The sequence below is a fragment of the Altererythrobacter aquiaggeris genome, from assembly GCF_037154015.1.
Taxonomy (GTDB): domain Bacteria; phylum Pseudomonadota; class Alphaproteobacteria; order Sphingomonadales; family Sphingomonadaceae; genus Aestuarierythrobacter; species Aestuarierythrobacter aquiaggeris.
Window position 1 is genome coordinate 1,765,241 of record NZ_JBANRL010000001.1, and the last position, 230,686, is coordinate 1,995,926.

At 59.2% G+C, this 230,686-nt stretch carries 203 protein-coding genes, 6 tRNA genes and 1 other RNA gene (2 of these 210 cut by a window edge); 87 read left to right on the forward strand and 123 right to left on the reverse strand.

Going from position 1 to position 230,686, the window contains the following annotated elements; all coding sequences use genetic code 11:
- The 4 genes in view from WFP06_RS08690 to WFP06_RS08705 are tightly spaced (at most 10 nt apart) and all read left to right on the forward strand, a layout consistent with a single transcriptional unit that may run on beyond the window.
- Nucleotides 1-900: the 3' portion of a conjugal transfer protein TraN gene (locus WFP06_RS08690; protein ID WP_336986795.1), read on the forward strand. Its footprint begins 822 nt before the window's first position; the window shows 900 of its 1,722 coding nt (coding positions 823-1,722); its start codon lies off the left edge, out of view; the stop codon is at nt 898-900.
- Nucleotides 897-1,709, forward strand: coding sequence for a conjugal transfer protein TraF (locus WFP06_RS08695; protein WP_336986796.1), 813 nt, complete (start codon nt 897-899; stop codon nt 1,707-1,709). The genes WFP06_RS08690 and WFP06_RS08695 overlap by 4 nt, the downstream gene beginning before the upstream one ends.
- Complete coding sequence (locus WFP06_RS08700) at nt 1,699-3,135, forward strand: conjugal transfer protein TraH (protein ID WP_336986797.1); 1,437 nt, start codon at nt 1,699-1,701, stop codon at nt 3,133-3,135. Before WFP06_RS08695 ends, WFP06_RS08700 begins: the two co-directional genes overlap by 11 nt.
- 10 nt (nt 3,136-3,145) lie before the next feature.
- Nucleotides 3,146-5,848 carry a conjugal transfer protein TraG N-terminal domain-containing protein gene (locus WFP06_RS08705; protein ID WP_336986798.1) on the forward strand — a complete coding sequence of 901 codons (2,703 nt, stop codon included), beginning with the start codon at nt 3,146-3,148 and terminating at the stop codon, nt 5,846-5,848.
- A 6-nt stretch (nt 5,849-5,854) separates the two neighbouring features.
- Here the strand turns inward: WFP06_RS08705 and WFP06_RS08710 are convergent, their stop codons facing one another.
- Entirely contained in the window at nt 5,855-6,064 is a 210-nt protein-coding gene (locus tag WFP06_RS08710) for a hypothetical protein (protein ID WP_336986799.1), read from the reverse strand.
- 157 nt (nt 6,065-6,221) lie between these two features.
- Between WFP06_RS08710 and WFP06_RS08715 the strand changes: the two genes are divergently transcribed.
- The 4 genes from WFP06_RS08715 (at nt 6,222) to WFP06_RS08730 (ending at nt 8,010) form a co-directional block, all read left to right on the forward strand.
- Nucleotides 6,222-6,749, forward strand: coding sequence for a thermonuclease family protein (locus WFP06_RS08715; RefSeq protein ID WP_336986800.1), 528 nt, complete (start codon nt 6,222-6,224; stop codon nt 6,747-6,749).
- Nucleotides 6,749-6,880, forward strand: a complete 132-nt coding sequence (locus WFP06_RS08720; RefSeq protein WP_336986801.1) for a hypothetical protein — start codon at nt 6,749-6,751, stop codon at nt 6,878-6,880. Before WFP06_RS08715 ends, WFP06_RS08720 begins: the two co-directional genes overlap by 1 nt.
- A complete protein-coding gene (locus WFP06_RS08725; RefSeq protein ID WP_419716221.1) occupies nt 6,877-7,065 on the forward strand; it encodes a DUF6961 family protein in 189 nt (62 codons plus the stop codon). The genes WFP06_RS08720 and WFP06_RS08725 overlap by 4 nt, the downstream gene beginning before the upstream one ends.
- Nucleotides 7,066-7,374: 309 nt before the next feature.
- The gene (locus WFP06_RS08730) at nt 7,375-8,010 is read left to right on the forward strand and encodes a S24 family peptidase (protein ID WP_336986803.1); all 636 of its coding nucleotides are present in this window, start codon (nt 7,375-7,377) and stop codon (nt 8,008-8,010) included.
- Nucleotides 8,011-8,259: 249 nt separating this feature from the next.
- On the opposite strand, the gene WFP06_RS08735 is transcribed toward WFP06_RS08730, so the two are convergent.
- Nucleotides 8,260-11,376, reverse strand: coding sequence for a DEAD/DEAH box helicase (locus tag WFP06_RS08735; RefSeq protein ID WP_336986804.1), 3,117 nt, complete (start codon nt 11,374-11,376; stop codon nt 8,260-8,262).
- The gene (locus tag WFP06_RS08740) at nt 11,366-12,181 is read right to left on the reverse strand and encodes a Hachiman antiphage defense system protein HamA (protein WP_336986805.1); all 816 of its coding nucleotides are present in this window, start codon (nt 12,179-12,181) and stop codon (nt 11,366-11,368) included. The genes WFP06_RS08735 and WFP06_RS08740 overlap by 11 nt, the downstream gene beginning before the upstream one ends.
- 463 nt (nt 12,182-12,644) lie before the next feature.
- On the opposite strand from WFP06_RS08740, the gene WFP06_RS08745 reads away from it, so the two are divergent.
- Both WFP06_RS08745 and WFP06_RS08750 read left to right on the forward strand, forming a co-directional pair.
- Nucleotides 12,645-13,268, forward strand: a complete 624-nt coding sequence (locus WFP06_RS08745) for a helix-turn-helix domain-containing protein (RefSeq protein ID WP_336986806.1) — start codon at nt 12,645-12,647, stop codon at nt 13,266-13,268.
- Entirely contained in the window at nt 13,265-14,479 is a 1,215-nt protein-coding gene (locus WFP06_RS08750) for a type II toxin-antitoxin system HipA family toxin (protein WP_336986807.1), read from the forward strand. Before WFP06_RS08745 ends, WFP06_RS08750 begins: the two co-directional genes overlap by 4 nt.
- A 93-nt stretch (nt 14,480-14,572) precedes the next feature.
- On the opposite strand, the gene mobF is transcribed toward WFP06_RS08750, so the two are convergent.
- The 8 genes from mobF to WFP06_RS08790 form a co-directional block, all read right to left on the reverse strand.
- Nucleotides 14,573-17,485, reverse strand: a complete 2,913-nt coding sequence (gene mobF / locus WFP06_RS08755) for a MobF family relaxase (RefSeq protein WP_336986808.1) — start codon at nt 17,483-17,485, stop codon at nt 14,573-14,575.
- 48 nt (nt 17,486-17,533) lie between these two features.
- Nucleotides 17,534-19,873, reverse strand: a complete 2,340-nt coding sequence (locus WFP06_RS08760) for a type IV secretion system DNA-binding domain-containing protein (protein WP_336986809.1) — start codon at nt 19,871-19,873, stop codon at nt 17,534-17,536.
- A complete protein-coding gene (locus WFP06_RS08765; protein WP_336986810.1) occupies nt 19,863-20,192 on the reverse strand; it encodes an aldo-keto reductase family protein in 330 nt (109 codons plus the stop codon). Before WFP06_RS08765 ends, WFP06_RS08760 begins: the two co-directional genes overlap by 11 nt.
- Nucleotides 20,193-20,819: 627 nt before the next feature.
- Nucleotides 20,820-21,041 carry a hypothetical protein gene (locus WFP06_RS08770; RefSeq protein ID WP_054525571.1) on the reverse strand — a complete coding sequence of 74 codons (222 nt, stop codon included), beginning with the start codon at nt 21,039-21,041 and terminating at the stop codon, nt 20,820-20,822.
- Nucleotides 21,042-21,278: 237 nt separating this feature from the next.
- Nucleotides 21,279-21,716, reverse strand: a complete 438-nt coding sequence (locus WFP06_RS08775) for a hypothetical protein (protein ID WP_054527753.1) — start codon at nt 21,714-21,716, stop codon at nt 21,279-21,281.
- A 124-nt stretch (nt 21,717-21,840) separates the two neighbouring features.
- Nucleotides 21,841-22,239 (reverse strand): single-stranded DNA-binding protein, encoded by a 399-nt coding sequence (locus tag WFP06_RS08780; RefSeq protein WP_054527752.1) that lies wholly within the window; start codon nt 22,237-22,239, stop codon nt 21,841-21,843.
- A 655-nt stretch (nt 22,240-22,894) separates the two neighbouring features.
- Nucleotides 22,895-24,571, reverse strand: a complete 1,677-nt coding sequence (locus WFP06_RS08785; RefSeq protein WP_299309910.1) for a UvrD-helicase domain-containing protein — start codon at nt 24,569-24,571, stop codon at nt 22,895-22,897.
- On the reverse strand, nt 24,568-26,565 hold the full coding sequence (locus tag WFP06_RS08790; protein WP_054525567.1) for an ATP-dependent nuclease: 1,998 nt from the start codon (nt 26,563-26,565) through the stop codon (nt 24,568-24,570). Before WFP06_RS08790 ends, WFP06_RS08785 begins: the two co-directional genes overlap by 4 nt.
- Nucleotides 26,566-26,920: 355 nt before the next feature.
- On the opposite strand from WFP06_RS08790, the gene WFP06_RS08795 reads away from it, so the two are divergent.
- The 4 genes from WFP06_RS08795 (at nt 26,921) to WFP06_RS08810 (ending at nt 33,711) form a co-directional block, all read left to right on the forward strand.
- Entirely contained in the window at nt 26,921-31,135 is a 4,215-nt protein-coding gene (locus WFP06_RS08795; protein ID WP_138619423.1) for an Eco57I restriction-modification methylase domain-containing protein, read from the forward strand.
- A gap of 203 nt (nt 31,136-31,338) precedes the next feature.
- The gene (locus WFP06_RS08800) at nt 31,339-32,082 is read left to right on the forward strand and encodes a DUF4145 domain-containing protein (RefSeq protein WP_054522875.1); all 744 of its coding nucleotides are present in this window, start codon (nt 31,339-31,341) and stop codon (nt 32,080-32,082) included.
- 232 nt (nt 32,083-32,314) lie between these two features.
- Nucleotides 32,315-33,220 (forward strand): alpha/beta fold hydrolase, encoded by a 906-nt coding sequence (locus WFP06_RS08805; RefSeq protein ID WP_054525565.1) that lies wholly within the window; start codon nt 32,315-32,317, stop codon nt 33,218-33,220.
- The gene (locus WFP06_RS08810; protein WP_082379178.1) at nt 33,217-33,711 is read left to right on the forward strand and encodes a hotdog fold thioesterase; all 495 of its coding nucleotides are present in this window, start codon (nt 33,217-33,219) and stop codon (nt 33,709-33,711) included. Before WFP06_RS08805 ends, WFP06_RS08810 begins: the two co-directional genes overlap by 4 nt.
- Here WFP06_RS08810 and WFP06_RS08815 read toward each other — a convergent pair.
- The 3 genes from WFP06_RS08815 to WFP06_RS08825 are packed head-to-tail and all read right to left on the reverse strand — an operon-like array spanning nt 33,641 to nt 37,807.
- Complete coding sequence (locus WFP06_RS08815; RefSeq protein ID WP_082400327.1) at nt 33,641-35,101, reverse strand: efflux transporter outer membrane subunit; 1,461 nt, start codon at nt 35,099-35,101, stop codon at nt 33,641-33,643. The two genes, WFP06_RS08810 and WFP06_RS08815, sit on opposite strands and share 71 nt — an antisense overlap.
- A 10-nt stretch (nt 35,102-35,111) precedes the next feature.
- A complete protein-coding gene (locus WFP06_RS08820) occupies nt 35,112-36,683 on the reverse strand; it encodes an MDR family MFS transporter (RefSeq protein ID WP_054527103.1) in 1,572 nt (523 codons plus the stop codon).
- A complete protein-coding gene (locus tag WFP06_RS08825; RefSeq protein ID WP_054527104.1) occupies nt 36,680-37,807 on the reverse strand; it encodes an HlyD family secretion protein in 1,128 nt (375 codons plus the stop codon). The genes WFP06_RS08820 and WFP06_RS08825 overlap by 4 nt, the downstream gene beginning before the upstream one ends.
- A gap of 125 nt (nt 37,808-37,932) precedes the next feature.
- Here WFP06_RS08825 and WFP06_RS08830 point away from each other — a divergent pair, with 125 nt between their 5' ends.
- Together WFP06_RS08830 and WFP06_RS08835 are read left to right on the forward strand one after the other, a co-directional pair.
- Nucleotides 37,933-38,424, forward strand: coding sequence for a MarR family winged helix-turn-helix transcriptional regulator (locus tag WFP06_RS08830; RefSeq protein ID WP_054527105.1), 492 nt, complete (start codon nt 37,933-37,935; stop codon nt 38,422-38,424).
- Nucleotides 38,309-40,015: an ABC1 kinase family protein gene (locus WFP06_RS08835; protein ID WP_336986811.1), complete on the forward strand. Its 1,707-nt coding sequence runs from the start codon at nt 38,309-38,311 to the stop codon at nt 40,013-40,015. The genes WFP06_RS08830 and WFP06_RS08835 overlap by 116 nt, the downstream gene beginning before the upstream one ends.
- Before the next feature lie 273 nt (nt 40,016-40,288).
- Here WFP06_RS08835 and WFP06_RS08840 read toward each other — a convergent pair whose 3' ends face one another.
- From WFP06_RS08840 to WFP06_RS08850, 3 genes are all read right to left on the reverse strand, one after another.
- A complete protein-coding gene (locus WFP06_RS08840; protein WP_054522892.1) occupies nt 40,289-41,470 on the reverse strand; it encodes a site-specific integrase in 1,182 nt (393 codons plus the stop codon).
- Nucleotides 41,467-42,459 carry a tyrosine-type recombinase/integrase gene (locus WFP06_RS08845; RefSeq protein WP_054522880.1) on the reverse strand — a complete coding sequence of 331 codons (993 nt, stop codon included), beginning with the start codon at nt 42,457-42,459 and terminating at the stop codon, nt 41,467-41,469. Before WFP06_RS08845 ends, WFP06_RS08840 begins: the two co-directional genes overlap by 4 nt.
- Nucleotides 42,460-43,164: 705 nt before the next feature.
- Complete coding sequence (locus tag WFP06_RS08850; RefSeq protein ID WP_322295520.1) at nt 43,165-43,386, reverse strand: hypothetical protein; 222 nt, start codon at nt 43,384-43,386, stop codon at nt 43,165-43,167.
- 343 nt (nt 43,387-43,729) lie between these two features.
- Here WFP06_RS08850 and WFP06_RS08855 point away from each other — a divergent pair, with 343 nt between their 5' ends.
- Nucleotides 43,730-43,996, forward strand: coding sequence for a DUF6437 family protein (locus WFP06_RS08855; RefSeq protein ID WP_336986812.1), 267 nt, complete (start codon nt 43,730-43,732; stop codon nt 43,994-43,996).
- A 66-nt stretch (nt 43,997-44,062) separates the two neighbouring features.
- On the opposite strand, the gene WFP06_RS08860 is transcribed toward WFP06_RS08855, so the two are convergent.
- The 5 genes from WFP06_RS08860 to WFP06_RS08880 form a co-directional block, all read right to left on the reverse strand.
- A complete protein-coding gene (locus tag WFP06_RS08860; protein WP_336986813.1) occupies nt 44,063-44,461 on the reverse strand; it encodes a single-stranded DNA-binding protein in 399 nt (132 codons plus the stop codon).
- Between the two features lie 281 nt (nt 44,462-44,742).
- Nucleotides 44,743-45,012: a hypothetical protein gene (locus tag WFP06_RS08865; protein ID WP_336986814.1), complete on the reverse strand. Its 270-nt coding sequence runs from the start codon at nt 45,010-45,012 to the stop codon at nt 44,743-44,745.
- A 69-nt stretch (nt 45,013-45,081) separates the two neighbouring features.
- Entirely contained in the window at nt 45,082-46,017 is a 936-nt protein-coding gene (locus tag WFP06_RS08870; protein WP_336986815.1) for a DUF2493 domain-containing protein, read from the reverse strand.
- A 219-nt stretch (nt 46,018-46,236) separates the two neighbouring features.
- The gene (locus WFP06_RS08875; RefSeq protein WP_336986816.1) at nt 46,237-46,677 is read right to left on the reverse strand and encodes a hypothetical protein; all 441 of its coding nucleotides are present in this window, start codon (nt 46,675-46,677) and stop codon (nt 46,237-46,239) included.
- A gap of 11 nt (nt 46,678-46,688) precedes the next feature.
- Nucleotides 46,689-47,618 (reverse strand): ArdC family protein, encoded by a 930-nt coding sequence (locus tag WFP06_RS08880; protein ID WP_336986817.1) that lies wholly within the window; start codon nt 47,616-47,618, stop codon nt 46,689-46,691.
- A 461-nt stretch (nt 47,619-48,079) separates the two neighbouring features.
- On the opposite strand from WFP06_RS08880, the gene WFP06_RS08885 reads away from it, so the two are divergent.
- Both WFP06_RS08885 and WFP06_RS08890 read left to right on the forward strand, forming a co-directional pair.
- Nucleotides 48,080-49,561, forward strand: coding sequence for a chymotrypsin family serine protease (locus WFP06_RS08885; protein WP_336986818.1), 1,482 nt, complete (start codon nt 48,080-48,082; stop codon nt 49,559-49,561).
- Nucleotides 49,561-50,043 carry a hypothetical protein gene (locus WFP06_RS08890; RefSeq protein ID WP_336986819.1) on the forward strand — a complete coding sequence of 161 codons (483 nt, stop codon included), beginning with the start codon at nt 49,561-49,563 and terminating at the stop codon, nt 50,041-50,043. The genes WFP06_RS08885 and WFP06_RS08890 overlap by 1 nt, the downstream gene beginning before the upstream one ends.
- A 184-nt stretch (nt 50,044-50,227) precedes the next feature.
- Here WFP06_RS08890 and WFP06_RS08895 read toward each other — a convergent pair whose 3' ends face one another.
- The 3 genes from WFP06_RS08895 to WFP06_RS08905 all read right to left on the reverse strand — a co-directional run bounded on the left by WFP06_RS08895 (nt 50,228) and on the right by WFP06_RS08905 (nt 57,543).
- Entirely contained in the window at nt 50,228-52,201 is a 1,974-nt protein-coding gene (locus WFP06_RS08895) for a ParB/RepB/Spo0J family partition protein (RefSeq protein WP_336986820.1), read from the reverse strand.
- Between the two features lie 104 nt (nt 52,202-52,305).
- Nucleotides 52,306-56,553 carry a strawberry notch-like NTP hydrolase domain-containing protein gene (locus WFP06_RS08900; protein ID WP_336986821.1) on the reverse strand — a complete coding sequence of 1,416 codons (4,248 nt, stop codon included), beginning with the start codon at nt 56,551-56,553 and terminating at the stop codon, nt 52,306-52,308.
- Nucleotides 56,554-56,628: 75 nt separating this feature from the next.
- On the reverse strand, nt 56,629-57,543 hold the full coding sequence (locus WFP06_RS08905; protein WP_336986822.1) for a DUF7146 domain-containing protein: 915 nt from the start codon (nt 57,541-57,543) through the stop codon (nt 56,629-56,631).
- A 146-nt stretch (nt 57,544-57,689) separates the two neighbouring features.
- On the opposite strand from WFP06_RS08905, the gene WFP06_RS08910 reads away from it, so the two are divergent.
- Nucleotides 57,690-58,274, forward strand: a complete 585-nt coding sequence (locus WFP06_RS08910) for a lytic transglycosylase domain-containing protein (protein WP_336987668.1) — start codon at nt 57,690-57,692, stop codon at nt 58,272-58,274.
- Entirely contained in the window at nt 58,271-58,474 is a 204-nt protein-coding gene (locus WFP06_RS08915) for a DUF5818 domain-containing protein (protein WP_224800987.1), read from the forward strand. Before WFP06_RS08910 ends, WFP06_RS08915 begins: the two co-directional genes overlap by 4 nt.
- A 7-nt stretch (nt 58,475-58,481) precedes the next feature.
- Here WFP06_RS08915 and WFP06_RS08920 read toward each other — a convergent pair whose 3' ends face one another.
- From WFP06_RS08920 to WFP06_RS08945, 6 genes are all read right to left on the reverse strand, one after another.
- Nucleotides 58,482-59,735 (reverse strand): tyrosine-type recombinase/integrase, encoded by a 1,254-nt coding sequence (locus WFP06_RS08920; protein ID WP_336986823.1) that lies wholly within the window; start codon nt 59,733-59,735, stop codon nt 58,482-58,484.
- A 178-nt stretch (nt 59,736-59,913) separates the two neighbouring features.
- Nucleotides 59,914-59,990 (reverse strand) — tRNA-Met (locus tag WFP06_RS08925).
- 69 nt (nt 59,991-60,059) lie between these two features.
- Nucleotides 60,060-60,593: a 2'-5' RNA ligase family protein gene (locus tag WFP06_RS08930; protein ID WP_336986824.1), complete on the reverse strand. Its 534-nt coding sequence runs from the start codon at nt 60,591-60,593 to the stop codon at nt 60,060-60,062.
- Nucleotides 60,590-61,561 (reverse strand): endolytic transglycosylase MltG, encoded by a 972-nt coding sequence (gene mltG / locus WFP06_RS08935; RefSeq protein WP_336986825.1) that lies wholly within the window; start codon nt 61,559-61,561, stop codon nt 60,590-60,592. The genes WFP06_RS08930 and mltG overlap by 4 nt, the downstream gene beginning before the upstream one ends.
- The gene (gene fabF, locus WFP06_RS08940; protein WP_336986826.1) at nt 61,562-62,821 is read right to left on the reverse strand and encodes a beta-ketoacyl-ACP synthase II; all 1,260 of its coding nucleotides are present in this window, start codon (nt 62,819-62,821) and stop codon (nt 61,562-61,564) included. It abuts the gene before it with no gap.
- Between the two features lie 99 nt (nt 62,822-62,920).
- Entirely contained in the window at nt 62,921-63,157 is a 237-nt protein-coding gene (locus WFP06_RS08945; RefSeq protein WP_336986827.1) for an acyl carrier protein, read from the reverse strand.
- A 216-nt stretch (nt 63,158-63,373) separates the two neighbouring features.
- On the opposite strand from WFP06_RS08945, the gene WFP06_RS08950 reads away from it, so the two are divergent.
- Nucleotides 63,374-64,066 (forward strand): hypothetical protein, encoded by a 693-nt coding sequence (locus WFP06_RS08950; protein WP_336986828.1) that lies wholly within the window; start codon nt 63,374-63,376, stop codon nt 64,064-64,066.
- A gap of 20 nt (nt 64,067-64,086) precedes the next feature.
- On the opposite strand, the gene aspS is transcribed toward WFP06_RS08950, so the two are convergent.
- Nucleotides 64,087-65,886, reverse strand: coding sequence for an aspartate--tRNA ligase (gene aspS / locus WFP06_RS08955; protein WP_336986829.1), 1,800 nt, complete (start codon nt 65,884-65,886; stop codon nt 64,087-64,089).
- A 199-nt stretch (nt 65,887-66,085) separates the two neighbouring features.
- Here aspS and rnd point away from each other — a divergent pair, with 199 nt between their 5' ends.
- The 3 genes from rnd (at nt 66,086) to WFP06_RS08970 (ending at nt 70,949) form a co-directional block, all read left to right on the forward strand.
- Nucleotides 66,086-67,279: a ribonuclease D gene (gene rnd, locus WFP06_RS08960; protein WP_336986830.1), complete on the forward strand. Its 1,194-nt coding sequence runs from the start codon at nt 66,086-66,088 to the stop codon at nt 67,277-67,279.
- Nucleotides 67,276-68,172 carry a hydrogen peroxide-inducible genes activator gene (locus tag WFP06_RS08965; RefSeq protein WP_336986831.1) on the forward strand — a complete coding sequence of 299 codons (897 nt, stop codon included), beginning with the start codon at nt 67,276-67,278 and terminating at the stop codon, nt 68,170-68,172. The genes rnd and WFP06_RS08965 overlap by 4 nt, the downstream gene beginning before the upstream one ends.
- A 410-nt stretch (nt 68,173-68,582) precedes the next feature.
- Nucleotides 68,583-70,949, forward strand: a complete 2,367-nt coding sequence (locus tag WFP06_RS08970) for a TonB-dependent receptor (protein ID WP_336986832.1) — start codon at nt 68,583-68,585, stop codon at nt 70,947-70,949.
- 379 nt (nt 70,950-71,328) lie between these two features.
- Here the strand turns inward: WFP06_RS08970 and WFP06_RS08975 are convergent, their stop codons facing one another.
- From WFP06_RS08975 to pgsA, 3 genes are all read right to left on the reverse strand, one after another.
- On the reverse strand, nt 71,329-80,427 hold the full coding sequence (locus WFP06_RS08975) for a hypothetical protein (protein WP_336986833.1): 9,099 nt from the start codon (nt 80,425-80,427) through the stop codon (nt 71,329-71,331).
- A 119-nt stretch (nt 80,428-80,546) separates the two neighbouring features.
- Nucleotides 80,547-81,605: a TIGR03032 family protein gene (locus tag WFP06_RS08980; protein ID WP_336986834.1), complete on the reverse strand. Its 1,059-nt coding sequence runs from the start codon at nt 81,603-81,605 to the stop codon at nt 80,547-80,549.
- Nucleotides 81,606-82,450: 845 nt separating this feature from the next.
- The gene (gene pgsA, locus WFP06_RS08985) at nt 82,451-83,071 is read right to left on the reverse strand and encodes a CDP-diacylglycerol--glycerol-3-phosphate 3-phosphatidyltransferase (RefSeq protein WP_336986835.1); all 621 of its coding nucleotides are present in this window, start codon (nt 83,069-83,071) and stop codon (nt 82,451-82,453) included.
- Nucleotides 83,072-83,184: 113 nt separating this feature from the next.
- Between pgsA and WFP06_RS08990 the strand changes: the two genes are divergently transcribed.
- On the forward strand, nt 83,185-84,504 hold the full coding sequence (locus tag WFP06_RS08990) for an MFS transporter (RefSeq protein ID WP_336986836.1): 1,320 nt from the start codon (nt 83,185-83,187) through the stop codon (nt 84,502-84,504).
- On the opposite strand, the gene WFP06_RS08995 is transcribed toward WFP06_RS08990, so the two are convergent.
- Nucleotides 84,494-84,685, reverse strand: coding sequence for a hypothetical protein (locus WFP06_RS08995; protein WP_336986837.1), 192 nt, complete (start codon nt 84,683-84,685; stop codon nt 84,494-84,496). The two genes, WFP06_RS08990 and WFP06_RS08995, sit on opposite strands and share 11 nt — an antisense overlap.
- A 157-nt stretch (nt 84,686-84,842) precedes the next feature.
- On the opposite strand from WFP06_RS08995, the gene WFP06_RS09000 reads away from it, so the two are divergent.
- On the forward strand, nt 84,843-86,522 hold the full coding sequence (locus WFP06_RS09000; RefSeq protein ID WP_336986838.1) for a thiamine pyrophosphate-binding protein: 1,680 nt from the start codon (nt 84,843-84,845) through the stop codon (nt 86,520-86,522).
- Here WFP06_RS09000 and WFP06_RS09005 read toward each other — a convergent pair.
- Complete coding sequence (locus WFP06_RS09005; RefSeq protein WP_336986839.1) at nt 86,519-86,932, reverse strand: EVE domain-containing protein; 414 nt, start codon at nt 86,930-86,932, stop codon at nt 86,519-86,521. The genes WFP06_RS09000 and WFP06_RS09005 overlap by 4 nt on opposite strands.
- 129 nt (nt 86,933-87,061) lie before the next feature.
- Between WFP06_RS09005 and WFP06_RS09010 the strand changes: the two genes are divergently transcribed.
- Genes WFP06_RS09010 through WFP06_RS09030 form a run of 5 tightly spaced genes read left to right on the forward strand, consistent with a single transcriptional unit; the run spans nt 87,062 to nt 92,380 of the window.
- Complete coding sequence (locus tag WFP06_RS09010) at nt 87,062-88,750, forward strand: putative bifunctional diguanylate cyclase/phosphodiesterase (protein ID WP_336986840.1); 1,689 nt, start codon at nt 87,062-87,064, stop codon at nt 88,748-88,750.
- Nucleotides 88,751-88,807: 57 nt separating this feature from the next.
- Complete coding sequence (dapF, locus tag WFP06_RS09015; protein WP_336986841.1) at nt 88,808-89,617, forward strand: diaminopimelate epimerase; 810 nt, start codon at nt 88,808-88,810, stop codon at nt 89,615-89,617.
- Complete coding sequence (locus WFP06_RS09020) at nt 89,614-90,798, forward strand: MiaB/RimO family radical SAM methylthiotransferase (protein ID WP_336986842.1); 1,185 nt, start codon at nt 89,614-89,616, stop codon at nt 90,796-90,798. The genes dapF and WFP06_RS09020 overlap by 4 nt, the downstream gene beginning before the upstream one ends.
- Nucleotides 90,795-91,718 carry a signal recognition particle-docking protein FtsY gene (gene ftsY, locus WFP06_RS09025; protein WP_336986843.1) on the forward strand — a complete coding sequence of 308 codons (924 nt, stop codon included), beginning with the start codon at nt 90,795-90,797 and terminating at the stop codon, nt 91,716-91,718. Before WFP06_RS09020 ends, ftsY begins: the two co-directional genes overlap by 4 nt.
- Nucleotides 91,718-92,380 (forward strand): inner membrane-spanning protein YciB, encoded by a 663-nt coding sequence (locus WFP06_RS09030; RefSeq protein ID WP_336986844.1) that lies wholly within the window; start codon nt 91,718-91,720, stop codon nt 92,378-92,380. The genes ftsY and WFP06_RS09030 overlap by 1 nt, the downstream gene beginning before the upstream one ends.
- Here WFP06_RS09030 and WFP06_RS09035 read toward each other — a convergent pair.
- From WFP06_RS09035 to WFP06_RS09080, 10 genes are all read right to left on the reverse strand, one after another.
- The gene (locus WFP06_RS09035; RefSeq protein ID WP_336986845.1) at nt 92,377-94,278 is read right to left on the reverse strand and encodes a potassium transporter Kup; all 1,902 of its coding nucleotides are present in this window, start codon (nt 94,276-94,278) and stop codon (nt 92,377-92,379) included. The genes WFP06_RS09030 and WFP06_RS09035 overlap by 4 nt on opposite strands.
- Nucleotides 94,279-94,373: 95 nt before the next feature.
- Complete coding sequence (locus tag WFP06_RS09040; RefSeq protein WP_336986846.1) at nt 94,374-95,024, reverse strand: tetratricopeptide repeat protein; 651 nt, start codon at nt 95,022-95,024, stop codon at nt 94,374-94,376.
- Between the two features lie 7 nt (nt 95,025-95,031).
- Complete coding sequence (locus tag WFP06_RS09045) at nt 95,032-95,457, reverse strand: cytochrome c-type biogenesis protein (RefSeq protein WP_336986847.1); 426 nt, start codon at nt 95,455-95,457, stop codon at nt 95,032-95,034.
- The gene (locus WFP06_RS09050; protein ID WP_336986848.1) at nt 95,454-95,987 is read right to left on the reverse strand and encodes a DsbE family thiol:disulfide interchange protein; all 534 of its coding nucleotides are present in this window, start codon (nt 95,985-95,987) and stop codon (nt 95,454-95,456) included. Before WFP06_RS09050 ends, WFP06_RS09045 begins: the two co-directional genes overlap by 4 nt.
- On the reverse strand, nt 95,984-97,930 hold the full coding sequence (locus tag WFP06_RS09055; protein WP_336986849.1) for a heme lyase CcmF/NrfE family subunit: 1,947 nt from the start codon (nt 97,928-97,930) through the stop codon (nt 95,984-95,986). The genes WFP06_RS09050 and WFP06_RS09055 overlap by 4 nt, the downstream gene beginning before the upstream one ends.
- The gene (gene ccmE / locus WFP06_RS09060) at nt 97,927-98,385 is read right to left on the reverse strand and encodes a cytochrome c maturation protein CcmE (protein WP_336986850.1); all 459 of its coding nucleotides are present in this window, start codon (nt 98,383-98,385) and stop codon (nt 97,927-97,929) included. Before ccmE ends, WFP06_RS09055 begins: the two co-directional genes overlap by 4 nt.
- Entirely contained in the window at nt 98,382-98,522 is a 141-nt protein-coding gene (locus WFP06_RS09065; RefSeq protein WP_336986851.1) for a hypothetical protein, read from the reverse strand. Before WFP06_RS09065 ends, ccmE begins: the two co-directional genes overlap by 4 nt.
- Nucleotides 98,522-99,253, reverse strand: coding sequence for a heme ABC transporter permease CcmC (ccmC, locus tag WFP06_RS09070; protein ID WP_336986852.1), 732 nt, complete (start codon nt 99,251-99,253; stop codon nt 98,522-98,524). The genes WFP06_RS09065 and ccmC overlap by 1 nt, the downstream gene beginning before the upstream one ends.
- Nucleotides 99,254-99,350: 97 nt before the next feature.
- A complete protein-coding gene (locus tag WFP06_RS09075) occupies nt 99,351-100,415 on the reverse strand; it encodes a Glu/Leu/Phe/Val family dehydrogenase (protein WP_336986853.1) in 1,065 nt (354 codons plus the stop codon).
- A gap of 72 nt (nt 100,416-100,487) precedes the next feature.
- A tRNA-His gene (locus WFP06_RS09080) sits at nt 100,488-100,564 on the reverse strand.
- A gap of 191 nt (nt 100,565-100,755) precedes the next feature.
- On the opposite strand from WFP06_RS09080, the gene WFP06_RS09085 reads away from it, so the two are divergent.
- A complete protein-coding gene (locus WFP06_RS09085; protein ID WP_336986854.1) occupies nt 100,756-101,388 on the forward strand; it encodes a prolyl hydroxylase family protein in 633 nt (210 codons plus the stop codon).
- 12 nt (nt 101,389-101,400) lie between these two features.
- Here WFP06_RS09085 and WFP06_RS09090 read toward each other — a convergent pair whose 3' ends face one another.
- The 19 genes from WFP06_RS09090 to WFP06_RS09180 all read right to left on the reverse strand — a co-directional run bounded on the left by WFP06_RS09090 (nt 101,401) and on the right by WFP06_RS09180 (nt 121,915).
- Complete coding sequence (locus WFP06_RS09090; RefSeq protein ID WP_336986855.1) at nt 101,401-102,519, reverse strand: endonuclease/exonuclease/phosphatase family protein; 1,119 nt, start codon at nt 102,517-102,519, stop codon at nt 101,401-101,403.
- Nucleotides 102,520-102,635: 116 nt separating this feature from the next.
- A complete protein-coding gene (gene rpmE / locus WFP06_RS09095; RefSeq protein ID WP_336986856.1) occupies nt 102,636-102,863 on the reverse strand; it encodes a 50S ribosomal protein L31 in 228 nt (75 codons plus the stop codon).
- Nucleotides 102,864-102,981: 118 nt separating this feature from the next.
- Entirely contained in the window at nt 102,982-103,455 is a 474-nt protein-coding gene (gene fabZ, locus WFP06_RS09100; protein ID WP_336986857.1) for a 3-hydroxyacyl-ACP dehydratase FabZ, read from the reverse strand.
- A 20-nt stretch (nt 103,456-103,475) separates the two neighbouring features.
- Nucleotides 103,476-104,144: an OmpH family outer membrane protein gene (locus WFP06_RS09105; RefSeq protein WP_336986858.1), complete on the reverse strand. Its 669-nt coding sequence runs from the start codon at nt 104,142-104,144 to the stop codon at nt 103,476-103,478.
- Nucleotides 104,144-106,786 (reverse strand): outer membrane protein assembly factor BamA, encoded by a 2,643-nt coding sequence (gene bamA / locus WFP06_RS09110; RefSeq protein ID WP_336986859.1) that lies wholly within the window; start codon nt 106,784-106,786, stop codon nt 104,144-104,146. The genes WFP06_RS09105 and bamA overlap by 1 nt, the downstream gene beginning before the upstream one ends.
- 206 nt (nt 106,787-106,992) lie before the next feature.
- Nucleotides 106,993-108,087, reverse strand: a complete 1,095-nt coding sequence (gene rseP, locus WFP06_RS09115) for an RIP metalloprotease RseP (RefSeq protein ID WP_336987669.1) — start codon at nt 108,085-108,087, stop codon at nt 106,993-106,995.
- 33 nt (nt 108,088-108,120) lie between these two features.
- A complete protein-coding gene (locus WFP06_RS09120; RefSeq protein WP_336986860.1) occupies nt 108,121-109,275 on the reverse strand; it encodes a 1-deoxy-D-xylulose-5-phosphate reductoisomerase in 1,155 nt (384 codons plus the stop codon).
- Nucleotides 109,272-109,994, reverse strand: coding sequence for a phosphatidate cytidylyltransferase (locus WFP06_RS09125; protein ID WP_336986861.1), 723 nt, complete (start codon nt 109,992-109,994; stop codon nt 109,272-109,274). The genes WFP06_RS09120 and WFP06_RS09125 overlap by 4 nt, the downstream gene beginning before the upstream one ends.
- The gene (uppS, locus tag WFP06_RS09130) at nt 109,981-110,673 is read right to left on the reverse strand and encodes a polyprenyl diphosphate synthase (protein WP_336986862.1); all 693 of its coding nucleotides are present in this window, start codon (nt 110,671-110,673) and stop codon (nt 109,981-109,983) included. The genes WFP06_RS09125 and uppS overlap by 14 nt, the downstream gene beginning before the upstream one ends.
- A 25-nt stretch (nt 110,674-110,698) precedes the next feature.
- Entirely contained in the window at nt 110,699-111,256 is a 558-nt protein-coding gene (gene frr, locus WFP06_RS09135; RefSeq protein WP_336986863.1) for a ribosome recycling factor, read from the reverse strand.
- 2 nt (nt 111,257-111,258) lie between these two features.
- On the reverse strand, nt 111,259-112,005 hold the full coding sequence (pyrH, locus tag WFP06_RS09140; RefSeq protein ID WP_336986864.1) for a UMP kinase: 747 nt from the start codon (nt 112,003-112,005) through the stop codon (nt 111,259-111,261).
- The gene (locus WFP06_RS09145) at nt 111,974-113,191 is read right to left on the reverse strand and encodes a TIGR00341 family protein (protein WP_336986865.1); all 1,218 of its coding nucleotides are present in this window, start codon (nt 113,189-113,191) and stop codon (nt 111,974-111,976) included. Before WFP06_RS09145 ends, pyrH begins: the two co-directional genes overlap by 32 nt.
- Nucleotides 113,192-113,744: 553 nt before the next feature.
- A complete protein-coding gene (gene tsf / locus WFP06_RS09150; protein ID WP_336986866.1) occupies nt 113,745-114,671 on the reverse strand; it encodes a translation elongation factor Ts in 927 nt (308 codons plus the stop codon).
- 114 nt (nt 114,672-114,785) lie between these two features.
- The gene (gene rpsB / locus WFP06_RS09155; RefSeq protein WP_336986867.1) at nt 114,786-115,541 is read right to left on the reverse strand and encodes a 30S ribosomal protein S2; all 756 of its coding nucleotides are present in this window, start codon (nt 115,539-115,541) and stop codon (nt 114,786-114,788) included.
- Between the two features lie 576 nt (nt 115,542-116,117).
- A complete protein-coding gene (locus WFP06_RS09160) occupies nt 116,118-116,960 on the reverse strand; it encodes a CDP-alcohol phosphatidyltransferase family protein (protein ID WP_336986868.1) in 843 nt (280 codons plus the stop codon).
- Nucleotides 116,960-117,712: a phosphatidylserine decarboxylase gene (locus WFP06_RS09165; RefSeq protein ID WP_336986869.1), complete on the reverse strand. Its 753-nt coding sequence runs from the start codon at nt 117,710-117,712 to the stop codon at nt 116,960-116,962. Before WFP06_RS09165 ends, WFP06_RS09160 begins: the two co-directional genes overlap by 1 nt.
- Nucleotides 117,713-117,771: 59 nt before the next feature.
- Complete coding sequence (locus WFP06_RS09170) at nt 117,772-118,902, reverse strand: beta-ketoacyl-ACP synthase III (protein WP_336986870.1); 1,131 nt, start codon at nt 118,900-118,902, stop codon at nt 117,772-117,774.
- Nucleotides 118,903-119,024: 122 nt separating this feature from the next.
- On the reverse strand, nt 119,025-121,589 hold the full coding sequence (locus tag WFP06_RS09175; protein ID WP_336986871.1) for a TonB-dependent receptor: 2,565 nt from the start codon (nt 121,587-121,589) through the stop codon (nt 119,025-119,027).
- 240 nt (nt 121,590-121,829) lie between these two features.
- Nucleotides 121,830-121,915 (reverse strand) — tRNA-Tyr (locus tag WFP06_RS09180).
- A gap of 164 nt (nt 121,916-122,079) precedes the next feature.
- Here WFP06_RS09180 and rlmB point away from each other — a divergent pair.
- The gene (gene rlmB, locus WFP06_RS09185) at nt 122,080-122,883 is read left to right on the forward strand and encodes a 23S rRNA (guanosine(2251)-2'-O)-methyltransferase RlmB (protein ID WP_336987670.1); all 804 of its coding nucleotides are present in this window, start codon (nt 122,080-122,082) and stop codon (nt 122,881-122,883) included.
- Nucleotides 122,884-122,972: 89 nt separating this feature from the next.
- Here rlmB and WFP06_RS09190 read toward each other — a convergent pair whose 3' ends face one another.
- Together WFP06_RS09190 and lon are read right to left on the reverse strand one after the other, a co-directional pair.
- The gene (locus WFP06_RS09190; RefSeq protein ID WP_336986872.1) at nt 122,973-123,245 is read right to left on the reverse strand and encodes an HU family DNA-binding protein; all 273 of its coding nucleotides are present in this window, start codon (nt 123,243-123,245) and stop codon (nt 122,973-122,975) included.
- Nucleotides 123,246-123,477: 232 nt separating this feature from the next.
- The gene (lon, locus tag WFP06_RS09195) at nt 123,478-125,868 is read right to left on the reverse strand and encodes an endopeptidase La (RefSeq protein ID WP_336986873.1); all 2,391 of its coding nucleotides are present in this window, start codon (nt 125,866-125,868) and stop codon (nt 123,478-123,480) included.
- 340 nt (nt 125,869-126,208) lie between these two features.
- Here lon and WFP06_RS09200 point away from each other — a divergent pair, with 340 nt between their 5' ends.
- Nucleotides 126,209-127,015 carry a MipA/OmpV family protein gene (locus WFP06_RS09200; protein ID WP_336986874.1) on the forward strand — a complete coding sequence of 269 codons (807 nt, stop codon included), beginning with the start codon at nt 126,209-126,211 and terminating at the stop codon, nt 127,013-127,015.
- A 48-nt stretch (nt 127,016-127,063) separates the two neighbouring features.
- Here the strand turns inward: WFP06_RS09200 and WFP06_RS09205 are convergent, their stop codons facing one another.
- The 7 genes from WFP06_RS09205 to WFP06_RS09235 form a co-directional block, all read right to left on the reverse strand.
- On the reverse strand, nt 127,064-127,657 hold the full coding sequence (locus tag WFP06_RS09205; protein WP_336986875.1) for an SRPBCC family protein: 594 nt from the start codon (nt 127,655-127,657) through the stop codon (nt 127,064-127,066).
- 21 nt (nt 127,658-127,678) lie between these two features.
- Nucleotides 127,679-128,020, reverse strand: a complete 342-nt coding sequence (locus tag WFP06_RS09210) for a YbaB/EbfC family nucleoid-associated protein (RefSeq protein WP_336986876.1) — start codon at nt 128,018-128,020, stop codon at nt 127,679-127,681.
- 25 nt (nt 128,021-128,045) lie between these two features.
- Nucleotides 128,046-129,797, reverse strand: a complete 1,752-nt coding sequence (locus WFP06_RS09215) for a DNA polymerase III subunit gamma/tau (RefSeq protein WP_336986877.1) — start codon at nt 129,795-129,797, stop codon at nt 128,046-128,048.
- Between the two features lie 70 nt (nt 129,798-129,867).
- Nucleotides 129,868-129,962, reverse strand: an RNA gene (ffs, locus tag WFP06_RS09220) — signal recognition particle sRNA small type.
- A gap of 59 nt (nt 129,963-130,021) precedes the next feature.
- A complete protein-coding gene (locus WFP06_RS09225; protein WP_336986878.1) occupies nt 130,022-130,300 on the reverse strand; it encodes an NADH dehydrogenase ubiquinone Fe-S protein 4 in 279 nt (92 codons plus the stop codon).
- Nucleotides 130,301-130,316: 16 nt separating this feature from the next.
- A complete protein-coding gene (gene hrpB, locus WFP06_RS09230) occupies nt 130,317-132,746 on the reverse strand; it encodes an ATP-dependent helicase HrpB (protein ID WP_336986879.1) in 2,430 nt (809 codons plus the stop codon).
- A gap of 12 nt (nt 132,747-132,758) precedes the next feature.
- Nucleotides 132,759-133,781, reverse strand: coding sequence for a polyprenyl synthetase family protein (locus WFP06_RS09235; RefSeq protein ID WP_336986880.1), 1,023 nt, complete (start codon nt 133,779-133,781; stop codon nt 132,759-132,761).
- Between the two features lie 74 nt (nt 133,782-133,855).
- Between WFP06_RS09235 and WFP06_RS09240 the strand changes: the two genes are divergently transcribed.
- On the forward strand, nt 133,856-134,149 hold the full coding sequence (locus WFP06_RS09240; protein ID WP_336986881.1) for a chorismate mutase: 294 nt from the start codon (nt 133,856-133,858) through the stop codon (nt 134,147-134,149).
- Between the two features lie 2 nt (nt 134,150-134,151).
- Here WFP06_RS09240 and WFP06_RS09245 read toward each other — a convergent pair whose 3' ends face one another.
- The 4 genes from WFP06_RS09245 to WFP06_RS09260 form a co-directional block, all read right to left on the reverse strand.
- Nucleotides 134,152-135,570 (reverse strand): sensor histidine kinase, encoded by a 1,419-nt coding sequence (locus WFP06_RS09245; RefSeq protein WP_336986882.1) that lies wholly within the window; start codon nt 135,568-135,570, stop codon nt 134,152-134,154.
- Between the two features lie 3 nt (nt 135,571-135,573).
- On the reverse strand, nt 135,574-136,254 hold the full coding sequence (locus WFP06_RS09250; protein WP_336986883.1) for a response regulator transcription factor: 681 nt from the start codon (nt 136,252-136,254) through the stop codon (nt 135,574-135,576).
- A gap of 109 nt (nt 136,255-136,363) precedes the next feature.
- A complete protein-coding gene (locus WFP06_RS09255; protein WP_336986884.1) occupies nt 136,364-136,669 on the reverse strand; it encodes a PepSY domain-containing protein in 306 nt (101 codons plus the stop codon).
- Nucleotides 136,670-136,734: 65 nt separating this feature from the next.
- Nucleotides 136,735-137,466: an SIMPL domain-containing protein gene (locus WFP06_RS09260; protein ID WP_336986885.1), complete on the reverse strand. Its 732-nt coding sequence runs from the start codon at nt 137,464-137,466 to the stop codon at nt 136,735-136,737.
- A gap of 113 nt (nt 137,467-137,579) precedes the next feature.
- On the opposite strand from WFP06_RS09260, the gene WFP06_RS09265 reads away from it, so the two are divergent.
- Nucleotides 137,580-139,385, forward strand: coding sequence for an ABC-F family ATP-binding cassette domain-containing protein (locus WFP06_RS09265; protein WP_336986886.1), 1,806 nt, complete (start codon nt 137,580-137,582; stop codon nt 139,383-139,385).
- Nucleotides 139,386-139,431: 46 nt separating this feature from the next.
- On the opposite strand, the gene WFP06_RS09270 is transcribed toward WFP06_RS09265, so the two are convergent.
- On the reverse strand, nt 139,432-139,908 hold the full coding sequence (locus WFP06_RS09270) for a DUF6456 domain-containing protein (RefSeq protein WP_336986887.1): 477 nt from the start codon (nt 139,906-139,908) through the stop codon (nt 139,432-139,434).
- 93 nt (nt 139,909-140,001) lie between these two features.
- Here WFP06_RS09270 and WFP06_RS09275 point away from each other — a divergent pair, with 93 nt between their 5' ends.
- Together WFP06_RS09275 and WFP06_RS09280 are read left to right on the forward strand one after the other, a co-directional pair.
- Complete coding sequence (locus tag WFP06_RS09275; protein WP_336986888.1) at nt 140,002-140,574, forward strand: helix-turn-helix domain-containing protein; 573 nt, start codon at nt 140,002-140,004, stop codon at nt 140,572-140,574.
- On the forward strand, nt 140,571-141,761 hold the full coding sequence (locus tag WFP06_RS09280) for a glycosyltransferase (protein ID WP_336986889.1): 1,191 nt from the start codon (nt 140,571-140,573) through the stop codon (nt 141,759-141,761). The genes WFP06_RS09275 and WFP06_RS09280 overlap by 4 nt, the downstream gene beginning before the upstream one ends.
- On the opposite strand, the gene secF is transcribed toward WFP06_RS09280, so the two are convergent.
- From secF to yajC, 3 genes are read right to left on the reverse strand one after another with little or no spacing between them, the layout of a single operon-like run.
- Nucleotides 141,758-142,738, reverse strand: a complete 981-nt coding sequence (gene secF, locus WFP06_RS09285; RefSeq protein ID WP_336986890.1) for a protein translocase subunit SecF — start codon at nt 142,736-142,738, stop codon at nt 141,758-141,760. The genes WFP06_RS09280 and secF overlap by 4 nt on opposite strands.
- A gap of 12 nt (nt 142,739-142,750) precedes the next feature.
- A complete protein-coding gene (secD, locus tag WFP06_RS09290) occupies nt 142,751-144,349 on the reverse strand; it encodes a protein translocase subunit SecD (RefSeq protein WP_336986891.1) in 1,599 nt (532 codons plus the stop codon).
- 15 nt (nt 144,350-144,364) lie between these two features.
- On the reverse strand, nt 144,365-144,691 hold the full coding sequence (yajC, locus tag WFP06_RS09295; RefSeq protein ID WP_336986892.1) for a preprotein translocase subunit YajC: 327 nt from the start codon (nt 144,689-144,691) through the stop codon (nt 144,365-144,367).
- A gap of 175 nt (nt 144,692-144,866) precedes the next feature.
- Between yajC and WFP06_RS09300 the strand changes: the two genes are divergently transcribed.
- The 6 genes from WFP06_RS09300 to accC all read left to right on the forward strand — a co-directional run bounded on the left by WFP06_RS09300 (nt 144,867) and on the right by accC (nt 149,100).
- Nucleotides 144,867-144,943: transfer RNA gene (locus WFP06_RS09300), tRNA-Pro, on the forward strand.
- Between the two features lie 121 nt (nt 144,944-145,064).
- The gene (locus WFP06_RS09305; RefSeq protein ID WP_336986893.1) at nt 145,065-145,859 is read left to right on the forward strand and encodes an SDR family oxidoreductase; all 795 of its coding nucleotides are present in this window, start codon (nt 145,065-145,067) and stop codon (nt 145,857-145,859) included.
- A 74-nt stretch (nt 145,860-145,933) separates the two neighbouring features.
- Complete coding sequence (locus WFP06_RS09310) at nt 145,934-146,347, forward strand: holin family protein (RefSeq protein WP_336986894.1); 414 nt, start codon at nt 145,934-145,936, stop codon at nt 146,345-146,347.
- A 374-nt stretch (nt 146,348-146,721) separates the two neighbouring features.
- Entirely contained in the window at nt 146,722-147,156 is a 435-nt protein-coding gene (locus WFP06_RS09315; RefSeq protein ID WP_336986895.1) for a type II 3-dehydroquinate dehydratase, read from the forward strand.
- Nucleotides 147,157-147,235: 79 nt separating this feature from the next.
- On the forward strand, nt 147,236-147,739 hold the full coding sequence (gene accB, locus WFP06_RS09320) for an acetyl-CoA carboxylase biotin carboxyl carrier protein (protein WP_336986896.1): 504 nt from the start codon (nt 147,236-147,238) through the stop codon (nt 147,737-147,739).
- Between the two features lie 11 nt (nt 147,740-147,750).
- Nucleotides 147,751-149,100, forward strand: coding sequence for an acetyl-CoA carboxylase biotin carboxylase subunit (accC, locus tag WFP06_RS09325; protein WP_336986897.1), 1,350 nt, complete (start codon nt 147,751-147,753; stop codon nt 149,098-149,100).
- A 29-nt stretch (nt 149,101-149,129) separates the two neighbouring features.
- Here the strand turns inward: accC and WFP06_RS09330 are convergent, their stop codons facing one another.
- Nucleotides 149,130-150,083: a calcium/sodium antiporter gene (locus WFP06_RS09330; RefSeq protein WP_336986898.1), complete on the reverse strand. Its 954-nt coding sequence runs from the start codon at nt 150,081-150,083 to the stop codon at nt 149,130-149,132.
- 47 nt (nt 150,084-150,130) lie between these two features.
- Nucleotides 150,131-150,598 (reverse strand): Lrp/AsnC family transcriptional regulator, encoded by a 468-nt coding sequence (locus WFP06_RS09335; RefSeq protein ID WP_336986899.1) that lies wholly within the window; start codon nt 150,596-150,598, stop codon nt 150,131-150,133.
- A 215-nt stretch (nt 150,599-150,813) separates the two neighbouring features.
- Between WFP06_RS09335 and WFP06_RS09340 the strand changes: the two genes are divergently transcribed.
- The 5 genes from WFP06_RS09340 to WFP06_RS09360 all read left to right on the forward strand — a co-directional run bounded on the left by WFP06_RS09340 (nt 150,814) and on the right by WFP06_RS09360 (nt 154,711).
- A complete protein-coding gene (locus WFP06_RS09340; protein WP_336986900.1) occupies nt 150,814-152,478 on the forward strand; it encodes a HAMP domain-containing sensor histidine kinase in 1,665 nt (554 codons plus the stop codon).
- Nucleotides 152,479-152,534: 56 nt separating this feature from the next.
- Nucleotides 152,535-153,545: a polysaccharide deacetylase family protein gene (locus tag WFP06_RS09345; RefSeq protein WP_336986901.1), complete on the forward strand. Its 1,011-nt coding sequence runs from the start codon at nt 152,535-152,537 to the stop codon at nt 153,543-153,545.
- 70 nt (nt 153,546-153,615) lie between these two features.
- A tRNA-Ile gene (locus WFP06_RS09350) sits at nt 153,616-153,692 on the forward strand.
- Between the two features lie 56 nt (nt 153,693-153,748).
- Nucleotides 153,749-153,825: transfer RNA gene (locus WFP06_RS09355), tRNA-Pro, on the forward strand.
- Nucleotides 153,826-153,868: 43 nt separating this feature from the next.
- Nucleotides 153,869-154,711: a class II aldolase/adducin family protein gene (locus tag WFP06_RS09360; protein ID WP_336986902.1), complete on the forward strand. Its 843-nt coding sequence runs from the start codon at nt 153,869-153,871 to the stop codon at nt 154,709-154,711.
- A gap of 30 nt (nt 154,712-154,741) precedes the next feature.
- Here the strand turns inward: WFP06_RS09360 and WFP06_RS09365 are convergent, their stop codons facing one another.
- Genes WFP06_RS09365 through WFP06_RS09375 form a run of 3 tightly spaced genes read right to left on the reverse strand, consistent with a single transcriptional unit; the run spans nt 154,742 to nt 158,219 of the window.
- Entirely contained in the window at nt 154,742-156,307 is a 1,566-nt protein-coding gene (locus WFP06_RS09365) for a PH domain-containing protein (RefSeq protein ID WP_336986903.1), read from the reverse strand.
- Nucleotides 156,304-156,846 (reverse strand): PH domain-containing protein, encoded by a 543-nt coding sequence (locus WFP06_RS09370; RefSeq protein WP_336986904.1) that lies wholly within the window; start codon nt 156,844-156,846, stop codon nt 156,304-156,306. The genes WFP06_RS09365 and WFP06_RS09370 overlap by 4 nt, the downstream gene beginning before the upstream one ends.
- Nucleotides 156,843-158,219 carry a M28 family peptidase gene (locus tag WFP06_RS09375; protein ID WP_336986905.1) on the reverse strand — a complete coding sequence of 459 codons (1,377 nt, stop codon included), beginning with the start codon at nt 158,217-158,219 and terminating at the stop codon, nt 156,843-156,845. Before WFP06_RS09375 ends, WFP06_RS09370 begins: the two co-directional genes overlap by 4 nt.
- Before the next feature lie 140 nt (nt 158,220-158,359).
- On the opposite strand from WFP06_RS09375, the gene ettA reads away from it, so the two are divergent.
- Complete coding sequence (gene ettA, locus WFP06_RS09380; protein ID WP_336986906.1) at nt 158,360-160,039, forward strand: energy-dependent translational throttle protein EttA; 1,680 nt, start codon at nt 158,360-158,362, stop codon at nt 160,037-160,039.
- Nucleotides 160,040-160,220: 181 nt separating this feature from the next.
- Here ettA and WFP06_RS09385 read toward each other — a convergent pair whose 3' ends face one another.
- Complete coding sequence (locus WFP06_RS09385) at nt 160,221-160,622, reverse strand: RidA family protein (RefSeq protein ID WP_336986907.1); 402 nt, start codon at nt 160,620-160,622, stop codon at nt 160,221-160,223.
- 54 nt (nt 160,623-160,676) lie between these two features.
- Between WFP06_RS09385 and WFP06_RS09390 the strand changes: the two genes are divergently transcribed.
- Entirely contained in the window at nt 160,677-161,234 is a 558-nt protein-coding gene (locus tag WFP06_RS09390) for a TetR/AcrR family transcriptional regulator (RefSeq protein WP_336986908.1), read from the forward strand.
- A 447-nt stretch (nt 161,235-161,681) separates the two neighbouring features.
- Here WFP06_RS09390 and WFP06_RS09395 read toward each other — a convergent pair whose 3' ends face one another.
- Nucleotides 161,682-161,996 (reverse strand): GIY-YIG nuclease family protein, encoded by a 315-nt coding sequence (locus tag WFP06_RS09395; RefSeq protein ID WP_336986909.1) that lies wholly within the window; start codon nt 161,994-161,996, stop codon nt 161,682-161,684.
- 354 nt (nt 161,997-162,350) lie between these two features.
- Entirely contained in the window at nt 162,351-162,929 is a 579-nt protein-coding gene (locus WFP06_RS09400; RefSeq protein WP_336986910.1) for a pyridoxamine 5'-phosphate oxidase family protein, read from the reverse strand.
- A gap of 193 nt (nt 162,930-163,122) precedes the next feature.
- Between WFP06_RS09400 and WFP06_RS09405 the strand changes: the two genes are divergently transcribed.
- A complete protein-coding gene (locus WFP06_RS09405) occupies nt 163,123-164,088 on the forward strand; it encodes an RcnB family protein (protein WP_336986911.1) in 966 nt (321 codons plus the stop codon).
- A gap of 98 nt (nt 164,089-164,186) precedes the next feature.
- Here the strand turns inward: WFP06_RS09405 and WFP06_RS09410 are convergent, their stop codons facing one another.
- Nucleotides 164,187-164,756 (reverse strand): cytochrome b, encoded by a 570-nt coding sequence (locus WFP06_RS09410; protein ID WP_336986912.1) that lies wholly within the window; start codon nt 164,754-164,756, stop codon nt 164,187-164,189.
- An 80-nt stretch (nt 164,757-164,836) separates the two neighbouring features.
- Between WFP06_RS09410 and WFP06_RS09415 the strand changes: the two genes are divergently transcribed.
- Nucleotides 164,837-165,529, forward strand: a complete 693-nt coding sequence (locus tag WFP06_RS09415) for a prolyl hydroxylase family protein (RefSeq protein ID WP_336986913.1) — start codon at nt 164,837-164,839, stop codon at nt 165,527-165,529.
- 3 nt (nt 165,530-165,532) lie between these two features.
- On the opposite strand, the gene WFP06_RS09420 is transcribed toward WFP06_RS09415, so the two are convergent.
- Together WFP06_RS09420 and WFP06_RS09425 are read right to left on the reverse strand one after the other, a co-directional pair.
- Nucleotides 165,533-166,648 (reverse strand): PAS domain-containing protein, encoded by a 1,116-nt coding sequence (locus WFP06_RS09420; protein ID WP_336986914.1) that lies wholly within the window; start codon nt 166,646-166,648, stop codon nt 165,533-165,535.
- Nucleotides 166,649-166,653: 5 nt separating this feature from the next.
- Nucleotides 166,654-168,264 carry a lysine--tRNA ligase gene (locus WFP06_RS09425; RefSeq protein WP_336986915.1) on the reverse strand — a complete coding sequence of 537 codons (1,611 nt, stop codon included), beginning with the start codon at nt 168,262-168,264 and terminating at the stop codon, nt 166,654-166,656.
- Nucleotides 168,265-168,607: 343 nt separating this feature from the next.
- Here WFP06_RS09425 and WFP06_RS09430 point away from each other — a divergent pair, with 343 nt between their 5' ends.
- A complete protein-coding gene (locus WFP06_RS09430) occupies nt 168,608-171,355 on the forward strand; it encodes an ATP-dependent DNA helicase (protein ID WP_336986916.1) in 2,748 nt (915 codons plus the stop codon).
- Between the two features lie 10 nt (nt 171,356-171,365).
- Complete coding sequence (locus WFP06_RS09435) at nt 171,366-171,893, forward strand: SixA phosphatase family protein (RefSeq protein ID WP_336986917.1); 528 nt, start codon at nt 171,366-171,368, stop codon at nt 171,891-171,893.
- Between the two features lie 30 nt (nt 171,894-171,923).
- On the opposite strand, the gene WFP06_RS09440 is transcribed toward WFP06_RS09435, so the two are convergent.
- The 6 genes from WFP06_RS09440 to rpmF all read right to left on the reverse strand — a co-directional run bounded on the left by WFP06_RS09440 (nt 171,924) and on the right by rpmF (nt 176,583).
- Nucleotides 171,924-173,357 (reverse strand): NAD-dependent succinate-semialdehyde dehydrogenase, encoded by a 1,434-nt coding sequence (locus tag WFP06_RS09440; RefSeq protein WP_336986918.1) that lies wholly within the window; start codon nt 173,355-173,357, stop codon nt 171,924-171,926.
- Nucleotides 173,358-173,439: 82 nt separating this feature from the next.
- Nucleotides 173,440-173,946: a MerR family transcriptional regulator gene (locus WFP06_RS09445; RefSeq protein ID WP_336986919.1), complete on the reverse strand. Its 507-nt coding sequence runs from the start codon at nt 173,944-173,946 to the stop codon at nt 173,440-173,442.
- Between the two features lie 2 nt (nt 173,947-173,948).
- Entirely contained in the window at nt 173,949-174,245 is a 297-nt protein-coding gene (locus tag WFP06_RS09450; protein WP_336986920.1) for an integration host factor subunit alpha, read from the reverse strand.
- Between the two features lie 122 nt (nt 174,246-174,367).
- Nucleotides 174,368-175,333, reverse strand: coding sequence for a beta-ketoacyl-ACP synthase III (locus tag WFP06_RS09455; protein ID WP_336986921.1), 966 nt, complete (start codon nt 175,331-175,333; stop codon nt 174,368-174,370).
- The gene (gene plsX / locus WFP06_RS09460; RefSeq protein ID WP_336986922.1) at nt 175,330-176,379 is read right to left on the reverse strand and encodes a phosphate acyltransferase PlsX; all 1,050 of its coding nucleotides are present in this window, start codon (nt 176,377-176,379) and stop codon (nt 175,330-175,332) included. Before plsX ends, WFP06_RS09455 begins: the two co-directional genes overlap by 4 nt.
- A gap of 24 nt (nt 176,380-176,403) precedes the next feature.
- Nucleotides 176,404-176,583, reverse strand: coding sequence for a 50S ribosomal protein L32 (gene rpmF, locus WFP06_RS09465; protein ID WP_336986923.1), 180 nt, complete (start codon nt 176,581-176,583; stop codon nt 176,404-176,406).
- A 200-nt stretch (nt 176,584-176,783) separates the two neighbouring features.
- Between rpmF and WFP06_RS09470 the strand changes: the two genes are divergently transcribed.
- Nucleotides 176,784-177,173 (forward strand): MAPEG family protein, encoded by a 390-nt coding sequence (locus WFP06_RS09470; RefSeq protein ID WP_336986924.1) that lies wholly within the window; start codon nt 176,784-176,786, stop codon nt 177,171-177,173.
- A 1-nt stretch (nt 177,174) separates the two neighbouring features.
- Here the strand turns inward: WFP06_RS09470 and WFP06_RS09475 are convergent, their stop codons facing one another.
- Complete coding sequence (locus WFP06_RS09475) at nt 177,175-177,840, reverse strand: MBL fold metallo-hydrolase (RefSeq protein ID WP_336986925.1); 666 nt, start codon at nt 177,838-177,840, stop codon at nt 177,175-177,177.
- Between the two features lie 43 nt (nt 177,841-177,883).
- Nucleotides 177,884-178,543 carry a S24 family peptidase gene (locus tag WFP06_RS09480; protein WP_336986926.1) on the reverse strand — a complete coding sequence of 220 codons (660 nt, stop codon included), beginning with the start codon at nt 178,541-178,543 and terminating at the stop codon, nt 177,884-177,886.
- 109 nt (nt 178,544-178,652) lie between these two features.
- Here WFP06_RS09480 and WFP06_RS09485 point away from each other — a divergent pair, with 109 nt between their 5' ends.
- On the forward strand, nt 178,653-178,841 hold the full coding sequence (locus tag WFP06_RS09485; protein ID WP_336986927.1) for a hypothetical protein: 189 nt from the start codon (nt 178,653-178,655) through the stop codon (nt 178,839-178,841).
- Nucleotides 178,831-179,190 (forward strand): hypothetical protein, encoded by a 360-nt coding sequence (locus WFP06_RS09490; protein WP_336986928.1) that lies wholly within the window; start codon nt 178,831-178,833, stop codon nt 179,188-179,190. The genes WFP06_RS09485 and WFP06_RS09490 overlap by 11 nt, the downstream gene beginning before the upstream one ends.
- On the opposite strand, the gene WFP06_RS09495 is transcribed toward WFP06_RS09490, so the two are convergent.
- From WFP06_RS09495 to WFP06_RS09530, 8 genes are all read right to left on the reverse strand, one after another.
- Nucleotides 179,187-180,125: a D-2-hydroxyacid dehydrogenase gene (locus tag WFP06_RS09495; protein WP_336986929.1), complete on the reverse strand. Its 939-nt coding sequence runs from the start codon at nt 180,123-180,125 to the stop codon at nt 179,187-179,189. The genes WFP06_RS09490 and WFP06_RS09495 overlap by 4 nt on opposite strands.
- Complete coding sequence (locus tag WFP06_RS09500) at nt 180,122-180,565, reverse strand: RES family NAD+ phosphorylase (RefSeq protein WP_336986930.1); 444 nt, start codon at nt 180,563-180,565, stop codon at nt 180,122-180,124. Before WFP06_RS09500 ends, WFP06_RS09495 begins: the two co-directional genes overlap by 4 nt.
- Nucleotides 180,565-182,004 carry a cysteine--tRNA ligase gene (cysS, locus tag WFP06_RS09505; RefSeq protein WP_336986931.1) on the reverse strand — a complete coding sequence of 480 codons (1,440 nt, stop codon included), beginning with the start codon at nt 182,002-182,004 and terminating at the stop codon, nt 180,565-180,567. The genes WFP06_RS09500 and cysS overlap by 1 nt, the downstream gene beginning before the upstream one ends.
- Nucleotides 182,005-182,038: 34 nt before the next feature.
- Nucleotides 182,039-182,719: a nitroreductase gene (locus WFP06_RS09510; protein ID WP_336986932.1), complete on the reverse strand. Its 681-nt coding sequence runs from the start codon at nt 182,717-182,719 to the stop codon at nt 182,039-182,041.
- A complete protein-coding gene (locus tag WFP06_RS09515; protein ID WP_336986933.1) occupies nt 182,716-183,150 on the reverse strand; it encodes a GNAT family N-acetyltransferase in 435 nt (144 codons plus the stop codon). Before WFP06_RS09515 ends, WFP06_RS09510 begins: the two co-directional genes overlap by 4 nt.
- Entirely contained in the window at nt 183,150-184,976 is a 1,827-nt protein-coding gene (gene cobT / locus WFP06_RS09520; protein ID WP_336986934.1) for a cobaltochelatase subunit CobT, read from the reverse strand. Before cobT ends, WFP06_RS09515 begins: the two co-directional genes overlap by 1 nt.
- A 29-nt stretch (nt 184,977-185,005) precedes the next feature.
- Entirely contained in the window at nt 185,006-185,659 is a 654-nt protein-coding gene (fsa, locus tag WFP06_RS09525) for a fructose-6-phosphate aldolase (protein WP_336986935.1), read from the reverse strand.
- Nucleotides 185,660-185,729: 70 nt separating this feature from the next.
- On the reverse strand, nt 185,730-186,419 hold the full coding sequence (locus WFP06_RS09530) for a DUF4197 family protein (RefSeq protein ID WP_336986936.1): 690 nt from the start codon (nt 186,417-186,419) through the stop codon (nt 185,730-185,732).
- A gap of 58 nt (nt 186,420-186,477) precedes the next feature.
- Here WFP06_RS09530 and WFP06_RS09535 point away from each other — a divergent pair, with 58 nt between their 5' ends.
- The 6 genes from WFP06_RS09535 (at nt 186,478) to WFP06_RS09560 (ending at nt 195,783) form a co-directional block, all read left to right on the forward strand.
- A complete protein-coding gene (locus tag WFP06_RS09535; RefSeq protein WP_336986937.1) occupies nt 186,478-188,643 on the forward strand; it encodes a primosomal protein N' in 2,166 nt (721 codons plus the stop codon).
- Nucleotides 188,644-188,723: 80 nt separating this feature from the next.
- Complete coding sequence (gene metF / locus WFP06_RS09540; protein ID WP_336986938.1) at nt 188,724-189,653, forward strand: methylenetetrahydrofolate reductase [NAD(P)H]; 930 nt, start codon at nt 188,724-188,726, stop codon at nt 189,651-189,653.
- Nucleotides 189,650-190,696 (forward strand): homocysteine S-methyltransferase family protein, encoded by a 1,047-nt coding sequence (locus WFP06_RS09545; RefSeq protein WP_336986939.1) that lies wholly within the window; start codon nt 189,650-189,652, stop codon nt 190,694-190,696. Before metF ends, WFP06_RS09545 begins: the two co-directional genes overlap by 4 nt.
- Nucleotides 190,696-193,323, forward strand: coding sequence for a methionine synthase (gene metH / locus WFP06_RS09550; protein WP_336986940.1), 2,628 nt, complete (start codon nt 190,696-190,698; stop codon nt 193,321-193,323). Before WFP06_RS09545 ends, metH begins: the two co-directional genes overlap by 1 nt.
- 14 nt (nt 193,324-193,337) lie before the next feature.
- On the forward strand, nt 193,338-194,186 hold the full coding sequence (locus WFP06_RS09555; protein WP_336986941.1) for an alpha/beta hydrolase: 849 nt from the start codon (nt 193,338-193,340) through the stop codon (nt 194,184-194,186).
- Nucleotides 194,187-194,226: 40 nt separating this feature from the next.
- Nucleotides 194,227-195,783, forward strand: a complete 1,557-nt coding sequence (locus tag WFP06_RS09560) for a cryptochrome/photolyase family protein (protein WP_336986942.1) — start codon at nt 194,227-194,229, stop codon at nt 195,781-195,783.
- Here WFP06_RS09560 and WFP06_RS09565 read toward each other — a convergent pair.
- Nucleotides 195,780-196,466 carry an isocitrate lyase/PEP mutase family protein gene (locus WFP06_RS09565; RefSeq protein ID WP_336986943.1) on the reverse strand — a complete coding sequence of 229 codons (687 nt, stop codon included), beginning with the start codon at nt 196,464-196,466 and terminating at the stop codon, nt 195,780-195,782. The genes WFP06_RS09560 and WFP06_RS09565 overlap by 4 nt on opposite strands.
- A 15-nt stretch (nt 196,467-196,481) precedes the next feature.
- Nucleotides 196,482-197,516: a bifunctional DNA-binding transcriptional regulator/O6-methylguanine-DNA methyltransferase Ada gene (gene ada / locus WFP06_RS09570; protein ID WP_336986944.1), complete on the reverse strand. Its 1,035-nt coding sequence runs from the start codon at nt 197,514-197,516 to the stop codon at nt 196,482-196,484.
- A gap of 114 nt (nt 197,517-197,630) precedes the next feature.
- On the opposite strand from ada, the gene WFP06_RS09575 reads away from it, so the two are divergent.
- Entirely contained in the window at nt 197,631-199,199 is a 1,569-nt protein-coding gene (locus tag WFP06_RS09575) for a S1C family serine protease (protein ID WP_336986945.1), read from the forward strand.
- Complete coding sequence (locus WFP06_RS09580; RefSeq protein WP_336986946.1) at nt 199,199-199,747, forward strand: hypothetical protein; 549 nt, start codon at nt 199,199-199,201, stop codon at nt 199,745-199,747. Before WFP06_RS09575 ends, WFP06_RS09580 begins: the two co-directional genes overlap by 1 nt.
- Before the next feature lie 3 nt (nt 199,748-199,750).
- Here WFP06_RS09580 and WFP06_RS09585 read toward each other — a convergent pair whose 3' ends face one another.
- On the reverse strand, nt 199,751-200,578 hold the full coding sequence (locus tag WFP06_RS09585; RefSeq protein WP_336986947.1) for a TauD/TfdA dioxygenase family protein: 828 nt from the start codon (nt 200,576-200,578) through the stop codon (nt 199,751-199,753).
- A 291-nt stretch (nt 200,579-200,869) separates the two neighbouring features.
- Between WFP06_RS09585 and WFP06_RS09590 the strand changes: the two genes are divergently transcribed.
- The 6 genes from WFP06_RS09590 to WFP06_RS09615 are packed head-to-tail and all read left to right on the forward strand — an operon-like array spanning nt 200,870 to nt 205,964.
- The gene (locus WFP06_RS09590; protein ID WP_336986948.1) at nt 200,870-201,454 is read left to right on the forward strand and encodes a F0F1 ATP synthase subunit delta; all 585 of its coding nucleotides are present in this window, start codon (nt 200,870-200,872) and stop codon (nt 201,452-201,454) included.
- 2 nt (nt 201,455-201,456) lie between these two features.
- Nucleotides 201,457-202,986, forward strand: coding sequence for a F0F1 ATP synthase subunit alpha (gene atpA / locus WFP06_RS09595; RefSeq protein WP_336986949.1), 1,530 nt, complete (start codon nt 201,457-201,459; stop codon nt 202,984-202,986).
- A gap of 30 nt (nt 202,987-203,016) precedes the next feature.
- Nucleotides 203,017-203,889, forward strand: coding sequence for a F0F1 ATP synthase subunit gamma (locus WFP06_RS09600; RefSeq protein WP_336986950.1), 873 nt, complete (start codon nt 203,017-203,019; stop codon nt 203,887-203,889).
- A complete protein-coding gene (locus WFP06_RS09605; RefSeq protein WP_336986951.1) occupies nt 203,886-204,218 on the forward strand; it encodes a hypothetical protein in 333 nt (110 codons plus the stop codon). The genes WFP06_RS09600 and WFP06_RS09605 overlap by 4 nt, the downstream gene beginning before the upstream one ends.
- Before the next feature lie 25 nt (nt 204,219-204,243).
- Nucleotides 204,244-205,701: a F0F1 ATP synthase subunit beta gene (gene atpD / locus WFP06_RS09610; RefSeq protein WP_336986952.1), complete on the forward strand. Its 1,458-nt coding sequence runs from the start codon at nt 204,244-204,246 to the stop codon at nt 205,699-205,701.
- Between the two features lie 5 nt (nt 205,702-205,706).
- Entirely contained in the window at nt 205,707-205,964 is a 258-nt protein-coding gene (locus tag WFP06_RS09615) for an ATP synthase F1 subunit epsilon (protein ID WP_336986953.1), read from the forward strand.
- Nucleotides 205,965-206,022: 58 nt separating this feature from the next.
- Here WFP06_RS09615 and WFP06_RS09620 read toward each other — a convergent pair whose 3' ends face one another.
- Nucleotides 206,023-206,931: a DMT family transporter gene (locus WFP06_RS09620; RefSeq protein WP_336986954.1), complete on the reverse strand. Its 909-nt coding sequence runs from the start codon at nt 206,929-206,931 to the stop codon at nt 206,023-206,025.
- A 359-nt stretch (nt 206,932-207,290) separates the two neighbouring features.
- Nucleotides 207,291-207,464 carry a hypothetical protein gene (locus tag WFP06_RS09625; RefSeq protein WP_336986955.1) on the reverse strand — a complete coding sequence of 58 codons (174 nt, stop codon included), beginning with the start codon at nt 207,462-207,464 and terminating at the stop codon, nt 207,291-207,293.
- Nucleotides 207,465-207,503: 39 nt separating this feature from the next.
- Between WFP06_RS09625 and WFP06_RS09630 the strand changes: the two genes are divergently transcribed.
- The 9 genes from WFP06_RS09630 to WFP06_RS09670 all read left to right on the forward strand — a co-directional run bounded on the left by WFP06_RS09630 (nt 207,504) and on the right by WFP06_RS09670 (nt 218,129).
- On the forward strand, nt 207,504-208,763 hold the full coding sequence (locus tag WFP06_RS09630) for a hypothetical protein (RefSeq protein WP_336986956.1): 1,260 nt from the start codon (nt 207,504-207,506) through the stop codon (nt 208,761-208,763).
- Between the two features lies 1 nt (nt 208,764).
- Nucleotides 208,765-209,808, forward strand: coding sequence for a phosphatase PAP2 family protein (locus tag WFP06_RS09635; RefSeq protein ID WP_336986957.1), 1,044 nt, complete (start codon nt 208,765-208,767; stop codon nt 209,806-209,808).
- A gap of 106 nt (nt 209,809-209,914) precedes the next feature.
- Nucleotides 209,915-210,931 carry a glycosyltransferase family 2 protein gene (locus WFP06_RS09640; protein ID WP_336986958.1) on the forward strand — a complete coding sequence of 339 codons (1,017 nt, stop codon included), beginning with the start codon at nt 209,915-209,917 and terminating at the stop codon, nt 210,929-210,931.
- On the forward strand, nt 210,931-212,625 hold the full coding sequence (locus WFP06_RS09645) for a hypothetical protein (protein WP_336986959.1): 1,695 nt from the start codon (nt 210,931-210,933) through the stop codon (nt 212,623-212,625). The genes WFP06_RS09640 and WFP06_RS09645 overlap by 1 nt, the downstream gene beginning before the upstream one ends.
- A gap of 13 nt (nt 212,626-212,638) precedes the next feature.
- The gene (locus WFP06_RS09650) at nt 212,639-213,730 is read left to right on the forward strand and encodes a glycosyltransferase family 4 protein (RefSeq protein WP_336986960.1); all 1,092 of its coding nucleotides are present in this window, start codon (nt 212,639-212,641) and stop codon (nt 213,728-213,730) included.
- 8 nt (nt 213,731-213,738) lie between these two features.
- Nucleotides 213,739-214,746, forward strand: a complete 1,008-nt coding sequence (locus tag WFP06_RS09655) for a glycosyltransferase family 4 protein (RefSeq protein WP_336986961.1) — start codon at nt 213,739-213,741, stop codon at nt 214,744-214,746.
- A 2-nt stretch (nt 214,747-214,748) separates the two neighbouring features.
- On the forward strand, nt 214,749-216,296 hold the full coding sequence (locus WFP06_RS09660; protein WP_336986962.1) for a lipopolysaccharide biosynthesis protein: 1,548 nt from the start codon (nt 214,749-214,751) through the stop codon (nt 216,294-216,296).
- 1 nt (nt 216,297) lies between these two features.
- Nucleotides 216,298-216,969 carry a class I SAM-dependent methyltransferase gene (locus tag WFP06_RS09665; protein ID WP_336986963.1) on the forward strand — a complete coding sequence of 224 codons (672 nt, stop codon included), beginning with the start codon at nt 216,298-216,300 and terminating at the stop codon, nt 216,967-216,969.
- Nucleotides 216,970-216,980: 11 nt separating this feature from the next.
- Entirely contained in the window at nt 216,981-218,129 is a 1,149-nt protein-coding gene (locus WFP06_RS09670) for a glycosyltransferase family 4 protein (RefSeq protein WP_336986964.1), read from the forward strand.
- On the opposite strand, the gene WFP06_RS09675 is transcribed toward WFP06_RS09670, so the two are convergent.
- Together WFP06_RS09675 and WFP06_RS09680 are read right to left on the reverse strand one after the other, a co-directional pair.
- Nucleotides 218,106-219,482, reverse strand: coding sequence for a glycosyltransferase family 4 protein (locus WFP06_RS09675; RefSeq protein WP_336986965.1), 1,377 nt, complete (start codon nt 219,480-219,482; stop codon nt 218,106-218,108). The two genes, WFP06_RS09670 and WFP06_RS09675, sit on opposite strands and share 24 nt — an antisense overlap.
- Nucleotides 219,475-220,923, reverse strand: coding sequence for a glycosyltransferase family 4 protein (locus tag WFP06_RS09680; RefSeq protein WP_336986966.1), 1,449 nt, complete (start codon nt 220,921-220,923; stop codon nt 219,475-219,477). Before WFP06_RS09680 ends, WFP06_RS09675 begins: the two co-directional genes overlap by 8 nt.
- A gap of 298 nt (nt 220,924-221,221) precedes the next feature.
- Between WFP06_RS09680 and WFP06_RS09685 the strand changes: the two genes are divergently transcribed.
- Nucleotides 221,222-222,757, forward strand: a complete 1,536-nt coding sequence (locus tag WFP06_RS09685) for a TadA family conjugal transfer-associated ATPase (protein ID WP_336986967.1) — start codon at nt 221,222-221,224, stop codon at nt 222,755-222,757.
- A gap of 7 nt (nt 222,758-222,764) precedes the next feature.
- On the opposite strand, the gene soxR is transcribed toward WFP06_RS09685, so the two are convergent.
- Complete coding sequence (gene soxR / locus WFP06_RS09690) at nt 222,765-223,220, reverse strand: redox-sensitive transcriptional activator SoxR (protein WP_419716222.1); 456 nt, start codon at nt 223,218-223,220, stop codon at nt 222,765-222,767.
- A gap of 107 nt (nt 223,221-223,327) precedes the next feature.
- Here soxR and WFP06_RS09695 point away from each other — a divergent pair, with 107 nt between their 5' ends.
- On the forward strand, nt 223,328-223,702 hold the full coding sequence (locus tag WFP06_RS09695; protein ID WP_336986968.1) for a VOC family protein: 375 nt from the start codon (nt 223,328-223,330) through the stop codon (nt 223,700-223,702).
- Nucleotides 223,703-223,710: 8 nt separating this feature from the next.
- Here WFP06_RS09695 and WFP06_RS09700 read toward each other — a convergent pair whose 3' ends face one another.
- From WFP06_RS09700 to WFP06_RS09710, 3 genes are read right to left on the reverse strand one after another with little or no spacing between them, the layout of a single operon-like run.
- Nucleotides 223,711-224,319, reverse strand: a complete 609-nt coding sequence (locus WFP06_RS09700) for an SOS response-associated peptidase (RefSeq protein ID WP_336986969.1) — start codon at nt 224,317-224,319, stop codon at nt 223,711-223,713.
- Nucleotides 224,319-225,221 (reverse strand): 4-hydroxybenzoate octaprenyltransferase, encoded by a 903-nt coding sequence (gene ubiA / locus WFP06_RS09705; protein WP_336986970.1) that lies wholly within the window; start codon nt 225,219-225,221, stop codon nt 224,319-224,321. Before ubiA ends, WFP06_RS09700 begins: the two co-directional genes overlap by 1 nt.
- Entirely contained in the window at nt 225,218-225,577 is a 360-nt protein-coding gene (locus WFP06_RS09710; RefSeq protein ID WP_336986971.1) for a hypothetical protein, read from the reverse strand. The genes ubiA and WFP06_RS09710 overlap by 4 nt, the downstream gene beginning before the upstream one ends.
- 59 nt (nt 225,578-225,636) lie before the next feature.
- On the opposite strand from WFP06_RS09710, the gene WFP06_RS09715 reads away from it, so the two are divergent.
- The 3 genes from WFP06_RS09715 to WFP06_RS09725 are packed head-to-tail and all read left to right on the forward strand — an operon-like array spanning nt 225,637 to nt 228,144.
- Nucleotides 225,637-226,386 (forward strand): 16S rRNA (uracil(1498)-N(3))-methyltransferase, encoded by a 750-nt coding sequence (locus WFP06_RS09715; protein ID WP_336987672.1) that lies wholly within the window; start codon nt 225,637-225,639, stop codon nt 226,384-226,386.
- A gap of 51 nt (nt 226,387-226,437) precedes the next feature.
- Nucleotides 226,438-227,808 carry a glutamate--cysteine ligase gene (locus WFP06_RS09720; protein WP_336986972.1) on the forward strand — a complete coding sequence of 457 codons (1,371 nt, stop codon included), beginning with the start codon at nt 226,438-226,440 and terminating at the stop codon, nt 227,806-227,808.
- A 36-nt stretch (nt 227,809-227,844) separates the two neighbouring features.
- Nucleotides 227,845-228,144, forward strand: a complete 300-nt coding sequence (locus tag WFP06_RS09725; protein ID WP_336987673.1) for a putative quinol monooxygenase — start codon at nt 227,845-227,847, stop codon at nt 228,142-228,144.
- On the opposite strand, the gene WFP06_RS09730 is transcribed toward WFP06_RS09725, so the two are convergent.
- Together WFP06_RS09730 and WFP06_RS09735 are read right to left on the reverse strand one after the other, a co-directional pair.
- Nucleotides 228,145-229,506 (reverse strand): methyltransferase family protein, encoded by a 1,362-nt coding sequence (locus WFP06_RS09730; RefSeq protein ID WP_336986973.1) that lies wholly within the window; start codon nt 229,504-229,506, stop codon nt 228,145-228,147.
- 50 nt (nt 229,507-229,556) lie between these two features.
- Nucleotides 229,557-230,686, reverse strand: the 3' portion of a protein-coding gene (locus WFP06_RS09735; protein WP_336986974.1) for a PQQ-like beta-propeller repeat protein. It continues 217 nt past the right edge of the window; the window shows 1,130 of its 1,347 coding nt (coding positions 218-1,347); the start codon falls outside the window, past its right edge; the stop codon is at nt 229,557-229,559.

The window sequence follows — 230,686 nt, forward strand, 5'->3', positions numbered from 1 at the left end:
GGTGATTGTACGCTCGATGCCGAGATCTGCACCGATGCCGATCCGCAGACACGGGTGATCGACGGTGTCTCGGTTACGCGGCCGTGCTGGGAATGGCAGCGCAGCTACACCTGCACATCGCGCGAGGCGGCGACCGACTGTTCGGACATCGAAAGCCAGGGCACCTGCCGGTTCATCGGCGAGGAATGCCTCACCGACGAGACGCCCTGCGAGACCTGGGAGCGCATCTACGAATGCTTCCTCCCCGGAACTGACAGTTCCACCCAATATGTCTGCGACGGCGATGTCTATTGCATTGATGGCAGCTGCGAGACGATCGAGCGCACCGCCAATGACGAGTTCAAGGATGCGGCGGTCGCATTGCACGCCATGGACGAGGCGCGCGGCCAGTTCGATCCGAACACGCTGACACTGTTCCGCGGCACGCGCAACACCTGCTCGTCCAAGGTCTTCGGCGTCCTCAACTGCTGCAAGGGCAAGGGCTTCCCGCTCATCCCCGGAATCAGCCTGCTGGTCGCGCTCGGCTGCAATCGCGAGGAAGTGCTGCTCCACCAGCGCGATGCGCAGGGGCTGTGCGCTTATGTGGGTACCTATTGTTCGGACAAGTTCCTCGGCGTCTGCCTTACCAAGAAGAAGGTCTATTGCTGCTTCGAGAGCAAGCTGTCGCGGATCCTGCAGGAACAGGGCCGCCGACAGCTCCCCAAGCCGTGGGACAAGCCCAAAGAAGAACAATGCGAGGGGTTCACCCTCGCCGAGTTCGCCCGGCTTGATTTGAGCCGGATGGATTTCAGCGAGGTCTATGCCGAGTTCACAGATGCCGCACGGCTGCCCGACGAACTCGAAACGAGCATCCTCATCCAGCAGAAGATCGACGACTATTACGCAAGGGGTGGCCAATGACCCATTTCAATCGATTGGCAGCACTCGCCCTAAGCCTGACTGCCCTTCCCGCCAACTCGGCCCATGCCCCGGAGAAGCAGGCTTCCACATCGACCAACTCGGCCGATGCGCTCTACTGCGAAAAGCGCAGGCTCGGCTACTGGTTCTACTGCGTGAAGCCTGCTCCCATTGAAGAGCCACAACAGCCTGAAGCCGAGCCCGTCGCGGCGACGCAGGAACTCGATGCGATCACATCCGAGCTGCGCGAGTTGAAGGCGCGCGCGATCCTCTATCCGACCGAAGCCAATGTCGCGGCCTATATCCGTTTCCAGCGGGCGCAGCTCGACCGCGCCTCGCTGTTTTCCGATGTCTGGCAGCGGGCCATCTGGCAGGATCCGGACCTCGACTACACGCTTGAACGCCCCGTCGGAGCGGTCGCCAAGAAGCAGTGGCAGGATGCCCGCAGCGCGGAGCGCGATCACGTCATGGCAACGCTCTCGCAGCGCTACGGCCTGTTCTATTTCTTCAGTTCGACCTGCGGCCCGTGCGAAGTGATGGGCCCGATCGTCAAAGGCGTCGCCGATCGCTGGCGCATCACCGTGCGCGCTATCTCGACCGATGGCGGACCGTCGCGCCAATTCCCGGACTACAAGGTCGAGACCAACCAGCGCGCCAGACTTGGGCTTGAAGGCAAGGCGACCCCGGCGCTCGTGCTGTGGGACAGCGTGACCAAGCGACCGATCCCGATCGGTTACGGCGTGCTCTCGGCCGACGAGCTCCAGGACCGCATCTACCTCCTCACCTCGAAGGAAGCCGGACATGATTACTAGCATTCGCAATGCAGCGCTGACCCTCGCCGCCGCCAGCATGGTTGCTTCACCTGTCGCAGCAAATGTCGGCGACAGCATGGACCGCTTCATGGACGACATGGGCGCGGCAGCGAACGTCACCGGCCCGACCGCCTTCGAAGGCCAGTCGGCAGGCTATTACAGCCTCGGCAATGTCTGGACACGCTTCCCGCAGAAGACCACCAACATCACCAACCTACAGCTGCCCCGCGCCCGCGCTGGCTGCGGCGGGATCGACATCTTCGCCGGGTCCTTTTCCTTCATCAACGCCAGCGAGATGGTCGCGCTGATGAAGGCGGTCGCCAACAACGCGGTCGGCTTCGCCTTCAGCCTCGCGATCGATACCGTCTGCCCCGAGTGCAACAAGATCATGCAGGAGTTCAGTCAAAAGGCGCAGCTCATGAACAATCTCTCGATCAACTCCTGCGAAATGGCGCAGGGGCTGGTCGGCGGCCTCTGGCCCAAGGGCGATCTCGCCGACAAGGCAATCTGCGAAGCGATCGGCAATTCCGAAGGCATCTTCACCGACTATGCTGCGGCGAAGCATGGCTGCGGCACGCGCGGCCAACGCGCCTCGACCAACGAGGGCGCTGGTACCGATTATGCCGACGTCAATCCGGGCGTAGCGCGCAACTACACTTGGCACGTCCTCAAAAAGAGCGCCTTCTTCAATCCGGGTGGTACCTTTGACCGCGAGCTTGCCGAATACGCCATGACGCTCATCGGCACGGTGATCTACGCGCCGCCCAAGGACGATGAGGGAGGCAAGTTCGTGCCTTTCGCAGGCGATGCGTCCTCGACGCTGGTGAGCGCGCTGCTCGACGGGACGCAGGGCCAGACCGTGCGCGTGTTCCGCTGCGACGAGACCGATCTCTGCCTCAATCCGACCTTTGAGCAAATGAGCCTCTCGAACGCCAAGGCGATCCGCCCGCGCGTCGCGCTCCTCATCGGCAACATGGTCGATGCAATCCGCACCGACACCGCGATCGGCAATGCCGAGAAGGAACTGCTGCAGGTCGCCTCGGTCCCTTTGTACAAGATTCTCACGGTGCAGGCCGCCTATGGCCGCGGCATGCCGACCGACGACCGCGACACCCTCGCCGAGATCGCCAGCATCGACCTCCTCTATGCAATTCTCGACCGCATCGTGTCGGAAGCCGGGCGCTCGATGGCGAGCTTCATCGCCGCCGACGAAGCCAAGCTTGCGATCTGGCGCGGCCAGATTGCCGAGGTACGTTCTGGCCTCGTCCTGCGTCAGGCGACGGGACAGGCCAAGGTCTCGGCGATCATGCAGATCATCGAGAAGACCGCGATGATCGAGAACGCGCTTGCCGCCTCGATGTCGCCCTCGATGTCCGCCGCGCTCGACTGGTCGCGCGGGCTCCAGTCGCGCTCGATCGTCCCCTGAGGCGAGCGCCATGGTCGAGATCTTCACCACCGGCGGCGGCGAGTACATCGTCAATGTCCTCAACGCCGTCGCCGCATGGACTGGCGCAGGCGGTTACAAGAGCCTGATTCAGGTCGCGCTGGTGATGGGGTTCGCGCTTGCGGTCATCGTCGTTGCGTTTAACCAGAACTGGCGCGCCTGGCTAAATTGGTTCCTCGGCGCGACGCTCATCTACATGTGCTTGATGGTGCCGCGGATGGATGTGCAAGTCACCGACCGGGTCAATCCGAGCCTCGCTCCGGCCACGGCTGCGAACGTCCCGCTCGGACTTGCCCTGATGGCAAGCTTCACCAGCCAGGCGGGCGACTATTTGACGCGCTCAGCCGAGACGGTATTCGGGCTTCCCGACGATCTTAACTACTCAAAGAACGGCATGATCTACGGCGCGCGGCTGCTCGAGGCGACGCGATCCCTGCGCATTGCCGATCCCGAATTCGCTGCCAATTTCGACGAGCATGTGCGTCAATGCGTATTCTACGACCTGCTGCTCGGTCGCTACTCGATGAAGGAACTATCGGAGAGCAACGATATCTGGGCGACCATTGCACCCGGCAGCGCGGCCCGTGCACAGAAGTTCCTGACCCGCCAGGCCGATAACAGTGTCACTGCATCGATCGTCACCTGCCGCGAGGCCTACACCGCGCTCTCGAACCAGTGGGCGGGCATGATCGAGGCAATGACGCTCGTTGCCGGACGCCAGCTCTATCCCAAGCAGACCGAAGCGCTCGCCAGGGCCAAGCTCATCGCCGATCTACCGGTGGCCTACCAGTATCTCACCGGCATCTCGAAGGATGCGAGCAGCATTTTCCGCCAGGTGCTGACCATCAACGCGATGAACCAGGCAATGCACGGCTTTGCCGGGGCAAGCGGCGCATCGAGCGTCGATGTTTTCGCGCAGACCCGCGCCGATATCCAGACCGAGCGAACCTATTCCTCGATCGCGCACAATGCGATGAAATGGGTGCCGATCCTCAATGTTGTGCTGACGGTCGTCTTCTACGCGCTCTTCCCGGTGCTTTTTCCGCTGTTCCTCATGCCAAGGACCGGCCCGATCGCGCTGCGCGGCTATGCCACGGGGTTCTTCTACCTTGCGGCTTGGGGACCGCTCTTCGTCATCCTCCACATGATCCTGATGCTGAAAGGTGCTGGCGATGTTGCGGCAGCGGGCGGCGCGAGCGGGCTTACGCTCGCGACCTTCTCGGGCATGACCGACGTAAACAACGATATCGGCGTTCTTGCCGGCTATCTTGTCGCCTCAATCCCGTTTCTTGCAGGCGGCGTCGCTCGCGGCGCGATGGCGATCTCGGGCCAGGCCACAAGCTATCTTAATCCGAGCCAGAACGCCGCCGAGGAAGCGGCGCGTGAGGCCAGCACGGGCAATGTCTCGCTCGGCAACACCAATCTCGAAAATTCGAGCGTGTTTTCGCGCCAATTCGCGCAGGGCAGCCTCGCGCCAAACATCGCCTATGGCGCAGCGCAGACGAGAGGATTTGGCGAGAGTGGCACGCAGACAACCGGCTTTCCGCAGGCAGAATTCGCGACTGTGCCGACGTCGAGTTATCCGTTCACGCCAACGCTTGGGCAGGATTTCTCGAGCAGGCTGTCGACCATGGCGAGCGAAAGCCGCAGCCAGAGTGAGACCTTCTCCAACCTCGCGCAGCAATCGACCAGTTCGGCGGTCACCCGCTTCAGCGAATTGCGCGATGCCTACACGCGTTCGCGCTCGAACGAGAGTGTCAGCGGCACTTCCAACAGCGACAGCATCGGCAGCGCATTCAGCGAAGTCGACAATGCCTCGAAGACGCTGCAGCAGCAATTCGGGCTTTCGCGCCGCGCGGCTGATGACATCACAGTGTCGTGGTTCTTGAATGGAGATGGAGCTCTTGGTCTCAAGGGAGAAAGAGGCGCAGGATCGGCAAGTCTTGGCGTTAAGGGCGGTCGCAACCAGAGCTGGACCGACAGCGATATCGGAATCGCATCCGAGGACCGGTCACGGATCATGGGCGCTCTGCGCCAGATCTCGGACAGCCGTAGCTGGTCGAACACGCGCGAAGGTTTCCTGCGCGAGACGAGTTCGAGTTCCGAGGCACTGGTGTCAAGCAGTTCGGCCGGCATCACAACCTCGATCACCGAAGCGCAGAGCTATGCGCGCGAAGCACGCCGCGCCGAAGAGATCGCCAGCCGTCTCGAAAACCAGGCAAGCTGGTACGAAAGCGCCAATGCCGCTGGCACGCTCAACCTCAGCCAGACCTATCGCGAATGGGGCATGGCGGAGATCGATGCCAACCGCGATTACTACGGCCAGGTCCGCTTCGACGATATCGATTTCCAGATGAGCGCGCGCGGCCAGCAGCTCCAGACGCGGTTCGTCGAGAGCTACGCCGATCAGCTCAATGAGGACATCGCTAGCGAACTCGTGCTGCCTGATAGCGCGCCTGTCGTGCGCCCCTCGGTGAGTAGCGCAAGCGGCGTTCGCGGGTCGGTCAGTATTGGCGGAGTGCCCGGTTCGCTCGCAGAACCTTCGAGTGAACGTGACGACATAGCGCGCGATGTCGAACGGGTGCAGCAACAGGGTGAGCGACGGGTGGGAAGCGTCAAAGGCTATCTCGACCGAAAGACGCGCGATGCTAAGGGCGCGTCTGCGGAGGCAGCCGACGACGTGAAGGAGTGGTAGCGAGCCTTAGAGGACGAGGTCGTAAACTATTACAAAGGCAACAAATGCGAAGAGCCCCGCAAAGATCAAAATCAGCTTCAGCCGCCCCCACGGGTCAGCCCAGGTCTTTTTCCAGGTATAGGATGTGACGCGGTTCTCGGCGATCGCGCGATCAATTTCGCGAAAGCCTTCCCAGTCCTTGTTGTCCTTGGGTGGCGTGTTTCGAGGTCCGCTCATCGCTTTTTCTCCTTCGCGAGAATAGGAGCCCCCCTCTTCTCCACTCTTCCGGCTGATGTTTGCACGAAAGTAGCTCAAAACTATCGGGAAAGCGAGTTCGCAAGGCTTGGCGATGTTCACGGAAAGTGAAAGAACACGCGATAGTGAAGAGCGGATCATGAGCACGAACGAACCATCAGAACCAAACGTCTTCGACTTCCGCGACGAACTGGTCCGGCAGAAGCGGGACAAGCGGCGCAAACTCTTGCTCCTCATTTTGGGCGGATTGTTCGCTGGGGTTCTCGGGGGCGTGATCGGGATCAATTGGCCCTTCGGTTCCGCTAGCGCCGAGGCGCGAACGACACATACCTTTGGGGTCTGCGGGATGATTAGGAAGACCTGTGTGGTCGATGGCGATACGATCTGGCTCGAAGGCGTGAAGATCCGCGTGGCAGACATCGACACGCCCGAAATCTCGCAACCCAGATGCGACTACGAATACGACCTCGGTATCAACGCACGCGACCGGCTGGTTGTCCTGCTCAACCAAGGCGAATTCTCCGCAGTACCGGTCGGCTATCGTGACGAAGACCAGTATGGCCGCAAGCTGCGTGTGCTGATGCGTGACGGACGCTCTCTGGGCGATCAACTGGTTGCCGAAGGTCTTGCCCGGACCTGGACCGGGCGCCGGGAGCCATGGTGCTGATGCGTGTTTGGCCGGATAGAGACGAACCGCTGGCGAGCGGCAAGAACGAGTGGAAACTGAAGCTTGAGGCCTGGCTTCTCGGCATTCCGATCGCCTTCGGTATCGCGGTAGCTATCTGGTCGCTGTTTTGACACTCAATCGCGACCAGGAATTGTGGGGAATGGCACTCTGGGTCGAGAAGCATCACGGCGATGAAGCCCGTGATTTCATCGTTGCGAAGATCGAGCAGCTGGCCCTTGCGAACGAGCCGGAAGGGGTAAAACTTTGGGAGGAAGTTGCGCGTCGCCTCGAGCAGCTTGGCGAGCGCACTTCTTAATCTTGATTGCATCTCTGCCTTCCGAGCCTTCAGCAGACGCGAGATAGGCCTCTAGCCGTTCGATTGTTCTCCGGCGCGGCCGGCGGCCCATTCGCAAGTCGAGCACGAATCGCGGATCGCCGACCGCGCGTCTGCCAAAACGGGTCGCGGAAATATGATAATCTTTCAGATGCTTTTCGATCCGTTCAAGCAAGGTCATGCCCTTTTCGCTCCGACTCGCAAATCCCTTGTGTTCTTGTTCTGTTCCTACTAGGATCGTATCCGCGAGTCTAGGAAAATTCCTACGATTGAGATTCGAAGGAAAGATAGATGGAACATGTCAGAGAAGAGCTCGACCGGCTGATCCTCAAGGGCGGATATGGCTACGCCTCGATATCGCGGCTGCTCGGTCGCAACCCTGCTTATGTGCAGCAATTCATCAAGCGCGGTTCACCGCGAAAGCTCGATGACGAAGACCGAAAGACACTCGCCTGCTTCTTCGGCGTCGATGAGCAAGTGCTCGGCGGTCCCGCCAACGCGGTCAATGATGGCATGGTCGAGATACCGGTTCTCGATGTCGAAGCATCTGCGGGATTCGGCGCGGTAGCTGCCAGTGAGACCGCACACACCCGGTTCGGGTTCGACGAGCGGTGGCTGCGGCACCTGACGTCGGCCAAGAGCGCGAGCCTGTCGATCGTTGGGGTCAAGGGTGACTCTATGGAGCCTACCCTAAGCGATGGTGACGAGGTTCTGGTTGATGCTTCAGATCACGGATCGCGGTTGCGCGACGGGATCTACGTTCTTCGCTCTGATGATACCCTCGTCGTGAAGCGGATCGCCATCAAGCCGGGTGGCCGCCAGATTACCATTGCCAGCGATAATCCTGCTTACCCGACCTGGCACGACATGGATCGGTCGGAGGTTCACGTGGTGGGCCGGGTTATCTGGTTCGGCCGAGCCTTGTAGCGGAAGGACTTGGGCCGGTAGCCGACTGATTGCTATCGGATCGGCAGACCGCAAGACCGGACATTGTTGCGGGTCAATCGAGCAACGGCCAGGTCTAGGCTTGATGCGGACTTATTCGACAACGGCGCCTCGGCCATGTGAACCTGTCATCCGTCTGCCTAACCAATCTCGACCAAGCCTGAAGACGTCTTGGCGCATACGGTCTGGCGCGTTCGTGATGCAGCTCTAAGGGACGGCAGGCCGTAAACTCTAGGCAGCGATCTCGGTTGCAACTGATGAGAAATAAGACGGATAGGCCGCCAGTGCCGGAAGCATTCCCTCATGCCGGCAGGCCGTGCGCACTCCGTCTCGGTCACGCACATTGTTCCACAAAAACGACAGGAAGTTTGCCACTACACGGTCAGCAAAACCCGACTCCATGAAGGCGATTGCGGCTGGATCGCTGTGCCCGTATTTGATTTGCTTCTGGAGCGTGGAGAAGCCCTTAAAGAGGGTTTCGTCCATCGGCTCGGCGAGGTCGGCGAGGGAGGCGGTAATCATCGCCAAGTCATAGGAAAAGGCCCCTTCGCAGAGAGCGACAGCGCTCTCGACGGTTGCATGATTGCCGCTGACCCGGATGCCCAGCGCCGCCATCTTCGCATGGATATGGTAGAAGGGGCGGCCTGCGACCCAGTCCGCCAATGCCTCGGGCAAAAAACCATCGTCGGACAACGATCGTATGGAAGGGGCGGAGTTCCAAGAGATGATCTTCTCGCCCGCCACTTGCAGTAACTGGTCTACCTCGATCGCATCCCGGAGCGCCGCTGCATTCTCGACAAGCCATGCCTGTAGCTCGGCAATGATCGCTGGCGGCAGCGGTGACTTCCGGATCACGGCCCGCTGGTCGCCGTCGGTGTTCGCAGCGATGGCGGCAGCAATCATCTGGAAAACATCGACGACAGCAGGGCGCATCTCCTCGGGTGCCAGATGATAGGCCAGCGTGTGCGAGGCGAGGTTGGAAACACGCTCCTGACCTTCCTCTTCTAGAAAGGTCATATTCGCGACTAGAAATGCCGCGATGGCTTGGATAGCCCGTGCCCGACGTTCGATAAATTTTCGAAACTCTGCTGTGCTGATGTTCGGCTGTATGTTGAGCGCTTCCTGCACCACCGCCTCAATCCGCGCCTGATCCGCGAAAGCTAGGTCTAGCCATTGAGGCTGAATCGGTTGGACTACTGGCGGCGCGTCACTCTGCCGCTGCACGTAATCGTCGAACAGGCTGAGGATGCTGCTTTTCGTCGGCTCTGACTTCGAGGCGTCTAGTAGTTCCTTCGCCTCATTCCAACGCCACCGGTTTCTATAGTCGTTGCGCTGATCAAATATCGAAGGAGTTGCAAAGATCACACTTCCCTCGGTGTGCATGCCGGCGCGGCCTGCCCGACCCATTAGGTTTTGGAAGTCGCGTACCATAATGCTCTCCGCACTTTGGCGCGTAGACGTGATAATCAGATACTTCAGAGGGAAATTGACGCCCTGCGCTAGCGTGGAGGTGCAGACCACAAATTTGGCCAATCCCACCTTCATAGCATACTCGATTGACAGCCTGAGGCCTTGGGGCGTGTCCGCGTGATGGGCGAATATCCCGAGGCGCGCCGCGTTAGTCGCCACCGCATCGGGTCCTAGATGTGCTTCGGTTAGACTTCTGAGTTTTTCGACCTCCGCCGCATCCGACACATCGACGGGCTTCGGCAAATTTGCGCCACGATCAAAGATGTCGACGGCCCGCCGACAGACGGTCGTCACGCTATCTTTCTTGCCGCAGAAGACCGCGACGCTCCCGTTGCCCACGACGTAGAGCCCGAGAAACAAACCAACTTCGCCGCCCTTTGATTTTTCAGGAAATCGTCGGACCTTTGTCTCTTTCCCGCGAAGATTCAGGGGGAAGTCGTCGATGATGCGAGGAACCCAAAATTCGCTTTCTTCGGGATCAGTCGGGCTCACATATTCAAGTCGTCCTCTCGCATCCTGCCAGCTCGCAAAAGCTATGCTTTTCGACGTAGGGAGCAGCCCCGCGCCGTCAATAACGGCCTCCGGATCGCCAACCAACCAATCTGCGACGGCGTTGGCGTTCCCGATCACCGCGGAAATCAGAATGACTTGGGTCGCTTCCGGCAGGGTCAATTTCAGAGACGTGAGGAGAAGTTCATACGTCGGTCCCCGCGTGAGACCATCAAACTGATGGCCCTCGTCGTAGATGACAAGGCCGATGCGATCGACCAGCTCCGGGGCGCGGCGCAGCATGTAAAGCAGCTTCTCTGGCGTCACGATCAGCACTGTGTTCACCGCAAGAATTTGCTCTAACTGGATATCGAACTGAAAAGAGTCCGAGGCCTCATCCAGACGAATGGGTTCTCCAGCAAATGCCGTCACAAGATCGCCCCTGATGTCATGACAGAGCGAGCGATAGGGGGCGACGATCACGGCCAGCGAAGCCCGCTGCGATAAAAAGGCCGAGCGGATTATCAATTCTGTTGCTCGGGTTTTACCCGCGCTTGTCGGCATTTGTATGACGGCGGAGCGGCCTTGCAGCAGGCCTGCGGTGGCAATGCGTTGTTGGGCAGGCCACAGTTCAATCGGGAAATGAGATTTTTCAAGCGCAGGTTGCCACGCCGCAGCATCAAGGCCCGACGCTTCAGGCAGGATCGTCCGCGATGAGTTTCGGAGTTTGGTTGCACAGATAGCGGCTGTCAGATCTGCGTAGAGCAGCTCGCGCGGCGAGCCGTTCTGATAGGCGACTCCCCGGAGAGCGTCGCAAGCGGCGGAAACCTCGGGTACGCCAGATGCGAAAGTCATGAAACCGTTCATGCCAGCAAGGACAGCATTCACCCGATCGGAACCCGCGTCGATTGGCGAGAAGTCGTTGAGCAAAATCTGATAAACCAGTCGAGCCAGTCCGGCGGCAAAGTCTAGGGGCGGCGGCTCCATCTTTTTGATGATGACAGTAGCATTTCCGACGCTGTCGTTGAGATAATAAGCGCTTGCGCATAGCAGCGAGAACTCGACTGAAATTGTCTCGTCGAGCTTGGCATTCAGGTAGGCGTCGAAGAACGTTGAGGCGAAGCGAAGACCTTCCGATACGGAAAGCTCTTCGCCATCCCAGCTCACCGGCTCGACATCCGGATTGAACCCTTCCAGGCCGTCGGCTTCGCGAAACTGATTCGCGGTGACGGCGGCCACGTCACCAAGAATACCCACCGCCAGATCGAATAGCGTCGATGGATCCCGATATAGCTCAATGAAATCCGCCGGGGCGACGCGGAACTCGTGCATTTTCGCCCGCGCCCGCGTTGTGGAAAGCACCCGAGTTGCCGTTGCTTTAGGCTTCATTAGCCGCCTTTTCATAAAGAGCTTGGACAAGTTGCATCAGGGAGGGTCCCTTGATGACAAGCAGCCGCAGGTTTGCGACGTTCTTGTGCCCGGTCGCGTCAGTCTCTTCCAGCTTCGTTGTCGCGAAGACATCAATGTCCAACACTGCAGCCGCCCCGTTGATGCGACGGAATGGCCGCTCAGTTTCGTTCTGGAATCGCTGGACGGCCTCGACCTGCGCGGCTTCCCCGCGGACCAGCAGGCGCTGCTTCATCGCATTCAGCGTCATCGCTTCGCGAAGGTGGTCCTTCATCGAGTCCGTGACCGCATCTTGAAGCCGATTGCTTTTGGTCGCGGACAGACCGGACTTTGATTCGAAGATATACAGCTCGTCGTTCGCGCTTTCGCCTTTATTATTCACAAACTTGAAGCCGACAATGTCGCAGCCCTTGGTGGAATCCTGTCGATTCCAGCGATCCTGATACCGAAGCTCCCGAGGACACCAATATCCCAATATGAACTCGATAAAGTCGGCGACCAGTATCTCGCCAAAGTCACCTGACCGAAGGCTCGGGCCGGGTGCCACCTTCGCATCGGGAAACAATATCGTATTCAGAAACTCGGCCTTGCTCTTGCCGGTGCCGTTGACGAGTGCGGGAAGATCAGCGTCTGCGCAGTAATGATGTCGGAAATGTGCCGCCCAGGCCGAGAGAATGGCCTGGTCGTCAACGGGATCCAGTTCCCAAATTTGGATTTCTTGCCCGCAAGCCGTCTGGCGACGTTCACCCGTGTCCTTTATCCAATCTATGTGCGGCGGCGCAGCCATTTATTTTAAACCCCAAATCTAAATGCCGTGTCATGGCCAGATATCCTACAACGGCTCCGTGGCTGACTACGATAGAATGGGAATTGTACGAGCAGCGGCGAGCCGTGCACACCCGGCAATTTGATTTCTCGGAAAATTGCCGGGAACAAGCGTCAGCTTTTGGAAAGCGTATCAGCGATGCTGGATGTCCGGACTTGGGGCGCATTGCCGCCGTTGGCGCTCCTGACTGATCGGCAGGCCTCTGGGCGAAAGCTCTGTCATCGACTGACCGGTAAAAAGCCGGAAGAGGTTCTGCAAAGTGACGACTGCTGGGGTTTTCTGTTCGCCAATCTCCAATCATGATATGCAATGACATATGAGGAGTCAGGGATATATGTCCTTGCATATTTTTCTTGCTATTCTCACGGATTGTCGTATATGCTAAGATATATAATGGTCGATGAGCATATGCAGAAACATATTTATGAGCACGGCAATCGAAGACATCGCCGCAAGCATCAAAGCGGCTCGGATAGCAAAGGGCTTTACCCAGAAAGAGCTGGGTGAGCGGGTAGGCTTGCCTCAAAGCCATATTTCCAAAATCGAAGGCGGCAATGTAGACCTACAGATTTCCAGCCTTGTCGAAATAGCGCGCGCGCTCGACCTCGAGCTGAAGCTTGTGCCTCGAAAGACCGTACCGGCGATCGAAGGCGTTTTGCGATCACAGCGCGAAAGAAGCGAGACAAGCCGAACGCTCGCAACGATTGCCGAAACCAACCGGTTCGCTGAGCGACTACGGCAGAGCTATCCGAGCGTCACCGAGGTGAATGAGTTTCAAAGCGCACTTAAAGATGTCCAGACCGTCAATTTCAGTCCCGAAACGCTCAAAGCCATCCAGCAGGCTTTGCAGCCCGTCGCTCATCTGAAAAAGCATCTTCAGGACCTCGGCTGGGCGCTTGAGCAAAAAGAAGGAACGAAGAAACTCGCCCAGCAGATCGCGGCATCCACACGTGCCCTACGGCACGTCAGAAACCTGCAGGTTCACGCAATCGATCGAGATAGTGCCCCCAGTCGGCCTGCTTACCGGCTTGAGGACGATGCCACATGATCGACGCAGCGGCTCTCGATATCTTTCTGGGTGAGACGCGCGTTGGAACTATTGCGCGCCTCGATGGAGATGCGAGCATCTTCACATTCGACGAAGTCTACCTTGCCGACCAGGATCGGCCAACGCTGTCGCTCGCCTACAAGGACGCGAATGGCGAAATCATTGCGGAGACACGCAGCTATCGAACGAAGATCGAGCCGTTCTTCTCCAACCTCCTTCCCGAAGGAACGCTTCGCGACTACCTGGCCCGCCGCGCGGGCGTGAAAGCCGTTCGCGAGTACTACCTTCTGGCACAGCTGGGTCGCGATCTTCCCGGCGCGGTGCGCGCCATCGCCCACGATGCTGAGGAAAGGGAGGCCGACGAGCCCGATGAAGAAGCGGTGGAGAAGCAGGCAAAGCGCGCGCTGCGCTTCTCACTTGCCGGCGTGCAACTCAAATTCTCGGCGATCAAAGCCCAGGGAAAGAATGGCGGACTGACGATCCCGGTGGCAGGCAGCGGCGGCGACTGGATCGTCAAGCTGCCCTCTGCAAGACATCCGGACGTGCCCGAGGCTGAATTCGCAGCGATGAAACTGGCAGCAAAGATCGGGATCGACGTACCTGAAATCGACCTTGTGCCTCTCGATCAGATCGATGGCATACCCGAAGGTATCACACGTTACGGTAAATCCGCTTTTGCCATCCGGCGCTTCGACCGGGGGGAAGAGGGACCAGTGCACACCGAAGACTTCGCCCAGGTGTTCGGTGTCTTTGCAGACGATAAATACGAGAATGCGAGCTACCGCCAGATCCTCAGTGTGCTGGCGATCGAAACAGACGAGCAAAGCGTGGTCGAATTCGTCCGCCGGCTCACCTACTCGGTGCTGATCGGGAATGGCGACATGCACCTCAAGAACTGGTCGTTGATCTATCCGGATAGGCGCAACGCGCTGCTTGCACCTGCCTATGACTTGCTTTCGACGCTCGCCTATATCCCGGGCGACGATGCTGCACTCAAGTTTCATAGCTCGCGCGAGTGGGCGTCCTATACCTATGATGAACTCGAAGCGATCGCCGATAGAGCTCGGCTGCCTGCCAGGCTGATCACCGCGACAGCAAAGGATGTCGTTGCACGGTTTGATGACGCCTGGAGCAGCGAAAGCGGACACCTCCCCTTCCCCGATCATGTGCGAAGCGCGATCGAGAGGCATCGCAAAACTCTTGCGATCTGAGAGCGGTTCCGAAATCCGGCCGTTCGCGCGTAAGCACCACCTAGACCAACTGCCTGGCCCAATTCGTCAGAAAATCTGGCACATAGCGGCCTTTCAAATCCCGAAGTCCAGTGCCTTGCTCTTGCTTCGGGCGAGTTCCTTTTCGGCCTTGTTGGCCTCTTCCGGTTTCAGCTGATCAAGTTCGCCGTTTTTCTTTTCTGTCGGCGTCAACTGTGCGGTGACCTCGAGGGCCGAGGCCTTCTCGCCTTTGTTGCGTGCCACGGCTGCTCCGAGCCTGTCCGAACTGTCGACGACCAGTGTCAGGTGATCGCGAAGCCTCGTGATCGTCACCAGGAACGTTTTCTGGTTCGACAGGTTGCGCTCGCGGCTGTCCATGACGGCTATGCCGCGATCGGATGTCAGACCCTGCGCCATGTGGGCGTTGAGCGCATAGGCAAGATCGATCCGCTTCAGCATCGGATCGTCCTTTTTGAGCTCGACCTGGTCTCCCTTGGAAGCTTCGAATGTGATCTTCCCACCGGCAATGGCAACCACCCTGGCCTGGTCGGCATTGAACAGGCAGCGGCGATGATCGTTGCGGGTCCATCGGATCCGGTCGCCTTCATGGATTTCTAGCTTCCTCGGCTCATGCAAGGTCAGATTCTGGTCGCCCTTCCCTGCCCTGATCCGCGCGGGATCGAACCGGAACCGCTTGCCACGCTTGTCCGCGACTTCGACCTGCCTGCCCTTCCGGTCCTGTCCCAGGACACGATACTCGCCCGCTGACAGTCCCAGGGCCTGTTGCTTTCTCGAGACCTCGAGCACCCGACCAGGCTGGTAGGCTGACAGATGTCGCAGTTCTTCGCGGGTCGTGTTGACGCGATCGAGCACTCCAAGCTCGGCCTTGCCCGGTCCGATCTCGCCATTGGCGAGAAGTCCCTGCTGGACGGCAGCATTGACCGCAGAGCGGATGGCGCGGCCCGAGGCGTAGATCGATGTCCGCGCGCGGTCGTCCTTGTCGAGCGCCAACCAGGTACCAGCAGCGACCAGCGCGCCATCGCCCTTGGCCTCGAGTGTGTGCGGCTGCAGGTGACGCAGCGCCGTGCGTACATCACCCGCCTGTGCTGCCGCCTGCGCCTCGCGGATGACTGGATCGCGGGCGCGCAGGTTGGTCGCCATTTCAGCGCTCGCCATGCCCGTCCGCTGCAGCAGCGCGAAGGGTTTGCCCGCATCGACTGCGCCGAGCTGCTTGCGGTCCCCCATCAGGACCAGGCGGTGAACGCCAGCAAGATTGGCAAGGCGGACGAGCTTTTCCTTGTCCTCGTTCGAGACCATCGAAGCCTCGTCGAGCACGAGCACATGGTCCTTCAGCGCCGCCTTGGCCTCCAAACGCAGCGCCGCGTTGCCGGGATCGTCGAGCAGCTTGTTCCAGCCACCAAGAAAGCGTGCCAGCGTCTGCGAGCCGATGCCGGTGTCGCGTTCGAGCATCTGGACGAGCGTGTTCTGGATCGCGAGGCCAATGACCGGGTGGCCCTCGTCGCGCAGCACCTCGGCGACTGGCTTCAGAACGCTGCTCTTGCCGGCACCGGCAATTCCCTGGACCGCGATCGTTCGATCCTCGGACGTCAGGATCAGCTTCGCCGCCCCGAGCTGACCCTCGTTGAGGCGGAACCCCTGCCCTGCCATTGCAGCGGCCTGAACACGAGCGGTCGCGCTTCCCGGCTCAACTGCAGACGAGCTCGCACCCTTGCCAGCGGCAACCTCGGACAAGATCCGCTGCTCGGCGATCACCGCGTCACGCGAAGCGAGCCAGCCCTTGTGCTCTCCCTTCCCTGCTACGAGATCGCCGGAGCGCACCAAGGCGCGGGTCCGTTTTGCAATATCGGCAATCGTCGCTGGCAACCCGAAATCGAGCGCAGCCTTGTAGAGCGCAGTGCACTCGAAGGCTGCCTCGCGCTGCGAAAGATGACGCACCGCCGAAGCGACAGCCTGTGCCGCCGCGATCGTCTGTCGGTCCTGCCTGAGGACCGACTTGGGCACAAGCGGATCAGCCGGATCGCCCCTGACATGCGCGGCGAAGCGTCCCAGCCATGCGCGCCCGCGCTCGACAAGCGAGTCGAACCTGCCAGTTTCGATCGACTGTTTCAGTGTGCGGGTCCGGGCCCGCTCGACCAAGGGCGCGAGGTCCAGCCCGATCGATTTCGCGGTTTCGCTCCATTGCATGCCGAGGGCCTCGCGGTCCTCGATCCCGTCCTTGCTCGCGCGCGTATCGAGCGCGGCAATGCGGCCCGCTTCAAGACCAGAACCGCGCCGTGCATCGAGCACTTCCTGGCGGCGGCTCGAGAACGCCATGACCTGTTCGCGGGTGATACCGCGCGCCTCGAAATTGCCATGCTTGAGGGTCGGTCCCGGCTCATAGCCAAGCTTCTCGACCGCGACGCGAAAGCGCGCCATCGCGATAGAATTGAGCGTGGTGTTGAGCTGCCAGAGCCGGTCGTTCTTGAGCGTACGCCACTTCCCGTCCTTGCCTTGCGTGACATTGGCGATGACCGCATGGAAATGGAGGTTCGGCTCCTGGTTACGGTTGGTGTCGTGCTGGAACAGGCCGATCGCAAGGTTTCCGGTGGCCTGCGTTACGATCTTGCCTTTCTCCACCATCCGGGTCTCGGCCGCATTCTTCTCAGCCCAGTGCAGCGCTTCGAGGACGGCTTCGCGGTAGGCGGCAATGATCCGCTCGTCCTTCCCGACGAGCGCCAGCAGCGACCAGCTCTTGGGAACGGAGAAGGTGAGGTCTGTACCTGGGCGGTGTGCCTGCCCGGGATTGCCGACACTGCTGCCGTCGGGCAGCTCGCCACGCAGCAGCGCGTCGAACGCCTTGGTCTCGACCTTGCCGTCGAGACCAAGGCGCCTTGCACCCTCGCCGACCCATTGGCCCGAGCGGTCGGCATCGGCGCTCGCGTAGTAATTGTCCGAAGCGAAGTAGCTTGCCGCCGCCGATGGCGAGCGGACATTGGCGACGGAAAGCATGGGCTGGGATCACTTTCTCTTGGCCCTCGTCCCCTCCCCGGTTGAGCGTCACATATCCGGATCGAAGTCCCCGTAATCGTGACCATGGTCCTGCCACTGATCGGCATCGCGGCCCTGTTTCGCTGCACCGCCAAGAAGCGACTTCTGCTGCTCTTCCTGGAGCCTCTGGTCGGCCTTGCCGCGCGCGACCTGTGCTCGCTGATGCGCTGCGGGATCGGGAATATCGGACCTGGCGGAAGGCACAGCCCGTTGCTCCATGCCGCGGTGCTCCTCAGCTTTCGAAGCCAGAGGAAGTTCGGATTGAGCCGGCCGCTGAGGGTCCGATGTCGCCCTTTTCCCTCGCGCATTCGGATCGCGACGCTTCCTTGTCTGGTCCGGTCGAGCCTGATCGCCCTTGTTGCTGCGACGGGTCCGGCGCAGTTCCTTTTTGTCTTCCTTGTCGGCTTTCTTTTCAGCGCTGTCGGAGCGATCGTGCGCGTCCCTCATCCGGCGAGGATCACCATCATTGTCGCCTGTTTCAGAGGCTGCTCCGGCACCGCCCCCTGCTCCATCTTTATCATCAGCGTGCCGGGTCTGCGGCGGTGGCTTCGGCATATCGCGGGGAATGAAGCCTTCGGCTACCCGAGGCCAGTTGCGCGGTTCGAGAACCACGGGTGCCGCCGGAAATCCTTCGGGAAACTTGATGAAGCCATGAAGGTTCTTGAGCTTCATCAGCTCGTCGGGAAGCAGCAGCGGGACGACCTGGCGGCGGGGCGTCAGGCTGACCGCATCACGCGCATTGTTGTAGCCGTAGCTGTAACCTTCCTCCATCTCGCGAACCTCGCGGTGGCCGATGATATCGGAACACCAGGTGGCGGTCTCGCGATCTGCGGTACCAAGGATAAGCTTGGTGCGGGCAAGTGAGGACAGGGTCATCGCCATGTTCTCACCGTAGACATCCTTGAGCTTGGCAAAGGCATGAATGCCGGTGACGATCGCGCCCCCGAAATTGCGCGCGGTCTGGAGGCCCTTTTCGAGTGAAGGGAGACGATGCAGGGCGCCCAGTTCGTCGATCAGGAACCAGAGCCTGATGTCCCGCGAGCGCTGGCCCGCCATCAGCGTATTGATCGCGGTGTCGAGCCACAGCGTGAGCAATTGCGAGAGCACGCTCATGTCGATGTAGCGGGCAGACAGGAACAGGATCGAGCCCGGATCACCTGCCCCGTTGATCCACGCGCGGACCGAAAAGGGCGTCCCGTCTTCGGGCAGCATCTGGAGCGCCTTGGCGTTGACATTGAACACTGCCCGGACCGATTCCGCCATGCGCGCCGCGCTCGGCGTGCTGATGGGACCGGCCATGGTATCTTCGACCAGGCGGTGCAGATCGGAGAGATCGGCGTTCATGAGTTCGTGGGCCAGCGCGGCGTTGGTGCCCCGCCCTGCTTCGGCGAGCTTGAGACAGGTCTCGACGAACAGCGTGCGCGCGGCGAGCACCCAGAACTGTTCGGCGCCGCCCCCATCGTGCGGGACGAGGGACTCTGCTGCGGCATGGAATTCGGCACGTGTCGAGCAATCGTTGAACACGCTCCAGGCGGGACAGCGCGCGTCGAGCGGGTTGAGAATAACGTCGCGTGCTGGATCGTAGAAGGTTTCGACAAAGGCTCCGGTAAGGTCAAAAATGACCGCGCGTTCGCCCCGTTCGCGGATCTTCCTGGTAAGCTCAGTCAGGACAACGGTCTTGCCTGTCCCGGTTGTGCCAACAAGCATCGCGTGACTCTGCTCGAGGCGCCAGGGCCAGCTGACCCCTGCGAGATGCGCGGGAAAATAGAAGCCCGCATTCCGCAGCGAAGTCGACCCGGCCAGACGCCAGCGCCAGCCCAACGCATCGCCATACTCGCGGGCACGGGCATCGCGGTTGTGCGCGGCGATCTCCCGGCCAAGTTCGCGCAAGGTAGCAAGCTCCGCCCCGCGTACATGCTTCTTCTGTTTCGACTTCTCGCCGAAGCGTTCGGCAATCCACCAGAAAAGAGCGAAGAGCGGCGCAAGAATGAACCCGGCAAGCCACAAGGCGCTGATCACTGCGCTCCGGAATAGCGCGACCGCTTCGCGCATCGGCGGGTAATCGGTCACGACGGAAATGGGAAATGCGACGAGGCTCCCATCGGCCAGCTTGAGGTTCACAAGCTTGTCCGGATCGAACTCCATGAAGGCATAGCCAGAGGCATAGGCATGCATCCACAGGAGGTAGACCTGGTAGTCGTCTAGCGCCCCGCTTACGTCCCAATAGACCAGCCCGAGAACGACCAAGAGTGTCACGATCAGGGGCCCCTTGAGGCCCGCAGCAAACATGAAGCCGAAATGCCCCAGAAGCTGGCTGCCGCGGGTGAAGTTGACGAGATTATGCTTCATCCTCGCCTCCCATGGGTCGGGGTGCAACGATACCGAGGCGCTCCAGCCGGCGCTGGTAGGCAGCGACCGTTCTGTCGCGCAGAGTGCTGTCGGGATGATGCGTAAGCAGCGCATCCAATGCGACCGTGATGAAGATGTTCTGGCGCACCGGATCGGTCGCCGGGGTCCTCAGATCAGCTTCGGTTGCGCGCTGCCAGGCATCGAAGATGCAATCGCAAACAACGATACTCGCGCTGACCCTGCGCTCGACTGCTTGTTTCCTGATCCATTCGGCGATCAGGGGCGTGACATAGGTCACGAACCGGTGGTGTCTTTGCATTTTTTCCAAGTTCCTTGTGTTCAAAGAACCTGGCTCACCCTTCGAAAGGCAAGTGCCACTCTAGGCCGCAGCACGGGGTGTAGGAAAACGGAAAATTCACGTCGCTTTTCAGCAGATTAAATGGATCTGTGCCGACTCGGCACGGACGAGAACGCAAGTGGACCGGATCCGGCACAGAAGATGGTATCGGCGAAATTTCGTGAATTCGCGAAACAATTCCGCGCCTTCCATCGCAGCACCCGCTGCGTACGGTGTGCCTGTCAAGTTCCAATGTGTGCGGGGCTTTTCAGGAGGCCCTGAGTTCCGTTCAATGGGTTGAATTCTAATCCTTATTCTTGGAGCGCGAGCAATTGTGTCCTCGTAGGGAAAAGCGAGATTCAGGGCGAAAATGCCGGTGGGCTACCAACTGGCCTTAGTTATGTGAGAATCCCCCTCGGCGGGTCATTCCCCAGGCGGGCCAATTGCCCGGTCGTTTGAGAGGATCATAGGGACCAGATAGCCATCACCGGACTGTCCCAAGATCGAATGGAGATGAGGTGCAGAACGATCGGGAATACCCATCTCTCCTAACCCTGCGAACAAGAAAAAAGGCAGGAACCGTTCCCGGTCCCCGCCCTGATCCTACGGTCAGAACTCATCGAGCATTGCCCCATGAACCGTATGCACCACGCGCGCTGCAAGATGCGCAGGAAGCGCGTTGTAGTCACCCTCATCCAAAGCAAAGTATCCGAGTTCTCGGTCCTCAACGATATGCTGATCGAAGAAGCTGTGCAACGCCCGACGCTCTGCCACAGCCAGCGCGGCAAAGTAGCGTTCCGAGTTCGAATTGATCCGAGCAATTGAAGCCATTGTATCCTCCTGATGTCTGCCGTTGACGGCAGGAGCAGGACGGATGGGCGTGCGGCCGGCGGGTCAGGGATCGCCCACTTGGGCGACCGCGAAGCGGCGGTAGGGGTAACGATTTTGTCGGACCGTAGCGTAGCGAAGGGGAGTCAAAATGGTGGGACCCTGCCGTCCTTGACGCGCCTGTTGCACGGCCATCAGAATGGGAGAACGTGAGCCAGGCCCCTCCCCTCCGGTCCCAAGCTAGATAGCTCCCGAGACCTTCTGCGCGACCTCTGTCAGCGTCGCCTGCAGGCGGTTGATCTCCGATAGGCTGGTCCCGCTGGGCACGTATCGCGTCACAAGAAATTCGCGCGACTGCGACATGGCATGCAGGTGTTCCCGCGTCCGCTTCCGCAGCACCAGCCCAAGCTCGACTGCGAGGTCCGCCCTTGCCGCGAGGTTGTGCTGGAGACCCCGGACCTCGCCCGCGCTGTGACCCGATCGGAGAAGGAATGCGTTGAGGTAAAGCTCGACCGCATGAATCGCGACCATGCGAAACGGCGCCCGCGACCTGGGTTCTCCGGGCCGTCCATTCTGCACGAGAAGCTGGGCCGCGATCCGATACTCATTTGCAAGTGCCACAACCTCGGCTGCAGTCGCGGCCTCACCCGGATAGCAAACGATCGCCTGGTCAGTCATGGCGCTCTTCGTAGCACCGCTTTTGCAAACGATTACTGAAAGTTCTTCGGCGTTCCATACGCGAGGAAGGGGCCCTGTCCGGCTGGGACAGGACCCCTTCGGGAGGCGAGATCGAGGTGAGAGTTCAGTCGATCTCGGGAGCGTCCTGGTTGTCGTGATCGTCACCGCTGCCGTTGCCGCGCGAGAGGAAGTCGACCTTGTCGGCGAGGATCTCGGTGCCGTAGCGCGTGCCCCCGTCCTTGTCCTCCCACTGGGTGTAGTGGATGCGGCCCTGAACACTGACCAGCTGGCCCTTGGAACAGTACTGGCCGACGGTCTTGGCGAGGCCGTTGAAGCAGGTAACCCGGTGGAACTCGCTTTCCTTGGCGGTGTAGCCGTTCTCGTCCTTGTAGGTCTTGCCGTCCTTGTCCCGCGCAGGGCGATCGGTGACGACAGTGATCCCGGTGACATTGGTGCCGCCCTTGGTCTCGCGGGTGTCGGGATCGCGGGCGATGCGGCCGGTAATGATGGCGATATTGGTCATGATGGTAGTCCTTCAGTTCCTTAAACCGGAGACCATCTCCGGCTTGCGAACATCCAGAAGAAGCAGGGCATGGGAGGACTGCACCGCAGGGGCAAAGCTCCAAGGGAAACCTGTTCATGACGGGTGGTGCGGGCAGGCAGCGCAGCTGCCAACACGGCCGGAAAGGAACGGGTTGCCGTCCTCAGCTGACCTGGTTCAGGACTGTTCGCGACTAAAGCCGGATGGGTATCGGGTGTGGGTCTGCAGGCTCACTTGACCTTTCCTGCAATCAGCTAACGCCATCGCCCTCCGATGCCTCCAGGAGATCCATGAAGTTGCAGGCTGCTTCTCGGTCTTGCTCGTTCTCGAACGCCACATCGAGATCGGGGGCTGACCCGAACATGTGCAGGAACGATCACAGGGCAAAGTGCTCAGCGGCAGCGTAATTTGAGGCAGATAAGTCCGTACTGCGCCCTCTAGGTAGCCTTTCGACATGGCTCGCATCGTCCTTAAAAGTGGTCGTCCGTCGGGCCGATGGACCGCAGTGCAGGAGCAGGATCAAAACGCCGTCGCTGCTGGTGAATCGGAAGTCGCGGTTGGCACGCGCATCGCTGCATAGTTCAACGATGACCTGGGGCTCGTACTAGCGGCCTGTCCAACATGCGCTGCCACTTGATCACATGGCTACCGCGCTGGCCCCGAAAAGCGCCTCGATTTTGGCATGGGCCCCAACCCCGAGGTCAGCCACAATCAGCTTGTCTTTGGCGCGCGAGCAACAAACATAGAAGAGGTGGCGGGTTCTCCGCTCCCGGCTTTCGCTGGTGTCGGTTCCTGCCAGCAGCTTGCCAAACGAGTATTGGTTCCAGTTCGCGCCAGCGTCATCCAAAACCACGATCACGTTCTGAAATTCATCGCCTTTCACGCCGTGTTTGGTTGAGAACGGCATGCTGTTTTCCAGCACGGCGCGGTAACGACTGACTTCCAGATAGGGCACCGCCAGAAGAAGATCCAGAAAGGCCTGATGCGCTGCCTCGGGCGATCCTGCCTCGGCAGCCACCACAGGGCCTGCCACGGCCGCTTCCAAGTCATCAAGGAGTGTGACCAATTGCGCTGCCCGCAGATGCATTAAGATTGCTTCAATCGTTCCTCCGGCATCAATTAGTTTGATGAGGTCATCTAGGGCCGCCTTCACTCGCGCCTTCTCGGCTGCCCCCGCGATCGGGATCGGGCGTTCCTTCAATGAACTGATAGCGCGCCCCACCCGCCCTTCACGCCAAGCAGTAATAAATGGCTCGACTTTTTTAAGGAAGAAGGCTGCAATCGGGTCTTCGCCGCTCTGAAACTTATCTTGCGTAAAGCTTCCCCGACTGGCGAAGGCTGCCAATAGATCGGCATATCCGGCCTTGCGGGCGATAAGGCGGTGAGTGAGGAATAGAACCTTCAACTCGCCCTGTACACTCCAGCCGAAGACATCCTGCGCTTTCTGGACGGCGAGTTCGGCAATGTCCGCGTCCGGAGCCGTGCCGGTGAGACTGACATACACCGCGCCCCCCGGTAAATTGGCACCCGCTGGCTCCTGCTGAATGTCAGTTCGGACCTTGTTGAGAACGTCGATCACCGCCTTGGAGCACCGATAGTTCTCCTCCTTCTTGATTTGAACCAGCTGTGCCTGCTGATCGGCCGACAATTCGCCGACCCCTCCCGAATAGATGTTCTGCATCTTGTCGCCAAAGAAACCGATCAGCGGGGGATGCTCTGTCTTAAGAAGATGATCCAACAGGGCGGAGACAACCAGCGGATCAGTGTCCTGGTATTCGTCTACAAATATGAACGGGAATCGAGCGGCGACCACTTTCGATAAAAGCGGATGGTCGTGGAACATAATGTGAGCCACGCCCAAAAGGTCGTCGTGAAAAATTCGGCCTTCCAAGAAGTTTGCGCCGCGATCGGAGTAGGCGATCGTCGGTACCGTCTTTAAAGCTTCTGCCAATTCCTCCTGATCTTGCTTTCTGCGGCTGCTTGCAGGCAACCGGTCATTGAACGCAAGAAGGGCGGGCCTCAGCTCTTTCTGAAAGTTTTTGATCGAGGCCCATAAGAAGTCGTGGATCGTTGAGACCACAAACAAGGGGTCGTGCTCTGTACGCTCGATGATCTCATTCTTTGCTACATTCGTGAAAGTAATGCAGGCCACACGCTGGCCTTCCCCGATAACGCTCGAACGGTCCGGTCCTCGAATGAAATCAAGAGCGCGAATGAGGGACGATGTTTTGCCCGAGCCCGCCCCGGCGTCGATCAGGAAGCTCTGTCGCGTGTGCAGACAATCCAGGATTTTTTCGTCCGCTTCCGTCATCATTTTGCGGGATGCTCGGCCAGCCATTGGAGGCCTTGTTGAATATAGAGGGGAATCTCCCAGCCTGGTGCGCCCATCAGATCGAGGGCGAAATCGACCTTCCCGAGCTTGCCGCTCAACTCCCACGCTTGTGCTGTCAGGCCTGCGTCTATCGCTTTCTTGACGGCAGCCTTAGTCGTGCTGAGCTTGGCATGATTGTCAGTCAGCCAAGTGATGTTGGCGTAGATGAATGCTTCCTCGAATGAACGACCACAATGCCCGTCCTGGGTGACCTGATAGGCAACCCGAATGCAGCCTTGCGTCTTGGCCGCATTATCGCAGGCTTGCAATTCTTCGACGGTTTCCTTCTCGGGAATCCATTTGCGGAGACAGGCGTTGCTAGTGCTTTTCCCCGTCGCGACCGGGCATTTTTTTCCTCCGTCATCGACCGAGTCCAGGTCGGTAATGATCAGGCTCGGAATGCCAAGAAAGTCGATGATCGGCTTAAACTTATGGGCGTGCCCCCCGCCCACCTCAGAAATGCTGACATACTGACTTCCGAGCGTCTCGCAGCCAGCCACCTTGGCTTGCTCCTCAATCATCATTGGGAGCAGCAGCCGCTCGACCTGGCCTTCCACGAAGATGGCCTTGTCCGCGAAAAACAGATCGCAATGAGTCAGTCGAACATAGCGGCGCAGGAAGTCGAGAAGGTCGGGGTTGTGTGGTGGCAGCGGTAGCTGCGAAAGGTCCTGCATGACGACCTGACGGCCAACCCTGCGGAAATAGCGCACGGGCTCGAACTCAGAATGAGCGATCATGTGGGACGAGTGTGTGGAGAGCAGAACTTGTGCTGTCGTCCCTCCGTCCGTTTCCAAAACCTTCGAAATCTCGCTGATGAAAACCGTCTGCATCTGCGGGTGCAGGTGCGCCTCGGGTTCTTCAATCGCGATTATATGAACGCGCGGCTTGTCGCCCATCGTCGCGTCGATCGCAGCGCGGAAGGACTCCAGCTGCAGGACAATGTAAATCAGGTTTTTGTAGCCGAGCCCGTTATATTTTTCGGGCAGCTCGAACTCCTCCATTACTCCTTCTTTTTCGGCGTGTTCGCTGGCATAATATATTCGCGCATTGTCACGGTAAATTGTTTCTGCGCTCAGTTCAGCACGTACCCTCAGGTCCGGCGCTTTTTGGCCTGGCGGATAGCCAAAACTCTGAAGGCGCTTCGTCAAACGGCCAAAGGCTTTGCCGTACATCCCCGTAAGGTCGCCTGCGCTCGCCGTGAGTGCATCTTCGATCGCTTGATAACCGGCAGCGTCATCGACCCGATAGAAGCGTTCGTAATGATCGTGGAGAAGTTTTGAGAGCTTCGCGGACCGGCTTCCCTCATCGTCATCGACGTGCCGCTGAGCGGGCACGATGTCGATGCGCAGTAGGGATTTCAGCAAATTGCCGTCTTCGAGTTGTTCCACTTCTTTGCCGTCAGGGGACACTTTGAAGAAAACGCGTTTGAAATGATCTCTGAACGTCTCTTTCAGATAGTCGCACAGCGAGACGTCTTTGCGAGGCCTGGCCCCAAACTCGTCGAGAAGCTTTTTCGCGTTCTCCAGTCGATAGTCGATCCGCATGCGCACTCTGCTTGTGCCAGGCGTAAGGTCCATCAAAAGCTTGGTGGCTGCAACGAGGTCGGCGGGATCTTCGCCATAGGAAAAGGTCAGATCGAGCCGCATACGCGGTGTAAGCCGCCTAAGCAGCTCAATCTTCTTTTCTGGATCAGCTTCAGCCGCAACCTTTCGCTCGATCCGCTTCAGGTCCCGGTGGCGAAGCTGAGAGAGGTCGTGGAAGGAGATTTTAGGAGCCTCGGCTCCTTGCCCGATAAACAGCCGGAGAGCCTCCATTACTGAGGTTTTCCCGCTATTGTTCGGCCCCACCAAAATGGTCGTCGTTTTGTCCTGGGCGAGATCGATTGAGAGTCGGCGCAGCAACCTGAAGTTTCGGATCTTAATGTTCTCAAGGCGCATGCGGTCATTATCTCAAATGGCTCGAAGATCTCGAAGGTGACTGTAGGGCCATCCTGACACAAGGGGGAAGTAGTTTGCTATCGAATTGAACCGGAATCGCCTGTCACTCGATCCCGGGTGGCTTGATGAATTCCGTGATCAGCCGGCGAGCGCGGTGCACTGATCGCTAAACGGGTCACCTGGCTACGGTCCGCTTTCGGTCCAAGGCGTGGCATATCCCGCTCGGGCTCCTTTCCTCTGGGCTTCGAGGCAGACCTTGGGCGTGGGACGCGGTCGTTCATTGTGCATGACAATCACAGTTTGGGTGTAAGTCGATGTAAGTTCGGCTACTCCACTCAAGGTATGGAGGGTCTTAGTGTTCCAAGGCGCATTGTTCACTCGTGATTGGCTGAAGCAAGGGGTCACCGAATCCCCTGAGTGGCAGAATCTCGAAATTAGTGAAGTTGAGCAGCTCTACGAAAGCGCCCAGCATTTGCTGCATGAACATTCAGGCCACAAGAAGCCAACCGAAGCAGAAACCGAAGACCAACTTATTTATCCGCTGCTCGAATTGCTGGGCTGGCAACACAAATCCGTTCAACAGAACATGACGACAAAGGGACGCAAGGACGTTCCCGATGCCTTGCTTTTCGCCGATGGCGACGCCGCAGAAAAGGCGAAGACACTCGAGCCATGGCAACGCTTCCGTCATGGCGCTGCTCTTGTCGAAGCGAAGCGCTGGAACCGCCCGCTCGATCGCGAAGGGCAAGGCGACCAGGGTGTTCCGTCGACCCAAATCATGCATTATCTGCGCCGCGCTGCCGTCGTGGCAGATGGAAAGATGCCGTGGGGCATTCTGACTAACGGACGGCACTGGCGGCTCTACTACCAAAACGCTCTTTCTGTCGCTGAGGACTTCTTCGAAATTGACCTGGGCAAGGTCTTTGGTCTGCCCGGATGCGAACCGGATCTACTCGACGAACCGATCGATCCAGATTACGCATTCCGATTGTTCGTGCTGATTTTTGGTCGCGAAGCGTTTCGTCCGAGCGAGCAGGGCCGCAGCTTTCACCTGATCGCGATCGAGGATGCGCGCCGGTGGGAGGAAAGGGTCCGCAAGGATCTGGCAGATACGGTGTTCGAAACCGTCTTTCCCGAACTGATTACTGCCATCTCGTTGGCAGACCCGGATCGCCCCGAGACGCTCGATGATGGCTACGCCGAGCAGGTTCGCCAAGCGGCCATGTTCCTTCTCTATCGTCTATTGTTTGTGCTTTATGCCGAAGATCGGAATCTGCTCCCCGACGAGCGCGGTCCCTACGCGGACTATTGCCTGACCCGTCTTCGAGAGGAGATCAAGGAACGGCATGTGCAAAGGCAAGCACAGCTCGCCCGCAGCACTGCCTACTGGTCGCGCCTCGAGACAATTTTCGGCGCAATTTCCGAAGGCGACGATGATCTTGGCATTCCGCCCTACAACGGCGGCCTGTTCGCAGCGGAAGGCAATTCGCTACTCAGTCGCATCAAGCTGTCGGACGAGACGCTAGCCAAGGCTATATTACCGCTCTCACACCGCGAGGAAGAAGGGCGGCTTCGCTACATCAACTACCGCGACCTTTCGGTTCAGCAGCTCGGCTCGATCTATGAATCGATCCTCGAATACGGTGTCGAGATCGAGGAAACCGGGACCGTCCGACCGCGCTCGGACAACGAGGCACGGCACCGCTCGGGTTCGTATTACACACCAGAACCGCTCGTATCGCTGATCATCGAAAAAACGGTCGGCCCGGTCGTCGAAGAGAAGCGCGAGGCATTCGAAGCCGCTCTAGCAAGCGGCGCAAAGGGTGATGACCTTCGCGCACACGATCCGGCCATGGCACTGCTTTCGCTCCGCATCGTCGACCCCGCAATGGGAAGCGGGCATTTCCTCGTCAGCTTGGTCGATTGGCTTTCGGACAAGGTCTTGACCGCAGTCGGCGATGCCGAAAGCATGGCCGAGGGCGATTATACTTCTCCTCTCGTGAAGCTCATTGCCGAGTTGCGAGAGGGGATCGTCGCCAACGCGCGGGAGCATTACTGGCCGATCGTCGAAGACCAGCTGGATGACCGCCATATCGTGCGCCGCATGGTACTCAAGCGCTGCGTCCACGGGGTCGATCTCAACCCGATGGCCGTGGAGCTCGCCAAGGTCGCGCTCTGGTTGCACAGCTTCACCGTAGGTGCGCCGTTGTCGTTCCTCGACCATCATTTGCGGTGCGGTAACAGCGTGCTTGGCGCGTGGGTGCGCCCGACGATGGACTGGATGCAAGAACGCGGTGCCCTTATTTCCAACCGCCACCTCGCCCCGCTCGCCAACATCGTGCGCGAGATGGAAAAGATCGAAGGGCTGACCGACACCGACATTGCTCAGGTTGACCAGTCGAAAAGCCTCTTCACCACCGTCTCCGAAGCCAGCGCTCCGCTCGAAGCGATCCTCGATCTGGCAAAGGCGGATGATCTGATGGGCGTTCTGGAAACGAATGTCCGCCGACCCCGCGAACCGGCTGATGCCATTCGCAAGGATGGTGACAAACGCCTCGCCGACATGCGCAAGGCGCTGGCCGACAGCACCGACGAAGCAAAGGCGGAAAAGGCGCGGGTCGCGCTCGAAAAGGAATCTGCGAAGATTGACCGCGCGGTCGCCAAGGCGCGCGAAGCCGAACGCAAGTTCGACCGGGCTGAAGCGATGAAGCTGGTCCACGAAGGAACCTTCGGCGATCCCAGCCGGATCGCAAGCGGTGAAATCGAAGTGCTCGCAGCCGACGCGCGAACCGAGCTAAGCTTGGATGCACCAGAGCCGGTCCAAGGCAGTCTGATGCCGAGCCATAGGCCCGATGATCGCCGCCGCGCGCTGGCAGACAGCCTAGTGCGCGAGGCGCGCGCAATCGCGGCTGAACAGCGGTTCTTCCACTGGGAAGTGGCCTTCCCCGGCGTATGGCGCGACTTGTCCTCTTCGGGTCGGTCAGGCGGGTTCGATGCGGTCATTGGCAACCCGCCTTACGTCCGGCAGGAAGAAATCTCCCCGATCAAGCCCGCCCTGTCGAAAGCCTTCGACACCTATGCCGGCACCGCCGATCTCTACGTCTATTTCTACGAACAGGGGACCAAGCTGCTCAGGCCCGGCGGGCGAATGGGCTATGTCGTCACCAACAAGTGGTTGAAGGCTGGCTATGCAGAGAAGCTTCGGCGGATGTTCGCCGAGGATGTGTGGGTCGAATTTCTGGCCGATTTCGGCCACGCGCGCCATTTGTTCCCGGATGCCGACGTCTTTCCATGCGTCATCGCAGTGCAGAAGCCCGATGCAGACGCTGTGCCCGAGCAATACGATCTTGCGGTAATCCCGCGTGACGATGTTCCGCGTGAGGGTCTGTCGGCAGCAGTCCACGCCGCGACCTATCGTGCCGAACGCTCCGACCTGACCGAAGAAGCATGGGTGCTGGAGCCGCCAGACGTAGCCGCCCTGCTCAAGAAGATTCGTGAGCGCGGCGTATCGCTTGAGGAATATGCCGGGGCTAGTCCGCTTTACGGCGTGAAGACGGGCTTCAATGAGGCATTTCTGATCGACACCGCCACACGCGATCAGCTTGTTGGCGATGACCCGAAAGCAGCCGACATCATCAAGCCCTACCTGCGCGGTCAGGACATTGGCCGCTGGCTGCCGGAGTGGAACGGGCTCTGGATGATCTTCGCTCGGCGAGGTATCGACATTGAAGAATATCCGAGCGTACTTCGGCATCTCGAGTCTTTCCGAACACAGCTAGAACCCAAACCAGCTAATTGGCAGCCTCCGAAGAAGGATGCGAAATGGCCAGGTCGGAAGGCCGGAAGTTATCGCTGGTATGAGATTCAGGATGCTGTCGACTACTTTGAGGATTTTGACCGCCCGAAGGTCCTTTTGCGGCGCATCGCTTTCTATGCCCAAGTCTGCACTGACCAAGGCCAATACATGGTCAATGACTCAGCTTTGATACTGCCGACCGTTGATGAATGGATCGTCGCCTGCCTCAACTCACCGATCGGCTGGTATTTCCAATTCAAAAAGTTCCCGCACAAGAAGGATGAGGCGCTCGCTTTTGATATTCCTTATATCCGTGAGTTCCCAATTCCGCAGCTTGAACACGGAAAGCGGGAAGCGTTCCAAGATAATGTTGAGTGCATTAAGACGAACACCGCCATCGTGGAAAAAGCGGATCGAGCCATTGCTGACTGGCTTGGGTTCGAGTTCCCAAGAGTTACTAGCACCGCCCTTTCCGAGGCCAGCAAGCTCGACAGCGACGGCTTTGTCTCAGCGGTCCGCGCCGCCCTGCCCAAACGTGAAGGCTTGACCCCGACCCAACTCCGTCGGCTGCGCGAAGCGTTTGCCGAGACCGCCGAGCCTGCCCGGCAGGCACGGATCGAATTGCTGGCCCATGAGCGCAGCCTCGCTGCCATGGTCGAGCGCGCCTATGGCCTGACCGACGAGGAAGTTGCTCTCATGTGGCGCACGGCCCCGCCCCGCATGCCGCTGGCCCCTCCACCCGGGTTAGATCTAAGCGATGACACTGGTGACTGAACTACTCTAGGTTTTTGCTGTCACTGCTAAAGTCCGCAACCGGCGCACTTCCTGACCTTTCCGCAACCGAACTCCATTGGCTGACTGTGGGCCGGAAGCAGAATGGCGGCTCTAGAGCGGCCAAACCCAAAAAGCGGACTTAGGATGCGCCGACTTACACGCACACTGTTGGAAAAGTTCGTCAGTGCTCGCTATCGGGCTCTATGGCCACGACACCAACAGCAACAAACGCAACGAAGAAGGGGCACTGTCCCACCTGCGATGGCGAGCGCACCTGCGAAATCCACGGCTCGATCTACAAGGCTTGGGACTGGGAGGACAAGCAATATGGCCATTCGGTCAACGGCGGTGTCGACCACTCTCTGCTCGAATGTCAAGGGTGCGAGACGGTCTTCTACGAAACTTCCAGCTGGAACAGCGAAGACACCGATCACTACTACGATGCGGCGGGGCAGGAGCAGTATGAGCATCCGAGGGAGATACAAACTTATCCGAAGCCAGAGGCCAAGACGAAGCCGGTATGGTTCGACGCCATGCAAAAGGCTGACCCCCAGCTGCGCAATATCCTGAGCCAGATGTACGTAGCGCACGACAACCAGGCACACATCCTCACGGCGATAGGACTCAGAACGGCACTGGACCGTGCAACCGAAGTCATCGGCATCGACCCGGCCAAGACATTTGATGAGAAACTGAACGAGCTGCGCAACGGAGGGTGGATCGGGCAAACTGAGCGGGACATCCTCGGCGTTGTTACGGATGCGGGTAATGCGGCTGCGCATCGCGGCTGGGAGCCCGACAGTCAGGAGGTTTCCGAACTGCTCTCATCGCTAGAGGTGTTCCTCCATCGCGCTTTTATCGTCGGCCAGAAGGCATTAGGCATCAAGAAAAGTATTCCCGCAAAACCCGAGCGGCTGCTCGCCGTTGGGAAGAAGACTACTCCCTGACCACAATTGGGGCCGGAAGCGGAAAGGCAGCTTTTATATCTTTGAGCGGATTAAGCGGACAGCGACTGCTGACCGAATCGCAAGCCGGTGCATTAGAGAATGGTCTGGAGAAACCCCTCTTGGAATAGACTTTTGCCGTCGTTAAAACGCACTTGCAGGACAGCCAACACGGAGCCGAGAGCCACAAAGTAAATCGGTTTACTATTTAGCGCGCCTTTCCTACCATCCAGTGATGGCGAGAGAAACCTTTACGATTGAGGGCGCAGGCGCAATTTCTCTTACAGCCGAGGCTGAGGGGGATGCCTACGCCATACCCGTCCTTCTTGCGCACGGCGGCGGGCAGACACGGCGCGCGTGGAGAAGGGTGGTCAGCGAGCTGGCTCAAGCCGGCTTTCGCGCAATCGCCTTCGACATGCGCGGTCACGGAGACAGCGATTGGTCGCCATGCGGAGCTTATGAAATGCGCGACTTCGCGGCGGATCTGGTCGCTGCAGCGTCGCGCCTGGACCAGAAGCCAGCGCTGGTCGGCGCTTCACTGGGCGGGCTCGCCGGACTGATTGCCGCAGGGGAGCTTGCTCCAGGTAGCTTTGCTTCACTCACATTGGTCGACATTGCCCCGCGCATGGAGCCTAGCGGTGTGATGCGCGTGGTTGGTTTCATGGAAGAGCATGTCGATAGCGGCTTCGCCTCACCAGAGGAGGCGGCCGACGTGATCGCTCGCTACATGCCGCATCGTCCCAGGCGGGGCGCGAGCGATGGTCTGAAAAACTATCTGAGGCAGAAGCCGGATGGGCGCTTCTATTGGCACTGGGACCCTGTGTTTATCCGTAATATAATGTCAGCCAGACAAGGCGACCCAGACAGCCAAGAACGTCAATCGGCAATGCTGAGCCAAGCTGCGGCGAATCTCACGCTTCCGCTTCACCTCATCCGAGGCGGCTCTAGCGATCTTGTTTCCGAAGAGGCCGTTTTGCATCTGCGACAACTCGTCCCCCATGCAGAATACACCGATATTGCCGATGCCACGCACATGGTCGTGGGCGATGCGAACGATGCCTTTTCCGCCGCTATCGTCGATTTCCTAGGGCGCCATCACTCTCGCGATACGGCTCAGCCACAGGGGACGAGGGAGCTATGATCGATCGAGAGCGCTTGCAGGAAATGCTGCATATAGCGCCGTTTCACCGATGGCTTGGGCTGGAGATTGCAACATGCTCCGACCAGGGAATCGCGATCACCATGCCATGGCGCGAAGAGATCGTGTCGAACCCTATGATTGGGTCGGCGCATGGAGGGATCCTGGCTTCACTGGTCGACCTCACCGGGCTTTATACTCTGCTTGCGGCGGGCGTCGCGGCGAGAGCGACGGCCGATCTGCATGTCAATTACCACCGTTCTGCAACCTCAGGACCTCTCACTGCTCACGGACAGATCGTGAAGCTCGGGCGACAGATTTCGGTGGCGGAAACCCGGGTTCTCGAGCCCGACGGCAAGTTGGTCGCCAGCGGCAGGGGCGCCTACTTCTCGTCAACCGGATCAATTGATCAGCGCGGCGGGACTATTGATCTCGAACAGGCTCTTGCCACCCAAGGCCCAGCGACTTCTGCAGCGCAATCCACGCCAGCGTAAGGGCGCCTTTTGCCCGGACGAGGTCTGCTGAGGCCTGCTGCTGTTCTCGCAGGGCCCGGTTGAGGTCAGCCTTCGAGATCGCTCCTGCAGCAAAACGTTGGCGGTTCAGGTCCGCCGCGACGTCAGCCTGCTTCTTGATTTGCATACTGGCAGCGAGCGCAACACGCTGCTGGCCGAAGCGAGCCAAGGCACGTTCGGCGTCTTGCAGTGCCAGAAGCACCGTCTGCTGGTAATTGGCGACTGCTTCGTTGCGCGCCGCCCCGGTTTGGTCGATCGCAGCGTCTACCCTGCCGAAATCCAGAAAATTCCACTGGAGGCGCGGGATCGCGAGTGCGGAGAATTCGCCGACATCGACAACGTCGTCCAACGAGGATCCGCCGAGGCCCAGGATCCCTGTGAAGGACAATTTCGGGAACCGCGCCGCCTCGGCCACCCCGATCCGCGCCGTCGACGCGGCAAGAGACCGTTCGGCCGCCCTTATGTCAGGCCGACGCGCCACCAGGCTTGCCGGATCGCCAATCGCGACCTGCTCTGGCGGCATGGGAATGGAGCGCACAGTCGTGAGCGCTGCATCAGCTGATCCCGGCACCTGTCCGGTCAGTATAGCGAGCGCATCAGACAGGACTGCGATATCCGCTTCAGCTTCGGCAAGTTGTGACTTGAGCACCTCCAGTTCGGCATTCGCGGTGCCTACCGGGAAAAGCGGCAATGCACCGCGCTGATAGCGTTGGTATGTCAGCGCCAGGATCTCTTCCTGCAACGAAATCTGCGCCTCAAATTGCTCTGCGCGGAATTGGGCCTCCCGCAAATTGACGTAGGTGCTGGCCACTTGGGCAGTCAACTGGACCTTTGCGTCCTCTGCATTGGCTACCGTTGCAGCAGCTTGGGCATTGCTGGCCTCAATACGCCTGCGCGAGCCACCGGCAAACTCCAGCTCCCAGTTCGCGTTAAGGCCCACATTGTAAAAGCTGAGCGAGTCATCGGTTTCTGCGTCAGGATTGGTTTGCTCTGACGGGGGGGGCGCCCCGCCTTGAAGGTCGAGACCAGGAAGCCGGCCCTGCACGGTAGTGGCCTGTGCCCCAAGCGTTGGCATTCGACCCGCACGGTCTTGCCTGATGGATGCCCGTGCCTGAGCAATGCGCGCCTGCGCTGCGGCGAGCGAGGGGTTGCCGGACAGCGCAGCCTCCACCAGCCGCGTCAACTCGGGATCGCCGAGCAGCAGCCACCATTGAGCGACAACCGGATCAGATGCGCTCACATCGCTGCCAGCGCGCACAAAGCGAGCGCCCGTGTCTGCTGACACAACTTCCGGGGGGCCTGCATAATCGGGCCCTGCCGTGCATCCAGCTAGCAAGGCGAAAGTGACAAGCGGAGGTAGCAAGTGGCGCATAATCTCGGGCTCAGTGCATCGAAAGGGAGACATTTTTCGGGAGCGGCTTGAGGAACAGGGCAAGCGGGACCGTCGCGAGTGTGAGAAGTCCCATCACCAGAAAGACGTCATTGTAGGTCATGATGAACGCTTCGCGCTGGAGAGTGCCGCCGAGTGCCGCCATCGCTCGTTCCATATCGCCCAGGCTTCGCGCCAGTCCGTCGAGATAGGTCTGCAGCGAAACGCTGTTCGCATTCAGCGTTTCTTCCATGCGCCTCGTATGGTGCCAAATTCGCTGGTCCTGGAACGAAGCGAGGGCCGAAAGGGCGAATGATCCGCCAAGATTGCGGGCCGCGTTGAAAATGCCCGAGGCATCGCCCGCGTCTTCCTTGGCCACCGACGCAACCGTTGCCTGATTCAGGAACATCATCGCAAGTATCATTCCGGCCCCGCGGATAAGCTGACTTTCAGTGAAGACAGCGCCGCCGGATTCGGCAGTCAGACTCGTGCTGACAAAGCAGCTGATCGCCATCAGCAGCATTCCGGTGCCGACGGCAATGCGGATGTCCACCTTGCGGATCATCAGGGGCAGAACCGGCATCAGGAGAAAGGCCGGGACACCCATCCAGAAGATGACCAGTCCCGTCTGAAAAGCATTAAAGTCAGAGATGATCGCCAGAAACTGCGGAATGACATAGGTCGAACCATACATCACCATGCCCAGGGCGAGCGCCATGATCGCGACGCTGGCGAACTGTCGATTGAGCAGAAGCCGAAGTTTCAAGACCGGCTTGCTTGCTTTCACTTGTCCGTAAATCAAACAGGCAAAGCCGATAATGGTCACCACCGTTAGCCAGCGAATGAGTGAGGACTCGAACCATTCCTCATGGTGCCCTTCCTCGAGTACAACAGTCAGACCGCCCAGTCCGAGGATCAGCCCGAGAATGCCAGCCCAATCGGCGTCCGTGAGATATTCCCACTTGGGCTTCTCGTGAGGCAGCCCGATAAACAGCAGGAGCAGCAGGGTTGCGCAGACTGGCACATTGACGAAAAAGGCATAGTGCCAGCTCAGGTTCTCGGTCAGCCAGCCGCCGATCAATGGCCCCATCACGGGGCCAAGAACCACAGTCATGCCGAACAGGGCCATTCCGATTGGCTGTTGGTGCGGCGGCAATCGTTTAGCCACAATAGTCATTGCGGTCGGAATGAGGACACCGCCCGTGAAGCCCTGGCCCGTGCGGCCGATGATCATGGTAGTAAGGTCGGTGGCAACCCCGCATAGCACCGAAAAAGCGGTGAACGCGCTGACCGCTATAATGAGAAGGGTTCGCAGACCGAACAGCCGTTCCAGCCAGGCGCTCAGCGGAATGACGACGATTTCAGCGACAAGAAACGAAGTTGCGATCCAGGTTCCTTCTGTCCCGCTGGCCCCGATCTCGCCCTGAATGACCGGAAGAGCCGAATTGACGATCGAGATGTCCAGCGTGGCGAGCATGGCGCCAAGCGCGCCCGCGGCCACAGCGACCCAGGCGGTAGCGTCTGCGTTCTTTCGGCTCCCGGCCGGCCCGATCGAAGTGTCCTGCGCTGCCAGTATCTCGGTCATTGAGTCCGACTCGAGATCTCTTCCAATTCGCCGGCAGCATTCCGGGTGTCGACAACAGCCACAACCGACATGCCGGGAACGAGCAATCTACGCACTTCAGGGGGAGCATCGATAGCGATGCGGACGGGTATCCGTTGAACGATCTTGGTAAAGTTGCCGGTGGCGTTTTCGGGGGGGAGGATGGAAAATTCCGCGCCCGTTCCTGGCGATATGCTGTCCACTCGTCCCGCGATCTCAAGGTCTGGCAGGGCGTCAACTTCGAGCCTGACGCTCTGGCCGGCCCGGATGAGGCCGACCTGAGTTTCTTTGAAGTTCGCGGTCACGTAGATCGCGCTCACCGGAACAACCGTCATCAAACGTTGACCCGGTTGCACGAACTGGCCCACCCTCACCGAGAGATCGCCGACGCGGCCGGCCTTGCTGGCGCGCAGCAAGGTCGATTCAACCGTAAGGTCGGCTGTTTCCAGCTGAGCGCGAGCAGCGTCCGCCTGCGCCTGGGTCTGGCTGATCTGCTCGAACAGGGTCCCCCGGCGAGCGGTCGCGGCAGCCACCGCCGCCTGCGCAGCGGCGAGTTCGGCCCGCGCCTGCCGCGCCTGCGCCTCATACTGGTCTAGCTTTTCCCGCGGTTCGGCTCCTGTCGCGACAAGGGGCCGATATCGCGCCACCTGGTCGTTCGCGAGGTCGAGTGCTGCGCGCGCGGCGGCGAGTTGGCCCCGCGCCTGGCGAATGGCTGCATCCTGTTCGGCTACCTGAGAACGGATTGTGTCGGCACCGGCCAGGGTCGCAGCGATCTGTGCGCGCGCCTGTTGCGCTTGCGCCTGATAATCCCGCAGATCCAGTTGTACGAGGGCTCCGCCGCGAGCAACTTGCTCGTTCTCCCCCACGAAGACCTCTTCGACGTATCCCGCTACCTTGGAAGAGATAACGACGCTGTCGGCAGCGACATAGGCGTTATCGGTCGACTGCATGTACTGTCCGTAGGTTACGTGCCGGTAGTACCACCAGATCCCGCCAAGCAGCACGGCAAGACCAACGATGATTAGCACGATGCGCAAGCCACGCCGCGATTGCGGTTTCGTTGGGGTTGTGCCCTCCTGCTCCGGTTGGTTGGAGTTATCGGTCATCTGATTCTTTCGGCAGCCTCAGTAAAAGGTGAACGCGTCTCGCGCCCTATGAGCCGTGAGTCAAATAGTAAAGGCGTTTAGCAGTTTGCATTTGGGCATCCGAGGCTATCCGACTACACAGCGCTATGGATGAAAAACCAGATACCATGTCACGGTCTCAGCGTCGGCAGAAGGTCATCACCGATGATGACCGCATTCTCTATCTTATGGACGAGATCAGTCGCGGCGCGCGCAGAGTGTACGATGCGAGGGTCGCCAGGATCGGTCTCAATCAGACACAGTGGAGGATCATCGGACAACTTCTTCGCGATCCTGCCCTTACGCAGGCTGAAATCGCCAAGAAACTGGAACTGGAATCGGCGACCATCGGCCAGGCGGTTGCAGGTCTTTGCGCACGCGGGCTGATGAAAAGGCTTCGAGCTGAGACGGATCGGCGAGCGTGGCAGCTCATCCTCACGGAGCAGCTTGACGATCTGCTGCCCGAACTGAGAGGCTCCGCGGATGGGCTTCATGATCTTCTTTGGCGCGACATTGCCGCCGACGAGAAGCGAACGTTGCAGCAGATTCTTGAAAGGGTATCGAAAAATCTGGACCAACTCCGGGCCGAGGCTGAGTAAAATCATGGCATCGCCCCCGGATAAGCCTATCGGCAGCATCGCTCGCGCCGCGGAGATCGGCCAAATCCTAATGAGGCACGGCGCGAAAAATCTCGCCGGAGCCCTCGGATTTATTCCCTCTTCGAGCAATGTCATCGATCCTCGCGAATTTCGTCCGGCCGCAGTTGTCGCGTTCCTCCGTGACATCGGGCCAGTTGGTATAAAGCTGGGGCAGCTCCTCGCCACCCGAAGCGATCTGTTTACCGAACACTGGATCACGGCATTCTCAACCCTGCACGATCAGGTGTCGCCAGTGCGCTTCGCAGATATCGAGCCCGTACTTGCTTCAAGCTGGGGTGAGGACTGGCGGAACGACTTTGCGCAGTTCGACGAACAGCCTTTGGCGTCCGCCTCGATTGCACAGACCTATTCCGCCAAGCTACAGGACGGTAGCGAGGTCATCGTGAAGGTTCGCCGCCCGGGCACCGCCGCGCGCATGGAAGCCGATGTGCGCCTGCTTGTGCGTCTTGCCGAGATCGCAGAAGCACGCTCGCCTGACATCGCGCGTTACCGGCCAGTCGAGTTTCTGCGGACCTTCGGCCGCAATCTAGCCTGGGAGATGGACCTCGCTGCGGAATCCCGAGCCTGCGAGCGGATCGGCGCATATCTCGATACCATCGGCGTCAGGACCCCGGCCATCCATTGGGAACTGACCGGGCTGCGGGTGAACGTTCAGGAACGCCTGTACGGCAGGCCCGCGTCTTCGCTGGGCAGCCCATCCGGCGACCCGCCGGTGGCGGCTTTCGCTAAAAGCTATGCCAACGCTGTCCTGCGCATGATCATCCTGAACGGCGAATTCCACGGCGACCCTCATCCCGGCAATGTTTTCCTGATCGGCGAGCAGGATGTCGGCTTCATCGACTTCGGATCAGTCGGGACGCTCACCAAGACGAGGCGCGACGAGATCGTTCGGCTCGTGCTTGCGATCGCTGGCGAGGAAACGAGCGAAGTCGCGGATGTCCTGCTCGCATGGGCGGGGGCGCCGAAGGTGGATCGCGATGCGCTCGCGGTGGATCTCGATCATTTGATCGGAGAGTTCAGGGGGACCGTGCTTTCTGGAATCGAGTTCTCGCAAATTTTTTCCCGCGTTTTCGATCTTTTGCGGGATTATCAACTGGTCCTGCCACCCGATCTGGCCATCCTTCTGCGTACCTTGCTTACGGCAGAGGGTGTCGTCCGATCACTGGCACCCGACTATAACATTGCCGAGGACACCCGGCCGATCATGACGGAGCTTTTCGCCGAGCGGTTCTCGCTCGCTAGCGCTCGGTCGGGTTTGAAGAAACTTCGCGGTCAGCTGCTGGGGTTGTCGGCGTCCTTGCCCGACATACTTGCCACTGCGAACTCGATCGCAAAGTCAGGATATGTGCCGGTTCAGCTCGATCCGCTCAGTATCGAGCAACTCGCAGGACTTCGCAATGAGCGTCAGTCCTTGAAAGGCCCTCTAGCTGCCGCATTGATCGTGGCTAGCGCATTGCTTGTCGATCAATCCTGGCTTCTGGCTGGCGGCGCGCTTGTGATTGCTGGGGTGGTGCTCATCCGAAAATCATAATGAAGGAGCAACTTAATTCGTGCACGGTCACGTTACGGCAAAGCCGAACTTAATGAGGATTTCATACGCCGCACTTCAGCGACCAAGACGCATCGCGAAAAAAATTTTTCGACCTATTGCGATTGAAGGCTTATTTTCCTCAATCAGACGAAACTATGGAACGGCAGCTTTCAGGCTTGTCCTCGCCTGACTTTATGGCCGCTATTAGGGCGCATTGCTGCCAAGCGAATTAGACCCCACGACATTGAATTCGAATCTCTGGAGCGCGAAATCTCACTGACGCCAGGGGGCTTCGGATAGCGCCAGTCTGCACGCGATTTCATCACCAATTTCGGTCGCAGCCTCAAGGAGGGAGGTATCATCCAAGTGTGCATACCGAGCTGTTGTCGAAACCTGCCTGTGGCCAAGGAGGCTTCCAATCATCGGCAAAGTCTCGGATGATCGCGCTGCCAGGCTGGCATAGTTGTGCCTCAGATCGTGGAGCCTGACGTCATCCAGACCGGCATCACGCCGAAGCTTGCGCCAGAACCAGTCGATCGCTGAAACCGACTGCCCCTTGAACGGAAACACTAGCTCATCCTTCTTCCCACGCGGCAATCCATCGAGCACCGCCCTCGCCTCCTGGCCAAGCCAGACGATGCGCGGACCTGTCTTGGAATCGGTCAGTTTGAGCTTCCGCCCCTGAACCTCGCCCCAGGTGAGGTTGAGGATTTCGCCGCGTCGGCATCCCGTCAACGTGAGCAGTGTGACTACCGCCGCCTCGACGGGCTGGTCAGCGCGTCGGTCGACAAGGGCTTTCCCGAGCCGCGCCATCTCGGCGTCGCTCAGAAACCGTTCGATCTTGCGCCCCCTGTTCTTCTTCACGCCTCGAAAGGGGTTTGAATGCTCCGGAATATAGCCCCAGGCCTCGGCCTTGGCGAACATGGCTTTCAGAATTTCCATGGCGCGGTTTGCCGCGCCCGGCCCTGCCGAGCGCGTTACCTCCGCGTGCCAGCGCACCGCATCGGCATGATCGATCTCGTCGATGAACTTGCCCGCAAACGCATGGTCGAGATGGGTGCGGCGGTAGATGTCCTGGATCTCGCGCGTGGACTTCTTCCAGGTCGGTGCCGCCACATCCCAATACGACTGAAGGAACGCCGCATAGGTCGGCGTCTTCGTGCCGCGCTTCTTCTTGTCTGCCGGGTTCTGCCCGAGCTCGATCCGGAGGATCAGCCGGCGGGCAACATCCTTCGCGATGCGCTCGGTAAGGATGGCGGCATCGCCGATCGTTATCAACCGCTGCTTGCCACCGATGGTCCGCTGGAGGACGTAGCTCTTGCGTCCTGAGCGGTGGATGCGCTCGCCAAAGCCCGGAAGCACGTAGTCAAACCTCGTCCGGCGCTTCCCAGCCTCTCCCGGAACAACGCGCGCGAGTTCCTCGGCCAGGATATGCTTCAGATCGTATCCGGTCACGCCGCGATGCCCAGCGCACCGGCGAGGCTCGAACAAATCCGGTCGGCGCTCTCCGAGATGATGTCGTCTGCAAGATGCGCATAGCGCGCGGTCGTCTCGGGAAGCGCGTGCCCCAACAGCTTGCCGATGGTCGCGAGTGGAATGCCCTTGGCAATGGCCGCTGAGGCAAAGCTGTGGCGAAGATCGTGGAGCCGGACATCGGGAAGAGCGGCCTTGCGCCTGATCCTGATCCAGTGTTCTCCAAGATTGATTGGTCCCTCCCGATGCAACGCCGGAAAGACAAGCTGGTCGTCGGCCCGGCGGTCGAGGCCACTCAGAATTTCGATCGCTTGCGGGTTGAGATAAATGGTCTTCGGGCCGGTCTTGCTGTCGGGTAGCGCAAGTCGAGGAATCTGGACGTAGCGCCAGCGCAAGGTCGCAATCTCCGAAGCACGTGCACCCGTGTAAACGAGCAAGAGAAGCGCGGGGATCACGAACGGGTTCGCAAACTCGTGATTGGCCAACGCGCGCCCGAGCCTGCGGTATTCGTCGGCGGAAAGGTAGCGCTCCGGGAGCTCGCGCTTGAAGCGGGACACACCGCGACACGGGTTGGAGCATTTGGCGCGATACCCGAGCTTTTCCGCATACTGCATCATGACAGACATGATCGGGATGGTGCGATTGAAGCTCCCTTCCCTCTTTGTCATGGTGTCGCGCCAGCGGTTGATGTCTGACCGTGCGATCATGTCGACCGGAAGTTCGCCGAAATGCGGAATGAGCAGCTGATCGATGCGCGAGCGCGAGCTCGTCCTGGTCGACGGCTTCCAGTGCGGCGAATAGTCGGTCCAGAATTCCTCGGCGAAGTCGACAAAGAGCGGGACCTTTTTCTGCTCGGGCGCAGACGGCAGGTCGGCAAGCGTAGCCCTGATGAGCAATCTGCGCGCGGCAGCGCGCGCGGCGGGAGCGCCCAGCGCACCTGCCGCCACTCCCGCGCGTCCCAGCGTCACCATCCTCTGCACGCCTCGGGGCCTGTACTTCACTATCCAGCTAAGGTGTCCGGACTTGCGCTTGCGCAGTCCGAAGCCAGGCAGTTCATTATCCCATGTAATCCCGAGCGGAAGTGAGGCTCGACGGGCCACATGACCGGTCAGTTTCAGCTTATTGGATTGGCGTTTGTGGGTGACGGCTGTGCCTTGCCCACCCACAGATTGCCGGTGGGTTAGAAATTTCGAACTATCTGTTTTTACTAGGTTTTGCTCCATAAATGCAGCTTAGGCTGCGTACGGTGTGCCAATTCTGTTCCCCATTGTGCGGCGAAATCCAGTGATCATGGTCGCTCCTTTCTCTAAGGCATTTTCCAACTGAGCCCTCGGAGGCGCGAGCATCCAGTTCGCGACCGTAATTGAGCCTGATCTGCGTTTGAATGAATACCACGCACAAGGTCCGCACCCCCGCAAAGGCTGCGGCAAAGGAGCGCGTGCGGTGCCCGGGACCGGGGCCTGTCGGTTCCCGCGGCACCGCGCCGGTCCGACCCGCTGTCGTTCGGGCGTGCGTGCGGGGCCCAGAACAAGAAGGCCGCGCCCGCAGGAGCACCGCCGAAGGCGGGGCGGGACCGAGCGCGACCCCAGCCCCGTTCCGCTTTTCGTCCCGCTCCAGTGCCAGCGAACACGAAAAAAGGGCAGGAACCGTCACCGGCTCCTGCCCTCGTATGGTCGTCAGTATTCGTCCAGCATCGCCCCGTGGACCGTGTGCACCACACGGCTGGCGAGATGCGCAGGCAGTGCGTTGTAGTCACCCTCGTCCAGGGCGAAGTAGCCCAGGTCTTCATCTTCCACCACGTGCTGGTCGAAGAAACTGTGCAGGGCGCGCCTTTCGGCAACTGCAAGCGCTTCGAAATAACTGTGCGCGTTCGTGTCCAAGGTGCTGAGTGCAGTCATGATATCCTCCTGAAACCTGTCGCTGAGACGACTGAAAACAGGCGGAAGGGCATGGGGCCGGCGGGTCAGGGATCGCCGTAATGGCGACCGCGAAGCGGCGGTGGGGGCAACGATTTTGTCAGACCGGAGCAAAGCGCAGGGGAGGCAAAATGGTGGGGCCCCGCCGTCCTTGACGCGCCGGCCCTATGCCCATCACCCTTGGAACTCGGTGAGCCAGCCCCCTCCCCCGCTCCGTTACGTAGTGCAAGGGACGACCCGCGCGATTGGACTTTCCTACAGGCTGTGCCCGAGTGCATGTTGATCGAAGGGAGGATCCACCGAGGGGTGCAGGAAAGGAACCCCGATGCCAACCAAACGAAGCGCTGTCGCAGCACTCCGGAAACTCGAGGCCGACCGGCTGGCACTTGCCGAGCGCCAGAAGCTACTTGAAGAGCAAGCCGCCCTAGAACTGGGACGCATCATCCTGGGAACGGGGCTTGAGACCTTCTCGAAGAAGGCGCTCGCAAGAGTTGCCGGAGAGCTCGGAAAGCTCGGCGAAGAGGCGTCTCTGCAGAAGCTGCTTCCACCGGCTCGCTCGTCTCCTCGCACCGAACAGCCATCCGGAGAGTAGGAACAGCAAGAAGGGGCCCTGTCCGGTTGGACAGGACCCCTTCGGGAGGGAGATCGACGGAAGAGTTCAGTCGATATCGGGAGCGTCGGTGTTGTCGTTCTCGTCGGCCGACCCATTGCCGCGCGAGAGGAAGTCGACCTTGTCGGCGAGGATCTCGGTGCCGTAGCGCGTGACCCCGTCCTTGTCCTCCCATTGGGTGTAGTGGATGCGGCCCTGGACCGATACCAGCTGGCCCTTGGAGCAGTACTGACCGACGGTTTTGGCGAGGCCGTTGAAGCAGGTCACCCGGTGGAACTCGCTTTCCTTGGCGGTGTAGCCGTTCTCATCCTTGTAGGTCTTGCCGTCCTTGTCCCGTGCGGGGCGATCGGTGACGATGGTGATCCCGGTGACATTGGTGCCGCCCTTGGTCTCGCGAGTTTCCGGATCGCGGGCGATGCGGCCAGTGAGGATTGCGATATTGGTCATGATGAAAGTTCCTTCAGTTCCTCAAACCGGAGACCATCTCCGGCTTGCGAACATTCAGAAGAAGCAGGGCATGGGAGGACTGCACCGCAGGCCAGCAGACATTGTCTGGGGGCCAAGGGAAACCTGTTCATGACGGGTGGTGCGGGCAGGCAGCGCAGCTGCCAACACGGCCGGTAAAGGAACGGGTTGCGGCTCCTCAGCTGACCTGGTTCAGGACTGTTCGCGAAGAAAGCCGGATGGGTATCGGGTGCGGGTCTGAAGGTTCCAAGACCCTGCTGCAATCAGCTTGCGCCATCGCCTTCCGATGCCGCCAGGAGATCCATGAAGTTGCGAGCTGCTTCCCGGTCTTCCTCGTTCTCGAACGCCACGTCGAGGTCGGGGGCGGACCCGAACATGTGCAGGAACGACCACAGTGCAAAGCGCTTGCCCCGGTCCTCCTCAAGGCCGAGATCGACCCGGCAGTGCTCGATGCCGGCTGCAAAGGTGTCGGGAGAAACCCCGGAGAGGTCGGTGGTGGCGAAGTAGCGCTGTAGCAGATCGTCAAGTTGCATGACCGGTCCATAGTCGGGTCGGTGCCGAATGCACATCCATGCAATTCATATATGGATGACGAAGGGCCCTCAGGACCCGGGAGAGGTACCTAAGAGGCCGCGACGATCGACTACGGTGATACGGCGCGCCTTGGCATCGATGACAAGCCGTTCGGTTACACCATTGCCCGGAAAGGCGACGACGTAACGCGGATTGAGCGAGAGCATCTGCTCGTTGCGCTTGAACCCGGCGCGGGCACCAAGCCGACGATCGAGCGAATAGGTCAGCTGCTGGACTTCGCGGCGTTCGGCCCAGCTGGCGGCCAGGCGATCGGCACCCTTGCCGTCGCCGCCATGGACCAGGAAGAGATCGGGAACCGCATCGCGAACCTTGTCCAGCGTCGCCCAGATATTGTCGGCATAAACGCGCGCGTCCTCGGCGCTTTCGAAGCTCTGGCGACCACCGGCAAAGACGATTGGAGTCCCTTCCGGGATCAAGGCTTGGCGCCGGTTCTCAGCACGTGCGCGAAGGAAATCGCGGGCATCAACTACGGCAGACGTGAGGTGGCGCGAATGGCTTGTCCGCGAGCCGGAAGCGGGCTTCCAAGAGGAACCGGTCTCGTCGCGATAAAGTGCTGCAGCAACCTCGCGCATCTGCTCGAACGCCAGCATGCTGGCTTCGGCGGCCTGTGCACGTTCGACCTGCTCTTCCAGATTGCTCGAGTGCACTTCGGAGCCATCGGCTGATGCGAGGAGGACCCGGATCTCGTCGCTGGCCCGGTCGAGCTGAGCGGACTTCCGGCTGGCGGCACGGTGAAAGAGATTGACCACGCCCCAGGCAATGTCCTCGGCATCAGCTTCCAAGGCCGTGTCGGAAAACATCGCGAAGAGGTCGGACCATACGGCGCCAAGCGTCTGCTCGATCGCGTCCTCGCAGGGAAAGTCGGTTTGGCTGAATGGGGCCGGCCTGATGCTGAGGCCTGAAAGGTCTAGGCCGCTCAACTGGTCGATGAAGCTGTCGTACATGGGGTGTCTCCTGATCGCGGGGACAAGGAAAGGAGGCACCATTGCCTCGGCCCTGTCCGCCGGAGCCCGATCAGGGCCGGTAAAAGGGGCGTGACGCACCGCGCAGCGGGAAACCTGCGGCCCTAGGCTGGCGCGGGCAACACGGGCCGACGGGCCGCAGGTTGCGGCGCGCCCTGACCGGCCCAAGGGCCTCTCCCGGCGGAGAGGGATGAGGCAGGATCAGGACCCGGTGTCGCAGGTGGATCGGGAGCGCTCGAAGATCGCTTCGCCATTCGAGAACCGCCCGACCAGGCGGAACTCACCAAACAGGTCGATGAACCTACCCGAGACCTGGCCAAGCCATTGCCGTGCTTTCGCCGTTCGTGGGTTGTAGAAATCGGCCTCCCAGTACCGGGCATCGTCGCGCTCGGCGAGCCAGATCGCGGCGAGCCCGCAATAGGTCGATATGCCGCAATCGGCGAAGGCGTTGCGCAGGAGAATACGGTCCTCGCGGCCGCGCCATCCGTCGAAGCGCTCGAAGGAAGGAAAGGCCGCCTTCGCGGTATCGATGACCTCGTCGACGAGGCACTCGTAGACCCAGTCGACATCTTCGTTTTCGCCCTCATCAAGCAGGCGAAAGGCCACTACGGAGCCGGTCGGATAGCTGACTGAACGTCCCATCTCTCTGCTCCTCAGGCTGCATCAGCGAGATTGATGTCGGGCTTGCTTTCGTGGGATTGGCAACCACCCAGTTTGAGCAGCAGGCTTGCCGCTTCCTCGGCCTTGGCCGCAGCAGTGAGGATCGCGCGCTCGTCCGATTTGAGGATCTTTAGCCAGGAGGCGATGTAGCTGGCATGATGATCGAGGTGGGTGACCGGAAGACCCAGTTCAGCGCCGAGGATTGCCGACGAAAGTTCGGCGATCAGTTCCTCGGCAGCATAGGCGTCGCTGCCGAAACGGTTCTTGAGATCGCGACCGAGCCGCGAGGAATGCCCCGTCCAGTGCGACAGTTCATGTGCGAGTGTAGCGTAGTAGTGGTCGTAGGCTTCGAAAAGTTCTGCTGGCGGCATGGTGACGCGGTCGCGCAGCGGCTCGTAGTAGGCCTGCGCGCCCTGATGGCGCAGGTTGGCGCCCACTTGACCGAAAAAGGCATCGAGCCGGGCTTCGCGGCCTTCGGGTTCAAGCGCGGCAACGAGTGGCTTGGGATGGTAGAATGCAGCAAGGCCATCGCACTGATCCGCGTTGAACACGGCATAGGCCTTGAGCACGCGCCGGTTCTCGGTGTCCGCTGCGCCGTCTGCGGTCTCGACCTCCTTGGTGTAGCTCTTGTAGAAGATCGCGATCGTCGATTTTTCGCCCTTGCGGACCTGTCCGCCGAGCGCCTGACACTGGGGATAGGTCATCCAGTATGGCGAGGCGTAGCCGCAGCCATCGGCCACCATCCATAGCCAGAAGGTATTCATTCCGCGATAGGGCGTTCCGCAGGAGCGCAAGGGTCGCGAGACTGACACACCGCGCCACTGCTTGACCCAAGGCTTGGTGCCTTCTTCAAGCTTTTCGATAATGGCGGCAGTGATGCGCTCAGCTGGCGAGGTCGAAGCAGTGCGGCGATACTTGGTCATGGGAGCTCTCCTGATCGCCGGGACGGGCATGCCCCGGCTCAGGAAGAGCAAAGCTCCCTCCCCTCTCGTTTCCTGTTGGCCGCTTGGCGCCCTGTACTCAGCCGTTCGCGTCCACTGGCAATTTCCCCGAAAGCTGCCGCTCCCTTAGAGTGGCAAATTTGCGCTCTCAACCAAACCCTCGAAACCCTAATGTCGCGCCAACCGTTGCACCGATGGCAGACACGCAGCCAAATTTATCGATATCACTTCCGAGTTTGATTGATGCGGGAAATATTTAGGCAAAGTCTGCCAAGGATGTGCGAGCGAATTCCATGCTTATCCCGCCGACTCTACGATACCGAACTTTTTCAGACGTCACCCGACTACCCCAAAGCATGGAACCGTAATGGAGAATTTACGTTCATTTGAGTTGAATGGCGCGACCAATAAGGTTGCCACTACGCAAACATGGGACGTCTGGCATGAAAATTTTCAAGAGCCTTCTTGTTCTTGGAACTGCACTCGCGGGTCCGAGTCTCCTTGCACAACAACCTCCCGGGCCACCGGAGATTCCGGCAGCGGATTCGGCTCCCGTCGAAGTATCCAAGTCTCAAAAGGCACCCGGAGCTGGTTATCTGGCGAAGCGCTTCGGCCTCTCGGAGCTTGAGGCTAGGCAAAGACTTGCGCTAGACGAAAAGATTACCGAGAGTACTGCTTCTTTTGTAGAGGCGTTCGGCGATGATTTCGTCGGTGTGTTCATCGACCATGAGCCGAACTATAGGGTCACTTACGTAATTGCGCGCGATGTACCGGTTGGTGATGCGCAGAAGATGGTGGCGCAGGAATTGCGGCGCTATGTAGCGGTCAAGCGAAGCAAATATACCGTCAGCGAACTCGATGTACTGAACAGGCGGATTGCCGATACCCTCGCGAATATGAAGTTGCCCGGAACGGTGGGCTATGACTTTCGCACAGACAAGTTCGAAATCAGTGCTACCGAAACCGCCGGGCAGAAACTCATGCCCGCACTCCCAACGGATTTAAGATCGGTCGTCCGGTTCGTTCCGGGAGGTAAGCCTCAAACTGTGCAGACTGGCGCACGATCAGGCGATGTATTTTACGGCGGTTGGCAGTTCTTTCCCGCTCCGGGCACGGGCACCCCGACCTGCACGTATGCGTTTTCGATCCGAACGGGCAGCGGGCAGGATGGGATGCTGACCGCTAGCTCGGGGCATTGCCAAGGCAATGCTGCATACAAATATCCTGACGGACACACCGTGACGCTGGTCACACCTGCGGAGGTTGACCGGTTCGTTTTCAACAATTCGGGTCGATCCTATGATTATCGCCAGGTGCGGACTGGAACAATTAAGCCTGGTCCATATGTCTGGTTTTGGAACAATCGAGGCGGGAACTATTATCAGAAAACGCTGAGTGGCTGGGAATACAAGAGTTGGGCAAACGTAAACCCGAATTATCCGATTGAGGGCGGCTACTCGCAGGTCACCGGAGCGGTGCTTGGGTCTTCGGCTAACACGCAGAATTACAACCATGCCGCCGGTCAGACACGATGCCTCGGCGGCCAGACCACCGGAATTACCTGTGGCCTTATCACAGCGTCTTCGACCACCGCCGTCGAAGTATTGGACGATGGCTCCACGCGGCAATACTACGGATACGTGAAAGTCGAGGGTCAGGACTACATGGTCTTGGCAAACGGTGGGGACAGCGGCGGGCCGGCGGTCACCGAACCTGTGTGGAATTCGACAGCAGGTTATTATCAGGTGAAGGCGGCGGGGATCGTTCTCATAGGATCCGTGCGCGATCGTGGAGACGGATATGATCGACCTTGTGTCATGCCGGGCGACCAGAGTTGCCCCGCATATTACATGCCGATTGACCGTATTAACGATCATGCTGCTGGCACGATTCTGACAACGACCGGTGCGGTGGCGGTGAACTGATGACTAAAGGGTTCGCCTCGATTCTGCTGGCCGTATCAGTCGCAGCATGCCAACCAGGTGGGATGGAAGAAAATAGGGTGCTATCCGATCCGGTAGACAATCAGATTGTTGAGAACCTGTATGTCGTCGATCCGCCGGAAGGCACTACGTCGGCCGGAATGGGTGGCACTGCTGGCATCTTGCGACTTGACGGCCGCTGTTTGGTATTGTCGGTCGGTAGCGAGCACTTCACGCCAGTGTTCCGGGGCGGATCAGATCGGCTGGTTGTAGGGAGCGATAGATTGCAGGCATTTGGCCTGACCGTGGATTACGGTGAAGATCTCTACTTTCCGAGAGCAACAGCGGGAAGCTTCGTGAATTTACCCGAAGGAAGCAGATGCCCCAAAAACGCGCTGTTCGTACCAATGATCGAGCGGCCTGACACTGAAAACATTGCTCCCGCGCCACCAACGCCCGCAGGCGCCTTGAAGGGCAAGTCCTGATCCCGTCGTTCGGACCAGTTGCTTAACACTAGCGGGCTGACCTGACAGCCGCCCAAGGCAGCTTGCCACTACTTTCTGACAGAACCCGACAAACTACAAACGGTCCAGAATTTGACATGGAAAAGGCGGCCCATCCCGAGAGGGACGGACCGCCCACCGAGTGGCATGGACCTGTCAGGAGGGGTCAGGCAGCCTGCTCGGCAATTTCACCAGCGGTGTCTTCGCTGACCGACTCTTCGCCGTCGGCGGCAATCGGTGCGACTTGCTCGGCACCGGCGAAACACATGATCGTCGGAACCCAAGCCAGCGCCCGTTCCTTGACCTCGGGCTCGCCAATGAAGTTGCCCGAGAAGATGCGTTCGGCAGCGCTCGCAAGCTCAGCCTTCTTCGATGCGGCATAACGACTGACGAGTTCGGGACCGCCGGCGGCGTCGAGCGCTTCGAGCGTGCGCGCCTTAGCCACCCGGTCGAAGTAGTTGTTCGCCGTGGGACGCCACCAATGCGCGGTCTCGATTTCGAGGAGCGAGCCGAGTGCCTCGTGCATCGGCACCGATCGTTCGCCTTCGCAGGCAAGGCTGGCAACCAGAGTGCGCGAGACGACATGGCCAAGCCATGCTGAGCGCGCCTCGTCGGAAAGCGCTCGGAATTTCGCGAACCGCTCGACATCGCTTTCACCCGCACGCCAGCTTTCATCGAGCGACCCGGCGAACTCGGCAAGCGCGGCACTCGCCGGCGCATCCTTCGCTTCGAACCCGGCGATAGGCCCGGACGCGACCGAGCCAACGAGGGTCGACGCTTTCTTGGCGCGCCAGTCGTGCCCATCGGCATCGGCGAGCGTGAAGACCATGAAGTCGAGCGCTAGTGCCGGGTCGTTGGCGAGATGGATTGCCAGGATGTCGCGGCGCTGCATTGCGAGTTCGTCGAGCAGGCGCTGGGAAAGCGAGCTCCCCTTGGGCTTAGCCGCACCGCTCTCTTCAATGGCCTCGACCACGCCTTCGTCAGCGATGACCTCGGTCTCGGTGTAGAACTGCGGGACCAGGGTCGGCTCGCCATTGCGCGAGAGGACGAGGAAGGCGCCAGCCTCCGGTTTCAGTTCGTCGGCGAGTACCGGCGGCCGGTCATTGAGCGCGCGCATGGCGCGGTCGATGACGACGAGTTCCTGTTCGGCCTTGGCGACCTCGTCCTCGTCGCTGTCTTCGTCTTCGAGCACGGCGGCGACGCGGTCGTAGTCGGCCTCAAGTTCGCCGAGTTCCTGAGCTTGCTGTTCGGTCATCGGCGCAGGGTCGCAAGGCAGACGGCTCAGACCTTCGACGAGGTCGTGGCTGACGTAGTTGCCAAGGGTCGGGCGCACCCAGGCAAGGCCATATTCGAGCGCGGCCTTTTCTGCGGCTTCTTCCATGGCCTTGTGCGCGAGGTCTTCGAGCAGCGCGATATCGATCCAGCTCTCGCTGGCATCGTCGTCGAACAGTTCGCGTTCGATCCGGCCACCCGCAGTCAGGTAGGCATCGCGTCCGACGAGAACCGCTCGCGGATCGGAACCACGCACCGTGGCATCGAGCACCATGCGGCGGATAGTGTCAGGCGTGATTTGGTACCAAGCGTCCTGCAGCTCGGCATAGACATGCGCTTGGCGCTCCACGTCGGAGATCGCGCCGTAGGCCTTGGCCATATCGAGCGTGATCGTGCCTTCGGCGAGCGCTTCGAAGACGCAAGGCGCGAGAGAGGCTAGGCGCAGACGTCCTTCGACGAACCGGACGGTGAGGCCGAAGCGGCGCGCCACGTCTTCGGGGGTAGCCCCTGCCTCGATGACGGAAGCGAAGGCCTGCGCCTCGTCGGCGGGGTTCATCGCGAGACGCTGGAAGTTTTCGGCAAGGCTGGCCTCGCGCACTTCGCTTTCCTCGCCTTCGATGACGAGGCAGGTAACCTCGTGGTTTTCGGGCAAGGTGCCCTCTTCGGCCAGCGCCTGCAGCGCGGCGAGACGGCGACCGCCGGCCTCGACCTCGAACTTGCCGCGCTTACCTTTGCGCACGACGAGGTTCTGCAGCAGCCCGCGCGCAGCAATGTCTGCCCGCAGCTGGAGGTCGGCCAGCACGTCGCTCGACTTGCGAACGTTGCGCGGGCTCAGGACGAGCTTCTTCAAGGGAATCGACTGGATCATGGGTGTTCTCCTGATGGAATGAAGGCGCAGGTGAGGATCACGAGGCCCACAAGCCCAAAGGGCTCCCTCCACTCTCATTCCGAGATTGGGGTCTGCCCGAGGGATCAGGCGGTAAGCGCGGGGAGAACCGACGAGGCTCTCGGCACCGGGACGAATAGGCGCGTGCGATAGCGGATGATCTCGGTGAAGCAGCCCTTGTTCTTGTACCAGTCGAGCCGATCCGGCGAGAATCCGGTCAGTTCAAGGCGCTGTTCGCCTCCGACCAGCGAGCGCTTCACGGTAAGTGGATCATGGCTTGCGAGGCCCAGCGGTTTGCCGCTGGCCAAGACTAGGTCGCCGATCTGCTCTGGTGCCGGACCGGTGACTCCGGAAAGGCCAAAGGTCTCGGCGATCGCAGCGACATCCATATCGAGCACTTCGCGGCCGATGATCGACTGGCCGTCCTCGGCAACGAGCCGGGTGACCCGGACATGATCGCCGGGGAAGCGCTTCCAGACCGGAAGCAGAAGTCCGGTAGCGAAATGGACTCGCTCAGTTACCGGTGACTTGGCCGCCTCTTCTTCCTCAGCCCGCCAGGCGCTGGTGAACGCAGAGACGCCAATTTCCTCCCAGTGGCTCTCAGCGAGTGCCTCAAGCGTCCAGTTCGCGGACTTGAGCGGTCGCAGCAGGCGTCGGCGTTCGATCACGGCCCCGTCGTCGGCGATGAGGCGACGGGCGGGAACCGACAGCGCGACCTTGCCCGAACGCGCATTGCGCACCGGCATCGCGTGCAGGCTTCCAATCTCGTGCAGGCGTACGAGGCGCTGCAGGCGTATGGGCCGAAGGTGCCTCGTCACTTCGAGCGAGACGAGGCGGGTCTCGGCTCCGGTCACGGGGTCGGTGCGCAGGAGTTCATCTGCCAGGACCTTAAAGTGATCGACTCTGACGGTTTCCAGTCCCTGGTCAAGCGTTCCAGCCTCACGCGCGGCTTCAATCCGCGCTTCGACGAGGCCGAGATATTCATCGAATATGGCGTTCTGGAGCGCAATCGGCAGCGCGAGGATGCGATTGAGCCAGCGCTGGATCGTGGGGAGATTGTCGGTCAGCCCGCCATCGGGGTTTTCGAGCCGGAGGCCGGTGCGCTCGACGAAGTTGCCAAAGGTGGTGGCTTCAAGCTTGCCGTCATAGAGCAGCTGGAACCAGCGGCTGAGCGCGTCGCGCGCATAGTCGCTTTCAAGATTGTCTGCCGGGTCGAACAGGTTCTGTCCGCCCGTCTGGCGCTGGCCGCGCGTCAGCGCGCCCAAAGCGTCGAGCCTTCGCGCAATAGTCGAGATGAACCGGCGCTCGCCCTTCACATCTGTGGTGACCGGGCGGAACAGCGGGGCCGAGGCCTGATTGGTGCGGTTCGTGCGACCAAGACCCTGGATCGCGTTGTCGGCGCGCCATCCCGGTTCAAGCAGGAAGTGAACCCGGCGCTGCTGGTTCCTGGCGCCCAAGTCGGCATGATAGGAACGCCCCGTGCCGCCCGCATCCGAAAAGACCAGGATGCGCTTGGTGCCTTCCATGAAGCTTTGTGCTTCGGCGACATTGGCCTTGGGGCTACGCCGTTCGAGGCGTTGCTGACCATCGCGGCCCAGGATCAGCCTGCGGGTACGGCCCGTGACCTCGGCAACGGCCTCAGTCCCGAAATGCTCAATGATCGCGTCGAGCGCGGTGGCAATCGGCGGCAACGCACAGAGTTGCTCGATCAACGCATCGCGCGCGGCCATAGCGCGTGAGCAGAAAACGGGATTGCCCTCCTCGTCGCTCATCGCCTCAGAGCGAAGATTGCCGTCCTCGTCGGTGAAGACCTGCATCAATCGCACCGGGAAACTCTTGGTGAGGTAGTCGATGACGTATTCACGCGGGGACAGATCGATATCGAGCGCTTCGCGTTCTTCGTCGGTGAGGTCGGCGAGACGCCGGTCGAGCATGGCCTCGGCGGTCGAGACCAGCTGCACCACCACCGAATGGTCTTCGCCAAGCGCTGCTTCCATCGCGGGGATCAGGCTCGGCAGTTTCATTGAGAGCAGGAGCTGGGCAAAGAAGCGCTGCTTGGTGCCCTCGAAAATCGACAGCGCTGCCGCCTTGGCATTGCGATTGAGCGTATCGCCGCTGTCCTCGTCGACCACTCGGGTTGCTTCGAGCGCAGCTTCGAGGTTGCGGTGAATGATCGCCCAGGCATCAGCATAGGCATCATAGATTTTTATCTGTGATTCCGTCAGGCTGTGTTCGAGGATCTCGTACTCGACCCCGGCAAAGGACAGCGCGCGAGCGAGATAGAGGCCCTGCGCCTTGAGGTCGCGGGCGACAAGCTCCATCGCTGCCACGCCGCCAGCGCGGATCTCGGTCATGAACGCCTCGTGGGTTGGGAAAGCGGTCTCGGGTCCCCACAGGCCAAGCCGGGAGGTGTAACCGAGGTTAGCGATATCCGAGGCGCCGGTGGCCGAAGCATAGAGCACCCGGGAGCGCGGCAAATGGTTCTGCAGCCTGAGGCCCGCCATCCCTTGTTCGGAGCCCTTGACCTTGCCGCGGGCTGAAGATCCCCCGAGCGCATTGGCCATGGCGTGGGCTTCGTCGAAGGCAATCACGCCGTCGAAATCCTCGCCCGCCCAGGCAAGGATCTGGTCGAGCCGAGTGTCTTCGGCGCGCCCCGAGCGCAGCGTCGGATAGGTGACGAAGAGGATGCCTTCGGACATCGTTACGGGATGGCCGAGTTTCCATCGTGAGAGTGGCTGGATGTCGAGCGGCAGCCCGCCGAGTGCTTCCCAGTCGCGGCGTGCATCTTCGAGCAGCGCCTCGTTCTTGGTGATCCAGACGTGCCGACGCTCGCCTGCGAGCCAGCGGTCCATGATGACCGCTGCGATCTGCCTTCCTTTGCCCGCTCCGGTTCCGTCCCCGAGAAAGAAACCTTGGCGGTAGGCGTGCCCGTCTTCTGCCAGTTCCAGCGACGTGCCTTCCTGGCTGACCTTGAACTGGCCCGGCAGGTCGCGCGCAAATGCCTGCGCTGCATAGACCAGTGTCTCGCATTGGGCTTCGGACAAGAGACTATCGGCCTGCCAGCCTGCGGGAAGGCGCGGGTTAACCTCCGGCTGGGGCGCCGCGACCGAACCCATGGCGACCGATTCCACGAGCGGCGTGGGGTGAACCGGCGCGCTTTCGAAAGCGATGCGGCTTGGCCGGTAAGGTAGGTAGATGCCTGTCTGTTCAGGCACCGGTGCGGGTTCGGCGAGGACCGAATAGGCAAGGTCGATCGCATTCGCTGTGGCAGCTGGTGTCGACGAGAACGGCGCTGCCGGCCTGACTGGCGCCCGATGGGTCGACGTCTTGCCCCCGAGGCGCACTGGCTTGCGGACTGGGGTGCGGTGAATGTTGGCAGAGGTCCTTACGCGTGGAGGAAGCGCGGTGACAAGCTCGTAGAGCTCGATCAGATCGCAGATATCTCCGGTGATTGCGGCCGATGACGCAGTCGGCACCTTGTCGACCACGACCAGGCGAACGGCGATCCCCGTCCCTGTCCGGCGAAACATCCGCTGCAGCCGGACATCGAGGAGCAACGACGCTTCGTCCTGAGCCTTGGCGAAAGTGGAGGCATCGAAGCCATCGGGCATGATCGCGACAATCCTCGCCCCAGCGGCAGCGGCCCGGATTGCACTGCGCAGATGGCGCTGCGCCGTCTCACCGTCCTTGCCACGTTCCTGGCTGCGGGCGAACGGCGGGTTCATCAGCACGGTCGACGGAACAGGGCCGCGAAGCAGGTCGGAAATCAATTCCCCGTCATGCGCAGTGACCTTGGCCGAAGGGAAGACGTGGGCCAAGGCGTCTCGTCTTGCCGGATCGATCTCGTTGAGGACCAACGAAGCGTTCTGGACACTGCCCCATACCGCAAGCGCACCATTGCCGGCGGATGGTTCGAGAAGCGTGTCTTGCGCAGCAACTGCTGCGGCCTTCGCCATCAGGCAGGCCAGCATTGGCGGGGTCGAGAACTGCTGTAGCTCGCCCTGTGTTTCGCTGCGCACGTGCCGCGGCGGCAAGGCTGCTTCGAGCCAGTCGAACCGCGCCTCTGCTTCGTGCACGCTTGTCGCCAGATCGATGCGTGAAGATTCCCGTAGCCACAGCATTGCGCCGATCTCGACCGCGTTGTTGTAGTCATCGATGGTCCAGGCGCTTCCCCAGTCCAGGACGCCGGTCTCATCGGCGAACAGCCCGGAAATGTCGGTACGGGTAAGGTGACGACCCGAAGCAAGAAGCGCGGCAACTCTGGCGCCAACAGCGAAAGCCAACGGCACTGTCGGCAACTGCTCGCCGGCGGGAAACAGGTCTGATTGAAACATGGCAATTCGTCCTCCTGATGGGGGCATCGGGACACGCCCTCTGCCGGATCAAGAAATCGAGAAGCCATCTCTCCTCTAACGCGCCGCTTTGCGGCGCAGCCATGCTGTAAGTTCATCGTTCCAATCGGTACCGCGTGATGACGGCTTGCGAACGTGGATCGTGCGTCCATCGCGGGCATAGGCGGCCAGGGCACGAGAAGCGGCCAACTTGCCGCCAGCATCGTGATCGACGAAGAGGTGGAGTTCGGTCACACTCTCGGGAATGCTTACGAGACCGAAACGCTCATTCCCAAGGGTCGCCCAAACGGGAATGCCGGTGAGCGCATAGGCTGACAACGCGCTCTCGATCCCCTCGGCAAGGCCGAGCTTCCCGGAAACCGGAGCAAAGAGACGGACAGCAGCTTCACCGAGCGAGCCAAGCGCGCGCTTTGGCTTGTCGAAGGTGGCCTTGGTTGAAGCCTCGGTGGACAAAAACGTGCGGTGGGTCGCGATCGGCCCCTCGTCGAGGCTGACCGCCGCAATCATAGCGGGAAGAAAGCGGGCCTGTCCTTTCGGCCCGAGCGGCGTTTGCGGATGAAAGCGAAGAGCTGAAGATGCGGCCAGGATGCCGCGGCTCTCGAGGTAGGCCTTCGCCGGACTGGCACCCAATGGTTCCGCTTCGCGCCAGATCCTCAACGCTGCTGCCGAGGGTGTGCGTAGCCTTGTTGGCTCGATCTGATCCTCGGCCGAAGAACCCGAGAAAAACCTGGCCACCTCGAAACCTTCGCGCGCCATTGCGGAAAGCACGCTCTGTTGATCGCAGCCCGCAAAGCAATGGAAGAGAATAGCCTTTCGGCCGAGCGTCACGCCGAGCGAAGGTGTGCGGTCATCATGCGCGGGACAGCACGCCATCCCCTTTGTGCCTGACCATTTGCCCCCTCGGCTTTCGCAGATGTTGCGGGCGGTGTCCTCAAGCGAGGTACGTGACAGGGTTGAATTCGAAACAGGCATACCGGCTCCATCGCCTCACAATTGCCCCCTCCAGACGAACCCCTCTCCTCTCGGATAAACTTGCAAAAAAAACGTTTTCCTACACCCATTCGTTCTATTTATGTTCTCTTGCGGATCGAGGCAAGGTGAAAGGTGATTCAATGCGAATGTCTCTGGTGGCTTGCGGTTGCGGTGCGCTCGCGATTGCGATTTCGGGATCCGCGCACGCGCAGGAGTTTCAGGTCTTCGACCATGACCTCGGCACAGTTGAGGTTACAAACGACAAAGGGCGCGCTTTCAACCCGACTGCAATCCACTTGGGCAAGCCAGATGGCGGCGCGGCCTATATCGATAGAAGCTTCAAGGAAGCCTTGTATGAGCCACACATCCGGCAAGCTGAAGCGCGATACCAATTGCCGCCTCGACTGCTTCAGGCCCTGATTTGGCAGGAATCGCGGTTCAACCCGATGGCAATCAGTCCGGCTGGCGCCGCTGGGCTCGCTCAACTCATGCCGGGAACGGCAAGAGAACTTGGTGTCAGCAATCGCCACGATCCGGCTGAGAACATCGATGGCGGCGCGCGGTATCTGAAGCAGATGCTAGAGCGCTTCGGTGCGATCCATCTCGCGCTGGCCGCATACAATGCTGGTCCCGGCGCCGTGTCGCGAGCCGGCGGAATACCGAAAAATCGTGAAACACCTGGATATGTGAAGAGCGTTATCGACCGATGGATGGCATACGGTTCGATATGACTACGAATCGGAAAAGGATCAGCGGACGGCTCGAGCACCTTCCTCGGGGAGCCGTAATTGTAACCGATGCCGGAGATCATTGGGTTCTCGAAGACTACGAACCCTCAAACAACGACTTTGGATTTGAGGTTACCGCAGAGGGTATCGTTGTCGGGTTCGACCGCCTTCGCGTCGAATGGCTGGGGCAGGTGCCCGCCTAGGAGCAGGTCAAGCGGCTCTCAAAACAGCAATGTTTTGCGCTTTGCCGCCGATGGAATCGAGGAAGTCTGCCCAATCCTGCAGCATTGCACGACGGGGAGCGAGATATTCGGCAGCATTGTATGCCCCGCGAACCTCGTTCTCTTCGCTGTGTGCCAATTGCAGTTCGACCCAGTCTTCATGATATCTGCGGATCCACATCGGTGGTTCGCCGACCTCGACCAGCTGCTCATTCGCCCAGGTGCTCGCCAGACCCCTGAAGCCGTGAACAGTTTGTCGCCCGTGGTAACCGAGGCGATAGAGGCCATAGATCATCGTATTCTCGGAAAGCGGCATCTTGGGCTTCTGGCCTGGAAAGACGTATTCGCCTTCGGACTTGCTGATCATATCTTGAGCAAGAGAAGCGGCTTGTCGCGACAAAGGCACGATATGCTCGCGGCCCATTTTCATCCGATCAGCGCCAATGCGCCAAACTGGTAAATCTCCGACTAGACCTTCAAACTCGTGCTTCTTGGCGAACCGGAGTTCCTTGGTCCGGACCCATGTAAGAAGAGCAAAGGTCAATGCCGCCCGCGTAATTTCGGATCGTCTCTCACCCTCTTCCTGGTATCGCTCCATCTTGATGATGAGTTCGGGTAGCTGTGCCAGAGGTAGCTTCGCCATATGCTTGACCCGAGGACGTGGCTTCAAAGCCCCCCGAAGATGCGCCGTTGGATCGGAATCGCAAAGTCCGCTGGCAATCGCGAACTGGAATACCTGACCAATGCATTGCTTGGCCCGTCGACTGATGTCGAGCGCGCCGCGCTCCTCGATCTTCCGAATGACCTTCAGGACTTCTGGTGGAGTTATCTCATGCATCATGAGCTCGCCTAAGACAGGAAGCACGTCCTGCTCCATCCGCGACCACACGCGCTTCGCATGGGCGGGATTGAGACTACTTACTCTGTTCTCATGCCACATGGTGGCAATCGCCCTGAAGGTCTTAGCCTCTTCGAAGTCCCGACCCGTTTTGTGAACCATCGGGTCCCTGCCTTCGGCCAGCACACCCTTGGCAGCTCTCTTGAGTTCTCTTGCGGCCGCTATTCCGACTTCGGGGTAGGCACCGAAAGAAAGCAGCTTCTCCTTCCCGTGGTACCGGTATTTCAGCCGCCAGAGCTTCGAGCCGTTCTTTTGCACCAGGAGGAATAACCCCTCCCCATCCGCAAGCTTGTATGGACGCTCAGCCGCCTTCGCTTTTTTGATCTGAATCTCACTCAAGGCCATTGGGGGTATCGCTCCTTTTCGCTACCCCCGGAAAATACCCCCAAAATACCCCCACACCAAATCCGGCTTCAAGCGAATGCATGCGCACGCAAGCGGACGCGAATCACTCACATCATTCTGTTTTAATTGAAGTTTACGGATGTATGCGGAAGCAAGCGAACCCATGCGGATTCGAGATTGGTAGCGGAGGAGGGACTTGAACCCCCGACACGCGGATTATGATTCCGCTGCTCTAACCAGCTGAGCTACTCCGCCCCGTGGGCAGCGCGAAGGGCAGTAATACCCCCGGCAAGGCGGCGCTATTAGGACCGCATCTTCGCGGGGTCAAGCAGCTGTGTTACCCCGAAATGGCCAGCGCTTCACAAACTCCCATGGACCGCCGCGATAGATGTGCAATTCCAACGCAGGAAATGCGATGGCGCGCGGTGCGATCTGGTCGTCCAGCCGGGCCTGAAGTGCCTTGGCTTCGGCGGGCGAAACCTTGTTCTGGATGGTCACGTGCAAACGCGGGTGGTGGCTGTCCTGCGGCGATAGCGACCCGTGAAAATGGTCCGCGATATCCCGTCTGATGTTCAGAAGTTCCTGGCTGGACAGGCGGAGCGCAGTACCCCGGCCCAGCGACATCAAGCCCTCCAACCGACCCGCAGGCGCAGAATGTCGTTTGACCAATTCAGCCAGCAAATCGCACAATTCATCTTCGCAGGAAGGCGGCAAGGCGTGAAACAGCGTGACGTGGGCGTCGAGGAAATTGCGTTCCGGCGGGAAATACTCGCGGCGCAGGGCGGTGGCCCAGGATGCCATGTCGGGCGGCAATGCCGCTGTCATGATGAAAGGCGCGTCACCTTTCTGCAGGTTCACATTTCGCCCCGCTTGCGGCGTATCGCAAACCATTTTTCGACATTGGCATTATGTTCGCCGAGCGTATTGCCAAATGCGTGCCCGCCTGTCCCGTCGGCAACCATATACAGCGCCTCTGTCTTGTCCGGATCGAGCACTGCCGCGATCGAAGCGCGGCCGGGATTGGTGATCGGCCCCTTGGGCAGACCAACCATGGAATACGTATTGTAATCGTTGATGGCGGAAATTTCGGACTGTCTGATCCGCCGGCCAAGCGGCTTGCCCTTTGTGATGGGGTAGATAATCGTCGGGTCGGCTTGCAGCATCATGCCCGTTTTCACGCGGTTCGAATATAGCCCCGCGACCATCCCCCGCTCGGATGCGATCCCGGTTTCCTTCTCGACAATCGACGCCAGAATGACCGCTTCTTGCGGCGTCGAAACGGCGATGTCCTTGCCTCTGGCCTTCCACAATTCGGCCAGCGCCTGCTGCATCGCCGCGGTCATGCGCTTCACCACATCCGCGCGCGCTTCGCCGCGTTCGAAATCATAGGTGTCCGGCAGGATGGAGCCTTCTGGCGGGATGGAAATTTCGCCGGTCAGGTTCTGTTCGGCCATCAGTGTTTCGAACACCAGAATCGAAGGTGTCCCCTCGGGTATGGTGATGAACCGGCGGATCACGTCGCCGCTTTGCAACATGTTCAGGATGCTGCCGGGGCTGGCGCCCGCGGGCAACAGGAACTCGCCGGCCTGAACGGGGTCGCTACCGCCGAAAATCTTTGCGCGCAGCAGAAAGGCGTCGGCACTGCCGATGGCGCCGTCATCCTCAAGCTGGTTGGCAATCGCCGTCAGTGTGGAGCCGGACGAGACGATGAACGGTTTTTCCTCGTCCAGCGGGCCCGACCCGAACCAGCCTGCAATAAGGTAAGTGGCAGCTGCAGCAACGATCAGCGCTGCGGCGGCCATTACCAGATAACCTCCGCGCAGCATTCAATCCGCCTTCTTCATCACCAGACTTGCATTGGTGCCGCCAAAGCCGAAGCTGTTGTTCAACACCGCGCGCACCTCACGCTTTTTCGCTGTATGCGGGACGAGATCGACCCCGTCGGTCCCCTCGTCGGGATTGTCGAGGTTGAGCGTGGGAGGGACGATCTGGTCGCGCAGTGCCAGAATGCAGAAAATAGCTTCGACGGCCCCTGCCCCGCCCAGCAGATGGCCGATCGCCGATTTCGTCGAGCTCATCGAAACATTGGCAATCTCATCGCCGAACAGGCGTTTGACCGAAGCCAGCTCGATCGTATCGGCCATCGTCGATGTGCCGTGCGCGTTGATATAATCGATATCAGCGGGGGTCATACCCGCTTTTTTCAGCGCCATTGCCATCGCATTATAGGCCCCGAGTCCCTCGGGATGCGGCGCGGTTACGTGATAGGCGTCGCCCGAAAGACCGTATCCGGTTACTTCAGCGTAAATCGTCGCGCCGCGTGCCTTGGCATGTTCGTATTCTTCCAGCACGACCACTCCCGCACCCTCGCCCATCACAAACCCGTCGCGGTCTTTGTCATAAGGTCGGCTGGCGGCTTCGGGCCGGTCGTTATAGGTCATGTTCAGTGCGCGCGCCTGTGCGAATCCGGCGATGCCCAGCGGGCACACCGTCCCCTCCGCGCCGCCCGCCAGCATGACATCGGCATCATCGTCGCGGATCATCCGCGCTGCATCACCAATGGAATGCGCCCCTGTGGAACAGGCAGTCACTACCGCATGGTTGGGGCCCATCAGACCGTATTTTATCGAAACCTGACCGGAAATCAGATTGATCAACCGGCCATGGACAAAATGCGGGCTGACCCGCCCCGGCCCCTTTTCGGCCAGCACCAGCGCTTCGCTTTCGATGCCGGGTAATCCGCCGATACCCGAACCGATCGAACAACCGGCGCGAAACCGCTGTGCTTCGGTCATTTCGGTCAGCCCGGCGTCTTCGAGCGCCTGTCCCGCCGCATCGATCCCGTAGATGATGAAGGGATCCACTTGCCGCTGGACTTTGTGATCGACACGTTTGTCCGGGTCAAAGCCGTATTCATGCTCCTTGGGCTTGACCTCGCACGCGATCGTGCATTTGTAACCCGTGGCATCGAATCTGGTAATCGGGCCCGCACCGCTTTTGCTCGCCAGAATATTGGCCCAGGTAGTCTCGACATCGCCGCCCAGAGGAGTGACAAGCCCAAGACCGGTTACGACAACACGACGCATGTGGTTCTCCAGAAAGTGAACAGGCCCAGACCCGTTAAGGGGCTGAGCCTGTCAAATCCCGCCGCAACGCGGCAGTCGCAATGGGCGGGATGGGGCCAATCAGCCCTTGTTTTCTTCGATGAAAGTGATCGCATCACCAACCGAGGTAATCTTTTCGGCGGCATCGTCAGGAATTTCGACGCCGAATTCTTCTTCGAACGCCATCACCAGTTCGACGATATCCAGGCTGTCTGCGCCCAGATCATCAATGAAGCTGGCTTCCTTGGTAACCTTGTCGGCTTCTACGCCAAGATGCTCGACTACAATCTTCTTAACGCGTTCAGCGGTATCGCTCATATTCTTCCCTCTCGAATTGGGGGGTGATTGGTTGTCTTTCGCCCTAATGAACGCATCAACCGCTGGCAAGTGCCATACGCTCGCAAATTCCAGCTTGGGCAACGCGTTGTGCAGGCGTCTGTTCGGTAAAACGCGGGGTCGCGCTTGGCGATTTCCACATTTTTCACCAACACCGGCATAATATGTGGCAAAAGGTATCGATTGGAAGGAGCTGTTTTGGACGAAGACGCGGGCATCTCGGCCGATTGGGCCAGCAGGAAACAGCTGTGGATGGCCGCTGCGGGGCTTGCCGTCACCGCGTCTGCGATCGCCTGGGTTTCGCTGGGTACATTCACGCGGATGTGGGACGATAATCTTGAAGCGGGCTATTACCCGGTACGCGTTTCGCTGCCTTCGCCGACCGCGCTGGCCGGCAGATTTCTTGACAAGGAAGCGGTTGCCCAGCCGGGGTTCGCGGAAGACCTGACAGCGCCCGCAGAGGAAGATGGCACCACCGCGGCAGAAAGTCCGGGCCGGCGCAGTTTGATCCAAGGCGATTTTCTCGATTCCGCAGATTCTGCACTGCCGCCGCAGAAGGTGAAGATGACTTCCGAAGGGCTGATGGCAGTCGATTTCGATCTGTCCGATGGATCGGCCACCGCAGGTGCAACCGCTTCGAGCATCGAAATTACAAAACCTGTCGAAATCAATGGCCGCGATGCAGGACGCATCGCGCTGAGAATCGATGGCCGATCGACGATCCTTGCCTCGACCTCGCAACTGCTGTCGCTGATCACGGGACAGGGCGATGCCGCACCCGATTTGCCCAAGGGTGAAGGCGGCTTTGCCACTTTCGGTGCCTTGCGAAAAGCGGGCCTAGAAGTGCGTTACGACGCGGCGCGCGACCGCATCCTGGTCACAACGTCCTGATTGCCGCGTTTCCGGAGTGATTAACCAGCCGGTCCGCCGGTTGCCGGTTTGGGCTGTTCGACAATCCGGATGCCCAGCTCCTTCAACTGCTTCATATTGGCCGTGCTGGGTGCGCCCATCATCAAATCTTCGCCCTTCTGGTTCAGCGGAAAAGCGATGACTTCACGGATGTTCGGCTCGTCCGCCAGCAACATCACGATCCGGTCGATACCCGGCGCGGAACCGCCATGCGGCGGCGCGCCATACTTGAATGCATTAAGCATTCCGCCGAAATTGTCCTCGACATCCTGTTTGCCATAGCCCGCGATTTCGAACGCCTTGTACATGATGTCAGGCCGGTGGTTCCGGATCGCGCCGGACGATAGCTCATAGCCGTTGCAGACAATGTCATACTGCCACGCCAGAATATCGAGCGGGTCCATCGTCTCCAGCGCTTCCATTTCGCCCTGCGGCATGGAGAACGGGTTATGGCTGAAATCGACCTTTTTCTGCTCCTCGTCATATTCGAACATCGGGAAATCGACGATCCAGCAGAATTTGAAGCACCCCTGCTCGATCAGCTCCAGTTCCTCCGCGCAGCGTGTGCGCGCAGCACCCGCGAGCTTGGCGGCTTCCTTTTCCTTGCCCGCTGCAAAGAACAAACCGTCATTCTCGCCAAGCCCCAGCTCGTCATACAGCTTGGCCATCAATTCGGGCCCGTGATTCTTGGCAATCGGACCGCCGAACTCGCCGCCCTTGCGTGTCACATAACCCAGCCCGGCAAAGCCTTCGCCGCGTGCCCAGTTGTTCATGTCGTCGAAGAACTTACGGCTTTTCTCATGCGTATTCGGCGCAGGGATCACGCGGACCACGCCGCCGCCGCCGACAATTTTCTCGAACAGGCCAAAGCCCGACCTCTCGAAATGGGCGGTAACATCGGCAATCATCAGCGGGTTGCGCAAATCGGGCTTGTCGCTGCCATATTTCAGCATTGCTTCCTTGTAGGGAATGCGCGGAAATTCGCCCGATCTGGTAACAGTCTTTTCGCCCGAAAATTCATCGAACACGCCTGCAAGAACAGGCTCCAGCGCATCGAACACATCGTCCTGCGTCACAAAGCTCATTTCCAGATCGAGCTGGTAAAATTCCAGACTGCGGTCGGCGCGCAAATCTTCATCGCGGAAACATGGCGCAATCTGGAAATAGCGGTCGAAACCCGACACCATCAGCAATTGCTTGAACATCTGCGGCGCCTGCGGGAGCGCATAGAATTTGCCATTATGCATCCGGCTCGGCACAAGGAAATCGCGCGCGCCTTCGGGGCTGGATGCGGTCAGGATCGGTGTCTGGATTTCATTGAACCCGAGATCGGTCATCCGCTTGCGCAGCGAAGCGATCACCTGGCTGCGCAGCACCACATTGCGGTGCATCGTCTCGCGCCGCAAATCGAGGAAGCGGTTCTTGAGGCGGATATCCTCGGGATAATCCTGTTCCCCGGCAACCGGCATCGGCAGTTCTTCCGCCCTGGACTGGACGGTGACAGAACGCGCGAAAACTTCGATCTGGCCGGTCGGCAGGCTGTCATTTGCAGTGCCATCGGCGCGGGCTTTCACTTCGCCATCGATGGTGACTACACTTTCCACGCGCAGCGATTCAAAAACCGCCAGAGCCGGACTGTCTTCGTCGGCGACGATTTGCGTCATGCCGTAATGGTCACGCAAATCGATGAACAGAACACCGCCATGATCGCGCTTGCGGTGGATCCAGCCCGACAGGCGAACCGTTTCGCCGACATCGGCCTGTGTCAGGGCAGCGCAATTATGGGTGCGATAAGCATGCATGGCAGATTTGGTCTTTCAATCGGAAATATCAGATGTCGCGGCGATGGGACCGGTCATAGCATCGCGGCGCGAAAAGCGCGCCCCTAACAGCGATGCGGGGGCCTTTTGTCAAGGTTGGCGGCACTTGTCCCCCGCCTATACGCCCCCACACGCCCTTGCGGGCTGGTTGCGCGCTGTGGCGGCGCTATAAGCATTTCCCATGAAAATCCATCCGCTGATTACCGACAGCAAATCCGTCGCCGAAATTTGTGAACGTTTCTCGACTGCGGATTTCGTCTGCGTCGATACCGAGTTCATGCGTGAAAACACCTATTGGCCGATCTTGTGTCTGGTCCAGATTTCCGACGGCAAGGAAGCAGCCGCGATCGATCCGCTGGCGGAAGGCATCGATCTCAAGCCGCTGCTCGATCTGATGACCGAAAATGACGATGTCCTCAAAATTTTCCATGCCGGTGGGCAGGATGTCGAAATCATCGTCAATCTGACAGGCAAGACGCCGCACCCGATTTTCGACACCCAGATCGCGATGATGGCGATCAGCCAGTCCGAACAGATCGGTTATGCCAATCTGGTCGATGCGTGGCTGGGTATAACCGTGGACAAGGGCGCGCGCTTTACCGACTGGAGCCGTCGGCCGCTGACCGAACGGCAGATCGAATATGCGATCGGCGATGTGACCTATCTGGCGCAGATTTTCCCCAAAATGCTCGAGAGACTTGTCAAAACCGGGCGCGGCGGCTGGCTGGATATCGAGATGGAAAAACTTGCCCAGGTGAGCAATTACCAGACCGATCTCGACACCGCGTGGCAGCGGGTGCGCGCACCGTCGCGCAATGCCCAGGTGCTTGGCCGCTTGAAAGCTCTCGCCGCGTGGCGCGAGACTGAAGCGCAGCACAAGGATATTCCGCGCGGGCGGATCATGCGGGATGAAACACTGGCAGACATTGCCGGAAATCCGCCGAAAAACCAGGCTGATCTGGCCAAGGTGCGCGGATTGTCGGCCGCCTGGAAACAGAACGATATCGGGCAGCGCATGATGAAAGTCATCGCCGATGCCCAGCCGCTTCCGGCCAGCGAAATGCCCGAAAAGAACAAGCGCGGCGCGCCCTTGGGCAAGGAAGGCGCACTGGTTGCCGATTTGCTCAAACTGCTGCTGAAAATCCGCAGCCGGGAAATCGATATAGCAAGCCGTTTGCTGACCAAATCGGACGAGCTGGAAGCGCTGGCCGCGGGGATGCGCGATCTGCCCATTCTCAACACCTGGCGGTACGAAGTGTTTGGCAAGGACGCGCTCGAGCTGGTCGAAGGCCGGCTGGCTTTCGCAGTCGAAGCCGGCAAGCTGAAAATGACGCATCTGAGCGAAACCGCGGAAGGTGACGCGCCCGAGGTATGAGTTCCTACCTGCCCACGATCAAGCAGCTGCAATATCTGGTTGCGTTGCATGAACACGGGCATTTCGGACGCGCCGCAGAAGCCAGCTTCGTCTCGCAGTCCACCCTGTCCGCAGGTATCAGAGAGCTTGAATCGCTGCTCGGCGTTACATTGGTCGAGCGAACCCGCCGCGTGGTGCGGTTCACCCCGCTGGGCAATCAGGTCGTGGCCAAAGCGCACCGGCTGCTGCGCGAGGCTGAGGACCTGACCGATCTGGTGCAGGCATCGGGCCAGCCCTTGTCCGGCGAACTGCGCATGAGCGTGATCCCGACGGTTGCGCCCTTCCTGCTGCCGCGTATCCTGCCGCGGCTGCGCAAGGAACGCCCTGCGCTCAAACTGTTTTTGCGCGAAGAACCTAGCGCGGCGGCGATCGAATCGCTCAACAGCGGGCGGGCGGATTGTGTGCTGCTCGCGCTGCCCTTCGCCACCGGCGATGTGGATCAGGCGCATATTTGCGATGACAGATTGTTTGTGGCTTTTCCGAAAGATGATCCGGTGGATTTGCCCGAAACCGTTACCTCCGCCATGATCGACGAAGGCAAACTGCTGTTACTGGAAGATGGCCATTGCCTGAAAGAACACGCGCTGGCGGCCTGTAACCGGCCCGAACTGCGCGGCAATTCGCTGATGATCGGCACCAGCCTGCATACTCTGGTGCAAATGGTCGATAACGGACTTGGCGTCACGATGTTGCCTGAAATGGCTATCGACGCCGGGATATTGCACGAAACCGAAGTGGTCGCGCGCCCGCTATCCGCCGACAACGCCAGCCGCGAAATTGCGCTGGTCTGGCGCAAAGGCTCCCCGCGCGGCGAAGAATTCGATCTCCTGGCCGAGGAATTAAGGGCGGGTTGAGCCTGTCGGAGACAATGTCCGCCGCAGGCCCATATCCAGCCGGAAATCCGGTTTGACCGTAAATCTGTGCTGTGGCGTAATAGGGGTTGTGTTGTAGCTGTGCCGCGCGAGAGGTTGAGGCAGCCGAAAAGGCCCCGCGCCGATCATCCACGCATCGTGTCGATCCTGCCTTTGCCCGAACGCCTGCGCCGCTAGATCGAGATAGCTCCAATTCGTTGCTGATCGGCAACGGCTGCCGGGCGAATTGAAAGTTTCCACGAACAGTAAATTGACCCCGCAGCACTTCGTTGCAAATGCTGGCCGAGGTTGCAATTTCATGACTTGATTCGCTTGTGTTTTCGCTGCTTGATTGACTGCTCGGCGATAAATTCACCCTCGCGGGGTGCGGCATAGGTGGTTCGCAAAATCGAATGAGGGCAAACATAATGTCATTGGCACGGTTTTTTACGACTTCCGCGATCGTCCCGATTGCAGCAATGCTGACAGTCGCTGCACCCGCAGCCGCACAATCCACTGATTCAGAGCAGGAGGCGGCTGCCGAACAAAGCGGTGTTCGCACCATCATCGTCACAGCGCAGCGGCGCGAGCAGGACATTCAGGACGTCCCCGTATCGGTGACAGCCATCAATCAGGACACGCTGGCTGCGATAAACAGCAGCGGCCAGGACATTCGCGTCTTGTCCGCCCGCGTTCCCAGCCTGATTGTCGAATCTTCCTTCGGACGGACCTTTCCGCGTTTCTACATCCGCGGCCTGGGCAACACGGACTTCGACTTCAACGCGTCGCAACCGGTCAGTCTTGTTCTAGATGATGTCGTGCTGGAAAATCCGATCCTCAAAGGTTTTCCGATTTTTGATGTCCAGCAGGTCGAGGTTTTGCGCGGCCCGCAGGGAACATTGTTCGGTCGCAACACGCCTGCCGGCATCGTAAAGTTCGATTCGGTAAAACCGCGTGATTACGCCGATGGCTATGCAAGCGTGAGCGTGGGCCGGTTTGGCAATATCAATACCGAAGCAGCCGTCGGCGGGCCGCTGGGTGATCAGGTTAATGTCCGCCTATCCGCGCTGTACCAGCGCCAGGACGATTACGTTGATAATGTCCTTCCCGGCGGCACAACCGAGAACGCGCTGGGCGGGTTCGACGAATTCGCCTTCCGCGCACAGTTCGATTTTGAACTGACCGACAATTTCGATCTGCTTCTGACCGGGCAGTTGCGCGATCTTGACGGAACGGCCCGAATTTTCCGGGCGAACAATTTCACGCGCGGGCAGTCCGGCCTGAACGAAAACTTCAGCCGCAGCACTGTCTCGGTCGATGGCCAGAACGAGCAGACCGTTCAAACAAGCAATGCTTCGGCCCGCGCGACGTGGGATGTCGGGCCGGTCTCGGTCATTGCGGTTACCAGCTACTGGAATGGCCGCGCCGCATCGGTTGGCGACGTCGATGGCGGATTCGGCGCGAACTTCCTGCCGCCCGCCTTAACCGGCCCCGGCCAAATTCCGTTCACTGCAGAAACGCAGGATACGATCCCCAACCTTGACCAGTTTACGCAGGAACTGCGGATTGCCAGCAACGGCAATGGCCCGTTGAGCTATCAGGCGGGCATCTTCTATTTTGACGAATCGCTGGAAATTGTCAGCAACAACTTCTCGACGCTAGGCGATCCGCTCAACGCGCCGGGCGGCATCAACATCGTCGTATCGCAAGAACAACAGAGCGAGGCTCTGGGTATTTTCGGTTCGTTGACTTACGAATTGTCCGACCAGCTCAGCATCAGTGGCGGGGTCCGCTACAATGACGATTCACGCGATTTCGTGGTCGTGCGCAGTCAGGACACGCAGTTCCCGACATTCCTGCAAAACCCGCTCGGGACGGTCACCCGCTCGGTTAGCGATGATACGATCACATGGGATCTGAGCGCGACATACGCGGCAAGCAACGATGTCAATCTGTACGCAAAAGTAGCGCGCGGCTATCGCGCGCCGAGCATTCAGGGCCGCGTCCTGTTCCCGCCAGCGACGCCCACCCCGCTTGAAGACGGCGTGACCATCGGCGATTCGGAGACAATCACTTCTTACGAAGCCGGGATCAAATCGACATTCCTCGATGGCCGGGCGCGGGTGAACCTTTCGGGTTTCTATTTCAATCTCAACGATGCCCAACTCACCGCGGTGGGCGGTTCGGTTAACGCAAACCGTTTGATCAATGCCGATAATGTGCGCGGCTATGGTTTTGAGCTGGACGCGGAACTGGCGCCGACAGACAATCTGCTTCTGACAGCCGGCCTTAGTTACAACCACACCGAGATTCAGGATGCGGGCCTGACCACCGCTGCGTGCGGCGCGGTGCGCGTTGATACCTTCCCCGATGTCTCCTTGTGTACAATCCTTGATCCGATTGTGACGCCCGCGGCTCCGTTCTCGGCAGCGATCGTAAGCATCGATGGCAATTCTTTGCCGCAGGCTCCGCGCTGGATCGCCAACTGGACCGCGCGCTACAGCATCCCGGTTGGCAATGGCGAAATCTATGCCTTCACCGACTGGGCCTATCGCTCGCGGATCAACTTCTTTTTGTATGAAGCGCTTGAATTCCAGGATGCAAGCCAGCTCGAAGGCGGCGTTCGCGCAGGCTACAAGACTGACGCTTTCGAGGTGGCTGCCTTTGTGCGCAACATAACCGATGACGCGTCCGCTGTCGGTGCAATCGACTTCAATAATCTGACGGCGCTGATCAACGAACCCCGCGTCTGGGGCGTGTCGGCAGCGATCAATTTCTAAGCACCTTCGTCGGCATGAAATGGGCCCCGTATCGCAGGATGCGGGGCCCATTTTTCATGACGTCAAGGCTGGCCCTGCGCCGCGTTAATTTGCGACACAGCCAACTGCGGAAATTCTACCAGAAACGGACTGGCAGCTTTCCGGGCATTTCAGATAAAAGCGGCCTGTCTGCTAACGACCCCGAAGCGGACATCGCTGACAGCAAGTTTCTTTCCCTAAATCTGCCATTTAATCAGACAGAACTTAAAGGCCGAAATTAGGCCGGTATCGGAATGGCGGTGTGTGGCCGTTGCAGATTACAAACCCGCCAGACGACTTTTGGTTTGCTTCCCTTCCGCGCTGATCGGCGACCCTGGCTTGTAAAGCTTTCCCCCGGCACTCAGAAACTCACCCGCACTCCTGCCCGCAACCCCATGCTATTGTAGTCGCCGGAAATATCGCCTTCGATCTGGAAGAAACCGGAGATTGGGCTTGTGCCATCAAGCGACAGGCCTGCTTCGAGATGCGCATAAGTTTCGATCGGATTGTTACTGAAACTCAAAACGTCAGGGCCGGCAATGAACCGTGCGGTGCCGTCGCCTCCGAATTCAATTACCGCACTGGCATTCAGATGATAGCCGATCACCATGCCGCTGGCCCGATCCGCTTGTCCGCCCATCCTCAGGCCTGCGATGCCGCGCAGGCCGTCCATCGTATCGAACGCGAAGCTGTGAACGTCGATGGCAATATTATCGAGTTTGCTTTGCTGGAATTCGATGCTCGCTTGCGGTTCCAGGAAGAATGCGCCGCCGCCAGTTCGATAACCCATCTGGATACGTCCGCCATAGGCATTGCCATCCGCCTTCCCGTTGAATGCGCCCGCCGTCGGATCGTTCAAATCCCCCTTTATGAAATCATATTTGAGCAGTGCTTCGGCAAATAAGCCACCTTGCCGATAGCTGGCCGATGCCCCCAGGTTGAACACGCCGAAATCGGCACCGTTGCCATTGGCCGCAAACTTTAGCTGCGACGACAGGTAACCTGCCGTCAGGCCAAAGGCGGAAGCATCCCCTCGGGCAAAATCAAGTCCGGCCTGAAGCCCGAAATAATCCTGTGAGTAATCGAGCACCGCATCGACGCGGGCGAGCCCCACCGTCTGGGAAAATTCCTCATCACGATCAGAAGTTGCCCCGTAAAATGTCAGCCACAGGGGCTGATTGGCCTCCGCCTGGCGTGCATGTACACGGTGATCGGCCCAGGCATCGGCGCTGCGATACCATAGCGACGACGCAGCCTCCGCAAGCTTGGTCGCCTCGAAAACGCGCGCTGTGACCGTCCTGCCAAATACGAAGTCGGAATTGCGCACATCATAATCGAACGAGTAGGCCAGGAAGGGCGTGACGTTCAGATCATCTGATGACAGCACGAACGCGGTTTCATCTGTTCCTGCTGAAGCGTCAACCACTACAATTGTGTCGCCCAGTCCGAGCCCAGAGGTCAGATTGTTAATCTGGATGACGGTGGTGCCAGTCGCAGAACCAGAGACGACCAACCGGTCGGCCGTTCCGGCATTGAAATCGACGTCAAGCGCAAGGCTGCCCCCCAGTCCGACAAAATTTCCGGTGGTGGTGAGCGAACCGCCAGCCTGTCCGTTCATCAGGGTGATCGAGCCACTATTGGACAGCGTCTCCAGACCAGTGAACGTGGCAGTGGAAGCAACCGACAGAATGCCGCTGTTGAGTAGCTTGTCGTTACCGCCGCCAAAATCGCTCGCGCCATCAGCGATGAATGTGCCGGAATTGTCGAAGGTGTCGTCGCCACCGGCAAAAAGAATGGCAGATCCGGTCAAACCGCTGTTGGTCAGAGTAATCGGGCCGGTTGCAGCCGAACTGGCAAAAACCGCGTAATTGCTCCCAGACAGCGTACCGCTGTTGGCAATGTTTGCTGCGCCGCCAACCGTTGACACAGCAACGCCTGCATTGCCGCCAAAAGTCGTTCCGGACAGATTGAGTGTAATGATCCCGCTGCCGCCGGTCACGGCTGAAACGCCGGCAAGCGACCCCATGATGTCGCCATTGCCGGAAACGAGGACATCGCCGCCTGTGCCGCCCGAAGCATTGGCCAGAATCCCATTGCCGCCAAAGCCGAATATCTCATCTACATCGGTGACAGAAATCGCGCCGCCATTCGAAGCAAGATTGGCACCATCTCCGGCATTGCCGCGCACCAAGTCAAGATTATTAATAATAATATCCGCGCCAGCCGTGGTGATCGCAATACCATCGGTGCCGCCAGTAATGTTGCCCGAGCTGCCTTGCACAGTAATGTGAGCCGTTGCGCCTGTGGAAACAGCGTAAATGCCCTGCGCGCCGGTACCCACCACGTCGGCGGTGGAGGCCAGTGTGACCGTGGTGGTGCCATCGGTCGCCAAAGTGCGGATACCGGCATTGCCGCCCGTCACATCATCCATGTTCAGCACGATCGCGCCTGCGCCCAAATCTCGCGCGTCGATTCCGCTTTCGCCGCCCGTTACACTCCCGGCGCGGCTATCTACTGTAACGCCGCCACCATTGGAGAAGGCATTGATCCCGTTATAGCGAGATCCCGTGACATCGCCCGTAATTATCCGGACAGCGCCTGCACCGTCATTGCCCGCGAGTATCCCGAAGCCCCCGCCAGCCACGCTGCCCGCAGTGCTGTCCACGGTGATCGCGCCGCTGTCGGAGAAGGCGCTGATGCCATTGTAGTTTGTGCCGGTCACATCGGCTGTCGTCAACGAAACCTCCCCAGCGCCAATCGACCGCGCGTAGATGCCGCTGTTGCCGCCCATGACGCTGCCCGCGCTGGTATCAACCGTAATCGCGCCGCCTTTGTTGGAGCGAGCAAAGATGCCGAAGCCGGCGGCGCCGGTGACATCGCCGATTGCGGCGGCGCCGCCAATATCAATCTCGCCGTTGCCGACAGCCACGATGCCGCTGCCGTTGAGGCCGTAAAAGCTTCCCCCACCAACCGTCAGCATGCCATATTTGCCATTGCCGGAGACCCCGCCAACCAAGCCGCTGCCCTGGATCGAGATGTTGCCAGTGCTCGCGCTCGCCACGATGCCGTTGCCGCCGATGCCAAGGATGGCGCTGACTGCATTGACTGTGATGTCTCCGCCATTTGACGCAAGGTCCAGACCATCACCGCTCTGTCCGGTCACACTGCCAAAATTATCGACCAGTAGATCCGCGCCAGCCGTGGTTATCGCGATACCATCGGTCCCTCCGGTGACGTTGCCCGACATTCCCCGCACGGTGATATTTGCCAGCGTACCCGCTGAAGATGCGGAGATGCCTCTACCATCGATGCCAATGACATCGGCAGTCGATCCCAGCGTAATCGTGGTCGCACCGGTTTCCGCATAGCTTAGGATGCCGTCGCCGCCGCTGGTCACATCATTGACGGTGATGGTAAGGTCTCCGCTGCCGTAATTTCCAGCAAAGATGCCTCTGACGCGGCCAACCACTGTGCCCGCACTGCTATCGACCGTCAGATCGGTGCCAAAGTTGAACGCAGCGATGCCAGATGCGAAAGTCCCGGTCGCATCCGCGCTGGTGATGCTCAGCGCGCCGCTACCGGTGTTGCGAGCATTGATGCCATAACCTCGGCCCAACACGCTGCCGGCGCTGCTGTCGATGGTGAGATCGGTGCCGGAGCTCAAAGCACGGATACCTGAACCCTTTGTCCCGGTCACATCCGCGATGGTGAGGCTCAGCACCCCGCTGCCAAAGTTGTTAGCGACGATGCCATAGCTGTTGCCCAACACGCTGCCCGCGCTGCTGTCGATGATGAGATCGGTGCCGTAGTTGCGCGCGAACACGCCGGTTGCGTAACTTCCGGTCACATCGGCGCTGGTGATGCTCAACAAGCCGCTACCGTTATTGGCTGCGTAAATGCCATAATAGCCACCCGCCACGCTGCCCGCGCTGCTGTCGATGACGATGCCGCCCATGCCGCCAGTGGTCTGCGCAAATATGCCGTTTGCATTGGTGCTGGTAACATCGCCGATTGCAGCGGTGCCGCCAATATCAATGCTGCCACTGGTGACCGCCACAATGCCGGCGCCATTGACGCCGTAAACTGGCAGGCCGCCAATCACGAGACTGCTGCGGGCACCTGTACCGGCGATCCCGCCAACCAGGCCGCTGCCCTGGATCGAGATATCGCCCGTGCCCGCGTCAGCCACAATACCATTGCCGCCGGTGCCGAGGATCGTGTCGACCGCATTAACCGTGATGCTGCCGCCGTTTGACGCAAGGTTCAGACCATCGCCGTTCTGGCCGGTCACGCTGTCGAGATTATCGACCAGTATGTCCGCGCCCATGGTGCTGATCGCAATTCCGTCGGTGCCGCCAGTCACATCGCCCGACAACCCCTGCACGGCGATGCTGGCCAGCGCGCCGCTTGAAGATGCCGATATCCCCTCAGCAGTGGTGCTGATGACATTGGCAGTTGATCCCAGCGCGATCGTGGTCGCACCGGTTCTGGAATAGCTGCGGATGCCGATGGTATCGCCGGCGACGTCATCGACCGTGATTGACAGTGCGCCGCTGCCGTAATTGCGGGCACTGATGCCAATATCACCGCCCGCAATGCTGCCCGCGCTGCTGTCAATGGTGAGATCGGTGCCGCTATTTTGCGCATCAATGCCATTACCGTTCATCGCGGTCACATGCGCGCTGGTAATGCCTAGCGCGCCGCTGCCATAGTTGGCGGCAGTGATGCCACCCGTCACGCTGCCCGCAATGCTGTTGATCTGTATTCCAGTACCGAAATTGAAGGCACGGATGCCATCACCTCTTGGACCGGTACTTGCCACATCAGCGCTGGTGATGCTTATCATTCCGGTTCCGAAGTTGAACGCAGAGATGCCATTCTCGCTGCCTGATACCCTGCCCGCGCTGCTGTCGACGATGAGATCAGTGCCAAAATTGTTCGCGCGGATGCCTTCAGCCCTTGCGCTTGATCCCGTCACATCAGCGCTCGTGATCCTCAGCACGCCGCCATAGTTCTCGGCACGGATGCCGGTCACGCCTGATATGCTGCCCGCTGCGCTGTCGATGGTCAGGTTGGTGCCATCGTTGCGCGCGAAGATGCCAGTTCCGACCATCCCGGTTACATCTGCACTGGTAATGCTCAGCGCGCCGCTGCCGATGTTGATAGCCGCAATGCCAGTACCATAACCGGCAACGCTGCCCGCGCTGCTGTTGATGGTGATGCCGCCCATGCCGCCGGTGGTCTGCGCGAATATTCCGGAAGCGTTGGTGCTGGTGACATCTCCAATGGCGGTTGCGCCGCCGATATCGATGCTGCCGCTGGTGACCGCCACAATGCCAGAGCCATTCACGCCATATACTGTCGTGCCGCCAACAGTAATGTCGCCCCGCGGGCCAGTCCCGGTAATCCCGCCAACCAGGCCGCTGCCCTGGATGGAAATGTCGCCTCCGTCGGCAAATGCGAAGATGCCGTTGCCGATCGTGCCGGTAATCGTATCAACCGCATTTATCGTTATGTTTCCGCCGTTCGACTGCGCGTTGATACCATCGCCGTTCAGACTGGTTACCCGGCCGAGATTGTCGACCAGAATATCCGCGCCCACCGTTTCGATGCCCACACCATCGGTCGCGCCAGTGATCGTGCCGGACATGCCCTGCACGGTGATGCCGGCTGAAGCGCCCGTGGACGCCGCCCGGATGCCCTGGGCGCCCGCACCCACAACATCGGCGTTGGACGCAAGCGAAATCGAGGTCGCACCTTCGGATGCTTGCGTAAAGATGCCGGCCCTTCCGGCGTTGACATCATTCGCATACAGCTGGATCGCACCTGCGTCGGTATCTTCCGCAAAAATCCCCGTGGCACCGCTTGTTACGCGGCCTCCGCTGCTATCCAAGGTGACACCGCCGCCGGTGGAAAAGGCAAAGATGCCTACGCTTCTGGCAGTAACATCTGCCGTTGTAACCGAGACTGCGCCCCCGCCCAGCGCTGTTGCCACCAGTCCGAAATAGCCCAAGACACTGCCCGCGCTGCTGTCCACGGTAACTGCGCCGCCGTTGGAATAGGCATTGATGCCGAAATTCTCTGTGCCGGTGACATCTGCCGTAGTGACCGAGACCGCGCCCGCCCCAAAATCTTGCGCAAACACCCCGCTGAAGTAACCCGACACACTGCCCGCACTGCTGTCGATAGTTATCCCGCCGCCATTGGAGCGAGCAAGGATGCCAAGGCCATTGTTGCCGGTAACATCGCCGATCGCAGCCACGCCGCCGATATTGATCGCACCGTCGCTGACCGCCACTATGCCGCTGCCGCCGGCACCGAACAGTGTCTGAGCGCCTAGCATTATATCGCCAGACGGCCCCGTGCCGGTAATCCCGCCAACCAGGCCGCTGCCCTGGATCGAGATATCGCCCGTGACAGCATCGGCCACAATACCGGTTCCGCCGAGGCCAAGGACGGTGTCGACCGCATTGACAGTAATGCTGCCGCCGTTTGACGCAAGGTTCAGACCATCACCGTTCTGGCCGGTTACACTGTCGAGATTATCGACCACTATGTCCGCGCCCATGGTATCTATCGCGATGCCATCGGTGCCGCCGGTCACATTGCCTGACATCCCCTGCACGGTGATGCTGGCGAGCGCGGCTCTTGAAGAAGCCAGGATACCCGCGCCGGTCGCGCCGACAACATCGGAAACCGTCAGCACTACCGTGCCAGCGCCTTGTTCCACAGCGGTTATACCCGAACTCCCACCGGTTACCGTTCCTGCGCTGCTATCCAACGCGATCCCTCCACCTGCGGAGAGGACAAATATTCCGGAAGCGCCGCTTCCCGATACATCAGCCGTCGTAACGGTAACTGCTGAACCACCATAATTGCGCGCATTGATCCCGAATGTTTCCCCCGTGACTGTGCCGCGTGTGCTGTCCACCCGGGTGAACGCATCCGAAAACACCGCGATGCCATCACCGTTCGAGCTGGTTACATCAGCGGTCGTTACATCAACTGCGCCTGTAAAATTGGCTGCACTTATGCCGTAAGTAGCACCATTTACCCTGCCGGCGGTCGTATCGATGGAAATTACATTGCCATAGGCGCGTGCGATGATGCCGGTTCCGTTCGTACCGGTCACATCCGCGCTGGTGATGCTCAGCGCGCCGCTGCCGGTGTTGTTCGCAGAGATGCCAGAATCGCCGCCCGCCACGCTGCCTGCGCTGCTGTCGATCGTGAGATCGGTGCCGCGATTGTCAGCAAGAATGCCCGATCCGTTGGCACCGGTCACATCCGCGCTGGTGATGCTCAGCGCGCCGCTGCCGCCGTTGATCGCAGAGATACCATCACTGCCACCCGCCACGCTGCCCGCGCCGCTGTCGATCGTGAGATCGGTGCCGCGATTGCTGGCAAAAATGCCGAATTGGGTCTTTCCGGTAACATCCGCGCTGGTGAGTCTCAGCGCCCCGCTGCCATTGTTGCTAGCGAGGATGCCATTGCGGGAGCCGGTGACGCTGCCCGCGCTGCTGTCGATTGTGAGATCGGTGCCGACGTTGAGCGCATAGACACCGAATGAGACTGCCCCGGTCACGTCCGCGCTGGTGATGCTCAACCCCCCGCTGCCGAAATTGAATGCACGGATGCCGCCATACCCGCCAGCCACGCTGCCCGCGCTGCTGTCGATGACGAGATCGGTGCCGCGATTGTTGGCAGTAATGCCGAATCGGCTATTACTGGTAACATCCGCACTGGTGATGCTGATCATCCCGCTGCCATAGTTGAGCCCGATGATGCCAGAGGCGGCACCCGACACACTGCCTGCGCTGCTGTCGATGGCGATGTCGCCCATGCCGCCGCTGGTCCGTGCAAGTATGCCGTATCCGTTGGCGCTGGTAACATCGCCAATTGCAGTGGTGCCGCCAATATCGATGTTGCCGCTGGTAACCGCAAGAATGCCCGATCCATTGGCGCCCAAAAGTGCTGTGCCGCCAAATGTGATCGTGCCGTAAGCACCGGTGCCGGTAATCCCGCCAACCAGGCCGCTGCCCTGGATCGAGATATCGCCCGCCCCTGCGTCAGCCACAATACCGTTGCCGCCGGTGCCAAGGATGGTGCCCACCCCGGTTATGGCGATGTTGCCGCCGCTTGACGCAAGGTTCAGGCCATCGCCCGCATTTCCGGTGACGCTGTCCAGGTCGCGGACCAGAATATCTGCACCCACCGTACCGATCGCCAGACCACCAGTCCCGCCGGTCACACTGCCCCCGCTGCCTTGCACGGTAATGTCCGCCGCAGCGCCGGTGGAGGTAGCGCGGATACCTTGCACATTCGTTCCCACCACATCGGCGGTTGACGCCAAAGTGATCGTGGTCGCGCCATCGGCCGCCAGCGTGCTGATGCCGATCCGGGCACCGGTTACATCGTCCACATTCAGCGCGATTGCGCCTGCGCCAGTATCTTGCGCCCTGACGCCGATACGCCCTCCGCTGACCTTTCCGCCGGTGCTATCTACCGTGATCCCGCCGCCATCCGACGTGGCGCTGATGCCGTGATAGCTTTGGCCAGTTACATTGGCGGCGATAATGCTGATCGCACCTCCGCCGACAGCGTAGGCCTGTATGCCTTCAATCCCGCTGATGACCGTGCCCGCGCTACTGTCGATCGTAATCCTGCCGCCATCCGTGGAAGCAGAGATGCCATTGTTACCCCCGGTTCTCAGGTAGGCTGTGGTTATGTCCACCGACCCTCCACCTATGTCCCTCGCAACTATTCCGCCGCGCCCGGTGATGATGTCGCCCGCGCTGGTATCCACCGTCACACCGCCGCCATCGGAGAAAGCTGCAACTGCAAAGCCGCCAGCGGTCGTCACATTGCCGGTCGTTACGCTGACCGCCCCGGCGCCAGTATCTCTTGCACGGACGCCATCGATCCTGGCTGTAACGGTGCCGTTGCTGCTGTCGATGCTGAGACCGCCGCCAGACGAGGTGGCCAGGATGCCGGTATCGGCTGTTGTGCTGAGATTCGTGGGCGTTGTGTCATCGCCAATGATAATGGTCAGATCATCAACAGCCACATCGATTTTGCCGACCGGCGTGGGCGATACGCACAGGATGGTGCTTCCCGCAGCCAGCGGGTTTGGCGTGACCGTGCATTCGGCCGGCACTTCTTGTGCTGCTGCCGGGGCCGAAATCGCAATCGCCATCGCGCTTGCGGCGGCGGTCAGGGGCATTATGCCTTTTCTGAATAATGCGTCTGTTACCGCGCAAACTGTAGCGCCGAATGCATCCTTCTCGCATCCGGCCGCTACCAGGCCCATTTCGGGCGAATAGCTGGCCACAATCTTGTTGCATTTCGTTAAGCGGCCACCGCGCACCATACCAAAACCGAACCAGCTGCGCCGGTTGCGGTCCTGATCGATGATGGTGTTAAATGTATGCTCGCAGTCGGAAACCTGGCCCAAATCAGTCATTATAGCCCCTGTGGCGGTGACAGCCGCAGGAGCGCCCACCATGTTTTATTTTTTTGGCAACGCGGCCGATTTTGCGGCCTTGAAGCTGCGTATAGATAGCACTCGTTAGCGCAAGAAAATTAGTCTTCAATTGTGATAAGCGTCGCTGCGTCAGGCGAATTTGGCGAAACTGTCATCGAGCAATGAAATCCCTCGACCACACAGACATCGTAAAGCTCGCCAATCTCCCCATCGATCCGGAACCAGTCGACGCAGGCCCCGCTTTCCAGATCGATCACCTGCACACCGCACCACGGCTCGCTGTCAGCGTCCTTCAGTTTCTGATCGAGCGACAGCCCCTCGAACCGCTTATATCGCGGACGGGACAACCCCACGAAGGCAAACTTTCCGTGGAAGGCCAGGCCGCGCAGGAAACCGGGACAAAATGCAAGGGGAACAAAGGTGCCCATTGTGGCTTTGCCCTTTGGCAACTCGACATGGCCCAGCTCTCCGCTGCCCGAATTGAGTACCCATAGCCTGCCATCATGCCAGCGCGGCGAATGCGGCATGGACAGGCCCTCGCACACGATTTCATCTGTCTGCACATCGATCACCACGCCGCCATCGGCGCGGCGATCGCGCCAGCCATCGATCGTATTTGACCGCGATACAGCGGTAACAAAGGCAGCCTTGCCTTCGCGCATTGCCAAACCGTTCAAGTGACAGCGGTCTTCATCCACAATGTCGGTAATGAAGGGCGGCTTCCAGATTGGCTTGAACGAATGCCTGTCCGATATCGCGGCGAGGCAATTGTAACGTGTGTTGACGAAGACAATCCGCCCGTCACTTTCCACGCCCACGTCATGCGCGTCGATCTGGCCGGTCAGGTAGGTTGTGCGCGGCATGAAGCAGGCGTCGTAAATCTGATTGATGCGCTGCTCTGGCTCCAGCACGTTAACCAACCGCGTTATCTGGGCGCCTGCGGAGAGAACAAGGTGGCCGCTGCCATCCGTGCACAATCCCATCGGCTTGGGCATAGCCGATTGGTGAAGCTGGGCGGCACCCTGCGGATTGCCGCCCAGCATGTACAGCAAGCCGGATTGGTAGGAAGTGAAGGCCAGCGACGCCCTCATCGCAATAAGCCGGGCAATGAATCCGCTCGACAGCGAATATTCCACTTTCGGCGGTGCTGCGCTCACCTGACTTGCTACGACCTGTTGCCCCGGCGCTTCCATATTTTCTCCAAAGCGGCCTCATTGTTGAACGGCGGCCGCACCCGCCGCGTCAGGTGGCCGATAAGACTGGCCTGGTAAAGGAAATCCCGAGATTGAGCGCGCGATGTTATTTGTTTTGCGGGGCGAGCATCGCACGGTTAAATCAAAGGGCGCTTAAATTGATGGCGGTTCTCGTACTCAACAGACGCCGGCGATGGCGTTGAATGAAGAATGTGGCCGCGTACATAAGGGCACTTCAACCGTCTGCGCCGGTGTTGGCAGCAGTAAGCGTACCCCTTCGAAATCTAAAAAAGCAAAGCCGAAGGTCTTGGAAGGAGCGCGTTGCAGCCGAGCGGGCCAATCGGCTGAACGTCCGGTTACACGGCTTAGCATCCTGAAAGCAGACTGGAAGCTTTCCACCCCAATGCGGACATTTGATAGCGGATTGAATATCACCAAAAGCGGACCAGCAGCTATTGTCACGTTCAAAACAATGCAGACGGTCGGCTATCGAAGCGATGGGGGACCTTCAATAGCGCGAGAGTACCAATGACTGCTTACGGCGGCCTGGCAAACGGGTCTTGGATCGTTTCCTACAAGCCATCGCCGCGCTAATGTGGTTGCGGCTCTTTCACATCATCAATCACGCAAATCCGCTTTTCGCGCGTGACGCCGTAATCTGTCACCCTGCTTTTTCAGCAAGCAACCAGATGATTATAAACCATAAATTCCCGGCGGACACAGGGTGACAGGGTGTAACTAGTGTAACCCTGATCAGCTTTTCCACTTTCGTCATTTTCGCGAACGCACGAATGGCAAACCTGTTCGGATCAATCCATATGTGCGAGACCGGCCCGCAGATAATCCCAACCGGTGATCACGGTCAGTACCGCTGCAGCCCACAGGCAGGTCAGGCTGGCAACATGGATCCAGCTATCGGCAAAGGCAGCGCATTGTTCGGCGAGTGATTGGCCCAGCGATTGACAGGGTTGGCCGTGAACCGCCCCGCCCAGAATCAACCCGCCCAAAGCGAGCAATTGAAAGGTGGTTTTCCATTTGGCGAGTTTACTGACCGGGACCGAAACCTGCAGTCCGCCGAGGAATTCGCGCAGGCCCGATACGGCAATCTCGCGCATCAGGATGATCAGACCCGCGATCACGTGCATATCGCCGACATAGGGCCCGCGCAAAAAACCCTGCGCGGTGAGCACCAGAATGACCGCAGCGATCATCAGCTTGTCGGCAATCGGATCGAGGAACTGGCCCAGTTTCGATACCGCCCCGCTCGCCCGCGCCAGATAGCCGTCGAAATAGTCGGTAATCGCCATCAGGGCATAAAGCCCCCAGGCCAGCCAATAGCCAAACTGCCAGTCGGGCCACCATAGCAGATAGACCAGCAGCGGGATCGCGACGATGCGCGACATGGTGAGGATATTGGGCAAGCTCCACATTCTGTGCATTCCCTAGCGGCAGTTGGTCCGGTGCAAAAGCGTGCGCTTGCCCTTGTCCCCCGCTGCCACTCCTATAGGAGGACCGCTCCGCACAGGTTGCATGACGAGAATCAATGACAACAACCCCGCATTTGTTGGCTCGCAGGCGGTTTCTGCCGCTGTTCGTGACGCAACTTTTCAACGCCTTTAATGACAATCTGTTCAAGACCGCGATGGTCCTGTTCGTGGTTTACGGCGTGTATGCATCGGAAAGCGCGGAAGGCATCTTCAGCGCGGTGGCTTCTTTCCTGTTCATTCTGCCGTTTTTCCTGCTCTCTGCACTGGCGGGACAACTCGCCGACATGCGCGACAAGGCCGCCATCGTCCGCAAGGTGAAAGCGGCAGAGATCATCCTGATGGTGATCGGCGCTGCAGGCCTCGTGCTGGCATGGCAGGGCATTGCGGTGCACACGCTGGCTATTCCGCTGATGCTGCTCGCGCTGTTTCTCACCGGCGTGCAATCGACATTTCTGGGGCCGATCAAATACGCAATCCTGCCGCAGCATCTGAAGAAGGAAGAAGTGCTGGCGGGCACCGGCCTGGTCGAAGCCGGCACCTATATCGCCATACTTTCCGGCACCATATTGGCGGGCTGGATCCCGGTGGAATGGGCCGCCGGGTTGACCATCGTCACGTCGATCACGGCGTATTTCATCAGCCGCCAGATACCCGACGCCCCGCCGCTCGGCCATGTTGACGAGAAGATCGACTGGAACATCTTCCGCGCATCTTACGTGCTGATCCGCAATACGATGCATGACCGGCAGGTGTTTTACGCTATTCTTGCGATCAGCTTCTTCTGGACCATCGGCGCGGTGCTGATCATCCAGTTCCCGCCACTGGCCAAGAATATCATCATGGCATCGAAGGAAGTGGCCAGCCTGTTTCTGGTGGTATTTTCTATCGGGATCGCGATCGGTTCGGTTTCGGTCAATGCGCTGCTGAAGGGCACGGTTTCGGCCAGATACTCCCCGATATCGGTGATTTTCATGGGGCTGTTCGTGGTGGCGTTCTATTTCGTCTGCCGCCTGTGGCAAATGGATCAACCGACGCAATTGCTCAGCGTTGCCGAATTCATCGTCTGGCCGATGGCAATCGTGCTGCTGCTGTGCCTGCTGGGAATTGCCATTGCGGGCGGAATGTTCGTGGTGCCGCTATATGCGTTTTTGACCACCAAGGTCCGCCCGGAACAGGCGGCGCGCACGATTGCGGCCAATAACATCGTCAATTCAGGTGCGATGGTGGCTGGTTCGGTCCTCGCCATGGGGCTAAGCATGGTGGGCGTCTCGACAACCGAACAATTGCTGCTGAGCGCGGGTATGTGCATTGTTTCGGCATGGCTTGGCCGGCGGCTCTACCGCGCCGAACAGGACCATATTCCCGTCACGCTATAAAGATGCTCGCCGCCATGAAACACGCGCAATAGGCCATCAGGAAGTCTTTCACATCCTGCGTGCCAATCCGCCAGCGCGGCACCTCGTCACGCCGCGCGCCTCCGGTGCGGATATGCGGCGGCAGCGTCGCCAAGAACGGGTGACGGGCCATTTCATCGGTCAGAACCAAGGTGTTTCTCATCCGGCAGAATTAACCCGGCCCTAACCATAATGCGATGCGGCAATCCGCACCGTCGCGCTGTGGGACATTAACCTGGTCTGGTAACCAGACCGCATTTTCGCCGCCGCGGGGCGTGCTTTCGATTGAAGCAGCGGTTGCGGGCGGTTAGGGCGTGCCCATGAACACTGCGCCCCAAAAGACCGCCGCCAGCCTGCTGGTAGAATGCCTCGCCGAACAGGGCTGCGACCGCATCTTTACCGTCCCGGGCGAAAGTTTCCTCTCGGTGCTCGATTCGCTGCACGACACAGGCGGGATCGAGACTGTGGTGTGCCGGCAGGAAGGCGGCGCATCCTTCATGGCTTGTGCCGACGGCGCGATGACACAGCGGCCCGGCATTTGTTTTGTCACGCGCGGTCCGGGTGCCACCAACGCGACGATCGGGGTGCATGTCGCGATGCAGGATTCGCAGCCGATGATCCTGTTTATCGGCGACGTGGACAGCCGGATGCGTGACCGCGAGGGCTTTCAGGAAGTCGATTTCCCGGCATTCTTCACACCAATCGCCAAATGGGCCACACGGATAGACGACGAACACCGTATTCCCGAATATATCGCACGCGCGTGGTCGGTCGCAGTTTCCGGCCGCCCCGGTCCGGTGGTCGTCGCCCTGCCCGAAGATATGCTGGCGCGAATGGTCAGCGGATCGCCGCGTCCGGCGGTTGCCCGGCCCGCGCAGGCTGTTTGCCCCGCTGCGATGCAGGACATGATGCGAATGATCGGTGATGCAGCTTCGCCGCTGGCCATTGTTGGCGGTGCAGGGTGGGACAGGACCGCGCGCGAGCATTTCACGGTGTTTGCTGAACGGATCGGAATACCGGTGGCGACGGCATTCCGCCGGCAGGATGCCGTTCCGCCTTCCTCCACCGTTTATGCGGGTAATCTGGGTTATGGCCCCAATCCCGAACTGGTCGAGCGCGTCAAACAAGCTGACGTACTGCTGGTAGTCGGTGCGAGAATGGGAGAAGCCACAACCGATGGCTACGAACTGGTCACGCCCGACCATCCGGATCAGATCATCATTCACGTGCATCCTGATCCGAATGAACTGGGCCGGGTTTACCGGACCGATCTGGCGCTTTGCGCAGACATGGCCGAATTTGCCCGAAGCGCGGCACTTTGGGACGGCGATATGCCCGCTTCCGGCTCAGGTGCAGAGGCGCACGATCAATGGACGCGGTGGTCCACCCCGGCCCCTCGACCTGCAGATTTCGATACCACGCTCGACCTGGCGGCCTGTGTGGGGATCATGCGCGACCAGTTGCCGGCCGACACGATCATCTGCAACGGCGCGGGCAATTTCTCGGGCTGGTGGCACCGCTACTGGCCCTACGAAGGCTATCCCAGCCAGCTGGCGCCAACCGCCGGTGCAATGGGTTATGGTGTCCCCGCAGCCGTGGCGGCAACTTTCCGCCATCCCGAACGCAGCGTAGTCGCCGTCGCTGGTGACGGCGATTTTCTGATGAATGGGCAGGAACTGGCGACAGCCGTCCAATACGGGCGCGATCTGTTGGTCATCGTGGTCGATAATGGCGCCTACGGCACGATCCGGATGCATCAGGAGCGCGAGTATCCCGGCCGCGTATCGGCAACGCAGCTGGTCAATCCGGACTTTGCCAAATTCGGCGAATCATTTGGCGGCTGGACGCAGCGCGTCACGACGACCGGCGAATTCGCAGACGCTCTTGCCGAAGCAAAGGGCCGCAAGGGCTTACGCCTCCTCCATCTCGTAACCGACATCGAAAAACTGACTGCCGGCGGCGTAACCCTGTCGGCGCTGCGATCCAGAGGCGGCGGCTAATCTTTTTCCATTTCGAGGATCATGGCCCATTCTTCCGGCGTAACCTCGCTGACGGACAGGCGTGACAAACGGACCAGCTCCATTTCGGTAAGCCGCGGATCTGCCTTGACCTGCTTTAGAGTGACGGGGTTTTCCAGCTTGCGTTTGGGAATGATTTTTACCGCATTCCATTTCTGCTCGGGATCGGTCGGATCCATGATGCCATCGGCGCTGATCTCGGCAATCCCGACGATCTCCAGCCCCTCGCGCGAGTGGTAGAAAAACGCCTGCTCGCCCTTCTTCATCGCTGCGAGATTGTTCTTGGCGCGGTGGTTGCGCACACCGTCCCACGTGCCTTCCTTTTCCGCCACAAGATCATCCCAACCGTATTTGAACGGTTCCGACTTCAACAACCAATATCGCTTCGCCAAAAAAATTTCCCTCTGCCTGTTTCAGGCTGTCTTATAAACAAATTGGCGGCTGCGGCCACATCGGGCGGATTAACTGTATCTTCAGTCTCCAATGTCACTTTAACGGCCTGAATCACGGGGGATTTGCGTGTGAATACGCAGTTCGAAGACGGCTTTAAAAAGGATAAACGCTTGGGGAAAGCCGAAGGTGACCTTGTCGCCTTGGGGATAGCAGTAGCCGCAATTATCCTGTTTCTGGGCACCGGCAGTTCGGTCCTGTCGCAAGTTGCGCGGGCCTGGCAGGGAACCGGCCTTCCGCCCGAACCTGTGCTGGTCAACGCCCTGCTGCTCAATATTGCGCTGATCATATTCGGTTGGCGGCGGTATTCCGAACTGACCAAGGAAATTGCCGAACGCCGCAAGGCGGAAGAATCGGCGCGCATCCTTTCCGAAACAGATGAACTGACGGGGTGCCTTAACCGGCGTTCGATCGGTCCGGCCAGCGAAGCGATTATCCAGGCATCGTCTGCATCGGGTATGGCCAATGCATTCTTGATGATCGATCTCGACAATTTCAAACAGGTCAACGATCTGAACGGTCATCTGGCCGGAGACGACATTCTGCAGACCACAGCCAAACGCATCACAGACGAATTGCCACGCGGTGCCATTCTGGCGCGGTTGGGCGGTGACGAGTTCGCCTGTTTGGTAAGTTACGAACCCCGCGGCGAAGCATCGGTCAGCAAAATTGCCGGAAACATCATCGAAGCCGTATCCCAGCCGATCGAACACGGTGAACAGACGTTGGAAGTCACGGTTTCGGTCGGAATTTCTACCACGGAAACCAGCGATCAGGGTACGGCAGCAGGCCGCGAAAACCGGGCAAAATCGCTGCTGCACCGCGCAGATGTCGCGATGTATCATGCAAAAAAAGATGGCCGTAACCGGTATTTCTGGTTCGAATCGCCGATGGAAAACGAACTCAAATATCGCGCTGAACTGGAAGCCGGCATCCGCCGCGGTCTGCAGAACGATGAATTCGTCCCTTATTTCGAACAACAGATCGATCTGGATAGCGGCGAGCTTGTGGGCTTCGAAATGCTGGCGCGGTGGCAGTCGCCCGAATTGGGGTTGGTCGGGCCCGATATCTTTATCCCGGTGGCCGAAGATATGGGCGTGATTGCCGAATTGTCCGAAACGCTTATTTCCAAAGCGCTGGACCATGCGAAAGACTGGGACGCTTCGCTGACGCTGTCGGTAAATATTTCCCCGGTTCAATTGCGCGATCCGTGGTTTTCGCAAAAGATCCTGAAATTGCTGACCGGCCACGGCTTTCCGCCCAACCGTCTTGAAATCGAAATCACCGAAAGCTGTCTCCACGAAAATGTCGCTGCCGTACGCACCATGATTACCAGCCTGAAAAATCAGGGCGTTTCGATCAGCCTCGACGATTTCGGGACGGGATATTCCAGCCTAGCCCAGCTCCGTTCGCTACCGTTCGACAGGATCAAGATCGACCGCAGTTTCGTAACCGAAATGAACAGCAATCCCGGCAATTCGAAAATTGTCGATGCCATCATTTCGCTTGGCGAAGGGCTCAAACTGCCGATCACAGCCGAAGGGATCGAAACAGAGGAAGTACGCGGCCTGTTGAGCAGGCTTGGCCCGCTCAAGGGCCAGGGCTACCTTTACGGGCAGCCAGAGAATGCCGCCACGGTGCACGACCGGCTTGCGCTGCAGGGGCGACTTTCCGGCGCAGAAGCCTATCAAAAGGCTGCACAGGACAGCGCGGCGGAAGAACCCGCTACGGCGGATTTCCAAAACCGGAATACTGCCTGAACTCCCTCGCCTTGGCACTGGACGCCGCAGCACCCACGCAATAGATGCAGGCGCGAAATGCGCATCCCCTTCACCAAAATGCACGGCCTCGGTAATGATTTCATCGTGCTCGATGCGCGGGCCGAGCCGCTGCCCGACATGACGCGGCATATCGCAGCGTCTCTGGCCGATCGCAAAACGGGTATCGGCTGCGATCAGTTGGTCGTGCTGGAGCCATCCGTCAGCGCGGATTTCCGGATGCGAATATTCAATTCTGACGGCGGCGAAGTCGAAGCCTGCGGCAACGCAGCCCGGGCAATTGCACTCATGCACGGCGGGCCTGCCCGGATCGAAACCGGCGGCGGCATAATCCATGTCGAACCGGCCCCGGGCGGCGCCAAGGTCGATATGGGGATCCCCCGCTTCCAATGGCAGGATATTCCGCTGGAATATGCCATGGACACGGCGGCGCTGCCGCTTTCATGGGACGATCTGGCCAATCCTGCAGCCATCAATGTCGGCAACCCGCACCTTGTCTTTTTTGTGGCCGACACCAGCTCCGTACCGCTGGCCGATCTGGGTCCGCAGATCGAAACGGACCCCGTGTTCACTCAGGGCGTGAACGTTAACGTGGCGACAATCGTCGATCGCAGCCACATCGCGCTCCGCGTGTGGGAGCGCGGCGCGGGGCTGACACGCGCCTGCGGTACTGGTGCATGTGCAACCGCCGTCGCCGCGATCCGCGCCGGGCTGGTCGATAACCGCGTGCAGGTGTCATTACCGGGCGGAAAACTTTGCATCGAATGGACAGCGGGCAGCGGCATCATGATGGAGGGGCCGGCGCAGGAAAGTTTCAGCGGAAGTTTCAACTGGGACGACTTTGCATGACCAACGCCAAAGGCGCAGAAGTCATATCGCTTGGCTGCCGGCTTAATATCTCCGAAAGCGAACGGATCCGCGAAATGCTCGGGGGCGAAAGTGATGTCGTGGTTGTGAACAGCTGCGCGGTCACATCCGAAGCAGTGCGCGCCACGCGGCAAGCCATCCGCCGCGCGCGGCGCGATCGGCCCGATGCGCGATTGCTGGTTACGGGATGTGCCGCCGATATCGAACGAGACGCGATTGCGGCCATGCCCGAAGTGGACGGGTTGATCGCAAACACGCACAAACTCGATCCGCGCGCCTGGAATGTGCCCGCGCAGCCCGTCGCTGTGCCAGCGCGCCGGACCCGCGCATTCGTCGCGGTCCAGAACGGCTGCGACCATGCCTGCACCTTTTGCGTGATACCACAGGGCCGCGGGCCCAGTGTTTCCCTCACAATCAGCCAGGTCCTGGCCGAAATCGAACGCCATCTGCTGGCAGGGGCACCTGAAATCGTGCTGACGGGTGTGGATGTGACGTCGTGGGGTCATGATCTGGACGGCCACCCGCCGCTCGGTAAACTGGTGCTGGCGATTCTGGACGAGTTTCCCCGGTTATCAAGGCTGCGCATGTCCTCGCTCGACGGAATTGAAATCGACCCGTTGTTATTCGAACTGTTCGCCGGCGAACAACGCCTGATGCCGCATTTGCATCTCAGCCTGCAGCATGGTCACGATCTGATTTTGAAACGGATGAAGCGCCGCCACAGCCGCGCCGATGCGGCCGCGCTGGTTGACCGGCTGCGGGCGCGGCGGCCCGGTATCGCGATCGGTGCCGATCTGATTGCCGGTTTTCCGACGGAAGATGCCGCCATGCATGCGGCAAACCGCGCGATCATCGCTGATCTGGGCATCGTTCACGGACACATCTTTCCCTATTCGCCGCGGCCGCAGACACCCGCGGCGCGGATGCCGCAACTTGGCCGGCCGATTGTAAAACAGCGTGCTGCGGAACTGCGCGCTGATGCCGCGCATCAACGCGCCGCCTGGCTGGCCAGCCTTATCGGCAGCGAGCTGTCGGTGCTCGCCGAACGCGACGGCAGCGGCTATTCGCACGAATATGCCCGCGTAGGTCTGCCCGCGGGTGTTCCGGCAGGTGCTATCGTGCAAATGCGCCCGGCCAATATCGAAGAAGGATTGCTCGTATGAGCGACACCAGCTGGTCCGAACGTCTGTTTGGCGGTTTCCGCAAGACATCGGAACGCCTGTCCGAAAATCTCACCGGAGTTGTCGGCACGGCAAAGCTGGATAATGCAACGCTGGACGATGTCGAAGATGCGTTGATCCTGTCCGACCTCGGTCCGTCCGCCGCGGCACGGATTCGGGCAAAACTGGCGGAGAAGCGTTTTGGCCTCGCGATCACCGAACGCGAGCTGAAAGAGGCTGTGGCGGAAGAAATTGCAGAAATTCTGCGCCCGGTGGCCGTACCGCTCGAGGTGACTGCATTTCCCCGCCCGCAGGTGGTGCTGGTCATCGGTGTGAACGGCAGCGGTAAAACCACCACCATCGCCAAGCTTGCGCATCTGTTCCAGGAAGATGACTATGGCGTCATGCTGGCGGCAGGTGACACATTCCGCGCCGCCGCCATCGGACAATTGAAAGTCTGGGCCGACCGGTTAGGCATTCCGATTATCAGCGGGGCCGAGGGCGGCGACCCGGCCAGCATTGTGTTCGATGCAGTCAGGGAAGCGACCGATACGGGCATCGACGCCTTGATTGTCGATACGGCCGGACGCCTGCAGAACAAACGCGAATTGATGGACGAGCTGGCCAAGATCCGCCGGGTTCTGGGCCGCCTGAACGAAGCCGCACCGCACGATGTGGTGCTGGTGCTGGACGCCACAAACGGGCAAAATGCGCTTAGCCAGATCAAGACCTTCCAGGAGGTTGCCGGTGTTACCGGACTGATCATGACGAAGCTGGACGGTACAGCGCGCGGCGGTGTGCTGGTTGCCGCAGCCGAACAATTCGGCCTGCCGATCCATGCGATCGGTGTTGGCGAGAAAATTGACGACTTACGGCCATTCGACCCCGATCTGGTGGCCCGTGTCATTGCAGGAGTGGCCTGATGGCTGACGAAATTTCGCAGAAGAAAACAGGATCCGGCTGGCTAAACGTGCTGGTCGATTACGGTCCGCTGCTGGTGTTTCTGGGGGTCTATAAATATTATTCGCCCGACGAAAGCGATCCCATCGGCGAAGTGGCGGCGGTTATCCGCGGGACATTGGCATTTATCATCGCGGCGATCGTTGCACTGGGTTTTTCCAAGTGGCGGCTTGGCAAGGTATCACCGATGTTGTGGTTTTCCACTGCGCTGATCGTCGGCTTTGGCACATTGACGGTAATTTTCGGTGATCCGACATTCGTGCAGCTGAAACCGTCGATCATCTACAGTTTCTTCGGCGTCGCTCTGCTGGCCGGTTACGCCAAAGGCAAAGCCCTTCTGAAATATCTTCTCGAAACGGCTTTCGAAGGATTGAGCGACGATGGCTGGCTAAAACTCAGCCGGAACTGGGGCATATTCTTTCTGGCGCTGGCGGTTTTGAATGAGACGCTGCGCTTTCTCTACAATGTCGAAAACGGCACTTTCGAAACCTGGCTATGGGCCAAATTCTGGGTGTTCATGCCGCTGTCTTTTCTGTTCACATTCAGCCAGATCCCGATGCTGCTGAAGCACGGGCTGGCGGTGGGAGAATCGGACGAAGTCGTCCAGAACCCGCCAATCGACTAGATTTTCATCTGACTGCCCAGTTCCACCACCCGGTTGGTGGGCAGGCGGAAGAAGTCCATCGGCGTCGCTGCATTACGCATCATCCATGCGAACAGTTTTTCGCGCCAGATCGCCATACCCGGTTCGTCCGAGCTGAGCAGCGTCTGGCGGCTGAGGAAGAAGCTGGTCTTCATCATGTCGAACGGGCCGCCGCACATATCCTGCCGGGTGATTGCCGCCACCACATCGGTTTCTTCCATAAAGCCGTAGCGCAGCGTGACGCGGAAGAACCCGTCGCCAAGGTTGGTGATCGAACAACGTTCGGCCTCTTCGACATAGGGGACTTCGTCGATCTCTACCGTCAGCACCACCACACGTTCGTGCAGCACCTTGTTGTGCTTGATATTATGCAGCAGCGCGGACGGCACGCCCTTGTTCGATGATGCCATGAAAATCGCGGTGCCCGATACGCGCGTCGCGCTGCCATGCGCGCTTTTCGCAAACACATCGAGCGGCAAGGCGGCTTCGGTCATCCTGCTGCGCATGAGTTTGCGGCCGCGCGCCCAAGTCGTCAGCAGGATGAATATCACCCCGCCCATCACCAGCGGAAACCAGCCCCCATCCGGAACTTTCATCAGGTTTGCGGCGAAATATGCGCCATCGACAATGAAGAAGATGACCAGCACGGGAATTGCAATCCACAACTTCCATTTCCACACGGCAATCAGCAACACGCCCATCAGCGCGGTATCGATAAGCATCGCGCCGGTAACGGCGATACCGTACGCGGACGCCAGATTGGACGAATTGCGGAATGTCAGAACCAGAATGACAACCGCCAACAGCAGCGCCCAATTGATCGCGGGGATGTAAATCTGGCCGGCTTCGCGCTCACTGGTATGCTGCGTGGTCAGGCGCGGGATAAAGCCCAGCTGGATTGCCTGATGCGTAATCGAAAACGCGCCCGAAATAACCGCCTGGCTCGCGATGAATGTCGCAAATGTTGCCAGTATCACCAGCGGAAGGCGCAGCCATTCGTCAGCCATGAAGAAGAACGGGCTCTGGATTGCTTCGGCCGCACCCGCACTGTCGAGCGAAATTATCATCGCGCCCTGGCCGAAATAGTTGAGCAACAGGCATGGCATGACAAACCCGAACCACGACAGCCGCATCGGCCCGGGGCCGAAATGGCCCATGTCCGAATACAGCGCCTCTGACCCGGTCACCGCCAGAACCACCGATCCCAGCGCAAGAAACGCCAGAGTGCCGTCGGTCATGAAAAACTGCAGCGCGTAATAGGGGTTCAGCGCCATCAGGATGCCGGGCTGATTGATTATCTGGATTATGCCCAGCGTAGCAATGACCGTAAAGTAGACAATCATCACCGGTGCAAACAATGCGCCGACCTTGGCGGTGCCGCGCTTCTGGATAAAAAACAGCAGCACCAGCAGCACCAGCGCGATCGGGATAACCAGCGGGTCGAGCCGGTGATTTACCACTGTCAGGCCCTCTACCGCAGACAACACCGAAATCGCGGGCGTGATCATGCTGTCGCCGTAAAACAGTGCCGTCGCGAAGACGCCGAGCAAAACGGTCAGCCAGCCATATTTGGTTCTGCCGACACTGCGGGTCAGCAGCGCGACCAGCGCAAGGCTACCGCCCTGCCCCTTGTTATCCGCACGCATCAGAATGCTGACATACTGGATCGAGACAATCAGCGTCATCGACCAGAAGATCAGGCTGACCACGCCAAGAATGTGCAATTTGTCCAGTTCGAGCGGATGCGGCCCGACGAAAGTCTCCCGGAATGCGTAAAGCGGGCTGGTTCCGATATCGCCAAACACGATACCGATTGCGCCGGCGGCCATCTTGGCGATGTCCGAATTGCGGCGCTCTGCTGGGTTTAGTGGCTGAGACATAGGCTAGGCGGGTTTCCCGGCGAGGCTACGACGCGCGTTATGCGCCAGCCTACAAAGATCGCGGCCCCTAGCAGCCATCCACCGACCCTGCAATATCATGGTAATGGTGGCTGATCCGCCGCCCCGGATGCAGCAAGCAATTCATCAAGCCGCGCGATACGGAACTGAAGATCGCCGCGCCACGGCGCATCATCGGGTGTTCTGGCCAGCATTTCGCCCCAGATTGCGCGGGTGCGAAGCGGATCGCCTGCGCGCAGATAGGCGATGCCCAGGAAATATCCCGGCGCAGGACTGTCGGATCGGGTTTCGATGGCGCGCGAAAAAGCGTCAAGCGCTGCGGGCGACACTTGCCCCTCGGCGTGCTCGACAAGCGCAATGGCCATCGCCAGCCACGCTTCGGAATCGCCGGGATTTTGCGCGACCGCACCCTGTAACAGACCCGCAGCATCAGCAAACTGCCCTTTGCGCGCAAACCCGTCGGCAATCGTGACGAACCGTGATGGCGGGTATCCATCATCCAGCATTTCGCGCCGTGCAGTTACCAGCGCTTCGCCGTTATGCGCCGCCTTGCCCCCCACCGCCGCCGGCGCGCCGGGCTGAAGCGGCGATCCCTGAAGCGCATAACCCGCCAGCCCCAGCGCCATGACGGTGCCGAACATCGCCCAGAGGCTGCGCGGCAGATCGAGGAAATAGACCGCTGACCCGAATACCAGCAGCGCCATTGATATAAGAGCGATCCAGATCATGTTCCGCTCATCCTTCGGGCCTGCTCCGGCGGCCCAGCCTGCTACGCAATATCGCCATACCCGCCACCAGCAGCACCAGCGGCAGTGCGAACAGCGGCCAGGTGCTGGCTGATACTTGCGGCTTGTAACTGACATATTCGCCGTATCGTTCGACCAGCCACGCGCGAATTTCATCGGCGTTCTGCCCTGCCAGCATTCGCGTGCGGACCTGATGGCGCATATCACCTGCCATCGGGGCATCGCTGTCAGCGATCGACTGGCTCTGGCATTTGAGACAGCGCAGCGTGAACATCAGCTCCTGCGCCTCGGCCTCCAAAGCCGGATCTGCCAGCTGCTGATTGGCATAGGGCGCGGGCGGCATGGAATCCTGCGCCCGCACAGGCCCTGAAAGCAAAACCGCAAAAACCAGCAGCGTATGGACCAGCAGTTTCACTGTGCCGCCTCCGCAAGCTGTTCGAGCAACACGGGCACATGTTCAGCCCTGACATCGCCGATATGCTGGTAAGTGATCACACCCTTACCATCCACGACAAAGGTTTCAGGCACACCGGACGAGCCGATCTCCAGTTGCAATTCAGACAGATCATCCGCGCCGATGCGGCTGTAAGGATTGCCGTTGCGGACCAGAAAAGCCGCCACATCCGCCGGCTTATCGCGGATCGCGATGCCGATGATCTGCGCGCCGTTTTGTTTGAGCGTTTCGAGATGCGGCGCCTCCGCTATGCAAGGCACACACCAACTGGCCCACACATTAAGCAGTTTGGGCTTCCCGTCGGTAAAATCGGCGCGCGAGGCTCCGCGCATTTCGGGGGCCGCCGGCTTGAGTGAAAATTCGGGCAGCGGCTTGCCGATCATCCGGCTCGCCACTTCGCGATCCGCCGGCCGGTTCAACCCTGCGGCAACCAGCACCAGAAAGCCGAGAAAGCCGAGCAAGGGCAACCACAGATACCAGCGCCGGATCATGCGGCAATCTCGCTGCGGCGCTCGGCACTGCGGCGGCGCACGTAATGGCGCTTCAGATCGGCCGCCAGCCGCCCGATCAGTGCGAGCAGACCGCCCAATGCGATCAGAACGCCGCCAAACCAGATCATGGTGACAAACGGTTTCCACCACAGGCGAAGCTGGCGCCGGCCATCCTGCGTTCCGCTGCCCATGACCGCGTAAAGCTGTCCGTTCCAGCGCGTCGATAATGCGCTTTCGGCAGTTTCGCGTTCGGGCGACCAGAAGCTGCGCGATTGCGGCGTCAGCCCGATAGCTGCGCCGCCCTTGTAGCGCGCTTGCAAATTGGCCTGCAGCGCAGTCCAGTTGGGCCCGACTGCGGGAACCACGCTATCAAGCTCGACGGTCCACGGCCCCACCTGCGTCACATCGCCAGCTTTTGCTGCGACCAGCTTTTCGACAGAAAATGCGCTTTCGCTCGCCATTCCGAACAGCGCCGTGGCAATCCCCAGATGGGCCAGAACCATGCCCCAGATTGCCAGCGGCGTGCGCAGCAAGTTCCGGCCTTTGAGCGGAAGAACGCTGCCAACTGCCAGTGCGGCCGAAAATCCCAGGCCCAAAACCGCCAGCACATTCGCATCGCTGAGAAACGCCGCAAATAGACAGGTGACGATTGCCAGACTGGCAATGAAAGCAGCAGGTTTGGTGATTCTCTTGACACCGTCCCTGCGCCAGCGAAGCAGCGGGCCGACTGCCATCACGGCCAGCATCGGCATCACGAAAATGGCACCGACGGGGTTGAAATAGGGCGGGCCGACCGACACGCGCACCCCGAATGCCTCGGTCAGCAAGGGATACAGTGTGCCGACCAGTACCACCGCCAAAATCGCGCTCAACATGACATTGTTGAACACCAGCGCGCCCTCGCGGCTGGATGCGGCAAACCGCTCGCCTTCCTGCACCGTGCCCGCGCGCAACGCGAAGATTGTCAGCGCACCGCCGATGTAGATTGCCAGCAGTACAAGAATGAATGTCCCCCGCTCCGGATCGACGGCGAAGGCGTGGACACTGGTGAGAACGCCAGAACGAACCAGAAAAGTCCCCATCATCGACATCGAAAAGGCGACCACGCCGAGCATGATTGTCCAGGCCCGCAAGGCATCGCGGGCAGCCAGAACACTGACCGAATGAAGCAATGCGGTTGCCGCCAGCCAGGGCATCAACGATGCATTTTCCACCGGATCCCAAAACCACCAGCCGCCCCAGCCCAGTTCGTAATACGCCCAGTAGCTACCCGCGGTAATGCCCAGTGTCAGGAATATCCACGCGCCCAGCACCCACGGGCGCACAGCGCGCGCGAAATCAGGCGTTACCTCGCGCGTCAGCAATGCGCCCAAGGCGAAACTGAATGCTACCGACAGGCCGACATAGCCGAAATACAGCGTCGGCGGATGCAGCGCGAGCCCGATATCCTGCAGCAGCGGATTGAGGCCAAGCCCCTCAAGCGCCGGAGTCGGCAGGCGTTCGAACGGATTGGAAGACAGCAGCAGAAAGGCGTAAAAGCCGATGCCGACGAAGGCCTGCGTGGCAAGCGTGGCCTGCATGGTGCGTTCGGGCAGCCGGTGCTCCAGCCGGGCAATCAGCGCGCCAGCCAGCGCCATCACGGTGATCCACAGCAGCATGGAACCTTCGTGATTGCCCCATGTTCCGCTGAGTTTGAAGATCATCGGCTTCGCAGCGTGCGAATTGGCCGCCACCAGCTTAACCGACAGATCTGTCTGGGCAAACAACCACAGCAGCATCAGGAACGCAAATGCCGCCAATATGCCCTGCATTACCGCAGCGGGGCGCGCGGCCAATGCGAGCGGACCATCGGTTTGCCTGACAGACAATGCGCCTGCAATCAGTTGCAAAACCGCCAAGCCCGCTGCCAGCCACAGCGCCGCCAGTCCAAGCTCCGCAATCACTGGACGGTTTCCGCGACAGTCCGTTTTGCCTGCGCCTCGGTCATGGCCTGCAATTCGCGCGGGACGTAGTTTTCATCATGTTTGGCGAGCAGATTATCGGCAACGAACGTGCCATCCGCGCCCAGCTTGCCCTCTGCGACCACGCCCGATCCCTCGACAAACAGATCAGGCAATATTCCCGCGAACCGGACAGGTATGCGCGCATCGCCGTCGCCGACGACAAATGCCACGGTAACCCCGTCAGCCATGGTTTTCAGCGATCCTTCCTGCACCATGCCGCCCAGCCGGACGGCCTGCGTGGGTGACGGCGGATCAGCGGAAATCTGGCTGGGAACGTAGAAATAGCTTGCCTGGTTACGCAGGCCGTATGCCGCCAGCAGAGCCGCGCCGACCAGCGCGGCCAGCGCGAAAATGATCAGTCCAAGCCGCTGATGTTTGGGTTTGAGCGCGCTCATTTGCGCTTCACCTTTTCGCGGCGGGCTTCGGCGCGGCGCATGGCAAGCCAGCTCCACACCGTCAGCCACAAAGCGCCCGCAATCGTCACGCCGTAGGCTGCGTTGACGAACAGCCAGGGATCGAGCCCTTCGCGCATCAAATGGCTCCCTCGGCCGCTGCCACCTTGCGGCGCAAACGCGCATCGGCCTGACGTTCGGCCAGCAAAGTGCGCATCCGGGCAAGCACGATGCCGCCGAACAGGAGTGAAAAACCCAGTGCCGAGAACGCCAGCGGCCAGAGAAATTCGGGCGCGATGGCCGATTTGCCCATCGTCAGACTGGGCGGCTGGTGGAGGCTGTTCCACCAGACGACCGAACGGTTGATAATCGGAATGTTGACCGCGCCGAGCAGTCCGAAAATGGCTGCAATCCTGCTGGATGCGCCCTCGCGGTCTATGGCGCGGGTCAGGCCGAGATAGCCGAAATACAGAAACAGCAGCACCAGCATACTTGTCAGGCGCCCGTCCCACACCCACCATGTGCCCCATGCAGGCCGCCCCCAGATCGAACCTGTGACGAGGCATATTGCGGTGAACACCATGCCCGGTACAGCAGCCCCGCGGGCCGCCAAAGCTGCCAGCGGGTGCCGCCAGACCAGTTCGGCAAAGCTGGCAATGGCAATCGCGGTCCAGCCGCCCATCCCCAGCCATGCAGCGGGCACGTGCAGGAACAGAATCCGCACCGTTTCGCCCATCAGCCGGTCAGCCGGGGCGACGAAATACCCCCATGCGAGCGAGGCGCCCACCATCAATGCACCGGCCACGAGCAAGATCGGCGTCAGAGGACGCGCAAGCTTCAGGAAGCGGGCTGGATTTGCGTATGCATGCATGGGACTATCGTCACCAATCCTTTGGCATCAGACGCGCGGCGCGGCAAGTATTCCCCGCGCGATTTTGCGGACTGTCCGCCACGCGTCGAAGCGTATTCTAGCGCCCGATCAGCTTTTGAGCCATCCGGTCCGAAACGACGTCGGACGAAACGCCGCTTCGTTCGCTTTCCTGCCAGATTTCGATCAGCCGGCCGGGGATTTGCGCCAGACGCTTGCGCACTTCATTGATATCGCATGGTTCGCCGTGCTGGCGGCAAAGATATTCCAGCGTAACGCTGATGATGCCGCCGGCATTGATGACATAATCCGGCGCGTATAAAATCCCGCGTGCGGCGAGCAGACTGCCATGTTCCGCACGTGCCAGTTGATTGTTCGCGCCGCCCGCAACGATCGGCGCATCGAGCCGGGCGATTCCTTCTTCATCGAGGATCGCGCCCAGCGCGTTCGGGCTGAAAACGTCGCACGCGACACTCATGATCGCGTCGGCCGACACGGCAACGCCTTCAAGTTCGTTTGCCAGTCTGGAAGCTCGGTCTGCGTTGACATCGGCCAGCGTCAGTCTGGCGCCGTCGCGCGCAAGCAACCGCGCAACGCCGCCGCCAACGCTGCCGGTTCCCTGAATGGCCACGTGCACGCCGCGCAGGTCTTTTTTGCCCAGCTTGTGGTGCACGGCAGCCTTGATGCCGTGATATATGCCCATCGCGGTAAACGGACCCGGATCGCCGCCCGCGGCATCACCGTCTTCCACCGGAAGGCCCGAAACATAGGGGGTTTCTTTCGCCACGGCGACCATGTCGGCTTCATTGATGCCGACATCTTCGGCGGTGACGTAACGGCCGCCCAGCGCGTTGACGGTTTTGCCGAATGCGCGCAACATTTCGTGTGTCTTGTTGCTGTTCTTATCCGCCAGAATGACTGCCTTGCCGCCGCCCATGGGCAGCCCGGCCATTGCGTTCTTGTAGCTCATCCCGCGTGACAGGCGCAGCGCATCGCGCATCGCATCTTTGGGTTCGGCGTAATGCCAGAACCGTGTGCCGCCTGCACCGGGGCCAAGATATGTGGAATGCAATGCGATGATAGCGGTCAAGCCAGATTTCCGATCACGCACAAGCTGCACATGCTCGTGATCGTCGAAATCCGCTTCGGTCCAGAATGCCGTCATTGCCCGCTCGCTTTCATCGGCCCGCCTTGGTGGCACAATAGGCCTGGATTTCGCGGCATCGCAAAAGGGATATGGGGCGATCGAGGGGTCTTGAACCCCCGACCTCCGGTACCACAAACCGGCGCTCTAACCAACTGAGCTACGATCGCCATATCCATTACGACTTGCCGCGAAGCGCGCTGAATAAGCCCCACAGGCGCGGGGTCAAGCAGCTAACGGCAAGGCGGCGAGCCTGTTGCATAGCGAGCCGCATTTTGGAAGCGAAAACTGATTTCTGCCCGCTCCGGCGCAAGATTATTTCGCGCTTGAGAATCGGGCGCCGGACACTATCGTTGAATTAATGGCCAATCCGGGCGAATCCTCTGCCGCGCATCTGGGCGCCCAGACCGGTGTCCAGCGGGTCCCCACCCCCAAGCTGGAACTGTTCCAGCGGCGCGGGTTTTTGACGCCCGGGCATTGCCGCGGGTTAATCGGGCTGATCGATCAGGGCCGCCGCCCGTCGGAAATTGCCGATGCCAATGGCGACGCGTATTTTCGCACCAGCGAAACCTGCGATCTGCCCGCCAATGCGCCCGAGGTGCAGCAACTCGAAGTATTGTTGCGGCAATTTACCGGCATCGGCGCCGAATTTGGCGAACCGGTGCAGGGACAGCGTTACGCCCCGGGCCAGGAATTCAAGCAACATACCGACTATTTCGAACCCGGCGGAGAGGACTATGCCAAATTCTGCTCGGTCGCGGGGCAGCGCACCTGGACATTCATGATTTATCTGAATGCGGTCGAGGCGGGCGGCGGCACGCGTTTCAAAGTGATCGGCAAGACCTTCCGGCCCGAGCCGGGCAAACTGCTGGGTTGGAACAACCACCGCGCCGACGGCAGCCTGAATCCTGCCACGCTGCATCACGGGATGAAAGTGCGCCGGGGCGTGAAATATGTGATCACCAAATGGTACCGTGAAAAACCGTGGAGCTGACGCCGTCTGCGCCTAGCCGGCCTCACCTTCGATCCGGTCTTCCGCCTCGTCCTTCTTGAATTCCTTCAACACTTCGCCGGCTTCCTCCTCATCTTCGGAACTGGGCGCTTCGGTTTGCTGATTCCGCTGCCGCGCGGGCACGGGGGCGAGACACAGTTCGGCAAGAACCGGGAGATGGTCCGATCCGACAGGTTCACCCACACTCATATCGCGCAGCAGGAATTCTTCCGTCACGAACAGGTGATCCAATGGCCATCCCAGCCAAGTCATATCGGCCGGGAAGGTGGCATAGGTGCCGCGGCCGACCCGCGGATCAAGGAAGCTACCGATTGTCTTGAACAGGCTGGTGGTGTCGGACCATGCCACATCGTTGAAATCGCCCAGCGCCAGCACCGGCATTTCGATATCGCGGGACTGTTTTGCCGCCACGATGATTTCGGCATCGCGTTCTTCGGTGTCCTGATTGACCGTTGGCGGGCGCGGATGCAGGCCGATCATCCTGAATTCACGCTTGCCTGCCATCAGGGTGGCAAACACCGAAGGCGTGTCTTTCTGCGCCATGTCCTGAATGGTTGCGTCTTTCATGGGCAACCGCGTGGCAAACATGATGCCGTAAGTGTTATCCAACGGGCGGTGAATCTGGTTGGCATAGGGCTGCAACACCGGACCCATTGCGTCAGCCCACGGCTGATCCGTTTCGGTCAGCAGCAGAACATCGGGGTTGGTCCGGCGGATCAAATCGGCGGTTCTTTGATATTCGCGGTTTTTCTGGAGGACGTTGAGCGTGAGGATCGTAAAACAGGCAGCTTCATTGCTTTCACCCGCTTGCACCAGCGCGACCTCTTCTGCCGCCACCGGTGTGTAGGGATAAACGCGGTAAAGCTGCCAGATGGTCAGCCCTGCCAGAACAAGCGGAAACCAGGGCCGCCATCCTCGATCGAGAAACCACAATGCCATTGCGGTAACAACCATCGCAATCAGGATTTGCACGCGGGGAAAATCCCAGATGCGTATCCACCACTGGTTGAGATCGGTCGTGCTCAGCAGCGTTCCGGCAATCAGTATGATTGCAACCAGTCGCAGCAGCCAACGTCCCGCCAGTTTCCATTTCCCCATTGGTGCCAGATCCATTTTGCTCCCCCCCATTCGTATGTTGGCTAGCCGCTTTGCGCGCGATAAACCAGTCGCGCACAAAAAAGGGCGACCCCGCGAGGCCGCCCTTTGGTATCCTGCGATAGTGAAACCGCTTACTTTTTCTTGAGCGACAATCCGCCGAAACGCTTGTTGAACTGGGCAACACGGCCGCCCTGGTCGAGCTGACGCTGGCCGCCGGTCCATGCCGGATGGCTGGTCGGGTCGATGTCGAGCGTCATCGTGTCGCCTTCCTTGCCCCATGTCGAACGGGTCTGGAATTCGGATCCGTCAGTCATTTTGACGTTGATCATGTGATATTCGGGGTGTGTATCGGCTTTCATGTCGTCTCTCTTCCGTAGGTGCGCAGCCGGTTCCGACCGGATACGCTACAGATGCCCTGTGGGCGGATGGTAATTTGCAAGCCGCGCCACTAACCGCAGCAGCGCCGATTGGCAAGCCTTAGTCGCTATCTGCGGGAGGATCGGCCACCATCGCGGTGAATTTCACATCGCAGGTCACTTTCCCGTCCACTTCGGCGCGGCCCCAGAATTTGCAGACGCGGCTGCGCTTCTGGACAAACCCGACATGCAGATCGAGCAGACAGCCCGGTTCGACAGGTGCGCGGAACTTGGCTTCTTCGATTGCCATGAAATAAACGAGCTTGCCGCTGCCCGCCAGTTCGAGCGTTTCGATCGCAAGGATCGCAGCGGCCTGCGCCATGGCTTCGATCTGGAGGACACCGGGCATGATCGGGGCGCCGGGGAAATGGCCCTGAAAAAACTCTTCATTCATGCTGACCGCTTTGATCGCATGGATTTTCTCGCCGATTTCGAGCGAGGCCACGCGGTCCACCAGCAGCAGCGGATAACGGTGCGGCAGGGCCTTGAGGATTTTCCGGATATCGTAGGCGGTTACCGCCTTTTCATCGCTCATGCCCTGCCCCCGAATTTGACTTAGCGGCCGCCGGTTACGGGTGCCTGAGTGGCTGGCTGCTGTGCCTGGGCGGCAGCGGCTGCTGCACGCTGTTCACGGATTTCGCGTGGCTCCCAGCCGGCTGGCGGAACGATTTGTGCGCTTGGCAGCAAACGGTTGAGTTCTGCCAGAATATCCTGGTTCATATTGAGCGTTTCGCTGGCGTACAGTACCGAATCGGGGCTGACCATCAGCGCGAGTTTGCGCGATTTCGCGACATTTTCGATAGCCAGCGCAAGCTGGTCGCGGATCTGTTCTTCGACATAGGCTTCGCTCAGCGCGACGGGCTGGAGGATGGTCTGCAATTCGCGCTGGCCCGATTGCCGCAGGCGTTCCACGGTCGTTGCTTGCGCCTGCAATGCTGCGTTATCGGGGTTTGCTGCCTGACTATCGGTGCGCAAGCGGTCGATCATCGGATTGATCTGCGCTGCGAGCTGTGCCTGACGGGCATTTGCCTGGTCGAACTGCGGCTTGTAAGTTACCTGGCGTTGCTGCTGGGCCACTGTGAACGCATTCGAACGCGCCACAACTGCGGGCAGATTGACTACCCCGATATTCTGGACAGCCTGCGCTGCGGCCGGTGCAACCATGACAGGCGCGGCGACAAGCATCAGGCCAGCGGCCAAAGCCGGTTTGAGAAGAGTTTTCATCAGAATTGAGTTCCTACGTTAAATGAGAATTCTTTAGTGTCATCGCCTTCCTGCTTCGACAGGATTCTCGAAAAGTCGATCCGCAAAGGACCGAAGGGCGAATTCCAGTTCATGCCGATTCCCAGCGCAATGCGCGGTTTCCATGTATCGCCGACAAATTCCTCGGTGAAGGGCGCAATGTTCTGCGTAACGGGATCAAGCGCATTGCCGCTGCCATCGACAGGGCTGGTAGTGGGTATACCATCAGCACCAATGAATAGAAGCTGACCATCCGCGTCGCGCAACTGGTACGTGATGCCGTCCGGGAACGGGCTGGATTGCGTGACCGGATCGGTAATGCTGAACAGCGAACCGACATCCAGGAATATCGACGGGCGCAGTCCCAGTTCGCGGGCGCCGGTGCCAAGCGGAATTTCCAGCTCCGCGCGGCCCAGATAATATGCGTTGCCGCCGATGGCATCATCGGTCAGGCCTTCGCTGCGTTTTTGCGCATAAAGCGGCGCCCCGGCTTCATCCACGCCGATCAGACGGCGGCGGATTACCCGCGGCCCAACACCGCGAACGTCGAAACCGCGCATCTGCGGCTCACCAAGGAAAAACCGGTCGGTAAGGCGGACATCATCGACCCCGACACCGCCCCTGTCTTCAAGGCCGCGGATCGCGCCGCCTTCTGCCTGCAGCGAGAAGATGAAATCGCCCAGCACCTGCCAGTATTTGGTGGCTTTGCTGCGCAGGCGCACATATTTGACCGAACCGCCCAGTCCCGCATAATCGACACCGATGGACACATTCTGTCCGGCAGTGGGACGGAAGCGGCTGTTCAGCGTGCTGTTGGCCAGAGTAAGGCCGAGGATCGAACTGGTTCGCTTGCCGATTGCTTCGCAGAGATAACGGCCCGCAAGCAACGGTTCGCAAGTCGGGACACCATCACCGTCCAGATCAAGGAAGAACTGGTTTTCATCCAGCGTAACATCGTCGAAGTTCAGCGTGTAGCTGCCGATAACCGACGTAAATTCGCTGATCGGCACGCCCGCACGAAGCTGGAAACCGGTGGTCGATTGTTCGTAAGTCGCGCCGTTATCGCGGTTGAAATAATTGTTGTTGAAATCACGCCGATAGACATCGATGCCAGCCGAAATATTCCGGTCGAACAGATAGGGTTCGGCAAAGCTCAGCTGGGCAGAACGCGAATTGCGCGAATAATTGACGCTCGCGCCTACTGTCTGGCCGCGTCCGCGGAAGTTCCGCTGCTGGATCGAGCCTGCGAGAATGAAACTTTCCAAGCTCGAGAAGCCGGCAGACAGTTGCAACTGGCCAGTGGGCTTTTCTTCGACATTGGCTGCCAGCACGATCCGGTCGGGTGCGCTGCCAGGCTGCTGTTCAATCTCGAACCCTTCCTGGAAATACCCCAGACCGTTAATCCGGTTTGTCGAACGCTTCACTTGCAGCGAATTGAACGCATCGCCTTCGGCAATCCTGAATTCGCGGCGGATAACCTTGTCCTGCGTCAGCGTGTTTCCGTTGACGTCGATCCGTTCGACATACACGCGCGGCGCTTCGGCCATCAGGAAGACGACGTCCATCGTCAGATCTTCCTTGTTGCGGGTAAACCGCGGCCGGACATCGGCAAAGGCATAACCGAAAGCGCCCGCAGCTTCGGTCAGCTGTTCGACAGTGTCTTCAACCAGCTTGGCATTGTACCAGTCTTCGGCGGACATCGGCAGGCCGGACGACAATTGCTCGCTATCAAAATCGCGCAACTGGCTTTCAACCGCCACATCGCCGAATTTATAGCGCTCGCCTTCTTCCACCACGTAAGTGATGATGAAGTCTTCATTATCGGGCGTCAGTTCGGCAACCGCCGACACCACGCGGAAATCCGCATAACCTTCAGTCAGATAGAACTGGCGCAGCTTTTGCTGGTCGAATGCCAGACGGTCGGGATCATAGGTCTTGTTCGAACTGAAGAACGAAGTCAGGCGCGCTTGCTTCGTAATCATCTCGCCGCGCAATGTGCCGTCCGAAAACGCCTCGTTGCCGATGATGTTGATCTGGCGGACCTTTGATTTGGGCCCTTCGTTGATTTCGAACACGATATCGACGCGGTTCTGGTCGAGCATGACCATCTGCGGCTCGATCGAGGCGGCAAACCGTCCCTGACGCTTGTACAGCTCCAGAATGCGGGCCACATCGGCGCGCACTTTCGAGCGCGTGAAAATCTGCCGCGGCGCGAGTTTGATCTCGGGCCGGATCTTGTCTTCCTTGAGGCGCTTGTTACCTTCCAGCACAATCCGGTTGATGACCGGGTTTTCCTGTACCGTAACCAGCACATTGCCGTTGTTGAAACCGATCGTTACGTCCGAAAACAGTTCGGTCGCATAAAGGTCTTTGAGCGCTTCGTCGGCATCTGCCTGCGTATAGGGCTGGCCGGCGCGCAGCCGCATATAGCTGACGATGGTATTGGGCTCCAGCCGCTGGGCACCGGCGACCGATATCGTCTGGATGATTTCCTGACGCGGGTCCTGCTGCACGGCTGCGGCGGTCTGCTGCTGGCCGGTAACCGGCTGCGATGCAGCATCCTGCGCAAAGGCTGCATGGGGTAATCCCGCGAGCACTGTGCCGCAAAGCAAGGCCGTGGCCATGCGTGAACTTGTTCCGTTTCCGGAATTGCGGAGCTTTCCCCGTCCAATCATCAACACGGCATTCCCGTCAGTTTAAGCAACAACAACCAAACGCGCCCTTTGCCTGAAACCCGGGCCGCGCACACTGTGCGCGCTCTGCCCTAAGGCGGGTTCTCAATCAAGCTAGGCGCGGCGGCCAATTGTTGCGGTTTGCGTCCTTTCCCCGATTATCTCCCGAATATCGGGAGCGAGGCCAAATCGTTAATTGTGACGAACACCATCAGCGCCAGTACAAAGGCAACGCCGGTTCGGTACGCCAATTCATGACCGCGTGCGCCAACCGGCTTGCGGCGAACTGCTTCAGCCGCGTAAAAAGCCAGGTGCCCGCCGTCGAGCGCCGGGATTGGCAGCAGGTTAATGAATGCCAAGTTAATTGAGATGAGCGCCGCGAAATAGGTGAACTCGCGCCACCCCAGGCTCAGCTGTTCACCGCTGAATTTGGCGATTTTAATCGGGCCGCCCAGCTCGCTGATCGGCCGCCTCCCGGTGATGATCTGCCAGATGCCGTTGACCATCATCACAACGATATCACCGGTTTGCGTTACAGCCAGACCAACCGCTTCAAACGGACCGACATCGAAATATTCCCCCAGCACCGAATAAACGCCAAGCCGACCGATGCGAAATTCGTTTCCGAAGCGGTCGCGTTCGACAATCGTGGGTATCGTGAAATCCAGATCGATGGTTTCCCCGCCGCGATCCATTTTCAGCTTCAGCGTTTCGCCAGGATTCTGGACCACAACCGAACGGACATCTTCAAAGCTGCCAACCGGCTCGCCGTCGAGTTCGACAAACCGGTCACCTGCCTTGATCCCGATTTCCGCCGCTGCATTACCCTCAACCACTCCTTTGACGACCGGCGCGACTTCCAGCCTGCCGTAAGCATAATTGAAGGATGCAAGGATGGCGATTGCGACAAGAAAATTTGTCGCCGGCCCGGCCGCAACAACCAGCGCCCGCTGCCATAGCGGCTGAAACTGGAAGGCTTCTGCGCGTTCCTGCCGGGTGAATTTTGCCGCCGCCGCATCGTCGGGGATGCTGGCGGGGTTCATGTCTCCGGCGAACTGGACATAGCCGCCCAGCGGCAGCGCCGAAACTTTCCACCGCGTCCCGCGCTTGTCATTCCAGCCGCACAGTTCCTTGCCAAAACCGATCGAAAACGCATCGGCCTTGATCCCGAACACCCGCCCGACCAGCAGATGCCCCAACTCGTGCACAGTCACCAGCGGGCCCAGCACAAGCAGAAAGCCCAGCACCATCATCCAGACAGGTACATTGGGAACAGCTTCGATCACTCAGTTCGTCTCCAGCATTTCAGCGGCGCGTTTACGCGTCATGGCGTCCAGCGCCAATACCTCTTCGAGATTGGCCGGCGCGCATTCGCCAGTCGCTTCAAGATTGCGTTCCACCTCTGCGGCAATCCGCGTGAACCCGATCTGACCGGACAGAAACGCGGCCACCGCAACCTCGTTGGCTGCATTTAGCACAGCCGGGGCTGCACCGCCTGCCCTGATTGCCTCGCGCGCCAACCGCGTGGCGGGGAACCGCGCCTCGTCAGTCGGTTCGAAGTCCAGTGATCCGATGGCTGCCAGATCCATCGGCGCAATATCGGTTTCCATCCGCGACGGCCACGCCAGCGTTGAGGCGATTGGCACGCGCATGTCGGACGGCCCAAGCTGCGCCAGCGTGGACCCGTCGCGGTATTCGACCATCGAATGCACCACCGATTGCGGATGGACGATGATCCGCAAGTGATCCAGCCCGACAGGAAACAGATGATGCGCCTCGATAAATTCCAGCCCCTTGTTCATCATCGTCGCGGAATCGACACTGATTTTGGCTCCCATGTCCCAATTGGGATGCGCCACGGCCTGCTGCGGCGTGGCACATTTCAGCTGTTCGTGCGTCCAGGTGCGGAACGGGCCGCCACTGGCAGTCAGCGTGATCCAGCGCACGTTGGCCAGATCTTCGCCCGCCAGACACTGGAAAATCGCATTATGCTCGCTATCGACAGGCAGCAGGGTCGCGCCATGTCTTGCAACCGCGGCGATCATCACATCGCCGGCAGAAACCAGCGCTTCCTTGTTGGCCAGCGCGACGGTCCCGCCCTGCTCTATCGCTGCCATCGTGGGCGCCAGCCCGGCACAGCCCACGATTGCCGCCACGGTGACATCCGCGCGCATCGCTGCAGCTTCGCAAAGGGCTGCGGTGCCGCCAGCGACCTTGATCGGCGTGCCGGACAGGGCCTCGCGCAATCGGGAAACTTTGCTTTCGTCGGCGACCACGGCGATTTCCGCGCCGAATTCGCGCGCCATCGCGGCCAGATCATCGACGCTGGAATTGGCGGTCAGCGCCTTGACGCGCCACGCATCGCGGTTGCTGCGGATCAGATCCAGCGTCGAAGTGCCGACCGAACCCGTCGCGCCAAGGATGGAGAGCGAACGGGTCAAGGCATGAAGCTCATCGCCGCAGCGGCGATCAGCGCAACCGGGAGCAGTCCGTCAACCCGGTCAAACACGCCGCCATGGCCCGGAATGAGCCGTGACGAATCCTTCGCACCCGCCTTGCGTTTCAGCCAGCTTTCAAAGAAATCGCCGGCTTGCGCCGCAACCGCCAGAACCGCGCCGCCAATCGCAAAGGGCAACACATGGCTGGTTGGTGAAGCCGCATCGCCAAGCGACATGATGACGTAGATGCCGCCAGCCAGCCACACCGCAGCCGCCAGCATCCCGCCACATAATCCGGCCCACGTCTTGGAAGGACTGATGCGCGGCGCGATCTTCGGCCCGCCAATAGCCCGGCCCGAAAAATAAGCCCCCGTATCCGTGGCAATGACGGTGCCGAGCACGAGCAACAACTGTTGCGCGCTGAAGCCCAGCAAAGCGCCGGCTGCCAGGCCGATATATACGCCGCCCGCAATCAGACCTGCCAGCCGGTACGGGATATTGCCGGTCGCCTTTACCACCAGCAGCACGTATTCCACGAAACAGGCCAGCGCCACCAGCACGATAAAGCCTTTAAGCCAGTTGCCGCCCAGCCAGATCGCCGCGATTGCCAGGCCCAGCATAACCACCGCCGATGCTGCGCGAACCGGCAGATCGACATTCTTTTTCGCCCGAGCGGCCGCTTCCGGCCCGTTTACTTCGGGCGCGATATTATCGTCCGCCATATCGCCGCTCCCTGCCGGCAAACCGGTCGAGCGCCGCTTGCAGATGTCCGGGTGTGAAATCGGGCCACAATTCGTCCACAAACATCATTTCGGCATAGGCGGCCTGCCACAACAGGAAGTTCGACAGCCTGACTTCACCGCTGGTGCGGATCAGCAGGTCGAGCGGCGGCAGATCGGCAGTATCGAGATTGGCGGCGATGCTTTCAGCGGTAATGTCACCCGCGCTGGCGGCCTTTGCCGCGGCGCGCACGATTTCGTCCTGCGATCCGTAATTCAGTGCTACCGCCAGGGTCCGCGAACCTTTCGATGTACGCTCCAGAGCATCCTCAAGCTGCGTGACAATATCCGGCTCCAGAGCCTTGTAATCACCGATAATTTTCAGCTTCACATCATTGGCGATAAATTCCGGCAGGTCCGATTTGATGAACTTGCGCAGCATCCCCATCAGGTCACTGACCTCGTCTGCCGGACGCTTCCAGTTTTCGGAGGAAAACGCATAGAGCGTAAGGCAATCGATACCCATTCCCTCGACACTGCGGACCAGTTTGCGCACCGCTTCCACACCGCGCTGATGCCCCATCGCGCGCGGCAGATGGCGCTGTTTCGCCCAGCGCCCGTTACCATCCATGATGATCGCGACGTGGCGTGCGCGCACGCTGTCCGAGCTTGCCTCCGCCATGTTCAGTTCCAGGCTCCCATCACCCTCACTGGGTCATGATTTCCTTTTCTTTATGCTCCGAAGCAACGTCGATTTCAGCGACATATTTGTCGGTCATTTTCTGGACTTCATCTTCCAGACGCTTGCGGTCGTCTTCGGAGATTTCTTTGGCCTTTTCATCGTCCTTGAGCGATTCCATCGCATCGCGGCGCACGTTACGAACGGCGATCTTGGCTTTTTCGCCGTATTGACCCGCCAGCTTCGACAATTCCTTGCGGCGTTCTTCGGTCAGATCGGGGATCGGCAAGCGCACATTCTGCCCATCGGTCATGGGGTTGAGCCCGAGGCCCGCCTTGGCGATGCCTTTTTCCACCTGGACCACATTGCCCTTGTCCCACACCTGCACGCTGAGCATCCGCGGTTCGGGCGCCGAGACCGTCGCAACCTGGTTGAGCGGCATCAGCGCGCCGTAAACCTCAACCATCACCGGATCGAGCAGCGTGGTGTTGGCGCGCCCGGTACGCAAACCGCCCAGATCGCTTTTCAATGCTTCGACAGCGCCAGTCATGCGGCGATCAATGTCGGATTTATCGTATTTGGCCATGCTCAGGCTTCCTTGCTCTGTGTCTCTTTTACGATGGTCTGGACCCCTCCGCCGCCAATCACGCGCACGACATTACCCTTTTCACGGATCGAGAACACCACGATCGGAATACTGTTTTCGCGGCACAGCGCAACGGCGGTCGCGTCCATAACTTTCAGATTGTCGTTCAGCACGCGGCTGTAAGTGATTTCATCGAAGCGTTTGGCGTCGGGGTTGGTTTTGGGATCGCTGTCGTAAACCCCGTCCACGCTTGTCCCTTTCAGCAGCGCGTCGCAGCCCATTTCGGCAGCGCGCAGGGCAGCGCCCGTATCGGTGGTGAAAAACGGATTGCCCGTTCCCGCGGCAAAAATCACGATGCGGCCTTTTTCGAGATGCCGTTCGGCGCGGCGGCGGATGTAAGGCTCGCACACGGAAGACATCGGGATGGCCGATTGAACGCGCGTGGGGACGCCCGCCTGCTCGAGTGCATTTTGCATCGCCAGCGCGTTCATCACGGTCGCCAACATACCCATATAATCGCCGGTGGTGCGGTCCAGCCCGCGCGCTGCGCCCGCAACACCGCGAAAGATATTGCCGCCGCCGATCACCAGACAGATTTCAAGTCCGGTATCCTTTGCCGCTTTCACTTCTTCGGCAAGCCGCGCGACATAGGCCGGGTCGATCCCGTAATCCTGTTCACCCATCAGCACTTCGCCTGACAGTTTGAGCAGGATGCGTTTATATCCGGGATCTGTGGCTGGCGTTGACATAGGGCGAGGAGAATCCAACTGGTTTCAGGTTGCGGCGTTCCTTAGCCGCATGGCCGCGCAGGCGCAAAGGGAAAGCCTGTGGAGTAATGACGCCCAACCAGTCGGCGCCCACTGCATTGCGCCCGGCGGTGTCCAGTGTGCCGAGCCCGACGCCGACGCCAACGCCGGCGCCAACGCCGACGCCGAATACCAGCCGTCCCGCCATCATCGATGCCAGCAGCAGCAGGATCACTATCCAGGCCGCCAGTATCCCGCTTGTCACGCGCCAGTTTTTGGGCGGCAATCCCTGAATCAGGAACATCACGATTCCCGCTACATTGACGCACACCAGATTGATCGCGAACAGGAACAGTGCATTTGCCGCCACGGCGGGTTCGCCGGTTCCCAGAAAAATGCCGGTGGCTGCAAGCGGGGGGACCAGAGCAACGGCGACCATAACCCCCACCAGTGTCAGCGAAGCGCCGCGGCTGAACGCCAGAACACCTGCTGCACCGCACGCGAGCGCCAGCGCAATATCGGCAGCCTGCACGACCGTGCGGCTTTGCAATTCGGGAACAAGCGGATCGATGGTCACCGACAGCCCGACCACAATGCCCCCCGCTACTGCAAACAGCGCGCCCGCCAGAAGCGTTCCGGCCGCTTTCCATCCCAGCGCCCGGTTGCCGACAGTCGCAGCCAGGGCGACGCCCATGGTCGGCCCCAGCAGCGGGGCAATTATCATCGCGCCGATCACAACCGCGGTCTGGCCGCTACGCATACCCAAACCGGCGATTATCGACGACAAGACCACCGTCAGCAAATAGCTGGGGGTTATGTGCAGGCTTTCCTCGATATCGTCATAAAGTTCGTCGGTGCTGATCCGGTCACGACTGAAAAACCGTTCGATGGCGGTGGGCGGGCGCAGCGCGCCGGGACCGGCTAATTCCGTCTCTGCCGTTTCCGCGACAGGCGGCAGGACCGCTTCGAGCTGCGCGACATAGGCGGTAAAATTGGGCACAGACCCGAACACCGCATCCAGTTCACTCAGTAGGCGTTCGGCGTACCGTTGTTGCACGATACAGCTGTATTTTTCCTGGCTACCGGGCACCGTCTCACGCCAGAACCGCCGGCAATGGCGCGGCAGCATTTCCTCCAGTTGCGTGACCATTGTTTCCGGGATAAATATCTCGACAAGCCGGGCGGACATATGTTTTACCCCTCAACGCTGCGAATATCGCGTGCTGCCAGTCCAGCGCACAGGCGGCAGGCAGCGTAGCATAGGGCCGCCGGATACACGCTGCCAAGCCAGCCGTCCCGATGCAGGCGAAGATACCTCGCAACCGCCCGAACGAAGGTTTGCCGGGGCGGCCTATCCCCGGTCAGCGTTTGGATGGCGGGATGGAGGCGGAACCCGTTTTCCTACATCCGGTTCAGCCGCTACGGATGCTGCGTTCTTTCTCATTGTCGGATATCGATCACGGCACGCGCAACTTTGGGGACATTTATGTCTTTTTCGCGATTTGCGCAAAACCACGAAATCTGTCACCCTAAAGAATAAACAATCGTTTCAGATGTTTAAGGGTTAATCGGTAGAGTTACAGGGTGTAACTAGTGTAACCCTGGCGCAATTTTACCGCGCCGGGACCAACCGGCCTTCAGGCACAAAAAGGCCGCCGGACCCGAGAGGATCCGGCGGCCATACTGTCCAGCAAAACTTTTGTCGCTCCCGCGAACGCAGGAATGACGAATGTTCGGTTTCTTTAGCCGCCAACAGCAGCCGCGACTTCTGCGGCGAAGTCGTTTTCTTCCTTCTCGATGCCTTCACCCAGCTGGAAGCGGACATAATCCTTCAGCACGATTGCGGAACCGGCTTCCTTGCCCGCCTGTTCGACAACCTGGGCGATGGGTGTCTTGTTATCCATCACGAACAGCTGGCTCAGAAGCGCATTTTCCTTGGCGAACTTGCTTACCGCACCTTCGACCATCTTTTGCTGCACGTTTTCGGGCTTGCCGCTTTCGGCAGCCTTTTCCGCAGCGATAGCGCGCTCGCGCGCGATCAGTTCGGCGTCGAGACCGTCGGCATTCAGCGCCTGCGGGAAAGCGGCGGCGATATGCATGGCCAGCTGTTTGCCAAGCGGTTCGAGCACGTCGGCACCCGCTTCGCTTTCAAGCGCAACCAGAACGCCGATTTTGCCGAGGTTGGGCGCCGCAGCATTGTGGATGTAGGGAACGACCATTCCGCTGGAAACAGAAACGGTCTTCATCCGGCGGACCTGCTGGTTTTCACCGATCGTCGCGACATTGTCGGTCAGTTTGTCGGCAACCGTGCCGCCGCCGGGATAGGCAGCACCCTTAAGCGCTTCGACATCATCACCGGCCACGCCAAGTGCGGCGGTGGTGGTGTTGCGCACGAAAGACTGGAACTGGTCGTTCTTCGCAACGAAATCGGTTTCCGAATTCACTTCGACGGCAACGCCCTTCGTGCCTTCGACTGCAACGCCGACCAGGCCTTCTGCAGCGGTGCGGCTCGATTTCTTCTGTGCGGTGGCAAGACCCTTGGCACGCAAGGCATCGACCGCGGCTTCGATGTCGCCGCCAGCTTCGGTCAGCGCTTTTTTGGCGTCCATCATGCCCGCGCCGGTTTTTTCGCGCAGTGTTTTTACGTCAGCGACTGAAAATGCAGCCATCTCTCGTGTCCTTTTTCAAAAAGTGAAGGGCGCCGAACCAGTTGTGGTCCGGCGCACCAGTTGTTCTGTAAGTGGGGCCGCGCCGCCCTGTTCGAAGGGCGAGGCGCAAACGCCTCAAGCTTCGGTAGCGGCTTCTGCTGGCGGGGCTTCCATGGCGCCGATGTCGACACCCGAATCGGCCACACCCTGATCGCCGCCCTTGCGGGCTGCCTGGCTGATCGCTTCACAATAGAGGCGAATCGCGCGGGCCGCATCGTCATTACCCGGAATCGGGAATGCAATACCGCTTGGATCGACATTGGTGTCGAGCACGGCGATCACCGGAATACCAAGCACGTTGGCTTCCTTGATGGCGAGCTCTTCCTTGTTTGCGTCGATCACGATCATCACGTCGGGAATGCCGCCCATGTCGCGGATACCGCCAAGCGAAAGTTCCAGTTTCGTGCGTTCGCGCGTCAACTGGAGCGTTTCTTTCTTGGTAAGGCCGGACATTTCGCCGCCAAGCTGCTCTTCAAGCGTCTTGAGACGCTTGATCGAACCGCTAATCGTCTTCCAGTTGGTGAGCATCCCGCCCAGCCAGCGATGGTTGACGAAATGCTGGCCCGAAGCGCGGGCAGCTTCTGCGATAGGCTCCTGCGCCTGACGCTTCGTGCCCACGAACAGAACCTTGCCGCCCGACTTTACGGTCGCGGCAACAAAATCGAGAGCGCGTGCGAACAGCGGTACGGTCTGCGACAGGTCGATGATGTGGACACCGTTACGCGCGCCGAAAATATACGGCTTCATACGCGGGTTCCAGCGGTGGGTCTGGTGGCCGAAATGCGATCCGGCCTCGATCAATTGCTGCATCGTGACGGTAGGTGCCGCCATAAGTAAATTCCTTCCGGTTATACCTCTGGAAAGCAGGAACTATCAGCGGAGATCCCGCATCAGCACCGGTATGTGCGCTTTCCATGTGAATTTGCCCGAGGGCATATGCCTGGTTCGAAATGGCCAGAATCGGCCGAATCTGCGCAAGGCGAGCGTCACCTAGCGGCTGTTGTGACGGAAAGCCAGCCTCAATTCGGCGCATTTGTTATGCAATTCGTCTCTGCTTGCACTTGACAGCCTAGAACAAATCGAGAACACTGGCTTCATTGTTGGAACACAGCCGGCTTTTGGGTGTTCTCCACTAACTATCCACAGGCTGTCAACAGATTGGCAACAGGTTTGCGGATATTCGGAACAGGACGATTACGATGCTCGCTTTTGTATTTACTGCCGGATTTGTCGCCATCACTTTGCTGGCGGCTGCAACGCTTGCCGACAGTTATTATCGTGCGTTTAAAAGTTATGGCCGGATCCGCCGTTCAAACGCCGCGCTGCGCAACACCCGCTGCGTCACGGTTCACTTTGAAAACGCCTCCGGTCGGTCTGAACCGGCAACGGTGACGTGTATCGGATCGGCTATGGCAGTGCGGCAGGCTCTGCCGGTGGTTTCGCGCCCGCAGCTTCGCGTTGCCGCTTGACCCGGCTGTAACGCATGATCCCCAGCGGCATCAGCGCCAGATAGGCAGCGCAAATCGCCACCAGCGTCCACCAGGGCTCGCTTAGCAACGCGGCAAACAGCAGACCTATACCGAAGATCATTTCCAGGCGGACACTTCGCTGCGGCTTGATTGCCGACCAGCTCAACGTCGCGATGTTCGAAATCATGAAAAACGCCATCAGCGCGATCCACACAGCATTGACGATCGGGTCGCGGAACGCGTCGATCCCGGTCGCAATCCAGAGATAGAATGGCAAAAACGCCAATCCCGCCCCTACCGGTGCCGGCACGCCGGTCAGGAAACCTGCAGACTTGTGCGGCTGATCATCCTCGTCGATCTGCGCATTGAAGCGGGCAAGCCGCAATGTCGCCGCCAGCGCGAATGCCAGACAGGCAAACCAGCCGAAACGCGGCCAGTCCTGCAACGACCAAAGATAAAGAATGAGCGCCGGCGCCATACCGAAAGAAAGCGAATCGGCAAGACTGTCCAATTCCGCACCGAATCGTGATTGCGCTTTCAGCAGCCGCGCGATGCGGCCATCGATACCGTCAAGCACACCGGCCAAGATGACGGCGAAGAGGCTTTTTTCCCAATCGCCAACAATAGCAAAGCGGATCCCGGTCAAACCAGCACACATTGCCGCTGCGGTAATTGCATTGGGCACAACCGCGCGAAGCGAAAGCCCGCGGCCTGAGAACCGCCGTTTCCGGACTTCACCTTCTGTAGCTTTGGGGCCTACCCGTTCGCCCAGATCATCCATTATTGGCTTACACCCTCGATCAGCTTCTGATCGCCAACCTCGGCCAGAACAGTCTCTCCGGCAACAACTTTTTGACCTAAAAGCACTTTTGCCCCGGTCCCGGCGGGAAGATACACATCGACCCTGCTGCCGAACCTGATCAGTCCCACCCTTTGACCAGCCGCAAGAATATCACCCGGTTTGACGAAGGGAACGATGCGGCGCGCCAGCAAACCGGCGATCTGGGTAAAGCCGATCACCAGTCCGTCGCTTCGTTCGATCATGATGTGCTGCCGCTCGTTTTCTTCACTCGCCTTGTCGAGGTCGGAATTGAGAAATTTACCGGGCATATAGACCATGCGCTTCACGGTGCCGCCGATCGGCGCACGATTGATGTGCACATCGAAAACGGACATGAATATGGAAATCCGCGTCACCGGGCCAGCAGGGGGGTTGCTTCCGGCCTGTTCGTCAATCAACTGCAATTCTGCCGGTAGCGGCACTTCCTTGATCAGCGAAACCTGCCCATCCGCAGGAGAAATTATTGCCGTGTCGCTTTGCGGGACAACCCGTTCGGGATCGCGGAAAAACGCAAACACACCGCCAGCCAGCGCCAGCAGCGGCCATCCGATGAATGACAGATCCAGCAGCAGCAGAAAGATCAGACTGATGCCCACGGCAATCAGACCGAATTTCCGCCCTTCAGGGTGGACCGAGGGAAGCTGCCAATCAACTTCTCCGCGTCCGCGATTATCTAATAAGTCACCAGCCATCTTTATGTACCTAGGGATTACAACTGTGCGCGGCAAGCGCGCGACGTCTCGCAACCAGATCAGGCAACCTTGCGGACGAACACCGTTCCTGCCGAATAGCCCGCACCAAAACTGCAGATCAGACCGACGTCATCATGCGCCAGATCGCTGTTGTGTTTGTGAAACGCGATAATCGATCCGGCGCTGGACGTATTGCCATACGTATCAAGCACTGTGGGGCTTTCGTCTTCGCTCGCATCATGACCCAGCACCTTTTGCGCGATAAGCCGGTTCATTCCTGCATTGGCCTGATGCAGCCACATCCGCCGCAACGACGAAGGTTCAATGTTCAGCCGCTCAGCCTCTTCGACTATCATGGCTGCCACCATCGGCACCACTTCCTTGAAAACCTTGCGCCCCTCTTGCACGAACAGCTTGTCGGCATCGTTGGCGGTACCGGGATGGGTCCGGTTGAGAAATCCGAAATTATTGCGGATGTTGTTGGAAAACACGGTCTTGAGCTTGGTGCCCAGAATGTCCCAATGCGCTGCCGGGGCCATATCCTTGCTTTCGACCAGCACGGCTGTGGCGACGTCGCCAAAAATGAAATGACTGTCCCGGTCGCGCCAGTTCAAATGGCCCGAGGTTATTTCAGGACTGACCACCAGCACCGACCGCGCATTGCCCGACCGGATGTAATCGGCAGCTGTCTGGATGCCGAAGGTGGCAGACGAGCAGGCAACATTCATATCGAAACCGAACCCGTCGATGCCAAGCTCTTGCTGGATTTCGATTGCCATCGCCGGATACGCACGCTGCATGTTGGATGCCGCGCAAAGGACTGCATCGATATCGGCAGCATCACGGCCAGCCTGCGCCATTGCCTGCCTGGCCGCGTTGACACCGATTTCGGCCATTACCGAATTTTCGTCATTGCTGCGTTCGGGAAGCCGCGGACACATCGTTTCAGGGTCGAGCACAGATGCCTTGTCCATCACGTAGCGCGACTTTATCCCGCTGGCTTTCTCGATAAATTCCACCGAGCTCGGAGATAGTGCCTCGACCTCACCCGCCTCTATCCCGGCGGCATTTTCGTGATTGAATTTTTCGACATAGGCATTGAAACTTTCGACCAGCTCGCCGTTGGAAATGCTTTCCCAAGGGGTAAACAGACCGGTCGAAGAAATAACGGGAGGATGTGTTGCTTGCATAGTCGGGTTCCTAATGCGGAGGAGGCCCAGCGGCAACAATCAACGTGGCAAAAGAAAGGGGCCGCCTGCGATATGCAAGCGGCCCCTGCTTTGGTTTTACAATGAATTCTGCGGGATAAACCTTAGAACTTGGTACGCACCGTTACACCGTAAGTGCGCGGCTGCAGAGTGAAAGCGGAACGCGAGTTGTTGGCGCCAGTGCTACGCAACGTCGTGTTGAAGGTAACGCCCCGTGTCACACGGTCGGTCAGGTTATTGACCCAAAATTCAATCGCGAGACTATCGTCAGCCCGTCCGAAACCGGCACGCACATTGGCGAAAATGCTTCCGTCCTGAACGTCCGCCACAATGAGCGGAGCCGCATCAATCGCGCCCTGAAGTCCAAGAGCAGTCACTTGAGCGGCAGTAGGTGGCACAATCGCTTGGGTCGATGTGCGTTGATCTGATTCCATGCGCACTTGACCCGCAAGGAAGAAGTCCCAGTCAGCGCTGAAATTCTTCTCGTAAGTCGCGCCCAATACAGCAACGATATTCGGGGCATTTGTAAGATCGTTTCCGCACAGTGAATTCACCGTTATGAGCAATGAGTCCCCGGAACAATCGTCCGGATATCGTGCATCAAGCACTGTGAGCCCGCCATTGATCGACAGCTCGTCACTTGGACGAATGACCGTTTCAAGCTCGACACCGGTAGAAATCGCTTTCGGAACATTGAATGTCTGGAAGGCTGTGCCGGTAAATTCAAGCACCTGGAAATTGCTGAACTCCTCACGGAAACCCGCAAGGTTCAGCGTAACCCGGTTATCCAGCAGTTTGGCCTTGAGGCCAATCTCGTACGCGTCCACTTCTTCGGATTTAAATGTCGGATCGGCCCCGGCTACCGCAGCAGTGGTATCAAGGTTGATACCGCCTGATTTGTACCCATGGGTGAAGCTGGCATAGACATTTACCGGCGCTGCAAACGCATAGCCGATTTTCGCCGTATAGATCAATTCTTCGTCATTGAAGTTTGCATCGAAGGTGCGCACCAGCGGAAGAACAGCCGACGCTGGCAGATCGGCCGGAGCCGCGAAACCGAAGCAGCCCAGACCGACGAATGCCGGCACGAATGCACCGGGAATAGAGCCATTCAAGATACCCGCAGCCGATGCAGGACAAATCTGGTTATTGGTTGCTATTTGATCAAAGCCACCTTCTTTGTCCTCCCATGAGTAACGCGCCCCCAGTGTTATCTCCAGACCTTCCGCGATCTCGAACGAATTATGGGTAAATACAGAGTAGCTTTGCGCGCTCTGATTGAAGGCGTTTGTGGTGACCGTTCCCGCAGGATCGACACCGGTAAAGCTCGTCAACGGATTTGGACCAAACGCACCGCCAAAGAACGCGGCTCCTACATTTTCGCCGTAATCCTGACCCAGAAGGAAGGTTACCTGCGTATTGATCTGCTCGTCAGAATAATATCCGCCGACCATATAATTCAATCGGCCGTCAGCAGCGTCGCCTTGCAGTCGCAATTCGGCAGTGTAGGTTTCGATCTCGGTCAGCAGCGGGTCAACGTTGAAAATATCCAACGCTGTAAAGTCGCTGTCATAACGCTCAAGCGCGTCATATTTGCGGTATGAACCAATAAAGATCAGGTCTGCGTTATCGCTGAGCGGTAACTCTACTTCTCCGGTGACGCCGTAATTGTCGACATCCGCTTCGGGTGCGAAATTCAGCGAAACCTGGCGATTGTCTGCTGCCCGCTCGAACTCGGCCTGGCCGAACCGGTTCCTGGAAACGAAGTCCTGACCATTACCGCCATTCCTTGGCAAGCCAACTGCGGCATAGGCGCCTGCCGCGATTACCGGGGATTCGAACAGTTCGATTGCCCCGCAACAACTGCTGGTGCTGTTTGAATAATCGGCGATCAGACGTCCCTTGATACCGCCTTCGGTTTCAAATCCGATCTGACCACGCACAATATATTGTTCTACATCGTTCGTGTCATCGAAAGCGTTTCCTGCGGCATCGACAACGGTCAGAAATCCGTCACGCTTACGAAAAGCTCCGGTCAGTCGGACCGCGACTGAATCCTGCACAATCGGGACATTGACCGCGCCTTGAAGGCTTATCTGATCGAAATTGCCGTATGATGCGTTTGCAAAGCCGCCAAAATCATTCAAATCCGGGCGTTTGTTGGTAATGCTGAGCGCACCGGCTGAAGTGTTCCGGCCAAACAGAGTGCCTTGTGGTCCGCGAAGGACTTCCAGTCGCTCGACATCGACAAATTCGGACAGTGCAACGCCAGGTCGCGATTGATATGCACCGTCAACGAAAATACCCACGGCACTTTCGAAGCCGATATTGTTCGACGTTGTCCCGACACCGCGGATCCGCAATACGACCGAGCCCGATGCCACTTGGGCGGTAGAGCTGGAAAAGCTTGGGGCGACATCGGTAACTTCGACAATGTTATCAACGCCCTGACGTTCAAGCGTCACGGCATCGACCGCCGTCACGGCGATCTGCACGTCTTGCACATCCTGCGCACGCCGGTTGGCCGTTACGATGATCACGTCGCTATCTTCAAGATTGGAAGCGTCCGGACCGCCAGCGGCAGCATCCTGCGCCATTGCATTGCCAGAGGCCGCAAGCAGACCAGCCGCCATGGCAATTCCGGTGGTTCGTAAAAGTACAGATTTCATCGCGGTTCTCTCCCAAAAGCGGCATTTTTACCGTCTGTGATATTTTCTATTAAAGCCATACACGGAATGGCTTACAATCATATAAGCATAGGACAGAGTCCTGCAGCAATCGGTCGTTGCTAGGTTGCTTAACAATACTGATGAAGAGTTGCCAAAATACACCACCACCCATCTGTACGCGCCGCTCCAAAAACAGCTGTCCCGCATACTTCCGGCGTGATGTGGGGGCGATCGCAGTGATGGTGGACAGGGCTGGATTCGAACCAGCGTACGCTTGCGCGGGCAGATTTACAGTCTGCTGCCTTTAACCACTCGGCCACCTGTCCACATCACTTCGATGAGCTGGCCCGACATAATCGGGCCATTTCTGACGGCCCGCCGAAACGAGCCTGCCAAGCCGAGTGCGCGGGTCAATGGCGAAGCGAGGCTTGCCTGTCAACTGCCTCGCTGGCAGAGGGTAAACGAACCGGCATTTCAGACAGGAACGATGATGGCAAAAGGCGAACGCAAGCGCGCGCTAAGGGGCCGCGCAGGCCGTATGCAAGGCGGGCGCGGAAGCGGCAGGGCAAGCACAGGCCAGGTGCGGCTGTGGGGCCGCCACGCAGTCGAGGCGGCACTGCGAAACCCGGACCGCAATCACCAAAAGCTGTGGGCAACCAAAGAAGGCATAGAATCGCTGGACGGCGAATTGCCTGAAGGGTTTCCGGTCGAATACGCCTCAGCGCCCGATCTCGGCCGCCTGGTGGCACGCGACGCGCCGCATCAGGGCCTGGTACTGGAATGCTCGCCGCTTGACGAAGTTCACCTGGAAGATGTTATGTCGGCCCAAGCCGGCCGTCCGCTGGTGGTGCTGGATCAGGTCACCGACCCGCATAATGTCGGCGCCATAATCCGGTCTGCCGCGGCGTTTGGGGCGGCTGCCGTAATCACGCAGGACAGGCACGCGCCGCCCGAATCCGGAACGTTGGCTAAATCTGCCTCGGGTGCGCTGGATACGGTGCCATGGGTGCGCGTGGTCAATCTGGCACGTGCGCTGGAAGATATTGCCAACGCCGGATATTGGCGGATCGGCCTGGCAGGTGAAGCCGAAGCCACATTATCCGAAGCGATGGCGGCAGGTCCGATTGCGCTGGTTCTGGGTGCCGAAGGGCCGGGAATGCGGGCGAATATTGCCTCGCACTGTGATGCGCTCGCCCGCCTCCCGATTTCCAGTGCCGTCGAAAGTCTGAACGTGTCGAACGCCGCCGCGGTGGCGCTCTATGCCGTGGCGACCCGTTCCGGCGAACCCGCCTAGCGGGTGACACACCCCTTTGGAGCAAAAAGAAAACGCCGCACCCTGCGGTCAGGATGCGGCGCCGGTAATCATGATTTATCGGACATGCGTCAGTTGACGGCGTCTTTCAGGCCTTTGCCGGCCTTGAACTTTGGCTGGTTCGATGCCTTGATCGTCATGGGTTCGCCCGTCCGCGGGTTGCGGCCGGTCGATTCCTTGCGCCGCGCGACCGAGAATGTTCCGAATCCGACAAGGCGCACTTCGTCACCTTTCGAAAGCGATTTCTGGATCGAGCCAAACACGCCCTCAACTGCGCCTGCGGCATCACTTTTGGACAGGCCGCTGGATTCAGCAACAGCACTGATCAGGTCGTTCTTGTTCATTCGGGATCCCCCTGGAAAATAGAAATTTGAGAACTGCTGAAGGTGATCAGCAATGGGCTTTGAGTTGAAAGATATTTTCGGTGGCTGTCAAAGGCAAATCACCCAGAATCCCGTCACTTCGTCGCTTTTGCAGGATTTTTTCGAATGCGAAGGGCCTCGCCAGCGGCAAACCGCCGGTCTCACCCGAATTTGATCGGCAAAGCCTGGTCCGATTCGCTGCGTTGCAGCAATATCAATGGGATGTCGGAATGCCTCCGCCGTCGACGCCGCCATGTGACGGCTGGCTCGCCAGATCATCCGCCTCGGTCCACTCGATCGGAGCCGGGATCGCCATAAGCGCGCGCGCCAGAACTTCATCGACATGGCCGACCGGGATAATTTCCAGCCCTGAGGTGACCTTATCCGGTATTTCAGCGAGATCCTTGACGTTATCTTCGGGGATGAGCACGGTTTTGATGCCGCCGCGAAGCGCCGCCAGCAGTTTCTCTTTAAGACCGCCGATCGGCAGGACGCGGCCGCGCAACGTGACCTCGCCCGTCATCGCCACATCCGGCCGGACGGCAATTCCGGTCAGCGTCGAGACGATTGACGTGACCATCCCGATACCCGCGCTCGGCCCGTCTTTTGGCACAGCCCCTTCGGGCAAATGGATATGGATGTTCTTGCGCTGGAAAATCGACGGCTTGATCCCGTAGGCGGGTGCCCTCGCCTTTACAAAGCTGAACGCTGCCGCGATGCTTTCATTCATTACATCGCCCAATTTGCCGGTGGTTTTTATCTCACCCTTGCCCGGTGTCGTCACGCTTTCGATCGACAGCAATTCACCGCCTACTTCGGTCCATGCAAGGCCGGTAACCAGACCGACCTCGGCCTCGTCTTCGCTCATGCCGTGTTTGAATTTGCGCACACCGGCGAAGTCGCCAAGATTGTCCGGCGTAACCGTGACGCTGGTCACTTCCTTCTCGAGAATTTTGCGCAGCGCCTTGCGCGCCAGCCGCGCAATTTCGCGTTCAAGTGTCCGGACCCCGGCCTCACGCGTGTAATAGCGGATAAGATCGCGCAAGGCGTCTTCGGTCAGTTCGAACTCGCCATCAGCCAGTCCGTGCGCTTCGATCTGCTTCGCGATCAGGTGACGCTTCGCAATTTCAACCTTTTCATCTTCGGTGTAACCTTCAAGCCTGATGATCTCCATCCGGTCGAGCAGCGGCTGCGGCAGATTGAGGCTGTTGGCGGTCGTCACGAACATGATGTCCGACAGATCGAGATCGAGTTCCAGATAGTGGTCCTGGAATTTCGAATTCTGTTCAGGGTCGAGCACCTCGAGCAGCGCCGATGCGGGGTCACCGCGAAAATCCTGTCCCAGCTTGTCGATCTCGTCGAGCAGGAACAGCGGATTGCTCTTCCCCGCCTTTTTCAGATTGGTTACGATCTTACCTGGCAACGAGCCGATATAGGTCCGGCGGTGTCCGCGGATTTCAGCCTCGTCACGCACGCCGCCCAGCGACTGGCGAATGAACTCACGCCCGGTCGCGCGCGCAATCGATTTTCCCAGCGAGGTTTTGCCGACGCCCGGCGGGCCCACCAGGCACAAGATCGGGCCTTTGAGCTTGTTCGTCCGCGCCTGCACCGCGAGATATTCGATGATCCGGTCCTTGACCTTGTCGAGCGCGTAGTGATCTTCGTCGAGCACCTTTTGCGCTTCGCCAATGTCTTTCTTGACCTTGCTTTTCTTGCCCCATGGCAAACCCAGCAGAATGTCCAGATAGTTCCGGATAACGGTCGCCTCGGCGCTCATCGGCTGCATGGCCTTCAGCTTCTTCAGTTCGGCATTGGCCTTGTCCCTGGCTTCTTTCGACAGCTTCATCGTGTCGATTTTCTTTTGCAGCTCGCCCAGCTCGTCGCCGTCCTCACCCTCGCCGCCAAGCTCGGACTGGATCGCCTTCATCTGTTCGTTCAGATAATATTCGCGCTGGGTCTTTTCCATCTGGCGCTTTACCCGGCCGCGAATTTTGCGCTCAACCTGCAGGACGGACAATTCGCCTTCCATAAAGGAAAAAACCATTTCGAGCCGTTTGAGTGGATCGCTCTCGGTCAGCAGCGCCTGTTTGTCGGTAACCTTGGCGTTGATCGACGCGGCAATCGCATCGGCCAGTTGTCCGGCATCATCGATATCGCCCAGATCGGACACTGCATCATCGCCGACTTTCTTGTTCAGCTTCGCGTATTCACCGAACTGGCTGACCACCGTCCGCATCATTGCGGTGACTTCGCTGCCACCCGCGGTCTCGGGCTCCGGGATATCGACCTGCGCGACATCGAAACCGCCTTCTTCGCGCAGCGATTCGAGCGTGGCGCGCTGCGTCCCTTCGACCAGCACACGCACGGTACCATCGGGCAATTTGAGCAACTGCAAAACCTGTGCGACAACGCCGACATCGTATAAATCGTCGCGTTCGGGATCATCGCAGCCGGGATCAAGCTGCGAAAGAAGGAATATATCCTTGCTCGATTGCATCGCCGATTCCAGCGCGGCCACCGATTTATCCCGGCCCACGAAAAGCGGTACGACCATGCCCGGAAACACGACGATGTCACGCAAGGGAAGAAGAGGGAAAAGTTTCATTTCAGGCAGTCCATATATCAAGGCGCGGTTCGTGGGGACGCAGCGCGCGGGCGCGCATCGGCGCGTGGTTGACTTCCGATATGGGTAGCCGGCGCCATCGCCGCAAGCGGGCATCGTGCTTAACTGTGGAAGGGACAGGGCTGCGGAAAGGAATGGGCTGCCGGAGGGACAGCGCTTTGCAGCGGGTGCAAACTGCGCGCGGATACATTAGAGATACAGCCGATCTTCGAATGATTGGTGGCCCGGAACAGGAACTGCCATTAGGATCGTCAGTTGCTTCATCAAATGCGCGAACGGGAAACTGCGCGCCGCACACTTCGCCCCATAACGGAACCAGACCATGATCAACCGTACCGCCGCTACTTTTTTTGCCTCCGCTTGTGCCGCCGCTGTGCTCGCAATTCCGGTGGGCGCATCGGCGCAGGATCAAGACCGGGGGGAAAAACGTACGCGGATCGCGATCGGTCCGCAATTCGTGCCCAGCTATCCCGGCTCCGACAAGACATCGATCAGACCGTTGATGGACATCTCGCGTGCGAGAGATGGGGAGGAATTCACGTTTGAAGCACCGGATGAAAGCTTTGGTTTTGCAATCTTCAGAAACGATGGGCTGTCAATTGGCCCATCGCTGGGACTGGAGGGCAAGCGATCTTCTGCCGATGTCGGCGGCGCACTTCCTGAAGTCGATTTCACATTCGAAGTCGGCGGATTTGTCCAGTACGAGGCGGGCGAAAATCTGCGCCTGCGCGCCGAGGTACGGCGCGGCGTAAACGGGCATGACGGATTGATTGGTGTCGTCGGGGCCGACTTTGTTGCGCGGGACGGCGACAATCAGGTTTTCTCGATCGGCCCGCGCGTGACATTTTCGGGCGAAAACTATCAAAACGCCTATTTTGGCGTGTTACCGCAGGACGCGGGCCCATCGGGCCTGGCCGCTTATGACGCTGGCGGCGGGTTGCAAGCGGTTGGCGCGACAGCGGGTTACATTCGCCAGTTTACACCGCGCTGGGGCATCATGGGTTATGCCAAATATGACCGGTTGGTTGGCGATCCCGCCGATTCGCCGGTTGTCAGTGCATTTGGTTCGCGCGATCAATTCGCGGGCGGAATAGCACTGAGCTACACCTTCGGGCGCGGCGTAGACTGAGGCGCCAACCGCTGCGCTGCACCATGCGCCCGGTACCGCGCGGCGGTTTTATCGTCCGGTCTTTTCGCCAAACAGTTTCTGAAGCTGTTCAAACGACCATTTGTTGCCGACCTCGAAAAACGCGATCAGTTTGAGCGATTCTTCGTCCGAGCCGTATCCGATGCCATGCACGGTGACGCGCGTGCTTTCGTCAGATAGGGATTCGAACTCGAAAACCGAAGTGAGACGGTCCATCGTTGCGCGCGGCGCAAAGCCTGCCGGCGCCTGGACATTTTTCAGAACAAGCAATCGTTCCGGCACAAATGCGATGATCTGGTTTTTGATATTGGACGGATCGCCCACGCTGAATTCAGGGCCATAACTGCTTTCCATCATCCCGCCGATTCGCAAATCAATCGCGACATGCGGCACCGCCCAGGCGGAATAACCCTCCTCGGTCACGAATGCAGCCCAGACCTCTGCGAGAGGAGCGGCGATAACAGCCGTCTGGCGCAGCGTTTTCTGGTCACCGTCCTCGATCACTTCCATTTCAACCTCTGCGTCATCCGCATGGGCGGGAGACGCACAAAGCAATGTCGCCGCGAAGACGGCTGAAAAAACCGGTGCGGCCTTTCTGCCGATAAATTCAGAAAAGTTTGCCATATTGTCCTCCCCGTCGCAGTTTTATTCCATTCCGGGCAATTTGAACCCCGGCGGCAGGCCCATGCCGCCCTGAACTTTCTGCATTTCCTCGTTCGATACACGGTCGGCCTTGTCGCGTGCGTCGTTAAATGCGGCGGTGACAAGGTCTTCGACCATTTGCTTTTCTTCAGGCTTCATCAGGCTTTCGTCAATCGTCACCGAAAGAATGCGGCCCTTCGCGGTGCAGCGAATTTTTACAAGCCCGCCTCCCGACTGGCCCTCAACCTCGATCGAATCGAGCTTCGCCTGTGTTTCGCCCATTTGTTTCTGGATCGTCTCGGCAGCCTTTTGCGCGGCCTGGATCATTTCTTCCATCGATTTCATATCGGATACCTTATGCTGGTCCGCCTCAGGCGGATTTGCTCCACGGCGGGCTGTTATCTGTCCAACCGGCGCGACTGTCTTCATCGATCAGCCTGGCCGCGGGGAATGCGGCCATCGCGGCGGCCACTAGCGGATCATTTTTTATACGTTCGGCGGTCGCTGCATGTTCCCGGGCCTGTTGTTCGACCAGCGTGGGCTCTCCGCCGCCGTCGCCCTGCGTCACCTGCCATTTCCCGCCCGTCAGATCGTTCAGCGCATCGCGCAATTCGGCGGTAAAATTATCGGAGAATCCATCGGCCAGCGAATAGATCAACCGGCCGCTTTCGACCGTAATTGGCCGGACCTGCATCCGCAGACGCGAACCCAGACCGAGATATTTATGTTCGACCTTTTCCACCAGCGCGCGCCAGTCCAGCGTTTGCGGCGCGGGGGAGGATTCTGCCCCTTCGCCTGCGGACACTGCAGCCGCGGGCGCGGCGTTTGCCAGCATTTCCTCGAGCTTTTTCACCAATCCGCCGGGATCGGGCAAATCCAAGGCGTGCAGCACGCGCAGCAAGGCCATTTGCGCCGAGACCAGTGGATCGGGCGCGCCGCGCACTTCCTCATGCCCCTTCATCAGGAGCTGCCAGAGCCGGTGCAACTGGCTGGCCGTCAGCTTATCGGCCCATAGCCGGACCGCGTCACGTTCATCCTGTGTCGGCGCATCGGGTTCGCTTGCGCCAACCTGCGTGACGGTAATCTTGTGCACCAGATCCATCACCCCGCGCATAAGCGCCAGCGGTTCGACCCCGAGCGAGTATTGCGTATCTATTTCTGCCAGCAGCGCCTGCGCGTCGCCTTCCAGCATCGCGGTCAGCAAACGCCGCTGTCCGCCCTTGTCTGCAAGGCCGAGCATATCGCGGACCCGGTCGGCGAGCACAGTGCCGTCACCGCCAAGATCGGCATGGGCAATGGCCTGATCGAGAATTGAAAGGCCGTCACGCACCGACCCTTCGGCCGCATTGGCAATCATCGCCAGCGCCTCGTCCTCCGCCGCCACGCCTTCCTTCCGGCAGATCATCGCAAAGTGATCTGCCAGCATCGGCGCGGTAATCCGGCGCAGGTCGAAACGCTGTGTCCGGCTGAGAACGGTAACCGGCAATTTATCAACTTCAGTGGTCGCGAACAGGAACTTCACATGCGCAGGCGGTTCCTCAAGTGTCTTAAGCAAAGCATTGAAGGCATTACGCGAAAGCATATGGACTTCATCGATGATATAAATCTTGTAGCGCGCCGACACCGCGGCATAACGCACCGCTTCGATAATCTCGCGCACATCATCCACGCCGGTATGGCTGGCGGCGTCCATCTCGATCACATCGATATGCCGGCCCTCGGCGATCGCCACACAGGGCTCGCATTGGCCGCAGGGATCGATGGTCGGGCCGCCCTGCCCGTCAGGCCCGATGCAGTTGAGCGCCTTGGCAATCAGCCGCGCGGTCGAAGTCTTGCCGACACCGCGCACCCCGGTCATCAAAAACGCGTGCGCCAGCCGGTCACGCTTGATCGCATTGCCCAGCGTGCGGACCATCGGTTCCTGCCCGATCAGCTCGCTGAAGGTCTGCGGCCGGTATTTGCGCGCCAGCACCCTGTATGGCTGCGCGGCATCGGTCGGTTCAGCTTTCGGCGCTGCCGCAGCAGACGCTTCACCGGCACCGAACAAAGCCGACTGGCCAGCCGCCTCCAGCTCTTCAGCCGAGGCAGTTTCAATCGGTTCGGGTGTGTCGGATTCGCTCATCGCCGGTCAGGGTAGGGAATGGCGCGCGCCTTGTCAGCGGCAAAACCGGCGGCAAATCAAATTTGGCGGTGAATAAGGAGCCGAGCGACCCGCCGCAATCCGGGATGGCTGCTTCCTTCCGGACCTGACCAGGTTAACGAACGCAAACGTCCACCCGACTCCCGGGCGGGCATATGGCGATTGCAGTGCAGCTTGGCAAGTTCCCAAGCAGTGCGGACAGCGAACTACCTGAAATTGTCGGCGTAGGCCTGAAGTTTGAGCGTCTTTTGCGGGGTCGGTATGACGCGCGCAGCAATGCCGTATTTTTCGGCATAGGCACGCGCAGCGTCAGCGTTTGCAAAATTCAGGCTGACCTGCGCCTGCGTATCGCCGCTGCCCGCCCAGCCCATCAACGGATCGGGTTTTTTCGCTTCTGATGCTTCGAATTCAAGCACCCATTCATCGGTCCGGGCTCTGCCCGATTGCATGGCGCTTTGCGGGCGTTGGAAAATACGTGCTGACATGGCCTGAGCCTTTAGGTTACCCGCCGCTTTTTGAAAAGGCGTTCTTCGTTTTCAGGCTGGGCTTTTCCATCCATGGCTGGTCGGGCCAGCGGTGGCGCGGATATCTGCCCTTCATGTCTTTTGCCACATCACTCCAGCTTCCGCGCCAGAAGCCGGGCAAATCACGCGTGGATTGGATCGGGCGGCCCGCCGGGCTGGTCAGCTTGAGAAGCAGCGGTGCGGGGCCGATCATCGGCTGGCTATCGAGCCCGAACAAGGCCTGCACGCGGATTTCGGCAGACGGCGCATCATCGCCGGAATAATCGATCATGTGCGAAGTTCCGGCGGGCGATTTGAATTCACGCGGAGCCAGCCGGTCGAGCGCCTGCCGTTCGTCCCAGTCCAGACGCGCAAGCAGGGCTTCGGCCAGCCTGCCGCTGGACAAGGCAAGATCGCGCCGTCCGGCCAGCAGCGGAGCCAGCCAGCAATCCGCATCTTCGCGCAACCTGCCGGTCGCAAGTGCTTTTATCCCGGCATGGTTCGCACGTGCGATCAGCGCGGCGGGCAGCAGGTCTTCCAGGCCCTCCCTCGCTTTTTCCAGCAAAAGCGCGCTGACGGCTTCGCCATCGGGTGCGTTGTCCGGCCCGCTGGCCAGCTTGATTGCGCCCAGCGCTTGTTCCAGCCGCGCTTCCACCCGCTGTGCGTCCGCGTTCCAGTTGAGCACGCTGCGCCGCCTGACCAGATGGGCCAGATGCCGCTCCACCTCGGCCGCCGAAAGAGCGGCTGCGGCGATAATCCGCGCACCCCTGGCGTGTCCCTGCGCATCACCGATAACCAGCCAGTCCGCGCGCGCCAGCGGTGATGCAGGGTCAAGAAAATAGCCGCGCCCGCCAGCCGAAATCCAGTTCTCGGCCTTGGCATCGCGCGGTTTGGCGATGTTGTCCGGCAGAGCCATCGCCAGAAAGACTGCCGGATTGAGCGCTTCGTTTCTGGCCTCCGAAATCAGCTGCCCCGCCTCGAACGCCCATCGGCCCGCCAATTTGCGGGACGCAGCCGCGCGGGAACTTCTGTCGCAATTCCACCGGTCAAGCCGCGCCAGCAAATCTTCGCCGCGCCCGCCCAGCCCGCGTTCCTGCAGCAGCAATGCAATACGCGCCGCGTCACGGGCCTGACCGGCGCGCGCGCCAAACAGCACCATTGCCGCGTGCACCGGGTCCATCGGCAGGCTGGCTATCTGGGTTCCCAGCGTCGTCATGCTGCCATCTGGGCCAAGCGCGCCCAGTTTTTCCAACCGGTCACGCGCCGCAGCAACCGAAGCAAGCGGCGGCGGATCAAGCCACGCCAGCGATGCCGGATCGTGTGTCCCCCATTTGGCAAGTGCTAGCACCAGCGCGGTCAAATCCGCAGTTTCGATTGCGGGCGGATCGTATGGCTGCCTGCCGGGATGCGCAGCCTTTTCCCACAGCCGGTATGCCGTACCGGGGCCAAGCCGTGCTGCGCGGCCCGCGCGCTGGGTGGCGGCGGCCTGGCTGGTACGTGTGGTAATCAAATGCGTCGTACCTGCTGCGCGATCGAATTCGGCGCGGCGTGACAGACCGCTATCGACGACGACGCTCACGCCTTCCAGTGTGAGCGAGGTTTCCGCAATTGCCGTGGCGAGCACGATCCGGCGGCGCCCCCCGGCATCGCTGCGAATGGCAGCGCGCTGGTCTTCCGGCTGGACCTGCCCGTGCAGCGGCAGGATCGGCGTGTCTTTCAGCCGGGTTTCGAGGCGTTCGCGGACGCGTTCGATCTCGCGTACGCCCGGCAGGAAGGCGAGGATATCTCCGTCCGTTTCGCGGCGCGCAGTCAATATCGCGGCAGCCATGGCATCTTCGATGGGCAATTCGGGTGACGAACCAAGCCAGCGCAGTTCGAGCGGATAGGCTTTCCCCTGGCTTTCGATAATGCGGGTGCCGCCGCCGAGCAGGCCGGAAAATCTTGTTCCGTCGATTGTCGCCGACATCACCAGAATACGCAGATCGTCGCGCAATATCTGCTTGCTTTCGATCGTCAGCGCCAGCCCGAGATCGCTATCTAGATGCCGTTCATGCGCTTCATCGAATACCACTGCGCTGATCCCTGTCAGTTCCGGGTCGCCCAGCAATTTGTTGACGAAAATCGCCTCGGTCATGACCAGCACGCGCGTTCTGGCTGACTGCCTGGTGTCCATCCGCGTCAGGTAACCGATGGTTTCGCCCACCTGTTCGCCGAGCATTTCGGCCATCCGTTCCGCCGCAGCACGCGCAGCAATCCGCCGCGGGCTGAGCAGGATTATCTGACCATCACACCACGGCTCACCCAGCAGCGCGGGCGCGACAGCGGTAGTCTTACCTGCACCGGGGGGAGCGATCAGAACGGCAGCGCCGTCACAATGCAAAGCAGACAGAAGGTCCGGCAGAACCGTTTCGATCGGTAGAGCGGTCAAACCCCGCTTGCCTCAATAACCCCGGCTGACAGCGAACCTCGCCGCCTCGGCCATGGCAGCGCGGGCCTTGCTTTCGGGGAAAATAGCCAGTGCATCGATTGCACGTTCGGCAAAATGGCGTGCCCGTTCGCGCGTGGCGGCAACCGCATCATGCTTTTCGATCAGGCTGATTGCGTGATCCAGATCGCCGGCATCCTCGCGCCGTCCCGAGATGGCATCTTTCCAGAACCGACGATCGGTCTCGTTGCCGCGCGCATAAGCGAGGATTACCGGCAAGGTCATTTTGCCTTCGCGGAAATCGTCGCCGCGTGACTTGCCCATTTCCGCTGCGCTGGAATCGTAATCGATCGCATCATCGACAAGCTGGAAAGCGACGCCCAGATTGCGGCCGTAATCGTCCAGCGCCTGCTCTTCTTCCTCGCCGCGTTCGGCCACCACGGCAGCTATCCGGCTGGCGGCAGCAAACAGCGCGGCGGTCTTGGCTCCGATAATATTCAAATAACGCTCTTCGCTGGTTTCGATTTGCCGCTGCGCGGTCAACTGGTCAACCTCGCCCTCGGCAATGATGGCGCTGGCGCCCGAAAGAATCTTGAGAACTTTCAGACTGCCATCCTCGACCATCAGTTCGAATGCGCGGCTGAACAGGAAATCACCAACCAGGACGGTCGCGGGATTGCCGAAAATGATATTGGCCGCTGCCTTGCCGCGCCGCAGATCGCTGCCATCGACGACATCATCATGCAGCAGCGTTGCGGTGTGGATAAATTCCACTGCCGCCGCGAGCTTGTGATGGCGCGTCCCCTGATAGCCCACGACTTCTGCTCCGGCGAGCGTCAGCATCGGGCGAAGCCGCTTGCCGCCGCCGGCGATCAAATGGCCTGCCAGGGTTGGAATAAGCGGGATCTCGCTCTGCATCCGGTCCAGAATCACGGAATTTACCGCATTCATCGCCGTCGCGGTTTGCGCCAGCATGGGATCGAGTGAAGGAGCGCGTTCGGGCTGCTCACGCTTGAAGGGAATGACCTTACCGCTCATGCGAGGCCAAATGGGCGCTCGGGCAGTGAATGGCAAGCATGGAAAGCATCGCAAACGCGTGATAGGTGGCAGTGATGAGCCAGTCCGATGCTGAAAACCAACTCGCCCAGTTCCGCCGGAGCATCGACAATTTCGATGCGGCGCTGATCCATATCCTCGCCGAACGGTTCCGGATTACGCAAGCCGTGGGCGAATATAAGGCGGCGAACAGGCTCCCCCCCGCTGACCCCGGACGCGAAATTGCGCAAATCGCACGCTTGCGCGCTCTGGCCGAAGAAGCCGATCTTGACCCGGAATTCAGCGAAAAGTTTTTGCGCTTTATCATCGACGAAGTGATCCGCCACCACGAAAATGCACAAAACGGATAGGGTTATCCCGGCCGGGGCAGCATTAATCTGACCATCAGGCCGCCCAGATCTTCGCTCTCATCGAGTTCGACCCCGCCGCCGTAAATTTCTGCGACATCGCGCACGATGGCAAGGCCCAGCCCGGTTCCCGGCTTGCCGGTATCCAGCCGCGCGCCGCGATCGAAGATGCGCTCACGCTCCTCGTCTGGGATGCCGCGGCCGTCATCTTCCACCCAGATTGTGCAAAGCTGTTCCAAAGGCTCGGTGTCCACGGTGACGAAGACACTTCCGCCGCCATATTTTGCGGCGTTTTCGACAAGATTCCCAAGGATTTCATCAAGATCCTGCCGTTCGATAGCGACCAGTGCGTCACGGTTGCCGTCGATGTCGAACCGGACGTCCGGATAAAGCCGGCTGACAGCGCGCCGCACCGCCTCTGCACTGGCACAAACCTCGGTCCGGGCATGGCCGACTGCGCGGCGGCCAACCGCCCTCGCGCGTGCCAGATGGTGATCGACCTGCCGGCGCATTACCGCAGCTTCGCGGATAACGGTGTCGGGCAAATCATCAGCCCGCGCGGTGGCCGCATTCATCACCACTGTCAGCGGGGTTTTGAGCGCATGTGCCAGATTGCCCGCATGGGTGCGCGCTTCCTCGGCCTGCTTTTCCGAATGGGCCAGCAGTCCGTTCAATTCTTCTACCAGAGGCTGAACCTCGAGCGGGAGTGGATCGGTGACGCGATTGGTCCCCTTGGTCCTCATACGCTGGATCGCGGCACGTATCCGGCGAAGCGGACTAAGCCCGTACCAGCTTTGCAGCGCGGCCATGATAAACAGGCCAAGCCCCAGAACCACGAAGCTGTAGAACAGGATCGAGCGAATCCGCGCAATTTGCGCGTCCAGTTCGCCGCGGCTTGCCGCCACCGCCAATGTCCAGGTTTTGTCGCTTCCCGGCAACGTAATGTTACGCTCGACAATCCGCAGCTCGTCGTCTTCAAACTGGTCACTGTTGTAGAAATGCGGTTCGGTATCCTGATAATTCCGTTTCAGATCAAGCGTGTTATCCCATAGCGAGCGTGATCCGTCCTGAAACGAGTTGGCCCTGCTGTCGAGCGAGTAGGACTTGAAATCTTCTTCCTCGGCGGCACTGATTTGCCAATACATCCCGCTGTTCGGTTCGAGAAACCGTTGATCGCCCAGCGGCCGGTTGAGCGAGACTTCGCCGCCAGCCTCGATCTCTGCAGAGCCGACCATCGCGTTCAGGACATATTCGAGCTGATCGTCGAAATTGCTTGTGACCAGATTGGCCAATGTTCGGTCCAGCGCCAACCCGCCACCAAGCAGCAGCACGACGATCCACGCAGCCGCAATCATCATCATGCGGCGGGACAAGCTACCCGTATGCGGCGCGGTACCCGTTATTTCTTCAGCTGCCGCCGGCATGATCTAGGACGCGCGGGGCGCGTCATCCGGATCGTCCAGACTATAGCCCAGCCCGCGAATAGTCGTGATCACTTCGGCGCCCAGTTTTTTGCGAATGCGAGTGACGAAAACTTCGATCGTATTGGAATCGCGGTCAAAATCCTGATCGTAAATGTGTTCGATCAGCTCGGTCCGGCTTACGACCTTGCCCTTGTGATGCATCAGATAGCTGAGCAGCTTATATTCTTGCGCTGTCAGTTTCACCGGCTCTCCGCCGCGCGTCACACGGCCCGAACGCGTATCCAGCCGGACCACACCAGCGGTCAATTCGCTGGAGGTGTTACCCGAAGCGCGGCGGATCAGCGCCCGCAAACGAGCGATCAGTTCTTCGGTCTGGAAAGGTTTGGCGAGATAGTCATCCGCGCCGGCATCAAGTCCGGCAACCTTGTCAGACCAGCTGTCACGGGCGGTCAGGACCAGAACCGGAAAAGTGCGACCTTCCTTACGCCACATGCCAAGCACCGTCAGACCGTCAATTTCCGGCAGACCGAGATCGAGGATTACTGCGTCGTAATCTTCGGTGCTGCCCAGAAAGTGGCCATCTTCACCATCGGTTGACAGATCGATGGCGTAACCGGTCTGTTCAAGCGTGGATTTCAACTGTTGCCCCAGTGTCGGTTCGTCCTCGACGATCAAGACGCGCATTATATGGTTTCCCCTGCTTCTTCAGGCCCGAATAAAAGCCGGATTTATCGTGTGGAAGGATGTGGGCTTTTGCGCTTAATGCGTCAACCAATGCTGACAACATATACGCCTAGCGTGATTGGGAAATAATCCGTCCCGAACGGGCATCGATATCAACGAACATCACCCGTCCGTCGCGGATAAATTTGAGCCGGTACGCCATCGCCGCCGCATCGAAATACGGGCCGATATATTGTGCGCCGCGCATTCGCGGAATTACCCGCCCTTCGATTTCACGCAGGGAAAGCACATTGCCTGCGCGCATTTCCTTGCGCGCCTTCGCCTGGTCTTCGCGCGTCTGCGCCTGAACAGGTGCGGCAACACCGGTGGCGAACAAGGAAGCGGCAATCGCTGCAGAAATCAGTTTTTGAAACATTGATCGTCCACTAGACCGGCAGCATTGAACAATGTGTGAATAAGGCAAATTACCGTTGTTCAGGCTTAGCGGGTCATTTCGTATTTAACCGAAATCGTCACCGCCGTACCGACCAGGCCGGGCTGGACGGGTGAAGCCACCGCTGCTGACGACCCGGTAACAACAATTTGATCGCGCATCATCGGTTGCGGACGGCTGGAAAAAACATTCTCGCTGACCTCGAGCAATCGAACAGCCGAGAAACCCGCCATTCTTGCGTAATCCAGCGCCTGGGCATTGGCCTGCGCCCACGCAGCCTTGCGGGCCTGAGCGCGGGCCGACGTGTCATCGTCGATCGAAAAATCCGGACCATTCAGGTCAGTAGCGCCGGCTGCAACCAGAGCATCGAGCACACTGCCGGTATCGTCGATATCGCGCAGGATCACGCTTACGCGGTTTACCACCTGATATCCGAGGAACACCTGCCTCTGGTTAGGCCGGTCATAATCATATTGCGCGTTCAGATTGATCCCGCTGGTCTGGATATCGTCTTCAGCGATCCCGAGCGCCTTGATACGTTTGATCACCGCGTCCATCTGGACAGCATTGAGCCGCATCGCTTCGACCGCTGTCTGCGCCTGCGTTGCTACTCCGGCGCCCACGGTCGCCACATCGGGGCGGGCCTTTACCGTCTCGGTCACGTTAAGTTCGACCACCGGGCCTTGGACCTGCATCTGGACTTCTGCCGCAGCCGGGGCTGCAGCCAGAGTCGCCGTACATGCTGTCGCTGCGAGTAGCGGTATTGCGTAGCGGATCATCGTGTCTCTCCGGTTATTTGCGGGTACAAATGGGTTTTGCAGAATTACGTTTGCCTGAACCGGTTGTTCCTATGCTGGACCTCGCACGCAACGCCCGCTAGGTGCCGCGCGCTATGGCACAACCACCGATCCTCAGTTGGGAAGGGCTCGGCCTGATCCAGGGATCGGGCTGGCTGTTTACCGACATCGATTTGCATATCGGCCCGCGTGACCGGCTGGCGCTGATCGGGCGCAACGGCGCTGGCAAGACCACTCTGCTGAAAATGATCGATGGGCGGATCGAAGCCGACAAGGGCATTCGCAAGGTCAAGCCCGGCACGCAAATCGTGATGCTCGATCAGGACCCTGATTTCAGCGGCTTCGACACACTGATGGATTTCGCATTGGCGGGCAGCGGCGCGCCCGAAGAATACGAAATTGACGCTATTGCAAGCCAACTCGGCATCGACATGACTACCAAGTCAGCCGGTGCCAGCGGGGGCGAACGGCGGCGTGCGGCATTGGCCCGCGCGCTGGCCAGCGATGCCGACTTGCTGCTGCTGGACGAGCCCACCAACCATCTCGATCTTTCAGCCATAGAATGGCTCGAGGATTGGCTCAGCCGCTATAAGGGCGCCTTTGTCGTCATCAGCCACGACCGGACTTTCCTCAAACGCCTGACCAATGCGACGCTGTGGCTGGAAAGCAAAACCATGCGCCGCAAGGAAGTCGGCTTTGGCGGTTACGAGGCATGGGAAGAAGAGGTTTACGCCCAGCAGGCCCGCGAAAAGCACAAGATGGACGCCAAGCTGAAAATCGAGGCGCACTGGCTGGAACGCGGAGTAACCGCGCGGCGCAAACGCAATCAGGGCCGGCTGGAAAAACTGTATGAAATGCGTGCACAGCGCGCGGCGATGATTACGTCAGGCGGCACGGCCAAACTCAAATTATCCAGCGATGACAGCAAGACCAAATCGGTTATCGCTGCCAAGGATATATCGAAGTCTTTCGGCACGGGCGACCAGCAGCGAACGATCATCAAGCAATTCAGCCTGCGGATCCAGCGCGGCGACCGGATCGGGATCGTCGGCAGTAATGGCGCGGGCAAGACCACCCTGCTCAAAATGCTGACCGGCGAACTGCAACCAGATATGGGCGAAGTGACGCTTGCCATGACACTGACCGGCGTCATGATCGACCAGCAGCGCAGCGTCATGTCGGGCGATAAGACCGTGCGCGACGTGTTGGCGCATGGCGGCGACTGGATCGATGTGCGCGGCGTGCGCAAGCATGTGATGGGCTACCTCAAGGAATTTCTGTTCGATGAGAAAATCATCGATACGAAGGTCAACATCCTGTCTGGGGGAGAGAAATCACGCCTGCTTCTGGCGCGTGAGTTCGCTCGCGAATCCAACCTGCTTGTCCTTGACGAGCCGACCAACGACCTGGACCTGGAAACGCTCGACCTGTTGCAGGAAGTCATTGCGGATTATGACGGTACGGTGCTCATCGTGAGCCATGACCGCGACTTTCTCGATCGGACAGTCACAGTCACGCTCGGCCTCGATGGCAGCGGCGATGTCGACATTGTTGCGGGCGGCTATGCCGATTGGGCAGCCAAACGCGTCGAACGGCGCAATCAGGTGAAAAAACCGGTAAAAACCGGCACTGGCGTTGCGCCGGTCAAATCTGCATCGGGTCCCGCCAAACCCGCAAAACTTACCTACAGGGACCAGCGCGACTACGAAATTCTGCCAGCGCGGATAGACGAGCTGGAAGCGGCCATCAGACGCGGTGAAGAAATTCTCTCCGACCCCGAGCTGTTTACCGCCGACCCGCAAAAGTTCGCTACCATCAACAAGGGTATCGTAAACGCCCGTGCGGAAAAAAACGCGGCTGAAGAACGCTGGCTTGAACTGGCAGAAAAGGTCGAGGGATAACTGGCCAACGAAAATTCACATGCTGCCCCGTTACCCCCCGGCGCACTCAATTGATCCGATAGAAATGCGCCACCCGGTCGAGCGCCAGTTTCAGAACCAGCTTGCCGCTGCGCGCTGGCCATCGGAGTTCTTTTTCGGCATCGGGGATCCCCTCGCAGGCGCACACCACACGCCACAGAATATCGGACAGTCCGGCCCCGGCAGCCGCCATTGCGCCGCCAAACCGCGCCTTTGCCGCAATCTGCCGCTCTGTTGGCGACAACCCGGCATCACCGCCCTGCCCGCTGATCCTGACCGGATCCCATTTCATTGTAATACACGGCGCCAGCTGCGCCCGTTCGTAATCGGCCCGCAGCCGCTCGCCAGCGTCATAAAGCCGTCCATCGATGTAACCGCGCGCGTGTAACCACGACAGCGGCGATTCTGCCAGATTGACAGTCACACTGCGGCCCCGGCTGCTCCGCTTTGCGCCGCGCCGGACACCGTCATTGGTCAATTCACGTTCAACCAGTTTGCGCTGCATAAAATTCCCTTTCGGTGTTGTTCGATTGGCTTGACAAAAGCGGTTCCTGTAGGAAAGATAATTCACCATTTTGGTTATTTCGGAAATTCTCGCATGATCAACCGGATACGTGACATTCGCAAAGACAAGGGCATGACGCTGGCCGATCTGGCTACCGCTTGCCAGCCGCCGACAACTGCACAGACGATCGGCCGGCTGGAGACGGGGATGCGCAATCTTTCGATCAAGTGGATGGACCGGATCGCGGCGGCATTGGAAATCGATCCCGAAATGCTGGTACGATCCGAAGCGAATATCCAGCCCCAGATTGTCGCCAATCTGGGCCCTCAGGGCGCTGAAGCCTTGAACAAACCCCGCGACGCGGTGCTGGCCATGCAGCTGGGCGGGGACGAACCGCTGATGGTGGTCAATGTCGAGACATCCTGCGGACCCTATCTTCCCGGCGACCAGCTCTGGTTGCGGCAGATGCAACCGGATGTTGCGGCAAAAGCGATCAACCGCGATGTACTGGCTCCGCGGCCGGGTGGACGCTTTGCCTTTGGCCGTCTGATCGACCGGCAAGGATCCAGGGTCGGCCTGCTGCCTCCCGGCGCAGGACAAAAACAGCTGATCGTCGATAATCCGGCCTGGCTTGCCGTGGCCGAAATGCTGGTACGCAAATTGTGAAGCGCCTGCTGTCGGTTTCCACACTTTACCCCAACGCGTCCAACCCGCAATTCGGAGTGTTTGTTGCTCGTTCGCTGGAAGCGCTTGCCAAGCGCGAGGATTGGGAAGTGACAGTCATCAATCCGGTCGGAGTGCCGCCAGTTGCAATTGGCAAATACGCCAGGCTCAAGGCTGCATCGGTCAGCGGGGTCGAAAACGGTGTAATGGTGCATCGCCCGAATTTCCCGCTACTCCCCAAGTTTGGCGGGCGGATTAATCCGCACCTGATCGCCCGCGCCATTTCGGATCTTGCGCAGCAGCTCCACGCGGATAATCGTTTCGACATTATCGACGCGCAGTTTTTCTATCCCGATGGTCCGGCGGTGATGCAGCTTGCAGGCCAGCTTGACCTGCCTTTTTCAATCAAGGCACGCGGAGCGGACATTCATTACTGGGGCGGTCAATCATATGCGCGCAAGGCGATGCTGCAGGCAGCGGCAAAGTCTGCAGGAATGCTCGCAGTCTGCGATGCGCTCAGGCAGGACATGGCAGCTATCGGCCTGCCAAAAGAAAAGATCGCGCTACATTACACCGGCCTCGACCGGGATCGGTTCAGACCGCTGGGACATACCCAGTTGCGCAATCGGCTGGGCAGCGAAATCGGCGTTGATATCGGCGCCGGCGATCAGCTTTTGACCACCACAGGTGCGCTGATCCCGCGAAAGGGCCAGGCGTTGGTAATCGAAGCCCTGGCCCAATTGCCGGGTGCCCGATTGTTGCTGGTCGGGAAAGGACCGGATGAAGCCAAACTGCGGAATTTGACCAATAGCCTCGGAATTGATGACCGCGTCCATTTTCTTGGATCGGTCGATCACGACCTCTTACCGATCGTGCTGTCAGCATCCGATGCGATGGTGCTGCCATCATCCAGCGAGGGGCTGGCGAATGCGTGGATCGAGGCGCTGGCCTGCGGAACGCCGTTGGTGATCACCGATGCAGGTGGTGCCCGCGAAGTGGTGACCAGCGCTGCAGCAGGGGTAATTGTTGCCAGGGACGCGGGGGCAATCGCAGACGGGGTGCGGCGGCTGCTGGCCAGACCGCCAGCCCGCCAGACGGTTGCCGAGACTGCCGAGCGGTTTAGCTGGGGCGAGAACGCAGCCGTCCTCGCCCGACATTACGACAGCCTGATCGGCCGTCCGGTCGGCTAGATTTTCTCGCGCGCCATGCGGTCCTGTTTCTCAGCGACCGATTCTTGCGGAACGAAACTGTCCGAAGTCACACCCAGCCAGATCAGAATAGGCGCAGCCATATAAACCGAACTGTATGTACCCACAAAAATACCAAGCGTAATTGCCGCGGTCAGACCGAACAGGCTCGACGGACCGAACAGCAGCAGCGGCAGCAACGCAATCAGCAAAGTCAGCGATGTCATCACGGTACGGGCCAAGGTTTCATTGACCGACAGATCGAGCATTTCGGGAACAGGCATCCGGCGATATTTCTTCAGATTTTCCCGGATACGGTCATAGACCACAATCGTGTCGTTCAATGAATAACCGATAATCGCAAGGATGGCCGCGATAATCTGCAGCCCGAATTCCATCTGGAACAGCGCAAACATACCCAACGTCAACGACACGTCATGAAAAAGCGCAAACAGCGCGCCGACGCCGAACTGCCATTCGAACCTGATCCAGATGTACAGCGAGATAGCCAGCATCGCGGCCAGCAATGCATAAACCGCCTTCTCGCGAAATTCGCCCGAAACCTTGCCCGATACCGAATCCGCGCCATCAATCCTGATTCCGGGGTAATCGCTGCGCAGCGAACTGACGATCATGCTTTTGATCCGGTCGGCCGCCGCTTTATCATCGGCCACCGCATCGGGGAGTTTCACGCGGATCGACACCTGGTTTTCCGCGCCGAACCTTTGAATAACCGGATCGCCGATTTCAGGCAATGCGCCGATCGACTGGCGCAGTTGCGGGATAGGTGCGCTGGTCTGGCCTTCGAATGTCGCAAGGATTTCCTGCCCTCCGGCAAAGTCCACCCCGTAATTCAGCCCCTTGGTCATAACCAGACCCCAGCTTGCAGCGATCAGCAGCAGACTGACCACGTAAAAGGGGATCCGATATTTCAGGAACTGGATGTTCGTGTTCTCGGGAACGAGTTTGAGCAATCGCATGAACCCGGCCTCCTAAATATGTAGCTCGGAAGGCCGCGATTTCCGCAGCCAACCAGCGACCCACATGCGGGTCAGGGTTACAGCCGTGAACACCGAAGTGAACAGGCCGATGATCAGAACAACCGCAAAACCGCGGATCGGGCCGGAGCCGAACAGGAACAACAGCACACCGGCAATGAAGTTGGTGACGTTGGCATCGTAAATCGCGCGGCTTGCCTCGCGGTAGCCGTTTTCCACTGCCTGTACGACGCGGCGCCCCTTGTTGCGTTCCTCGCGTATTCGCTCGTTGATCAACACGTTGGCATCCACCGCTGCGCCGATTGTCAGCACGAATCCGGCAAGTCCGGGCAGCGTCAGCGTGGTGTTCAGGAACGCCATCATCCCCAGGATCATCAGGACGTTCAAACCCAGCGCTATCGTCGCATAAACGCCAAACCGGCCATATGATCCGATCATCAGCGCAATCACCGCGACCGAACCGACCATCATCGCCAGCAAACCCTTACGGATCGAATCCGCGCCAAGTTCTGCGCCGACTGTTCTTTCTTCCACTACGGCCAGATCTACCGGCAAGGCACCGGACCGCAGCGAGATGGCCAGATTATTAGCTTCCTCGACGGTAAAACCGCCCGCAATCTGTGCGCCGCCGCCAAGGATCGGTTCGTTGATATTGGGCGCAGAAATAACCTCGCCGTCCAGAATAATCGCGAACGGCCTGTTCACATTCTCGCTGGTCAGCTTGGCGAATTTTGCACCGCCCTGCTGGTCGAACTGGATGCTGACTATCGGATCGTTGGTTTGCTGTTCGAAAGACTGCTTGGCATCGACAAGCTGGTCACCCTTGATCCCGCCAAGGCGCCGAACCGCAATCGATTGGCCCGGGAAGTCGGATGTCTGCGAATAGGGCACAATTTGCGAACCCGGGGGTGCGATACCCTGCAACACATCATCGGGCAGCGCAGTTTGATCGACCAGCTTGAATTCCAGCTTGGCCGTTTTGCCCAGCAGTTCTTTCAACTGTTCGGGGTCTTGCAGACCGGGGACCTGAACCACGATACGGTCATCCCCCTGCCTGATGATCGTCGGCTCCCGCGTGCCAAGCGAATCGATCCGCTTGCGGACAACTTCGGTCGCGGCGTCCATCGCCTGCGTTATCGCGTTCTGGATGCCGGCATCAGTCGGCGTAAGGATAAACCGGCTTTCATCGACAACGCCTATATCCCATTCGCGTACCAGCCCCTCGCCGTTGGCCAGCGGCAGGATCAATTCGCGCGCAGCATCCACCTGCGCCGAATCGTCGAGCATGAATGACAGGCGTCCGCCCCGCGTGGAGACGTCACCGATACGAATGCGCGGTTCGGCCCGGCGTAATACGCTACGGACCGATTCTTCCATGTTTTCAAGCCGCTGCGCCGCTACTTGCGATGGTTCGGCCTCCAGCAGAATGTGGCTGCCGCCGGCAAGGTCCAGCCCGAGGTTAATCTCCGGATCGGGCAACCCGCTCGGCCATTCGAGGCCCGAAGTGGAAACGAGGCTGGGCACCGCAGCAGCCGCTACCAGCAGCGTTATCGTCCATAACCAGATCTTCTTCCAGCGTGGAAAGTCGAGCATTTCGCCGGTCCGATCTTAATCGTTGGCTGCGGCGGAGCCGGCCGGCGGAATAATATCGCCGATCGTGGCCTTTACCGCTTTGACGCGAACGCCAGTGGCGATTTCAATTTCCGCGTAATCATCATCAACCTTGATGACCTTGCCGATCAAACCGCCGGCGGTAACGACCTTGTCCCCTTTTTTCATTCCGCCCACTTTGGCAGCGTGTTCTTTTTGCCGGCGCATTTGCGGACGGATAATCAGAAACCAGAAAATGGCAACCATACCGACTAGCGGCAGGAACTGGAGCCATGCAGGAGGCGCATCGGCGCTGGCTGCGGCGGCAAGAATATGAAGTGTCATGTTAGCTTTCGAAAACTGTCAAACCGGATGCCCGAACGGGCCTCCGGACGTGCGCAGCGCGCCTAGCAGTTAAGTATGTACCGCGCAACGCAGTGCAACACCGATAATTGCATTCCCGCCGCGCTCATTGCTTGCCATGGGGAAACCCGGTGCTATAGGCGCGCGTTCCACTGATCGGGAAGTAGCGCAGCCTGGTAGCGCATCACACTGGGGGTGTGGGGGTCGCAGGTTCGAATCCTGTCTTCCCGACCAGTGGTTTTCACCCTCATGTCATGGCGCGGGAATTACCGGCTTGCTGCACGCTCCCTCGATGCGGGTTGCGGGTTCGCCCGGTGCGCCCTAGCTTCTCGCCCGAGCAATCGGGAGGTGTCACATGGCAAGCGCATTCAGGGATAATCTATTCACGGGCAAGGTGGCGTTTGTCGCGGGCGGGACCAGCGGAATCAATCTGGGTATCGCAATGCGTTTTGCCGAATTGGGTGCAAAAGTTGCGGTGTGTGGACGCGACCCTGAAAAAGCCCGCCGGGCTGCCGAGGAAATCGGGCACGGCGCTATGGGTATGTCGGCGGATGTCCGCGATTTTGCGGTCATACAGTCAGCTATGCAGCAAGTGCGCGATGATTTTGGCCGGCTTGATATCGTGGTCTCAGGTGCTGCAGGAAACTTTCTGGCTCCGGTTGACGGGATGTCCGCCAATGCCTTCCGCACTGTTGTCGATATCGATCTCAACGGGACGTTCAACGTTTTCAAGGCATCGCGCGATCTGCTCGCCACTCCAGGCGCCTCGCTGATTGCGATTACTGCCGGCCAGGCGGTCAATGCGATGCAAATGCAGGCACATGCCTGCGCCGCCAAAGCCGGGATCAACCAGCTGGTCCGAACTCTGGCGCTCGAATGGGGGCCGGATGTGCGGGTAAATGGCATCTCGCCCGGCCCGATTGCCGGGACAGAGGGAATGAAACGCCTCGCGCCGGATGAAGCGACCCGGCAAAATCATTATGACCGGATCGCCATGAAACGCTGGGGCGAGATTGGCGAGATCGCCGAGGCAGCAGTCTTCCTTTCTTCAGCATCGGCACAATACATCACCGGCGCGATCCTGGACTGTGACGGCGGCAGCGGAGTGGGCAACGCAGCCGCGCCAAGCCTGGAGCACGGACTCGCCTGATATGGTAAAATAGCATTTCCTACACTAACCAATCCGGTTACTTTTGCGCGACTCGGAACCAACGGAGCGTGTATATGGCTATTCTCGAATCCCTTATCGGACCCATTGCCTCGATTATAGACAAGGTAATCCCCGACAAGGACGCCCGCGCCAAAGCCAAGCTGGAATTGCTCAAGCTGGAAGGCAGCCGCGAACTCCAGACCATCGAAGCGCGCCTTTCAGCGATTGTAACAGAGGCCGGGTCGGCCGACCCATGGACCAGCCGCGCGCGCCCCAGCTTCTTGTATGTCATGTACGCGATCATCCTTTGGGCAGTACCGATGGGCGTCCTGGCCGCGTTCTCGCCCCAAACAGCACGCGATATCGGCAGCGGAATGAACGCTTATCTGAACGGACTGCCCGAACCGCTCTACGCGCTGTTTGGTACCGGTTATCTTGGCTACACCGCCGCGCGACAGTGGGGCAAGATCAAGGGCGTTGACCGGTGATGGTGTTGCCGGTGATGGTGTTGCCGGTGATGGTACTGCCGGTTAAATAAGATGTGGTCCTCGAAAGCTCCCGATAGGCGGCGTGACACGTCTGGATTTGGGTATTCCTGGCGATCCCGAATTATGCCATCCGCCTCCAGACCCGATTACCATTGTCGGTAATTGGCGGGGTTAATCACTGCGGTTTGCCGGCGCCGGAAATCTGGTCCGCGTTTTGCGTCGCTGCAGGATTGACTAACCGCAGCGTTGAAACGCACAATGCAGCCGCTGATAAAATTGTCTGTACAGCCTGCCCCCGATTTGAAAAGAATCCCGTCCGAATGGCTGATTTCCCATTCAAATAAGGAATATTTCCCTTTGCCAGGCAAAAGACGATGACTGATCTGATTTATGTTCTTAACGGCCCTAATCTTAACTTGCTCGGCCTGCGCGAGCCGGAAATTTACGGGTCAGACACGCTCGACGATATTGCGGGTATGCTTGAAGATCGCGGGCGCGAGTTGGGGCTGCAAATCGACTTGCGGCAATCCAATCACGAAGGGCATCTGGTTGACTGGTTGCACGAAGCCAATGCTGAGAGAGCCAAGGCGGTGCTGCTGAATGCTGCAGCGTTTACGCACACATCCATCGCGCTGCTTGATGCGGTCCGCGCAATCGAAGTGCCCGTTTATGAAGTGCATTTATCCGATCCGACCACGCGCGAATCTTTCCGGCACAAATCCTATGTCGGGATGGCCGCTGCCGGTGTTTTTCAGGGCCATGGCGCGCGCAGTTATGTCCTCGCACTCGAGGCTGCCGCAAAACTGTAACTTTCGTCCCAATCCCCTTGCCATAAGTGTCCGGTGTCGCGCATAGCGGCGCATTACAGGCAACTCCCCAAGAGGTACCATGGCCGAACGCAAGGCTTCCAAAACAACCGCACCATCAGAAAGCGGAATCATGATCGACAGCGCACAGGTGCGCGAACTGGCGGAAATGCTCGCTGAAACCGGGCTCACCGAAATTGAAATTGAAGATGGTGACCGCAAGATCCGCGTGTCGCGCGGCGGCGGAATATTCGCGCAGTCCGCCGCGGCAATCCCTGCGCCTGCCGCGCCTGCAATTTCTCCCACCCCGGCCGCGCCCGCCGCCGCCGAAGTGCCGGCAGCCGAAAGCCATGCCGATGCGCTGAAGTCTCCGATGGTTGGAACCTGCTATCTTGCGCCCGAACCGGACGCGCCGGATTTCATCAGCGTGGGTGATGATGTGTCAAAGGGCGATACGCTGGTCATCGTCGAAGCGATGAAGGTGATGAATCCGATCGTCGCGGACAAGAACGGAACGATCAAGGCGATCCTTGTCGAAAACGCGCAACCGGTCGAATTTGGCCAGCCGCTCGTCGTGATCGGCTAGGGATACAGGCAATGGCAATTACCCGCCTGTTGATCGCCAATCGCGGCGAAATCGCGCTGCGCATTCACCGTGCGGCGCATGAAATGGGGATTGAAACGGTTGCGGTGCATTCGACTGCGGACGCGGATGCGATGCATGTGCGGCTGGCTGACCATGCGGTATGCATCGGCCCTCCCCCCGCAACCGACAGCTACCTCAATGTCGCCAATATCATCTCCGCCGCAGAGATTGCGCATTGCGACGCGATCCATCCCGGTTATGGATTTCTGTCCGAAAACGCGAACTTCGCCGAAATTGTCGAAGCGCATGATATCAAGTGGATCGGGCCAAAGCCCGAACACATCCGCACGATGGGCGACAAGGTCGAGGCAAAACGCACGGCCGGCAAGCTGGGTCTGCCGCTGGTACCCGGCTCGCCGGGCGCAATCACTTCGCTCGCCGAAGCCAAACAGGTTGCTGCCGAAATCGGCTATCCGGTTCTGGTAAAGGCTGCATCGGGCGGCGGTGGGCGCGGCATGAAGGTCGTGCCCGAAGAAGCTCAATTGGAAAAACTGATGCAGGCCGCTGCCAACGAAGCAAAGTCGGCATTTGGCGATGATACTGTCTATCTGGAAAAATATCTCGGTAACCCGCGGCATATCGAATTTCAGGTGTTTGGCGACGGGCGCGGTAACGCGATCCATCTGGGAGAGCGTGATTGTTCGCTGCAACGCCGCCACCAGAAAGTGCTGGAGGAGGCGCCGTCTCCGGTCCTGGATGCCGCTGAACGCGACAGAATGGGCGAAATCTGTTCCAAGGCGATGGCAGACATGGCCTATCGCGGCGCGGGCACTATCGAATTTCTGTGGGAAAACGGTGAGTTCTATTTCATCGAAATGAATACCCGGCTTCAGGTGGAGCATCCGGTCACCGAAATGATAACCGGCGTCGATCTGGTGCGCGAACAGATCTGCATTGCCGATGGCAATGACTTGTCCGTCACGCAGGACCAGGTCGAGTTTACCGGCCATGCGATCGAATGCCGGATCAACGCCGAAGACCCATTCGATTTCACGCCTTCTCCGGGCAAGGTCACCAATTATCATGCTGCCGGCGGGATGCACGTCCGCGTCGATAGCGGGCTATACGCCGGTTACATCATTCCGCCCTATTACGATTCGATGATAGCCAAACTGATCGTCTATGGGCGGACGCGCGAAAAATGCATTATGCGGCTGCGGCGCGCGCTGGAAGAAATGGTGGTCGAAGGCGTGAAGACGTCAGTCCCGCTACATCAGGAATTGCTCCAGCAACCTGACGTGCTCAACGGTGACTACTCGATCAAATGGCTCGAAGATTATCTCGCCGCCCGCAAGGGCTAGCTATTGCGGGTAAGATCATCAGGCGGTGCTCAGGCAATGCTTACCTGCACAGCGATATAGGCTGCGTATAACGCAGCGAACACTGCGCCTTCCCAGCGTTTGAATGTCCAGCCGGTGCGCAGGAAGATAACCATCAGCACGGCCACACCCACCATAACCCAGATGTCCAGACGCATGATTTCGGGCGGAACTTCGAGCGGGTGGACAATCGCCGTGATGCCGAGGATAGCGCAGATATTATAGATATTGGATCCAACCGCGTTGCCCAGCGCCACGTCGCCATGATTGCGCATCGCCGCCACCACGCAGGCCACCAGTTCCGGCAGCGAAGTGCCGAATGCCACGACTGTCACCCCGATGACTGCTTCCGAAATTCCCCACCCGCGTGCAAGGTCGATAGCTGCCGTGACCAGGAAATCGGCACCGATGACTGCGGCGGCAATCCCGCCCACGGAAATCGCAATCAACGTCCAGATGCCGGTTACGGGCGATGCAATATCACCCGCTTCCTGCTCGTGCCGTACAGCTTCGCTATCATGCGTTTCGCGCTCGCTCAGAAATGCCCAGACAATGTATCCGGCCAGCGCCACCAGCAGCACGATCCCCATCCACCGTTCGATAAAACCGAACATCACGATTCCGGCGCAGCCGAGCGTGGCGATCATCAGCGCCAGACCATCGCGCCTGAAAGCCTTGGGCGTAATGGCGAGCGGCATGATCATCGCGGAAATCCCGATGATCAGCAGGAAATTGGCAATGTTTGACCCGACGACATTTCCCACAGCAATCCCGGGCGAGCCTGCCAGCGCTGCCTGCAGGCTGGTGGCCAGTTCCGGCGCGGAGGTGCCGAAGCCGACAATCGTCAGGCCGGCGAGCAATGGCGACACGCCCAGATAACGCGCTACGCCGACAGAACCGCGGACCAATAACTCGCCGCCAATGGCAAGCAGTAAAATACCGCCAAGCAAAAGAATTACAGTCATCTCGGATCAATTTTTGCCAGAGTGGAATGCGGATCGGGCCAGCAGCCTTATTTATCCAGCGGAACACCGGGTTCATGTTTGCTGGTGCGGATCGTCAGCGACGTTTTTACGCTATCGACGTTGGGCGCAGGTGTCAGCTTGCTGGTCAGAAATTCCTGAAAACTCTGCAAATCGCGGCTGACGATCTTCAGGATAAAATCGATCTCGCCATTCAGCATATGCACTTCGCGCACTTCGGGAAGGTTATTCATGTGGTCTTCAAATTCGCGCAGGGCATCTTCCGCCTGACTTTTCAGGCTCACCATCGCGAACACGGTAATCGCAAACCCCAGTTCGGAGGCATCGAGTTCGGCGTGATAGCCCCGGATAACCCCGGCATCCTCAAGCGCGCGAACGCGGCGCAGACATGGCGGAGCGGTCAGCCCGACCCGCTGCGCCAGTTCGACATTGGTAATGCGCCCTTCATCCTGTAATTCGGATAACAATCGCCGGTCGATTGAATCGAGATTTGCCATTTGTACGCGATCCCCCTTTGAATGCCCCCGAAACGCATAGGTTCAGGTAATGAAAGCGGCGTAAAGCACCGCGTCTGACTAATATTATTATCTATGGTCGTAATTGTCCCGCTTTGCAACGCATCCATCAAACCCGTTGGGTGAAAACGGCTGGCTGTTAGGGGTTCCCTCGGAAAATTGCGTATGATGCGTAATCGCTGCCCGATGCCGGAGAAATGATGCATTTTGATGACCGCCTTGCGACAGTGCTGCGCCACCGCGCCGCCAGCGAGCGCGGGGCAGCCACGCAATTTCGCCAGCTGATCGATCTGCTGGGTGCGCATAACCGGCCAAGCGACGAGAAATTGCTTGCCACTGCCTATCTGCGGCTGGGTGCGCTGGCGGAAAATCTGCCTATGGCCACACGCGCCGCTATTCTGTCCGATCCCGCCACTCGCCTGCGTAATGCCAAATTGGTCGCGCGGCTGGCGGAGGACGAGCCCGCGGTCGCGACTGCGGCGCTATCGAATGCAAAGCTGCCACCAGCCGACTGGCTGAAACTGATCCCCGCCCTGCCGATGCGGGCACGCGGACTGTTGAGGCACCGCCGCGATCTGGACCCGGATGTGGCGGCGCTGCTGGCGAAACTGGGTGTCGGCGATCATGTTCTACCGCAGCCCGAGGGGTACGAACCGGTGCAGGAAGTGCTGGCTCCTGTCGCTCCCGAAAAAAGCTCTGCGCAGGCTCCCAAAGCTGGCGGCATCGGAGAACTTGTCGAGCGGATCGAGGCTTACCGGCAAACCAGATCACGCCCGGTTGGCCTGCCCGGCAGCAGTGATCCCACGCTTCCTCTTGATCTGGAAGAACGGGATCGCGGCAAAACAATCACCAAATTCGATTTTTCGCTCGATGCAGCCGGCCAGGTGGACTGGGCAGAAGGCGCTGCAGGCGCTGCAATGATCGGCCATACGCTTGCCGGCGACACGGCGGCCGGAACGGTCGGCAGGGCTTTGCGCCGCCGGCTGGTCGTCTCTGGCGCAACGCTATCGCTCGGCATGGTTCCTCTGCTTGGCGGCGAATGGCGGATTGACGCAGCACCGCGCTTTGCCGACATCGGCGGCCGGTTTCTCGGCCATGTCGGGCGGGCCCGGCGCATTGACCGGCAGGCCGCGAATTCAGCAACGCAGCAGGTCAATCCGCAAGCCGACCGGATCCGCCAGATGCTGCATGAACTGCGCACGCCCGTAAACGCCATTCAGGGTTTTGCCGAAGTCATCCAGCAGCAGTTGTTCGGTCCGACACCGCATGAATACCGCGCGCTTGCCGCAACCATCGCGGGTGACGCCGCGCGGATGCTGGCCGGATTTGACGAACTTGACCGGCTGGCCCGGCTGGAAGCGGGCGCGTTGGAACTGGACGAGGGGTCATGCGATCTGGCCGATCTGCTTGCCAAGGTCACCCAGCAGCTTTCGGGTCTGCTTGCCCCGCGCATGAGCGAATTTGCGCTGCAGGGCGCAGATCAGCCCTGCCCCGTACCGCTGGCCGCGCAGGACGGCGAAAATATGATCTGGCGGCTGTTTGCCACACTCGCCGCAGCTGTCTCGGCGGGCGAGGTGATCGAACTGGTCATCCGCAGAACCGCGGAAACCGTTGCTGTCACCATCGATCTTCCGGCGCACATGCTCAGCCGCAACGATGTATTCGGGGCTTCGGTGCGAAACGAGGCATCAGCGGTCACGGCGGGAATGTTCGGAGCGGGCTTTTCGCTTCGGCTGGCCCGTGCAGAATGCGCCGCTGCGGGCGGGTCGCTCGAAAGGCTGGATGATACACTGCTGCTGACGCTGCCGCTCTTGACCGCGAACAAGGCTGACAATAGCGAGAGACTGGGTTCTAGAGGCTGAACCGGCAACGCTTCGCGATCGGCCGGTCGGTTGGGGGTAAAGGTAGCGACAGGACGATGGCTGCTAATCTGATCGATCCCCCGCTGCGCGGTGCACAGGCCCGCTTCGCCAGTCATTTTGGTCAGCGCGCGCTGCTGACCGTCGATACCGAGGAGGAATTCGACTGGTCGGCGCCGTTCAAACCGGCAGGCCACTCGCTCGATCACGTGCCGCGCCTGCGAAAATTCCAGCAATTTTGCGAGGGGATCGGCGTCAGCCCGGTGTATCTGATCGATTGGCCGGTCGCGACATCCGAGCTGGCGGTGCAGATTCTGGGCAATGCAATCAGCGGCGGAAAAGCCGAAATCGGAATCCAGCTGCATCCCTGGGTCAATCCCCCGCATGAGGAGGAAGTGAATACGCTGAACAGTTTTGCCGGCAACTTGCCGCCCGAGCTGGAACACGCGAAATTCACCAAATTGCACGCCGTGATCGCGAAGAATTTTAAAACCGAACCGCTGATCTATCGCGCGGGACGATACGGCCTTGGCCCCAATAGCGCCGCCATGCTGAGACAGGCGGGTATTCCGATCGACAGTTCGGTCAGGGCGAATTTCGATTACAGCGAGAATGGCGGCCCCGATTACAGCGCGCATCCGCTGACCCCGTATTGGGCCGGTGATGATGGCGCGTTGCTCGAACTGCCGCTGACCACGGTCTATTGGGGCATGCTGCGCAAGCAGGGACACACGCTGTTTCCGAAATTGCAGAACATGGGCCGGCTGCGCGGGATCATGGCGCGGGCCGGTATGTTGGAGCGTATTCCCCTGACACCCGAAGGCGTTTCGGTGGACGAGGCGATTCGCGGTATCGATATGGCGCTGGACGACGGATTGCCGCTGCTGGTTCTATCCTTCCACAGCCCTTCGCTCAGCCCGGGCAACACGCCTTATGTCCGCACCGAAGATGATCTCGATTCGCTGTATGACTGGTGGCGCAGGGTCTATACCTATCTCGATATGCGCGGTGTGAAGCCGGTCACCGTCAAGCAGGTTATGGCGGCGGTTGAGACGACACCGAAACAATAATTGAAACGCTACTTGTCATGTGCTGCATCGCGGGCTATTTGCCCGCCCGCGCAATCGATGAGATTGATGTGGGCCTGTAGCTCAGTTGGTTAGAGCTGTCCGCTCATAACGGATAGGTCGCAGGTTCGAGTCCTGCCGGGCCCACCACAGCGGGCCCTCGGGGCAATCGATGCCGGCTTTGCCGGTTCGCGCAAGAAAAGTGTCGGGGAGTGGCGCAGCCTGGTAGCGCATCTGTTTTGGGAACAGAGGGTCGCAGGTTCGAATCCTGTCTCCCCGACCATTCTTTTCTATGCTAATAGTGTTCTCGAAAGAGAGGCTCAGCCATGAATATCGCCGTTGATACCCCCGCACCTGCCATCGGAATGAAGCGCGGGTTCGATATTCCTGATCCCACCACGATCGACCGGCTTGAAGGCAAGGTTTCCGATACCGAATGGCAATTGCGTTGCGAACTGGCCGCGACTTACCGCCTGTGCGCGATGCACGGCTGGACGGATCTGGTGTTCACGCATATTTCGGCCCGTCTGCCTGACGAGGATGGCGAAGAACGCTTTCTGATCAATCCGTACGGCGTGATGTTCGATGAGATGACCGCTTCCGCGCTGGTCAAGATCGATGTCGAAGGCACTATCAAGCAAGCGTCGCCGTATATGATCAATCCGGCGGGCTTCACCATTCACAGCGCGGTCCACATGGCGCGCCATGATGCGGGCTGCGTGATCCATGTGCATACGCCCTATGGCATCGCAGTCAGCGTGCAGAAGGATGGCCTTCGCCGTTACACCCAGTTTTCCATGCAAGTGCATGATGATTTGGCCTATCACGATTATGAAGGTATCGCGCTTGATCTGGACGAACGTGAGCGGCTGGTTGCCGACATTGGCGAAAAAAACCTGCTGATCCTGCGCAATCATGGCACGCTGACAATCGGTCAGAACTGCGCGCTCGCGTTTCTGCGGATGTATTTTCTCGAAAACGCCTGCAAAACGCAAATTCTTGCGCAAGCGGTCGGCAGCGAGGACAAATTGCACGAGGAACCGGAATCGATGGGCAACCGCGTCCACCAGCAAACGGCTCCAGCGTTCATGCCGGGACTTGGCGATAATCTGGTGTGGCCGGGCCTGATGCGCAAATTGAAGCGCACTAATCCTGGACACGATTACTAGGGCAAAGCCTCAGCCTCGACAGCGGCCCGTTTATTTGGGCAAGTCGGAGAAATCGACACTGACGATGCTATCGAGAATTTCCTCGCGGATGATCTTTGCATCATCAAACGAAATGCCATCGATTGACAACCGGCCGCCTGCAAGTCCGAGATGCAATTCGCAATAACCGCGCCACCGTGACAGGGGACCATGCCTGATTTCGACCGACTGCAAGCGGATTCGCGGTGCGACCGACAGGTCGGGTGACAGCAAGCCCTCGCTAACGAACAGCTGTTCTGCATCGCGGGCAAAGCGGTGCCGCCTCCAGCCAAGCCAGCAACCTGCGGCGATCAGCGGGTAACCGATTGCTGCGACGGCCAGCGACATTGGCCAATGGCCCGCAATCAGCCAGCCCGCCGCAACCAAGGTCGCGATCGACCCGAGCAGAACGCCGCCATCGACCCATTTTCTGGGCGACGGGCGCATCCAGACCAGCTCCGCGGCAGGAGCGGTGATGCCCGCCTCGGCGGCAATCGGCCAGATTTCGGCGAGTTTTGCAAACGGGGCCGCGACATGGCTCGATGAACCGTTGTCCTGCGCCAGACTGACGAATTTCAGCGAATGCCAGCCAAATCTGCGGCGGATGATTCCGGTCTGGATGCGTGCTGCCTGCACCCGGTGTGCCGGCATGACCACGTCGGTCCGCGTGAACAAGCCGCGCTGTCTGCGAAATCCCTTGGCCGTCCGTTCCAGCCGGAAATCATATTCACGCGCGAATGTTCGCGCCATGCCGGTTAAAAATCCTATCACGGCCACTGCACCCAGCGCGGCGACCACGCCCAGAATTTGTCCCGCCAAACCCAATCTGCCGATGCCTTTCACCAGCTCGTCCTGTTCGCCGGCCACGTTTGCCCAATCCTGCCAGTCCCAGAAATTGAAGGGAAACAGGAACTCAAATTGCTGCGCGGCACCCGCCAACAATGCAAAAATCACCAGCGAAAATTCGAAGAACCCGAAAGTCAGAATGCGGCGGCTATCCATTGCGAAAATCGGCGCGCCGATCGCCGCTTGCGCCGTATCCTCGCCCGCCCCGGCTTCATCCGCTGGTGCACCGTCACTCGCAGCGCCCTCGCGCCTTTCGCGGATCACCTCGCGCAATCGCTCCCCTTCTGCGCCGGTCACATATTGGAGCGACAATTCATCCTTGCCGCCCGCACCGGTTTCGAATTTGATCTGGGTGAGCCCCAGCAGCCGGGGGATCAGTTTGGCTTCCAGGCTCACGTCCTGAATACGTTCGTAGGGAACGGACCGGGCCTCGCGGCTCAGAATGCCGCTTTCGACCCTGATATCCTCCTTGCCGACATAGTACCTCAGACGGGTCCAGCCGAGCCATGCAAAGAAACCGCTAAGCGCCGCGATCAACGCGCCAATTCCGATAGCGATCGGCACGCGGTAGTCGCTTGAACCGGCGGCAAACAGCGCCGCTATCATCGGGAAAATCGCCTGCCGCAGCCCTTCCACCGCCTTGACGACAAAACCCAGCGGCGCGGTGCGGCGTCCGGCGTTTTCGGGGATGCTGGCGGGAGTTTCGCCGGCGATGTCGGCGTTGCCGTTCACAACGCCTCGCGCTTGATATGCTGGCGGATCGTTTCGCGCATTGCCTCCGCATCTTCGCGTAACAGACCGGCGAGCGGTACCGATGCATTATGCGTGCCTGCGGTATGCAGGATCAGCGTTGCCAGACCGTAAGTGCGTTCCAGCGGACCTTGCTGGACGTCAAGATGCTGGACACGGCCAAAAGGCACCACCGCATCGGCGCGCCACCAATAGCCGCGCACGACCCGCAAGCGGTCGGCGCCCATGTCGAACCCCTTGTAATCATATCGCCGGCGCGGCAGCCGCCAGATGAACAGACCGGCCAATATGAGTGCGGGGACAATCAACACGCCCATCGGAACAGGGGCGGCGAATTGAATGATTGTAACCGGGACCAGCATGACCATCGATGCAATCAGCGCCTTGATCCGCAGCACTTTCTTGTGGTCAGGGTGGACCTGCGTCAGGCCGAGCGGGCCCAGCACCTGTGGCGGGGCGGATAGCGGGGCGGACGGCGGATCAGCCTCACCTTGCGTTACTGGCGGCTGGTCTTCGCTCATTCAGTCTTTCCCTGAATATCGCCCGGATAATTGGCGAGAATACCGGCAACCTGCATCCACACGGCGACATTCTGCCGCAGTTGCGCCGGGTCGATCTTGTCGAGCGTATCGTCAGGCGTGTGATGCAGATCGAAATAGCGGGTTCCATCCTGTTGAAGATCGATAATCGCACCCTTCTGATCGCGCGAGATATTGATATCCGCCCCGCCGGTGGCGACAATGGAAGTCGGCGCAACGCCAAAACGGGCCACCGCTGCGGCAAGGGTTTTTGACAGGTCGGCATTGCTCTCGCCGAAATTCGTCTGGATTTGCCAGATCCTGTCCGCGCCGAAATCGCTTTCGAGCCCGACGCCGATTTTCTCGTCGATATGCGCCTTTGAATAGGCGACACTGCCGATCAGGCCGACTTCTTCGGCGCCTGCCATCAGCACGCGGATGGTGCGCAGCGGCTGGCCGGTGTGCGATACATGCAGCGCGGCGGCGGCTACGATCCCGCAGCCCGCGCCATCATCAAATGCGCCCGTCCCGTTCCACCAGCTATCAAGATGGCAGGCCAGCAGAACCGGCGGCAGTGATGGATCGCGGCCCACAATCTCGCCCACCACGTTGCCGCTGGTTGTGGTGCCAAGGCTGCGCGGTGTCAGAACCAGCCGCATCGTGATCGGCCTACCGTCGGCGCGGTCGAACATCCGTTCCAGATTGGCAGCATCGGGCAGCGACAGCGCGCCCGCAGGGATCATGGCGTCCACCACGCGGGTGCCGCCCGTATGCGGATTGCGGTGATAGTCGGTCCCGACCGATTTGATGACCGTCGCGACCGCACCCTTGCTGGCAGCAACGCTGGCCCCGACCCAGCGCGCGGGGCCGGCAAACCCGTATTGCGAACCGTCCTGTGTCGGTGTCATCGAATGGCTGATGTAAGCGATTTTTCCGGCGAGACTGCCGGCGGGCGCAGCCATCAGATCCGCGAACGTCTCGAACTCGGTCACTTGGGCAGTGATACCGTCAGGTCCGGTCGAAACGCTTCCGCCCAGCGGCGCAATTACCATCGGCTGGGGAAACGGATCGACGATATGCGCGGTGGCCATTTCGCCGGGGACCCATGTTTCCATCTGGAACGGTTCGTCCGCGACATTCTGGAAGCCATTGCTACGAAGCCAGTTCACAGCCCAGTCGCGGCCGCGTTTTTCTGCCTCGGTTCCGGCTTGCCGCGGGCCCACTTCGGTTGTCAGACCCTCGACAAAGTCATACGCCAGTGTGTCGGACACCAGCACATTGTCCGCCCCCTGCTCCAAAGTCATGGTTGCGTGTTGCTGCGCCGTTGCGCAAGCAGGGAGCGAAAGCGCGACCAGCGCGAGTGTGATGTGTTTCATGCGGCAACTGCTAATGCGCCGCCGCCCGTATGCCAAGTGCGGATGCTGCCTGCCCGCCATGCAGCGCTTGCCCCGCGCGCGCTCACGCCCTATCTGCGCACCAACTTTCATAGAAAACCGACCGACCCGAAGGACCACCGATGGCCGCGCAATACGCATTCGTCATGAAGGACATGACCAAGACTTTCCCCGGAGCGCCCAAGCCGGTGCTGTCGAACATCAACCTGCAATTCTATCAGGGTGCGAAGATCGGCATCGTGGGTCCCAACGGCGCGGGTAAATCGACGCTGATCAAGATCATGGCCGGGATCGACAAGGATATCACAGGCGAAGCATGGGCCGGCGAGAACATCACCGTCGGCTATCTGGCGCAGGAACCCACGCTGGACGAAAGCAAATCCGTGCTTGAAAACGTCAAGGACGGCGCACGCGAAACGGCTGACATGGTCGACCGCTTCAATGCGATCTCCGCCGAAATGGGCGATCCGCAGGACGACACCGATTTTGACGCGCTGATGGAAGAGATGGGCGAATTGCAGGAAAAGATCGACGCGGTGGACGGCTGGACGCTCGACAACCAGCTCGAGATTGCGATGGAGGCACTACGCTGTCCGCCATCCGATGCCTCGGTTGAAAACCTGTCGGGCGGTGAACGCCGCCGCGTCGCGCTCACCCGTCTGCTGATCCAGAAACCGGGCATTCTGCTGCTGGACGAACCGACCAACCACCTTGACGCCGAATCGGTCGAATGGCTTGAAAACCATCTCAAGGAATATGCCGGTGCGGTGCTGATGATCACCCATGACCGCTACTTCCTGGATAATGTGGTCGAATGGATTCTCGAACTCGATCGCGGATCATATTTCCCGTATGAGGGCAATTATTCGACTTATCTCGACAAGAAATCCAAGCGGCTGGCACAGGAAGACCGCGAAGATACGGGCCGCCAGAAGGCACTGTCCGAAGAACTCGAATGGATTCGCCAGACCCCCAAGGGCCGCCAGACCAAATCCAAGGCGCGCCTGCGCAAGTTCGAGCAGCTTCAGGAAGCCCAGTCGGAGCGGAAGCCCGGCAAGGCACAGATCGTGGTGCAGGTTCCCGAACGGCTCGGCTCGAAGGTGATCGAGGCCAAGGGTATCTCCAAGGCCTATGGCGACAAACTGTTGTTCGAAGACCTCAGCTTCACTTTGCCGCCGGGCGGCATTGTGGGCATCATCGGACCGAACGGCGCGGGCAAATCCACGCTGTTCCGCATGATCACCGGTCAGGAAACCACCGACACCGGCAGCATCGAAATCGGCGAGACGGTCCATCTGGGCTATGTCGACCAGAGCCGCGACGATCTGACGCCCGGCAACAATGTCTGGGAAGAGATCAGCGACGGCCTCGATTATATGAAGGTCAACGGGCACGACCAGTCCACCCGCGCCTATGTCGGCGCGTTCAACTTCAAGGGGCAGGACCAGCAGAAAAACGTCGGCAAACTGTCGGGCGGTGAACGCAACCGCGTCCACATGGCCAAAATGCTCAAAAACGGCGGCAACGTGCTGCTGCTAGATGAACCGACCAACGATCTCGACGTGGAAACGCTGCGCGCGCTGGAAGATGCCATCGAAAACTTTGCCGGCTGCGCCGTGGTTATCTCGCATGACCGCTTCTTCCTCGACCGTCTGGCCACGCATATCCTCGCGTTCGAGGGCGACAGTCATGTGGAATGGTTCGAGGGCAACTTCGAAGCCTATGAGGAAGACAAGCGGCGCCGTTTGGGCGATGCGGCGGATCGGCCTACCAGATTGGCGTATAAAAAGCTGACCAGGTAAGGAGAAAGGTAAGGGTCGTTACCGGGAACGACCGCTAACGACCCGAAGTCGGACATTGAGGACGGTTGTTTTTCTTCCCAGAAGCGGACGCAGTTTGCGTTTCCTGCTTTTATCGCGAATTGGGGGTGGAAGCCGCCATTGGAAAATGATGTCGATCCCGCGTCGAAGACGCGCTCTAAGTTCAGACGACGGCGGTAACTTCTATTTCTACCTTAAGACCATCTCCGCCAAGGGCCGTCACCCCTAATGCTGTAAAGGTAGGCTTCGTTCCCTCGAAGAAAGGCATCAAAGTGGCCCCGACAACGCTGAAATCGTTCAAAGACGGATTTACGAGATAAAGCCGAACCGACGTCACGTTCTCGATCTTGGCTCCGGCTGCAGCCAGTGCTTTTTTAACATTTTCCATCGCAATTTTGGTTTGATCAATGATGTTTTCTGGAACCGGTGTGCCATCGCGCTGCCATGCGACCTGTCCCGAGATGAAGATCTGTCTGCCGGGACCGAAGATTGAGATCTGTGAATAGCCCATGCTGGGTGCATCGGGCAGGGTATCGGGGTTCAACTTTTCGACGACCTGTGTCATTCATAATCTCCACAATGTTGAGCGAATCGCTACAAATGTAGAGCATTGGTTATCATGAGCGGACGAAAAGACAAAATTCTCGATGCAGGCTTGAGGCTCCTAGCCACAAAAGGGTATTCGGGACTGACTCACCGCGCGGTGGATGTCGAGGCTGGCCTGCCGTCAGGCTCTACAACGTACTATTTTCGTAAGAAGATTCCGCTGGTCGAAGCGGTAGCCAGCTATCTGGCTACAAACATGGAGCTGGATTGTGCGGAAGTTAAACTGCACTTTGCGGATCTCGTCGCACAAGATCGAAAATCGGACGCAATCGACTTTGTCGCGGACGACTTGTTGAAATTCGTTAACGAGAAAAAAGACTGGCTACTCGCCAGATTTGAACTTGTTTTGGTCGGAGCGCGCGAACCGGAACTGAAGCCAATCGCTGATCGGTTGGAAGAGGCTTCCAAGCAGCTCACCGCATTTTTTTTGAATTTGATCTCAACCGACCTCGATGAGGGCCAGATTGATGCCTGCGTCGGCATCCTTGATGGGCTGGCTTTCATGCACGCCACCGGGCGCGGCCCGCCGCCAACGAAAAGCCAGATCACACGTCTTTTTATGACCGTCTGAGCCAGACTGCGACTTCGGGGGCATTTAATCAAGCTTGATACATGATGCCATGATGGCAACTGTTGAGTCGTTTGCGGCTATAAAACCCTTGGCGCGAAAGCGTCCGCTATTTCCGCCTTATTCTCCAGAAGCCGACAGTCGCAAAACCACCCAATTGCGGACAACCCTCCCGACAGTGAGTGGTTAGAGTGGCGTCGATCTTATGCGACGCGGCGGACCGGGTTTGTAAACTCTCTCACTCGTCATTCCCGCGAACGCGGGAACCCAGGGTGGCCTGGTGACTGGTTGCTCTGGGTCCCCGCGTGCGCGGGGATGACGAAGGGGCGCGGGCATGACGAAGGGACGTGGGGATAACGAAGGGGCGCGGGAATGACGATGGGCGAAGGGATAACGAAATGAGGGGCGGGCATAACAAATGAGTGGGAACGGACAACGATATTAGCGGGATCAGCGCTCGTGTGGATCAAACCCGAAGTCCTCCGCCAAATCGCGCCATGTCGGATTATCGTGCTCGATCAGATTCAGCTTCCACGCGCGGTTCCACCTTTTGATCCGTTTCTCGCGCTGGATCGCGTGTTCCATGGTCGCGTGCTGTTCGAACCAGACCAGCACTTTGACATCATGGTCCGACGTAAAGCCTTTGATCAAGCCGTCGCGGTGCTGGGCGATGCGTTGCATCAGATTAGAGGTCACGCCAACGTAGAGCGTGCCATTGCGCTTCGACGCCAGTAGATAAACGCAGGGTTGGAACGTTTCGCGCATTGTTCGCGAATAGCGCCCTGGCCATATCGTACAAACTCCCCTCTATACTCGTCACTCCCGCGAACGCGGGAACCTAGGGTGGCTTGCTGATTGATTGCCCGTTGTCTCTGCGTTCGCCGGGCCAAGCAGCGGAAGGTTAAACACTTTTCCTACTCGCGCCGGGTTCGCTAGACACCGCCCATGCTGCACATTGCCAACATCAAATCAGGGATTTTGGCCAGTAAATCGGCGTTTTCGCGCTTCCGCGGAATCTGTCCGCCGCACCGGTCAGAGATTAAGCACCTGATAAAGGGCGCTAATTCGAATTTCCAACAGGGTTACACGGTGTAACTAGTGTAACCCTGTTTTGCGCAATCAGGGAGATATCCAGCGGCCAAGTCCGGCTCCAGCCGTCATATCGAACAGCGCGCGCCGGTGGCCGGTATGCGCGAGGCTGAACCAGTCGGCCTCCTCGATTGTAACAAGCAGAACGGCAAAGTCGGGCCTGGCTGCGATCAGCTCGGCATCACCGGGTTCCACCCCCTCGAAACGCTCGGGAAGCCCGCTGGTGGGTTTGTCCGATGCTTCGCCCGGCCCCGCCCCCAGATAGCAGCGGCGCGCGAAATTATCGCTGGCCGCCCATGCCGCGTCGGCAACAGGGCCGGTCCGTTCGATCCGTCCGCTACCGCGGCAACGTATCTGGACCTTTGCCTGCTTGTCATAAAACAGCACACCCACGCGCGGGTCAGCCTTGATCGCCGCCACTTTTGGACTGCGGGCATCGGTGTGGAAGCGCAAGGTGTTTGTATCGCTGGCAAATTCGCGCAGCACCATTATCCGCAAATCCGCATCGGCCGTTGCGACAACCGCCGTATGCATCGGGGAATTACGGCTATTGGCGGCGGTGCACAGACGCGTTTTCAAGTCAGCCAATATTGCACCAAGAGGATCCATCCATTTCACCTGCGGGAATCCGGCAACAGGGGCAAGCAGCATCGTAATTCGACTGGAATGTTCAGAAAAGCGCGACTTAACCTGAACGGCAGGGTTTACACTTTGTTCAGCTTTATGTCAGCGAATCTGAACTAGAACCTGTTCATTGAACACCGTCGCTGTTGCAGGTGGCAGGGCATATTGGAGATCCGTCATGGATATGAAGTATTTGATGAAGACCAGCGGTATGGCCGCATTGGCAGCAGCGCTGGCCTTTGCCGCGATGCCAGCCCAGGCCGAAGCTGCCGCGAAGCAGGATGAAACCCGCGCCGAACGCATGATGCAGCGCGCTGAACGCCAGGCAACCGCACAGCAATCGCAGCGCAGCGAGCGCAGGGCCGCCCGCGTCGAGCGTCAGGGTGACCGCGCAGCCGCGCAAATTGATCGCCGCAGCGAACAGCGTGCTGACCGCGTTGATCGCCGTACCGACAGGCGGGCCGAGCAGTTTCGCAACAATGGCGATAACCGCGCAGCGCGGACCGTCGAGCGACGCGGAGACCAGCGGGCCGCGCGTATCGAGCGTAGCGGTGACCGGGCTGCCCGCACGGTAGATCGCCGCAGCGAACGCCGCGCCGAAGGCATCCGCAGCCGTGCAGAAACACAGACCACGCGCAACCGCTCGTATAATGACGGCAGCCGCAACACGACTTACGGCGGCGACCGTACCCGCGGTGACAATCGCCGCGATATTCGCCGCGAGGCGCGCCGGAACGACCGCTGGGACGAACGCCGTGATGATTATCGCCGCGACCGCCAGGCCGAGCGCCGTGATGACTATCGCCGCGATCGCCGGGCCAGCCGTCATGACCGGTGGGATCGCCGGACATGGAGGAACAACCAACGGTATAACTGGAACACTTATCGCCAGTACAACCGCAACGTGTTCCGCCTTGGCAGTTACTATGCGCCCTATCGCAGCCATCGGTACAGCCGCTTCAGCATCGGGTTTCATCTCGACAATGTATTCTTCGGCAACCGGTACTGGATCAACGATCCGTGGCGCTACCGCCTGCCCGCGGTTTACGGTGATTACCGCTGGGTCCGCTATTACGACGATGTAATGCTGGTGGACACCTATACCGGCGAAGTGGTGGACGTAATCTACGACTTCTTCTGGTAAGCCAGACCATCACTTTCGGCGGAAGAGTAGACCGCTGGATGACCGGAACCCCCGTCGGGAAACTGACGGGGGTTTTTGGGTTACGCCATGTTGGAAATTCAGCCCTTGGGTGAACCAAACGGCAACATCCGCCAAAGCGTGCCGTCCTTGTCGAATAAGGTATGTTTCAGCGCGCCCACGATGTGCAGCGCAATCAGATACAGCATGATTTCGCCGCCGGTCTTGTGCAGCCCGATGATGGCCTTCCCGGTTTCCGGCGATTCACCAACCGGTAAGCCCGGGACTGTGAACAGCCCCCACATATCTACGCCGGCGCCAAACATCGATACGCCCAGCCAGCCGCCGATCGGCAACCCGATCAGCAGGACGTAAAAAATGATGTGCACACTTCGCGCCAGAACTTTTTCCCAACCGGCCAGGCTGCTGCTCAACGGCGGAACCTTGTGCGTCAACCGCCATGCCAGCCGGGCCAATGTCAGAACCAGTATCGTAATCCCCAAGGCTTTGTGATTGATCATTATCTCGCCGGCTTCAGCTTTGCTGGCGGCGTGTTCCGCAGCCTCCGCTATCCGCCAGTTGACAATCACGGCGACGGCAATGACCCAGTGAAAGATCATCGCGCCTGTCGAATAGCGGCGGGCTGCCGCTGATGTATCAAGTGTGTTCATAGCCGCGGAGTGTTAGCGCGCTTGGTAAAGTTCGCAAGTCCCGCACTTGATACCCCGTATTGTGGTGGTAATGTCGGCGCATGGCAGGCCTGAAGCTGAAGACACCGGAAACCGTCCCGGACCGCGCTGCGCTCAAGCGTGTCGGCAACCGCGTTCGTAAACGGTTGTTGACCGATCCGATGGTTTATCAACTGCCCAACGATCAGGCCGAAATTTTTGCAGTTGGCGACTTTATCAGCCCCAGCGAATGCCAGAAATTGATGGTCATGATCGACAAGGTTGCACGGCCCAGTGACACTTTCGAAGGCGAATATGCCGAGAAAAACCGGACGAGCTATTCCGGCGATATCGATATGTACGATCCGTTCGTGATGGCTATCGAACGGCGGATTGACGACCTTCTGGGTATGGAGCGGGCCTGGGGCGAGACGATCCAGGGGCAACGCTATCTTCCCGGACAGGAATTCAAGGAACATTGCGACTGGTTCTGGTGGAAAGAGGCGTATTGGAAGTCGGAAAAAGATAAAGGCGGGCAGCGCAGCTGGACCACAATGGCGTTTCTGAACGATGTGGAAGCCGGCGGTGACACCGCTTTCACTCGATTGGGCCTTTCTATCGAGCCCAAACCCGGCGTCCTGTTGATCTGGAACAATGCCGATCCGCATGGTGTTCCTAATGAAATGACCATGCACGCGGGCACGCCGGTTACGGCGGGCACCAAATACATATTTACCAAATGGTACCGCACGCGCCCATGGGGCAACCGGACCTAACGCTTAGTCCGCGGTATCTTCGGGCAGCGGCAAATGGATGGTGGCGTCCAGCCCCTTGGGATCGAAGGTCATTTCTACCCTGCCCCCGAGCCCGCGCAACATCCCTTTTACCATGCGTGAGCCATTGCCCCCGCCGTTTATTTCCGGCTCTCCATCGGTCAGTTTTATGACCGGCCCGTTCTGTTCGGTCCAGCAGATGATCAGTTCGCCGTTTTTAATGGCCCAATCGATACACACCGAACCTTCCGGCACACTCAGCGCGCCATATTTAACCGCATTGGTCGCAAGTTCATGCAGCGCCAGCCCCAACGGCGTAATCGTGGCCGGCGGCAAGGGGACATCACCGCCTGTCAGATTCACCTGTTCGTCCGCACCGCCGCGATAGGGTTTCATGATAGCGCGCACCAGACCGCCCAGATCAGCTGGCCGCCCCTTGTCGCTGCCAGCCTTTAGCGATGCCCGGTGCGCGATAGAAAGCGCCTCAATGCGTTCACCGATGCGCTGGGCCAACTGATCGGCATCCGTTTCGCCGCGCGCGGTCATCGATACGATCGCCTGAATCACTGCAAACAGATTGTCGGTGCGGTGCTGCAGTTCCTTGTTCACCTGAATCTGCCGCAAGCTGTCTTCACGCTCCTTGATGATATCGGTGATATCCCACTGCGAACCGTAAAAATACGCCAATGACCCGTCTTCGGCAAAAATCGGACCGACATGCAGCGCGTTCCAGAACGCAGACCCGTCTTTCCGGTAATTGAGAATATCGACCACCGCAACGGCACATTCCTCCAGTGCCTTGCGGATCTTACCCGAAGCGTCCGGGTCAGTCTTTTCGCCCTGCAGGAAGCGGCAATTTCGCCCGACAATCTCTTGCCGCGAATAACCCGTCAGTTCGACAAACGCCTGATTTACATAAACAATCGGTTCATCCGCAGCAAACGGATCCGATATGCACAGTGCCATGCGCGTTTGTTCGGTCGCCTGCGTGAACAGCCGCGCCGGATCAATCCGCAGCGTTGCGGGGTCGTGATTGGGTGAAGTATCCAGACCGCGCTGGTCAATCTGAAGCATCACCTGCGCGGTCGGCGAGGATTTTCCCGGAATTGTCGTGCTAGCCATTCAATTTATCGCCCTAGTGCCTCTGCAATGAGTTTACGGGTATTTTCAATGCCGTAAAGGGCGATGAAGCTTCCCATCCGCGGGCCCTGGGCACTTCCCAGCAATGTTTCGTACAGCGCCCTGAACCAGTCACGCAGATTTTCGAAGCCGAATTCCTCCTGCTTTCCGATCTCGTAAACCCGGGTTTGCAAATCTTCCGCCGACACATCGGCCGGCAGCCCGGCCAAGGCTTCGTCCAACGCCTTCAGCGCCGCTGCTTCGTTGCCGTCAGGCGCGCGCTTGACCATTGTCGGTGCGACAAATTCGCGGTTGTAATTGAGCGCGCTGGTGACCAGTTCGTCCAGCTTGGGGTGCGCCTCTGGCGTTGCGTCATCGATGTAATTACCAAGATAGGACCAGATCTGGTCGCGCGTCGCATCGGCGCCGATTACACCAATCAGGTTAAGCAAAAGCCCGTAAGTAACCGGAAGAGCATCGCCGGCACCGGGTGCGGCGGCATCTTCAAAATGCCTGTTCGCACGCAGCAGATGCCATGCCGGGTTACCCAATTGCTTGTCGAGCGGTTGTTCGGCCAGACGCTCGCGGAATTGCCAATAATCATCGACTGCGCGCGGGATCACGCCTGCGTGCAGTTGTTTGGCGCTTTTGGGATTGGGAAAAATATAAAAGCCCAGCGAATCCTGGCTGCCATATTGCAGCCATTCCTCGATCGTCAGGCCATTGCCTTTCGATTTGGATATTTTTTCGCCGTTGGCATCAAGGAACAGCTCGTAAATCAATCCGTCAGGCTTGCGGCCGCCCAGCACCTTGGCAATTTTTCCCGATTGCACACCGGTATCGGTCAAATCCTTGCCGTACATTTCATAGTCCACGCCCAGCGCGACCCAGCGCATGGCAAAATCGACTTTCCATTGCAGCTTGGCCTGACCGCCCAGTGCCGATTGTTCGACGGTGCTGCCGTCTTCATCGGTAAACCGGATCATACCCGCTTCGGCATCGACCACTTCGACGGGCACCTGCAGCACTGTGCCCGTGGTGGGCGAAATGGGCATGATCGGCGAATAGGTCGCGGCACGTTCCGCGCGTAATGTCGGCAGCATTATGTCCAGTATCGCCTGATTGTTGGCGAGCACGTTTTTTAAGGCATCGTCGAACTGGCCCGAATGATAACGGTCGGATGAGGCAATAAACTCGTACTCGAAGCCGAATCGGTCGAGAAATTCGCGCAGCATCGCATTGTTATGCGCCGCGAAACTATCGTATTTTTCGAACGGGTCGGGAATGCGGCAAAGCGGCTTGCCAAGATGTTCGCCAAGCATCGCCTGATTGGGCAGATTGGTCGGGACTTTGCGGAAACCGTCCATATCATCGCTAAACGCGACAAGGCGCGTGGCCTCGCCCGTCAAGGCTTCGTAAGCGCGCCGGACAAAAGTTGTTCTGAGCACTTCCTGAAAGGTGCCGATATGCGGCAGGCCGGAGGGACCATAACCTGTTTCGAACAAAATGGGCGCACCGCCCGGCTTGCCATTGCGATGCCGTTTGGCAAGCCGCTGGGCTTCCAGAAACGGCCATGCCTTGGAATTTTCTGCAGCTTCGCGAAGGGTTATATCATTCATGCAACGGCTTTCGCCCGTTGTTGCGAATTGTGCAAGTGCGAAGGATTTAGGGTTACACTAGTTACACCCTGTAACTCTGTGCCGCGGCCAGATTTACCATTATTTACCATAGGTTTGCATCCAGAAATAACGCGATGGGACATTCGAGGTTTCACGCAGAAGAAGCGGTCCGGCAGGCATAGCGGCAAACTAGCGAAGCTGCACGGTGTAGGACAGAGCGCCCTGGCCGATGCACTTGACGGCTCTGTGCGCGGGCAACCAAAGCCGCTGCCGCCCCGACAAATAGAGAAAATTCGCCGGGCTGCGTTTACTTTTCCGGCCGTGCTTTCCATAGCTTGAGCCGATGGCCGCCCCGCTTCCCCTGCCCGCAATTCACGCTTCGCATGGCGGGGTCTGGTTGCGGCCTGCAAATGGCGACACCGGCGGATTGTCCAAGGGCGAAGCGATCATGGCAGCGGCGGATACCCCGCTGCTGATGCTGAACGCCCCGCTGGTCGCCAGCAGGCTGGGTTATCCTGATCTGTCGGGGCTCGATCTGCTGGAACTTTACGCATTTGTCCATCCGGCGCGGTTTGTCGTGCCGACACCCAAAGGTCTGGCCGAAGCGATGCATATTGCGGCGCCGGAAAAAGATTCCGATGTCCCGGATTTTCTGCAAGCCGCTGCGGGCGCTATCATCGCGGTCTGCGAAAGCGGCGCGTGGGAAGAACGTGACGGCGCGTGGTCGGTTCTGCAATCGCTTGCCCGCCTGCGCTGGCCATGGGCCGGCGTGCTGGCACCATATATCAGGCGCCCGGACTCCGCTGAAAGATGGTTGTTTGCCAAACTTCCCGAATGGGAGGAAATGCCCGAGCGCCCCCAGCCGGCACAGGTCACTCTGGTGCCAAGGGATGTCGAGACGCAGCTGGACCGGCTAACGGGCGAAGGCTCCGAACGCCGCGAAGGGCAACGCGCCTATGCCCGCGATGCAGCCAGGATATTCGCGCCCCGGAGGCGTGAAAAGCTGCCGCATCTTGCCTTGGCGCAGGCGGGTACCGGGGTTGGCAAGACGCTGGGTTATCTCGCACCGGCATCATTGTGGACCGGCGTTTCGGGCGGCACTGTATGGGTATCGACCTTCACCAAGAACCTGCAGCGTCAGCTGCGTCAGGAAAGCCGCCGTGCATGGCCTGAACGGCGCGCCGACGGTACGCAGCCGGTGGTTGTCCGCAAAGGGCGCGAAAACTATCTGTGCCTGCTCAATCTGGAAGACGCGTTGCAAGGCGGGTTTGGCGGACGCGCAGCCATTCTGGCGCAAATGGTCGCCCGCTGGGCCGCATACAGCCGCGACGGCGACATGATCGGCGGCGATTTGCCCGGATGGCTGGGGACATTGTTTCGCCAACGCGGCATCAAGGCGCTGACCGACCAACGCGGCGAATGTGTGTATGCGGGATGTCCGCATTACCGCAAATGCTTCATCGAACGCTCTGCCAAGGCCAGCGCGGGGGCTGATCTGGTGATCGCCAATCACGCGCTGGTCATGGTCAATGCGGCACGCGGCCGCGATCATGCGCAGCGCCCGACGCGGATCGTGTTCGACGAAGGGCATCATGTGTTCGAGGCCGCCGATTCGACGTTTGCGGCCGCGCTGACCGGACAGGAAGCCATCGAACTGCGCCGCTGGATTATCGGGCCCGAACGCGGCTCCAAAGGTCGGCGCAGAGGGCTTGCGGCCAGACTTGCGGATGTCGCCAGCTATGACGAAGCGGGCGGAATTGCCGTTACCGCCGCATGCCGCGCAGCAGAAGCGCTGCCCTCGGATGGCTGGTTGCAGCGTCTGGTCGATGCAGAGCCGTTTGGCCCGATCGAAAAATTGCTCGCTGCGGTGCGCGCCGTAACCTATGCGCGCGATGAAAGCGGCGGGCAGGAAGCGGGTTACGGAATCGAAACCGAAGCGGCGGGGTTTGAAGGCAATTTTGTCGAACTCGCCGGACAGGCAGCCGCGGCGCTTGATGCAGTGCGCCAGCCGCTTGTAAAACTGGGCGTCCGCCTCGAGGCGATAATCGAAGACCCGCCCGACTGGCTGGACGCTCAGGGCCGCGCACGGATCGAAGGCGCGCGCTATTCGCTGGGCTGGCGGATCGACACATTGCAAGCGTGGGAATCGCTGCTGGGCCGGATGGGCGGCCCGGCCGACCCCGATTTTGTCGATTGGCTGGCAGTGGACAGATCCGACGCGCGCGAGTTTGACGTGGGTATCCACCGCCGGTTCCTCGACCCGATGAAACCGTTCGCGAAAGTCGTGCTTGAACCCGCACACGGCGTGATGCTGACCAGTGCCACGCTGCTGGATCAGGCCGCGACGGGCGAAGACTGGGACAGCGCAATCGCGCGGTCGGGCGCGGCCCACATCTTGGTTTCTCCGCAACTGTCGTCCGCCAGCAGCCCGTTCGACTATGCCAGCCAGGCCGAAGTGCTGATCGTGACCGACATCAAACGCGGCGATATCCCCGCGCTGGCGGGCGGATATGCGCGCATTATCGAGGCTGCCGGCGGGGGCGTTTTGGGGCTGTTCACTGCAATCCGGCGGCTGCGCGCCGTTTATGGCCGCATCGCCGACCGGCTGGCGCGGACCGGTTTGCCGCTATACGCGCAGCATGTCGATCCGATCGACACCGGAACGCTGGTCGATATCTTCCGCGATGACCGCAAGGCATCGCTGCTTGGCACCGATGCCTTGCGCGACGGAGTGGATGTGCCGGGCGAGAGTTTGCGCTGCGTCGTTCTGGAAGGCGTGCCGTGGCCCAAACCCAGCATTCTGCACCGCGCCCGCCGCGCCGCAAACGGCGGCAGCGCATATGACGACAGGATGATCCGCGCGAAGCTGTCGCAGGCATTCGGCCGGTTGATCCGCAATAAAAACGACCGCGGGCACTTCATTGTGCTATCGGCCGCATTCCCGAGCAGATTGCTGACGGCATTCCCGGCCGGCACGCCCGTCATCAGATTGACACTCGACGAGGCTTTACAACGGGTCGCGGCAGGTGTTTCTGAAAGCACCGGCCAGACGCACGATGCCAGGCACCCGGAAGGATCGACCCCGCTTTGAGAACTGCACTATGAAAACACTGGGCCTGCTGCGCCATGCCAAGTCAGATTGGGACGATCTGGCGAAGCGCGATTTCGACCGCGGGCTGAATGCGCGCGGGCGACGCGGTGCGGCGCTGATGGGCCGCCATGTTGCCGGGCAGGAAATTGTCTGGGCGCAAGTGCTGGCCAGTCCGGCAGAGCGGGTCAGGCAGACAATCGCCGAAGCCCTCCCCGATGCGGATGTGACTTGGGACCAGCGCGTTTATCTGGCCAGTTCGGCAACCCTGATGGAGCTGATCCGCGAGGCCGGCGGTGATAACGATACGTTGTTGTTGGTCGGCCACAATCCGGGCTTGCAGGATCTGATTTTCGACATTGTTCCGCCGTCGCAGGAAACCGATCTTTTTGACGAGGCTGCCGGAAAATTTCCGACTGCAACGCACGCGGTGCTTGAACTGGATATCGCCAGTTGGCGCGAGCTGTCGGGTAATTGCGGCAAATTGGTGCATCTCAAGCGGCCGCGCGATCTCGATCCGGAGCTCGGGCCCGAAGAATGAATCGCAAAAGCTGAAACGCGGCTTGTGCGCTCAGGCCTGATGGATGGCCTTGGTCACCAGATAGGCATCGAAGCCTTCGGGACCGCCCTCGCTTCCGAAGCCGGAATCCTTCACCCCGCCAAAAGGCGTATCGACACCGCCGATTGCGAAGCTGTTGATCCCGATCATCCCCGCTTCGATGGAATCGCCCAGAATATTTGCGCGCCGACCGTTTTCGGTGAAGGCGAAGGCTGCCAGCCCGAACGGCAGCCGGTTGGCCTTCGCGATGGCATCTTCCAGCGTATCGAACCGTGCCGATACAGCCACCGGGCCAAACGGTTCGTTATTCATGATTGCGGCGCTGTCGGGCACATCGGCCAGCAAGGTCGGCTGGAAAAAGAACCCGCTATCGCCGCGTGATCCACCCGCCATTACGCGTGCGCCGCTGGCAATTGCATTGCCGACAAGGTCTTCGATTGCGTCAGGCCGGCGGCTGTTGGCAAGCGGTCCCATATTGGTTGCCGCATCCATACCGCTGCCCGTTTTCACTGCCTGGGTGCGTTTGGCAAAGCCTTCGATAAACCGGTCATAAATCGCGTCCTGGACGTAAAACCGGGTCGGCGAAACGCAAACCTGGCCGGCGTTGCGGAATTTCTGCGGGACAACCATGTCGAGCGTCTTTTCCAGATCGCAATCATCGAAGATCAGGACGGGGGCATGGCCGCCCAGTTCCATCGTCACGCGCTGCAAATTGTCAGCCGCCAGTTTCATCAGATGTTTGCCCACGCCCACCGAACCGGTGAAGCTGACCTTGCGGATTATGCGCGATCCCATCAAATGGCGGCTTACCGTATCGGGCACACCGTGGACCAATTGCGCGACGCCTGCGGGCAGTCCGGCATCGTGCAGCGCCTGTATCAACGCGCCGCAGCAACCCGGTGTTTCTTCCGGCGGTTTGGAAATGACCGAACATCCCGAAGCCAGCGCAGGACCCAATTTTTTGGCCATCAGATAGATCGGGAAATTCCACGGGCTGAACGCGGCGACTGGGCCGATCGGCTGTTTGATGACGATCGAACGCTGTCCCGAAGGCCGCACCAGCACCCGCCCGTAAATCCGTTTGGCCTCTTCTGCCGACCAATCCAGAATTTGCGCGGCGCCCATCACTTCGCCCGTGGCTTCGGCAATCGGCTTACCCTGCTCCAGCGTCAATAATGTCCCGATTTCGCTGGCCCTGCTGCGCAACAGTTCCGCCGCCTTGCGCAAGATTGCGCCGCGCTGGTCCACGTCGGTCGCGCGCCATATGGCGAACCCTTTTTCCGACGCCGCCAGTGCATCGTCGAGATCCTGCGTAGTTGCCAACGGCAGCTTCGCTATTTCCGCACCCGTCGCGGGATTGACGACATTATGGGTTTCGCGCCCTTCGCCCGATCTCCATTGTCCATCGATATAAAGGGCAAGGTTGGCGTGATATTCTGCGGACATGGGAAAAGCCTCTGCGGGTAAACAGGCGAATGATGATTTTTGGGTCTTTAGGCGATACGTCCGCCGCCGGCCATGCCCGGTTTCAGGCTTCCAGTGCCGCCGCCAGCCGGTTTCGGATTTCGCGCAGGCGGGGGACAAATTCGGATCGCTGCAAAGCATCTGTCTGCTCGCCGGTGTCTGTTTGCTGGCCGCGTGCTGGATCGGCCTGTCCCGCCGCCTGTCCCGCCGCCTGTCCCGCCGCCTGTCCCGCAGACGGTGCAGGCAGCGTATGCGGCTGGGCGGATGCGCCATCGCCGCTTTTCAATGCCGCGCCCGAAAACGCGCCCAAAGCCTTGCGCGCCCCGCGCAACGTATAACCCTGCTGGTTGACCAACCGGTCGATCGCCATCACCAGCGCCACATCCTCGGTCCGGTAATATCGCCTGCCGCCACTGCGTTTGAGCGGTTTCAATATTGGGAATTGTTGTTCCCAATAACGCAGCACGTGGGCCTTGATACCGGTGGCCGCAACAACTTCGCCGATTGTGCGGAGCGCCCCGTCGTCCTTACCATCATGGAAAACAGGAGCGGTGAAAGCAGGGCCCGCCATAGTCAGCCTTTTACGATCCGTTCCTTAAGGATCTGGCTGGCGCGAAATGTCATGACGCGGCGCGGAGTGATAGGTACTTCGACACCGGTTTTGGGATTGCGGCCGACCCGTTCTTTCTTGTCGCGCAGAATGAAACTGCCGAAGCCGGAGATCTTCACATTTTCGCCGCTGGTCATAGATGCGCACATGTGGCGCAGGATGGCTTCGACAAAATCGAGAGACTCGGTTCGTGAAAATCCCATTTTGCGACTGATAGATTCGGCCAAGTCGGCGCGGGTCAAGGTACCTGCAGAACCCATAAAACTGCCCTCCCAAATATTACGGCGCGACCCGCGATTAAATTATACTGTCGATATTAGCAGTTTTTCTCGTCTTTTCAATGGAAGACTGCAGCTTATTCACCGCGCTGGCAATTGCCGCTTCACATCCTCACGAGACAAGCGCCCCAGGTAAAACCGCCCCCCATCGCTTCGAACATCACGAGATTTCCGGGCTTGATCCGGCCATCCTTCACGCCGGTGTCGAATGCGAGCGGAACCGAGGCGGCCGAAGTGTTGGCGTGCCGGTCCACGGTTACGATGATTTTTTCTGCGGGCAGCCCCAGCTTGCGCGCGGTCGCGTCGAGGATGCGCGCATTGGCCTGGTGCGGCACCACCCAATCGATGTCGGTGGCCGCCAAATCAACCTCTGCAAGTGTTTCTTTCAGCACGGAAGAAAGGTTTACCACCGCATGGCGGAAAACCTCGGGCCCTTTCATCCGCAATTTGCCGACTGTGCCCGTGGTGGATGGTCCGCCATCGACATACAGCAGATCGTTATGCGCCCCATCGGCGTGCAATCTTGTGGCAAGAACTCCCGGACCATCTGCTGCCACGTCGCGGGCTTCAAGCACGATAGCGCCTGCGCCGTCGCCGAAAAGTACGCAGGTTGTCCGGTCTTCCCAGTCCAGAATCCGGCTGAACGTTTCCGCACCGATAACCAGCGCACGCTTCGCCAACCCCGTTTTCAGCATCGAATCCGCTGTTGCCATGGCGTAAAGAAAACCGGAACAGACCGCCGCAACGTCAAACGCAATCCCGCCATTGCAGCCGAGTTGATGCTGCACGGTCGTGGCGGTTGCCGGAAAGGTCTGGTCGGGGGTTGCGGTGGCAAGAATGATGAGATCGATATCGCCTGCATCGATGCCGGCAGATGACAGCGCGGCGCGTGCTGCCGCGGTTGCCAGGCTGGACGTGGTTTCATCATCGCCAGCGATGTAACGGTTGCGAATGCCTGTGCGTTCGACGATCCATTCGTCACTGGTATCGACGGTTTTTGCGAGTTCGGCATTGCTGACCGCGCGCCCGGGCAATGCCGAGCCGCTGCCGCGGATAACCGAACGGATCATTTATCCGCGCCCACGCTTCCTGCATTTGCCGATGACAGCGACGCCAGATCGGAAATAATCCGTTCGGTCAGTTTTTCTTCCAGCAGCCGCGCCGCAACCGTGACGGCATTGGCGACGCCCAGCGCATTGGCGCTACCGTGGCTTTTCACGATGACGCCATTGAGGCCGAGAAAAACCGCGCCGTTGTGATTGTTGGGATCAAGGTGATGCTTGAGCAATTCCGTCGCCGGACGGGAAACCAGAAAGCCGACTTTCGAGCGAATCGAGCTGGTAAATGCCGCGCGCAACAGATCGGTTACGAACCGTGCAGTGCCTTCGATAGCTTTCAGCGCGATATTGCCCGAAAATCCGTCAGTCACGACAACGTCAACTTTGCCGCGGTTAATCTTGTCCGCTTCGACGAAACCGTCAAACTGCATGGCCAGCCCGGTGGCCTGTTTGAGCTGGGCCGCAGCATCCTGCAACTGGTCGGTGCCTTTCAGCTCCTCCGTGCCGATATTCAGCAACCGGACGCGGGGTTTGTCGCGGTGGGTCAGAATACGCGAATATGCAGCGCCCATAATGGCAAACTGGACCAGATTGCGCGCATCGCAATCGGTATTGGCACCCAGATCGAGCATGATGACATCGTGATCTTCGAGTGTGGGCATCAAGGCCGCAAGCGCCGGCCGGTCGATACCCGGCATGGTCCGCAATGCCAGCTTGCTCATCGCCATCAGCGCACCGGTGTTGCCCGCGCTTACGGCGGCACCCGCAGCACCGGTTTTAACGGCGTTGATTGCCAGCCCCATGGAGGTGGTTTTTGCCCGCCGCAAAGCCTGCGTCGGCTTTTCATCGCCGCCGACAACATCGGGAGCGTGGAGGATTTCCGACGCGCCGGCCATTCCGGGATGCTCGGTCAGCGCAGCTTTGATCCGCGCCTCATCACCCACCAGCAGGAATTTGAAATTGGTATGTTTGCGGCGCGCCATTGCAGCGCCGTCAATCATCACCCGCACGCCTTCATCACCGCCCATCGCGTCTATGGCGATACGCGGAAAATCCATCAGGCGTTCTCCGGTTGGAGGATTTTAGAGGCCGACAGCGATGACTTCGCGGCCGTTGTAGTGACCACAGGCAGCACACAGATTGTGCGGACGCTTGAGTTCGCCGCAATTATTGCATTCGTGGAAGGCTTCCACCTTCAGCGAATCATGCGAACGACGGTTGCCACGACGATGCGGCGATACTTTTCTTTTAGGGACAGCCATTGCGGCACCTATTCTGTCTAGATCTGTTGTTGTCGGGGCCGCTTTAGGCGAAGGGTAGGCACCGCACAAGGCGGCATCCGGAAGTTCCGGCTAAGCAGCGAAGTGGCGGCCTATACCGCAATCCGTTCCAGATGCAAGCCGCCGTTGCATCCTAATGCATATGTCAGTAGCTGCTTGAAACCAAATCAGGGGGAATTTTGATGCTGCTGCCCGTAACACTTACCGCCGCCGCCGCTGCCGGGATTTTGACAATCTGGCTGATGATCCGGATCGGCGCCATACGCCGCGCCGAAAATATCTCCGTCGGGGACGGCGGCAGCGAACCGTTGATCCGCCGGATGCGGGCGCAAATGAATTTCGTCGAAACCACGCCATTTGCGCTGTTCCTGATCGCGGCGATCGAATTGTCCGGCAAAGGCGGCGGCTGGCTGGCATTTGTGGCGGGCATTTTCATGCTGGGCCGCGTTGCGCACGCATTCGGGATGGATGGCACATTCAAGCAAGGCCGTTTCATCGGCACAATTATCACGTTGTTGACCCTGCTTGGACTGGCAGTTGTAGCCACGCTCATCACCATGGGGGTGATGTAATTCAGGTCATCGCGTAATCGCTTACAAACTGGTTGGTTTTACGCTCCTGACCAAATGTGCTGGTGGGTCCGTGTCCGGGTATAAAGGTAATGTCCCCGCCCAGCGGCCATAGCTTCTGGGTAATCGAATCGAGCAGATCCTGATGATTGCCCATCGGGAAATCGGTCCGTCCGATCGAGCCCTGAAACAGGACATCACCGACAATCGCGAACTTGCTGGGCGCGTGGTGGAATATGACATGGCCCGGTGTGTGTCCGGGGCAATGGATGACATCGAATGTCAGTTCGCCCACCGTCACCTGGTCGCCGTCTTCCAGCCAGCGGTCGGGTTCAAACACTTCGCCATTGATGCCGTATTTTTTGCCGTCTTCATCCAGCCGCGAAATCCAGAACCGGTCCGCCTCGTGCGGGCCTTCGATTGTCAGACCCAGCTCCCTGGCGAGGACACCCGCTTCGCCGCAGTGATCGATATGGCCGTGCGTCACCAGCAGCTTCTCCAGCTTGACGCCGACCTTTTCGACTGTGGCCTTCAGCATGGGCAAATCACCGCCCGGATCGACCAAAGCACCCTGCATCGTTTTGGTGCACCAGATCAGGCTGCAGTTTTGTTGCAAGGGTGTGACCGGCAGGATGGCGGCGCGCATGGGCGGTTGGAATTGTTCTGTCATGCGCAATGAAATGGCGCGCCATCGGCACAATTGCAACGGCAGGTTACAACCGCCCGCCTTTCCAGACCACGCGGCCGATTACCTGCGCATCGCGCGCATCGACGTCGATCGGGGGATAGGCTTCGTTCTGGCTTATCAGTGACAGCCGCTGCGATCCGATCGCCTGAACACGCTTTACCAGCAGTGTATCGCCCAGCCTCACGACATGGATGCCGTCGCGCAGCGCACGCGGCGTGCAATCGACGAGGATTTCATCGCCATCACGCAGCACCGGCTCCATCGAATCGCCCTGAACCGAAATCGCGCTGAGCATTTTGGGGTCGAGACCCTGCTCGCGCAGCCAGAGGCGTGAAAAGCCCAGCGAATCAAATGCCAGTTCGGACCCTTCCAGCGCGCCCGGACCGGCAGACGCGCCCATCGGCAGACGCGGGATATCGGCGTAATCATTGCTGCGCCTGACCGCGGTTGCCACTTCCTGACTGGCGCCCAGTTCGGTTTCGTCGATCCCGAAGAATTGCGCCAGCGTGCGGCGGTCCTGTTCCTCCAGCTTGCGCGGGCTCCCCTTGCGGATGAACTGCTGGAGATAACTGGCGTTGCGCCCGATCAAATCGGACAATGACGACAGGCTGACACTCCTGTCGCGGGATAGCGATAACAGACGCTCACGCGGTGCTGCGTCGGTAATTTCCTGCGCGTTTTTCATTTTTCCTTCCTACATGAAAGATTTTTCCTAGACAAGTAGGATTTCACCGCCGAATTATCGGCTTCCAACACTTCGATTCGTTCGCCAACTTCTAATCACAGGGTCGCACATGCTGATAAGAACCATTGAAAAATTCCTCCGCCAGACCGGAATGCCGGCAACCAAATTCGGGCGATTGGCCACGCATGATCCGCGTTTCGTGCTTGATTTGCGCAATGGCCGCCTGCCCCGCCCCGCAACTGAAGAACGCGTGGAACATTTCATGAACACTTATGCGGAGCCAGTCAATGCAGATTGATGCTGGACCAAAGATTCGCGGCCCCCGACGGCCGCGAAAATCGCTTGGCGAGCGGCTGCGCGCTGCGCTGCTTGAGCTATCCGGCGGTCATGGCACAATCGAACGCCATACCGAACGGTCTTGGGCCAGCATCACTTTTGCCGGAACACGCCACACATTCGATCTGTCGTTTGACGGCAGCGAAGCGATAGAGGGCGGCGAACTGCTTATCGCGGAGCTCACCGAACACGAATTCTGCATCCCGGGCCAATTGGTTGCGGACGCGGCGATCATATCTGCCGATCATACGGTGCTGCCGCACCCGCAGATCCGCGTCAAATTCGAGCTTTTATTGCTGGAGGATGCCTAATAGCCGCGCGCGGGATCGAATATCGGTTCGAGCGGCTGCCCGGCATGATAACGCCCCAGATTTTCCAGGAAGCGCTGCGCGGATCGCTGGAACATCTTGTCCTGCGCCCGTCCTGACAGGTGCATGGTGATGTGGGCGTTATCCAGGGTCCACAAATCGTGATCTGCGGGTAACGGCTCGGGGTCGGTCACATCGAGGAGCGCCGCGCCCAGCGTCTTGTCCCGCAGCGCCGCAATCAGTGCAGGCTGATCCACCACACTGCCGCGCGCAATATTCACCAGCACGGCGCTGTCTTTCATTGCAGCAATTTCAGCCGCCCCGATCATGCCTTCGGTTTCGGGCGTCCCCGGCACGGCCAGAACGATCCAGTCGAATTCGCCCAGCCTGCCCTGCCAGTCATTCGGCCCGAGAATGTTGTTCCCGCCGGATCGCCTGACGATGGCAACATCCACATCAAAGGCGGTGAGCCGCGTTTCGATCAATTTGCCAATCGCGCCGTAGCCCAGCAGCAGCGCCTTGCTGCCCGCGAGTTCGATCTTGCCGGGCGAATCGGTCAGCCATTCGCGCCGGTCCTGCGCGCGCACCACATCGCGATAACCCTTCGCGTAAGTCAGCATCATCATGACGGTATATTCCGCGATAGTGATCGCGTTGATGCCCGCGCCATTGGTCACTGTAACGTTCCGCTCCGCCAACAGACCGAGCGGCAGAAAATCCAGTCCCGCATAGATCGAATTGAGCCATTTGAGTTTGGCCGCCCTGGTCACCGCCTCGGCCATGGGCGCGTGATCATACAGATCGAACCAGCCGATTTCGGCCTCGGGCACGATTGCCATCAGCTCGTCGGTCGAGGCGAACCAGCGCGGCTCCAGCCAAGCGGGCAGATGCGGTTCGATAGCCGGACGGATCAGCGAGGATAAAACAGCGATAGTCATTGCGGGTTCTCCGGCAGGTGGAGGCATTGGCGAAAGTCGAACGGTCTGGCCGTGAGCGGTGCGACGCCGGCAAAACCGAGATGCGCCGGGTTCATCATGATCACGTCAGCTTCTGGCAACACCGCCGATTGGACCGTAGCGAGAAGCGAGCGCCCAGAGCCAAGCCAGTCGTCGCCGATCCGGCGCTTTTCGTCCTGGTCTTCGACAAACGGCAATCGCTCCGGCTCCCCCTCCACATCGGTCCATCCCAGCACATAATCCTGATCAATTCCGGCAAGGTCGCGCGGCAAATAGCGCAGCACCACCAGTACGGCGAGACCGGGCTCGGACGCAAAATTGATGACCGGCTTGCCCGGCGACACCCAGCGGGCGCCGTGTTTCTCCGGCCCCGAACCATCAAGTGCCAGATAAGGCGCACGGGTGAGGCGCCACAGCCGCATCAGCCCAGCTTCCAGTCCCAGCCCAGCGGATCGCCATCCATCAGTTCGACGCCTTTGGCCGAGAGTTCGTCGCGGATTGCGTCGGACGCGGCGAAGTCTCTTTCCGCCTTTGCGGCCTTGCGACGGGCGAGTGCGTCTTCGATTTCGGATTCGGTGACTGTGGCGTGTTTTGGACGGATGCGGAGGTCGGTGCGCTTCAAATTGAATAGATCGAGCCCCAGAACATCATTCATTAGGTTCAGAGTGGCGAACTTCTCATCTGACCTGATTTTCTTGTCGAACAGCAAGTGTTCAAACGAAGTAATCGCCTTCGGCGTATTGAGATCCTCGCTCATTGAACGGTCAAAAGATTCTGCATGTCGTGAAAGCACCCATTCAAGCGAAGTTGGCGACCAATCCGCTGCAAACGCGCCGCACAGTCTCTCAACGCCCATCACCATCCGTTTCAGCCGGGTCAGCGCGGCCTGCAACCCTTCCCAGCTAAACTCCAGCTCGCTGCGGTAATGCGCCTGCAGGCACATCATCCGGTAGGCCAGCGGGTGATACCCTTTGTCGATCAGCAGTTGCAGGCGGAGGAATTCGCCAGAACTCTTCGACATTTTGCCGCTGCGCTCGACGAGAAAATTGTTGTGCATCCAGATGCGCGCACCGGACGCATCGCTGCCGCAAAATGCCTGATTTTGCGCAATTTCGTTCGGGTGGTGAATCTCGCGGTGATCGATGCCGCCCGTGTGAATGTCGAACGGGAAGCCAAGCAGCTTTTCGCCCATGACCGAGCATTCCAGATGCCACCCCGGCGCGCCCTTGCCCCACGGCGAATCCCATTCCATCTGGCGCGTTTCCCCATCTGGGGTCTTGCGCCAGATGGCGAAATCTGCGGCGTTGCGCTTGCCATCGACTGCGGCGATCCGGCCTTCCCCGTCCTCGGTCACAGCGCGGGCCAGCCGCCCGTAACCCGCCACTGTCGAAGTATCGAAATACAGCCCGCTATCCAGCTCGTAGCAATGGCCCGGCGCAATCTGCTTGCCCCATTCGATCATCGCATCGACATATTCGGTGGCGCGCGGATGGGCGGTCTTGCGGATATTCAGCCGTTGCAGATCCTGCTTGAAATCCGCCGCGTAAAAGGCTGCAATATCCCACGCGGATTTACTCTCGCGCGCAGCCATTTTCTCCATCTTGTCCTCGCCCTCATCGGCGTCGGACGTCAGATGTCCGACATCAGTAATGTTGATGACATGGGTGAGCCTGTAGCCCTTCCAACTCAGCGTGCGGCCCAGCGTATCGGCGAACACATAGGCGCGCATATTGCCGATATGCTGGTAATTATAGACGGTCGGCCCGCAGGTATAAACGCGCGCTTCGCCCTCATGGACGGGCTCGAATGGCTCAAGCTCGCGCGTCAGGCTGTTGTAGAGCTGGAGTTTGCTATCGGTCATCGCGCGCGGCTTTGCCCGCAAGGCGCGCTACGGGTCAAGCAGCGTCGAACCCGACCCAGCGCACCGTGTCATTCACGGGCGTGCGCGGACGCTCGAAATTGTTGATCGGATCGCTTTCATCGCGGTGGCCGATCGCCATTCCGCAGAAGAAAATATGCTCGTCATCTATATCGAGCAATTGGCGCATATAAGTGCCGTACATCGCCCAGATTTCCTGCGCGCAGCTATCCAGCCCTTCCTCGCCCAGCAGCAACATGACCGTTTGCAGCCACATCCCCATGTCCGACCATTGCGGCGGACCCATATATTTTCTGGTGTAAGTGAACAATTGCACAGGCGCGCCGAAACTGTCCCAGTTTTTGCCCATTTGCGCGATCCGTCCTGCCGCATCGCCGCGTTCAAGACCGATGGAATGGAACATCGCCTTGCCAATGGCGCGGCGCTGCTCCTCATAACGGCCATCCAGCCCCTCGGGGTAGATCGCATATTCCATATCCTCACCCATCGGCGCGGATTGGACCTTTTCTTTGATCTTGGCGGTAATGTCCGCAAGCGCATCGCCCGTGACGATCACCGCGCTCCACGGCTGGGTGTTGCCGCCCGACGGACTGAGCGCCGCTTTGTCGAGCACGCGCCGGAGGACTGCCGGATCAACCGGCTGATCAGTAAAGGCCCGGACAGAGCGGCGGGTTTCAACAGCTTCGGTTACGTTCATGATTTGCGGATTTCCCAGGTAAACATACGCGCGTCGCTGCGCCGTCCACAACCTATTGACGAATAGAATGCATCGGCCCTGCTATCACCTGTTTCGGCAAGCACCCATAGATTGGCACAGTTGGCAACCCGGGCTGCCTGACGCGCCGCCCCGATCAAGGCAGTCCCCACTCCGGTGCGGCGCGCATTTTCGGCAACGCCCATCTCGTGAATGAACAGTTCGCGCGGCTTGTCGGGATGGCGATAGATCGAAGCGCTGAGAAATCCGCAAGCGGTTGCGCCGCGATAGGCAATCCACAGGAAGCGCTCGCTTGATTGCAGAAACTCTGCCGTACATTCATAGACCGGCGGCTCGTCAAACAGATCGGAATTTGCCAAAACTTCAGCAATTTCAGACGCGGTTAGCCGTTTGACCGATAAGCGGCCCGCCATTACCTTTTATCATCCTCGAACAATCCAGCCAGCTGCTCGATAATCGTGCCGCCGAGTTGTTCCACATCCATGATCGTCACGGCGCGTTTGTAATAGCGGGTCACATCGTGGCCTATGCCGATGGCGACAAGCTGGACGGGGGACTGTTTTTCGATCCAGTCGATCACGCGGCGCAGGTGCATTTCCAGATAGCCGGCGGAGTTTACGCTCAACGTCGAATCGTCCACCGGTGCGCCGTCCGAAATTACCATCATGATCCGGCGGTCTTCGGGCCGCGCCAGCAAACGGGTGTGCGCCCAGAGCAGCGCCTCGCCGTCGATGTTTTCCTTCAGCAGCCCCTCGCGCATCATCAGGCCGAGATTGCGGCGCGCGCGGCGCCATGGCTCGTCGGCTTTCTTATAAATGATGTGGCGCAGATCATTCAGCCGGCCCGGTGCGGCAGGTTTGCCCTCACCCAGCCATGCCTCGCGGCTTTGCCCGCCCTTCCAGGCGCGCGTGGTAAAGCCCAGAATTTCGGTTTTCACGCCGCACCGCTCCAGCGTGCGCGCCAGAATATCCGCGCTGATAGCTGCAATTGAAATGGGCCGCCCGCGCATCGAACCGGAATTGTCGATCAGCAGCGTAACGATAGTGTCCTTGAATTCCTGATCGCGCTCGACCTTGTAACTCAATGCATGGCCGGGCATGGTCACCACGCGTGCGAGGCGGGCTGCATCCAGCATCCCTTCCTCCTGATCGAAATCCCAGCTGCGGTTCTGCTGCGCCATCAGCCGGCGTTGCAAGCGGTTGGCGAGCTTGGTCACAATGCTTTGCAAACCGGTCAGTTGGCTGTCGAGATAGGCGCGCAGACGGTCAAGTTCCTCGGCATCGCATAGCTCGTTTGCTTCGACCACTTCGTCAAAGCTGTCGGTGAATGCCTTGTAGTCGAAATTGTCGGGCAGATCGGTCCACGGGCGGTTGGGACGCACGGGCATCATGCCTTCTTCGCCGTCATCCCCCGTGTCGCCGTCGGACATTTCGTCATCATCGCCCGGTTCGGTTTCGCTGTCGCCGTCCGCGTCGCCTTCGGTGGGCTCGCCCGCCATTTCGGTCGATTGCGGTTCTGCGCCGCCTTCATCCTCGTCGTCGGTATCCTGATCGTCGGGATTTTCGCCGTCGTCTTCATCACCGTCATCGTCCGAACCGGCATCACCATCTTCGGGCAACGTCAGATCGAGGCGGCGAAGCAGATCGAGCGAAAGTGACTGGAACGCTTCCTGATCGTCAAGCGAGCAGGCCAAAGCATCAAAGCCGTCGCCAGCGCCGGTTTCGATAAATTCGCGCATCAGATCGACACCGGGCCTTGCGCGGTCCGGGATCGGCTGTCCGGTCAGCTTTTCGCGCAGCAGCAGCGCAAGCGCGGATTCCAGCGGCACATCGGCAGCGGTTTGCGCGCGGGTGATTGCATCGGATGCCGTGCGAAGGTCGCTCGCCGCGCCGATATTCTCCGCAATCCCGGCATAGCGCCGCGCGCCAAGCGCTTCGTATCGCACCAGTTCCACTGCATCATAGGCGGCCCGCGCGACGGGTTCGGCGGGCATATTTTTCTGATGCAATGTTTCGCTATGATGCCGCAGTCGCAGCGCGAAACTATCGGCAAATCCGCGCGCCTCGGCGGCCTGGTCGCGCGGCAGGCTGCGGCCCGGGAGCGGCACTTTCATGGCCTTGCCCGACAATGTCGGCGTGTCTGCGCTCCAGCCAAGTTCGACCTCCGGCTCATGTGCGAGCGCGCGCGCAGTGCCGGTTAAAGCCTGTTTGAACAGGTCGAGAGGTGTCTGGTCTGCCAATTTATACGCTTGGTTGGAGGAAGCCTGGATCAGAGGATGCTTTGGCCGGTTTTTGCCCAATCGGCCATGAAGCCTTCGATGCCCTTGTCGGTCAGCACGTGGTTGGCCAGCGCCATGATCACCTTGGGCGGTGCAGTCATGACGTCGGCACCGATCAGCGCGCTTTCAAGCACATGGGTCGCGTGGCGCACGCTGGCGACGAGGATTTCGGTGTCGAACAGGTAATTGTTATAAATCGTCCGGATATCGCGGATCAATTCCATCCCGTTCGTGCCATTATCGTCGTGGCGTCCGACAAATGGCGAGACGAAGGTCGCCCCCGCCTTGGCCGCAAGCAGCGCCTGATTGGCACTGAAACACAGTGTGACATTGACCATCGTGCCATCACCCGTCAGCGCCTTGCACGTTTTCAGCCCGTCAATCGTGAGCGGCACCTTGATGCAGACGTTGTCCGCAATTTTGCGCAGCACGTGTGCTTCTTTCAGCATCGTTTCATGATCGAGCGCGACCACCTCTGCGCTGACCGGGCCATCGGTCAGGCCGCAAATTTCCTTTGTGACTTCCATGAAATCGCGGCCCGATTTTGCAATCAGGCTGGGGTTTGTGGTTACCCCGTCGAGCAGACCGGTTGCAGCCAGTTCCTTGATATCGTCAATCTCGGCAGTGTCGGCGAAGAATTTCATAAGGCGCTCCGGCTGGTGATTCTTCGGCAGGGTATAGGAAAGCCCCCGCCGCTAAACCACCCCTGCCGGATTATAATCCCGTGCCGAACACTCCGATAATCAGCGGATCGTTTGTCGCGCGCGGATTTTCGCGGATCAGCGATTCCTCGCGGCCAATCTCGCCCCAGATTATGTCATCGACCTTGCCGGAAATATTGCGCGCGACCCCGGAAAGATCGACACCGGCCAGCGCGGAGATCGCTTGTCCGACCAGCGGATCTTCGGCGATCCGCATTGCCTGGCCCAGTTGCGGGACCATCGCGTTGATCAATGTGCCCCCCATTTCGCTGCGCAGGAAGCCGGTCGCCGCGCGCGGTCCGCCGCGCACCAGCGCCTCGGCATTGCGCCAGCCGATCGTGCGAACCGCATCCGCCACCAGCGGGGCTGCGCGGTCGGCACCTTCTTCGGCAACATCGGCAAAGGCACCCTCGAGGCGGCGCTTGAACAATGTCGAGGTCAATATACCTGCCAACACATTGCCGCGCGCACCGAGAAACTGGTTCAACCCTGCTTGCGCGACCTGCTGATCCCAGAACCCGCCGTCTGCGGTCAGCCGGGCAAAGGCGCGCTCGCTGGACAGCAGCAACAGGCGCGACAGGGCATCGGTCAGTCCAAAGCCCGGCAGCGCGGCACAGCCCGGCAACGCAAGCGCGGCAGTGCCCACACCCATACCGGCAATAAAATTCCGGCGGCTGGCGGCTTTATTCATGAAATCGGTCATCGCTGCGTCCTTATCCTTGTCGCGGAGGTATTGTCCCGCCCATATAGGACGCAAGCACATGAACCGCGTCCGACTCCTCATATTCAATGCCGCACTGGGCCCCCTGGACTACCGCGTGCCTGACGGCATGGATGTAGGCCCGGGCTCGGTTGTCCGCGCGCCGCTGGGGCCGCGCGAAATTGTCGGCATTGTCTGGGAACCGGAACGGTTGCAGGCAGATAGCGTTCCTGACGCCCGCCTGCGCCCGCTGCGCGGGGTCATGCCGGTACCGCCGCTGAGCGCCAGATTGCGCCGCCTGATCGAATGGACGGCCGACTATTATTGCGCGCCGCTGGCATCTGTGGCGCGAATGGTGCTGTCCAGCGGTGCCGCGCTGAAAGGCGCCGCCACAATGACCGAATACCGGCTGAGCGGGCGCGAACCTGATCGAATGACCCCCCGGCGTGCCGTAGCGATGGACGCGCTGCAGGGTGAGCAGGCGACGATCCGCGAGCTTGCGGAATTGTCCGGCGTGAGCGAGGGCGTGCTGCGCGGCCTCGTCGGTCAGAACGTTTTGGAACAGGTCGAGGTCGATATCGACCGCCCCTATCCGCTCGCGCGCGCCGATCATGATCCGCCTGAACTGGAACCGGGCCAGCAGGAAGTATCGGCGCGGCTGGTGGAAGCGGTGGAAGCGGCAGAATTCGCGCCATTCCTGCTCGACGGGGTGACCGGGTCCGGCAAAACGGAAACCTATTTCGAAGCGCTCGCCGCCGCGCTCAGAAATGGCCGTCAGGTGCTGGTGCTGCTGCCTGAGATCGCGCTGACGGAGGCTTTTCTCCGGCGGTTCGAGCAGCGGTTCGGGGCGCCGCCGATCGTGTGGCACTCCTCGCTCAAATCGACCGAACGCAGGCGTGCGTGGCGCGCAATCGCGAGCGGGCGCGCGCAAGTGGTGGTCGGCGCACGGTCATCGCTGTTCCTGCCCTATAAAAACCTCGGGCTGATCGTGGTGGACGAAGCGCACGAAGTTTCCTTCAAACAGGACGAGGGTGTGCGCTACAATGCCCGCGATGTCGCAGTCATGCGCGCGCGGTTCGAAAATGTGCCGGTGGTGCTGGCCAGCGCGACACCCGCGCTCGAAAGCCTGCATATGGCCGATAGCGGGATTTACGAAAAACTGGTGCTGGCAAGCCGTTTCGGCGGCGCGCAACTGCCCGAAATCGGAATTGTCGATCTGCGCGAGGAAAAGCCCGAACGGGGCCGCTGGCTTGCACCCAGACTGGTGGAAGAACTCAAGCTGCGGCTGGAGAAAGGCGAACAATCGCTGCTGTTCCTCAATCGCCGCGGTTATGCTCCGCTCACTTTGTGCCGCCATTGCGGTTACCGCTTCCAATGCCCCAATTGTTCCGCATGGCTGGTCGAACACCGGCTGAGCCAGCGGCTGGCCTGCCATCATTGCGGGCATGAAACACAGCCGCCCGGGACTTGCCCGGAATGCGGCGAACCCGATTGTCTGGTTGCTTGCGGGCCCGGCGTGGAACGGATCGCCGATGAAGTTCGCGAAATAATGCCCGGCGCCCGCGTGGCGGTGGTAACATCCGACACGCTAAACTCGCCCGAAAAGGCTGCACAATTCGTGGCAGAGGCCGAATCCGGCGTGATTGACGTTATCGTCGGGACGCAGCTTGTGACGAAAGGGTTCCACTTCCCCGAACTGACTCTGGTGGGCGTGGTGGACGCCGATCTTGGGCTGGAGGGCGGCGATCTGCGGGCCGCCGAACGCACTTACCAGCAAATCGCGCAAGTGGCGGGCCGTGCAGGGCGCGGGAGCAAGCCGGGCGAAGTGCTGATCCAGACACGCCATCCGGAGGCCGCCGTCATCGCCGCACTTGCAGCGGGCGACCGCGACGCATTTTACGAAGCGGAAACCGAATCCCGCCGCGGCGCGGGCGCGCCGCCGTTCGGCCGCTGGGCCGCGATCATCGTATCGAGCGAGGATGAAGCCGAGGCCCGCGACGCCGCGCGCGCAATCGGCGGAAAACGGCCACAAATGGACGATCTCATGGTGCTGGGCCCCGCCCCTGCTCCGATGGCACTATTACGCGGGCGCTACCGCTACAGGCTGCTGATAAACGCGCGGCGTACGGCTGCGTTGCAGGATGTGATCCGCGCATGGCTGGCCGAATTCAGGTTTCCCGCCGGGGTCAGGGTCGGGGTTGATATCGACCCATATAGTTTCGTCTGAAACCGGCGGGAAAGCCCTGCATTTACGCTTTAAAGCCATTGTAGCTTGGCCTCGCGTCAGCATTTGCTATGCGGGGCGCCATGAACGCCGCACTGGACCCCAAACACGAAGCAAAAATGGCTAGCGACACTCCGCTATTCGCGGCGTTGCCGGGCGATATCCGCGCATCTTTCGAATTCTTTCCGCCCAAAAGCGAACGGATGGAAGCGCTGCTGTGGGATGCGGTCCAGCAATTGGCACCGCTGCATCCCAGCTTCGTATCGGTAACCTACGGCGCGGGCGGTTCGACGCGCGAGCGAACGCATAACACGGTCGCCCGCATCATCCGCGAGGCCGGGCTGCCCGCTGCAGCGCATCTGACCTGTGTCGATGCCAGCAAGGCCGAAATCCGCGAAGTGGCCGAACAGTATTGGGAAGCCGGTGTCAGGCATATCGTGGCCCTGCGCGGCGATGCGGGCGAGCCGGGCTTGCCTTTCAAGCCGCATCCCGAAGGCTTCGCCAATGCCGCACAGCTAGTGCGCGGATTGAAAGACATCGCCGATTTCGAAATATCGGTGGCAGCCTATCCCGAAACCCATCCCGATGCGTCATGTCCCGATAGCGATATCGACAATCTGGCACGCAAACTGGACGCCGGGGCAACCCGCGCAATCACCCAGTTCTTCTTCAGCGCAGACACTTTCTTCCGCTTTCGCGACAAGCTGGCGGCGCGCGGGATCGATGCACCGGTCGTGCCCGGAATTCTGCCGGTGACCAACGTGGCGCAAGCGCGAAAGTTTGCCGGCGCTTGCGGCGCGCAAATTCCCGACTGGATGGACGGACTGTTCGAAGGTCTGGACGCGCGCCCTGCCAGCCGTCAGCTGGTTGCAGCAACCATCGCCGCCGAACTGTGCCGCAGACTGTATGCCGGCGGCGTCAGGGACCTGCATTTCTACACGCTCAACCGTGCGGAGCTGGCTTATGCGATTTGCCATCTGCTCGGGATGCGTCCGGCAGAGAATACCGCATGACTGTTCGTGAACAATTCCTGCGCGAAGCGGGCAAGCGGATATTGGTGAAAGACGGCCCTTATGGAACGGCAATCCAGAACGAAGCCCTCGATGAAGCAGGCTATAAAGGGGCTTACGAGCTTGGCTTCGACCAGAAGGGCAACAATGACCTTCTGAACCTGACACAGCCGGCAATTATCGCAAAAATCTGCGACCGGTATATTGCAGCGGGCGCGCATGTTCTGGCAACCAACACGTTCAATTCCACCCGCATCAGCCAGGCCGATTACGGCGCGGAAGCATTGGTGCCTCAGATCAACCGCCGCGCCGCCGAGATCATCCGTGAGCGGATAACCGCCGCAACCCAGGCAGACGGTATTCCGCGCTTCGTTGCCGGGGCGATGGGCCCGACCAACAAGACACTGTCGCTGTCACCCGATGTCGAAGACCCCGGCTTCCGCGAAGTGACCTTTGACGAGGTCGCCGAAGTTTATCTGGAACAGGCGTCAGCCCTGCTGGAAGGCGGCGCAGACTTCATTCTGGTCGAGACGATTTTCGATACGCTGAATGCCAAGGCCGCGATCATGGCGGTCCGTACACTCGCCGGGCAAATGGACCGCGACATTCCGCTGATGCTTTCCATGACGCTGACCGACCTTTCGGGACGCAATCTGTCGGGCCATACGGTCGAAGCATTCTGGAATGCCGTCCGCCATGCCAAACCGCTTACGGTCGGGCTGAATTGCAGCTTCGGGGCGGAACAATTGCGGCCGCATATCCGTGTGCTCTCGGACAACGCCAATACGCTGGTCATGGCCTATCCCAATGCCGGGCTGCCCAACGATCTGGGCGAATATGACGAATTGCCCGAAACCACGTCTGCGCTTGTGCGCGAATGGGCCGAAAACGGGCAGGTCAACGTGCTTGGCGGGTGCTGCGGTTCCACGCCCGAGCATATTGCGGCGATTGCACGGGCCTGCGAGGGCCTCGCACCGCGCCCGCTGCCCGACCTGACCACTATCACCCGGCTTGCGGGTCTGGAACCTTTCGAGATTGCCGCCTGATGACAGCCCGCAACACGGCCCGTTTCGTCAATGTCGGCGAACGCACCAATGTAACCGGATCAGCCCGCTTCAAGAAGCTGGTCATGGCGGACGATTACGAGGCTGCGGTCGAAGTCGCGCGTCAGCAGGTCGAAAACGGCGCGCAGATAATCGATGTGAATATGGACGAAGGGCTGCTTGACGCGGTCCACGCCATGACCACGTTCCTGAAACTGATCGCTGCCGAACCCGATATCGCCCGCGTTCCGGTGATGATCGACAGTTCCAGATGGGAAGTGATCGAAGCGGGTCTGAAATGCGTATCGGGCAAACCGGTCGTCAATTCGATCAGCATGAAGGAAGGCGAAGAGCAATTTCTAAGCCAGGCTCGCAAATGCATGGATTATGGCGCTGCTGCGGTGATCATGGCATTTGACGAACAAGGCCAGGCCGACACCAAAGCCCGCAAGGTCGAAATCTGCAAGCGGGCTTATGATCTGCTGACCGGAATCGGCTTTCCGCCCGAAGACATTATCTTCGATGCCAACGTTTTTGCGGTTGCCACCGGGATCGAGGAACATGACCGCTACGGCCTCGACTTCATCGAGGCGGTGCGCGAAATCAAGGCCGCGTGTCCGCACGTTCTGACCAGCGGCGGCCTGTCAAACCTCAGCTTCAGCTTCCGCGGCAACGAACCGGTGCGCCGCGCGATGCATTCGGTGTTTCTTTATCACGCAATTCCTGCCGGCCTCGACATGGCAATCGTCAATGCAGGGCAGCTGGATATTTACGACCAGATCGATCCGGTCCTGCGCGAAGCCTGTGAAGACGTCATTTTGATGCGCCCCGTCAAAGGCGCGGAGACTGCAACCGAACGACTGATCACGCTGGCCGAAAGCTATCGCGGAACCGATGCGGCACAGGAAAAAGCTGCTGCCGAATGGCGCGGCTGGGCTGTTGAAAGACGGCTGGAACACGCGCTGGTCAAAGGGATCGATGCGGATATCGTATCCGATACCGAAGAAATGCGTGCCGCGACCGAGGCGGCTGGCGGACGGCCGATCGAAGTCATCGAAGGGCCGTTGATGGACGGTATGAATGTCGTCGGTGACCTGTTCGGCAGCGGCAAGATGTTCCTCCCGCAAGTGGTGAAATCGGCCCGCGTGATGAAGAAGGCCGTTGCCCATCTGATCCCTTATATCGAGGCCGAAAAGGCCGAAGGCGCGCGCGCCAAGGGCAGGATCGTGATGGCGACCGTCAAGGGCGATGTGCACGATATCGGCAAGAACATCGTTGGCGTCGTGCTGCAATGCAACGGTTACGAAGTGATCGATCTGGGCGTCATGGCTCCATGGCCCAAAATTCTCGAAGCCGCGCGGGAACACGGCGCCGATATGATCGGTCTGTCAGGCCTGATTACCCCCTCGCTTGACGAGATGGTCACGGTTGCCGAAGAAATGCAGCGCGCGGGGATGACCATGCCGCTGCTGATCGGCGGCGCAACCACCAGCAAGGTCCACACCGCGCTGCGCATCGACCCGGCCTATGACGGGCCGGTAATCCATGTGCTCGATGCCAGCCGCGCGGTTGGCGTGGCGTCGCAATTGCTGTCCGACACGCAGCGTGACGGTTTTGTCGAAAGCACGGCCTCGGATTACGAGCATGTGCGCGATGTCCGCGCCGGCAAGGGGCAAAGCGCGCTGCTCAGCCTCGAAGATGCGCGGGCGAATTCCTACGATCCTTATCTCAGCGACAAGGCGGCACCGCCGCTGCAACCGGGTGTACACGTGTTCGACGACTGGCCGCTGGCCGATCTTCGCGAATATATCGACTGGACGCCGTTTTTCCGCGCATGGGAACTGCATGGCAATTATCCGGCCATCCTGCAGGATGATGTCGTAGGCGAAAGCGCAACCAGCCTGTTTGCCGACGCGCAGGCGATGCTCGACCGGATCATCGGCGAAAAATGGCTTACCGCACGCGGCGTCTGCGGGTTCTGGCCCTGCGCAAGGGATGGCGACGATGTGACGATCCACCGCGTCAACCGCGAGGAGCATTTGACGCTGCCCTTCCTGCGCCAGCAAGTAAAAAAATCGCGCGACCGCGCCAATATGTGTCTGGCGGATTTTATCGATCCGGCAGGTGACTGGATTGGCGGTTTTGCCGTAAGCATCCACGGGATTGGCGAACATATCGCCCGTTTTCAGGCCGATAACGATGATTATTCGGACATTCTGCTAAAGGCGCTGGCCGACCGGTTTGCCGAAGCATTCGCCGAACGGTTGCACAAGCATGTCCGCACTGATCTGTGGGGTTATTCTCCTGCCGAACAACTGTCGAATGAAGCGCTGGTCAAAGAGAAATATCGCGGCATCCGCCCTGCGCCGGGCTATCCGGCCTGCCCCGATCATTCGCTTAAACCGATCCTGTTCGATCTGCTCGATGCGGAAAATGCTGCCGGCATTTCGTTGACCGAAAGTTATGCAATGCTGCCCACCGCCGCTGTTAGCGGGTTTTATTTTGCCCATCCCGAAAGCCAGTATTTCGGCGTCGCACGAATTGGCCGCGACCAGTTGGAAGATTATGCCAGCCGCCGCAAAATCGACTTGTCCACCGCGGAAAAATGGTTGCGGCCCAACCTCGACTAAGGCACATATCGGGCATGAACATCCGTCCATTTTTCCTTGTTATTCTGGCTATTTGTCTGGCCGCTTGCGGTGATAGCGCACCAAATTACGCAGCGAACGATCCGGTGCCGCAACACGTGGCAACATCACTGCAGTCCAAAGTGCTTGGCGAGGCTCGCGATATCGCGATCTGGCTACCGCCGGAATATGCCGCGAACGATCAGGACTATCCCGTGGTCTATATGCCCGATGGCGGGGTGAAGGAAGATTTCCCCCATATTGCCAATACGCTCGCCGGGATGATCGCGGCCGGCGAGATTGCGCCGGTCATTCTGGTGGGTGTTTCAAATACCGAACGGGGGCGCGACATGACCCCGGCCTCCACCACCGATTACGACAGGGATTTCGGCCCGCAAACCGATGGTGCGAAGAATTTCCGCGCCTTCTGGCGTGACGAATTGATCCCGATGATCGAGCGTCAATATCGGACAAATAGCGAACGCGCGATTGTCGGCGAATCGTTTGCAGGACTGTTCATTATGGACAGCTTCTTCCGTGAACCGGAGGTTTTCCAACGCCATATCGCCATCGATCCGTCGCTGTGGTGGGATGATTTTGCGCTTGTCAAAATGTCCGAGCGAAATCTGGGGGCGACGGACACGAACGGCATTACCTTATGGTTTGCCGGGTCGGATGCCGAAGACATCAATATTCACACCACCGCTCTGGCAAGGGTGCTGCGGATCAGCGCGCCCGATAGCTTGCGATGGAAATATGTTTCGATGCCCGAAGAACAGCACAGCACAATCTACCGTGCCGCAAAGGAAGACGCATTCCGCTGGGCGCTATGGCCCGCTCGGACACAATCCGCCGCCAACCGGTAAGCCGTTCGGCACTGAAGCCGCTCTCGCGCATTGGCATGATATGGCCGGCCCTGTTCTTGTTCCGATCCTTGGCGATCAGCTGACCCGCACTCTTGCCAGCCTGCGCGGCAGAACCAAGGATGACACTGTCATTCTGATGATGGAAGTTCGCGAGGAAGCGACTTATGTCAAACATCACAAGATCAAGATCGCGCTGATATTCTCCGCCATGCGCCATTTCGCTGCCGAACTGGAAGATGCCGGTTGGTCCGTCGATTATGTCGCGTTGACCGACGATGGCAATACGCACAGTTTTTCCGGCGAGGTCGAGCGCGCGGTCAAACGTCATTCCCCGCGCGAAATGAAAATTACCGAATCGGGCGAATGGCGGGTGCAGCAGGCGATGAAGCAGTGGGCTGGCGACGTGTCCTGCCCGGTCGAAATTCTGGACGATGACCGGTTCCTTTGTTCGATCCCCGAATTCTTCGGTTGGGCGCAGGGGCGCAAATCGCTGCGGATGGAAAATTTCTACCGCGAGATGCGCCGCAAGACCGGCCTGCTGATGGATGGTGACGGTCCTGAAGGCGGCGAGTGGAATTATGACAAGGAGAACCGCGCGCCGCCCGACAAGGACATGTCACCGCCCGACACGCCCAAGTTCAGCCCGGATGAAATCACGTGCGAAGTGATGGCACTGGTCGAGAGCGAATTTGGCGACCATTTCGGAAAACTGGACAATTTCGGTTGGCCCGTCACATCTTCAGACGCCGACAAGGCTCTGGAGGCATTTATCGAGCAGCGGCTGCCGTCATTCGGCAAATATCAGGATGCGATGGTGCACGGCTCCGATGATCTGTTCCATTCGATGCTGTCAACGTCGATAAATCTTGGCATCCTTGACCCCGTAGAATGCTGCGAGAAGGCGGAGGAAGCCTACCGGAACGGCAAGGCGCCGCTCAATGCAGTTGAAGGTTTCATCCGCCAGATTATCGGCTGGCGCGAATATATCCGCGGTATGTACTGGCTGGAAATGCCGGAATTGGCTGAGGCAAATGCGCTGGACGCAAATCGCCCGCTGCCGGACTTCTACTGGACCGGCGAAACCGATATGCGTTGCATGGCCGACTGCGTCCGTTCGACCCGCGATAATGCCCATGCCCACCATATCCAGCGCCTGATGATTCTGGGCAATTTCGCGCTGATCGCGGGGGTCACCCCCCAAGAAGTCGAAGCCTGGTTTCTGGTGGTCTATGCCGATGCCTATGAATGGGTGGAACTGCCCAATGTGGCGGCAATGGCACTGCACGCCGATGGCGGAAAACTGGCGACCAAACCCTATGCGGCGAGCGGGAATTACATCAACAAGATGTCGGATTACTGCAAGAAGTGCCATTACTCACCCGCCAAGAAGACCGGCGAAGGCGCTTGCCCTTTCAACCCGCTGTATTGGGATTTTATGGTTCGAAACCGCAAATTCCTGGAAAAGAACCCGCGCGTTTCCAGAGTGTTTTCAACCTGGGACCGGATGACGGAAGACAAGCGCGGTGCATATCTGGACAGCGCACAGCAGGTGCTTGAGCGGCTCAAGCCTGCAAAACCGGGATGGGCGCGTGACTAGGCCGTGTAAGCCGCCGCCGCCACCGTCCGGAAAGTTTCCATTGCTGCGGTCCAGGGACCCGGACCGTAGCTGATCCGCGCCGCGCCCAATTCCGCCAAGGCTGCATTGCTCGCCATTACCGGCAGCCGCATGACATTGACGGGCAGCGGCGACTTCTCGCTTAATACCGCAATCAGCGTGCTATCACTCAGACCCGGCACAAAGAAACACCGCGCGCCCGCATCCGCATAGGCTGTAGCACGTTCGAGAGCGGCCGGTAATAAAGCCGGATCATTGGCGTTTTCCCCCGCCCGAAGGCGTTCAAGGAATATATCGGTCCGCGCATTCACGAACAGACCGCTATCGGCAACCGCTGCAATCCGCTGCGTCTGGTGCATTGTATCGACCAGCCCCTGGCTGCCGATCACCTGGTCTTCGGAATTGCATCCCACGACACCCAAATCTGCCAAGCTCCTGGCATTGCGCGCGACACCATCGACATCGTCTGCATAACCAGCCTCGAAATCGACAGTCAGCGGCAAATCTGAAACGGCCAGTATTCGCCTCGCTGCGCCGACCAGTAGATCGAACCGAATTTCCTGCGCATCATTGAAGCCCAGCGATCCGGCGAGTGCGGAACTGCCCGTAGCAATCCCAGATATTGCACAACACCAGCGGATTGCGCGGCACGTGAAGCGCGGCAAAATTCTCTACGGCAGTCATTGCTCTTTCTCCAGCAGCTTGCGCTTCACTTCCACGCCGTAGGCATAACCGCCAAGCGAACCGTCGCTGCGGACCACCCGGTGACAAGGGATCAGAACCGCTACATTGTTCGCACCATTGGCGCTGCCTGCCGCACGCACGGCTTTGGGTTTTCCGACCGAAGCCGCGATTTGGGCGTAGGTACGGGTCTCGCCCGCCGGAATTTGCCGCAATTCCTGCCATACGGCTTCCTGAAACGCAGTTCCCTTCACATCCAGCGGGATGTCATTGGCAGTGCCGGGCTGCTCCACAGCGGCGACCACTTTTGCCAGCAAAGCGCCAAACTCTGCCCCGCCTTCGACAAGCTCAGCGTGGGGGAAACGGCGCGCCAGTTCGCCCACGCCTTCCTCAAACGACAGGCGGCACACACCCTTGCCGGTCGCGCCGACCAGCATCGCGCCAAGCGATGTGCCGACCACCGCCCACCGGATCGTCACGCCTGCGCCGCCATTTTTCCAGGCCGAAGCTGTCATCCCCAACCTGTCCTTCCCGTCCTCGTAAAACCGCGAGGAAGCGTTATATCCTGCCGCGTAAATCGCCTCTGTAACGCTGCTTGCAGCGGTGAGCGCCTGCCCCGCCCGCTCGCACCGCAGCGCCCGCTGGAACGCTGCGGGGGTCAGGCCGACATTGCGTTTGAAAACCCTTTGGAAATGGGTCGGCGAATATCCCGTCGCCGCTGCCACTTTATCAAGCGACAAATCATTTTCGGCGCCTTTTATCAATTGCAGCGCCTTTGCCACAGCGGCTTCGTCACGCGAAACATCGTCGGGCAGACAGCGCTTGCAAGCCCTTAGGCCTGCCTGCCGCGCAGCGGCCCCATCGGCATAAAACTCGACATTCTTTCGCGCCGGATGCCGTGCGGCGCAGGACGGGCGGCAATAAATGCCGGTCGAATGCACTCCGGTGACGAACCTGCCATCGAAGGTCCGGTCACGCTGCATCACCGCGGACCATGCCGTATCATCATCAATTCGGGGTCCGGACTGGCTCATCACTTTCCCATAGCGCGTTCGCGGGCTTGCCGCTTCCCGAAACTTGCGTTCAAAGTCATGCGCGCGAATAAAATCAACTGGCCAACGTCAAGCACGCAACCTATCCATGTCCCCATGACATTGCCATTTTCGCGCCGCTTGTCCGCACTCTGTCTATTTCTTCTGGCGTCGCTTTCCATGGCGGGAACCGCGAAGGCCGACCCGTCCGATATCACCGCCGCAGCACGCGGCGTGGTTCGCGTGGTGATTGTCGATGGTTCGGGGACCGAAGTTTTCCCGGTCAGCCATGGCACCGGATTTGCCGTCACTTCAAACCGCATCGTCACAAATGCGCATGTGGTGGAAGAGGTGATCACCAATCCTGATTTGCGTATCGGGATCATCCCGCCCGAAGGCGGCGACGCAGGCTATGCAAAGATACTTTCTATTTCACGGCGCAATGATCTCGCGCTAATCGAGATTACCGGCGGCTTGCGGCTGCCCGCGCTTACTCTGGCAGGCGCCGCCAACCCCGAAAGCGGGGAAGTGTCGGCAGTCGGTTACCCGATGAATGTCGATCAGGCACAGGGTCTGGAAATCGGTGACATTTTCAAAAGCCAGCCGCCGGTCAAAAGCCGGGGCTTCCTGTCGGGACAGCGCCCTTCGCGCCAGTTCGACACCATCTTGCACACAGCCCCGATTGCCCGCGGCAATTCCGGCGGACCACTGCTCGACAGTTGCGGGCGGGTGTTGGGGGTGAACAGTTTCGGAGCCGATTCGACCGGCGGTGATGCGGAATTTTTCTTCGCGGTTTCGCTGCGCGAATTGCTGCCGTTCCTGCGCGCGAACGGCGTTACGCCGCGGGTAAACGGGCTCCCCTGCCGCAGCCTTGCCGATCTGGATGACGAGGAACGCGCGCGCATGGATCAGGCACGGATGAGCGCGGCGGCCGCCACAGACCAGCGCCAGACCGCCGATCGCGAAGCGCGCAGCAAAGCCCGCGAAAGCGCAGAGTTCGAAATTCTCGAAGAGCGCGAAAATGCTATGGCGCTGGCGGCGCTGTTTCTGATCGCTTCGCTGGCGGCCGGCTTTATTGCCTGGCAAGCCAGACATAGCGGGAACGAGAAACGGGCCATTATCGCGGGATCGGTCGCCGGACTGGCGGTTCTGGCCGCGCTGGCGATGTGGTTTACCCGTCCGGGCGTATCTGAAATTGACGACCGGACATCACAGAAGCTCGCTGCCGGCGAGGATGCGGAACCGCCTGCGGTGGACGGACAGCGCGAGCTCACGGGCAGATTAATCTGCACAATCGATGTCGCGCGCAGCCGCATTACCGGCGCAGAAACCAACGATATCCCGCTGGAATGGTCGCAGGACGGATGCGTAAACGGGCGCACGCAATACGGTTTTGCCAGCGATCAATGGAGCCGCGTGTTTGTCCCCAATCAAGAAGCCGTCGTATCGGTAAACAGCTATTCGCCCGAACGCGGTGAATACCGCATGGAACGTTATCTGCTGGGCAGCGAAGACATCGCCGCGGCGCGTAAACAGCGCGGCAGCTACAAAGCGCCCGGCTGCGGCGGCGGACAAGATGCCGCATTGGCGCTGGGCCGCCAACAAAGCGCCATCGCTGCGCTGTTGCCCGACCGGCCCAATGAACGGCTGGTTTATAAATGCAGCGCCCCCGAAGGCGGCGAATAATGGAACAGGCGCTTGTTTTCACCTCGATTATACTGGGTGTCGCGGTCGCTTTCGAGCTTGAAAACCTGAACCGGTTGCTGCGCTCCAACGAAGTCAGGTGGCACTGGGCTCAACCAATTTTCGCGGCATTTGTCCTGATGATCCTGATGTTTTTCTGGTGGTCACTGGCAAAGAACCCGCAGGGCACAATTTCCTTTGGTGCATTTCTCCCGATCATGTGGAGCCTGGTAATGCTGGTTCTGCTGTCTGCGGTAGCTTTGCCAGACAAGGTGGAAGGCGGGGTGGATCTGGCGCAATATTATCAACAGAACCGCAGATACATGTGGGGTCTGTTATTGCTGGCGGCGATTCCACTGCAAGGACAATGGTTCTATAAAGTTGCCGTATCCAGCACTTCGATCGGCGAATTTGTTGGCCGCGCCATGGGGGACATCGTCGCTTGGACCATGATAATTGCGATGATGTTTATCCGGCGCTGGTGGCAGGTTGCAATCGGCTTTGCATTTTTGTCGCTCGGCCCGCTCGCCTGGCTTTCGCGGACTATCTGACCATTAAGCCGCCAGCGGCTCACCGCTAAGCGTGATCCGGTGCATCTCGCGCGCGTGACCATGATAATCGTTCATCGCATTATGCCATGTCACGCGGTTGTCCCAGATCGCGACCGAACCCGGTTTCCATTGCACACGGCACTGGTTGGCCTCGCTTACCGCAGCATCGTAAAGCCGGCCCAGCAGCGGCAGGCTTTCCGCGCGGGATTTGCCGACAATGTTGATCGTAAATGCGCTGTTGACATAAAGCAGCTTGCGGCCGGTGTGCGGGTGGCGGATCACGACCGGATGCGTCGCGCCGGTTTTCTGGTCCTGCCCGCGCAAATCGCTGCCCATATCTGACTGCGCGTAAAGACCATCGGCCTGATAGACATGGTCGGCGGTATGAAACGCTTCCAGTCCTTCTATATCCTGCTTCAATTCGGCCGGCAGCGCATCATAGGCTGCGCCCATATGGGCATATAATGTGTCTCCGCCCGATGGCGGCAGGACGCGCGCAACAAGGATGGAACCCATTGCGGGTATCTGGTCGTAGGAATGATCGGTGTGCCATGCGCCGCCGATATTGGTTTCCTGATGGGCACCCTTGCGCACGATCGCGATTTCGGGATGTTCATCCTCGAGCGGAAAATAATTGTTGATGTCGATCCCGCCCCAGCGATTGGCAAAGGCGATATGTTCTTCCGGCGTCAGTTCCTGATCGCGGAAAACCGCGACACCGTGCTTGTATATGGCCTGTTTGATAGCCTCCAGCTCATCGCCCGCTGCATCGGCGATCCTGATACCGCTAATTTCCACACCGCATTCGGGCGCCATCGGGGTCAGTTTCATAAGCTCTCTCCTGCTTCCTTGTATGTCGGAAAATGCGGTACTGCTCAAGTCGGCAGCGCTGTGTTCGCTTGCGCTTGGCTGCTGCCGCTACCCTTGCGGCGCCGCCGGGCCATTGGCGCAGCCTGGCGGCCGCAAGATAATAAATCCCGCCGACAGCAAAACTTCCGCTCGCCGCTTGCATCCGTTTCACCCCGATGCTAGGCGCGCGCCATCCTTGCTGGAGGGGTTTTCGATCCTTTCGTCATGGCAAGTGTGACAATTCTTTTATGTGATCCAAGAGGACCTTCTCGCGTGGATATTTCCGCCGGTATTCAGGCAAGCCTATCAGGCCGCTACGCCGCCGCCCTTTTCGAACTCGCTTCCGAAGCCGGCACGGTGACGGCTGTCGAATCGGATCTCGACAAGCTGCACACCGCGCTTGGCGAATCGGACGAACTGGCCGCGCTTATCCATAATCCCGAAGTTTCTCGCGGTGCCGCCGAAAAGGCGATGTGGGGCGTAGGTGCATTGCTGGGCACCAGTGAAATCACGCAGAATTTCCTTGGTGTCGTGTCGCAAAATCGCCGTCTGGCCGATTTGCCCGGCATGATTCGCGCGTTTCGCACGATTGCCGCGGCGCAGCGCGGCGAAGTCACTGCCGATGTCACCAGCGCCCACGCGCTCAGCGATGCCCAGCTGGACCAGCTGCGCCAGAAACTGACCGCGCGCGAGGGCCGCACGGTTAAAATCAATGCGAGTGTCGATCCCGAACTGCTTGGCGGCCTGGTCGTCACGATTGGTTCGAAACGGATCGACGGCTCAATCAAAACCCGATTGAATTCCCTAGCTAACATTATGAAGAAGGCTGACGGCGCAACCGCCGCTCAGAAAGGCTGATAATGGAAATCCGCGCCGCAGAAATCTCCAAGGTCATCAAGGACCAAATTGCCAATTTCGGCACCGAAGCCGAAATAAGCGAAGTCGGTTCCGTACTCTCGGTGGGTGACGGTATCGCCCGCATCCACGGCCTCGACAAAGTCCAGGCCGGCGAGATGGTCGAGTTTTCCAATGGTATCCAGGGCATGGCCCTGAACCTTGAAGCCGACAATGTCGGCGTCGTGATCTTCGGCTCCGATGCCGAGATCAAGGAAGGCGACAGCGTCAAGCGCACCGGCACCATCGTTGACGTTCCTGTCGGCAAGGGTCTGCTTGGCCGCGTGGTCGACGGTCTGGGCAATCCGATTGACGGCAAGGGCCCGATCGTTGCTGAAAAGCGGATGCGCGTTGAACAGAAGGCGCCGGGTATCATCCCGCGTAAATCGGTGCACGAGCCTGTGCAAACCGGCCTCAAGGCCATCGATGCCCTGGTTCCGATTGGCCGCGGCCAGCGCGAACTGATCATTGGTGACCGCCAGACGGGCAAGTCGGCTGTCGCAATCGACACTTTCATCAACCAGAAAGAAGCCAACGCCGGCGACGACGAAAGCAAGAAGCTTTACTGCATCTATGTGGCTATTGGCCAGAAGCGTTCGACCGTCGCGCAAATCGTGAAAAGCCTCGAGGAAAACGGCGCGATGGAATATTCCATCGTCGTTGCCGCGACCGCTTCCGAGCCTGCTCCGCTGCAATATCTGGCACCTTATACCGGTGTGACGATGGGCGAATATTTCCGCGATAACGGAATGCACGCGGTCATCGTTTATGACGATCTTTCGAAGCAGGCTGTGGCTTATCGCCAGATGTCGCTGCTGCTGCGCCGTCCGCCGGGCCGTGAAGCGTATCCGGGTGACGTGTTTTATCTCCACTCCCGCCTGCTCGAACGGGCGGCGAAAATGAACGAAGATAATGGTGCCGGTTCGCTGACCGCATTGCCGATTATCGAAACGCAGGCGGGTGACGTATCCGCATATATTCCGACCAACGTGATTTCGATCACCGATGGCCAGATCTTCCTTGAAACCGACCTGTTCTATCAGGGCATCCGGCCCGCGATCAACGTGGGTCTTTCGGTTAGCCGGGTTGGCTCCGCCGCACAGACCAAGGCGATGAAAAAGGTTTCGGGCTCGATCAAGCTGGAGCTCGCGCAATACCGCGAAATGGCTGCGTTCGCGCAGTTCGGTTCCGACCTTGACGCCTCGACGCAGAAACTGCTCAACCGCGGCGCGCGCCTGACGGAATTGCTCAAGCAAGCCCAGTTCAGCCCGTTGTCGTTCGAAGAACAGACCGTTTCGATCTTCGCGGGTACCAATGGTTATATCGATCCCGTCGATGTGAACCGGGTTACGGAATACGAATCGGCGATGCTAAGCTGGATCCGCAAGGAACATGCCGACATCCTCACCGATATCCGCAACACCAAGGATCTGACCGACGATACAAAGAAGGCGCTGACATCGGCGCTGGATACGTTCGGCAAGCAGTTCGCTTAAGCGGCATAAAGAGAAACCTGGGGAGCCATCATGGCCTCGTTGAAAGAACTCAAAGGGCGGATCAACTCGGTCAAATCGACCCAGAAGATCACCAAGGCCAAGCAGATGGTCGCCGCTGCGAAGCTTCGCAAGGCGCAGGCCGCTGCCGAGGCTGCACGTCCTTATGCCACGCGGCTGGCGGGCGTGATGGCGTCGCTCAGCACCAAGGTTTCCGGCGACAGCGCGCCCAAATTGCTTGCCGGCACCGGCTCCGAAAAACGTCATCTGCTGGTCGTTGCCAATTCCGACAAGGGTCTGGCGGGGGCGTTCAATGCCAATATCGTTCGCGCCGCGCTGTCCAAGGCCAAGCAATTGCTGGACGATGGCAAACAGGTCGAATTCTATCTGATCGGCAAGAAAGGCCGCGCGCCGGTGAAGCGCGCTTATCCCAAGAATGTGGGTACGCAGTTCGATACCACCCATGTCCGTGAGCCGGGTTACAGCGAGGCCGAGCGCATCGCTGACGAGCTTGTCGAAATGTACGACGGCGGAAAATTCGACGTAGCGCATCTGTTCTATTCAACGTTCAAGAATGCGCTGACACAGGAACCGACCAGGCAGCAGATCATCCCCGTACCGGCGCCGACAGATGCTCCGGTCGATACCGGCGCTGTGGTTGAATACGAACCTGACGAGGAAGCTATCCTCGAGGAACTTTTGCCGCGGTATCTCAAGACCCAGCTATTTGGTGCGCTGCTTGAAAACAATGCATCCGAACAGGGCGCTTCGATGACCGCGATGGACAATGCCACGCGCAACGCAGGCGATCTGATCGATAAACTGACCATCCAGTACAACCGCAGCCGTCAGGCCGCGATTACCACCGAACTCATTGAAATCATTGCCGGAGCAGAAGCACTATGAAGAAGTTTGCAATCCTCCTTTCGGTTTGCACACTCGCCGCTTGCGGTCAGGAGGCTGCAGAACCGGCGGTGCAGGCACAGCCTGCTGTTCAGCCGGAATCGCTTGGCCTTCCGGGCAATGACGAATTCAGCGCTGCCTATGCCAAGGCCTGCCCCGGCGCGGCAGCGGTTGAAACCACCCTTTGCAAGGCGGCCGGACTCGGAAAGTCCGAATTCAATTGTGAATTTGCACTCGCGGGTGAGGATACAGCATCCCGCGAAGGCACTTTGACTGCCGTCGACGGCGAGTGGACACTTGCCACCAACGAAGAACTCTGCACCGCCGAATAAGCGGCTCACAACAGGATATAGCATCATGGCTACCGCCCCAGCACTCAACAAGACCACCAATGGCTCGATCAGCCAGGTCATCGGCGCTGTCGTCGACGTGACCTTCCCGGGCGAATTGCCCGCGATTTTGTCGGCACTCGAAACGGACAACAACGGCAACAAGCTCGTCCTCGAAGTTGCGCAGCACCTTGGTGAAAACACCGTGCGGACCATCGCGATGGACGGCACCGACGGCCTGACCCGCGGGCAGAGCGTTATTGCAACCGGTTCGCAGATTTCTGTGCCCGTCGGTCCCAAGACGCTTGGCCGGATCATGAATGTCATCGGTGAGCCGATCGACATGATGGGCCCGGTCGGCGCTGAAAAGCACAATCCGATCCATGCCGAAGCACCGCTGTTTGTCGATCAATCGACCGAAGCGGCCATTCTGGTTACCGGCATCAAGGTTATCGACCTGCTCGCCCCTTACGCAAAGGGCGGCAAGATCGGCCTGTTCGGCGGCGCGGGCGTGGGCAAGACGGTTCTGATCCAGGAACTGATCAACAATATCGCCAAAGGTCACGGCGGCGTGTCGGTATTTGCCGGTGTGGGCGAGCGGACCCGAGAAGGTAACGATCTTTACCACGAATTCCTCGACGCAGGCGTTATTGCCAAGGATGCCGATGGCAACGCAACATCGGAAGGGTCCAAGGTTGCGCTGGTGTTCGGCCAGATGAACGAACCTCCCGGCGCGCGTGCCCGTGTTGCCCTGTCCGGCCTGACCATGGCGGAATATTTCCGCGATGAAGAAGGTCAGGACGTCCTGTTCTTTGTGGACAATATTTTCCGCTTCACGCAGGCTGGTTCGGAAGTGTCGGCACTGCTCGGCCGTATTCCTTCGGCTGTGGGCTATCAGCCAACCCTGTCCACCGACATGGGCCAGCTGCAGGAGCGTATTACTTCGACCAACAAGGGCTCGATTACGTCGGTTCAGGCCATCTATGTTCCCGCAGATGACCTTACCGATCCGGCCCCTGCTGCTTCCTTCGCCCACCTGGACGCGACAACCACGCTGAACCGCGCAATTTCGGAGCTGGGTATTTACCCGGCCGTCGATCCGCTTGATTCGACATCGCGCGTGCTCGAACCGCGGGTTGTCGGTCAGGAGCATTACGAAACCGCCCGTAAGGTGCAGGAAACATTGCAGAAGTACAAGTCGCTGCAGGACATCATCGCCATTCTTGGCATGGACGAGCTTTCGGAAGAAGATAAGCTCACCGTGCAGCGTGCGCGTAAAATCCAGAAGTTCCTGTCGCAGCCGTTCCACGTTGCCGAGGTTTTCACCGGCATCAAGGGCAAGTTCGTCGCGCTCGAAGACACCGTCGCCAGCTTCAAGGCTGTGGTCGAAGGCGAATACGATCACCTACCCGAAAATGCTTTCTACATGGTTGGCGGCATCGGCGAAGCAGTCGAAAAAGCTGCGAAAATGGCCGAGGACGCCTGATAGATATGGCCCTTCGTTTCGAACTCGTCACTCCGGCCAAGCTGGTCCGTTCCGAAGACGTCCACATGGTGGTCGTCCCCGGGGCAGAAGGCGAGTTTGGTGTGCTGGAAGGCCATGCGCCCTTCATGTCCACGATCCGCGATGGTGCGGTGCAGGTTTACAAGACCGAAGGCGCGGCCCCTGAAATTATCGAAATCCGCGGCGGTTTTGCCGAAGTGGGCGATACGGGGCTGACGGTGCTGGCCGAACACGTCGAGGGCTAGCGTCCCCGCAGACAAGCGATACCGGAGGGGCTGCCATGATGGCGGCCCCTTTTTGGTTTTAGCTGTTGGCGGCCATATTTGCGCGCCGCTGCTGGCCGCCTTCGCGCCACAGATACAGTCCCGCCCCGATGATGATTGCTGCGCCCAACATGCTCATCGCATCAGGCCGGTCATGGAAAAACACGATCCCCAGCGCGGTCGCGACGAGCAGCTGCACATACGTCATCGGGACGATCGTGGCCGCGCCTGCTCTGGTTGTCGCCAGATAGACCAGCCAATGCGCGCTGCTGGCGGTTACGGCCACTGCCGCGCACCGGGCAACTATAGTCCAGTCGGGAACGCCGATGGTTAGCTGCGGCACCCCGCTGGCAGCCCCCGCAAGCGATGCGACAACCAGAAATATCGCGGCTATCCCTGCAACGATCACTTGCATCGACAATGCCGTACCGCGCCCTGCGACCATCCGGTTGCCGATGATCGATATGCTGAAACCCAATGACGCGAGCAGCGGCAACAATGCCGGCCAGCCAATTTCGGCAAAGCTGGGGCGCAGCATGATCAACACGCCGGAAAACGCCGCGAACGATGCCAGCCAGGTCGCGCGCGGCGCCGGCTCCCCCAGAATAAACCGCGACAATATGGCGGTGATCATCGGCGCAGTGAATCCGATGGCCGTGGCGGTTGCGAGCGGCATCAGAAACGCTGCGGTGAAGAATGACAGGGTCGCGATGCCCATCCCCACCCCGCGCATCAACTGCGCGACCGGATGCGGGAAACGGAAGCCTGCGCGCCCTTCCCTGATTGCCAGAATAATGGCCAGCCCGGCCGCCCCGATGGAATAGCGCAGCGCGGCGACAGCCGTCGCCGGCCATTCCCCGGCCATGGTTTTGATAACGCCGTCACCCAGCGATAAAATGATGAACCCGGCGAGCGCAAACAACAGTCCGGAACGCTCGTCTTGTCGCAAGAAAAATTATCCAGTTCCGGTTATCGCTCAGCACCCGATCAGGTGAGCCAAGGCGCTATCGTTCATCCTGAATGTGTTGGCAACTAACCTGCACGGGGCTTGAAAAATGCGCCATTGGCGGGAATGGAAGCGGCGGGGGTAGTCGAATGGCCGCAGGCCGCCAGGTAATGCGTACAACGCCGAATGAACGCTTGCTGGTACTAGCAGGCGCTATCCTGATTGCGTTTCAGATGGCACTGGTTGTTACCCGCTCGATCAACTGGGACGAATTTTATTTCTACGGCCAGATAGAGATGTTCCAAAGGGGCAGGCTGAACAATCCTCTCCAAACGTTACATGTCCAAATATTCGCATGGCTCTCAAGCTACCCTGGCAATGTCGTCGACAAGATCATCCTTGGGCGGATGGCGATGTTTGCGGCGCAGTTCGTAACCCTTGGCGCGATCTTCTTCATCGCACGGCGGTTTGGCGACCGGACATCCGCCATCATGTGCGTGCTGGCCTATTTGTCTGTAGCTTATGTCACGCGCCACGGAGCATCATTCCGGACGGACCCGCTCGCAGCAGCATTGATGATGGCTGGACTGGCGATAATTGTCCGGGCCAGATTCTCTGTCTTTAACACGTGTTTGTTCGGTTTTTTGATTGGTGCCGCCGGCCTGGTGACGATGAAATCGCTGCTTCTGGCGCCAGCATTTGCAGGCATAGCGTGGCTGCGCTGGAGTGATGAAGGATTTACAAGCAAGAGCGCCTTACGCCTGATAGCTATGGCATTTTCGGCGGTTATTTGCCTTGTGTTATTGTATTGGGCCCACGCCGCAGGCATTGGCAATTCGACTGGAGCCATATCGCAGGCCAGAACCACAAGTGGATCTGAAGCCGTTTTGATTTCTGCCAGCCAGAAGATGTTTTTCGTCGGAGTGCCCAAATACACCCATTTCATGATCGGGGCAGCTTTAGGTGCGATCCCGCTCATTTTGCTCGTTTGTCTCGCGATATTAAAAAAAGTCAGAACACCGGGATCTCCCGCGGAGATTATTGCCATTACGGGCCTTATTCTGCCGCTTTCGTGCCTCGCCTTTTATCATAACACCTTACCCTATTTTTATCCCTTTATTCTGGCGCCTGTGGCCGCCGCCGCTGTCATTGGTGCGGAAATTTTCACCAAACGTTACAATGCACTGTTCCTTGCGGGCCTGATGGTAACCAACGGTGCTTTTTTCTGGCTGACGGACACTGCCGGACAGCTCCAGGCCCAGCGTGAAATCGTAGCAGCAGCAGACGAGATTTTTCCGCGCCCGGTGGCCTATTTCGATTTCCCCAACATGCTACCGCACTTCGATAAAGCGAACGGATTTACTACCTCGTGGGGGCGCGAAGGTTACAGAAACGGCATCGGGAAATCTTACCGCGCCATGATGGAGCAACAGTCCGTGCCGCTTCTGCTGACCAATGATGCATTACCCACCCGGCACTTTATTGAATTAATGTCGATGAACCCGCAATCGGCTGAATTCCGTACCGAAGACAGGTTGGCGCTGCGCGACAATTATTTGCACTTCTGGGGGCCATACTGGTTGGCCGGCAAAATTGTGCCTGAAGGCGTCACCAATATGCGATTCGAATTTTTAGTTCCCGGTTCCTACACCGTCAGGGCTGCTCCACTGGTTATCGATGGCAGTCGCTATGAACCTGGGCAAATTGTCGAGATCAGCAGGGGTATCCATTCTCTTTCCAACATGGGACCTCTTGAAGCCCGATTGGTCTGGGGCCGGGATTTGCAGCATCCCGCAGAGGCTGCACCCAGACGACCTTACTGGTCAGGATTCTGATGTGACAAACCGCACAGTCGTTCCCACCAACGATATCGGAATCCTTTGCGGCGTCGCCCTGATGCTTATCATGGGCTGTGTTGTCCTCGGCAGCGTCGGCATACCGGTCTTTCAGTCTGGGACGGTTCTCTCTAGTGCGCTGCTATATCTCAGCAGCTGGATTGCCCTGTTTGTCGGACAAATCAGTATCGGACTATGGAAACATCGGCCAGACAGCCCGATTGCGTACATCAGGGATCACGAATTCTCTCCGGAATACCGGCGGCGGCTGCTTCATGCCTTGCCGATCCTGCTGGCTTTGACGGTTTACATGCCGATGTTCTCGGCATTCAAAAGTTCGATCCCCCTGTTCAATCCTTTTCAGTGGGACCAGACGTTTATCGCCTGGGATCGGGCAATTTTCGGGCAAGACGCGTGGCTGTGGATGCAGCCTGTGCTGGGATATCCGGTCGTCACGTCGATCATCAGCATATTCTATCACCTGTGGATTTTGCTGCTGTATGTGGGCTCGGTCTATTTTGCGATATATGTGACCGATAAACCATTGCGGCAGCAGTATTTTATGGCCTATTTCCTGACCTGGACAATCGTCGGCATAGCGATGGCGACCTGGCTTTCGTCTGTCGGACCGTGTTTCCTGCTCCCGCTAACGGGGGACCCCGCGTTTATCCCGCAAATGGAATATTTGCGCGCTGCAGACCAGCATTATCCCGTCATGGTTCTGCCGGTACAACAGGCGCTGCTGGACTGGCAGGCGAGCGGACAGTTCGGTCTGGGTAGAGGCATCACCGCAATGCCATCGATGCACGTGGCGATGGTTGTTCTGTTCTGGCTCGGTATGCGCAGAATTTCCCGATTGGCCGGAATTGCGGCGGCAATCTTTGCGCTCATCATCGCGCTGGGATCGGTCCATCTTGGCTATCATTATGCGGTTGACGGCATCGTCGCGGCCGCAGTGACTTTGGTAATCTGGCCGGTTGCCGGATGGCTATCCACGACGCGGATCGGTGCCCTACAAGCCGGAAAGCCTGCGCGGAGCAATTAGAGCCGATGCGGATTAACCATCGGCAGGCGGCTTATGGTTAACGCTTCCTTAGGCCTTTGGCTTGAAATAGTATCGAAACGCGGCGATTAACGCGTGTCGGGGGGCCATGACCAAGCTAATTATCCAGATACCCTGTCTGAACGAAGCGGAGACGCTCGCGCAGACACTGGCCCTAATCCCGCGGCGGATCGATGGCATCAGCTGTGTCGAAGTGCTGGTTATAGACGATGGCAGCACCGACGGCACGGCTGATATTGCGCGGCTGTCGGGCGCCGATCACATCATCAGCCATGCCGGCAATCGCGGGCTGGCTGCAGCTTTTCAAACCGGCGTAAAGGCGGCATTGGCAGCGGGCGCGGATATCATCGTGAACACCGACGCTGACGGACAATATGAAGGCGCAGACATCGCGCTGCTGGTCGCGCCGATAATCGCAGGCGAGGCCGACATCGTCGTCGGTGACCGGGGAGTTGCCAAAAATGCGCATTTTTCGCCGCTGAAGCGGGTGCTGCAGCGCGCCGGAAGCTCGGTTGTTCGCAAGCTTTCCAAGACTGATATCACCGATGCGGTCAGCGGGTTTCGCGCATTCAGCCGCTGTGCTGCGCAGCGCATCAATATCACCACCGAATTCAGTTACACCACCGATATGCTGATCCAGGCGGGACGCAAGCGCATGGCGATCAAAAGCGTGCCGGTGCGAACGCACGAAACGCCCAGGCCATCACGCCTGTTCAAATCCGTGCCGCGTTTCATCATGCATACGGGCATTACCATGGCCCGCGCCTACACTACATATAATCCGCTGCGCGCCTTTGTCGGGACAGGCCTGGTGGTGGCGCTGATCGGTTTGGCTCCGATACTGCGCTTCGTATGGTTTTATCTTTCGGGCGAAGGCGACGGACATATCCAATCGCTGGTTATCGGGGGCGTGCTGCTGCTGTTGGGGGTTATTCTCGCCATTATGGGTGTTCTGGCGGATTTGATCGCTTCCAACCGCAAGCTGATGGAACTCAGCCTGCAAGAAACCAGGCTGCTGCGTGACCGGCTCGACGAAATCGTCAAACCTGCCGACGCGGGTGGAAATTCCGCAACCGGCACCGATGCTCGGGCTGGCGAAAACTAATGTCGCCGGGCGCATTGCCGGCATCCCGGCTGGTTGGGGCCAAACACGCACAATGGCCGATTATCGGTGTGTCAGCTGTGCTGGGCGTGTTGGGTTTGCATCTATGGCTGATTTTCACCCGTGCGATCAATTGGGACGAATTTTTCTATTACGCCCAAATCGAGCAGGCGCTGCGCGGAGAACTGGCGAGCCCGCTGCAAACAATTCATGTCAGGCTGTTCGCCTGGCTTCCGTTCTTGTCCGGCGTCGGGGTGGACAAAATCATCGCTGCACGGCTGGTCATGTTCGCCTGCGAACTGGTTACCTCGGCTGCAATCATTTGCCTGGCGCTGAAATTTGTCGGTCGCAGTGCAGCCCTGATCGCCGCGCTCGCCTATCTAAGCGCCGGATTTGTGGTGGAAAACGGGGCCTCTTTCCGCACCGATCCGCTGGCCATTGCTCTGCTGATGGCCGCGCTTTGCCTATTGCTGCGCGCCCGCTTGGGCGTACTAACAATCGCCACATTCGGTGTGCTGGTCGGGCTCGCGGGGATGGTCACCATGAAGGCCATCCTGATCCTCCCGGCATTTGCAGGGATCGCCTGGTTGCGCTGGGACGAAGCGCACCGGTCACCAGCCATACTCATTCGCATCGCAGCCGCAGCCGCAGCATCGGGAGTTATGTTCTGTCTGCTGTTATGGGCGCATGGTGCAGCCATGCCAGACCAGATTACACAGGCAGTGCAAACTAAACAGGCAAGCGGAATAGTAACCGAATCCAGCCGCAAGATGTTCTTTATCGGCGTGCCCCAATATGTCGGCGCGATCGGCATTTTTGCACTGACTGCTCTGCCCTTGTACATCGCGATAATCACAGCCCCGCTGATCGTGATCCGCGACGGCACGTTGAAACGGGGCGAGAAATGGGCCTTGGCGGGCCTGCTACTGCCCGTCACATCACTGGCGTTTTACCATAATTCTCTCCCGTATTATTATGCCTTCATGCTCCCACCCGTAGTCGCCGCAAGTGCAGTCGCTTTTTCGGCTGCGATCAAACGCTTCGGGCTGGTAATCTGCACGTTCGCGATGGTCGCCAACGCCGCCGCCGTGACGGCCGCTTCGGGGCCGAGCCGGCTGCACGCGCAGCGCGATATCCAACGGGCGGCAACCGAGATATTTCCTGACCCTGTCGCCTATTTCGATTTTCCCGCCATGCTGCCCGGGTTCAAAAAGGCCAACGGTTTCATGACCCGGTGGGGCATAGAAGGATATCTGCGCGGCAACGGTCCGTCATACGAACAGATAATGGCCCGCACCGCAGTTCCGTTGTTGCTGACTAATGACCCCCAATTCAATCCCAGCTTGCTCGATCTGGTCAATGGCGGGCCCAACGCCCGACTTTTCAGGCCCGGAGACATCGAAGTTATTCGCACGACATACCGCCAGTTCTGGGGCCCCTATTGGCTCGCGGGAACCGAGCTATCCGCTGGCGAAAAAACCGCGTGGCAGGTCCATGTCCCGGGACAATATACAGTGTCGGGCGGGCCCGTGAAAATCGCTGGCCGGCGGGTGGAAACCGGCGCTGTAACCGTGCTTGACCGCGGCACGGTCGATCTCGAAAATACCGCCAGCACACCGGCCGCATTGACCTGGGGTGACAATTTACAGGCTCCGGACAGATCGCCTCCGGCACGCCCGTACTGGACCGACTTCTAAACGCATGTCCGCGATGAAAAACAGCTTGGAAATCGTTTTCGTTACGCGAAAATGGGCACCTGCGATGGGCGGGATGGAAACATATTGCCACCGGCTGACAGAAGAACTTGCCAAAACGCATCAAGTCGATGTGATCGCTTTGCCGGGTCAGGCGGACGGCAGCCCTCCCCGTGCATTATCGCTGCTAGGTTTTCCCTTCACGATTTTGCGCCGCTGGTTCGCCCGCAACACCGCGCCGGACATATTGCACATTGCCGACATGGCACTCTGGCCCGCAGGATTGCTGGCGCCGCGCAAGACCAGGCTGGTGATTTCGGCACATGGAACCGACGTTTCGTATTCGCGGCGCGGCGGCATCAAGGGCCGACTGTACGGCGCTTATCTATGCACGGGTGCGCGCTTGCTTGGCGGGACCAGAGCTATTGCAAATTCTGGCGCAACCACCGCAGCCTTGCACGAACACGGCTGGCACAACACCGCGATTGTCGCATTGGCAACGGATGTTTCGGGCGCTGCCCCCTGCTCCGCGCCGGGCAGAAATCTGCTGTTTGCCGGGCGCTTGGTGGAGCGTAAGGGTCTGCACTGGTTTACCGAGAATGTGCTCGGCCGCCTGCCCGGCGATATCGCTCTGGACGTCGCGGGCACACGCTGGGATCCCGCTGAAGAAAGCGCGCTGGAGCATCCTCGGGTCAATTTCCTGGGCCGTCTGGATGCCAACGATCTGCAGCGCGCTTACGCAAACGCCCTGGCAGTCATCCTGCCCAATATCGAGCTGGCAAACGGTGAGTTCGAGGGATTTGGACTGATCGCCTGCGAAGCCTCGGCTGCGGGGGGCATCGTTCTGGCCGCGAATTGCGGCGGCCTGCCCGAAGCGGTCATCGACGGCGAAACGGGGTTCTTGATCGAAAGCGGTAATGCGCAGGCATGGGCGTCGCACATCACCGAGATCGCCGGTTGGCCGGATGAAACACGGCAGAACTTCATCCAAAATGCCGCAGACTGCGCGCGCACCCAATTTTCCTGGGGCCGTGTCGCACGCGAAACCGCGGCCCATTATTTTGCTGCGGATGACGAACTTATTACCGGTGGGAGGCACACGGAATGAAGATCTGGATGCCTACGATCGCGACCGGGAGCGGAGCCGAAGTCTATGCCCGCAATCTCGCAGCGGGGCTTGCGGAGCGCGGTCATGAGCCCGCTTTGCAGCTCGCCGCACATCGGTTCGAGATGATGCCATGGCTTTCTGGGCTGAAACCGCCATTCAAACCTGACGTTACTATTGCCAACAGCTGGAGCGCCGCGGCATTTGCAAACGCTGCACCGCTGGTGACAATTGTTCATCATGTCGTGCATGAGCCTTCGCTGAGCGAACACAAAACCGTATCGCAGAAGGTCTTTCACAAGGCATTCGTCAAACCGATGGAGCTCTCGGCCATCGCTGCATCGCGCAAAGTTATCGCGGTTAGCGAAACCACCCGAAAAGCAGTCTGCGAGCTTCTCGGTTTTGACGACGCGGTTACCGTGCTCAACGGGGTCGATGTCGATTATTATAGACCCGCCGTTCGAAATCGCACAGGTCGTCCTATCCGGCTATTGTTTGTGGGAAAACCTAGCCGGCGCAAGGGCTTTGAGCTGGTAGTTCAGCTTGCGGAGCAATTGGGCCCTAAGGCACACCTTACCGTTATTGGCGCTGCCCCGGAGCCCGGCATAAAACTGCCTTCCTGCGAGGCCAAAGGCCGCATCTCACGCTCGGAGCTCAGATCCGCTTATCAACAAGCAGATTTTCTGGTGTTACCGTCGCACATGGAAGGGTTCGGTTACGCCGCTGCCGAGGCGATGGCTTGCGGCACCCCGGTAATTTGCACAGTAGGCGGCGCAGTGGCCGAAATCGCGCATCCTGGGCAAGCCGCGATCGTGATCGAGCCGGACAGACTGTACGATACAGCGCAGGCCATCACGCGGCTGGCTGCGGACAGCGCAACATACACAGCGATGCGGCGCGCCGCTCGTTCCATCGCAGAGGCCGATCTGGATGATAAACGTTGGCTTGATGAAATGGAACAGGCGGTGATGAACGCCGCTTCAACTGATCCTTCGTATAATTGGGGGGATCAGAATTAAAGATGGCTTCAGACAAAATAGTACCAGAACCTGACCGCGCCAATCACGGAATTCTGAGCAATCACGAACATCTGCTCAACAATATGGGGGTACGAACCGTCAAAGGTGGCGCGTTATCCATCGGTTCTCAAATGGCTGGCATGGTCCTGCAACTAGGCACCATGATCATACTCGCCCGATTGCTTGTACCATCCGACTTCGGCTTGATTGCGCTGGCCGGAGTGGTGACAGGGTTTTTGGCAATGTTCACCGAATTAGGGCTCGCAACTGCGACAATTCAGCGCAAAACGATCAATCAGGACCTAGTTAGTGCATTGTTTTATATAAATATTATGATGGGCTGTGTCATTGCTTTGCTGTTGGCCGCCTTGGCACCGTTTGCATCTATTCTATTTGGAGAACCCAGACTTACACACGTGATTTGGGCCTTGGCGCTGACAATCCCCGTAATTTCATCAAGCAGTCAACATTCTGCTCTTCTGCAACGAAATATGCGCTGGATCCCGATCTACGGTATTACGGTATTCGTACAGGTAATCAGTTGTATGACAGCTGTCGTAGGAGCCTGGGTTTTCGGTCTGGGTTATTGGGCAATAATTGCGCAGAGCTGGGTGTCGGCTCTGTTGACCACTGCGCTAAGCTGGAATTTTTCCAAATGGCGGCCTAGCCGGGTGTCCGACTGGCGATCGGTCCGGGAACCGCTCCAATTTGGTTTGCACCTCACACTTTTCTCGTTTCTCAATTATTTTCATCGGCAGTTTGATGATGGCCTGATCGGCTGGCGCTGGGGCACAAATCAGCTGGGTCATTATAATAGAGCGTACACGTTGCTGCTCCTTCCGCTACGGTTATTGAACCAACCAGTCAGCAATGCGGTCATACCAGCTTTAAGTCGCTTGCAAGACAAGCCCGACCGGTGGCGGAACACCTATCTTGATGCCGTGGCTCCAATTACAGTTGTTTCGGCATTTCTTGGCGCAAATTTGATGGTTCTGTCCGGCCCACTTTTACATATTCTGTATGGTCCTGCTTGGGACCGGGCGGGTACAATCCTTGGATATCTTGCCATTTCAATGATTCCCGCTGGCGCTATGAACACCGCAGGGTGGATTTACATATCGCTCGGAAACACAAAGCAAATGTCTCACTGGGCACTGATTACGACGCCTTTCTGGGTGGTCGCTTTTTTGATAGCCCTTCCCTATGGCGCTGAAGGCGTCGCAATCGGCTATAGTTTAGCCGTACTGGTTTTGGTCGCACCTTGTCTGGCATTCGCCAGTCGTAATGCGCCAATTTCTCTGGCCGACATATTGGCCGTGGTCATACCACCCATTTTCACCGGATTGCTCAGCGGCGTTGCAGCCAAACTCGCAATCGAACAGGGCGAATTTTCCGGGCATTGGCCAGTTTTGATGGCTGGTGTACTTGCGACATCAGGAATATTCTCGCTTATTCTGGGGTTATATTGCTTAGCAAACCGCCATTACCGATGGCGCCTCGTGCATCGTCTTTCGCACCATCGTAAGTCATTTTTTTCGCAGGGAACGTAGCTTGAAAATCAGGACTCTTATCTCAAGACTGCTTGGCAAAACTTCCGATCGAAAATTTACGGGTTCCGCAGATTACTGGGAAAATCGCTACAATGACGGACGTAGCTCGGGAAGCGGCTCTGAGGGACAATTGGCGCAGTTCAAAGCGGAAGTGATAAACCGTTTTGTCGATGAGCACGAAATAAAACGAGTGATCGAATTTGGTTGTGGTGATGGCCAGCAGTTACAACTTTCGAACTATCCCGAGTATTTAGGAATTGATGTTTCCGCCAAAGCGCTGGGCATTTGCATGGATCGCTATTCCGACGATCCTGGAAAGACGTTTGCACCTGTCTATCCTTCGGGAAACAGGTTTGACCTCGCCCTGTCCCTAGATGTCATCTATCATCTAATCGAGGATGATGCGTTTGCTGAATACATGTCGAAGCTTTTTGCGTCTTCTGATCACTGGGTGTGCATCTATTCCAGCGACATGACGCAAGAAGAGGCTATCAGAATTGAGCCAGATCTGGCCACAGCGGATCATGTGAGGCACCGCAAATATTCACAATGGATTTCACGAAATCAACCAGATTGGGCCCATCACAAATCCGTCAAAAATCGCTTCCCTTATGATAGAAATATGCGCGACAACACCTCGCTCGCGCACTTCGATTTCTATCGGAAAATATAGAGATAGCAATAATGATGTTGGCAATTATAGCTGATAACCTGACCGCGCCATCCGAAACGTTCATCAGGGATCACGCGAAACTGATTGCACCTGACGAGACGATCGCGATTGTCCGCCGAGAATCCCAAGGTGTTTTACCACCCGAATCAACGTACTTATTGGAGCGCGCAGCCGATATTGAAAGCACGATATTGGAACGTATCATGCAGAAAGCAATCCGATATATCTTGCCGCCAAAAGTGCCGCAGCTCGGAAGCAATGAGCGAATGGAGCTAATGCGTATTTTGGACCGCAACTCTGTCTCGGCGGTGCTCATTGAACATGGTCATGTTGCGACCGAATTTTGCAAGACATTGCACCAGGAAAAAGTTCCTTTCTTCGTTCATTTTCATGGATATGATGCGAATGTTCTCGGCGATGAAGCCCGATTCAAAAGGGCGTACGTTGCCCTCTTCAAACAAGCGACCGGAATAATTGTGGCGTCCCGCTTCATGGCCGCACGCATAAAATTGCTTGGCTGCCATCCAACCAAAATAAACGTGGTTCCTATGGGTATCGACACAGATTTTTTCAGCGCGACCAAACGCCAACCAGGTCCACCGCGTGTCGTTACCGTTTCACGGCTTACCCGTCAAAAAGGCGTACGATACGCGATCGAAAGTTTCGCCAAGGTTCTGCAGACAATGCCTCATGCCAAGTTCGATATTGTCGGTGACGGACCGGAGCGCAAGAATCTGGAGCGATGGGCCGCAGACTTTGGTATATCAGACAAGGTGGTTTTTCACGGCGCACTGCCATCCACCAGCGTCAGAGACCTTTTGCAATCGGCCGATTTGTACATCCAACACTGCGTGACGATAGCTGGTGAAGGCATTGAGGGGCTCGGCATATCGATCTTAGAAGCGATGGCTTGTGAACTCCCGGTCATCGCGACCAGCCATGGCGGACTTTCAGAAACAATCTTACCGAACTGCACCGGCTTTTTGGTCAATGAATACGACACGCGGCAGATGGCAAAGCATATTATCGAGCTGCTGGATAACCGAAAGTTCAGATGCCAGATGGGTACCGCAGGACGCAGGCGAGTTCAGGCCTGCTACTCGCAAGAAGCATCGCTGCAGAAGATGCGCGGTGCATTAGGTTGGCCGCGACTGGCTTGAATGATGAGCCAAGTCGGCTGATCGAGCCGCTTCGATTGTTTGGCTTAGGCAAATGTCCCAGCTCACAGGCTTGAACTCTGCAGCAATTTTATTCTCGGTACGCGAGAGTGTTGCCGGCGCTGCAATCCATTCCAAAAGTTTGGCTTCGAGATCGGGCTGGGAATTGCTTTTAAAATAGGTCGCCAGCGCGCCGCCTGCCTCCGGAATGGCTGAATTTCGCGCAGCCAGACATGCCTTTCCAAAGGCGAGACTTTCGCGCACCGGTAATCCCCACCCCTCATAATGCGATGGGAACAGTGTAAATTCTGCCCCCGCGTAGAGTGCGGCAAGAACGGCGTCCGACGGACCTTCGACAATCGTGAGCAAGCCGCCAAGATATTCCGATGCCTCTATTTCGTCCCTCAGGTCCGCTGTTTTCCAGCCCCAGCGACCGGCGAAAATCAATTGCGGCAGACCTGCGGTTTTGCGGCGTTGAAGGGAACGCCAGGCGCGGAACGCCAATATATGGTTCTTCCGCACTTCCAGGGTGCCAACCATCAGTACATAAGGTCGCCTCACGGCCAGATCGTTCAAATGAGATGCGATTTCAGCCGATGGCGGTTTGGCAAGATCGAAACTTTCACCAAAGCCGATGGTGTGGATGCGGTCTGCGACCGCAGGAATTGCTTCCGCGATATCTTGCGCGGTGTTCTGTGAATTGGCCAGAATAGTATCCGCAACCGGCGCCAGTGCGGGCAGCCTTTCACGCCAGATGGCGGCATCCTCGGCGCGAAAGAACTCTGGATAGATCAATGGCAGACAGTCGTGGATCAGGAACGAACAATGCAGGCCCACCCCGCCGGATTTAATTTCGGACAGCGCCTCCAACACTCCCGCTTGCCACCAGCTTCCCGGATTGATCCACACATCGCCATCCTTGAAGGGATGCTGCATTGCGCTAGCCTTTGCGTCGCCCCGGCTAACCAGACCGCGTGCTTTTTGCCGCGCCATTATAAGGGGTTCGGTTATCCGCTTCTCCAGCTTGATCAAGTTTTTCACTTGCGCTGGAACAACTTTCCGCAGAATTTCGCGCGGCGACGGGATCCGCGACGGTTGTTGGCCGGTGCGCGCAAGCATTTCGTCCAGCTCGGCAAATTCAGCGACGACGAAACCCGGCAGTACCCGGTCGTAACGCACCAGTTTTATCGGGAACCCCGTGCGGGCTTTACCGCGAGCGGCAAGCGCAATTTCCTGAACAACGCGGGGTATCCCCGACGCACGGCTACCGGGTTTGGCAAGCGCCTTTGACAGCGTGGATATGTCGATCCAGACATTCCCTTGCCCGCCGCCCGGCTTGGCTGATCGCTTATTCACCGTTTATACCCTTTGAAATTTCCAATTGCCACTGGGCCATCAGTTTCCGAGCGGCAACGCCCGGATTGAAATTGGCTGAAATATGTCTCTTCGCAGCTTCCCCCATATCGTGCATTCGTTGAGGATCTGCCAATAGTCCGGAAATTGCAGCGGCGAGCTGCGCCGGATCGCTTGGCTCGACCAATATTCCGGTTACCCCGTCGATAATCGTCTCCCGGTGTCCTCCCAGATCACTGGCTATGACTGGCCGGCCCATCAATCCCGCCTCCAACGGCACGCGGCCAAACGGTTCCGGCCAGATCGTGGGTGTGACGACAATCGAAGCCTGCTCGATGGCACGCAGCATCGACTTGCGGCCAAGAAACCCCAGGAATTCCGAACGGCCGGTCAAGCCCGCGCTCGCCAACTGCTGCTCTAATTCGGGCTTAGCTGGCCCCGCGCCAGCGAACTGGATTCTCGCATCGGGAAATGCAGCAGCGATGATGGCGAAGGCGGACACCAGTAGTTTAGGCCCCTTGCGGTCTTGAAGCGCCCCAATAAAAAGTATTCTGGAACCCGCCATACGATTGAGACCGACGGGACCAACCGCAATATCCTCAACTTCGGGATGCGGATTGCCGACTGCTTCGACTGGTACTCCCAGACCCATGGCTGCAATCTGCGATGCGAGAAATTGGCTGGTACAAGTTACACGCGCTGAATGTGCCAAAGCGGTTTGGCGTTCGCTGATACTAACCTGCATTTCCTGCTTTAGCATGGCGCGAAAGATCTTACCCCGTTCCGACACACATTCCCGGCGGCAATTGGTGCAGGCGGTACCCTCTACGTTCATCTGCTGGCCGGGGTGTGCGCAGAAAAATCGATGATCCCTTACCATCGAGACGACCGGAATATCCGGCAGATGAAGCGACAAGACGAACATGATGGCATCAAAATTATCGGCATGGATCAGCGCTGGTTTGTGCTGCTGCAAATAGTCGGCCATGGCCTCGCGCGCAGGCTGGTTATTTTGCGCGCTGACATTTTGATCGAAAATGAACCCGGGGTTTTGCTTGCCGCGGTAACGCAAATGTAACCGCAGCTGCTGCAGCCGCCTGCGTTTCTCGTTGGACTTGCTGAAAACGAACCCGAAAGCGACCTTTGCCAAAATTGCCGGACGGTAAATCGCGCGAACCGGCGGTGGCATTTGTGCAAGTACCTGATGGGCCCGCGCCAGTCCCTCGGGCCAATCCGCTTCACCCCTGATGCGAATTATCTGGTTCGTACCAAAATCGGCCCCGCTTTCAATTTTTGTCTCGCGTGCATTGAGCACCAGAAGATCGACCAAATACCTGCTGGGGTCGATCTTTTGTAAAACACTTGCAAGGCTCAATTCGGCACCGCCGTGGACGTCGGGCGGGAAGCGTTCGGTTACTACCAGGACACGGGCTTTATTTGGCATAGTCCTGTCATTGGCTCCCAGTGTTGCGACTTGGCCTCATAAGGCCCCGCCTTCGTAGGCTTACTTGAAGAAATAAAAAGGGGGGAGGCTGCAGCCATCACCGAGAATGCCAAGCCGCCGCGCCAAACTACTCACGCAGCACGAGGGCGGCATGGCGGCGGAAGATTGCAACGATACCGCCCTTCAACCAAAATCAACCTTTCCAACTTATTTACCATTCTGGGTTAGCAAGCGTCAGCCATGAACTGGGAAGCCGGTGCATGGCGGCAAACAGATTTGATGGGGCAGGGACAACACCATGAGTGCATTTGGACGCAAAAACGGACCAGGCGGTATGCCTGCCGGTGGCCGGCCAAACTTCGGTGTGGCGCGCCCTATGAAAGGTGGCGATGGCAAAAAGCCTGGGGCCGAAACAGCCCCGCTGCCCGGTGCCGGCCAAGGCGGTGAACAGTTCCCGCCGATCCCCGATGGCCCGGGATCGGTCGGCGGCGGCACGGATAAAGCCGATGCAATGTCCCGCCTTGCAGACCGTGCGAACAATGTCGTTTCGGGCGAACACAAGGCCGAAGGTTTTGAAGCAAGCGTTCACAAGATCAAGGAGCAGGTGCTGCCGCGTCTGCTCGAACGGGTTGACCCGGAAGCCGCTGCCACGCTGACCAAAGACGAACTGTCGGAAGAATTTCGGCCGATAATCATGGAAGTGCTGGCTGAACTGAAGGTCACGCTGAACCGCCGCGAGCAGTTTGCGCTTGAAAAAGTTCTGATTGACGAGTTGCTGGGCTTTGGTCCGCTCGAAGAATTGCTGGGCGATCCCGATGTGTCCGATATCATGGTCAACGGCCCGCAGCAGACCTATATCGAAAAAGGCGGCAAGTTGATGCTTGCCCCGATCCAGTTCCGCGACGAGCAGCATCTGTTCCAGATCGCGCAGCGGATCGTGAACCAGGTCGGCCGGCGCGTCGATCAGACCACCCCGCTGGCCGATGCGCGGCTCAAGGATGGCAGCCGTGTCAACGTGATTGTACCGCCGCTGAGCCTCAAGGGTACAGCGATCTCGATCCGTAAATTCTCCGAAAAGCCGATCACGATCGATATGCTCAAGGAATTCGGATCGATGAGCGACAAGATGGCCACGGCGCTGAAAATCGCTGGTGCCTGCCGGATGAATGTCGTCATATCGGGGGGTACGGGTTCGGGCAAAACCACCATGCTCAACGCCTTGTCGAAAATGATCGATCCCGGCGAGCGCGTATTGACCATCGAGGATGCGGCAGAGCTTCGTTTGCAGCAGCCGCACTGGCTACCGCTTGAAACCCGCCCGCCAAACCTGGAAGGCCAGGGCGCAATTACGATTGGCGATCTGGTAAAGAACGCGCTGCGTATGCGGCCCGACCGGATTATCCTGGGCGAGATTCGCGGCGCTGAATGTTTCGATTTGCTGGCCGCGATGAACACCGGCCATGATGGATCGATGTGCACGCTTCACGCCAACAGCCCGCGCGAATGTCTGGGCCGGATGGAAAACATGATTTTGATGGGCGATATCAAGATCCCGAAAGAAGCCATTTCGCGCCAGATTGCCGAATCGGTCGATCTGATCGTTCAGGTTAAACGCCTGCGCGATGGTTCGCGCCGCACCACCAACATCACCGAAGTGATCGGGATGGAAGGCGATGTTATCGTGACGCAGGAACTGTTCAAGTTCGAATATCTCGACGAGAGCGAAGACGGCAAGATCATCGGCGAATTCCGACCCTCGGGCCTGCGCCCCTACACATTGGAAAAAGCCCGCCAGTTCGGCTTCGATCAGGCCTTTCTGGAAGCCTGCCTCTAAACCTGATTTACTGCGCTGCTGCCAACACCAGCCGAGGACCCTGCCCGGTGGCACCCATTTTATCGTCCCGGTTGTAAAGCTGGCATTTTTTCAGGCTGAGACAACCGCACCCGATGCATTGGTCCAACTGGTTGCGCGTACGCGTCAACAAGGCGATTTTCTCGTCGATTGCCGTGCGCATGGACAGGCTGATCGTGTGCCAGTCACGCACCGTCGGCGTGCGGCCTTGCGGCAATTTTGCCAGCTGCGCTTCAATCTCGGTCAGACCCAGACCCAGCTTTTGTGCAATAAGGATAAAGCTGAGCCGCCGCATATCGGACCGCAGGAACCGGCGCTGGTTTCCGGCTGTCCGGAACGCCGCCAATAACCCGCGCTCTTCATAAAAACGGATGGCCGAAACGGCGAGGCCGGTGCGCCGCGCCAATTCGCCGATCGGCAACAAATCATCTTTGGTAATGGCCATGGATACCTGATTTCCAAGCATACGAAAATTAGCTTGATCTCAACCTAACTTGAGGTTGCATAATAGGCAAGCGTCATGATTCGCAGGCACTATTGAAAGGGTATCCGATGTCCGTCGCCAAAATCGAACACGCCAATTTGTCGGTCACTGATCCGGACCGTAGCAGCAGATTTTTCCAGAAATTGTGCGGGTGGGAAGAAAGGTGGCGCGGCCCGTCCATGATGGGCGGCGAAACCATTCACGTTGGCAGCCACCAAGCCTATATCGCGCTGTACACGCACGCGCGGGTGACTGGCGGATATGATAAGGGTCAACCGCTCAACCATATCGGTATCGCGGTGGATGATCTCGAAGCGGCCGAAAAGATTGTGCTGGGCAGCGGTCTAAAAACCTTCAGCCACAGCGCCTACGATCCTGGCCCGCGCAGTTTTTACTTTCTGGACTGGGACGGGATCGAATTCGAAATCGTCTGCTACGGATAAGCCAGCGGTCAGCCAGCCGCCTTGCGTTTTACCCACGGTTCGGTCGTGCGATCGATCGCGATATGACCTTGCCATGGCCGGCAAAGCTCGAATGCTTGGTCAGCAGGTGAAGTCAGCCAGACATCGCGGTCTTCAGGCGCAACAATCACCGGCATCCGGTGATGCACGGCGCTGACCTGCGGGGCGGCATCGGTCATCACCATTGAATAGACATCGCCCCATTCCGCGCTGCTGCGCCAGATGCCCCCGATGGAGAATACCGAGCTATCGGGGAGTGATAGCCAGCTACGGGTCTTTTTACCGTTTTCGCCTTCGGCTTCCGCCCAGGCTGTTACAGGAATTAAACAGCGCCGGTCAGTGAAGCTCGATTTCCAGAAACCGCCCTGCAACTTGTCCGCGCGCGCATTGTTGACAGGACGGGGTTTGAGTATCTGTCCGTGCTTGCCCCGCATCGCTAGTGGGAAGCCCCAGCTCATCTGACGCAGGCGTCCGCCTTCGGCCACATAACCCGGATACCCTGGGTAAATTTCGGCGCCCGCATTTCCGACTTGCGCCGCTGCATTGAACAGACCGGCGATCTCATCGACCGCGCGTGTCATGCGGTAGAGATTACACATCAGGCATTTCCCGCCACGAAGCAGGCTGCGGCCACCAGCAGGCCGGCAAACCGGTTCGAACGAAACCGGCGGAGCGGGTTTGCGGGATCGCCAGGCTCCAGCGTTGCCACTTGCCAGGCCAAGTGAACCGCAGCCGGGACCAAGGCGACCAGCGCAATCCAGTCCTGACGAAGCAACCAGAAAGCGAGGCCCCACAAACCCGCTGCGCCAAGATAAAAGGCGGCGACACCCGGTTTCACCTTGCTGCCCATGCGGAGCGCGCTGGAACGGATACCCACCAGCGCGTCATCCTCGCGGTCCTGCAAGGCGTAAATCGTGTCATACCCGATCACCCAGCAAATCGTTCCGGCATAAAGCGCTGCCAGCACATCCCAATGGTCGCCGCGAAGCTGCGTCCAGCCGACCAGTGCACCCCAACTGAACACCATGCCCAGCCAGGCCTGCGGCCACCATGTAAGCCGCTTCATGAAAGGATAGGCCGCAACCAGCGCTACACTGGCCAGCGCCACGATCTGCGCTGGCAGGCTGAGCTGGAACAACACGACTATTCCGATAGCGCACAACGCCAGCAACCACAGCCATGCGGTACGCTTGCCGATCCGCCCGCTTGCAATCGGGCGGGCCGCAGTGCGCGCGACCTGCCTATCCAGCTTGGCATCCACGATGTCGTTATAGACGCAGCCCGCCCCGCGCATCACAACCGCGCCGAGCAGCAACCATCCGAGCAGCGCAAACTGCCAGCCCGCGCCTGCCAACCATACGCCCCAAACACACGGCCAGAACAGCAGCCACCACCCGATTGGCCGGTCAAACCGCGCAAGCAATGCAAGATCGCGCGGCAACTGCGGCAACTGCGCGACCAAACCTGTGTGCTGGCTGTCCGGCGTCAGCGTATCGGTCATTCTTCCGCCACACGCCAACCGTGCCAGCACAGGCCGAGCATCACCAGATTGCCCATCAAGTCCAGCAGACCCAGTTCGTTCAAAACCGGAACCTGACTGTAAAAATACCAGTTGAAAGCCAGAAACGGAAGCAGTGCGATCCCGTATGCTGCAAAGGTGCGCCGCGTGAACCGCGCGGTGAAAGCGACCAGCGCGAACAAACACGCCTGCGCGCCGAAACAGCCGATGGCGAACACTGCGAGAAAATCATCGCTTTGATATTCAGGGCGGATAGTAAGCACGATAATCGAGGCAGGAAACAACAGCGCCCAACCGCCAAGGACGGCAAAAACCGATCCGATTGCATATTGTGTCATTCGCGCGCTCATGCCTGGATGCACTATCGCAAGCCGCGCGGGTTGACTAGAACGACATGATGTCCGCAACTCCTGCATGGCCCCCGCGCAGCGCCCCGCGCCTGTTTGTGACGGGGCGGTTGTCTGTGCCGATGGAACTGACACTGGAGGGTAATCAAGCCCATTATCTGGCGCGCGTTATGCGCCTTTCGGCAGGCGATGCCGTCATCCTGTGCGATGACCAGACGGGGGAATGGTCCAGCCGGGTAATTATGCCCGGCAAAAGGACAATAACGGTCGAGCTGCTGGAATTGCTTCGCCCACGCGAAGACGTCCCGGACCTGACGCTTTGTGCTGCCCTCCTCAAGAAGCCTAATTTCGATTTCGTACTGGAAAAAGCTACCGAATTGGGTGTGCGGACAATCCAGCCGGTCATCACGCGGCGCTGCGTGGCGGACAAGCTCAATCTCGAACGCGCCAAGACAATAATCTGCGAAGCGGCCGAACAGTGCGCCCGCACCGCGCTGCCTGTGCTGCTCGCACCGGTAAAGCTGGACGCCCTGCTGCGCGGCTGGCCGGACGACAGGGCGTTGTTTTTTGCCGATGAAACAGGCGGATCGCCGGCAGCGGCGACTTTCGCCGCGGGCGGCACGCCCGCAGCCATTCTGATTGGTCCGGAAGGCGGCTTTGATGACGCGGAACGGGCCGGCATCCGGTCTTCCCCGGCGGCAAAGGCGATTACGCTTGGTCCGCGGATATTGCGGGGCGAGACCGCATCGATCGCGGCAGTGTCGCTATGGATGGCGGCCGCGGGCGACTGGCGCGGCTAGGCGGCACAAATTTGGCTGGTGAAATGGGCCGCAGCGCACTAGCAGTTGGCGATGAGCACACGTTCAGTTTCAGATAGCAACGATCCTGTGATCGAATCCCGCGACCAGCTGGTTGCCCCGATGCAAGCGGGCGAAAAACCGGTTGAAGCATGGCGGATCGGTACCGAGCACGAGAAGCTGGTTTATCAGGTCGGGGATTTCCACGCGCCGTCCTATGACGAGCCTGGCGGAATCCATGACCTGCTGATGGCGCTGACCGAGTTTGGCTGGACCCCGGTGGAGGAAGACGGGAAAGTCATCGCCATGGCGGGATCGGACGGTACGGTCAGCCTCGAGCCTGCAGGCCAACTGGAATTGTCCGGCGCACCGCTCGAAACGCTGCATGAGACCTGCAACGAAACCGGGCGCCATTTGCAACAGGTCAAGGCCATTGGCGAGCGTTGCGGTGTCGGATTTCTGGGCCTGGGGATGTGGCCTGACAAGACGCGGGCGGAGCTGCCGGTTATGCCCAAGGGCCGCTATGCAATCATGATGCGGCATATGCCCAAAGTGGGCGATCTCGGGCTCGACATGATGCTGCGCACCTGCACTATCCAGGTCAATCTCGATTATTCGTCCGAAGCCGACATGGTAAAGAAATTTCGCACCGGGCTGGCATTGCAGCCATTGGCCACCGCACTGTTTGCCAATTCGCCGTTTACCGAAGGCAAGCCGAATGGATTCCTTAGCTATCGCAGCCATATCTGGTCCGATACCGATCCGCACCGCACCGGAATGGTGCCATTCGTATTCGACGACGATTTCGGATATGAACGCTATGTCGATTATATGCTCGACGTGCCGATGTATTTCGTTGTGCGCGACGGGAAATATATCGATGCCGCGGGACAAAGCTTCCGCGATTTTCTGAAGGGCGAATTGCCCGCGCTGCCCGGCCAGAAACCGACCCAGAGTGACTGGTGGGATCATTTGTCCACCGCCTTTCCCGAAGTGCGTCTGAAAAGCTTTCTGGAAATGCGAGGCGCTGATGGCGGTCCATGGAACCGTATTTGCGCATTGCCGGCCTTGTGGACCGGATTGTTGTATGATCAGGGCGCGCTGGATGCCGCGTGGGATCTGGTCAAGGACTGGAGCATGGAAGAACGCGAAGCGCTGCGAACCGCAGTACCGAAACTGGCACTGGATGCGCCCGTCCCCGGCGGCGGAACACTGGCAGATATCGGCAAGGAAGCGCTGGCGATTGCGCGGCAGGGTTTATCCTCGCGCGGCAAACTGGGAACCAGCGGAGACAATGAAACGGGTTTTCTGGACACGCTGGACGAAATTGTCGCATCGGGCAAAGTACCCGCCCAGCGCCTGCTGGATATGTATCACGGCGAATGGAACGGTGATATAAAACAGGTCTATAAGCATAGTTTTTGATCGCAGCAAAGCGCTGCAAAGGCGGGAGAAATCGTGATGATAATCGTAATGGGATATATCGGTCTGCCCGCTGCCGAACAGGACAAAGCGATGGAGGCGATTTCCGCGCTCGTTTCTGCCACGCGTCAGGAAGTGGGCTGCATCAGCTATTCCTTCGCGCGCGATCTACTCGACCCTGATATTGTCCGTATATCCGAAGAATGGGCTTCCGAGGATGCGCTAAAGGCGCATGGCCAGCAGCCGCACATGGCCGAATTCGGTAAGGTTGCAGCCACTCTGGGAATAACTGCGCGCGCGCTCAACCGCTATGTTGCGGGGGACGGCGTGCCGATCTGATCATTCGGCCGGTTCGGCAGCGCGCGTCACAAACCGGCGCGGGATTACCAGCCGCCCGATTCTGCGCATATTTCGCGTAATCAGCCCGTGCTGCGCCATCCAGTCGTAATACTCACGGTATTTCGGATCTTCGCCCAGCAAATGGGCCTCCTCCGTGCGGGCGCGCCAATAATAGATCGCGCTCACCACGCCAAGAAAAAAGGTGTTGCGGATGACATCCACGATATTGCCGCTGGTGACCATGAAAGGCATTGTCGAACACCACCAGAACAGATTTTTCGAAAGATATGCCGGGTGGCGTGTAAACCGGTATGGTCCGTTGGTCAGGACGCCGCGATATGTCAGATTTGAAAACCGGATGCCGAAAATGGCGGTCGCCCAAGCGTAAATCACAGTGAGGGCGACCAGCAGAGCGGCCCAGATCCACAACAGCAGTGTGTTACCGGCAAACCAGTGGGCCCAGTCCGCCGTATTCACTTCATAAGCGATGATCCCCTGCCCTGCCATTACGGCAAACACGAACGGCGGATAACATATCAGCGCTGCAACCCAGCCCGAAAGAAACGGATTGCCGCTACGGATATGCGCGTCGAGCGGGCGAAGCGTCAGCAGGTATCCCACCGTTCCGATCTGCACGTCGATAAGAAACAGCAACTCGAACAGGAGTACTCCGAAGCTGACTGGATCACCGACAATCGAGGCGGCATCCGCTGTAACCACCGAATACCAGCCGCCGGGCAAAATCGAAACCATGAATGCACCGAAGAACCCTTTGATAATCCACGAACGCCAATGGCATTTTACCTGGTCCCAATCGAATGGCTCCCGCCCCATCAGCATCGCCCCGAAATGCCAGGTATGGTCGCGGGGATTTATCATCACCCGGTCAATCCAGATCACATAGGGTACCGAAAGGACAATCAGGGGTAGCGCTGCAAATCCAATGACTTCCATCGCAAACAGATACTGGCCGGACCAGTACCACCTGCCAAGACAATATGCCGCGCCGATGATCGCCCACGTGGCCCAAAGGCCGGCAATTTTCGTGGCCGACACTTTGGCTATCGACGCGAGCGAGCGCGGATTGTCCCAGTCGATACCGGTCGAGGCGCGGCGGTGGACCTTGTCATGGAATATCGACCACAAGACCATCGGGCCGCCCGAAAACGCCAGTGCCAGCAGCGCGGCGTAGGGCCCCGATAGCAGTTGGTGCCGCCCGGGAAGTTCCAAAAATGCTGCAATAGCAGGATAGTTGCGGCAAAAAAGCAACCAGACAAGGAAGCCCAACAGCCCCGTGAGGCCGACATAGCCAGACACGTCGCTAATTGGCGGACGGGAGGCAACTTGAGCGCGATTTTCCATCGCGCATGTCTTAGGGAAAAATGGTTAAAGCCTAAGTAAGCCTGCGCAGATCAGCGAAATGCGTGAATTTTACCGCCTTCGTCCAGAATATACAGAGTGCCGCCGGCGACAATCGGCGGCAACGACACTGCATCGTTCAATTCGGCAAATTCAGCCACCGCGCCCGACGCCGCATCGACCGAGACAACGAGACCGCGCGAATTTGCAAGCCACAGCTTCCCGCCAGCCAAAGCCGGTCCGACCCACGAAATGCGGCCTTTCTTGTCTTTCTCGTCCTTGAACTGCTGCAATTGGGTGAGCCAGCGGATCTTGCCGCTGGAACGCGCGATTGCGAGCAATTCGGCCTTGTCGGTCAGCGCGAATATCCAGTCGCCAGCGATTGCCGGGGTGGAAATGCCGGCAACGTTAAGTTCCCAGATGCGTTGTCCGGTCACCAGTTCATACGCCGCCATCCTGCCGCCCTGGCCAAGCGCATACACCCTGCCCTGATCGATGATCGGATCGGCATCGATATCGGTTAACGAACCTACCTGTGTGGAAATTGATGTCCGTGACAGCGCATCGGACCAAAGCACGCGGCCATTTTCATATCGGTGCGCGACCAGCTCGCCCGAACTGTAACCGGCAATGACGGTCCCTTGCGCTGCAGCAGGAGCGGCCACGCCAAATACGCCCGCCTGACCTTGCGACCCTGAATCCTGCCATTCGATATTGCCGTCGGATGCCTTGAGCGCGATAATCTGGTTTGTCTGCGTCATCACATATACGGAATTGAACGCCACTGTCGGTGCCCCGCGCAGCGGTCCCGCCGGCTTGGCGGCCCATATTTGCGTGCCGTCATTGGCATTAAGGGCAACAACCCCGCCCACTCCGTTGGTGGCATATACCCGACCGCCGTCGTAGCTGACGCCGCCACCAAACGCAGCAGCTTCAAGATCGCTGGCAATCTCCATCTGGTGGGTCCAGCGCTTCGCACCCGTGGCTGCATCAAAAGCGTGCACCCTGCCGTCAGTATCGACCGCGAATGCGGCGCCCCCGCCGACAACCGGTGCGCCGGCCAGACGGCGGCGTTCGTTGCCACCGGTGATTTGCGCTGTCCATATGGCGGAAGGCGCCGCCGCCAGTGACAGATGCCCGTATGATTTTGCCGCATTGCCGCCCGGCTGGCTGAAATCGGTGT

Excerpts from the sequence above, each read along its gene's own strand:
- WFP06_RS09435 (WP_336986917.1), top strand. The coding sequence starts at position 171,366 with ATGAAAACACTGGGCCTGCTGCGCCATGCCAAGTCAGATTGGGACGAT.
- WFP06_RS09335 (WP_336986899.1), bottom strand. The coding sequence starts at position 150,598 with ATGGCAAATCTCGATTCAATCGACCGGCGATTGTTATCCGAATTACAG.
- WFP06_RS09420 (WP_336986914.1), bottom strand. The coding sequence starts at position 166,648 with ATGGCTAGCACGACAATTCCGGGAAAATCCTCGCCGACCGCGCAGGTG.
- WFP06_RS08860 (WP_336986813.1), bottom strand. The coding sequence starts at position 44,461 with ATGACCAATATCGCAATCCTCACTGGCCGCATCGCCCGCGATCCGGAA.
- WFP06_RS09315 (WP_336986895.1), top strand. The coding sequence starts at position 146,722 with ATGACTGATCTGATTTATGTTCTTAACGGCCCTAATCTTAACTTGCTC.
- WFP06_RS09480 (WP_336986926.1), bottom strand. The coding sequence starts at position 178,543 with ATGAAAAACGCGCAGGAAATTACCGACGCAGCACCGCGTGAGCGTCTG.
- WFP06_RS09500 (WP_336986930.1), bottom strand. The coding sequence starts at position 180,565 with ATGCGGCTGTGGCGCCTCACCCGTGCGCCTTATCTGGCACTTGATGGT.
- WFP06_RS09270 (WP_336986887.1), bottom strand. The coding sequence starts at position 139,908 with ATGCAGCGCAAACTGGTTGAACGTGAATTGACCAATGACGGTGTCCGG.
- WFP06_RS08970 (WP_336986832.1), top strand. The coding sequence starts at position 68,583 with ATGAGGGCAAACATAATGTCATTGGCACGGTTTTTTACGACTTCCGCG.
- WFP06_RS08900 (WP_336986821.1), bottom strand. The coding sequence starts at position 56,553 with ATGTTTCAATCAGACCTGTTTCCCGCCGGCGAGCAGTTGCCGACAGTG.
- WFP06_RS09085 (WP_336986854.1), top strand. The coding sequence starts at position 100,756 with ATGGCCAATCCGGGCGAATCCTCTGCCGCGCATCTGGGCGCCCAGACC.
- WFP06_RS08880 (WP_336986817.1), bottom strand. The coding sequence starts at position 47,618 with ATGACCAAGTATCGCCGCACTGCTTCGACCTCGCCAGCTGAGCGCATC.
- WFP06_RS08820 (WP_054527103.1), bottom strand. The coding sequence starts at position 36,683 with ATGACCGAGATACTGGCAGCGCAGGACACTTCGATCGGGCCGGCCGGG.
- WFP06_RS09630 (WP_336986956.1), top strand. The coding sequence starts at position 207,504 with ATGATGGCTGGACTGGCGATAATTGTCCGGGCCAGATTCTCTGTCTTT.
- rlmB (WP_336987670.1), top strand. The coding sequence starts at position 122,080 with ATGGCAAAAGGCGAACGCAAGCGCGCGCTAAGGGGCCGCGCAGGCCGT.
- rpmF (WP_336986923.1), bottom strand. The coding sequence starts at position 176,583 with ATGGCTGTCCCTAAAAGAAAAGTATCGCCGCATCGTCGTGGCAACCGT.
- cysS (WP_336986931.1), bottom strand. The coding sequence starts at position 182,004 with ATGACCGATAGCAAACTCCAGCTCTACAACAGCCTGACGCGCGAGCTT.
- WFP06_RS09330 (WP_336986898.1), bottom strand. The coding sequence starts at position 150,083 with ATGACTGTAATTCTTTTGCTTGGCGGTATTTTACTGCTTGCCATTGGC.
- WFP06_RS09645 (WP_336986959.1), top strand. The coding sequence starts at position 210,931 with ATGTCGCCGGGCGCATTGCCGGCATCCCGGCTGGTTGGGGCCAAACAC.
- WFP06_RS09225 (WP_336986878.1), bottom strand. The coding sequence starts at position 130,300 with ATGTCAGCACGTATTTTCCAACGCCCGCAAAGCGCCATGCAATCGGGC.
- WFP06_RS08810 (WP_082379178.1), top strand. The coding sequence starts at position 33,217 with ATGATCGATCGAGAGCGCTTGCAGGAAATGCTGCATATAGCGCCGTTT.
- WFP06_RS09695 (WP_336986968.1), top strand. The coding sequence starts at position 223,328 with ATGTCCGTCGCCAAAATCGAACACGCCAATTTGTCGGTCACTGATCCG.
- WFP06_RS08870 (WP_336986815.1), bottom strand. The coding sequence starts at position 46,017 with ATGTACGACAGCTTCATCGACCAGTTGAGCGGCCTAGACCTTTCAGGC.
- WFP06_RS09700 (WP_336986969.1), bottom strand. The coding sequence starts at position 224,319 with ATGTGTAATCTCTACCGCATGACACGCGCGGTCGATGAGATCGCCGGT.
- WFP06_RS09375 (WP_336986905.1), bottom strand. The coding sequence starts at position 158,219 with ATGAAACACATCACACTCGCGCTGGTCGCGCTTTCGCTCCCTGCTTGC.
- WFP06_RS08710 (WP_336986799.1), bottom strand. The coding sequence starts at position 6,064 with ATGAGCGGACCTCGAAACACGCCACCCAAGGACAACAAGGACTGGGAA.
- WFP06_RS08990 (WP_336986836.1), top strand. The coding sequence starts at position 83,185 with ATGACAACAACCCCGCATTTGTTGGCTCGCAGGCGGTTTCTGCCGCTG.
- ccmC (WP_336986852.1), bottom strand. The coding sequence starts at position 99,253 with ATGCATGCATACGCAAATCCAGCCCGCTTCCTGAAGCTTGCGCGTCCT.
- WFP06_RS08705 (WP_336986798.1), top strand. The coding sequence starts at position 3,146 with ATGGTCGAGATCTTCACCACCGGCGGCGGCGAGTACATCGTCAATGTC.
- atpD (WP_336986952.1), top strand. The coding sequence starts at position 204,244 with ATGGCTACCGCCCCAGCACTCAACAAGACCACCAATGGCTCGATCAGC.
- WFP06_RS08715 (WP_336986800.1), top strand. The coding sequence starts at position 6,222 with ATGAGCACGAACGAACCATCAGAACCAAACGTCTTCGACTTCCGCGAC.
- WFP06_RS09190 (WP_336986872.1), bottom strand. The coding sequence starts at position 123,245 with ATGAACAAGAACGACCTGATCAGTGCTGTTGCTGAATCCAGCGGCCTG.
- WFP06_RS09200 (WP_336986874.1), top strand. The coding sequence starts at position 126,209 with ATGATCAACCGTACCGCCGCTACTTTTTTTGCCTCCGCTTGTGCCGCC.
- WFP06_RS09000 (WP_336986838.1), top strand. The coding sequence starts at position 84,843 with ATGAACACTGCGCCCCAAAAGACCGCCGCCAGCCTGCTGGTAGAATGC.
- WFP06_RS08910 (WP_336987668.1), top strand. The coding sequence starts at position 57,690 with ATGTCTCTGGTGGCTTGCGGTTGCGGTGCGCTCGCGATTGCGATTTCG.
- WFP06_RS09410 (WP_336986912.1), bottom strand. The coding sequence starts at position 164,756 with ATGAACACACTTGATACATCAGCGGCAGCCCGCCGCTATTCGACAGGC.
- WFP06_RS09090 (WP_336986855.1), bottom strand. The coding sequence starts at position 102,519 with ATGGATCTGGCACCAATGGGGAAATGGAAACTGGCGGGACGTTGGCTG.
- fabF (WP_336986826.1), bottom strand. The coding sequence starts at position 62,821 with ATGCGTCGTGTTGTCGTAACCGGTCTTGGGCTTGTCACTCCTCTGGGC.
- WFP06_RS09175 (WP_336986871.1), bottom strand. The coding sequence starts at position 121,589 with ATGAAATCTGTACTTTTACGAACCACCGGAATTGCCATGGCGGCTGGT.
- WFP06_RS09255 (WP_336986884.1), bottom strand. The coding sequence starts at position 136,669 with ATGTTTCAAAAACTGATTTCTGCAGCGATTGCCGCTTCCTTGTTCGCC.
- WFP06_RS09555 (WP_336986941.1), top strand. The coding sequence starts at position 193,338 with ATGAACATCCGTCCATTTTTCCTTGTTATTCTGGCTATTTGTCTGGCC.
- WFP06_RS08965 (WP_336986831.1), top strand. The coding sequence starts at position 67,276 with ATGAGTTCCTACCTGCCCACGATCAAGCAGCTGCAATATCTGGTTGCG.
- WFP06_RS09235 (WP_336986880.1), bottom strand. The coding sequence starts at position 133,781 with ATGAGCGGTAAGGTCATTCCCTTCAAGCGTGAGCAGCCCGAACGCGCT.
- WFP06_RS09650 (WP_336986960.1), top strand. The coding sequence starts at position 212,639 with ATGAAAAACAGCTTGGAAATCGTTTTCGTTACGCGAAAATGGGCACCT.
- rnd (WP_336986830.1), top strand. The coding sequence starts at position 66,086 with ATGAAAATCCATCCGCTGATTACCGACAGCAAATCCGTCGCCGAAATT.
- WFP06_RS09710 (WP_336986971.1), bottom strand. The coding sequence starts at position 225,577 with ATGACACAATATGCAATCGGATCGGTTTTTGCCGTCCTTGGCGGTTGG.
- WFP06_RS09275 (WP_336986888.1), top strand. The coding sequence starts at position 140,002 with ATGATCAACCGGATACGTGACATTCGCAAAGACAAGGGCATGACGCTG.
- WFP06_RS09405 (WP_336986911.1), top strand. The coding sequence starts at position 163,123 with ATGGATATGAAGTATTTGATGAAGACCAGCGGTATGGCCGCATTGGCA.
- WFP06_RS09605 (WP_336986951.1), top strand. The coding sequence starts at position 203,886 with ATGAAGAAGTTTGCAATCCTCCTTTCGGTTTGCACACTCGCCGCTTGC.
- soxR (WP_419716222.1), bottom strand. The coding sequence starts at position 223,220 with ATGGCCATTACCAAAGATGATTTGTTGCCGATCGGCGAATTGGCGCGG.
- WFP06_RS09385 (WP_336986907.1), bottom strand. The coding sequence starts at position 160,622 with ATGACACAGGTCGTCGAAAAGTTGAACCCCGATACCCTGCCCGATGCA.
- WFP06_RS09395 (WP_336986909.1), bottom strand. The coding sequence starts at position 161,996 with ATGCGCGAAACGTTCCAACCCTGCGTTTATCTACTGGCGTCGAAGCGC.
- WFP06_RS08780 (WP_054527752.1), bottom strand. The coding sequence starts at position 22,239 with ATGACCAATATCGCCATCATTACCGGCCGCATCGCCCGCGATCCCGAC.
- ettA (WP_336986906.1), top strand. The coding sequence starts at position 158,360 with ATGGCCGCGCAATACGCATTCGTCATGAAGGACATGACCAAGACTTTC.
- WFP06_RS09065 (WP_336986851.1), bottom strand. The coding sequence starts at position 98,522 with ATGCGCGAAGGGCTCGATCCCTGGCTGTTCGTCAACGCAGCCTACGGC.
- WFP06_RS08875 (WP_336986816.1), bottom strand. The coding sequence starts at position 46,677 with ATGGGACGTTCAGTCAGCTATCCGACCGGCTCCGTAGTGGCCTTTCGC.
- WFP06_RS09730 (WP_336986973.1), bottom strand. The coding sequence starts at position 229,506 with ATGGAAAATCGCGCTCAAGTTGCCTCCCGTCCGCCAATTAGCGACGTG.
- WFP06_RS09370 (WP_336986904.1), bottom strand. The coding sequence starts at position 156,846 with ATGAGCGAAGACCAGCCGCCAGTAACGCAAGGTGAGGCTGATCCGCCG.
- WFP06_RS09145 (WP_336986865.1), bottom strand. The coding sequence starts at position 113,191 with ATGTCCGCCCGGCTTGTCGAGATATTTATCCCGGAAACAATGGTCACG.
- pyrH (WP_336986864.1), bottom strand. The coding sequence starts at position 112,005 with ATGTCAACGCCAGCCACAGATCCCGGATATAAACGCATCCTGCTCAAA.
- accC (WP_336986897.1), top strand. The coding sequence starts at position 147,751 with ATGGCAATTACCCGCCTGTTGATCGCCAATCGCGGCGAAATCGCGCTG.
- WFP06_RS09265 (WP_336986886.1), top strand. The coding sequence starts at position 137,580 with ATGGCACAACCACCGATCCTCAGTTGGGAAGGGCTCGGCCTGATCCAG.
- WFP06_RS09440 (WP_336986918.1), bottom strand. The coding sequence starts at position 173,357 with ATGTCCGCAGAATATCACGCCAACCTTGCCCTTTATATCGATGGACAA.
- WFP06_RS09510 (WP_336986932.1), bottom strand. The coding sequence starts at position 182,719 with ATGAACGTAACCGAAGCTGTTGAAACCCGCCGCTCTGTCCGGGCCTTT.
- WFP06_RS09475 (WP_336986925.1), bottom strand. The coding sequence starts at position 177,840 with ATGACAGAACAATTCCAACCGCCCATGCGCGCCGCCATCCTGCCGGTC.
- WFP06_RS09210 (WP_336986876.1), bottom strand. The coding sequence starts at position 128,020 with ATGAAATCGATGGAAGAAATGATCCAGGCCGCGCAAAAGGCTGCCGAG.
- WFP06_RS09240 (WP_336986881.1), top strand. The coding sequence starts at position 133,856 with ATGAGCCAGTCCGATGCTGAAAACCAACTCGCCCAGTTCCGCCGGAGC.
- ubiA (WP_336986970.1), bottom strand. The coding sequence starts at position 225,221 with ATGACCGATACGCTGACGCCGGACAGCCAGCACACAGGTTTGGTCGCG.
- WFP06_RS08905 (WP_336986822.1), bottom strand. The coding sequence starts at position 57,543 with ATGCCTGTTTCGAATTCAACCCTGTCACGTACCTCGCTTGAGGACACC.
- secF (WP_336986890.1), bottom strand. The coding sequence starts at position 142,738 with ATGCGATTGCTCAAACTCGTTCCCGAGAACACGAACATCCAGTTCCTG.
- ada (WP_336986944.1), bottom strand. The coding sequence starts at position 197,516 with ATGAGCCAGTCCGGACCCCGAATTGATGATGATACGGCATGGTCCGCG.
- WFP06_RS09035 (WP_336986845.1), bottom strand. The coding sequence starts at position 94,278 with ATGTCTCAGCCACTAAACCCAGCAGAGCGCCGCAATTCGGACATCGCC.
- ftsY (WP_336986843.1), top strand. The coding sequence starts at position 90,795 with ATGAGCGACACCAGCTGGTCCGAACGTCTGTTTGGCGGTTTCCGCAAG.
- WFP06_RS09050 (WP_336986848.1), bottom strand. The coding sequence starts at position 95,987 with ATGATCCGGCGCTGGTATCTGTGGTTGCCCTTGCTCGGCTTTCTCGGC.
- WFP06_RS09105 (WP_336986858.1), bottom strand. The coding sequence starts at position 104,144 with ATGAAAACTCTTCTCAAACCGGCTTTGGCCGCTGGCCTGATGCTTGTC.
- WFP06_RS09400 (WP_336986910.1), bottom strand. The coding sequence starts at position 162,929 with ATGGATCCTCTTGGTGCAATATTGGCTGACTTGAAAACGCGTCTGTGC.
- WFP06_RS09165 (WP_336986869.1), bottom strand. The coding sequence starts at position 117,712 with ATGGCTGGTGACTTATTAGATAATCGCGGACGCGGAGAAGTTGATTGG.
- WFP06_RS08890 (WP_336986819.1), top strand. The coding sequence starts at position 49,561 with ATGACTAAAGGGTTCGCCTCGATTCTGCTGGCCGTATCAGTCGCAGCA.
- WFP06_RS09030 (WP_336986844.1), top strand. The coding sequence starts at position 91,718 with ATGGCTGACGAAATTTCGCAGAAGAAAACAGGATCCGGCTGGCTAAAC.
- WFP06_RS09485 (WP_336986927.1), top strand. The coding sequence starts at position 178,653 with ATGCTGATAAGAACCATTGAAAAATTCCTCCGCCAGACCGGAATGCCG.
- ccmE (WP_336986850.1), bottom strand. The coding sequence starts at position 98,385 with ATGAGCGCGCTCAAACCCAAACATCAGCGGCTTGGACTGATCATTTTC.
- WFP06_RS09040 (WP_336986846.1), bottom strand. The coding sequence starts at position 95,024 with ATGATCTGGATCGCTCTTATATCAATGGCGCTGCTGGTATTCGGGTCA.
- WFP06_RS09075 (WP_336986853.1), bottom strand. The coding sequence starts at position 100,415 with ATGACGGCATTCTGGACCGAAGCGGATTTCGACGATCACGAGCATGTG.
- WFP06_RS08775 (WP_054527753.1), bottom strand. The coding sequence starts at position 21,716 with ATGACTGACCAGGCGATCGTTTGCTATCCGGGTGAGGCCGCGACTGCA.
- WFP06_RS08895 (WP_336986820.1), bottom strand. The coding sequence starts at position 52,201 with ATGATCCAGTCGATTCCCTTGAAGAAGCTCGTCCTGAGCCCGCGCAAC.
- WFP06_RS09205 (WP_336986875.1), bottom strand. The coding sequence starts at position 127,657 with ATGGCAAACTTTTCTGAATTTATCGGCAGAAAGGCCGCACCGGTTTTT.
- WFP06_RS09715 (WP_336987672.1), top strand. The coding sequence starts at position 225,637 with ATGTCCGCAACTCCTGCATGGCCCCCGCGCAGCGCCCCGCGCCTGTTT.
- WFP06_RS08865 (WP_336986814.1), bottom strand. The coding sequence starts at position 45,012 with ATGCAACTTGACGATCTGCTACAGCGCTACTTCGCCACCACCGACCTC.
- WFP06_RS08745 (WP_336986806.1), top strand. The coding sequence starts at position 12,645 with ATGAGCACGGCAATCGAAGACATCGCCGCAAGCATCAAAGCGGCTCGG.
- WFP06_RS08700 (WP_336986797.1), top strand. The coding sequence starts at position 1,699 with ATGATTACTAGCATTCGCAATGCAGCGCTGACCCTCGCCGCCGCCAGC.
- WFP06_RS08800 (WP_054522875.1), top strand. The coding sequence starts at position 31,339 with ATGGCCACGACACCAACAGCAACAAACGCAACGAAGAAGGGGCACTGT.
- WFP06_RS09615 (WP_336986953.1), top strand. The coding sequence starts at position 205,707 with ATGGCCCTTCGTTTCGAACTCGTCACTCCGGCCAAGCTGGTCCGTTCC.
- WFP06_RS08830 (WP_054527105.1), top strand. The coding sequence starts at position 37,933 with ATGGATGAAAAACCAGATACCATGTCACGGTCTCAGCGTCGGCAGAAG.
- WFP06_RS09360 (WP_336986902.1), top strand. The coding sequence starts at position 153,869 with ATGAATATCGCCGTTGATACCCCCGCACCTGCCATCGGAATGAAGCGC.
- WFP06_RS09670 (WP_336986964.1), top strand. The coding sequence starts at position 216,981 with ATGATGTTGGCAATTATAGCTGATAACCTGACCGCGCCATCCGAAACG.
- WFP06_RS09470 (WP_336986924.1), top strand. The coding sequence starts at position 176,784 with ATGCTGCTGCCCGTAACACTTACCGCCGCCGCCGCTGCCGGGATTTTG.
- atpA (WP_336986949.1), top strand. The coding sequence starts at position 201,457 with ATGGAAATCCGCGCCGCAGAAATCTCCAAGGTCATCAAGGACCAAATT.
- WFP06_RS09490 (WP_336986928.1), top strand. The coding sequence starts at position 178,831 with ATGCAGATTGATGCTGGACCAAAGATTCGCGGCCCCCGACGGCCGCGA.
- WFP06_RS09415 (WP_336986913.1), top strand. The coding sequence starts at position 164,837 with ATGGCAGGCCTGAAGCTGAAGACACCGGAAACCGTCCCGGACCGCGCT.
- WFP06_RS08885 (WP_336986818.1), top strand. The coding sequence starts at position 48,080 with ATGAAAATTTTCAAGAGCCTTCTTGTTCTTGGAACTGCACTCGCGGGT.
- WFP06_RS09160 (WP_336986868.1), bottom strand. The coding sequence starts at position 116,960 with ATGGATGATCTGGGCGAACGGGTAGGCCCCAAAGCTACAGAAGGTGAA.
- WFP06_RS09545 (WP_336986939.1), top strand. The coding sequence starts at position 189,650 with ATGACTGTTCGTGAACAATTCCTGCGCGAAGCGGGCAAGCGGATATTG.
- WFP06_RS09345 (WP_336986901.1), top strand. The coding sequence starts at position 152,535 with ATGGCTGCTAATCTGATCGATCCCCCGCTGCGCGGTGCACAGGCCCGC.
- fabZ (WP_336986857.1), bottom strand. The coding sequence starts at position 103,455 with ATGAGCGATGAAAAGGCGGTAACCGCCTACGATATCCGGAAAATCCTC.
- WFP06_RS09560 (WP_336986942.1), top strand. The coding sequence starts at position 194,227 with ATGGCCGGCCCTGTTCTTGTTCCGATCCTTGGCGATCAGCTGACCCGC.
- WFP06_RS09170 (WP_336986870.1), bottom strand. The coding sequence starts at position 118,902 with ATGCAAGCAACACATCCTCCCGTTATTTCTTCGACCGGTCTGTTTACC.
- WFP06_RS09445 (WP_336986919.1), bottom strand. The coding sequence starts at position 173,946 with ATGGCGGGCCCTGCTTTCACCGCTCCTGTTTTCCATGATGGTAAGGAC.
- lon (WP_336986873.1), bottom strand. The coding sequence starts at position 125,868 with ATGAAACTTTTCCCTCTTCTTCCCTTGCGTGACATCGTCGTGTTTCCG.
- WFP06_RS08790 (WP_054525567.1), bottom strand. The coding sequence starts at position 26,565 with ATGCGCCTTGAGAACATTAAGATCCGAAACTTCAGGTTGCTGCGCCGA.
- WFP06_RS08720 (WP_336986801.1), top strand. The coding sequence starts at position 6,749 with ATGCGTGTTTGGCCGGATAGAGACGAACCGCTGGCGAGCGGCAAGAAC.
- WFP06_RS08815 (WP_082400327.1), bottom strand. The coding sequence starts at position 35,101 with ATGCGCCACTTGCTACCTCCGCTTGTCACTTTCGCCTTGCTAGCTGGA.
- WFP06_RS08855 (WP_336986812.1), top strand. The coding sequence starts at position 43,730 with ATGCCAACCAAACGAAGCGCTGTCGCAGCACTCCGGAAACTCGAGGCC.
- WFP06_RS08915 (WP_224800987.1), top strand. The coding sequence starts at position 58,271 with ATGACTACGAATCGGAAAAGGATCAGCGGACGGCTCGAGCACCTTCCT.
- WFP06_RS08805 (WP_054525565.1), top strand. The coding sequence starts at position 32,315 with ATGGCGAGAGAAACCTTTACGATTGAGGGCGCAGGCGCAATTTCTCTT.
- tsf (WP_336986866.1), bottom strand. The coding sequence starts at position 114,671 with ATGGCTGCATTTTCAGTCGCTGACGTAAAAACACTGCGCGAAAAAACC.
- WFP06_RS09660 (WP_336986962.1), top strand. The coding sequence starts at position 214,749 with ATGGCTTCAGACAAAATAGTACCAGAACCTGACCGCGCCAATCACGGA.
- mobF (WP_336986808.1), bottom strand. The coding sequence starts at position 17,485 with ATGCTTTCCGTCGCCAATGTCCGCTCGCCATCGGCGGCGGCAAGCTAC.
- WFP06_RS09425 (WP_336986915.1), bottom strand. The coding sequence starts at position 168,264 with ATGAATGATATAACCCTTCGCGAAGCTGCAGAAAATTCCAAGGCATGG.
- mltG (WP_336986825.1), bottom strand. The coding sequence starts at position 61,561 with ATGCTGCGCGGAGGTTATCTGGTAATGGCCGCCGCAGCGCTGATCGTT.
- WFP06_RS09535 (WP_336986937.1), top strand. The coding sequence starts at position 186,478 with ATGAACCGCGTCCGACTCCTCATATTCAATGCCGCACTGGGCCCCCTG.
- yajC (WP_336986892.1), bottom strand. The coding sequence starts at position 144,691 with ATGACACTTCATATTCTTGCCGCCGCAGCCAGCGCCGATGCGCCTCCT.
- WFP06_RS08975 (WP_336986833.1), bottom strand. The coding sequence starts at position 80,427 with ATGACTGATTTGGGCCAGGTTTCCGACTGCGAGCATACATTTAACACC.
- rpsB (WP_336986867.1), bottom strand. The coding sequence starts at position 115,541 with ATGGCGGCACCTACCGTCACGATGCAGCAATTGATCGAGGCCGGATCG.
- WFP06_RS09685 (WP_336986967.1), top strand. The coding sequence starts at position 221,222 with ATGAGTGCATTTGGACGCAAAAACGGACCAGGCGGTATGCCTGCCGGT.
- WFP06_RS08765 (WP_336986810.1), bottom strand. The coding sequence starts at position 20,192 with ATGCAAAGACACCACCGGTTCGTGACCTATGTCACGCCCCTGATCGCC.
- accB (WP_336986896.1), top strand. The coding sequence starts at position 147,236 with ATGGCCGAACGCAAGGCTTCCAAAACAACCGCACCATCAGAAAGCGGA.
- WFP06_RS09530 (WP_336986936.1), bottom strand. The coding sequence starts at position 186,419 with ATGACCGATTTCATGAATAAAGCCGCCAGCCGCCGGAATTTTATTGCC.
- rpmE (WP_336986856.1), bottom strand. The coding sequence starts at position 102,863 with ATGAAAGCCGATACACACCCCGAATATCACATGATCAACGTCAAAATG.
- WFP06_RS09215 (WP_336986877.1), bottom strand. The coding sequence starts at position 129,797 with ATGAGCGAATCCGACACACCCGAACCGATTGAAACTGCCTCGGCTGAA.
- WFP06_RS08730 (WP_336986803.1), top strand. The coding sequence starts at position 7,375 with ATGGAACATGTCAGAGAAGAGCTCGACCGGCTGATCCTCAAGGGCGGA.
- fsa (WP_336986935.1), bottom strand. The coding sequence starts at position 185,659 with ATGAAATTCTTCGCCGACACTGCCGAGATTGACGATATCAAGGAACTG.
- WFP06_RS09600 (WP_336986950.1), top strand. The coding sequence starts at position 203,017 with ATGGCCTCGTTGAAAGAACTCAAAGGGCGGATCAACTCGGTCAAATCG.
- WFP06_RS09720 (WP_336986972.1), top strand. The coding sequence starts at position 226,438 with ATGAGCACACGTTCAGTTTCAGATAGCAACGATCCTGTGATCGAATCC.
- WFP06_RS09310 (WP_336986894.1), top strand. The coding sequence starts at position 145,934 with ATGGCTATTCTCGAATCCCTTATCGGACCCATTGCCTCGATTATAGAC.
- bamA (WP_336986859.1), bottom strand. The coding sequence starts at position 106,786 with ATGGCCACGGCCTTGCTTTGCGGCACAGTGCTCGCGGGATTACCCCAT.
- metF (WP_336986938.1), top strand. The coding sequence starts at position 188,724 with ATGAACGCCGCACTGGACCCCAAACACGAAGCAAAAATGGCTAGCGAC.
- WFP06_RS09725 (WP_336987673.1), top strand. The coding sequence starts at position 227,845 with ATGATAATCGTAATGGGATATATCGGTCTGCCCGCTGCCGAACAGGAC.
- WFP06_RS08785 (WP_299309910.1), bottom strand. The coding sequence starts at position 24,571 with ATGATGACGGAAGCGGACGAAAAAATCCTGGATTGTCTGCACACGCGA.
- secD (WP_336986891.1), bottom strand. The coding sequence starts at position 144,349 with ATGCTCGACTTTCCACGCTGGAAGAAGATCTGGTTATGGACGATAACG.
- metH (WP_336986940.1), top strand. The coding sequence starts at position 190,696 with ATGACAGCCCGCAACACGGCCCGTTTCGTCAATGTCGGCGAACGCACC.
- WFP06_RS09450 (WP_336986920.1), bottom strand. The coding sequence starts at position 174,245 with ATGGGTTCTGCAGGTACCTTGACCCGCGCCGACTTGGCCGAATCTATC.
- WFP06_RS09655 (WP_336986961.1), top strand. The coding sequence starts at position 213,739 with ATGCCTACGATCGCGACCGGGAGCGGAGCCGAAGTCTATGCCCGCAAT.
- aspS (WP_336986829.1), bottom strand. The coding sequence starts at position 65,886 with ATGCATGCTTATCGCACCCATAATTGCGCTGCCCTGACACAGGCCGAT.
- WFP06_RS08760 (WP_336986809.1), bottom strand. The coding sequence starts at position 19,873 with ATGAAGCATAATCTCGTCAACTTCACCCGCGGCAGCCAGCTTCTGGGG.
- WFP06_RS09430 (WP_336986916.1), top strand. The coding sequence starts at position 168,608 with ATGGCCGCCCCGCTTCCCCTGCCCGCAATTCACGCTTCGCATGGCGGG.
- WFP06_RS09680 (WP_336986966.1), bottom strand. The coding sequence starts at position 220,923 with ATGCCAAATAAAGCCCGTGTCCTGGTAGTAACCGAACGCTTCCCGCCC.
- WFP06_RS09575 (WP_336986945.1), top strand. The coding sequence starts at position 197,631 with ATGACATTGCCATTTTCGCGCCGCTTGTCCGCACTCTGTCTATTTCTT.
- WFP06_RS08770 (WP_054525571.1), bottom strand. The coding sequence starts at position 21,041 with ATGGCTTCAATTGCTCGGATCAATTCGAACTCGGAACGCTACTTTGCC.
- WFP06_RS08945 (WP_336986827.1), bottom strand. The coding sequence starts at position 63,157 with ATGAGCGATACCGCTGAACGCGTTAAGAAGATTGTAGTCGAGCATCTT.
- WFP06_RS08995 (WP_336986837.1), bottom strand. The coding sequence starts at position 84,685 with ATGAGAAACACCTTGGTTCTGACCGATGAAATGGCCCGTCACCCGTTC.
- WFP06_RS08835 (WP_336986811.1), top strand. The coding sequence starts at position 38,309 with ATGGGCTTCATGATCTTCTTTGGCGCGACATTGCCGCCGACGAGAAGC.
- WFP06_RS08920 (WP_336986823.1), bottom strand. The coding sequence starts at position 59,735 with ATGGCCTTGAGTGAGATTCAGATCAAAAAAGCGAAGGCGGCTGAGCGT.
- WFP06_RS08845 (WP_054522880.1), bottom strand. The coding sequence starts at position 42,459 with ATGGTGACGCTGGGACGCGCGGGAGTGGCGGCAGGTGCGCTGGGCGCT.
- WFP06_RS09580 (WP_336986946.1), top strand. The coding sequence starts at position 199,199 with ATGGAACAGGCGCTTGTTTTCACCTCGATTATACTGGGTGTCGCGGTC.
- WFP06_RS09390 (WP_336986908.1), top strand. The coding sequence starts at position 160,677 with ATGAGCGGACGAAAAGACAAAATTCTCGATGCAGGCTTGAGGCTCCTA.
- WFP06_RS09250 (WP_336986883.1), bottom strand. The coding sequence starts at position 136,254 with ATGCGCGTCTTGATCGTCGAGGACGAACCGACACTGGGGCAACAGTTG.
- WFP06_RS09515 (WP_336986933.1), bottom strand. The coding sequence starts at position 183,150 with ATGGCGGGCCGCTTATCGGTCAAACGGCTAACCGCGTCTGAAATTGCT.
- frr (WP_336986863.1), bottom strand. The coding sequence starts at position 111,256 with ATGGCCAAATACGATAAATCCGACATTGATCGCCGCATGACTGGCGCT.
- WFP06_RS09640 (WP_336986958.1), top strand. The coding sequence starts at position 209,915 with ATGACCAAGCTAATTATCCAGATACCCTGTCTGAACGAAGCGGAGACG.
- pgsA (WP_336986835.1), bottom strand. The coding sequence starts at position 83,071 with ATGTGGAGCTTGCCCAATATCCTCACCATGTCGCGCATCGTCGCGATC.
- WFP06_RS09585 (WP_336986947.1), bottom strand. The coding sequence starts at position 200,578 with ATGAAACTGACCCCGATGGCGCCCGAATGCGGTGTGGAAATTAGCGGT.
- rseP (WP_336987669.1), bottom strand. The coding sequence starts at position 108,087 with ATGATGGTGCTGGGCTTTCTGCTTGTGCTGGGCCCGCTGGTGACTGTG.
- WFP06_RS09260 (WP_336986885.1), bottom strand. The coding sequence starts at position 137,466 with ATGATCCGCTACGCAATACCGCTACTCGCAGCGACAGCATGTACGGCG.
- WFP06_RS09455 (WP_336986921.1), bottom strand. The coding sequence starts at position 175,333 with ATGATCCGTTCGGTTATCCGCGGCAGCGGCTCGGCATTGCCCGGGCGC.
- dapF (WP_336986841.1), top strand. The coding sequence starts at position 88,808 with ATGCGCATCCCCTTCACCAAAATGCACGGCCTCGGTAATGATTTCATC.
- plsX (WP_336986922.1), bottom strand. The coding sequence starts at position 176,379 with ATGGATTTTCCGCGTATCGCCATAGACGCGATGGGCGGTGATGAAGGC.
- WFP06_RS09305 (WP_336986893.1), top strand. The coding sequence starts at position 145,065 with ATGGCAAGCGCATTCAGGGATAATCTATTCACGGGCAAGGTGGCGTTT.
- WFP06_RS09340 (WP_336986900.1), top strand. The coding sequence starts at position 150,814 with ATGATGCATTTTGATGACCGCCTTGCGACAGTGCTGCGCCACCGCGCC.
- WFP06_RS08740 (WP_336986805.1), bottom strand. The coding sequence starts at position 12,181 with ATGGCTGCGCCGCCGCACATAGATTGGATAAAGGACACGGGTGAACGT.
- WFP06_RS09495 (WP_336986929.1), bottom strand. The coding sequence starts at position 180,125 with ATGACTATCGCTGTTTTATCCTCGCTGATCCGTCCGGCTATCGAACCG.
- WFP06_RS08695 (WP_336986796.1), top strand. The coding sequence starts at position 897 with ATGACCCATTTCAATCGATTGGCAGCACTCGCCCTAAGCCTGACTGCC.
- WFP06_RS08850 (WP_322295520.1), bottom strand. The coding sequence starts at position 43,386 with ATGACTGCACTCAGCACCTTGGACACGAACGCGCACAGTTATTTCGAA.
- WFP06_RS09020 (WP_336986842.1), top strand. The coding sequence starts at position 89,614 with ATGACCAACGCCAAAGGCGCAGAAGTCATATCGCTTGGCTGCCGGCTT.
- WFP06_RS08735 (WP_336986804.1), bottom strand. The coding sequence starts at position 11,376 with ATGAAGCCTAAAGCAACGGCAACTCGGGTGCTTTCCACAACGCGGGCG.
- WFP06_RS08750 (WP_336986807.1), top strand. The coding sequence starts at position 13,265 with ATGATCGACGCAGCGGCTCTCGATATCTTTCTGGGTGAGACGCGCGTT.
- uppS (WP_336986862.1), bottom strand. The coding sequence starts at position 110,673 with ATGGCGGAGGCAAGCTCGGACAGCGTGCGCGCACGCCACGTCGCGATC.
- WFP06_RS09125 (WP_336986861.1), bottom strand. The coding sequence starts at position 109,994 with ATGGCGGACGATAATATCGCGCCCGAAGTAAACGGGCCGGAAGCGGCC.
- WFP06_RS08825 (WP_054527104.1), bottom strand. The coding sequence starts at position 37,807 with ATGACCGATAACTCCAACCAACCGGAGCAGGAGGGCACAACCCCAACG.
- WFP06_RS09245 (WP_336986882.1), bottom strand. The coding sequence starts at position 135,570 with ATGCCGGCGGCAGCTGAAGAAATAACGGGTACCGCGCCGCATACGGGT.